Annotated in this window: 204 protein-coding genes (1 of these 204 cut by a window edge); 94 read left to right on the top strand and 110 right to left on the bottom strand. The window is 71.9% G+C overall.

What is annotated here, in order from left to right:
• Positions 1-1,143: the end of a cation-translocating P-type ATPase gene (locus BLA60_RS05890; RefSeq protein ID WP_075131707.1), read on the top strand. Its footprint begins 1,236 nt before the window's first position; the window shows 1,143 of its 2,379 coding nt (coding positions 1,237-2,379); the start codon falls outside the window, past its left edge; it ends in the stop codon at positions 1,141-1,143.
• Here the strand turns inward: BLA60_RS05890 and BLA60_RS05885 are convergent.
• Complete coding sequence (locus BLA60_RS05885; RefSeq protein WP_075131706.1) at positions 1,130-2,026, bottom strand: GbsR/MarR family transcriptional regulator; 897 nt, start codon at positions 2,024-2,026, stop codon at positions 1,130-1,132. The genes BLA60_RS05890 and BLA60_RS05885 overlap by 14 nt on opposite strands.
• Positions 2,027-2,177: 151 nt before the next feature.
• On the opposite strand from BLA60_RS05885, the gene BLA60_RS05880 reads away from it, so the two are divergent.
• Complete coding sequence (locus BLA60_RS05880) at positions 2,178-2,432, top strand: hypothetical protein (RefSeq protein WP_075131705.1); 255 nt, start codon at positions 2,178-2,180, stop codon at positions 2,430-2,432.
• The gene (locus BLA60_RS05875; RefSeq protein ID WP_075131704.1) at positions 2,429-3,775 is read left to right on the top strand and encodes a serine hydrolase domain-containing protein; all 1,347 of its coding nucleotides are present in this window, start codon (positions 2,429-2,431) and stop codon (positions 3,773-3,775) included. The genes BLA60_RS05880 and BLA60_RS05875 overlap by 4 nt, the downstream gene beginning before the upstream one ends.
• Here the strand turns inward: BLA60_RS05875 and BLA60_RS05870 are convergent.
• The 4 genes from BLA60_RS05870 to BLA60_RS05855 form a co-directional block, all read right to left on the bottom strand.
• A complete protein-coding gene (locus BLA60_RS05870; protein ID WP_075131703.1) occupies positions 3,747-6,302 on the bottom strand; it encodes a sensor histidine kinase in 2,556 nt (851 codons plus the stop codon). The genes BLA60_RS05875 and BLA60_RS05870 overlap by 29 nt on opposite strands.
• Before the next feature lie 182 nt (positions 6,303-6,484).
• Positions 6,485-6,688, bottom strand: a complete 204-nt coding sequence (locus BLA60_RS05865; protein ID WP_075131702.1) for a DUF397 domain-containing protein — start codon at positions 6,686-6,688, stop codon at positions 6,485-6,487.
• Between the two features lie 43 nt (positions 6,689-6,731).
• A complete protein-coding gene (locus tag BLA60_RS05860) occupies positions 6,732-7,925 on the bottom strand; it encodes an ROK family transcriptional regulator (protein ID WP_075131701.1) in 1,194 nt (397 codons plus the stop codon).
• Between the two features lie 93 nt (positions 7,926-8,018).
• Positions 8,019-9,365, bottom strand: coding sequence for a glycosyltransferase (locus BLA60_RS05855; RefSeq protein ID WP_084734689.1), 1,347 nt, complete (start codon positions 9,363-9,365; stop codon positions 8,019-8,021).
• Positions 9,366-9,821: 456 nt separating this feature from the next.
• Here BLA60_RS05855 and BLA60_RS42990 point away from each other — a divergent pair, with 456 nt between their 5' ends.
• The 3 genes from BLA60_RS42990 (at position 9,822) to BLA60_RS05845 (ending at position 12,191) form a co-directional block, all read left to right on the top strand.
• A complete protein-coding gene (locus BLA60_RS42990) occupies positions 9,822-10,016 on the top strand; it encodes a hypothetical protein (RefSeq protein ID WP_154814155.1) in 195 nt (64 codons plus the stop codon).
• 94 nt (positions 10,017-10,110) lie between these two features.
• Positions 10,111-11,589: an FAD-dependent monooxygenase gene (locus BLA60_RS05850; protein WP_245811842.1), complete on the top strand. Its 1,479-nt coding sequence runs from the start codon at positions 10,111-10,113 to the stop codon at positions 11,587-11,589.
• Positions 11,550-12,191, top strand: coding sequence for a TetR/AcrR family transcriptional regulator (locus BLA60_RS05845; RefSeq protein ID WP_245811841.1), 642 nt, complete (start codon positions 11,550-11,552; stop codon positions 12,189-12,191). Before BLA60_RS05850 ends, BLA60_RS05845 begins: the two co-directional genes overlap by 40 nt.
• On the opposite strand, the gene BLA60_RS05840 is transcribed toward BLA60_RS05845, so the two are convergent.
• The 8 genes from BLA60_RS05840 to BLA60_RS05810 all read right to left on the bottom strand — a co-directional run bounded on the left by BLA60_RS05840 (position 12,188) and on the right by BLA60_RS05810 (position 22,519).
• A complete protein-coding gene (locus BLA60_RS05840) occupies positions 12,188-12,979 on the bottom strand; it encodes a lasso peptide biosynthesis B2 protein (RefSeq protein WP_075131698.1) in 792 nt (263 codons plus the stop codon). The two genes, BLA60_RS05845 and BLA60_RS05840, sit on opposite strands and share 4 nt — an antisense overlap.
• Positions 12,973-14,691, bottom strand: coding sequence for an albusnodin/ikarugamycin family macrolactam cyclase (locus tag BLA60_RS05835; RefSeq protein WP_075131697.1), 1,719 nt, complete (start codon positions 14,689-14,691; stop codon positions 12,973-12,975). The genes BLA60_RS05840 and BLA60_RS05835 overlap by 7 nt, the downstream gene beginning before the upstream one ends.
• A gap of 6 nt (positions 14,692-14,697) precedes the next feature.
• On the bottom strand, positions 14,698-14,847 hold the full coding sequence (locus BLA60_RS42985) for a hypothetical protein (RefSeq protein ID WP_154814154.1): 150 nt from the start codon (positions 14,845-14,847) through the stop codon (positions 14,698-14,700).
• 127 nt (positions 14,848-14,974) lie between these two features.
• Positions 14,975-15,367 (bottom strand): hypothetical protein, encoded by a 393-nt coding sequence (locus BLA60_RS05830; RefSeq protein ID WP_075131696.1) that lies wholly within the window; start codon positions 15,365-15,367, stop codon positions 14,975-14,977.
• Positions 15,364-19,884 (bottom strand): RHS repeat-associated core domain-containing protein, encoded by a 4,521-nt coding sequence (locus tag BLA60_RS46130; RefSeq protein ID WP_075131695.1) that lies wholly within the window; start codon positions 19,882-19,884, stop codon positions 15,364-15,366. The genes BLA60_RS05830 and BLA60_RS46130 overlap by 4 nt, the downstream gene beginning before the upstream one ends.
• A gap of 114 nt (positions 19,885-19,998) precedes the next feature.
• A complete protein-coding gene (locus BLA60_RS05820) occupies positions 19,999-20,511 on the bottom strand; it encodes a hypothetical protein (protein WP_075131694.1) in 513 nt (170 codons plus the stop codon).
• A gap of 12 nt (positions 20,512-20,523) precedes the next feature.
• Positions 20,524-21,777, bottom strand: a complete 1,254-nt coding sequence (locus BLA60_RS05815; RefSeq protein ID WP_075131693.1) for a hypothetical protein — start codon at positions 21,775-21,777, stop codon at positions 20,524-20,526.
• Between the two features lie 109 nt (positions 21,778-21,886).
• Positions 21,887-22,519 carry a hypothetical protein gene (locus tag BLA60_RS05810; RefSeq protein ID WP_154814153.1) on the bottom strand — a complete coding sequence of 211 codons (633 nt, stop codon included), beginning with the start codon at positions 22,517-22,519 and terminating at the stop codon, positions 21,887-21,889.
• Positions 22,520-22,667: 148 nt separating this feature from the next.
• Here BLA60_RS05810 and BLA60_RS05805 point away from each other — a divergent pair, with 148 nt between their 5' ends.
• From BLA60_RS05805 to BLA60_RS05795, 3 genes are all read left to right on the top strand, one after another.
• Entirely contained in the window at positions 22,668-23,831 is a 1,164-nt protein-coding gene (locus BLA60_RS05805) for an SPFH domain-containing protein (RefSeq protein ID WP_075131691.1), read from the top strand.
• 95 nt (positions 23,832-23,926) lie between these two features.
• Positions 23,927-25,159: a TFIIB-type zinc ribbon-containing protein gene (locus BLA60_RS05800; RefSeq protein WP_075132079.1), complete on the top strand. Its 1,233-nt coding sequence runs from the start codon at positions 23,927-23,929 to the stop codon at positions 25,157-25,159.
• A gap of 4 nt (positions 25,160-25,163) precedes the next feature.
• Positions 25,164-25,595 (top strand): hypothetical protein, encoded by a 432-nt coding sequence (locus BLA60_RS05795; RefSeq protein ID WP_075131690.1) that lies wholly within the window; start codon positions 25,164-25,166, stop codon positions 25,593-25,595.
• A gap of 38 nt (positions 25,596-25,633) precedes the next feature.
• On the opposite strand, the gene BLA60_RS05790 is transcribed toward BLA60_RS05795, so the two are convergent.
• From BLA60_RS05790 to BLA60_RS05775, 4 genes are all read right to left on the bottom strand, one after another.
• Positions 25,634-26,431 (bottom strand): ESX secretion-associated protein EspG, encoded by a 798-nt coding sequence (locus tag BLA60_RS05790; protein WP_154814152.1) that lies wholly within the window; start codon positions 26,429-26,431, stop codon positions 25,634-25,636.
• Complete coding sequence (locus BLA60_RS05785) at positions 26,431-27,819, bottom strand: PPE domain-containing protein (protein ID WP_162292906.1); 1,389 nt, start codon at positions 27,817-27,819, stop codon at positions 26,431-26,433. The genes BLA60_RS05790 and BLA60_RS05785 overlap by 1 nt, the downstream gene beginning before the upstream one ends.
• A gap of 10 nt (positions 27,820-27,829) precedes the next feature.
• Complete coding sequence (locus BLA60_RS05780; protein ID WP_075131687.1) at positions 27,830-28,138, bottom strand: PE domain-containing protein; 309 nt, start codon at positions 28,136-28,138, stop codon at positions 27,830-27,832.
• Positions 28,139-28,217: 79 nt separating this feature from the next.
• Positions 28,218-29,588, bottom strand: coding sequence for an alpha/beta hydrolase family protein (locus BLA60_RS05775; RefSeq protein WP_154814151.1), 1,371 nt, complete (start codon positions 29,586-29,588; stop codon positions 28,218-28,220).
• 125 nt (positions 29,589-29,713) lie between these two features.
• Between BLA60_RS05775 and BLA60_RS05770 the strand changes: the two genes are divergently transcribed.
• From BLA60_RS05770 to BLA60_RS05750, 5 genes are all read left to right on the top strand, one after another.
• Entirely contained in the window at positions 29,714-30,433 is a 720-nt protein-coding gene (locus BLA60_RS05770; protein ID WP_075132077.1) for an exonuclease/endonuclease/phosphatase family protein, read from the top strand.
• 7 nt (positions 30,434-30,440) lie between these two features.
• Entirely contained in the window at positions 30,441-31,178 is a 738-nt protein-coding gene (locus tag BLA60_RS05765) for an enoyl-CoA hydratase/isomerase family protein (RefSeq protein WP_075131686.1), read from the top strand.
• Between the two features lie 71 nt (positions 31,179-31,249).
• Positions 31,250-31,870: a dihydrofolate reductase family protein gene (locus BLA60_RS05760; protein ID WP_075131685.1), complete on the top strand. Its 621-nt coding sequence runs from the start codon at positions 31,250-31,252 to the stop codon at positions 31,868-31,870.
• A gap of 160 nt (positions 31,871-32,030) precedes the next feature.
• Positions 32,031-33,596 carry an outer membrane protein assembly factor BamB family protein gene (locus BLA60_RS05755; protein ID WP_245811840.1) on the top strand — a complete coding sequence of 522 codons (1,566 nt, stop codon included), beginning with the start codon at positions 32,031-32,033 and terminating at the stop codon, positions 33,594-33,596.
• 164 nt (positions 33,597-33,760) lie between these two features.
• Positions 33,761-34,792: a methyltransferase gene (locus BLA60_RS05750; RefSeq protein ID WP_075131683.1), complete on the top strand. Its 1,032-nt coding sequence runs from the start codon at positions 33,761-33,763 to the stop codon at positions 34,790-34,792.
• 131 nt (positions 34,793-34,923) lie between these two features.
• Here BLA60_RS05750 and BLA60_RS05745 read toward each other — a convergent pair whose 3' ends face one another.
• From BLA60_RS05745 to wrbA, 7 genes are all read right to left on the bottom strand, one after another.
• Positions 34,924-35,580 carry a TetR/AcrR family transcriptional regulator gene (locus BLA60_RS05745; protein ID WP_084734687.1) on the bottom strand — a complete coding sequence of 219 codons (657 nt, stop codon included), beginning with the start codon at positions 35,578-35,580 and terminating at the stop codon, positions 34,924-34,926.
• Complete coding sequence (locus BLA60_RS05740) at positions 35,577-36,941, bottom strand: acetyl-CoA carboxylase biotin carboxylase subunit (RefSeq protein WP_075132075.1); 1,365 nt, start codon at positions 36,939-36,941, stop codon at positions 35,577-35,579. Before BLA60_RS05740 ends, BLA60_RS05745 begins: the two co-directional genes overlap by 4 nt.
• Before the next feature lie 4 nt (positions 36,942-36,945).
• Positions 36,946-37,392: an acetyl-CoA carboxylase biotin carboxyl carrier protein gene (locus tag BLA60_RS05735; protein WP_075131682.1), complete on the bottom strand. Its 447-nt coding sequence runs from the start codon at positions 37,390-37,392 to the stop codon at positions 36,946-36,948.
• Positions 37,389-39,071, bottom strand: a complete 1,683-nt coding sequence (gene accA, locus BLA60_RS05730; RefSeq protein WP_075131681.1) for an acetyl-CoA carboxylase carboxyltransferase subunit alpha/beta — start codon at positions 39,069-39,071, stop codon at positions 37,389-37,391. The genes BLA60_RS05735 and accA overlap by 4 nt, the downstream gene beginning before the upstream one ends.
• Before the next feature lie 360 nt (positions 39,072-39,431).
• Positions 39,432-39,929, bottom strand: a complete 498-nt coding sequence (locus BLA60_RS05725; RefSeq protein ID WP_075131680.1) for a MarR family winged helix-turn-helix transcriptional regulator — start codon at positions 39,927-39,929, stop codon at positions 39,432-39,434.
• A 118-nt stretch (positions 39,930-40,047) separates the two neighbouring features.
• On the bottom strand, positions 40,048-41,412 hold the full coding sequence (locus BLA60_RS05720) for an MFS transporter (protein WP_075131679.1): 1,365 nt from the start codon (positions 41,410-41,412) through the stop codon (positions 40,048-40,050).
• Complete coding sequence (gene wrbA / locus BLA60_RS05715) at positions 41,409-42,026, bottom strand: NAD(P)H:quinone oxidoreductase (protein ID WP_075131678.1); 618 nt, start codon at positions 42,024-42,026, stop codon at positions 41,409-41,411. The genes BLA60_RS05720 and wrbA overlap by 4 nt, the downstream gene beginning before the upstream one ends.
• Before the next feature lie 83 nt (positions 42,027-42,109).
• Between wrbA and BLA60_RS05710 the strand changes: the two genes are divergently transcribed.
• Positions 42,110-42,883: an SDR family NAD(P)-dependent oxidoreductase gene (locus tag BLA60_RS05710; protein WP_075131677.1), complete on the top strand. Its 774-nt coding sequence runs from the start codon at positions 42,110-42,112 to the stop codon at positions 42,881-42,883.
• A gap of 76 nt (positions 42,884-42,959) precedes the next feature.
• Here BLA60_RS05710 and BLA60_RS05705 read toward each other — a convergent pair whose 3' ends face one another.
• From BLA60_RS05705 to BLA60_RS05630, 16 genes are read right to left on the bottom strand one after another with little or no spacing between them, the layout of a single operon-like run.
• Positions 42,960-43,973, bottom strand: a complete 1,014-nt coding sequence (locus BLA60_RS05705) for a methyltransferase (RefSeq protein ID WP_075131676.1) — start codon at positions 43,971-43,973, stop codon at positions 42,960-42,962.
• 10 nt (positions 43,974-43,983) lie between these two features.
• Positions 43,984-44,307: a TcmI family type II polyketide cyclase gene (locus BLA60_RS05700; RefSeq protein ID WP_075131675.1), complete on the bottom strand. Its 324-nt coding sequence runs from the start codon at positions 44,305-44,307 to the stop codon at positions 43,984-43,986.
• Positions 44,308-44,326: 19 nt separating this feature from the next.
• Positions 44,327-45,499: an acyl-CoA dehydrogenase family protein gene (locus BLA60_RS05695; RefSeq protein ID WP_084734686.1), complete on the bottom strand. Its 1,173-nt coding sequence runs from the start codon at positions 45,497-45,499 to the stop codon at positions 44,327-44,329.
• Positions 45,500-45,514: 15 nt separating this feature from the next.
• Positions 45,515-46,687 (bottom strand): acyl-CoA dehydrogenase family protein, encoded by a 1,173-nt coding sequence (locus tag BLA60_RS05690; protein ID WP_075131674.1) that lies wholly within the window; start codon positions 46,685-46,687, stop codon positions 45,515-45,517.
• Positions 46,684-47,136: an SRPBCC family protein gene (locus BLA60_RS05685; protein ID WP_075131673.1), complete on the bottom strand. Its 453-nt coding sequence runs from the start codon at positions 47,134-47,136 to the stop codon at positions 46,684-46,686. The genes BLA60_RS05690 and BLA60_RS05685 overlap by 4 nt, the downstream gene beginning before the upstream one ends.
• A gap of 1 nt (position 47,137) precedes the next feature.
• Positions 47,138-47,407: an acyl carrier protein gene (locus BLA60_RS05680; RefSeq protein ID WP_245811839.1), complete on the bottom strand. Its 270-nt coding sequence runs from the start codon at positions 47,405-47,407 to the stop codon at positions 47,138-47,140.
• A 10-nt stretch (positions 47,408-47,417) separates the two neighbouring features.
• Positions 47,418-48,629, bottom strand: a complete 1,212-nt coding sequence (locus BLA60_RS05675; RefSeq protein ID WP_075131672.1) for a beta-ketoacyl synthase N-terminal-like domain-containing protein — start codon at positions 48,627-48,629, stop codon at positions 47,418-47,420.
• Entirely contained in the window at positions 48,626-49,897 is a 1,272-nt protein-coding gene (locus BLA60_RS05670; RefSeq protein ID WP_075131671.1) for a beta-ketoacyl-[acyl-carrier-protein] synthase family protein, read from the bottom strand. The genes BLA60_RS05675 and BLA60_RS05670 overlap by 4 nt, the downstream gene beginning before the upstream one ends.
• Entirely contained in the window at positions 49,894-50,328 is a 435-nt protein-coding gene (locus BLA60_RS05665) for a cupin domain-containing protein (RefSeq protein ID WP_084734685.1), read from the bottom strand. The genes BLA60_RS05670 and BLA60_RS05665 overlap by 4 nt, the downstream gene beginning before the upstream one ends.
• A 15-nt stretch (positions 50,329-50,343) precedes the next feature.
• Positions 50,344-51,279, bottom strand: coding sequence for an amidohydrolase family protein (locus tag BLA60_RS05660; RefSeq protein WP_075131670.1), 936 nt, complete (start codon positions 51,277-51,279; stop codon positions 50,344-50,346).
• Positions 51,276-52,118 (bottom strand): NAD(P)-dependent oxidoreductase, encoded by an 843-nt coding sequence (locus BLA60_RS05655; protein ID WP_211288617.1) that lies wholly within the window; start codon positions 52,116-52,118, stop codon positions 51,276-51,278. Before BLA60_RS05655 ends, BLA60_RS05660 begins: the two co-directional genes overlap by 4 nt.
• Positions 52,115-52,837 (bottom strand): SchA/CurD-like domain-containing protein, encoded by a 723-nt coding sequence (locus tag BLA60_RS05650; protein WP_075131669.1) that lies wholly within the window; start codon positions 52,835-52,837, stop codon positions 52,115-52,117. Before BLA60_RS05650 ends, BLA60_RS05655 begins: the two co-directional genes overlap by 4 nt.
• Positions 52,819-54,006: an FAD-dependent monooxygenase gene (locus BLA60_RS05645; protein WP_075131668.1), complete on the bottom strand. Its 1,188-nt coding sequence runs from the start codon at positions 54,004-54,006 to the stop codon at positions 52,819-52,821. The genes BLA60_RS05650 and BLA60_RS05645 overlap by 19 nt, the downstream gene beginning before the upstream one ends.
• Complete coding sequence (locus tag BLA60_RS44175; RefSeq protein ID WP_075132070.1) at positions 54,003-54,326, bottom strand: antibiotic biosynthesis monooxygenase family protein; 324 nt, start codon at positions 54,324-54,326, stop codon at positions 54,003-54,005. The genes BLA60_RS05645 and BLA60_RS44175 overlap by 4 nt, the downstream gene beginning before the upstream one ends.
• A gap of 16 nt (positions 54,327-54,342) precedes the next feature.
• On the bottom strand, positions 54,343-55,455 hold the full coding sequence (locus BLA60_RS05635) for a Gfo/Idh/MocA family protein (protein ID WP_075131667.1): 1,113 nt from the start codon (positions 55,453-55,455) through the stop codon (positions 54,343-54,345).
• A 29-nt stretch (positions 55,456-55,484) separates the two neighbouring features.
• Positions 55,485-56,048: an NAD(P)H-dependent oxidoreductase gene (locus BLA60_RS05630; protein WP_075131666.1), complete on the bottom strand. Its 564-nt coding sequence runs from the start codon at positions 56,046-56,048 to the stop codon at positions 55,485-55,487.
• A gap of 210 nt (positions 56,049-56,258) precedes the next feature.
• Here BLA60_RS05630 and BLA60_RS05625 point away from each other — a divergent pair, with 210 nt between their 5' ends.
• Positions 56,259-57,095: an LLM class flavin-dependent oxidoreductase gene (locus BLA60_RS05625; protein WP_075131665.1), complete on the top strand. Its 837-nt coding sequence runs from the start codon at positions 56,259-56,261 to the stop codon at positions 57,093-57,095.
• A gap of 25 nt (positions 57,096-57,120) precedes the next feature.
• On the opposite strand, the gene BLA60_RS05620 is transcribed toward BLA60_RS05625, so the two are convergent.
• From BLA60_RS05620 to BLA60_RS05605, 4 genes are read right to left on the bottom strand one after another with little or no spacing between them, the layout of a single operon-like run.
• The gene (locus BLA60_RS05620; protein ID WP_075131664.1) at positions 57,121-57,897 is read right to left on the bottom strand and encodes an SDR family NAD(P)-dependent oxidoreductase; all 777 of its coding nucleotides are present in this window, start codon (positions 57,895-57,897) and stop codon (positions 57,121-57,123) included.
• A gap of 1 nt (position 57,898) precedes the next feature.
• On the bottom strand, positions 57,899-58,555 hold the full coding sequence (locus tag BLA60_RS05615) for a hemerythrin domain-containing protein (RefSeq protein WP_154814149.1): 657 nt from the start codon (positions 58,553-58,555) through the stop codon (positions 57,899-57,901).
• Between the two features lie 42 nt (positions 58,556-58,597).
• On the bottom strand, positions 58,598-59,062 hold the full coding sequence (locus BLA60_RS05610; RefSeq protein ID WP_245811838.1) for a MarR family winged helix-turn-helix transcriptional regulator: 465 nt from the start codon (positions 59,060-59,062) through the stop codon (positions 58,598-58,600).
• Between the two features lie 53 nt (positions 59,063-59,115).
• Complete coding sequence (locus BLA60_RS05605; RefSeq protein ID WP_075131661.1) at positions 59,116-60,993, bottom strand: ATP-binding protein; 1,878 nt, start codon at positions 60,991-60,993, stop codon at positions 59,116-59,118.
• Between the two features lie 173 nt (positions 60,994-61,166).
• Here BLA60_RS05605 and BLA60_RS05600 point away from each other — a divergent pair, with 173 nt between their 5' ends.
• Positions 61,167-62,054 (top strand): LLM class F420-dependent oxidoreductase, encoded by an 888-nt coding sequence (locus tag BLA60_RS05600; RefSeq protein WP_075131660.1) that lies wholly within the window; start codon positions 61,167-61,169, stop codon positions 62,052-62,054.
• A 52-nt stretch (positions 62,055-62,106) separates the two neighbouring features.
• Here BLA60_RS05600 and BLA60_RS05595 read toward each other — a convergent pair whose 3' ends face one another.
• The 5 genes from BLA60_RS05595 to BLA60_RS05575 form a co-directional block, all read right to left on the bottom strand.
• On the bottom strand, positions 62,107-63,489 hold the full coding sequence (locus BLA60_RS05595) for a PQQ-binding-like beta-propeller repeat protein (RefSeq protein ID WP_075131659.1): 1,383 nt from the start codon (positions 63,487-63,489) through the stop codon (positions 62,107-62,109).
• A 514-nt stretch (positions 63,490-64,003) separates the two neighbouring features.
• Positions 64,004-65,284 (bottom strand): RNA polymerase sigma factor, encoded by a 1,281-nt coding sequence (locus BLA60_RS05590; protein WP_075132069.1) that lies wholly within the window; start codon positions 65,282-65,284, stop codon positions 64,004-64,006.
• A gap of 7 nt (positions 65,285-65,291) precedes the next feature.
• Positions 65,292-65,642, bottom strand: a complete 351-nt coding sequence (locus BLA60_RS05585) for a YciI family protein (RefSeq protein ID WP_075131658.1) — start codon at positions 65,640-65,642, stop codon at positions 65,292-65,294.
• Positions 65,643-65,734: 92 nt separating this feature from the next.
• Positions 65,735-66,211 (bottom strand): ribonuclease HI, encoded by a 477-nt coding sequence (rnhA, locus tag BLA60_RS05580; protein WP_075131657.1) that lies wholly within the window; start codon positions 66,209-66,211, stop codon positions 65,735-65,737.
• Positions 66,212-66,222: 11 nt separating this feature from the next.
• The gene (locus BLA60_RS05575; protein ID WP_245811837.1) at positions 66,223-66,981 is read right to left on the bottom strand and encodes an AraC family transcriptional regulator; all 759 of its coding nucleotides are present in this window, start codon (positions 66,979-66,981) and stop codon (positions 66,223-66,225) included.
• An 85-nt stretch (positions 66,982-67,066) separates the two neighbouring features.
• Between BLA60_RS05575 and BLA60_RS05570 the strand changes: the two genes are divergently transcribed.
• The gene (locus tag BLA60_RS05570) at positions 67,067-68,467 is read left to right on the top strand and encodes an MFS transporter (protein ID WP_075131655.1); all 1,401 of its coding nucleotides are present in this window, start codon (positions 67,067-67,069) and stop codon (positions 68,465-68,467) included.
• A 15-nt stretch (positions 68,468-68,482) separates the two neighbouring features.
• Here the strand turns inward: BLA60_RS05570 and BLA60_RS45300 are convergent, their stop codons facing one another.
• The 3 genes from BLA60_RS45300 to BLA60_RS05555 are packed head-to-tail and all read right to left on the bottom strand — an operon-like array spanning position 68,483 to position 75,415.
• Positions 68,483-70,183, bottom strand: a complete 1,701-nt coding sequence (locus BLA60_RS45300) for a ThuA domain-containing protein (protein WP_075131654.1) — start codon at positions 70,181-70,183, stop codon at positions 68,483-68,485.
• A gap of 26 nt (positions 70,184-70,209) precedes the next feature.
• Entirely contained in the window at positions 70,210-73,029 is a 2,820-nt protein-coding gene (locus tag BLA60_RS05560; protein ID WP_211288616.1) for a PQQ-dependent sugar dehydrogenase, read from the bottom strand.
• Positions 73,030-73,045: 16 nt separating this feature from the next.
• A complete protein-coding gene (locus tag BLA60_RS05555) occupies positions 73,046-75,415 on the bottom strand; it encodes a ricin-type beta-trefoil lectin domain protein (RefSeq protein WP_075131652.1) in 2,370 nt (789 codons plus the stop codon).
• A 327-nt stretch (positions 75,416-75,742) separates the two neighbouring features.
• Between BLA60_RS05555 and BLA60_RS05550 the strand changes: the two genes are divergently transcribed.
• The 18 genes from BLA60_RS05550 to BLA60_RS05465 all read left to right on the top strand — a co-directional run bounded on the left by BLA60_RS05550 (position 75,743) and on the right by BLA60_RS05465 (position 91,973).
• Positions 75,743-76,201, top strand: coding sequence for a hypothetical protein (locus tag BLA60_RS05550; RefSeq protein ID WP_075131651.1), 459 nt, complete (start codon positions 75,743-75,745; stop codon positions 76,199-76,201).
• Positions 76,198-78,390: a TNT domain-containing protein gene (locus BLA60_RS05545; protein WP_075131650.1), complete on the top strand. Its 2,193-nt coding sequence runs from the start codon at positions 76,198-76,200 to the stop codon at positions 78,388-78,390. Before BLA60_RS05550 ends, BLA60_RS05545 begins: the two co-directional genes overlap by 4 nt.
• A gap of 98 nt (positions 78,391-78,488) precedes the next feature.
• Positions 78,489-79,706, top strand: a complete 1,218-nt coding sequence (locus BLA60_RS05540; protein ID WP_075131649.1) for a cytochrome P450 — start codon at positions 78,489-78,491, stop codon at positions 79,704-79,706.
• The gene (locus tag BLA60_RS05535) at positions 79,700-80,356 is read left to right on the top strand and encodes a TetR/AcrR family transcriptional regulator (protein ID WP_075131648.1); all 657 of its coding nucleotides are present in this window, start codon (positions 79,700-79,702) and stop codon (positions 80,354-80,356) included. Before BLA60_RS05540 ends, BLA60_RS05535 begins: the two co-directional genes overlap by 7 nt.
• Entirely contained in the window at positions 80,353-80,544 is a 192-nt protein-coding gene (locus BLA60_RS05530) for a ferredoxin (protein WP_075131647.1), read from the top strand. The genes BLA60_RS05535 and BLA60_RS05530 overlap by 4 nt, the downstream gene beginning before the upstream one ends.
• A gap of 224 nt (positions 80,545-80,768) precedes the next feature.
• The gene (locus BLA60_RS05525) at positions 80,769-83,003 is read left to right on the top strand and encodes a sensor histidine kinase (protein ID WP_245811836.1); all 2,235 of its coding nucleotides are present in this window, start codon (positions 80,769-80,771) and stop codon (positions 83,001-83,003) included.
• A gap of 32 nt (positions 83,004-83,035) precedes the next feature.
• A complete protein-coding gene (locus BLA60_RS05520) occupies positions 83,036-83,461 on the top strand; it encodes a roadblock/LC7 domain-containing protein (RefSeq protein ID WP_075131645.1) in 426 nt (141 codons plus the stop codon).
• Positions 83,458-83,832, top strand: coding sequence for a DUF742 domain-containing protein (locus tag BLA60_RS05515; protein WP_075131644.1), 375 nt, complete (start codon positions 83,458-83,460; stop codon positions 83,830-83,832). The genes BLA60_RS05520 and BLA60_RS05515 overlap by 4 nt, the downstream gene beginning before the upstream one ends.
• The gene (locus BLA60_RS05510) at positions 83,813-84,394 is read left to right on the top strand and encodes a GTP-binding protein (RefSeq protein WP_075131643.1); all 582 of its coding nucleotides are present in this window, start codon (positions 83,813-83,815) and stop codon (positions 84,392-84,394) included. Before BLA60_RS05515 ends, BLA60_RS05510 begins: the two co-directional genes overlap by 20 nt.
• Before the next feature lie 37 nt (positions 84,395-84,431).
• Positions 84,432-84,707, top strand: coding sequence for a YggT family protein (locus BLA60_RS05505; protein ID WP_075131642.1), 276 nt, complete (start codon positions 84,432-84,434; stop codon positions 84,705-84,707).
• Positions 84,708-84,723: 16 nt separating this feature from the next.
• Complete coding sequence (locus BLA60_RS05500) at positions 84,724-85,704, top strand: glycosyltransferase (protein WP_075131641.1); 981 nt, start codon at positions 84,724-84,726, stop codon at positions 85,702-85,704.
• A gap of 422 nt (positions 85,705-86,126) precedes the next feature.
• A complete protein-coding gene (locus BLA60_RS05495; protein WP_075131640.1) occupies positions 86,127-87,722 on the top strand; it encodes a TROVE domain-containing protein in 1,596 nt (531 codons plus the stop codon).
• Positions 87,723-87,725: 3 nt separating this feature from the next.
• Positions 87,726-87,941, top strand: coding sequence for a hypothetical protein (locus BLA60_RS05490; RefSeq protein WP_075131639.1), 216 nt, complete (start codon positions 87,726-87,728; stop codon positions 87,939-87,941).
• Between the two features lie 106 nt (positions 87,942-88,047).
• Positions 88,048-88,818, top strand: a complete 771-nt coding sequence (locus tag BLA60_RS05485; RefSeq protein WP_075131638.1) for a hypothetical protein — start codon at positions 88,048-88,050, stop codon at positions 88,816-88,818.
• A 61-nt stretch (positions 88,819-88,879) separates the two neighbouring features.
• Entirely contained in the window at positions 88,880-89,503 is a 624-nt protein-coding gene (locus BLA60_RS05480; RefSeq protein WP_075131637.1) for a HEAT repeat domain-containing protein, read from the top strand.
• Positions 89,503-90,516: a MerR family transcriptional regulator gene (locus BLA60_RS05475; RefSeq protein WP_075131636.1), complete on the top strand. Its 1,014-nt coding sequence runs from the start codon at positions 89,503-89,505 to the stop codon at positions 90,514-90,516. Before BLA60_RS05480 ends, BLA60_RS05475 begins: the two co-directional genes overlap by 1 nt.
• A gap of 57 nt (positions 90,517-90,573) precedes the next feature.
• A complete protein-coding gene (locus tag BLA60_RS05470; RefSeq protein WP_075131635.1) occupies positions 90,574-91,440 on the top strand; it encodes an alpha/beta fold hydrolase in 867 nt (288 codons plus the stop codon).
• Positions 91,441-91,556: 116 nt separating this feature from the next.
• Positions 91,557-91,973 carry an Imm10 family immunity protein gene (locus BLA60_RS05465; protein ID WP_075131634.1) on the top strand — a complete coding sequence of 139 codons (417 nt, stop codon included), beginning with the start codon at positions 91,557-91,559 and terminating at the stop codon, positions 91,971-91,973.
• Between the two features lie 25 nt (positions 91,974-91,998).
• Here BLA60_RS05465 and BLA60_RS05460 read toward each other — a convergent pair whose 3' ends face one another.
• Both BLA60_RS05460 and BLA60_RS05455 read right to left on the bottom strand, forming a co-directional pair.
• Positions 91,999-92,316, bottom strand: a complete 318-nt coding sequence (locus tag BLA60_RS05460; protein WP_075131633.1) for a hypothetical protein — start codon at positions 92,314-92,316, stop codon at positions 91,999-92,001.
• Positions 92,313-92,795: a hypothetical protein gene (locus tag BLA60_RS05455; RefSeq protein WP_075131632.1), complete on the bottom strand. Its 483-nt coding sequence runs from the start codon at positions 92,793-92,795 to the stop codon at positions 92,313-92,315. Before BLA60_RS05455 ends, BLA60_RS05460 begins: the two co-directional genes overlap by 4 nt.
• Positions 92,796-93,174: 379 nt before the next feature.
• Here BLA60_RS05455 and BLA60_RS05450 point away from each other — a divergent pair, with 379 nt between their 5' ends.
• The 4 genes from BLA60_RS05450 to BLA60_RS42980 all read left to right on the top strand — a co-directional run bounded on the left by BLA60_RS05450 (position 93,175) and on the right by BLA60_RS42980 (position 95,461).
• Positions 93,175-93,489 carry a DUF397 domain-containing protein gene (locus BLA60_RS05450; protein WP_245811835.1) on the top strand — a complete coding sequence of 105 codons (315 nt, stop codon included), beginning with the start codon at positions 93,175-93,177 and terminating at the stop codon, positions 93,487-93,489.
• Positions 93,490-93,546: 57 nt separating this feature from the next.
• A complete protein-coding gene (locus tag BLA60_RS05445) occupies positions 93,547-94,395 on the top strand; it encodes a helix-turn-helix domain-containing protein (protein ID WP_075131631.1) in 849 nt (282 codons plus the stop codon).
• Between the two features lie 155 nt (positions 94,396-94,550).
• A complete protein-coding gene (locus tag BLA60_RS05440) occupies positions 94,551-95,000 on the top strand; it encodes a DUF5980 family protein (protein WP_075131630.1) in 450 nt (149 codons plus the stop codon).
• Between the two features lie 308 nt (positions 95,001-95,308).
• Positions 95,309-95,461 (top strand): hypothetical protein, encoded by a 153-nt coding sequence (locus BLA60_RS42980; RefSeq protein WP_154814148.1) that lies wholly within the window; start codon positions 95,309-95,311, stop codon positions 95,459-95,461.
• Positions 95,462-95,475: 14 nt separating this feature from the next.
• Here the strand turns inward: BLA60_RS42980 and BLA60_RS05435 are convergent, their stop codons facing one another.
• Both BLA60_RS05435 and BLA60_RS05430 read right to left on the bottom strand, forming a co-directional pair.
• Positions 95,476-96,324 (bottom strand): aminoglycoside phosphotransferase family protein, encoded by an 849-nt coding sequence (locus tag BLA60_RS05435; RefSeq protein WP_075131629.1) that lies wholly within the window; start codon positions 96,322-96,324, stop codon positions 95,476-95,478.
• Positions 96,325-96,383: 59 nt separating this feature from the next.
• Positions 96,384-99,452, bottom strand: a complete 3,069-nt coding sequence (locus tag BLA60_RS05430; RefSeq protein WP_075131628.1) for an amidohydrolase family protein — start codon at positions 99,450-99,452, stop codon at positions 96,384-96,386.
• Between the two features lie 150 nt (positions 99,453-99,602).
• On the opposite strand from BLA60_RS05430, the gene BLA60_RS05425 reads away from it, so the two are divergent.
• Positions 99,603-100,394, top strand: coding sequence for a sulfotransferase domain-containing protein (locus BLA60_RS05425; RefSeq protein WP_211288614.1), 792 nt, complete (start codon positions 99,603-99,605; stop codon positions 100,392-100,394).
• Here the strand turns inward: BLA60_RS05425 and BLA60_RS05420 are convergent.
• Together BLA60_RS05420 and BLA60_RS05415 are read right to left on the bottom strand one after the other, a co-directional pair.
• Positions 100,391-100,861 (bottom strand): hypothetical protein, encoded by a 471-nt coding sequence (locus BLA60_RS05420; RefSeq protein ID WP_075131626.1) that lies wholly within the window; start codon positions 100,859-100,861, stop codon positions 100,391-100,393. The two genes, BLA60_RS05425 and BLA60_RS05420, sit on opposite strands and share 4 nt — an antisense overlap.
• Before the next feature lies 1 nt (position 100,862).
• Positions 100,863-101,999 carry a hypothetical protein gene (locus BLA60_RS05415; RefSeq protein ID WP_075131625.1) on the bottom strand — a complete coding sequence of 379 codons (1,137 nt, stop codon included), beginning with the start codon at positions 101,997-101,999 and terminating at the stop codon, positions 100,863-100,865.
• 109 nt (positions 102,000-102,108) lie between these two features.
• Here BLA60_RS05415 and BLA60_RS05410 point away from each other — a divergent pair, with 109 nt between their 5' ends.
• Positions 102,109-104,982 (top strand): AfsR/SARP family transcriptional regulator, encoded by a 2,874-nt coding sequence (locus BLA60_RS05410; protein ID WP_075131624.1) that lies wholly within the window; start codon positions 102,109-102,111, stop codon positions 104,980-104,982.
• Here BLA60_RS05410 and BLA60_RS05405 read toward each other — a convergent pair.
• Entirely contained in the window at positions 104,973-107,039 is a 2,067-nt protein-coding gene (locus BLA60_RS05405) for a DUF6351 family protein (protein WP_154814144.1), read from the bottom strand. The genes BLA60_RS05410 and BLA60_RS05405 overlap by 10 nt on opposite strands.
• Positions 107,040-107,228: 189 nt before the next feature.
• On the opposite strand from BLA60_RS05405, the gene BLA60_RS05400 reads away from it, so the two are divergent.
• Positions 107,229-107,999 (top strand): metal-dependent hydrolase, encoded by a 771-nt coding sequence (locus BLA60_RS05400; RefSeq protein ID WP_075131622.1) that lies wholly within the window; start codon positions 107,229-107,231, stop codon positions 107,997-107,999.
• Here BLA60_RS05400 and BLA60_RS44740 read toward each other — a convergent pair.
• Together BLA60_RS44740 and BLA60_RS05380 are read right to left on the bottom strand one after the other, a co-directional pair.
• Positions 107,996-109,900: an FG-GAP-like repeat-containing protein gene (locus tag BLA60_RS44740; protein WP_211288613.1), complete on the bottom strand. Its 1,905-nt coding sequence runs from the start codon at positions 109,898-109,900 to the stop codon at positions 107,996-107,998. The genes BLA60_RS05400 and BLA60_RS44740 overlap by 4 nt on opposite strands.
• A 114-nt stretch (positions 109,901-110,014) precedes the next feature.
• Entirely contained in the window at positions 110,015-112,063 is a 2,049-nt protein-coding gene (locus tag BLA60_RS05380; protein ID WP_154814142.1) for an MFS transporter, read from the bottom strand.
• 732 nt (positions 112,064-112,795) lie between these two features.
• Between BLA60_RS05380 and BLA60_RS42975 the strand changes: the two genes are divergently transcribed.
• Positions 112,796-113,518, top strand: coding sequence for a hypothetical protein (locus BLA60_RS42975; RefSeq protein ID WP_154814140.1), 723 nt, complete (start codon positions 112,796-112,798; stop codon positions 113,516-113,518).
• Positions 113,519-113,750: 232 nt separating this feature from the next.
• On the opposite strand, the gene BLA60_RS05370 is transcribed toward BLA60_RS42975, so the two are convergent.
• The gene (locus BLA60_RS05370) at positions 113,751-117,743 is read right to left on the bottom strand and encodes a discoidin domain-containing protein (protein ID WP_075131620.1); all 3,993 of its coding nucleotides are present in this window, start codon (positions 117,741-117,743) and stop codon (positions 113,751-113,753) included.
• Positions 117,744-118,135: 392 nt separating this feature from the next.
• Here BLA60_RS05370 and BLA60_RS05365 point away from each other — a divergent pair, with 392 nt between their 5' ends.
• On the top strand, positions 118,136-121,357 hold the full coding sequence (locus BLA60_RS05365; RefSeq protein ID WP_162292905.1) for a S8 family serine peptidase: 3,222 nt from the start codon (positions 118,136-118,138) through the stop codon (positions 121,355-121,357).
• A 22-nt stretch (positions 121,358-121,379) separates the two neighbouring features.
• Here the strand turns inward: BLA60_RS05365 and hemQ are convergent, their stop codons facing one another.
• From hemQ to hemE, 3 genes are read right to left on the bottom strand one after another with little or no spacing between them, the layout of a single operon-like run.
• Positions 121,380-122,069 (bottom strand): hydrogen peroxide-dependent heme synthase, encoded by a 690-nt coding sequence (gene hemQ, locus BLA60_RS05360; RefSeq protein WP_075131619.1) that lies wholly within the window; start codon positions 122,067-122,069, stop codon positions 121,380-121,382.
• A 15-nt stretch (positions 122,070-122,084) separates the two neighbouring features.
• The gene (gene hemG, locus BLA60_RS05355; protein WP_075132066.1) at positions 122,085-123,536 is read right to left on the bottom strand and encodes a protoporphyrinogen oxidase; all 1,452 of its coding nucleotides are present in this window, start codon (positions 123,534-123,536) and stop codon (positions 122,085-122,087) included.
• An 11-nt stretch (positions 123,537-123,547) separates the two neighbouring features.
• A complete protein-coding gene (gene hemE / locus BLA60_RS05350; protein ID WP_075131618.1) occupies positions 123,548-124,606 on the bottom strand; it encodes a uroporphyrinogen decarboxylase in 1,059 nt (352 codons plus the stop codon).
• 125 nt (positions 124,607-124,731) lie between these two features.
• Here hemE and BLA60_RS05345 point away from each other — a divergent pair, with 125 nt between their 5' ends.
• On the top strand, positions 124,732-125,295 hold the full coding sequence (locus BLA60_RS05345; protein ID WP_075131617.1) for a DUF3000 domain-containing protein: 564 nt from the start codon (positions 124,732-124,734) through the stop codon (positions 125,293-125,295).
• Here the strand turns inward: BLA60_RS05345 and BLA60_RS05340 are convergent.
• On the bottom strand, positions 125,283-126,437 hold the full coding sequence (locus BLA60_RS05340; protein WP_075131616.1) for a dipeptidase: 1,155 nt from the start codon (positions 126,435-126,437) through the stop codon (positions 125,283-125,285). The genes BLA60_RS05345 and BLA60_RS05340 overlap by 13 nt on opposite strands.
• Positions 126,438-126,691: 254 nt before the next feature.
• Between BLA60_RS05340 and BLA60_RS05335 the strand changes: the two genes are divergently transcribed.
• From BLA60_RS05335 to BLA60_RS05310, 6 genes are all read left to right on the top strand, one after another.
• Complete coding sequence (locus tag BLA60_RS05335; protein ID WP_075131615.1) at positions 126,692-127,408, top strand: response regulator; 717 nt, start codon at positions 126,692-126,694, stop codon at positions 127,406-127,408.
• A 143-nt stretch (positions 127,409-127,551) separates the two neighbouring features.
• Complete coding sequence (locus BLA60_RS05330; RefSeq protein WP_075131614.1) at positions 127,552-128,805, top strand: HRDC domain-containing protein; 1,254 nt, start codon at positions 127,552-127,554, stop codon at positions 128,803-128,805.
• Between the two features lie 6 nt (positions 128,806-128,811).
• Positions 128,812-129,636: a DUF72 domain-containing protein gene (locus tag BLA60_RS05325; protein WP_075131613.1), complete on the top strand. Its 825-nt coding sequence runs from the start codon at positions 128,812-128,814 to the stop codon at positions 129,634-129,636.
• Positions 129,637-129,654: 18 nt separating this feature from the next.
• Positions 129,655-131,571: a hypothetical protein gene (locus BLA60_RS05320; protein ID WP_154814139.1), complete on the top strand. Its 1,917-nt coding sequence runs from the start codon at positions 129,655-129,657 to the stop codon at positions 131,569-131,571.
• A gap of 34 nt (positions 131,572-131,605) precedes the next feature.
• Positions 131,606-132,106: a VOC family protein gene (locus BLA60_RS05315; protein WP_075131611.1), complete on the top strand. Its 501-nt coding sequence runs from the start codon at positions 131,606-131,608 to the stop codon at positions 132,104-132,106.
• Positions 132,107-132,117: 11 nt separating this feature from the next.
• On the top strand, positions 132,118-132,918 hold the full coding sequence (locus tag BLA60_RS05310) for a MerR family transcriptional regulator (RefSeq protein WP_075132065.1): 801 nt from the start codon (positions 132,118-132,120) through the stop codon (positions 132,916-132,918).
• 31 nt (positions 132,919-132,949) lie between these two features.
• On the opposite strand, the gene BLA60_RS05305 is transcribed toward BLA60_RS05310, so the two are convergent.
• The 3 genes from BLA60_RS05305 to dxs are packed head-to-tail and all read right to left on the bottom strand — an operon-like array spanning position 132,950 to position 136,700.
• Entirely contained in the window at positions 132,950-134,077 is a 1,128-nt protein-coding gene (locus tag BLA60_RS05305; protein WP_075131610.1) for a sensor histidine kinase, read from the bottom strand.
• Positions 134,074-134,748, bottom strand: coding sequence for a response regulator transcription factor (locus BLA60_RS05300; RefSeq protein WP_075131609.1), 675 nt, complete (start codon positions 134,746-134,748; stop codon positions 134,074-134,076). The genes BLA60_RS05305 and BLA60_RS05300 overlap by 4 nt, the downstream gene beginning before the upstream one ends.
• A gap of 26 nt (positions 134,749-134,774) precedes the next feature.
• Positions 134,775-136,700 carry a 1-deoxy-D-xylulose-5-phosphate synthase gene (dxs, locus tag BLA60_RS05295; RefSeq protein ID WP_211288629.1) on the bottom strand — a complete coding sequence of 642 codons (1,926 nt, stop codon included), beginning with the start codon at positions 136,698-136,700 and terminating at the stop codon, positions 134,775-134,777.
• 115 nt (positions 136,701-136,815) lie between these two features.
• On the opposite strand from dxs, the gene BLA60_RS42970 reads away from it, so the two are divergent.
• Positions 136,816-141,237, top strand: coding sequence for a hypothetical protein (locus BLA60_RS42970; RefSeq protein ID WP_154814138.1), 4,422 nt, complete (start codon positions 136,816-136,818; stop codon positions 141,235-141,237).
• Between the two features lie 2,501 nt (positions 141,238-143,738).
• Here the strand turns inward: BLA60_RS42970 and BLA60_RS05265 are convergent.
• Both BLA60_RS05265 and BLA60_RS05260 read right to left on the bottom strand, forming a co-directional pair.
• Complete coding sequence (locus BLA60_RS05265; RefSeq protein WP_075131602.1) at positions 143,739-144,926, bottom strand: class I SAM-dependent RNA methyltransferase; 1,188 nt, start codon at positions 144,924-144,926, stop codon at positions 143,739-143,741.
• Complete coding sequence (locus tag BLA60_RS05260) at positions 144,923-146,917, bottom strand: APC family permease (RefSeq protein ID WP_425427040.1); 1,995 nt, start codon at positions 146,915-146,917, stop codon at positions 144,923-144,925. Before BLA60_RS05260 ends, BLA60_RS05265 begins: the two co-directional genes overlap by 4 nt.
• Before the next feature lie 123 nt (positions 146,918-147,040).
• On the opposite strand from BLA60_RS05260, the gene BLA60_RS05255 reads away from it, so the two are divergent.
• A complete protein-coding gene (locus tag BLA60_RS05255; protein ID WP_075131601.1) occupies positions 147,041-147,706 on the top strand; it encodes a potassium channel family protein in 666 nt (221 codons plus the stop codon).
• Complete coding sequence (locus BLA60_RS05250; RefSeq protein ID WP_075131600.1) at positions 147,707-148,363, top strand: potassium channel family protein; 657 nt, start codon at positions 147,707-147,709, stop codon at positions 148,361-148,363. It begins immediately after the preceding gene.
• 3 nt (positions 148,364-148,366) lie between these two features.
• Here BLA60_RS05250 and BLA60_RS05245 read toward each other — a convergent pair whose 3' ends face one another.
• The gene (locus BLA60_RS05245) at positions 148,367-149,287 is read right to left on the bottom strand and encodes an SDR family NAD(P)-dependent oxidoreductase (RefSeq protein ID WP_075131599.1); all 921 of its coding nucleotides are present in this window, start codon (positions 149,285-149,287) and stop codon (positions 148,367-148,369) included.
• A gap of 75 nt (positions 149,288-149,362) precedes the next feature.
• On the opposite strand from BLA60_RS05245, the gene BLA60_RS05240 reads away from it, so the two are divergent.
• Complete coding sequence (locus BLA60_RS05240) at positions 149,363-149,986, top strand: MerR family transcriptional regulator (RefSeq protein WP_075131598.1); 624 nt, start codon at positions 149,363-149,365, stop codon at positions 149,984-149,986.
• An 8-nt stretch (positions 149,987-149,994) separates the two neighbouring features.
• On the opposite strand, the gene BLA60_RS05235 is transcribed toward BLA60_RS05240, so the two are convergent.
• Together BLA60_RS05235 and BLA60_RS05230 are read right to left on the bottom strand one after the other, a co-directional pair.
• Positions 149,995-150,717: a DUF3159 domain-containing protein gene (locus BLA60_RS05235; RefSeq protein ID WP_075131597.1), complete on the bottom strand. Its 723-nt coding sequence runs from the start codon at positions 150,715-150,717 to the stop codon at positions 149,995-149,997.
• Positions 150,714-151,094, bottom strand: a complete 381-nt coding sequence (locus BLA60_RS05230; protein WP_075131596.1) for an OB-fold nucleic acid binding domain-containing protein — start codon at positions 151,092-151,094, stop codon at positions 150,714-150,716. Before BLA60_RS05230 ends, BLA60_RS05235 begins: the two co-directional genes overlap by 4 nt.
• A gap of 191 nt (positions 151,095-151,285) precedes the next feature.
• On the opposite strand from BLA60_RS05230, the gene BLA60_RS05225 reads away from it, so the two are divergent.
• From BLA60_RS05225 to BLA60_RS05215, 3 genes are read left to right on the top strand one after another with little or no spacing between them, the layout of a single operon-like run.
• Positions 151,286-151,933 carry an alpha/beta hydrolase gene (locus BLA60_RS05225; protein ID WP_342744702.1) on the top strand — a complete coding sequence of 216 codons (648 nt, stop codon included), beginning with the start codon at positions 151,286-151,288 and terminating at the stop codon, positions 151,931-151,933.
• Positions 151,934-151,986: 53 nt separating this feature from the next.
• Entirely contained in the window at positions 151,987-152,538 is a 552-nt protein-coding gene (locus BLA60_RS05220; RefSeq protein WP_075131595.1) for a hypothetical protein, read from the top strand.
• Positions 152,538-152,756, top strand: coding sequence for a helix-turn-helix domain-containing protein (locus BLA60_RS05215; RefSeq protein ID WP_075131594.1), 219 nt, complete (start codon positions 152,538-152,540; stop codon positions 152,754-152,756). Before BLA60_RS05220 ends, BLA60_RS05215 begins: the two co-directional genes overlap by 1 nt.
• Here the strand turns inward: BLA60_RS05215 and BLA60_RS05210 are convergent.
• From BLA60_RS05210 to dut, 3 genes are read right to left on the bottom strand one after another with little or no spacing between them, the layout of a single operon-like run.
• A complete protein-coding gene (locus BLA60_RS05210; protein WP_075131593.1) occupies positions 152,753-153,373 on the bottom strand; it encodes a LysE family translocator in 621 nt (206 codons plus the stop codon). The genes BLA60_RS05215 and BLA60_RS05210 overlap by 4 nt on opposite strands.
• 7 nt (positions 153,374-153,380) lie before the next feature.
• A complete protein-coding gene (locus BLA60_RS05205) occupies positions 153,381-154,094 on the bottom strand; it encodes a DUF3710 domain-containing protein (RefSeq protein WP_075131592.1) in 714 nt (237 codons plus the stop codon).
• Positions 154,095-154,099: 5 nt separating this feature from the next.
• Positions 154,100-154,579: a dUTP diphosphatase gene (dut, locus tag BLA60_RS05200; protein ID WP_075131591.1), complete on the bottom strand. Its 480-nt coding sequence runs from the start codon at positions 154,577-154,579 to the stop codon at positions 154,100-154,102.
• A gap of 24 nt (positions 154,580-154,603) precedes the next feature.
• Here dut and BLA60_RS05195 point away from each other — a divergent pair, with 24 nt between their 5' ends.
• Complete coding sequence (locus BLA60_RS05195) at positions 154,604-155,113, top strand: DUF3093 domain-containing protein (protein ID WP_075131590.1); 510 nt, start codon at positions 154,604-154,606, stop codon at positions 155,111-155,113.
• A gap of 5 nt (positions 155,114-155,118) precedes the next feature.
• On the opposite strand, the gene BLA60_RS05190 is transcribed toward BLA60_RS05195, so the two are convergent.
• Positions 155,119-155,427 carry a DUF4193 domain-containing protein gene (locus BLA60_RS05190; RefSeq protein ID WP_075131589.1) on the bottom strand — a complete coding sequence of 103 codons (309 nt, stop codon included), beginning with the start codon at positions 155,425-155,427 and terminating at the stop codon, positions 155,119-155,121.
• 530 nt (positions 155,428-155,957) lie between these two features.
• Here BLA60_RS05190 and cei point away from each other — a divergent pair.
• Positions 155,958-156,665 (top strand): envelope integrity protein Cei, encoded by a 708-nt coding sequence (cei, locus tag BLA60_RS05185; RefSeq protein ID WP_075131588.1) that lies wholly within the window; start codon positions 155,958-155,960, stop codon positions 156,663-156,665.
• A gap of 20 nt (positions 156,666-156,685) precedes the next feature.
• Here cei and BLA60_RS05180 read toward each other — a convergent pair whose 3' ends face one another.
• Positions 156,686-157,492, bottom strand: coding sequence for an inositol monophosphatase family protein (locus BLA60_RS05180; protein WP_425427039.1), 807 nt, complete (start codon positions 157,490-157,492; stop codon positions 156,686-156,688).
• Positions 157,493-157,557: 65 nt separating this feature from the next.
• Here BLA60_RS05180 and ppgK point away from each other — a divergent pair, with 65 nt between their 5' ends.
• Both ppgK and BLA60_RS05170 read left to right on the top strand, forming a co-directional pair.
• The gene (gene ppgK / locus BLA60_RS05175) at positions 157,558-158,319 is read left to right on the top strand and encodes a polyphosphate--glucose phosphotransferase (protein WP_075131586.1); all 762 of its coding nucleotides are present in this window, start codon (positions 157,558-157,560) and stop codon (positions 158,317-158,319) included.
• Positions 158,320-158,573: 254 nt separating this feature from the next.
• On the top strand, positions 158,574-159,932 hold the full coding sequence (locus BLA60_RS05170) for an RNA polymerase sigma factor (RefSeq protein WP_075132062.1): 1,359 nt from the start codon (positions 158,574-158,576) through the stop codon (positions 159,930-159,932).
• A gap of 33 nt (positions 159,933-159,965) precedes the next feature.
• Here the strand turns inward: BLA60_RS05170 and BLA60_RS05165 are convergent, their stop codons facing one another.
• Positions 159,966-160,760, bottom strand: a complete 795-nt coding sequence (locus BLA60_RS05165; RefSeq protein WP_084734669.1) for an EamA family transporter — start codon at positions 160,758-160,760, stop codon at positions 159,966-159,968.
• A 269-nt stretch (positions 160,761-161,029) separates the two neighbouring features.
• Here BLA60_RS05165 and BLA60_RS05160 point away from each other — a divergent pair, with 269 nt between their 5' ends.
• Entirely contained in the window at positions 161,030-161,215 is a 186-nt protein-coding gene (locus BLA60_RS05160; RefSeq protein WP_075131584.1) for a DUF7455 domain-containing protein, read from the top strand.
• Positions 161,216-161,309: 94 nt separating this feature from the next.
• On the opposite strand, the gene BLA60_RS05155 is transcribed toward BLA60_RS05160, so the two are convergent.
• The 5 genes from BLA60_RS05155 to BLA60_RS05135 form a co-directional block, all read right to left on the bottom strand.
• Complete coding sequence (locus BLA60_RS05155) at positions 161,310-162,446, bottom strand: ROK family transcriptional regulator (RefSeq protein WP_075131583.1); 1,137 nt, start codon at positions 162,444-162,446, stop codon at positions 161,310-161,312.
• 83 nt (positions 162,447-162,529) lie between these two features.
• A complete protein-coding gene (locus BLA60_RS05150; protein ID WP_075131582.1) occupies positions 162,530-163,963 on the bottom strand; it encodes a sugar ABC transporter permease in 1,434 nt (477 codons plus the stop codon).
• 20 nt (positions 163,964-163,983) lie between these two features.
• Complete coding sequence (locus BLA60_RS05145) at positions 163,984-164,757, bottom strand: ATP-binding cassette domain-containing protein (RefSeq protein ID WP_075131581.1); 774 nt, start codon at positions 164,755-164,757, stop codon at positions 163,984-163,986.
• A gap of 70 nt (positions 164,758-164,827) precedes the next feature.
• Entirely contained in the window at positions 164,828-165,958 is a 1,131-nt protein-coding gene (locus BLA60_RS05140) for a sugar ABC transporter substrate-binding protein (RefSeq protein WP_154814135.1), read from the bottom strand.
• 177 nt (positions 165,959-166,135) lie between these two features.
• Positions 166,136-167,869 (bottom strand): DEAD/DEAH box helicase, encoded by a 1,734-nt coding sequence (locus BLA60_RS05135; protein ID WP_075131579.1) that lies wholly within the window; start codon positions 167,867-167,869, stop codon positions 166,136-166,138.
• Positions 167,870-168,121: 252 nt separating this feature from the next.
• Here BLA60_RS05135 and BLA60_RS05130 point away from each other — a divergent pair, with 252 nt between their 5' ends.
• Entirely contained in the window at positions 168,122-169,303 is a 1,182-nt protein-coding gene (locus tag BLA60_RS05130) for a YihY/virulence factor BrkB family protein (RefSeq protein WP_154814134.1), read from the top strand.
• 3 nt (positions 169,304-169,306) lie between these two features.
• On the opposite strand, the gene BLA60_RS05125 is transcribed toward BLA60_RS05130, so the two are convergent.
• Positions 169,307-169,549 (bottom strand): DUF3039 domain-containing protein, encoded by a 243-nt coding sequence (locus tag BLA60_RS05125; RefSeq protein WP_075131578.1) that lies wholly within the window; start codon positions 169,547-169,549, stop codon positions 169,307-169,309.
• Positions 169,550-169,607: 58 nt separating this feature from the next.
• Here BLA60_RS05125 and BLA60_RS05120 point away from each other — a divergent pair, with 58 nt between their 5' ends.
• Both BLA60_RS05120 and BLA60_RS05115 read left to right on the top strand, forming a co-directional pair.
• Entirely contained in the window at positions 169,608-170,414 is an 807-nt protein-coding gene (locus tag BLA60_RS05120; protein WP_075131577.1) for a sporulation protein, read from the top strand.
• A gap of 89 nt (positions 170,415-170,503) precedes the next feature.
• Positions 170,504-171,412: a pseudouridine-5'-phosphate glycosidase gene (locus tag BLA60_RS05115; RefSeq protein WP_075132060.1), complete on the top strand. Its 909-nt coding sequence runs from the start codon at positions 170,504-170,506 to the stop codon at positions 171,410-171,412.
• Here the strand turns inward: BLA60_RS05115 and BLA60_RS05110 are convergent.
• The 3 genes from BLA60_RS05110 to BLA60_RS05100 are packed head-to-tail and all read right to left on the bottom strand — an operon-like array spanning position 171,397 to position 173,952.
• Positions 171,397-172,356 (bottom strand): ABC transporter ATP-binding protein, encoded by a 960-nt coding sequence (locus BLA60_RS05110; protein WP_075131576.1) that lies wholly within the window; start codon positions 172,354-172,356, stop codon positions 171,397-171,399. The two genes, BLA60_RS05115 and BLA60_RS05110, sit on opposite strands and share 16 nt — an antisense overlap.
• The gene (locus BLA60_RS05105) at positions 172,353-173,147 is read right to left on the bottom strand and encodes an ABC transporter permease (protein WP_075131575.1); all 795 of its coding nucleotides are present in this window, start codon (positions 173,145-173,147) and stop codon (positions 172,353-172,355) included. Before BLA60_RS05105 ends, BLA60_RS05110 begins: the two co-directional genes overlap by 4 nt.
• The gene (locus BLA60_RS05100) at positions 173,140-173,952 is read right to left on the bottom strand and encodes an ABC transporter permease (protein ID WP_245811833.1); all 813 of its coding nucleotides are present in this window, start codon (positions 173,950-173,952) and stop codon (positions 173,140-173,142) included. The genes BLA60_RS05105 and BLA60_RS05100 overlap by 8 nt, the downstream gene beginning before the upstream one ends.
• 47 nt (positions 173,953-173,999) lie before the next feature.
• On the opposite strand from BLA60_RS05100, the gene BLA60_RS05095 reads away from it, so the two are divergent.
• Positions 174,000-174,875, top strand: a complete 876-nt coding sequence (locus BLA60_RS05095) for a carbohydrate kinase family protein (protein ID WP_075131574.1) — start codon at positions 174,000-174,002, stop codon at positions 174,873-174,875.
• Here the strand turns inward: BLA60_RS05095 and BLA60_RS05090 are convergent.
• Positions 174,872-175,183 (bottom strand): DUF3099 domain-containing protein, encoded by a 312-nt coding sequence (locus tag BLA60_RS05090; protein ID WP_084734667.1) that lies wholly within the window; start codon positions 175,181-175,183, stop codon positions 174,872-174,874. The two genes, BLA60_RS05095 and BLA60_RS05090, sit on opposite strands and share 4 nt — an antisense overlap.
• Before the next feature lie 101 nt (positions 175,184-175,284).
• On the opposite strand from BLA60_RS05090, the gene BLA60_RS05085 reads away from it, so the two are divergent.
• The 6 genes from BLA60_RS05085 (at position 175,285) to BLA60_RS05060 (ending at position 184,431) form a co-directional block, all read left to right on the top strand.
• Positions 175,285-176,025 (top strand): class I SAM-dependent methyltransferase, encoded by a 741-nt coding sequence (locus BLA60_RS05085; RefSeq protein WP_075131572.1) that lies wholly within the window; start codon positions 175,285-175,287, stop codon positions 176,023-176,025.
• A gap of 24 nt (positions 176,026-176,049) precedes the next feature.
• Entirely contained in the window at positions 176,050-176,475 is a 426-nt protein-coding gene (gene dtd, locus BLA60_RS05080) for a D-aminoacyl-tRNA deacylase (RefSeq protein WP_075132059.1), read from the top strand.
• A gap of 128 nt (positions 176,476-176,603) precedes the next feature.
• A complete protein-coding gene (locus BLA60_RS05075; protein WP_075131571.1) occupies positions 176,604-178,373 on the top strand; it encodes an HSP90 family protein in 1,770 nt (589 codons plus the stop codon).
• Complete coding sequence (locus BLA60_RS44735; RefSeq protein ID WP_211288612.1) at positions 178,370-181,126, top strand: tetratricopeptide repeat protein; 2,757 nt, start codon at positions 178,370-178,372, stop codon at positions 181,124-181,126. The genes BLA60_RS05075 and BLA60_RS44735 overlap by 4 nt, the downstream gene beginning before the upstream one ends.
• A gap of 359 nt (positions 181,127-181,485) precedes the next feature.
• On the top strand, positions 181,486-182,457 hold the full coding sequence (locus BLA60_RS05065) for a sigma-70 family RNA polymerase sigma factor (RefSeq protein ID WP_075131570.1): 972 nt from the start codon (positions 181,486-181,488) through the stop codon (positions 182,455-182,457).
• A 315-nt stretch (positions 182,458-182,772) separates the two neighbouring features.
• Positions 182,773-184,431 carry a fumarate hydratase gene (locus BLA60_RS05060; protein WP_084734665.1) on the top strand — a complete coding sequence of 553 codons (1,659 nt, stop codon included), beginning with the start codon at positions 182,773-182,775 and terminating at the stop codon, positions 184,429-184,431.
• Between the two features lie 11 nt (positions 184,432-184,442).
• Here BLA60_RS05060 and BLA60_RS05055 read toward each other — a convergent pair whose 3' ends face one another.
• From BLA60_RS05055 to BLA60_RS05030, 5 genes are all read right to left on the bottom strand, one after another.
• Positions 184,443-185,024 carry a hypothetical protein gene (locus tag BLA60_RS05055; RefSeq protein WP_154814133.1) on the bottom strand — a complete coding sequence of 194 codons (582 nt, stop codon included), beginning with the start codon at positions 185,022-185,024 and terminating at the stop codon, positions 184,443-184,445.
• 100 nt (positions 185,025-185,124) lie between these two features.
• Complete coding sequence (locus BLA60_RS05050; protein WP_075131568.1) at positions 185,125-185,595, bottom strand: hypothetical protein; 471 nt, start codon at positions 185,593-185,595, stop codon at positions 185,125-185,127.
• A gap of 52 nt (positions 185,596-185,647) precedes the next feature.
• Positions 185,648-188,968, bottom strand: a complete 3,321-nt coding sequence (locus BLA60_RS45290) for a bifunctional acetate--CoA ligase family protein/GNAT family N-acetyltransferase (protein ID WP_084734664.1) — start codon at positions 188,966-188,968, stop codon at positions 185,648-185,650.
• 10 nt (positions 188,969-188,978) lie between these two features.
• Positions 188,979-190,154, bottom strand: a complete 1,176-nt coding sequence (locus BLA60_RS05035) for an acetoin utilization protein AcuC (RefSeq protein WP_075131567.1) — start codon at positions 190,152-190,154, stop codon at positions 188,979-188,981.
• A 189-nt stretch (positions 190,155-190,343) separates the two neighbouring features.
• A complete protein-coding gene (locus BLA60_RS05030; RefSeq protein ID WP_245811832.1) occupies positions 190,344-191,138 on the bottom strand; it encodes a sulfurtransferase in 795 nt (264 codons plus the stop codon).
• A 329-nt stretch (positions 191,139-191,467) separates the two neighbouring features.
• On the opposite strand from BLA60_RS05030, the gene BLA60_RS05025 reads away from it, so the two are divergent.
• The 3 genes from BLA60_RS05025 to galE are packed head-to-tail and all read left to right on the top strand — an operon-like array spanning position 191,468 to position 194,470.
• Complete coding sequence (locus BLA60_RS05025) at positions 191,468-192,163, top strand: iron-dependent transcriptional repressor DtxR (protein ID WP_075131566.1); 696 nt, start codon at positions 191,468-191,470, stop codon at positions 192,161-192,163.
• Positions 192,164-192,203: 40 nt separating this feature from the next.
• Positions 192,204-193,451, top strand: a complete 1,248-nt coding sequence (galK, locus tag BLA60_RS05020) for a galactokinase (protein WP_245811831.1) — start codon at positions 192,204-192,206, stop codon at positions 193,449-193,451.
• 56 nt (positions 193,452-193,507) lie between these two features.
• Positions 193,508-194,470: a UDP-glucose 4-epimerase GalE gene (gene galE, locus BLA60_RS05015; protein ID WP_075131564.1), complete on the top strand. Its 963-nt coding sequence runs from the start codon at positions 193,508-193,510 to the stop codon at positions 194,468-194,470.
• 39 nt (positions 194,471-194,509) lie between these two features.
• Here the strand turns inward: galE and BLA60_RS05010 are convergent, their stop codons facing one another.
• A complete protein-coding gene (locus tag BLA60_RS05010; protein ID WP_084734663.1) occupies positions 194,510-195,553 on the bottom strand; it encodes a DUF4192 domain-containing protein in 1,044 nt (347 codons plus the stop codon).
• A 233-nt stretch (positions 195,554-195,786) separates the two neighbouring features.
• Between BLA60_RS05010 and add the strand changes: the two genes are divergently transcribed.
• Complete coding sequence (gene add, locus BLA60_RS05005; RefSeq protein WP_075131562.1) at positions 195,787-196,821, top strand: adenosine deaminase; 1,035 nt, start codon at positions 195,787-195,789, stop codon at positions 196,819-196,821.
• Between the two features lie 120 nt (positions 196,822-196,941).
• Here the strand turns inward: add and BLA60_RS05000 are convergent, their stop codons facing one another.
• Positions 196,942-197,364, bottom strand: coding sequence for a TrmH family RNA methyltransferase (locus BLA60_RS05000; RefSeq protein ID WP_245811830.1), 423 nt, complete (start codon positions 197,362-197,364; stop codon positions 196,942-196,944).
• 220 nt (positions 197,365-197,584) lie between these two features.
• The gene (locus BLA60_RS04995) at positions 197,585-198,310 is read right to left on the bottom strand and encodes an SDR family NAD(P)-dependent oxidoreductase (protein WP_075131560.1); all 726 of its coding nucleotides are present in this window, start codon (positions 198,308-198,310) and stop codon (positions 197,585-197,587) included.
• A gap of 114 nt (positions 198,311-198,424) precedes the next feature.
• On the opposite strand from BLA60_RS04995, the gene BLA60_RS04990 reads away from it, so the two are divergent.
• Positions 198,425-199,069 (top strand): TetR/AcrR family transcriptional regulator, encoded by a 645-nt coding sequence (locus BLA60_RS04990; protein ID WP_211288611.1) that lies wholly within the window; start codon positions 198,425-198,427, stop codon positions 199,067-199,069.
• A gap of 558 nt (positions 199,070-199,627) precedes the next feature.
• Positions 199,628-202,558, top strand: coding sequence for a YfhO family protein (locus BLA60_RS04985; protein ID WP_075131559.1), 2,931 nt, complete (start codon positions 199,628-199,630; stop codon positions 202,556-202,558).
• A 737-nt stretch (positions 202,559-203,295) separates the two neighbouring features.
• Here the strand turns inward: BLA60_RS04985 and BLA60_RS04980 are convergent.
• Together BLA60_RS04980 and BLA60_RS04975 are read right to left on the bottom strand one after the other, a co-directional pair.
• Positions 203,296-204,117, bottom strand: a complete 822-nt coding sequence (locus BLA60_RS04980; RefSeq protein WP_075131558.1) for a class I SAM-dependent methyltransferase — start codon at positions 204,115-204,117, stop codon at positions 203,296-203,298.
• A 21-nt stretch (positions 204,118-204,138) separates the two neighbouring features.
• Positions 204,139-204,993, bottom strand: coding sequence for an NAD-dependent epimerase/dehydratase family protein (locus tag BLA60_RS04975; protein ID WP_245811873.1), 855 nt, complete (start codon positions 204,991-204,993; stop codon positions 204,139-204,141).
• Here BLA60_RS04975 and BLA60_RS45285 point away from each other — a divergent pair.
• Together BLA60_RS45285 and BLA60_RS04970 are read left to right on the top strand one after the other, a co-directional pair.
• On the top strand, positions 204,944-205,123 hold the full coding sequence (locus BLA60_RS45285; RefSeq protein WP_245811882.1) for a hypothetical protein: 180 nt from the start codon (positions 204,944-204,946) through the stop codon (positions 205,121-205,123). The genes BLA60_RS04975 and BLA60_RS45285 overlap by 50 nt on opposite strands.
• Positions 205,124-205,194: 71 nt before the next feature.
• Positions 205,195-206,295, top strand: a complete 1,101-nt coding sequence (locus BLA60_RS04970; RefSeq protein ID WP_162292903.1) for a glycosyltransferase — start codon at positions 205,195-205,197, stop codon at positions 206,293-206,295.
• A 770-nt stretch (positions 206,296-207,065) separates the two neighbouring features.
• On the opposite strand, the gene BLA60_RS04965 is transcribed toward BLA60_RS04970, so the two are convergent.
• Entirely contained in the window at positions 207,066-207,866 is an 801-nt protein-coding gene (locus tag BLA60_RS04965; RefSeq protein WP_211288610.1) for a class I SAM-dependent methyltransferase, read from the bottom strand.
• A 173-nt stretch (positions 207,867-208,039) separates the two neighbouring features.
• On the opposite strand from BLA60_RS04965, the gene BLA60_RS04960 reads away from it, so the two are divergent.
• The 6 genes from BLA60_RS04960 to BLA60_RS04935 all read left to right on the top strand — a co-directional run bounded on the left by BLA60_RS04960 (position 208,040) and on the right by BLA60_RS04935 (position 216,459).
• Positions 208,040-209,026, top strand: a complete 987-nt coding sequence (locus BLA60_RS04960; protein WP_162292902.1) for a lysylphosphatidylglycerol synthase domain-containing protein — start codon at positions 208,040-208,042, stop codon at positions 209,024-209,026.
• Positions 209,027-209,163: 137 nt separating this feature from the next.
• A complete protein-coding gene (locus tag BLA60_RS04955) occupies positions 209,164-211,566 on the top strand; it encodes a glycosyltransferase family protein (RefSeq protein ID WP_154814131.1) in 2,403 nt (800 codons plus the stop codon).
• 8 nt (positions 211,567-211,574) lie between these two features.
• Complete coding sequence (locus BLA60_RS04950) at positions 211,575-212,675, top strand: glycosyltransferase family 4 protein (RefSeq protein WP_075131554.1); 1,101 nt, start codon at positions 211,575-211,577, stop codon at positions 212,673-212,675.
• Complete coding sequence (locus BLA60_RS04945; RefSeq protein WP_162292901.1) at positions 212,672-213,625, top strand: lysylphosphatidylglycerol synthase domain-containing protein; 954 nt, start codon at positions 212,672-212,674, stop codon at positions 213,623-213,625. Before BLA60_RS04950 ends, BLA60_RS04945 begins: the two co-directional genes overlap by 4 nt.
• A complete protein-coding gene (locus BLA60_RS04940) occupies positions 213,622-214,419 on the top strand; it encodes a class I SAM-dependent methyltransferase (RefSeq protein WP_075131553.1) in 798 nt (265 codons plus the stop codon). Before BLA60_RS04945 ends, BLA60_RS04940 begins: the two co-directional genes overlap by 4 nt.
• An 18-nt stretch (positions 214,420-214,437) precedes the next feature.
• Positions 214,438-216,459, top strand: a complete 2,022-nt coding sequence (locus tag BLA60_RS04935; protein ID WP_075131552.1) for a prolyl oligopeptidase family serine peptidase — start codon at positions 214,438-214,440, stop codon at positions 216,457-216,459.
• Here BLA60_RS04935 and BLA60_RS04930 read toward each other — a convergent pair.
• Entirely contained in the window at positions 216,410-217,270 is an 861-nt protein-coding gene (locus BLA60_RS04930; RefSeq protein ID WP_075131551.1) for an NAD(P)H-binding protein, read from the bottom strand. The two genes, BLA60_RS04935 and BLA60_RS04930, sit on opposite strands and share 50 nt — an antisense overlap.
• A gap of 75 nt (positions 217,271-217,345) precedes the next feature.
• Between BLA60_RS04930 and BLA60_RS04925 the strand changes: the two genes are divergently transcribed.
• From BLA60_RS04925 to BLA60_RS04910, 4 genes are all read left to right on the top strand, one after another.
• Complete coding sequence (locus BLA60_RS04925; protein WP_075131550.1) at positions 217,346-217,732, top strand: winged helix-turn-helix transcriptional regulator; 387 nt, start codon at positions 217,346-217,348, stop codon at positions 217,730-217,732.
• Positions 217,733-217,804: 72 nt separating this feature from the next.
• Complete coding sequence (locus BLA60_RS04920) at positions 217,805-218,254, top strand: SRPBCC family protein (RefSeq protein WP_075131549.1); 450 nt, start codon at positions 217,805-217,807, stop codon at positions 218,252-218,254.
• Positions 218,251-218,580: an ArsR/SmtB family transcription factor gene (locus BLA60_RS04915; protein WP_075131548.1), complete on the top strand. Its 330-nt coding sequence runs from the start codon at positions 218,251-218,253 to the stop codon at positions 218,578-218,580. Before BLA60_RS04920 ends, BLA60_RS04915 begins: the two co-directional genes overlap by 4 nt.
• Complete coding sequence (locus BLA60_RS04910; protein WP_075131547.1) at positions 218,577-218,954, top strand: VOC family protein; 378 nt, start codon at positions 218,577-218,579, stop codon at positions 218,952-218,954. Before BLA60_RS04915 ends, BLA60_RS04910 begins: the two co-directional genes overlap by 4 nt.
• Positions 218,955-218,990: 36 nt before the next feature.
• Here BLA60_RS04910 and BLA60_RS04905 read toward each other — a convergent pair whose 3' ends face one another.
• The 3 genes from BLA60_RS04905 to nrdR form a co-directional block, all read right to left on the bottom strand.
• Entirely contained in the window at positions 218,991-219,446 is a 456-nt protein-coding gene (locus BLA60_RS04905) for a hypothetical protein (protein WP_075131546.1), read from the bottom strand.
• 87 nt (positions 219,447-219,533) lie between these two features.
• On the bottom strand, positions 219,534-223,409 hold the full coding sequence (locus tag BLA60_RS04900) for a vitamin B12-dependent ribonucleotide reductase (RefSeq protein WP_075131545.1): 3,876 nt from the start codon (positions 223,407-223,409) through the stop codon (positions 219,534-219,536).
• A 119-nt stretch (positions 223,410-223,528) separates the two neighbouring features.
• Positions 223,529-224,002, bottom strand: coding sequence for a transcriptional regulator NrdR (nrdR, locus tag BLA60_RS04895; RefSeq protein ID WP_075131544.1), 474 nt, complete (start codon positions 224,000-224,002; stop codon positions 223,529-223,531).
• A 298-nt stretch (positions 224,003-224,300) separates the two neighbouring features.
• Between nrdR and BLA60_RS04890 the strand changes: the two genes are divergently transcribed.
• Positions 224,301-224,747 (top strand): hypothetical protein, encoded by a 447-nt coding sequence (locus BLA60_RS04890; RefSeq protein ID WP_211288609.1) that lies wholly within the window; start codon positions 224,301-224,303, stop codon positions 224,745-224,747.
• Here BLA60_RS04890 and BLA60_RS42955 read toward each other — a convergent pair.
• Positions 224,706-225,176, bottom strand: coding sequence for a LysM peptidoglycan-binding domain-containing protein (locus tag BLA60_RS42955; RefSeq protein WP_154814130.1), 471 nt, complete (start codon positions 225,174-225,176; stop codon positions 224,706-224,708). The two genes, BLA60_RS04890 and BLA60_RS42955, sit on opposite strands and share 42 nt — an antisense overlap.
• Positions 225,177-225,457: 281 nt before the next feature.
• Here BLA60_RS42955 and lexA point away from each other — a divergent pair, with 281 nt between their 5' ends.
• Entirely contained in the window at positions 225,458-226,183 is a 726-nt protein-coding gene (gene lexA, locus BLA60_RS04880) for a transcriptional repressor LexA (RefSeq protein ID WP_425427038.1), read from the top strand.
• 4 nt (positions 226,184-226,187) lie between these two features.
• Here lexA and BLA60_RS04875 read toward each other — a convergent pair whose 3' ends face one another.
• From BLA60_RS04875 to miaA, 4 genes are all read right to left on the bottom strand, one after another.
• Positions 226,188-227,246: an SdiA-regulated/phytase-like domain-containing protein gene (locus BLA60_RS04875; RefSeq protein WP_075131543.1), complete on the bottom strand. Its 1,059-nt coding sequence runs from the start codon at positions 227,244-227,246 to the stop codon at positions 226,188-226,190.
• Between the two features lie 44 nt (positions 227,247-227,290).
• On the bottom strand, positions 227,291-228,703 hold the full coding sequence (gene hflX / locus BLA60_RS04870; RefSeq protein WP_154814189.1) for a GTPase HflX: 1,413 nt from the start codon (positions 228,701-228,703) through the stop codon (positions 227,291-227,293).
• Between the two features lie 128 nt (positions 228,704-228,831).
• A complete protein-coding gene (gene dapF, locus BLA60_RS04865) occupies positions 228,832-229,641 on the bottom strand; it encodes a diaminopimelate epimerase (protein WP_084734658.1) in 810 nt (269 codons plus the stop codon).
• A gap of 10 nt (positions 229,642-229,651) precedes the next feature.
• The gene (gene miaA / locus BLA60_RS04860; protein WP_075131540.1) at positions 229,652-230,545 is read right to left on the bottom strand and encodes a tRNA (adenosine(37)-N6)-dimethylallyltransferase MiaA; all 894 of its coding nucleotides are present in this window, start codon (positions 230,543-230,545) and stop codon (positions 229,652-229,654) included.
• Between the last annotated feature and the right edge of the window lie 141 nt (positions 230,546-230,686).

The raw sequence follows: 230,686 nt of genomic DNA, 5'->3' as shown, positions 1-230,686 counted from the left end.
GGCCTACGGGTCCTGCTGCTCGGCCGCGTTGACTCCCGAGTGGACAGTGAAGGCGCCCCGGGTCCAGTGACGGCGGTGGCGTTGGTCGTGCTGGAGCAGACCGTCCGCCCGGATGCGGCGTCCACACTGGACTTCTTCGCCGCGCAGGACGTCACCGTCAAGGTGATCTCCGGGGACAACCCGCGCTCGGTCGCGGCGGTCGCCGGGTCGCTGGGCCTGCCCGGTGCCGAGAACCCGGTCGACGCCAGGAACCTCCCAACCGAACAGGAAGACCTGGCCTCCACTGTGGATAGTGGGACCGTGTTCGGACGGGTCACCCCGGCACAGAAGCGGGCCATGGTCGGCGCGCTCCAGGAACGCGGCCACACGGTGGCGATGACCGGCGACGGCGTGAACGACGTGCTGGCCCTCAAGGACGCCGACATCGGGGTGGCCATGGGCGCCGGGAGCCCCGCCACCCGGTCGGTCGCACAGATCGTGTTGCTGGACAACAGGTTCGCCACCCTGCCACACGTGGTCGCCGAGGGGCGGCGGGTGATCGGCAACATCGAGCGGGTCGCGAACCTGTTCCTCACCAAGACCGTCTACTCCGTACTGCTCGCGCTCATGGTCGGCATCCCCGGACTGATCGGGCTGGAGGCGCTGCCCTATCCGTTCCTGCCCCGCCATGTCACCATCACCGGCTGGTTCACCATCGGCCTCCCCGCGTTCGTGCTCTCGCTGGCCCCCAACCACGAACGCGCCCGCACCGGTTTCGTCCGCCGCGTGATGCGGATGGCGGTGCCGGCCGGGGCGGTGATCGCCGTGGCGTGTTTCGTGTCCTACCTGCTCGCCTACGCCGGGACCGCGAGTACCGACGCCGAGCGGGTGCGGGCCAGCACGGCCGCGCTGATCACCCTGATCGCGTCCGCGCTGTGGGTGCTGGCGGTCGTCGCCCGCCCCTACGCGTGGTGGAAGATCGCCCTGATCACGGTGATGGCCGGCGCGTCGGTGCTGATGTTCGTGCTCCCGCCCGCGCGGGCGTTGTTCCTGCTCGACCCCTCCGACACCCGCCAGGTCGGCGTCGCCCTGGTCTGCGCCGCCGCCGCGATCGTCCTCATCGAACTGTCCTGGCGCCTGGGAAACAGACTCACCGCCCGGTGAGGGCCGCGCGCTGGGCGGACGTCAGACGGTCCGGACGGGCCGCGACAGCGAGCGCGCCGGACCCGACGACCCGCACCACCAACGGATCCGCGATCGCCGGGTGTTCGTGCAGCGCGGTGAGCGCCGAGCCGGTGCGGGCGGTGCTCCAGCCGAGGGCGGCGGCGAGGGCGTCGGGCTGGAGTGGGTGGGCGGTGTGGACCAGGGCGGCGACCACGGTGAGGGCGTCGTGGACCGTCGGGTCGGTCAGGGTGGTGCCGGCCATCTGCTCGCTGAGGCGGCCGAAGAACTCGCTCATCGCGTGCAGGCGCGTGCCGGCGAGGGTGGTGGCGCCGAACAGGTCCACGCCCTCACGGGCCGCCGCCGCGATCCGGCCGTGGGCGCCGGTGTCGGACTGCCAGGCCTGGAGCCACACGTCGTCGTCCACCCGGTAGCGGTCGCGGCGGGCGCCGGGGTCGGGGGTGCGGGTCGCCAGTGCCAGACCTTCCAGCTGGGCGATCGCCTTGGACACCGAGGCGGGGCTGACGCGCAGGCGGCGCACCAGGTCGGCGGAGGTCAGCCCGTCGGCGATGAGCAGGGCCACGAAGACGCGGGCGGTCATGCGGGGCAGGCCGGTGGCGGCGAGCAGGGCGGCGAAGTGGTCGACGAACGCACGGTCGGCCGGGTCGGGCGCGGGGGGACGTGGGGGGCGCGGGGGGCGACGGCCGGCGGTGCGCTGGGCGTGGTCGGCGCGGTAGCCGGCACCGCCACCGGCCCGGGCGACCTCGCGGCTGATCGTGGAGGTCGGGCGGCCCAGCCGGCGGGCGATCTCGGCGTAGCCGAGGCCCTCGGCGAGCCACGTGGCGATCTGGCGGCGGTCGTCGTGGGTGAGCCGGCCTCCGGGCAACGGGCACCTCCTCTGGTTGCGTTCACCGACAATACAGTGCAACGGCGCCGTTGCTTCAGGCACAAGTCCATTGCAACGATGCCTGAGCAGTGCTTTGACAGATTGTGAAACGCAACGTAGCTTTCGCTCCACCGAAAGAGCGGAGGGTGTCATGCACGTGGTGGCGGTGTCGGCGGTCGCGGACAACGACCGGTTCTGGAACGAGCTGAGGAAGGCCCACGCCCGGCTCCCCCGGGGCGCGTGGAAGGTCGCGGTCGCCAGCACCGACGGCACCCGCGCGGTCAACGTCATCACCCACGAGTCGGTCGACGCCGTGCGGGAGTTCCTCGACACCCACGCCGGCGCTTACGCCACCACCGAGTACTTCGAGGCCGACGCCGCCAACGCGGTCGGGCTCCCCCGGTGAGCGTCGCCGAACTGCTCGCCGCCCACGGGGTGCCGGGCGCGGCGGTCGGGGTGCTGCGCCACGGCGAGGTCACCGAGTACGCGGTCGGCGTCCGGGACGCCGCGACCGGCGCGCCCGTCACCACCGACACCGTCTTCCAGTGCGGCTCACAGACCAAGACATGGACCGCGCTGGCCTTCCTCGGCCTGGTCGACGAGGGGAAGGCCGGGCTGGACGAGCCGGTGCGCGCCCTCCTGCCGGGTTTCGCGGTCGCCGACCCGGACACCACGCGCCGCCTCACCCCGCGCCACCTGCTCCACCACACCGACGGGATCGAGGAGGCCTACGGCGACCCCGGCGAAGGCGACGACGTGCTGGAACGCATGGTCGCGGCCATCGCCGACGCGCCGCAGGTGTTCCCGCTCGGCCGCACCCACGGGTACAGCGCGGCGCTGGGCCACGCCGTCCTCGCGCGGATCCTGGAGGTCGTCGACGGCAAGCCGTGGGAGCAGGTCATGCGCGACCGGCTGTTCACGCCGATGGGCCTGACCAGCACGAACACCCGGCCCGACCAGGTCGATCCGACCCGAGGGGCCGTCGGTCACCTGCTCGGCGACCACGGCCCGGTCCGCACCCCGGTCGACCACCTGCCGCGCGCGTTCGGGCCCGGCGGCGGCCTCACCTCGACCGTCGGCGAGGTGCTCACGCTGGCCCACGTCCTGCTGGGCGAGGGCGTCGCGCCGAACGGGCGGCGGATCGTCTCGGCCGGCGCCCTGCGCGAGATGACGCACTCGCGGGTCCCCGTGCCCGACCCGTACCTGTTCGGGCCGGCGTGGGGGCTGGGCCTGATCGTCTGCGACTGGCACGGCCGCACCGTGTACGCCACCGACGGCTCCACGATCGGCCAGAACGCCCGGCTGCGCCTGCTGCCCGACGAGGGCATGGCGGTCGCCGTCCTGACCAACGGCGGACCCCGGGAAAGCCTTTTCCGTGCGGTGTTCGACGAGATCCTCGGCGCCGGCACCGTGCCGGCGCCGCCCACGCCGGACCCGGCGCGCACCCTCGACGAGGCCCGCTACACCGGCGTCTACGAGCGGCCGGGCGCCCGCTACGAGGTGTCGTCCACCGGCACGGCGCTGCGCCTGGCCCTGGTGACCGACCCGGCGCGCGCGGCGATCACCGGCACCCCCGAACGCGTCGAGCACGACCTGCTCGCGGTGAGCGACGAGCACTTCGTCACCGGCCCGGCCGACGACCAGTGGACCGTCGCGCTCTACGAGGTCGCCGGCACCCGCTACCTGCACACCAACGCCCGGGCGCACCCCCGGACCGGCGTCATTCCGGGTGGTGGGCCGGAAAGCTGAGGACCATGGTCAGGCCGCCGCCGGGCGTGTCCTCGGCGCGCAACGTGCCGGCCATCGCGTCGACGAAACCCTTCGCCACCGACAGGCCAAGGCCGACACCGCTGGTGCTGTCGCGGTCCCCCAGCCGCTGGAACGGCGCGAACGCCGAGTCCGCCGCGCCTCGGGGCAACCCGCTGCCGTGGTCGACGATCCGTAACTCGACCTGGTCGGCGTGCGCGCTCGCCCGGAGGGCGACCGTCGGCTCGTCCGGGCTGATCCGGCCGTCGCCGTCGACGTCCACCCGGCGCGGCACCGGAAGCTGCCCGTGACGCAGCGCGTTGTCGACCAGGTTGGCCACCACCCGCTCCAGCAGCCCCGCGTCGGCCAGCACCGGCGGCAGCGACTCGTCGACGTCGACGGTCAGCCGGGTCGGGTCCGAGCCGGCCAGGGCGCGGGCGACGATCTCGTCGTAGCCGACCGGGCGGGGCACCGGGCGCAGCACCCCGGCGGCGATCCGCGACGAGTCCAGCAGGTTGTCCACCAGGCCGGTCAGCCGGTCGGCCGACTCCTCCACGGTCAGCAACAACTCCCGGGTGTCCTGTTCGGACAGGTGGAGGTCCTCGGCGCGCAGGCTGCCGACCGCGGCCTTGATCGAGGTCAACGGGGTGCGCAGGTCGTGGCCGACGGCCGAGAGCAGCGCCGTGCGTAAGTTCGTGGTCTCGGCCTGGCGGCGGGCGGCGGCGGCCTCGGCCGCCATCCGCTGCTGGCGCAACGCGAGCAGCGCCTGGCCGGCGGCGGCCTCCAGCACCCGCCGGTCGGCCGCCGACATGGGGCGCCCGCGCAGCGCCAGGTGCACCCGGTCGGTCACCGGCACGTCCAGGTCGGCCTCGTCGGGGTCGGCGCACGGGCGCTCGCCGACGCAGGCGACCCGCGTCCACGTGCCGTCGGCCTCCTCCAGCAGGGCCACCGAGGTGAGTGCGAAGTTCTCCCGCACCTTGCCCAGCAGCGTCGGCAGCGGGTCGGTACCGGTCAGCACGGTGCGCGCGTAGGAGGCGATCAGCGACGCCTCGGTCCTGGCCAGCGCGGCGGCCTCGGCGCGCCGCGCCGCCCGGTCGACGACCACCGCGACCATCGTCGCCACCACCACCATGATCAGCAGGGTGAGCGCGTTGCGGGGCTGGGCGACGGTCAGCGAGTGCACCGGCGGCACGAAGAAGTAGTTCAGCAGCACCGCGCTGAGCAGCGAGGAGAACACCGCCGGGCCCAGCCCTCCGACCAGCGCCACGACGACCAGCGCCAGGAAGTAGTCGACGACGTCGGAGGTGGTGGTCAGCTCGGCGCTCCACAGCACCCCCGCCAGGGTCGCCAACCCGGGCAACACGACCGCCAGCACCCAGCCCAACGCCTTGCGCGAGGGCGACAGCGCGCCGCGCACCCGCCGGTGACCGCGCCCGGCGGCGGACTCGGCGTGGGTCACCATGTGCACGTCGATCGCCCCGGACCGGTCGATGACCGCGGCGCCGATGCCCTCGTCGAACGCGCGCGCCCACCGCGAACGCCGCGACGTGCCCAGCACCAGCTGGGTGGCGTTGGCGCCCCGGGCGAAGTCCAGCAGCGCGGTCGGCACGTCGTCGCCGACGACCGTGTGAAACGACGCGCCGACGTCCTCGGCGAGCCGGCGCAGCCGGGCGACCGCCGCCGGCCCGACCCCGCTCAGGCCGTCGCCGCGCAGCACGTGCAGCGCCAGCAGGTCGGCGCCGATCCGCCCGGCGATGCGGCTGGCCCGCCGCAGCAGCGTCTCGCTCTCCGCGCCGCCGGTGATGGCCACCACGACCCGCTCCCGCGTCTCCCACGTGTCGGTGATGTCCTGTTCGCTGCGGTAGCGGCGCAGCGCGACGTCGACCTGGTCGGCCACCCACAGCAGCGCCAGCTCGCGCAGTGCGGTGAGGTTGCCCGGCCGGAAGTAGTTGCCCAGCGCGGCGTCGATGCGGTGCGCCGGGTAGACGTTGCCGTGCGCCAGCCGGCGGCGCAGCGCCTCCGGCGTGAGGTCGACCAGCTCCAGTTGTTCGGCGCGGCGCACCACCTCGTCGGGGACGGTCTCGTGCTGGTGGGCGCCGGTGATCCGCTCGACGACGTCGTTGAGGCTCGCCAGGTGCTGGACGTTGACCGTGGACAGCACGTCGATGCCGGCGGCCAGCAGCTCCTCGACGTCCTGCCAGCGTTTGGCGTTGCGCGATCCGGGGACGTTGGTGTGCGCCAGCTCGTCGACCAGCACGACCTCGGGGGCGCGGGCGAGGACCGCGTCGAGGTCCAGCCCGGTGTACTCACGCCCCCGGTGCGCGACCCGGCGCCGGGGCACGACCTCCAGGCCCGCCAACCGTTCCCGGGTCCGCTCCCGGCCGTGGGTCTCCACCAGTCCGACGACCACGTCGGTGCCGCGCTCGGCCCGCCGGTGCGCCTCCCCGAGCATGGCGAACGTCTTGCCGACACCGGGCGCGGCGCCGAGATAGATCCGCAGCTCGCCCCGGCGTACCCGCCCGTGGCTCACCGCCCGCTCCCTCCCCGCTGGCCACCCCGCCGGTGACCGTCGAGCGCATTCTGCCCACGGCCGGGCGCCGGCGGACCGTCCCTGACGCGACCTTGACGCCGTCGCCGCCGGTGTTGACGCGATCCGAACGCGACGAGCCCCGGACCAGCGGTCCGGTGCTCGTTCGGCGGGCGGCTGACTCGTCAGGACGTGAGCAGCCCCAACAACGACCCGAACGCGGCGGGGGTGAGGACCAGTCGGCCGGCGTGCGGCGCCTTGCTGTCCCGAATGCCGACGACCGGCGCGGCTGGCCTCCCGACCTCCACACACGCGTTGTCCGGATTCGAGAACGAAGCCTTCCGCCACGTGACCGTGTCGAGCGCACTGATGTCCGGTAGTGCTCTCATGACGTCAACTCCTCGATCATCGATTCGAAAGCCGTTGGCGCGGTCAGGCGGGTTGGCGGTCCTCGTTGGAGCGGGAGCGCAGGCCGAGGATGAGGGCGCCGAGGGCCTCGGCGTGTGGGGTGAGTTGGCTCAGCCGCACGGTGAAGCCGGCGGAGCGGTCGACCGTGCCGCTCAGGGCGTAGCGGTGCAGTTCCTGTTCGCACGGGGTGAGGACGTGGTCCTTGCCGTTGGCGAGTTCGCCGCCCAGGACGATGAGGCGCGGGTTGACCAGGTTGCAGAGTTGGGCGAGGGCGATGCCCAGGGTGCGGCCGGCGTCGCGCAGGACCCTGGTGCAGACGGCGTCGCCGGCGTGGGCCTTCTCGATCAGGGACAGCAGGTTCTGCGGGACGTCGGCGGCGGTGCCCCGGTGGGAGGTGCGGACCTGGGTCATCAGCGCGTCGGCGCCGACGATGGTGTCCAGGCAGCCCCGGCCGCCGCACTCGCAGACGTCGCCGTCGCGGTCGATGGTGAGGTGGCCGATCTCGCCGGCCATGCCGCGGTGGCCCCGGTAGACCATGTCGCCGATCATGATGCCGGCGCCGACGCCGGTGGTGGCCTTCACGTAGACGACGGTCTCGGCCGGCTCGTCCATGCCGTAGATCTGTTCGGCCATCGCCCCGAGGTTCGCGTCGTTGTCGATCGCGACGGGGACGCCGAGGATGCCGCTCAGTTCGGCGGCCGGGTCGTCGTGGTCGTGCCAGGGCAGCAGGACCGGGCGGGTGAACCGGCCGGTGCGCGGGTCGATCATCCTGGGCACCGACACCCCGGCGGACACCACGTCCGCCATGGTCTGGCCGGTTTCCTCGACGGCCTCGGTGATCATGTCGGTGATCGTCCGCAGCAGCCGTTCCATGCCCCAGTTGGCGCCGCCGTCGTGGTGGCGCGGCACGAACCGGTCGTAGGGCTGGTCGACGCGGCGGGCGACCACGACCACCTGGTTGTGGCTGATCTCCACGCCGATCGCGACGCCGCGCGCCGGGGCGAGGCGGACCTGGCCGGAGCGGTTGCGGGTGCCGTCGACCACGCCCTGCTCGGTGAGTTCCTGGACGGCGGTGGACACCAGGGCCTGGGAAACACCGCTGCGCCGGGCGATCCTGGACTGCCGATCGGCCTTGATCATGATCTCGATGATCATGCGTTGGCGATTGGTCACCCGGGTTCCGCTCATCGGGCCGAGCAGATCGCGTGCCTCCAGCACTCGACACCTCTTCGGAGACGAAGAACAGAGATCGAGGCTAGCACAACCGGCTTCAATTCCAACGATTCGGTGCGCGCGGCAGCGGATTCGATATCAGATCAGCGTTCGATAAAGATCCAGATAATCCAGGAGTTCACGGGTCACCAGGAATTTCTCGGCGCACGCCCGGCGCGCGGCCGAACCGAGGCTCGCGGCCAGCGACGGGTCGTTCAGCAGTTCGTTCACCGCCGCGCCGAACGCCGGCAGGTCGAGCGGATCGACCAGCAATCCCTGTTCGCGGTCGGCGATCTGGGCGAGCAGCCCGCCGACGGCCGACGCCACGATCGGCCGCGCCTTCCACATCGCCTCGGTGACGGTCAGCCCGAAACCCTCCTGCAGGCTCTTCTGCACCACCACGGTCGACCGCCGCTGGATCGCGTTGACCACCAGCCCGTTGGCCGCCATGTCGGCCAGCGACAGCACGGTCAGGTGCACGCGCTCGCGCAGCGGCGGCGCCAGCGCCTCGCGCGCGGCCCGCACCTGGGCGAACATCGCGGCGCCCTCCGGGTCGTCGAGGACGTCGGCGGGGTCGGGGCCGGCGAGCAGCAGGTGCGCCGGCGGCGGCACATGGTCGGCGAACGCGCGCAGCACACCGACCATGTCCTTCAACGGATCCCAGCGGGAGACCTGGGTGACCAGCGGGACCTCGGGCGGCAGCGGGCGGTCCTGGATGGTGCCGGCTCCCGAGCCGAGCAGGCCGACGCTCGCGAGCAGTTCGTCGCACTGGCGGGGCGTGAGTTCCCGGTTCTTGGCGGTGTCCGGGTCGATCGACGGGGTCATCACCGCCACCCGCGACGAGTCGAGGTAGGGCGGGGCGAAGTCGGCGACGGTGAACACGAACCGTGGCACGGCAACGAGATGCGGGCGCAGGAACTCCCACGTCGCCTCGGCCCACTCGGTGGCCGAGCGGGTGCCGACGTGACAGCGCCAGGCCACCCGCACGCCGGCGTCGAGCAGGTGCGGCGCCATCCCGGCGGTCTGCGGGTCGTGCAGCAGGACCACGTCGCCGGCGCGGACGTGCTCGGCCAGCGCGGTGGCCGTGCGGGCGGTGACCGCGCGGTAGAGCCGGTCGTCGGCGGCAGTGAACGGGGTGGTGGCGCGGCCGTGCAGACCGTGGTGGATCCGTTTGGTGAGGTGGAAGAACTCGGGTTCGGCGTCGGCGACCAGCCAGCCGGCGGGCAGCCCGAGCGCCCGCTGGTGGGCGATCGAGGACCAGAGCAGTTCGGCGACGCCGCCGCCGGTGGCGGTGCTGCTGACGTGCCAGACGCGCGCGCCGGCCAGCAGCGGCACGAGGTCGGCGGCCGGGCCGCTGAGCCGGGGGTCCTCGCCCAGCCGGGAGGCGTCCTCGACCGGGACCTCGGTCACGGCGTGCTGTTCGGTCAGATCCTGTTGGCTCGTCATCGTTTCGTCACCACCAGTTCGGCTGCGTTCACTCGACGTTACGCGGGAAACGGCGTGGCCGGAATCGTCCGAATGGTGGTGCCGGTGATGTTCCGAGAAATTGTTCAAGATTTTTTCGGGGCCGCCGGACAACTGCCCCGGAGATGGAACGAAAGCAATTGGCGACCGCCGGAGCGGGTTCGTCTTCGATTCCAACAACAAGGGCCGCCGGGAGTTCTTCCGGCCATCAGGAACGGGAGCGGACCGACCGGGCGGCGACGCCGGGCGGATCGCGGTGACCGCCCCCGGACGAGCACGCGCCGGCCGTTCAATTCGAACGGGTCGGCGGGGCGCGGCGTGTTCAGTGGTTTTCAGTTGTCGGGCGCCCGGTCCGGGAAATTTAATCCAGGGCCTGAACTAATGCCCGATCCGACCGGTTCGGACACCGTTCTGGCTGGTTGAGGGAATTCTGGGGCGGTGGAACACTGGCCGCATCGCCGAGAAGGGACAGGCGGAATATCGATCAAGGGACGCGGCATCGTGAAAGTGAAGCTAGGGATCGAGTTCTCGTGTGCGGGCGTGTTTCCTGAGATCAGGCGGGTTCAGGTCATGATCATCCTGGTGGTCGTGCTGCTGGCCTGGTCGCGCGGGACGCTCATCGCTGTGATCTGAGGAGTCACCGGGGTCGGCCGGCGCACCGGTCGACCCCTTCCCTCGAAGGAGTATGTTAACGGTACTGGTCCGTTAACATATGGAGGTGGGCTCGATGGTTCTCGTCGTGGGCGCGGGTCCGACGGGGTTGGCACTGGCGTGCGGGCTGCTCTCGCACGGGATCCCGGTCCGGGTGGTCGACCGGGCCGCCGGCCCGGCGGTCACCTCACGGGCGAACTTCGTGCACGCACGCGGCTCGGAGGTACTGGCCCGACTCGGCGCGCTGGGCGACCTGCCAACGGAGTCGTTGCGCGCCATGAAGGTCACCACCTATCTCGGGGACCGCCCGCTGGCGACCGTGCGGTTCGGCGACCCGACGCTGCGCACCGCCGCCGCGCCGATGGTCGTGTCCCAGGCCAGGGTGGAGGCCGCGCTGCGCGACCGGCTCACCGCCCTCGGCGGGCGGATCGACTGGAAAGCCGGTCTCACCGGGCTCGACCAGGACGACACGGGCGTCACCGTCACGCTCGGCACCGGCGAGTCGGTGCGCGCCGACTGGGTCGTGGGCTGTGACGGCACCGGCAGCGCCACCCGCGAACAGGCCGGCATCGGCTTTCCCGGCGTCCGGATCAGCGAACGCTACCTGCTGGCTGACCTGCACATCGACTGGGACCTCGACCGGGACGGCACGACCGGCTGGGTCAGTCCGGCCGGGATGGTCGGGGCGATGCCGATGCCCGGACCCGGCGAGGACCTGTGGCGGTTGCTGGCCTACGACCCGACCAGCGCCCAGGGCCGGCCGACCGAGCAGGAGATCATGGACCGGTTTCGGCGGATCCTGCCCGAACGCACCGGCCACACCGACGCGCACATCCGCGACGTGACCTGGGCGTCGGTGTTCACCGTCCACCGCCGGCTGGCCGACACCTACCGCCAGGGCCGCGTTCTGCTCGCCGGTGACGCCGCCCACGTGCACGCGCCGTTCGGCGGCCAGGGCATGCTCACCGGTCTCGGCGACGCGGAGAACCTGGCCTGGAAGCTCGCCCTGGTCGTGCGCGAGCACGCCAGCGAGTCCCTTCTGGACACCTACCAGGCCGAGCGGCGCCCACTGGCGGCCCAGGTCCTGCGCGGCACGACGGCGGTCACCCGGGTGAACATCGCCGCCAACCCGGTCGGCCGGTTCGTCCGCGACCGCGTGGTCGCGCCGCTGCTCAACCTCGCCCCGGTCCAGCGCCTGGCGTCCTACTCGGCCTCGCAACTGTGGGTCAGCTACCGCACCGGCCCACTCGGCGCCGGCCGGCTCGGCCACAAACCCCGGCCCGGCGACCGCGTCCCCGACCTGGCCTGCACCCACCCCGACGGCCGCCCGACCCGCCTGCACACCGAACTCGGCGGCCGCTTCGCCCTGCTGGTCCCCGACGACGCGCCCGGGTGGAGCCCCAACCAGTGGGGCGTCACCCTGCGGTTCACCGAAGGCCGCCCCGGCGAGGCGTGGCTGGTCCGCCCCGACGCGCACCTCGCCTGGCGCGGCCGGGACCCGGCTAGCCTTGCCCGGTGGATGACCGAGACGCTGACGACCGGACCGACGAGGTGACCGGGCCCCGGAAACGCGGGCCCGGCCGGCCGCGCGATCCGGGGACGGACCGGGCCATCCTGCACGCCGCGTTCGAACTGTTCCTCGAAGGTGGCGTCGAGGGGACCAGCATGGAGCGGATCGCCCGGCGGGCCGGGGTCGGCAAGCTGACCGTGTACCGCCGGTGGTCGTCGAAGGAGGAGCTGCTGGCCCAGGCCGTGGAGACGGTCGTCGAGGAGGAGCAGTGGCCGTCCAACGAGGACATCGAGACCGGTTCACCGGCCGACATCGTCGACCAGGTCCTGCCGGCCTCCGCCGAACTGGCGGCCAGTGAGCGGTTCCGCGCACTGGTCGCCCGCATCTACGGGTCGGCGGTCAGCCATCCCGCGCTGATGGCGGCCTACTGGCGCCACTACCTGCTCCCCCGCCGCGAGGCCACCAAGGAACTGCTGCGACACGCGCAGCAGGAGGGCACGGTGGCCGCCGACGCCGACCTCGACGTGCTGATCGACATGATGGCCGGCGCGGTCACCTACCGGGTTCTGCGACCGGACCCGCCCGGCCCCGAGGAGATGCGCCGCTACCTGGAGACCCTGCACAGACAGGTCGGGCTGCTCAGCTAGAGGGTGACGATCGGCCGGAACTCGGGGGTCCAGCCACGCCGGTCGTGCACCGGGCCCTCCGGCGACCCGACCCACGCGTGGAACCGGCACGGCGCGTGCGCCACCCCGATGACCAGCGGGGCGTGCCGCCGCCCGAGGGCCAGGGTGACGACGGTGCCCAGGGACAGTTCCAGGCAGGCGATCCGGCCGGGGTGGTAGCGGGTCGCGCGGCTGATCGCGGCCAGGGCGGCCTCGGTCTGCGGGCCGCTGGCGGTGCGCCGGCACCAGTGCTGGCGCGACCAGGTCAGCAGGGACACCATCACCCGGAACGGGAGCAGGACGACCAGCAGGGTGAGCGGAACCGCCAGCAGCGCGGCGACCCGAAAACCCGGCACGGCGGAATCCGGCCCGGCGAGGGTGGTCGGCGTGGAGTCGGACACGGGCTGCCCGAGGACAGGACCGGCGGGTGCGCCGGGCATCGCCGACTCGTCGGGGACGGCTGGGCTGGTGGTGGTCGTGTCGGGGGCGTTGGCCCGAGGGTGCTGGTGCGGTTCGTCGGTGGCGAGGAGGCCTGTGGCGACAAGGGTGTCGGCCAGTTCTCGGGACTGGGTGGGGAATCGGGGCCCGACCGTGGTGGTGGCCGCGACCAGCGTGAGCGCGGTGTCGAAGTCGCCGGTGGTGTGCCAGGCTCGCCAGAGTTGGTCGGCCAGGCCGTTGAGGGCGTAGCAGCGGCCGGTGCGGCGGTCGAGGACGACGCTGCCCCCGTTGGGGGCCGCCGTGGTGTGGATGTGACCGGGGATTCTCAGCACGTGTGTACCCGTTCGTTGGCTCGTAGCCACAGTTCGGCGCCCAGGAGGCGGTTCAGCGCCGCGAAGGCCAGGCCGCGCTGGTCGGCGGTGTGCAGGGACCGCAGGACACGGGCCGGCTCGATGACGCCCAGGGCGGCCAGGTGTGAGTCCGTCAGCAGATCGGTCACGGTGTGGCGGTTGGCGCTCAGGCCGGCGTGGTCCTCGGCCAGGTAGTTGCCCTTGCTGGTTCTGGTGAGGACCTCGGCCGGCACCAGACCCGCCATCGCCTTGGCCAGCAACGGTTTGGGGGCCGGGGGTGACGCCCGCCGCCTGGCCGGGACGCTCAGGCAGGCGCGGATCACGTGGTGGTCCAGGAACGGCGCCTGCGGCCAGATTCCGTACTCCCTGGCGGTATCGACGAGCTGGCGGGCCACGGTCCCGGCCCGGTGGAGTTCGCGGGTGGTGGCCAGGTCGGCGGCGTCCACGTCCGGGGGGATGGTCGTCGCGCGGCACAGGGCGGCCAGGTCGTGGCGCAGGGCGGGGGTCAGCCAGGCGGCCTCGGCGCCGGGGCCGGGCCACCACGCCACGCCGTCACGCAGCCAGGTCAGGGGTTGCCCGTCGGGGTGGCTCAGCTGGGTGGCCAGGTGGGCGAGGGCGCGGGTGGGGGACGTGTGGGCCACGCGGACCGCGCGGGCCACCACGGCGGACGGGCGGACGGTGCGCGGCCGGGCGTGCGCGTAGGCGTGGCGCACCAGAGTGCGGTGCTCGCCGTGGCGGGCGAGGTCGGCGAGGTAGACGGGAGGCGCGGTCAGCAGGGCGTCGGCGCCCTCGCCGGTGAGGTGCAGGTCGCTGCCCTCCGACGCCGCGGCGGCCAGGCGCAGGCGGGTGCGGGCGCTGCCGGGAAGCGACGGGTCGGGGGCGTCGCCGGCCGGCGGAAGGTCCTGGTAGGGCAGGGTTTCCCGGGTTCCGGTGACGATCCGGTGTGCCAGGCGCTGGTCGAGGGCGGCGAACCGGCGGGCGTGGGCCAGGTCGTCGGCCGGCAGGTCGGGGTGGTGGTAGGTGAACACCGGCAGCGGCGGCGTGCGGTGCCGGACCGCCAGGAACGCGACGGTGGTCGAGTCCAGGCCGCCGCTGAGGTCGGCCGTGACCCGCTGGGACGCCGTGAGCCGGGCACGTACCGCGTCGTCGAGGGCGACCCGCAACGCGGCAGCGGCGTCGGTGGCCGGAGGCGATCCGGCCGCGGCGAAGGAGGTCACGCCGTCGTGGGTGACCTGGAGGGTCTGGCCGGGGCCGAGGGTGTCCACACCGGACAGCACGGAGCGGGCGCCGGTCAGCTCGGGCACGTCGGGGCAGAAGATCCGCGCCGCCAGGACGTGCGGGTCCGGGCGGCGAGGCAGGCCGGTGAGGTCGGCGACCGTCGCCGCGCGGGCGGCCAGGACGGTGCGGCCGGCCGTGGTGCGGTGGTACAGCGGGTACTGCCCGGCCAGGTCGACCCGCGCGGTCAGCCCGGCGGGGGTGAGCACGACGACCGTGTAGCTACCGGGCCAGTCCGCCAGCGGGGCCGACGACAGCTCCTGGTCGGTGGCCAGGCACCGGCCCAGGACCGCGACCTCGCCGTCGCGGACCGTGCGGAGTTCGCCGGGGTGCCAGTGCCCGGTGGTGCGGAAGCCGGGGCTGACCGGGAGGGCTGCGGGAGGGGGGAACACGGCGAACAGATCGGGGCCGGCCGCCATCGTTTCCTACCAGTAGTACTGGGTGTTGGCGTCGCTGTTTCCGCTTGACGAATTTCCGAGGACCACGGTGCGGACGACGCCCAATTCGACCAGCACCGGTGAATCGCCGTGCTCACTCTCCTCGTCAGGAGTCGACTGGTCATCGACGGACGGCATGACGAACTCCCCGGAACAGGAAAATAGTGAGCGACAACGGTACCACGAGAACCGCCGGAACACCCGAACTCAATTCTGAACGCGTCAAGTCCGATGTCCCGCCGGCATTCTTCCAATATGAAGAAAATCAGCCGCCGTAGCGGTCGTGCGCCGCGAACTCGCCGAAGTCGTCCTGGAGCCAGCCCACCTCACGCCACGTGCCGCCGTCGAGCGGTCCCTCGTGGACCAGTTCCAGGTAGCTGCCCGGCTGGTCGTCCAGGCGCACCCGACGGCCGTGGCTGTAGACGAACACCGACACGCTGACGTCGGGACGGCCGTCGACCTCGGCCAGGCCAAGGACACCTTCCCAGCTCACCCGCAACGGGCCGGTCGGCGCGGCACCGCGCACCAGGCAGGAGAAACCGTCGTCGATCTCGTTCGCGTTGACGACGGTCACCGGCTCACCGAAGTGCTCGGCGAGGCCGGCGACCAGCGCGTCGATCGTGGGGCGCCAGCGGCCCCCTGCGTTCTCGCCCGTCACGGCCAGTCGTTCCTCTCCCAGCGTTCGCGGTTGGGGTAGATCACCTCGTTGGCGCCGCCGCTCGGGTTGACCTCGACGAATCTGGGGTTGCCCGCCCACTGTTCCGGGTCGACCGCGCGCGGGTTCGCCGTCCGCTGGTCGATCATGCCATAGGCCGTGATCACCGAATTCTTGTTGCCGGCCTCGGTGATCACCACCGAGCCGTTGCTGTAGTAGATGTCGACCTCGCGCGAGTACGGCTGGTTGGTGTGGTGGTTGCGCCCGTCGTAGTGCCCGCTGAACACCCGGTCCGGGTTGTTCAGGATCGACGCCTGCACCTGCGGGCTCACCCCGTGCTTGGACCCGGCGTGCCCCGGCCGCCCGCCGGGATAGGGCGGCGGCGCGCCGTGCAGTTCCCCGGGCGTCACCTGGCGGCGGAAGTTGTTGAACCGCTCGCACACCGTCAGGCCAAGCGGGTCGACGAACCGCAGCGGGTTGACGGTGTAGGCGTACGGGTTGGGCGAGGGCGCCAGGCCAAGCGGGTCCGGTGTCAGGTACTGGGCGGTGTCCGGGTTGTAGTACCGGAACATGTTGTGGTGCAGCCCGGTCTCGGCGTCGTGGTACTGGCCGGGGAACCGCAGCGGGCAGTACGCCGCCGACCGCCGCTCGTCGGCCGGCACGCCCCACGCGGTGGTCGCCGACTGCCAGGCCACCCGCCCGGTCGGGTCGAGCAGTTCCCTCGGCGTGCCGAGGTGGTCGGTGACGACGTGGTGGAAGCGCACCGCGCGGTCCTCGGCGCCCCGGTCGACCTGCACGACCGGCCGGGCGGTGCCGGGCTCGACGCTCCATGTGGTGACCGCGCCACCGGCCCGCTGTTCGGCCAGGTGCACACCGTCCCAGGTGAACTCGACGCGCAGCAGCTCGGTGACCCGGTCGGCGGCGTACCGCACCTTCGCGCAGCGCCGGCCGAGCGGGTCGTACAGGTAGCGCCACCGGTGCCCGTCGGGGGTGGTGACCTCGACCAGCTGGTCCTCGGCGTTCCAGGCGTAGCGCCACAGCCTGGTCCGGCCGGACAGGGTGCGGCGACGCGTCTCGACGACCCGGCCGTTGCCGTCGTGGACGTAGGTGGTGCGCCCGGCGCCGCGGACCAGGCCCTGGACGTACACGCGGTCGCCCTGGGCGTCGTTGTCGGGCTGTCCGCCGGCGTGGGTCAGGTTGCCGGTGGGGTCGTAGCGGTAGCGCTCGGTGCGGGCGGGGCCGCGCACGGCGGTGAGTCGCCCGGCCGGGTCGAACTCGAACTGGCGGTTGCCACGCAGCGAGTCGTCCTCGCCGCCCAGGACGCCGTCGGGCCGCCAGTGGAAACGGCGGCGCAGCGGCGGGCCGCCGAGCAGGTTCTGTTCGGTGAGCCGGCCGGCCGGGTCCCAGGTCTGGGCCAGGGTCAGGCCGCCGTCGGGGCGACCGTCCAGGCGGCGGGTGGTTTCCCGGCCGAGCGGGTCGCGGTCGAAGGCGACGGTGCGCCCGGCGGTGCGCAGCACGGCGAGGTGCCCGTTGGGGTCGTAGCCCAGGTCCTCGACCGCGCCGGAGGGGGTGATCCGGCGGACGCGGCGGCCGTTGGGGTCGTAGCCGAACCGCAGGGTCCGGCCGTTGAACGTCTCGGCCAGCACGGTGCCGTCGGTGTCCCGCTCGACCGACAGGGTGCCGGCGGCGTTGACCGCCTCGACGAGCTGGCCGCTCGCGTTGTAGGTGTAGGTGGTGTCGCCGTCCTCGGCGTGCTGGCGCACGACGCGGCCCAGCGGGTCGTGGGTGAAGGTGACGGTCTGGCCGGCGCCGTTGCCCCTGGCGATCAGCTGCCCGGCGGCGTCGTAGGCGTAGGTGGTGGTCCGGCCGGTGAAGTCACGTTCGCCGACCAGGTTGCCGGCCGGGTCGTAGGTGTAGGTCCAGGTGGCGCCGGCGGCGTTGGTGACCGAGGTGACGCGCTGCTCGGTGTCGTAGGTGAAGGTGCTGGCCCGCACGCCCTCGGGGGTGAGCACGCTGCGCGGCAGGCCGAAGTCGCCGACCTCGACGACGGTGCGCCGCCCGTCCGGGTCGGTGCGTTCGACCAGGTTGCCCTCGCCGTCGTAGCGCCAGGTGTGCATCGCGCCGTCGGCGTCGCGGCGCCAGGCGAGGTGGCCGTCGACGGTCCACCCGAAGCGGGTGCGCCCGCCGAGCGGGTCGATCACGGCGGTGGGCCGGCCGAACACGTCGCGCACGTACTGGTGGCCGTTGCCCATCGGGTCGACCACGACCATCGGCAGGCCGGCGGCGTTGGTGACCAGGCTGGTCCGCGCGCCGGAGGGGTCGGTGACGCCGACGAGGTGGCCGCGTTCGTCGTACTCGGCGCGGGTGGTGGCGCCGGAGCGGTCGGTGACGGTGACCAGGTTGCCGCGCGGGTCGTACTCGTAGCGGTTGGCCGCCTCGCCGCCGTCGGTGACCAGCACGGGCAGGCCGAGGTCGTTGTACTCGGCGTGCAGCACGGTGCCGTCGGCGCGCACGACGTCGGTCCGGTTGCCGGCGGTGTCGTAGCCGCAGCGGGTGACCCGGCCGAGCGGGTCGGTGCTGGTGAGCAGCCGGTCGTAGCGGTCCCACTCGAAGCGGGTGGTGGCGCCGAGCGGGTCGACGGTCGCCACGATCTGGCGCAGCGCGTTGTGGTGGTACTCGGAGCGGTGGCCCAGCGAGTCCTCGACGGTGGTGACGCCCTCGCCGTAGTGGAAGGTGGCGTTGAGGATGCCGCCGGAGCCCTCGGTGCGCACGACCCGGCCCTGGGCGTCGAAGTGGTACCGGTAGTGGGTGTCGGCGCGGTCGCGCCAGGAGACGATCCGGGCGTCGGCGTCGTAGCCGAACACCTGCGGGCGGCCGGAGGAGTTGGTCACCTCGGCGAGGTTGCCGGCCGCGTCGTAGCGGTAGCGGGTCAGCGGCACCTCCTTGCCGTCGGGTTGGGTGGGCAGCAGGCGCAGGGCGGTGACCCGGCGGCCGTCGTGGTCGACGGCGACGCGGTAGCCGCCGGTGTGCCGCAGCTCGGTGGGCATCCCGGACTCGTCGTGGAGCACGTCGACCCGGTTGCCGTTGCGGTCGGTGATCGCGCTGAGCGGGTAGGCGCCCCGGCCGGTGAACCCGACACCGGCGAAGCGCAGGGTGTGGCCGTCGGCCTGGGCGATGGTCAGGGTGCCGTCGGGGTCGAGGTCCAGGGGCCAGCGCGGGCCTTCCAGCGGCAGCACCGGCGAGCCGGGTGTTGGCGCCGGGTAGACGAGCAGCGCGCCGTCCTCGGCGGCGAAGCACACGCCGTCGTCGTCGATCTCCACCCGCTGGTCCAGGGTGGAGGACCAGGAGCGGCCGAACAGGCGCCCGACCCGGTAGGCGGAGATGTGGGTGCGGCGCACGGTCAGCGCGAGCGCGGCCGGCAGGTTGACGTCGGTCTGGGTGAAGAACATGTGGCCGCTGACCACGTCCACCGGGTCGGCGCAGCCGGTGCGGCGGTCGGTCTCCAGGGCGGTGGATCTCGGGTTGTCGGTCTCGCCCCGGATCGTGCTGCGCACGTCGCTCGGTGTGCTGGTGGTCCCGGACGGGCTGGTCGACGAGGACGGGGTGCCCGGGGTGTCCGGGGTCGACGACGGGGTCGTCGAGGACGGAGTGTCCGGGGTCGTGCTCGGGGTCGTGCTCGGGGTGGTCGAGCTGGGAGTGGTGGTGCTCGACGGTGTGGTGGTGGCGTCGGGGGTCTTGTTCGGGGTCGGCGTGTCACCCCGGCGCATCAACTTCGCCAACTTGGCGATGATCTCGTCCAGCTTGGAAATGATCTTGCGGATGCGCGGCGTGACGTTGCCGATGGTCTTCACCAGCTTGCGCACCACGTCGGTGATCTTCTTGACCACCTTGGAGATCGCCGTGGTCGCCTGCGCCACCACGACCGGCGTCGCCAACCCGAGGGTCGCCGCGACCTCCAGCGCCCACGCGATCAGCCGGCCGACCAGCTCGCCGACCATGTCCCGGATGAACTCGCGGACGAACGCCACGACCTCACCCATGATCATCACACCGATGGAGATGCCCTCGGCCAGCGTCCCGGCCCCGGCGATCGCGTCGGCCGCCTCGGCCGCGTGACCCCGGTAGGCGTCCCCCGCCGCCCCGGTCCACCCGGCCGTGTCCGCACCCGACTGACTCGACAGGTCGGCCGCGACCGCGTTCACCTCGGCCGCCACGTTGCCCCAGGTCTCCGAGAAGGACTGGATCACCGGCGGATCACCGGCGAACCAGTCCAACGCCTCCTTCAACGGCCGCACGTGCTCGATCAGCCAGGACACCCCGTAGGAGGCCAGCGTGCCGAGCGGGTCGATCACCATCGACAGGACCTCGAGGCCCACACCGGCCGCCGACAGGCCCGCCTCGACCCAGTCGCCGTTGCTGATACCGCTCGCCAGGCCCTGCGCCGACTCCGCGATACCGATCCCGGTGACCGCCGTGGTCTGGTCCTGCGCCTGCGCGAGGAGTGGGTTCCCGTCCGGCATGCGCACCGCCCCCTGTGAAAGCCATCCGTACCGAGTGGACCCTCGGCCGACCGCTTTCCCACCCTACAAGGGAATCAGCGTCTCCAGAACACGTTTTCCGTGATCAACGCCGCATCAGCGCCGCACGAAGATCGACTGGTCCTCGTTCCAGTCGTCGTCGTTGTCGCCGTAGGCCGGGCGGGCCCGGCGCGACTCCCTGGCCGACTCCTCCGGCTTGGGCTTGTCCTCGGCGGTCACCGCGGCCGGGTCGGGCAGCACGCCGGAGGCCACCAACTCCTCGAACGAGGGCTTGGCCACCTTCGACAGCGAGGCCATCGCCGCCGAGACGTCCCGGTCGACCTGGTTCTCGGCGAGGTCCTCGACGATCTTGCGCCAGGTCAGCTCACCGCGCGCGATGCGCTCCAGGACGACCTGCCACTCCGCGGTCTGGGCGTGGCCCTGGATGTAGGCGCGGAACTGCTCGACCTCCCGCGCCGTGGGCGGCGCGTTGTCCTTGGCCAGCTTCTCGTCGACCTCGGCCATCTTCTCCCGGAGCTCGGCCGCCTTGCTGAACGCGAAGTCGATCCGGCCGTCCAGCTCCCGCTCGGCCTGGATCATCTGCTGGGTGCCGAAAGCAGTCATGTTCATGTGCGGGTCCCCCTACTTGTTCTCGGCGTCGGCGGCCACGCCGTCGAGTTCGGTCAGCGACTCCTCGGCGGCGGCGATGTTCTCCTCCAGGGTGCCCTGCTGCTCCTCCAGGGCCGCCATGTTGTCGTTGATCGTCTGCAGGGTGCTGGCCGCGTCCTCCAGGTTGCTCACCTCGGGGATCGACTTGATGGTGTCGACCAGGTCCTGCGCGGTGTTGAAGTAGTCCTGCATGGTCGCCACGACCTGCTCCAGCGACTCGTACAGGCCGAAGATCTTCTGGGCGAGGTCGATGACCTCCATGATGTTGTCGTGCAGCGCGTCGATGTCGAAGCCGACACCGGGGATGAGGCTCACGGCCTTGGCCGCGTACTCGATGGCCGTCCACGCCCAACCGACGTACGGGATGAACTTCGCGGCGATCTTGGCGGCGACCTTCAGCAGCTTGTTGATCGCGTCGACCGCGAGCTGCGCGATCGCGATGGAGACCTCGGCGATCTTCTCGAAGCCCTTGGAGATGAACTCGCCCAGCTTCTCGCCGGCCCAGACCGCACCCTTCTCCCAGTACGAGGACAGGAAGTCCTGGAAGGAGTCGGCCGCGTCGCCGCCCCAGTCGTCGCGCGCCAGGGTGAGCGCGTTGTCCAGCAGGTTCGAGGCCATCAGGCCGAAGTTGCCGCCCACGCTCACCCAGGCCTCGCCGTTGGCCTTGATGCTGTTGGGGTTGCCGGCCAGCGGCTCCAGGATGGAGTCCACGAACGACTTGCCGCCGTCCACGTTGAACTCCGACCAGATCCAGTTGACCACGTCGAGCACCGCGCCGGCGTCCACGTCGTCGGCGAAGCTCGACTCGGGACGGTCGACCTCACCGATGTCGGTCGCGGTGACGTGGAACGAGGACGAGCCGCCCTCGGCGTAGTTCTCGTTGCCGGACCCGAAGGTGATGTCCTCGCCGTTGTCCCCGCTCAGCCCGCTGGTCTCGAACAGCGACGCGGTGCCCTCGTCGACGTAGCCGTAGGTCTTGGCCGCGGCGATGACCGAGTCACCGAGATCGCACAGCTTCTCCTGCATCAGGCTGAACGCCTCACCGACCAGGACCGACGCCTCGCCGGTGACCACGTCCCCCAGTGGTTCGAGCACGCCCTTGAACCCGTCGGAGCTCATCCCCTCCTCGCGGGCGAGCGTCTCGATGGCGGGCAACGTGGTGCCCGCTTCGGCGGCCAGGTAACGCCCGAAGTCGCCCAGCTGCTCCTCGTTGACCTCATAGCCCATCGGGTTGCCCCCAGTATGTCGCGGTGATCACAGTCAGCCCTCCGACCACGGGCGGGAGGGGATCGTTCCACTCGGGACGAGAATCTGTGCGAAGGAAAATCCGGGGTGATCAGCCGGTTTCCCTCAGCCCGGTCAGCAGCTCCTCGGCCAGCGGCTTCAGCGCCGTCAACTCGGTGTCGCCCAGGGTGTGCAGAGTCAGCGACAACCGTTCGTCACCGACGGTGAACACCACGGCCAGGTAGGTGCCGGCGACGTCGGCCCCGGCCAGCGCCGCGTCCTTTCCGTACCCCGCGACCGTGCCAAGGCCGTCCACCGGCTCGAACCCACCGGCGTTCTCTCCGACGGCGTCGGTGAACACTCCCTGCAGGACGTCCTCGTCGGAGGTGCTCTCGTCCCACTCGGTGGTGACCTCGGTGGACAGCTTGTAGGTATCGGTGTCGTAGTCGCACTCCCTGGTCAGGAAGTACGGCGTGGTCCGCTCCGGCGCCCGGCCGCGTTCGGTGCTCTCGCTGCCCGAGACCGTGGTGTCCAGGGCGGACTCGACCGACGCCGCGGGCAGCAGCTCACAGAACTGGTCACCGGTGACGTTCTCCAGCGCCGAGACACCGGAGTTCTCCGTGGCGGGCGCGGTCCCGCCGCCGCCCTCACCACCGCCATCATCACCGTCACCGGAGTCACCGGAGGAACAGGCGGTGAGCGTCAACAGGGCACCGAGGATCACGGCAGCGACACGGCGTGTCACGGCGAAACGTTCGACCATGTGTGCGGATGTTACCCAGACACCCCCGCCGGCCGTGGCGACATCACCACTTCATCGCCCCTTCGGCCCCGTGCGGACCGGCCACCCACCTAGACTCGCCTCTGGTGCAATCGCGGCCGGAAGGAACGGCATGGGGATCATCTCGAAGCTCAAGGGCGAGCTCGTCGACATCATCGAGTGGCTCGACGACAGCCGCTCGACGCTCGCCTGGCGTTTTCCCCGCTACGAGAACGAGATCAAGAACGGCGCCGAGCTGATCGTCCGTGAGGGCCAGCGCGCGGTGTTCGTGTACCGGGGAAAGCTCGCCGACCAGTTCGGGCCGGGTCACTACCAGCTGGTGACCGAGAGCCTGCCGATCCTGTCCACGTTGCAGGGATGGGAGCACGGGTTCCGCAGCCCGTTCCGCAGCGAGGTGTACTTCATCAACACCCGCCCGATCACCGACCTGCGCTGGGGCACGCCCAGCCCGGTCACCGTGCGCGACCCGGACTTCACCATGGTCCAGGTCCGCGCCAACGGGCTGTGCGTACTGCGGATCGCCGACCCGGAGATCTTCCTGCGCGAGGTGATCGGCACCGACTCCTCGGTGAGCACCGACGAGATCTCCGAACTGCTGCGCCGGGTGATCACCCAGGCGTTCTCCGACATGGTGCTGGAGTCCGGGCTCGGCGTGATCGACCTGCAGGGCAAGCAGACCGAGCTGGCCGGCAGACTCAAGGACTACGTCCAGGAACGCGTCGACGACGAGTTCGGCCTCAAGATCGAGGACGTCGTCATGACGATCACCCTGCCGGAGGAGGTCACCGAGGCCATGACCCGCGGGGTCGCCCGCGGGGTCGAGCAGGCCCGCTACCTGGACAACGTCGGCCCGATGGACCGGCTCCAGCAGGGCGCGGCCGCCGAGGCGATGGTCGAGGCGGCGCGCAACCCCGGCGGCGGCGCCGGCAGCATGATGGGCGCCGGGCTGGGGATGGCGCTGGGTCAGCAGATGGGCACCATGATGGCCGCCGGGCAGGCGCCGCCGGCCGCCGCGCCGCCGGCCGGACCACCGCCGTTGCCGGCGGCCCAGCAGTTCCACGTGGAGATCAGCGGTCAGGCCGCCGGTCCGTACACCGCCGACCAGCTGCGCGGGTTCGTCGCGGCCGGTCAGGTCACGCCGGCCTCGCTGGTGTGGACCAACGGGATGGCGGGGTGGGCGGCGGCCCAGACGGTGCCGGCGCTGGCGGCGCTGTTCGCGCCGGCCGGACCGCCACCGCTGCCGGGGTCGGGTCCGGCGCCGGGGAACACGCCGTGACCGGGCCGGGCGGGCCGCCGCCGCTGCCGGGTGGGCCTGGGGGTCCGCCGCCGTTCCCGGGCGGACCGGGTGGGCCACAACAGGGTCCGCCGCCGTTGCCGGGGCCGGGTGGGCCGCCGCCGTTTCCCGGTGGGCCACAACAGGGTCCGCCGCCGTTCCCGCCCCAGCAGCAGCAGCCACCGCACCAGCAACCGCCGCAGCGCCAGCAGCCACCGGCGCCCCAGCAGGTGGTGCGGGCGACCCTGCACACGACCGAACAGACCAGGACCTACCCGTGTCACCAGTGTGGCGCGCAGCTGGTGTTCGACATTTCCGCGCAGTTGCTGAAGTGCCCGGCGTGCGGCAACGAGCAGCCGATCATCGAGGACGCCGGCCGCAGTGTCGTCGAGCACGACCTGCGCGGGATCAGTTCGGCGCAGGCCCGCGCGCAGGTGCAGCCGGGCGCGGAGAAGGAGATCGTCTGCCAGAACTGTGGTGGGCACACCACGTTCGGCGGCACGCTGACCGCGACCCGCTGCCCGTACTGCGCGACCCCGATCCAGCGCGACGACATCCACGACGCCCCGAACCGGCTGCCGGTGGACGCGGTGCTGCCCTTCCAGGTGGCCGAGCCGGCGGCACGTGAGGTCGTCGAGAAGTGGATCAAGAGCAGGTGGTTCGCGCCGACGGAGTTCAAGAAGTACTCCGAGGCGGGGTCGTTCGCGAGCGTCTACATCGCCTACTTCACCTTCGACGCGACCGCCGACACCGACTACCGGGGCGAGCGCGGCACGCGGTACACGGTGACCGTCGGGTCGGGTGACAACCAGCGGACGGAGACCCGGATCCGCTGGTCGCCCAGGTCCGGCCGGGTGCACAACGTGTTCGACGACATCCCGGTGATGGCGAACACGGGCCTGGACGAGAAGAAGGTGGCGGCGCTGGAGCCGTGGCCGACCCAGCAGGCCCGCCCGTACTCGGCGGAGTACGTGGCCGGTCACCTGAGCCGTACCTACGACCGCACCGCCGAGCAGTGCTTCGAGCCGGCCAAGGAGCGGATGGAGGCCGAGATCGACCGCACCGTCCGCCGCGACATCGGCGGGGACGTGCAAAAGGTCCACTCGCAGAACTCGCACTGGCGCGACATGCGGTTCAAGTACCTGCTGCTGCCGGTGTGGCTGCTGACCGTGGTCTACGAGGGCCGGCCGTTCCAGGTGTGCATCAACGGTGTGACCGGCGAGGTCCAGGGCCGCCGGCCGATCAGCAAGATCAAGGTCACCATCGCGGTGCTGGTGGCGCTGGTGGTCGTGGCCGGGATCGTCATCGTGTACCAGTCCCGGGGAGGCTGACCCGGTGGGCACCGTGATCATCGTGGTTCTGGTGGTCGTCGTCCTGGCCGTGCTGGCCTTCGTCGTGGCCCTGGCCGCGCGGGGCAAGCAGCGGGCGGCGGCCACCCTCACCCCGGGCGCACCGCCCGAGTGGGCCGGCGCCCATTCCCCCGAGGCGAAGCTCCACCGGCGTCTGGTCGCCGCCACCCGGTCCCTTGAGGCTCTCCCCCTGGGCGACGCCGCCCAGATCGAGGTCCGCGTGGCGCTGGACCAGCAACTCCGCCAGCTCGACGAGCAGCTGATCGCGGCCGCCGCCATCCCACCGTCGGCCCGCGAGCCGGTCGTCGCCCGGATCGAACCGCTGGTGGCGGCGGCCGAGGCCGCCGTCGCCACGGCCGCCGCCGGTCACGTCGACCTGGACCTGCTGCGCCGCAACCAACGCGAGATCGACGGCTGAGCGAGGGAGGTGGCGCGCCACGGCACGCCACCTCCCCGTCATTCCCCCTGTCCGAGGTGGCGGTCGGCGTCCGCCAGGTGGGCGGCGATCAGGTCCCGCCCGGCCGGTTGGACGGTGGCGAGGGTGCCGTGCGCCGTCGTGGTCAGCTGGGTCAGCCACCGTCCGGTCACCGTGTCCAGGTAGTTCACCGGGTGGGGGCAGCGGCGGCGCGTGCCGAGGGTGCCCGCCCGGCGGGCCGTGTACAGGCTCCCGCCCCCGGTGCGCGGGCGGGCGAGGATCTCGTTGAGTTCCCCGACCTCCGGGCCGCCGGCCAGCGTGCCGAACCCGGTGAAGCCGTCGCCCTCCGGTTGGGTGGAGGCCAGGAAGTCCTGGTAGGGCGCGGAAACCGGGGCGTCGGAGGCCGGCGGGACCGCCGGCAGGTGGTTGAGGAACACCTCCGGCAGCTCCGCGGGCCGGCAGGTGGACAGGGTGACGGTGTCGGTGTCCTGGTTGCGGATCACCAGCGCCGCCTCCTGGTAGGCGGCCACCGCCAGCAGCCCGTAGCGGAACGGGCGGCCCTCGACCGTCGTGCTGATCCAGCCGTACCACTCCCGGTCCGGGCGCAGGATGGCGGCGACCGTCTCCGCCAGCTCGTCGTCGGGGCCGCCGCGCCACGCCCGGTCGTTGGCCTCCAGTTCCGCGTGGGCGTGGCGGTCCAACGCCCGCAGGGTGTCCTCGTCGTACCAGGTCGGGGCGGTGGCGAGGACCGGGTGCGGTTCGGCCTGGCGCCAGCGGATCAGGGTGTGCAGGGTCGTCAGGTTCAGGGTCAGGGTGCGCACGGACCCCTTCAGCGCCATCACCGGCGGTCCCCGATCACCGGCGGCACGTACGGCTCGTCCACACCGAACAGCTCCTTGTCGTCCGGTTCGACGCGGTACTTGCGGCGGTGCTCCTCGTCCTCGTCGCCGTTGGCGCGACCGCCGGGGGCACCCATCGGCATGCCGGCCGGGCCGGTCGCGCCGCGTGCCGGCGGCACCGGCGCGCCACCGGGGCCACGACCGGGCGGCGGTGGCGCCGGTGTGGGGGACTGCCCGACCACCGGGCCGGGGGCCACGACCTGGCCGCGCGGGGTGGGGCCGGCGGTGGCCCCCACCCCGGGACCGAAGGCACCGACACCGCCGCCACCACCGGCCGTGAAGCCGCGCTGGGTATCGGTGGTCCGGGGCGGGCGACCGGCCAGCGGCGCGCTGGTGAACGCGTCGCGCACCGGCGGCACCAGCGGCACCCCGCCGGGAGCGGTCGCCGAGGGCGTGGTCAGCGAGGGGCTCTGCCGGCCGGCCTCAGCACCCCCGGACACGCCGCCGCCGGAACCAGAACCCCCGCCGGCACCGGCACCGGCGGAACCAGCACCAGCACCAGCACCGGCACCGGAGCCGCCGGCCGCGTTCGCGGCGGTGGCCGCCGCCGGCTCCCCCGCGCCACCGCCACCGACCTGCGGCGGCGGCGCCGCCGTGTTCCCGATCGGCGACCCGGTGCGGGTCACCGCCGCCGCCGAGGCCAGCAGCGGCGCCGGCTGCGCGTACTCGCGCGGCACCTGGCCGCGCGCCGCGCCGGTGTCGGCAACGTAGCCCTCGTAGAGCTGGATGTTCTTGGCCGCCATGGCGTTGTAGGCGTTGATCGCCGCGTCCGTGTCGGTCTGGAACGGGTTCACGGCGTTGGCAACGCCGCTCTGCGGCGGCGTCGGCGGCACCGGCTCGACCTGTGAACGGATGTGGTCGAACGCGGCGATCTCGGCGTCCAGCGCCTGCGCGTTGGCGGCGAGCTGCTGGCGGGCGACGGCGAAGCTCTCGTCCAGCGGGGTGGCCGCCGCCGAGGCCGCGGCCGACGCCTGCCCCTCCCACGCCGAGGCGGCCACCGAGCGGGCCCGCGCGACCTGGCCGGCCCGCTCGGCGAAGCTGCTCGCCAGCTCGTCGGCGGCGGCCTTCGCCTCGACCAGCGACCCGGAGCCGGGGCCGGTGGTGATGCGCACGTAGATCTGGTGTGCGTCCAGGGTCACCGTCTCCGGCGCCAGATCGTTCTGCAGCGACGTGGAGAAGTTCTCGACCACCGGCTTCTGGGCGTAGGCCAGGCCGAGAAGCCCGCCCGCGCCGCCTCCCACCAGCATCCCCGGGAGTCCGGCGACCGCCGCCCCGGCCGCGCCGCCGATCGCGGCGCCCCTGATGAACCCGTCCCTGTCGCCGTCCATGTCGCCCATCTCATCGACTCCCGCTCTGGTAGGTCCGGCTGCCGCTGGCTTCCTCGGCCTCGTACTGCGACTCGGTCTGCCCGAGGCCGTCCAGGTAACTGTCCACAAAGGCCTGCATCTGGGTGATCGCGGCCTGCAGGGCGGTGCCGGAGTTGTTCTGGTCGCTGGCGACGAACCCGCTCGCCGGCTCGTGGCCCGGTGCCACCACCGCGACCAGCCTCGCCGCCGCAGCGGCGTCGCTGGCGAGCCCGGCGCGCAGTTCCGCCCAGACCCCCGCCACCCCGCCGAGCCCGTCCTGGCCGATGCGATAGCCGTCCATCTCGTCCCCTGACTCTGCGATCCGTTCGGTTCGGTTCGCGGGCCATGGTGACCCAGGTCCCTGGGGAGGGGTCCCGGTCTCAGCGCGAGGGACGCAGCGAGGGCGCCGGGGTGAACGCGGTGAACGCCGGCGGGCGCTGCCGGTCGGTCCAGGTGGTCAGGTCCTTCACCACGTGGAACTCCGGCGCGAAGCGGGACGCGGCGGCGTTGAGCGCTGCCGGCCGGGTGTCGGGCCAGCTGCCGGTGTCCAGACGCCGTTCGAGCACGCGCAGCGCGGTCACCTCGTCGGCGGTGCTGAACGCGCAGTGGTTGCCCCGCTCCGACCACAGGTGCCGGACCTGCCGGTCGGCGGTCTGCCCGGCGTACCAGCCGACCTGGTCGGCGACCGCGCCGCCGTCGGCCGTGTTGTGCAGGGTCACCACCGGCACCGGGGTGACGCCCCGGACGACGCCGGTGCGGTACATCCTGGCCACCGCGCGCGCGTCGGCCCGCACCCTCGGCGCGGCGCCCAGCGCGGCGAGGTCGGCGGCCAGGTCACCGCCGGCGGCGGCGTAGGCCTGGCGGACGGTGTCGAGCTGGCCGGAGGCGGCGAGCTGGCGGCGGTAGTCGATGCCGGTGTTCCACGACGGGTTGCCGCCGAGGCGGCGTTCGAGGTCGACCCGGCCGAGCGCGCCGGTGCCCTGCACGTAGGCGGCGTCCACCCAGTAGGCCTGTGCGCGGATCCGGTCCCACAGGTCGGCCGGTGCCGGCTCGTGGGCGGAGTTCCAGCCGGGGATGTTGGCCAGCGCGGCGACCAGCGAGAGCCTGGCCAGGCCGGACCGGCTGGTCAGCGCGGTCTGGATGCCGGCGTGCAGGGCGTCCACGGTGGCCTGCGGGTCGCGGGCGCGAACCAGGTCGGTGGTGCCGTCGGTGAGCAGGGTGTGCACGGCGAAGTTGAGGTCCAGCGAGGCGTTCCAGGCGCCGAGCATGTCGTACTCGCCGCACTGGCTGAGCACACCGTCGACGCGGCGCGGGTGGCGTTCGGCGAGCAGGGTGGCGATGCCTCCGCCCATGGACATACCGCTGGAGATGGTGCGGCGCGGGCGGCCGACGGTGTCGGTGAACCAGTCCAGCAGCCGGATCTGGTCGGTCAGCGCGTCCTCGACGGCGAACCCGGTCGGCCGGGCGAAGTTCGACGCGGCCAGCGCGTAGCCGTGGTCGAGCAGCCAGCCGGCGGTGGCCTCGGCGGTGGAGAGCATGACGAATCCGGGGGGCGGCGGATAGTTCTCGGGGTAGTAGCCGTGGCTGTAGAGCACGAGCGTGCCGTTCCAGTCGCCGGGCACCTCGACCAGGTACTCGGCGCCGTCGAGGGTGCCGGTGTAGGTGCGGTGCGCGGGTCGCGCGGCGGCGGTGGGGGTGCTCAGCAGCGCGGCCGTCAGCACCGCGACCAGCACCAACAGGGATTTCTTCACGGTAGGTCCTCCTTCTCGGCGGAGTGTTCGCCGTCGAGACGTCGGAGCCGCGCCGCCGGAACGGACAGGGGACTTGTTTACCAAGTCCTGGTGCGGTTATGTGGATGAATCACAAGGAGGTCGCCATGATTCGACGGATCGCCGCGATCGGCGCACTGGTACTGGGCATGCTGGCGGGCGGTGTGCCGGCGTCGGCGGCGTCGGAGATCTCGCTCGGCACCCACAACACCCACTACGGCGACGGCAGCTTCGAGCGCTTCGCCGGGGTGATCGGGTGGCAGGAGGTCAACGACCCGGTCGACCGGGACAAGATGCGCAACCGGCTCGGCAGCGGCTACGCCCACTACCTGCCGCCCGACGGCCCGGCCAAGGCGGTGCCGATCTCCTGGCGCACCCCACGGTTCTCGCTGGTCGGCTCGGGCAGCGTGCGCACCCACGGCGGCGAGGCCGGTGTGACCCCCGCCCGCTACGTCAACTGGGTCATCCTGCGGATCACCGGCACCGACACCCGGTTCATCGTGGTCAACACGCACTTCATCTCCGGGGCGTGGAGCGGCCACCCGGAGCGCCAGGCCCGCTGGAACAAGCACTACGAGGTCCTGCGCGACAAGGTCGCCCAACTGCGCCGCGACCACCCCGCGATGAAGGTCTTCGTTCTCGGCGACATGAACCGGGGCCGGGCGATGACCCTGCCCTCGCCGGTGAAGTACGTGCCGGTCATCGGCGCGAGCGGCGTGCCGATCGACCACATGTACGCACCGTCGACGATCAGCCACACGAAGGTCAGCCGGCTGGCGAAATGGGGCTCAGATCACCACGCGTACCGGATGTTCGCCACGTTCTAATAGGTAAATGATAGAAACGACTGACCAGGACGGCGTCGCCGTCCTGACGCTGGACCACGGACCGGTCAACGCACTGGACCTGGAACTGCTCACCGCCCTGCCGGCCGCGCTCGCCGAGGTCGCCGACGCGCGCGCGGTCGTGCTCACCGGGCGGGGGCGCGCGTTCTCCGCCGGGGTCGACCTCACCCGGATCGTCGACGGCGGCCGGGCCTACGTCGAGGAGTTCCTGCCGGCGCTCAGTGACGCGGCACTGGCGCTGTTCGTCCACGAACGGCCGGTCGTCACAGCGGTGAACGGGCACGCGCTGGCCGGCGGGTGCGTGCTGGCCGCCGCCGGTGACCTGCGGCTGATGTCCGGCGGCACGATCGGGCTGACCGAACTGGCCGCCGGGGTGCCGTTCCCGACGATCCCGCTGGAGATCATGCGCCACGCCGTCGGGCCGGGCGCCGAGCGGATGGTCCTGTCCCCCGCCCGACTCACCCCCGAGCGGGCCGCGGCGATCGGCCTGGTCCACGAGATCGTCGAGCCGGACCTGTTGCTGGGCGCCGCCCTGCGCACGGCGAACGCGGTGAGCGAGGCGCCGGCCGAGGTGTACGCGCTGGCCAAACGGCAGCTGCGCCGGCCGGCGCTGGAGCGGATCGACGCCCACCGGGCGACCGACGACCCTCGGGTCGCCGAGATCTGGGCCTCCCGGCGGACCGCCGACGGGCTGCGCGAGTACCTGGCGTCGCTGCGCCGACGCTGATTTCTCAGTCGGCTGTGAGTGGCGCCGCGTAGGGTCGCGATCCCCGGCCCGCCCCCGATCCCGGAGTCACCGTGAGCACGATCGTCGTCGACGCCTTCCTCTCGCTCGACGGGGTCATGCAGGCGCCGGGCGACCCGGACGAGGACCGCGACGACGGTTTCCCCCACGGCGGCTGGCAGGCACCGCACCTCGACGACGCGATCACCGGGTTCATCGGCGAGGGCATCGCGGCGACCGAGGCGCTGCTGCTGGGCCGGCGGACCTACGAGAAGTTCGCGGCCCACTGGCCGAACGTCCCGGACGACCACCCGGAGGCCACGGGCGCGCGCACGCTCGACGCGATGCCCAAGTACGTCGCCTCGCGCACGCTGTCCGGTCTGGACTGGCAGAACTCCGTGCTGCTCGGCGCGGACGTGCCCGGCGCGGTGGCCGCGCTGCGCGCACGGCCCGGCGGGGAGATCCACGTCGTGGGCAGCGCGGTGCTGCTGCGCACGTTGCTGCGCCACGACCTGGTCGACCGGTACCGGTTGATGATCTTCCCGGTGGTCCTGGGCAGCGGAAAGCGCTTGTTCGAGCAGGGATGCGCGCCCGGTGGGCTGACGCTGACCGAGTCGCGCGTGACTCCCGGCGGCGCGCTCATCTGCGACTACCGCCGGACCGGACCGGTCACCTACGGCTCTTTCGAGGCCTGAGCAAGAACGTCCACAGAGGTCGTTGCGAACGCGACCGGCTCGTGTAGACTGCGCCTCATTACCCGGCTAAGTATCTATCCGGCGCACATTCCTGTAGGGGACCGTCATGCTCTCGCGACCAGCGTCGCCCCGGCGACGCCTGCCACGATTATTTCTCACATTGTCGGCCGTCGTCGGCCTCCTCGGCCTGGCGACTCCGGCGAGTTCGGTGGAGAACGTACCGGAAAAACGCTCCAGCAACTGGGCCACCTGGCAGAAAGACCTGAGCGGCTCCCGGCACAATGCCGCGGAAACCCGTTTCACCGAACAGTCGGTGGCCGGCCTGGAACTCAAGTGGTCCTTTGTCTTCCCCGATGTCGACGGCGCGACGGGCAGCCAGCCGGCGGTCGTCGACGGCACCCTCTACGTCGGCTCCCGGGACGCGAAGTTCTACGCCCTGGACGCCACGACCGGTGCCACCAAATGGGTCTACGACGTCACCCCCATCTCCGGCCCGGTCGACGCGGCGAAGACCAACGCCCTGCGCGACGGCCCGGCCGTCTCCGGCGACAAGGTCATCTTCGGTGACTACCGGGGCTACGTGTACGCGCTGAACAAGGACACCGGCGCGCTGATCTGGTCCACCAAGGTCTCCGACCACGACCTCGCCGCGCTCACCGGCTCGCCGCTGGTGCACCGCGGCCGCGTCTACATCGGAGTGTCCAGCAGCGAGGCCAAGCAGTCCGGCGACCCCAACTACCCGTGCTGCACCTTCCGCGGCGCGCTGGTCGCGCTCGACCTGGACACCGGCGAGGTCGACTGGCGCTACCACACGATGCCGCCCTCGGCCCGCGACGGCGAATGGCCGGACGGCTCGCCGCGCTTCGCGCCGGCCGGCGCCCCGGTGTGGAACAGCCCGGCCGTCGACACCGGCTCCAACACCGTCTACTTCGGAACCGGCCAGACCTACACCGGGGACGCCGGCGACCACAACTCGGTGATCGCGCTGGACGCCACGACCGGTGCCCTGCGGTGGAAGCAGCAGATGAACGAGGAGGACACCTGGACCGTCGGCTGCATGCTGCCCGACCCCAAACCGCACTGTGAGGGCCTCGACGGCGGCACCAACCTCGACTACGACTTCGGCGCGTCGCCCAACGTGTTCACCGCCGGCGGTCGCACGCTCGTCGGCGTCGGCCAGAAGTCCGGTGTGTACCACACCTTCGACGCGCGCACCGGCGAGATCGTCTGGCAGCAGCAGGTCGGCATCCCCTCGCCCAACGGTGGCTGGGGCGGTGTGCAGTGGGGTTCCAGCTACGACGGCCAGCGGCTGTACGTGGCGACCTGGCAGGCCAACCCCGGGACGCTGTTCGCGCTCGACCCGGCGACCGGCCGGATCCTGTGGCGCACGCCGGCCCCGGAGAACGGTTGTGTCACCGGCGGTGCGGTCGGCGCGCCCGGCACGTGCAGCCGCTCGCACATCTCGGCGGTGTCCACCACGCCCGGCCTGGTCTACGAGGGCGCGGCCGACGGCAAGATGCGCATCTACCGCGCCGGTGACGGCGAGGTGGTGTGGGAGTACGACACCATCCGCCAGTACACCGGGGTCAACGCCCAGACCGCGGCCGGCGGGTCGATCTCCGGCAACAGCGGCGCGGTGATCGCCAACGGCATGCTCTACGTGCAGTCCGGCTACTACGAGTACTACGGCATACCCGGCCGGGTACTCCTGGCCTTCGGTTTCTAGGGTTTTCCCGGACGAATGGCGGTACGGATTCGCCGGTGATCCGTACCGCCATTCACAACAACACCGATCCGTATCGAATCACAGTTCCACCAAGTAATCAGAAATGCTTGACGACAATCCTCCCGCGCTGCCACGCTGAATTCATTGCCGGCACGGGAGGTTTCATGCGAATCGACCAGAGCGAGACCCCGGGCGAGCAGCTGCTTCGGCTGCACCTGATGGGTGGCCCGTGGATCAACCAGTCCATCTACGTGGCCGCCAGCCTCGGCATCGCCGACCAACTCGGCGACGAACCACAACCGGTCTCCGTCCTGGCCAAGGCCTGCGAGGCCAACGAGGACGCGCTTTTCCGTTTCTGTCGGACGCTGGCCGGCCTCGGAATTCTGCGGGCCCACCCCGGCCGGTCGTTCACCATCACCGAACTCGGTGCCGCCCTGCGCAGCGACGCGCCGAACACGTTGCGCTGGGGCATCATGCTGCACGGCGGGGAAACGTTCAGGGCGTGGGGCGAGGTGCTGCACACGGTGCGCACCGGCAAGCCGGCCTTCGACCAGGTCTTCGGCAGGTCGTTCTTCGACTACCTGTCGACCAACCCCGAGTACAACGAGATCTTCCACCGGACGATGGGTGTCACCGACCGCCCGCCGGAGGTCCTCGCCGAGTACGACTTCAGCCGCGCGAAGGTCGTCGCGGACATCGGTGGTGGCATCGGCACACTGCTGGCGACGGTTCTCGTGGACAACCCCGGGATGCGGGGAATCCTGCAGGACCTGCCGGAAGGGGTGCGGGGCGCGGCGGAGAACCTCGCCGGGCACGGGGTGGCCGACCGGTGCACCGTCATCGGCGCGAGCTTCTTCGACTCGGTGCCGGCGGGGGCCGACACGTACGTGCTGTCCCGGGTGCTGCACAACTGGGACGACGAGCAGGCTGTGGCGCTGTTGCGTGGGATCCGGGCGCGGCTGCCCGAGGGCGGGCGGTTGTTGGTGGTGGACCACCTGTTGCCGGAGACGGAGGGGTTCCATCCGGCGCTGCTGGCTGATCTGCAGATGTTGGTGGTGCTGGGCGGCAAGGACCGGACCGAGCGGGAGCTGGAGGAGCTGCTGGCCGAGGCGGGGTTCGCGGTCACGGCGCGGTGGGACGGGCCGGTGGGGACCAGCCCTCGGGTCGACAGCATGCTTGAGGCCGTCCCCGGTTGATCTTCTCTCCGGCGTTTCCGCGCGCCGCCGCCCTGAGGCGGGACGTGGGGGCAGGGCTTGATGCCCTGCCCCCACGGTGGCCCACCGCCACACCCCGAACCCGGCCATGATCCATGGCCGGGTTCGCGTTGTCAGTTCGCGCAGGCGCGGATGCCGGGAAGGATCAGTTCGACGATGTGTTCGGGTGAGAAGTCCTGTTCGGCGGTGTCGCCGGTGAGGACCAGCTGGAACAGCACCGAGCCGAACACGACGGTCAGTGTCGCTTCGGGGTCCACGTCGGGGTGGAGGTCCCGGCTGGCGATGCGGCGGCGGAGGATCTCGCGGATGACGGCCTTTCGTGGCTCGATCACGGCGCGGACGTACTGGTCGCGCAGCTCCGGGGAGGGGCAGACACCGCCGAGGAAATGCGGGAGCAGGCGGCCCGCCGTGGAACGCAGGGCCCAGCGGCGCAGGTCGTCGAGGGCCGTGATCAGGTCCTGTCGGACGGAGCCTCGGGCCACGGGGACCGGCGGCTCGTAGAGGGACGCCAGCGCGTCGGACACCAGCGCCTGTTTGTTGGGCCAGCGGCGGTAGAGGGTTGCCTTGCCGACACCCGCTCTCGCGGCCACCGCCTCCATCGACAGGGAGTCCATCGACACGCCCTCCACCAGCATGTCCAGGGTCGCGCCGATGATGGCCCGGCTGGCTCGTTCGCTGCGGGGGCGGCCGGGTGGGCGGCGGTGCGGCTCGGGGAACCGGCGGGGCACTGGCGGGTCGGCGTAGGCCGCGGCCGAGGTTCCCGCGCTCACCGGGCGCTTCCCGACGCGGTGAGCATCTCGGTCAGCAGGGCGGTGGAGTACGTTCCGGCCGCGAAGTCCGGGTCCGCGAGCACCCTGCGCAGCAGGGCGGTGTTCACGCTGACGCCGGGGCCTTCGATCCGTACCTCGGCCAGGGCGCGGTCCATGCGGCGCAGGGCCGCGCGGCGGTCGACGCCCCAGGTCACGATCTTGGCGAGGAGGGGGTCGTAGTACGGGGAGATCGTCGCGCCGGGGACGCAGTGGGTGTCGACCCTGGTGAACGGGCCGCCGGGCAGGTGGAAGACCTCCAGGGTGCCTGGGGTCGCGCGGAAGTCGCGGTCGGGGTCCTCGGCGTTGAGGCGGCACTCGACGGCCGCGCCCCGGCCGCGCACGTCCTGCTCGCCCAGGGTCAGCGGCTCGCCGGCGGCCAGGCGCAGTTGCTGCTCCACGATGTCGACCCCGGTCACCATCTCGGTCACCGGGTGCTCGACCTGCAACCGCGCGTTGACCTCCAGGAAGTAGAAGTTCTCGTCGCTGTCGACCAGGAACTCGACCGTCGCCGCGCCGACCAGGCCGGCGGTGCGCACGCCGTGGACCGCGGCCAGCGCCATCGCCTCCCGGGTCGCCGGGGACAGGCCGGGGGCGGGGGTTTCCTCAACCAGTTTCTGGTGGCGGCGCTGCACCGAGCAGTCCCGGTCCCCCAGGGCGAGGGCGTTGCCGTGACGATCAGCCAGTACCTGGATCTCGACGTGCCGGGCGCCGTCGAGGTAGCGCTCGACGTAGACCCGGCCGTCGCCGTAGAGCGACTGGGCGGTGGCCCTGGTCTCGCGGTACACCGCCGGCAGACTCGCCTCGTCGCGGGCGATGGCCATGCCCCGGCCGCCGCCACCGGCGACGGCCTTGACGATGACCGGCAGGCCCAGCCGGGCGGCGGTGCGCAGGCACTCCGCCTCGGTGGCGCACACGCCGCCGCTGCCGGGTAACAGGGGCAGACCGGCGGAGAGCATGAGCTCCCGCGCCGATGCCTTGTCCCCCAACCGTTCGAGCACTGGCCAGTCCGGTCCCACGAAGACGATTCCCTCCTCGGCACAGACCTCGGCGAAGTCGGGATCCTCGGAGAGGAACCCGTAACCCGGATGGACGGCGTCCGCTCCGGTGCGGCGCACGGCCTCGACCAGCGCCGGCGCGGACAGGTAGCTCCGCCCGGCCGGCGGAGGTCCGATGTGGACTGACTCGTCGGCGAACGCGGTCACCGTCGAGTCGCGGTCGGCGGTCGAGTACACCGCCACCGTGGCGATCCCCAGTTCCCGGCAGGTCCGCGCGACCCGCAGGGCGATCTCGCCCCGGTTGGCTATCAACACCTTCGTGAACACCCGCTCACCCACCCGAGGCCAGCGCGATCAGCGGCTGCCCGTACTCGACGAGGTCCCCGTCGGGCACCAGCACACCGGTCACGGTCCCCGCCCGCCCGGCGAGAACCTTGTTCATCATCTTCATCGCCTCGACGATCCCGACGACGGTGTCCTGCGCCACCACGTCCCCGACCCGCACGAACGGCGGGCCACCGGGCTCCGACGCGTGGTAGAAGGTGCCGACCAGCGGCGCGTCCACGGTCTCGCCGGTCTCGTCGGTCTCGCCGGCCTCCGGTTCCGGCTCGGGCGCCGGGCGCGGGTCGGGGGACGCGGCCCATTCCAGTTCGACCGTGGCGTCCCCGGCACGCACGCTGACCCGGCACAGACCGCCGGGCACCTCGGCGGCCAGTCGCCGCGCCTGCCGCCCGAGCTCCTCGACGAGCTGCCCGGCCTCGGTGGGTGGAGTACTCACGTCGCCACCTCCAGGTGGATCTCGGCGGGTCTGCCGAACGCGCGTAACCGGGCTCTGCGTCGGGCGACCAGTTCGTCGGGCGGCAGGCCGACGGTGGCGCGCAACGCCTCGTCGATCGCCGTGAGCAGGTGGTCCGCGGCGGTCGCGTGGTCGGTCTGGGCGCCGCCAGGTGGTTCGGGGACGATGCGGTCTATCACGCCGAGTTCGAGCAGGTCGGGGGCGGTGAGGCGGAGTGCGGCGGCGGCGGTCGGCGCCTGCCTGGCGTCCCACAGGATCGCGGCGCAGCCTTCGGGGGAGATCACCGAGTAGATGGCTCGTTCGCTCATCAGGACGTGGTCGCCGACGGCCAGGGCGAGGGCGCCGCCGCTGCCGCCCTCGCCGGTGACGGCGGCGATCACCGGGACGCGCAGGGCCGTGAGTCTCAGGATCGATTCCGCGATGGCGATGGCCTGGCCACCTTCCTCGGCCTCGGTCCCGGGATGCGCGCCCGGGGTGTCGATCAACGTCACCACCGGCAGCGACAGCCGTTCGGCCAGGTCGAACAGGCGTAGCGCCTTGCGGTAGCCCTCCGGGCCGGCCATGCCGAACGACGTGACCACGAGGTCCTCGGTGGTGTGGCCCTTCTGCGTGCCGACCACCATCACGGCGCGGCCGGCGATCCTGGCCAGGCCGCCGATGATCGTGGGGGAGTCGGCCCCCAGCCGGTCGCCGTGGAGTTCGACGAAGGTCTCGCAGAGGTGGGCCAGGTGGTCGCGCACGGTCGGGCGGCCGGGGTCGCGGGCGGCGCGCACCACCGACCACGCGTCGCCGGTCGCCGTGGGTTCGGGGCGGGGGTGGGCGATGGCCGCCCACGGGAGCCGGCGGCGGGCCGGGCCGGTCAGGTCGAGCAGGTCGCCGAGCACGTCACGGAGCTTGGGCCGGGGGACGACGAGGTCGATCAGGCCCCGGTCGGCCAGGAACTCGGCGGTCTGGAAACCGGGCGGGAGGTCGCGGCCGATGGTCTGGCGGATGACCCGGGGGCCGGCGAACCCGAGTCGTGCCCCCGGCTCGGCGACGATCACGTCGGACTGGGTGGCGAAGGACGCGGCGACCCCACCGTAGGTCGGGTCGGTGACCAGCGTGATCGTGGCGACGCCGGCTTCGCGCAGCGCCGCCATCGCCTGGCTGATCTTCGCCATCTGCATCAGTGACAGCACGCCCTCCTGCATGCGTGCCCCGCCGGACGCGGTCACCAGCAGCAGCGGGCGACGGGTCGCGAGCGCGTGTTCGGCCGCGGCGGTGAGCCGTTCGCCGACCCCGACGCCCAGGCTGCCGCCGAGGAACCGGAAGTCCATCACGGCGATCACCACGCCGACGCCGCCGATCTCCGCCTCGCCGGTGGTCACCGCCTCCGGCTCGCCGGTGCGTTCGCGGGCGGCGCGCAGCCGCGCCGGGTAGGGCAGGGTGTCGGTGAAGTCGAGCGGGTCCTCGACCACCTCACCGGCCTGGAGCGGGGTGAGCGTGCCGTCGTCGGTCAGGCAGGCCAGCCGCTCGGCCGGGGTCAGGGTGCCGTGGTGGCCGCACAGCGGGCACAGGCCGTGCCCGCGCCGCCATTTTCGCCAGTAGGAGATCTCGTCGCAGCGGTCACAACGCCGCCACGTCGTCACCCCTGCCTCGGTCCGCGTAGTGGAATTCCCCATGTCACCATCTTTTCTGTTCCATGAACGACATGTCCCCGAAATACGCCGTTCTCAAGAAAAGAATTCCCAGTCACCTTTCGAGTGAACTCGAATACCAATATATTGACATAATAGCCAGGGTCCATCGCGGGCCACAAGGGGTGTTATAACGGTCACTCGTTCGACCCAATTCGAAACGAAACGATCTCGAATACCCGTCACCACCTGCGACTTTGCGCCCAGGCAACAAGTTTGCCAGCTAATTAGCTGACTAATTTGTACGGTACCAAAATGTGCCACTGTCTCCTTTGTCCGAAAACTGTCGTTTCCACACGGGACAAGCTGGACAAGTGAATACGAAAGAAAGTCAGCTCTGCCTGGTCAATCGAGGTCGACCCCACGGTCCGGACCGAAGTCGGCCGTTTCCAGCGCCGTCTCCAGACCCTTGAGCCGGGCGAGGTATCCGTGCAGGACGGACAGTTCGTCCTCGTCGAGACCGGCGGTCAGCGCACACTCCGCGTGCCGCCACAACGCCTCGACCTCACCCCGCAGCTGCCAGCCCCGGTCGGTCAGGTAGACCCAGCTCGCCCGCCCCCTGGTGCCGGTGCGCTCGCGCCGCACCAGCCCGGAACGCTCCATCCGCTGCAACATCTTGGTCAGCGTCGGCGGCAGCACCTGCACCCGCGCGCCCAGTTCCGCCTGGGACACCCCGTCCGCTTCCCACAGGTTGAGCAGCACCTGCTCCTGGCCGATGTACATGCCGAGCTTGGCCAACTCGCGCGCCAGCTCGTTGCGGTGGATCTTCGCCAGCTGGACCAGGCGGTAGAGCACCGTGTCGGTCATCTGGTAGCTCTGCTCGCCGATCCCATGCCTGGTCATCAGTCCCCCGAAACACCGTCGGATGTCCCCCCGACCGCGAGGCGGCACCTCAGGGTCAACAAGCGACGCTGATTACGCTAGCGCCGAGAGCAACGATGCGGCAACAAGATCAAAAAATTCAACGCGAACGCCGCGACACCAGCAAGATCGCCAGCAGCGCGAGCGCGGCGGCCACCGCGGCGGCCGCGTAGCCGGTGGCCGGATCGGCGGGATCGCCGCCGCCCCACCGCCAGCAGAACGACCCGATCGGCGGGCCCATGGCGAAGCCGAGGTTGAGGGTGAGCGAGGAGGTCGCGCCGACGGTCGCCTCCCGACCGGGACCGGCGGCGGCCATCACGGCGGCCTGGCAGGGGCCGGCGAGGATCCCGGTGCCGGCGCCGACCAGCGCCAGCCGCCAGGCGACGTCGGCCGGCCCCCACCCCGGCGCCGCGCCCACCAGCGTGAGCGTGCCGGCCAGCATGACCGCCGTACCAGCCAGGCCCGCCAGGTGGTGGCCCCAGCGGTCGCCGACGAACCCGCCGACCGGGGCGAAGGCCACCATGCCCGCCGGGAACGCCAGCAGCGCGACCCCGGTGACCGCGGCGCTCGTGTGCAGCCCGTCGGCCAGGTGGAACGGGGACAGGAACCCGATGGCACCGCTGACGATCCCGCCGAGGCACGAGGCCAGCAGCCAGTACCGGGGCACCGGGTCGGCGAACACGGCCGTCGCCGACCGCGCGTCCGGTCGCCGTGCCCAGACGGCCACCGCGACCACGGCCAGCACCAGCAGCGACACCCCGGCCAGCGGCAGGGGCCGAGGCGGGCCCAGTTCCTGGAGGGCGAGCAGCAGCGCCGCCCCGCCGGCCCCGAGCAGGCCGGCGTCCAGCAACCAGGACCGCCTCGGCGGCGTGAGTCCGGCCCCGCCGGCCGGGATGGAGCGCATACCGAGCCAGCCGGCGAGCAGGCAGACCGGCACGTTGACCAGGAACACCGACGGCCAGCCGAACGCCTCGATCAGCAGGCCGCCCACGGGTGGGCCGGCGGCCGCGCCCAGCGGTCCGAGGGCGGCGACCAGGCCGATGGCCCGGCCGAGCACCTCGACGCGTACCGACCGGGCGACGGTCGCCAGCACCAGCGCGGAGATCAGCGCGCCGAACACGCCCTGCAGCACCCGCGCGGCGACCATCGTGGCGAGCCCGCCGGCCAGGGCGACCAGCACGCTCGCCGCGCCGAAACCGAGCACGGCCAACCCGAAGGCCGGCCGTTTGCCGACGGTGTCGGCCCACCGGCCGGCGGGCAGACCGAGCGCGACCAGCGGCAGCACGTAGCCGAGCACCGCCCACTGCACGACGTCGGGGCCGACGCCGAAGTCCCTGCTCAGGGTCGGCAGGGCGACCCCGACGATGGTCATGTCGGCGGCGGTGACGAACACCGTGAGGCCGACCGCCACCACCGCGCCCCACCGGTCGGCCGCCGGCGCGGTGACCGGTTCGCCGGTGGTCATTCGTCCCGAAGGGCGCCGCGCACCAGCCGGCCGGCGGTGGCGGCGACCCTGGCGCCGTAGGCGCGCGCGGCCGAGAGCTCCTCCTCCGACGGGCCGGGCCGGCCGATCGAGGCCAGCGCCGAGACGCCGTAGGGGTTGCCGGCCGCGCGCGACGCCTCGCCGAGGTAGCCGGGCGAGACGTACAGGGCGCCCCAGTGGTGGAACACGTGGGACAGCGCCAGCAGCGTGGACTCGTGGCCGCCGTGGGCGGTGCCGACGCTGGCGAACCCGCCGACGACCTTGTCGGCCAGTTCGTCGGCGAACCACAGCGGGCCGGTGGTCTCCAGGAACCGCATCAGCGGGGTGGCGATGTTGCCGTAGCGGGTGGGGGTGCCGAGCATGATCGCGTCGGCCCAGCGCAGGTCCTCGTGGGTCGGCGGGGCGAGGTGGTCGGTGGCGGCGAGGTTGTCGGCCCAGTCCTGGCGGCCGGCGACGATCTCGGCCGGGGCGGTCTCCTCCGCGCGGCGCAGCCGGACCTCACCGCCGGCCTTCTCCGCGCCCTCGGCCACCGCCTCGGCCAGCCGGCGGGTGGTGCCGCCCGCACTGTAGTAGGCCACCAGCACGGTGATCGCCATTCGCTCCCCTTCCCCGCTGACCAACGGCGAGGTTCACGCTAGCATATAGTTAGCCGGGTAAATACTTCACTGAGGAGTCGTGAATGGAACTGGGACTACGTGGTCGCGCGGTGCTCGTCACCGGCGGTTCGTCCAACATCGGAGCGGCCACCGCCGTTGCCTTCGGCCGTGAGGGTGCACGGGTTTCCCTGACGTACAAGAACAACAAGGAGGCCGCCGAGAAGATCGCCGCGCAGGTCGAGCAGGCCGGCGGCCAGGCCCACATCCTGGCCTTCGACCTGGAGGACGCCCAGGCGCCGGCGCGGCTGATCGAGGAGGTCACCACGCGCTGGGGCGGACTGGACGTCCTGGTGAACAACGCGGTCCGCTGGGCCGACCACAACCCGGTCGAGGGCCCGAGGCTGTTCGCCGACGAGCCCGACGACAACTGGGTGACGCTGATCGACGCCAACCTGACCGCGCAGCTGCACGTGCTGCGGGCCGCGCTCCCGGCGGTGCGCGCCAGCGACGGCGGCCGGATCGTCAACGTCTCCACCTCCCTGGTCGAGCGCGGCATGGTCGGCTCGGTCGCCTACACCGCGGCCAAGTCCGGCCTCTACGGTGCCAGCCGCAGCCTCGCCTGGGAGGTCGGCGACGACGGCGTGCTGGTCAACGTGGTGATGCCGGGCTGGGTCATCGACGGCAAGGACCTGCCCTTCGAGATCCCGCAGGACATCATGGACGAGCAGACCTCGCGCCTGCCGACCAGGCGGCTGCCCTCCTGCCAGCACGTCGCCGACACCGTCGTGTTCCTGTCCTCGCAGGCCAACCAGAGCATCACCGGCGAGATCGTGCGGGTCACCGGCGGCACCTCCTGACCCAGGGTGTCGCACCCGAAGGGCCCGCCACCGGTTCCCGGTGGCGGGCCCTTCTCCCTGTGGAGATGACCGACGATCAGCGCGGCACGGCCTCCAGCACGCTCTCCGCCCGGGGGTCCGCGCCCCGCGCGTGGCGCACCTCGACGACCCGGAAACCCGCGCGCCCCAACAGGTCCCGCAGTTCGGCCTCGGTCCGGTAGCGGCCGCCGAGGACCATCAGCATGCCCAGGTCGGCCATCCGCCCCGGGTTGAAGCCCGGCCGGTCGGCCAGCAACGCGTCGAACACCATCAGCCGCGCGCCCGGCGTCATCGCCCGCCGCAGGTTGCCCAGGATGGTCAGCGTCTGCTCGTCGTCGAAGTCGTGCAGCACCCGGGAGATCGTGTAGACGTCGCCGCCGGCCGGCACCTCGTCGAAGGCGCTCCCGCCGACCACCCTGATCCGGTCGGCCAGACCGAGACGCTCCACGTTGGCCCGCGCGTCGGCCGAGGACTCCGGCAGGTCGTAGAGCACGCCGGTCAGCCCCGGACGCCCGGAAAGCGCTTGTGCCAACAGGGAGCCGGTACCGCCACCGACGTCCACGACCACGCCCTCGGTGCCGAAGTCGCACTGGCCGACCACCACCGGGACCGTCGTGCGCTCCCCCATGGCGGCGTCGAAGGTCGCCCTGGCCTCCGGGTCCAGGGCGATGTGCTCGAAGTAGGGCCGGCCGTACACCTTGTCGAAGGCCGGTTTGCCGGTCCGCGCGGTGTGCAGCGCCTCCGCGCACGCGGCGTAGGCCTCCTCGCCGTGCAGCACCGCGATGTAGCGGTGGGTGTCCGCGACGGTCGAGCGCAGGTACTCGGCGGGGCCGTTGAGCGCGAACCGGCCGGTCTCCGGCTCCTCGAACACGCCCGCCGAGATCAGCGCGCGCAGGAACCTGGCCAGCGCGGCCGGGTCGGCGCCCACCCGCTTGGCCAGCGTGTCGATGTCGGTCGGGCCCTCGGCCAGCGCGTCCGCGACGTCCAGCTTCGCCACGACGTAGAGCGCCTGTTGCAGCCAGGCGCCGAACATCAGGCGCATGATGACCGACCGGTCGGCTACCTGTGTCATGCCGTTCTCCTCACGAGCTTTCCCAGTGGTAGAAGGACGTCGCCATGGCGTCGGCGGGCGAGCGCCAGGTCGCCGGGTCGTAGGGGGTGATGTGCGCGTCGAGGTCGTCGGACAGCCGGCGGAACAGCGGGTCCGCGCGCAGTTCGTCGACCCGGGGCGCGACCTCGCCGTCGGCCTCGATCAGGTGGAAGTACAGGTCCTGGTAGCGGAACAGGGTCCGGGAGCGGACCCCGACCCTGGCCGGCAGCGCGGTGGCGTCCGAGGCGGCGAACAGGCCGGCGACCGCCGGCCCCGACCCCTCGGCCATCCGCGCGACGATCAGCGTGCGGTGCACGTGATCCCCCTTTCGGTTGTCAGACAAGGAAGACCGGCGCCGGCAGACCCAGCTCGATCCGGCCGAGCCGCTTGAGCGCCTCCTGGCCGAACGCGACGTGCTGGGCGGCGGCGTGGATGTCGCGGAAGCAGCGCTGCAACGGGTGCGTCGCGTAGATCGAGCTGGCGCCGCAGGAGTGCAGCGCGGTCTCCACGACCTCGCGCGCGGTCTCCATCGCGTGCAGCACCGAGGCCGCCAGCCGCGCGCGCACCGCGGGCTCGGCGTGCCCGGTCGACTCGACGACCTCGGTGAGGCGGCCCAGCGACTCCACGACCAGCGCGCGGGCCGCCCGAAGCCGCGACTCGCAGCGCACGATCGCGGCCTGCACCACCGGTTCCTCGGCCATCGATGTGCCGGCCGGCTGCTTGACCCTGCGGTGCGCGGCCACGTGGAACTCGTCCAGCGCCCGGCGGCCGACCCCCAGCGGGAACCCGGCCATCATGGTCATCAGGAAGCTGAACATCGACGCCCCGTACAGCGGGCCGGGCAGCCGCGCCGGCTCGAAGAACGGGTCGGCGGTGAACTCCCGGGGCACCAGGGAGCCGGTCACGGTGACGTCGTGGCTGCCGGTGCCGCGCAGCCCGGCGACCCGCCAGGTGTCCACGACGGTCACCTCCGAGGACGGCACGAACGCCATCCGCTGCACCGGCCGGCCCGACTCGTCGGTCACCGGCACGCCGTCGCGGGTGACCACGAAGCCGGCCATCAGCCAGTCGCTGTGCGCGCAGCCGCTGGTGAACGGCCACCGCCCGGACAGCAGGTACCCGTCGGGGGTCTGTTCGCCGCGCCCGGCCGGGGCCATCGAGCTGGCGACGACCGGCCGCGGGGTGTGCGCGACGACCTCGCTGGCGGTGGCCGGGTCGAGCCAGGCCAGGAAACCCGCGCCCTGCCCGATGAGCAGCGTCCAGCCGGCCGACGGGTCGGCGCGGGCGATCTCCTCCACCACCTCCACCACGGTCAGCGGCGCGCACTCCGCGCCGCCCAGCGTCCGGGGCAGCGCCAGCCCGAACAGGCCGCTGTCCCGGAAGCGGTCGACCAGGTCGGGCGGCAGGCCGCGCGCCTGCTCGATCTCCGCGCCGCGCCCGTCCAGTTCGACGGCCACCAGCCGGGCGGTGTCCAGCGGGGACGCGGCGACACCGGTTGCGTTGTTCACGAGTCAGGTCTCCTCTCACACCTGGAAGATCGCCGGGGGGACGGGCAGGCCGAACCAGGTGCGGGCGAGCCGTTCCCGGGAGTCGGCGGAGAAGGCGATGTGCTGGCCGGCGGCGTGCAGGTCGCGCAGGCAGCGCTGCAACGGCGAGTCGTCGAACAGCGCCGACGCGCCGGCCTGGCGGAAGGCCCGGCTCACGATGTCGCGGCCGACGTCGAAGGCGTGGATCGTGGCCGCCGCCAGCTCCGCACGCAGCCTCGGCGTGAGCTCCCGGCCGGACTCGACCGTGCGCCACACCTCGTCGGCCACGGCGTGGACGCCGGCCCGGGCGGCGTTGAGCGCGGCGGTGGCGGCCACCAGGTCGGTGTTCACCAGTGGGTCGGCCAGCAGGGTCTCGCGCGCGCCGACCCGCTGCTTGCCGGTGGCCAGCACGGTCAGCTCGTCCAGTGCCCTGGCCGCGACCCCGAGCGGGAACCCGGCGAACAGCACCATCAGCACGTTGTACGGCGAGAGCCGGTACAGCGGGCCGGGGTGGTGGGACGGCTCGGAGTACGGCACGGCCGTGCGCCCGACCGGCACCACCGCCTCGGTCACCGCCACGTCGTGGCTGCCGCTGCCGGACAGGCCGGCCACGTGCCAGGTGTCGTGCACGGTGACCTGGTCGGGCAGGAAGAACCCGACGCGCATCAGCGGCCGGCCGTCGCGGATCACCGGCCGGCCGCCCTCGGTGACCACGAACCCGCCCATCAGCACGTCGGCGTGCCGGCAGCCGCTGGAGAACGGCCAGCGCCCGGTGACCCGGTAGGCGGTGCCGTCCTCGACCAGCTCGCCCGTGCCCAGCGGCGCCATCGACCCGGCCAGCACCGGTGAGGGCGTGCGGTCGACGATGGCGCGCGCGGCGGCGGGGTCCAGCCAGGCCAGAAAGGCCGAGGTGTTGCCGATGAGCACCGACCAGCCGGCCGACGCGTCGGCCCGGGACACCGCCTCGATCACCGGGATCAGCTCCCCCGGCGGGCTTTCCAGCCCGCCGAGGGCGCGCGGCAGGCCCAGGGCGAACAGGCCCGCCTCGCGCAGCCGCTCGACCAGTTCGGCCGGTAGCGTCCGCTCGGTCTCGGCGCGGGCGGCGAAGGCGGTGACGGCGCCGGCGAGCGCCGTGGCCGCGGTCAGCGGCCGCAGGGCCGTCGCGGTCACGTGGCGTTCGCCTCCGCCTCGAGCCGGGTGCGGATGAGGTCGAGCTGGATCGTGGAGTTGGCGTTGATCCGGTTGGTCATGCCGGCGTCGTCGACCGGGGCGTCGGGGCGCATCGCGAACTCCTGTTCCCAGCGCATCAGCACCCCGCCGTCGACCTCCCGGTAGGTCCAGCGGATGTTCATGTGCTGGAAGGGACCTGGCTCGACGCGGCGGGCGTTGACCGTGCGGGTCCGCTCGTCGGCCGCGCGTTCGGACACCCACGACCAGACCCGGCCCTGCTCGTCGGGGTGCATGGTGAGCCGGAAGCGGATCACGCCGTCGTGCTCGGTGAGGATCTCGGCCTTGGCGTACTCGCTGAACAGCTCCGGCCAGCCGGCGACGTCGTTGGTCCGCGACCACACCAGGTCCATGGGGGCGGCGATGACCACCTCGTTGTCGGTGCGCGCCATGTCAGAGGGCCACCTTCCGCAGGCTGTCGTTGACCACGGCCAGGAACACCGTGAGCGTCTCGATCTGCTGGGCGTCGTCGGGCAGCGCGACGCCCCGGCCGCGCTCGATCGCGGTGATCACGCCGAGCAGGCCCAGCGAGTCGACGCCGACGCTGTCGAAGGTGGTGGTGTCGTCGACGCCGTCGGGGTCGATGGTGGCGCCGGTCGCGGCCAGCAGCCCGGCCAGTTCGGCGGCGGTCATGTCGGTGTCGTTGATGTCGCTGTCAGGCATGGAGACTCCTTCAGTTGTCGGTGTGTGCTGGCGAACTGAGGACGAGCGCGGAGGTGAAGCCGCCGAACCCCCTGGCGAGCAGCAGCGCGTGGCGCAGCGGCACGTCCCTGGCCCGGCCGGTGACCAGGTCGAGGTCGTGGTCGAGGTCGGCGCCGGTGACGCCGGGGGTGGGCGGGATCCGGCCGGTGGCCAGCGCCAGCGCGGCGGTGGCCACGTCCAGCGCGCCGGTGCCCGAGTAGGCCCGGCCCAGGCCAGCCTTGGGGGCGGTGACCGGGACGGCGCCGACCGTGGCGGCCAGCGCCGCGACCTCGGCGGCGTCGGCGCCGGGCACACCCATGGCGTCGGCGAACACCACGTCGACCTCCCGCGCCGGCACGCCCGCGTCGGCCAGGGCGAGCCGGATGGCGGCGGTGAGCGCCTCGGTGCTCAGTGCCCAGTCGTCGCCGCCGGCGAAGGTGGCGGCGTGGCCGGCGACCCGCGCCAGCGCCGGGGCGCCCCGCCGCGCGGCGTGCTCGTCGTCCTCCAGGACGAGAACCGCGCCGCCCTCGCCCGGCAGGTAGCCGCCGGCGTCGCGGGCGAAGGGCCGGTAGCCGCCGGTCTCGGCGAGCAGACCGGAGGGCAGCTGGCAGGTCAGCGCGTACGGGCTGACCGGTGCCTCGGTGCCGCCGCACACCTGGACCCGGCAGCCGCCCCGGATGGCGGTGCGGGCGTGCGCGACCGCGTCCAGCCCGCCGGCCGACTCGGTGGACAGCACCGCGCACGGCCCGCGCAGGTTGTGCGCGATGGAGATCTGCCCGGTCGACGCCGCGTAGAACCAGGCGATCGACTGGTACGGCCCGACGAACCGGGGCCCCTGGGCCCACAGCGCCTGGATCTCCCGCTGCCCGAAGGCGTTGCCGCCGGAGGAGGCCGAGGTGGTGACGCCGATGTCGAACGGGTCGTGCGCGGCGGGGTCCAGCCCGGCGGCGTCCAGCGCCTGACGGGTGGCGACCAGCGCGAACTGGGTCCACAGGTCGGTCTGCACGACGACCCTCGGGTCGATCAGGCCCGTCGGGTCGAACTCCCGGACCTCGCCGGCCTCGCGCACCGGGTAGCCGGCCGGGTCGAACCGGCTGATCGGCCGGACGCCGCTGTCCCCGGCCAGGGTCGCCGCCCAGAACTGGTCGGCCCCGGACCCGGTCGGCGCCACCACGCCCAGGCCGGTGACCACCACGCCGGTCACGAGCGACCCCGCCGTCCGGCCGCGTCGAGCACCACCGCTGACTGGAACCCGCCGAACCCGCTGCCGACGCTGAGCACCAGGTCGGTGGCGGTCTCGCGGGCCTGGTTGGGCACGTAGTCCAGGTCGCAGTCGGGGTCGGGGTGGGTGTAGTTCGCCGTCGGCGGCAGCACCCCCCGGTCCATGGCCAGCACGCAGGCGACGAGTTCGAGGCTGCCGATCGCGCCCAGCGAGTGGCCGATCATCGACTTGATCGAGCTCATCGGCGTGGCGCGGGCGTGCCCGCCGAGGCTGCGTTTCACCGCGGCCGTCTCGTGCCGGTCGTTCTGCTTGGTGCTCGACCCGTGCGCGTTGACGTAGCCGACCTCGTCGGGGTTGGCGTGCGCGTGGTCGAGCGCGGCGGTGATCGCCCTGGCCATCTCGACGCCCTCGGTGGTCAGGCCGGTCATGTGGTAGGCGTTGCCGAACGTGGCGAACCCGCCGATCTCGCAGTACACGGTCGCGCCCCGGCGCCGTGCGTGTTCCAGTTCCTCCAGTACGAGCACCGCCGCGCCCTCGCCAAGGACGAACCCGTCGCGGGTGGCGTCGAACGGGCGGGAGGCGCGCTCCGGCTCGTCGTTGCGGGTGCTGGTGGCCTTGATCGCGTCGAAGCAGGCGACGGTGATCGGCGAGATCGGGGCCTCCGCCGCGCCGGTGACCACCACGTCGGCGCGGCCGTCCTCGATGAGCGCGGCGCCGTGGCCGACGGCGTCGAGCCCGGAGGTGCACCCGGTGGACACGGTCATCACCGCTCCCCTGGCCCCGCACGCGGTGGCGACCTCGGCGGCCAGCGTGCTGGGCACCAGCGCGGGGTAGAGGTGCGGGTGGGCGAGCGCCGGGTCGACCAGCCAGTCCCGCCCGCCTCCCGAGACCACCACGTACTCGTCCTCCAGCAGGGTGGTCGAGCCGACGGCGGTGCCCATGCTGACGGCGGTGCGCCACGGGTCGGCCCCGGCGGTGTCGAGCCCGGCGTCCTCGACGGCCTCGCGGGTGGCGACGAGTCCCAGTTGGACGTGCCGGTCGACGCGGTGCGTGTCCTGCTCGCGCAGGCCCTCGGCGATCGGGTCGAAGTCGCACTCGGCGGCGATCCGGGAGCGGAAACCGGTGGGGTCGAACAGGGTGATGCCCCGGGTGGCCGTGCGGCCGAGGGTGAGCAGCTCCCAGAACGCCTTGACCCCGATGCCGCCGGGGGCGACGGCGCCGATCCCGGTGACCGCGACCCGCCTGCTCATCGCGCCGGCTCGGTGTCGACGTGCCCCAGCTCCGGGCGCGGGGCCAGCGGCCCGAGCTGGAACACCGCGCGCACGTCGACCTGGCCGGTGTTGCGCAGCCGGTGGCGGGTGCCCGGCGGGACGAGCAGCGCGTCACCGGCGCGCAGGGTGCGGGCCTGGCCGTCGAGGTCGACGGTCAGCTCGCCGGCGACCACGTACAGGAACTCCTCGCTGTAGGGGTGGTAGTGCTCGGCGATCCGTTCGCCGGGCGCCAGTTCGGCCACGCCCATAAACCCGGAGGTGGTGGCGGCGTTGCGCGGGCTGAGCAGGGTGCGGATCACCCCGCCCCGGCGGCGGTCGGCCGGGATGTCGGTCTCGTGGACCTGGTGGACCGGCCGGTCGGCCGGCCGCTGGTGCACCGCGTCGGTGGCGGTCTTCATGTCGGTCTCCATGTGCTGGATCTCCTTCTACAGCCGGAAGAGCCGTTCGGCGTTGCCGCTGTGGACGGCCTGGCGGTCTCCCTCGCCGATGGGCAGGTCGTCGATCGCCGCGATGACCGGCGACTCCATGCCGGCCAGGGGTGGGGAGTCGGTGCCGAGCAGGATCCGGTCGGCGCCGAAGACCTCCAGGTTGGCCCGCAGCCCCACCGCGCTGGGCGAGGACGTGTCCACCCACAGCCGCCGCAGGTACTCGCTGGGCGGGCGGGTCAACGGCAGCGGGCGCCGTGGGGCGCGCCCCCAGTGCGGGGCGTGGTAGATCAGGTCGAGCTTCTCCGGCAGCAGCGCGAGCGCGCCGCCGGCCGCGGTGGCGACCAGGTCGAGGCCGGGGTACTTCTCCAGCCAGCCGCCGAGCACACAGCACGCGACGCCGACGGTCACGTCGCAGAACCGGCCGAGTTGCTCGACGAACCGCAGGTCGCTCAGCCCGGCGCCGGCGGCCGGCTGGGCGGGCGCGTGCAGCATGACCGGCGCGCGCATCCCGTCGGCCATGGCGAAGAAGTCGTCGGCGGCCGGGTCGTCGAGGTAGCGCCCGGCGACGCTGGTGTTCACCACGAACCCGACGAACCCGCCGCCGGTGAACGTCTCCAGCGCGGCGGCCAGGTGCCTGTCCCCGCCGAACGGGTTGACGTACACCAGCGCCCGCAGGTGGTCGGGGTACTCGGCGACCTGCCCGGCGAGCCAGTCGTGGAACTCGCGCAGCGTGTCCTCGGTCTGGGCGTAGTTGTCCACGCCGGGGACCGGGACCATCGCCCCCGCCCCGACGGGGCTGCCGACCACGGTCAGCTCGATGCCCACCGCGAGCTTGCGTTCGATCATCCCCTCGACGTCGCCGAGGCTGCGCGGCATGGGGAACCGGGCGATCGACTCCGGCGGGCTGATGTGCCCGTGGACGTCGACGCTCACCGCGCCCCCACCCGCGCGCCGGTGAGCTGTTCGACGATGGCCGCACAGTCCTGTTCGCCGAGGCCCCGGCCGACGGCGGCGGCGTGGCTGATGGCCGAGGCGGCGGTCATCGGCAGGTCGGTGCCGCCGGCCTGGGCCACGGCCAGCGCCAGGTCCTTGGCCATGTGCCGCAGGCGGAAGTCGGGGCGTTCGTAGTCGCGGCCAACCATCCTGGCGGCCTTGAACCGCATCACCGGCGCCGCGAACCCGCTGCCGGTGATCGTGTCCAGGACCAGTTGGCGGTCCAGGCCGGCGGCGCCGCCGAGGGCCACCGCCTCGGCGAGGACCTGCATCTCCACGCCCATCACCAGGTTCATGACCAGCTTCAGCGCCATCCCGTCGCCCAGCGCACCGACGTGGCGCACCTGCTGGCCGAGTGCGGCCAGCACCGGTTGTGCCTGGCGCACCAGGGAGTCCGGGCCGCCGACGTACCAGCGCAGCAGGCCGTCGCGCGCGTGCTGGCCGTTGCCGAGCACCCCGGCGTCCACCAGCGGCCCGCCCAGCTCCCGCACGGTCGCCGGCGCCACCGTGGTCGCGTTGACCACCAGCGGCGGCGCGGCGGCGAACACCCCGTCGGGGCCGGTGAGCACCGCGCGCAGCGCGTCGTCGTCGGCCACCGACACCAGGACCAGGTCGGCGCCCCGGGCGGCGTCGGCCGGGGTCGCGGCGGTGACGACCGGGCCGGGTGTGCGGTTGTACGCGCGGACGGTGGCGCCCTGATCGGTCAGCCGGTGCGCCATGCCCGAGCCCATGGTGCCCAGGCCGATCACCGCGACCGTCCACCCTGACAGCGGGCTCACCGGGTGACCGTCTCGGCCTGGCGGTGGGTCACCAGCGCCAGCCGCTGCTCGGCGAAGAACCGGCCGAACCCGTCCTCGGTGGTCAGGTCCCAGCCGGGTTCGAGCAGCGGGGTCAGCGCCGAGGTGGCCGGCCGGCCGATGACCGTGCGGCCGAGGTGCTCGGCGGCCTGGTCGAGGGTCCCGACGAAGTCGGCGACCCGGACCAGCAGGTCACCGTGCCGGAACACGGTCGTACTGGCCAGCACCGTGGTGGTCTCGGCGCCCAGCAGCGACCGGGCTCCCTTGATCACCTCGGCCGCCTCGGCGGCCCGGCCCGGTGCCACCGGGTAGCGCAGCGCGATCCGGATCCGGTCCCCGGAGGAGGGCAGCAGCCGGGGTTCGGTGACCCGGTGGATCACCCTGGTCATCATGGCGCGGGCGAAGAAGCCCCGGACCGCGTCCTGGTCGCCGAGGTCCCTCGGTTCGGCCAGCAGCGGGTTGAGCGCGGTCTCGGTCTCGCGGATCGCCGGCTGCGTCGACAGGTGCCGCATGATCAGCGGCAGTGGCCCGTCGACGTCCATCACCCGCACCACGTGGTGGCGCCAGAAGAAGACCGACGTGCCCAGCAGCCGCGCGCCGCCGTCGATCTCGGTGTCCGGGCGCGGGTAGCCGGCGAGCACCTGCCGGGCCGCCCGCTCGGTGCCCGGCCGCACGGCGAAGGTCAGTGCGTGTCGTTCCATGAGAACGCCTCCTGGTCGGTGGTCGGGGAGTTCCAGTCCGCCAACAGCTCCAGCTCGTCGAGCCGGGCCTCGGTGCGCCGCTGCCACACCCGGCGCGGGGTCGCCCGCAGCACCAGGTCGCGCACGCGGGTGGCGACCGGCGAGTCCAGGTGGTGCAGCCGCCCGAGCTGGCGGGCCTCGGCGACGATCTCCTCGGCGGCCGGCGCCCGGCGGGCCTGGTAGGCGTCCAGCGCGCGCCGCCGGGCCCGGGGGTCGGTCAGGTCGACGCCGCGCAGCGCGGTGGCCAGCGCGAGCGCGTCGAGCAGCGCCTGCGACGCGCCCTGCCCGGTGGTCGGCTGCATCGGGTGCACGGCGTCGCCCAGCAGCACGGTGGCGCCGGTGTGCCAGGTGGACACCGGGTCGCGGTCGTGGATGGGGGTGCGCAGCACGGTGTCGGGGTCGGTGGCGTCGAGCAGGGTGGTGGCCACCGGCGGGGCGCCGGCGAACTCGCGCCACGGGTCGTCGCCGCGCGCCAGGGTCGCCACCCAGTAGGTGCGTCCGCCCGGCAGCGGCCAGGCGCCGAAGGACCGGCCGGAGCCCACGACGTGCACGGCCGTGCCGCCCGCGACGGGAGCCACGGTGGTCTCGGCGGTGCCGCGCCAGGAGACGTAGCCGGCGTCGACCGGCGGGGTGTGCTCGCCGGTGACGTGCGGGCGCACGGCGGAGTGCAGGCCGTCGGCGCCGACGAGCAGGTCGCCGTGCACGGCCGAGCCGTCGGTGAGGTGGGCGGTCACCCCGGTGGCGTCCTCGGTGACGCCGGTGACGGTCGCGCCGGTGGTGGCGGCCGGCGCGGCGGCGCGCAGCGCGGACATCACCGTGGCCCTGGGCACGGTCACGCTCGGCACGCCCAGGCGTGCGGCGACCTGTTCCAGCGACCAGCCGGCCAGTGGCCGCCCGCGCCAGGACACCAGCAGGTACTCGCGGACCGGGATGCCGTCGGCCAGCACGGGTCGCGCCACGCCCAACGCCCGCAGGGCGAGCCCGGCGTTGGACTGCACGCCCAGCGCCGCCCCACCCGTTCCGTCCTGTGTGGACTTCTCGAGCAGGGTGACCCGGTGGCCGGCCTGGCGCAGCGCGATCGCCGCCGCCAGCCCGCCGACACCGGCACCGGCGACGATGACCTCGCTCACCGCGCCACCGCCGCGGTGGTCTCCCGGTGGACGGTGAACCGCAGCGACTGCCGCTCGGCGACGTGGGCCATCATCGGCGCGGCCGCCGTGCGGTGCTCGGGAGTGCGCTCCCAGGCGAGGAAGTCCGCCTCCGACCGCCACAGGCTGGTGATCACCCACTGCTCGGGGTCCGTTGTGGACTGACAGACCTGGTCGCCACGATGCCCCGACACGGCGGCGACCTGCCAGCGGACCTGTTCGTAGGCGCGCAGGAACTCCCGCTGCGAGTCCGGCCGCAGCCGGAGCATGAACAGCACGCGGTAACCGTGTTCCTCACTCATCATGACCTCCGGGATCTCAGGCGACCTGTTCCCAGCCACCGGAACGGTGGCTGCGGTGCACGGCGTCGGACACGGCGGCGACCGCCCAGGCGTCCAGGATCGTCGGGTGTCCGTTGTGGACACCGCTGGTGATGGACTCGACGAAACTGGTGGCCAGCCCCGCCCACTTGCGCAGCCCGACCTCCCGGGGCGTGTTCGCCCCGGACGCCGCCGTGCCGGGGACCTCGACCCGCACCGGGTCCTCGCCGTGGCGGTGCAGCCACACCCCGGCCGGCCCGCGCCACACCAGCGCGCCGCGCTCGCCGAAGAGGGTGACCTCGTCGTCCACCGGCCCCGGCAGGTGCCAGGCCTCCCAGAACCGGGCCCGCACACCGTTGTCGAAGTCGGCGCTGAACTCGTAGCCGGTGTCGGCGGTGACCGGGACCCGCTCGCCGGTGAACGCGGCGCCGTCGTTGTCCCGCGCCCAGGCGAACGCCTCGGTGATGTCGTGGAACCGGCGGGGCGCGGCGGCGTCGGCGAGGTCGTGCGCCAGACGTCCGCGCACCCGCGTGATCTCACCGCCGACCAGCCAGCGGGCACGGTCGATGACGTGGCTGCCGTGCTGGGCCAGCGCGCCGCCGCCCTCGTCGGCCTGGTACATCCAGGTCGCCGGCAGCTGCGGGACGCCAAGCGGGCAGGTCGACTGGATCTCCACCAGCGCGCCGATCGCGTCCTGCGCCACCAGTTCCCGCACCCGGACCAGACCCGGGTCGTCACGCCAGATGAACCCGCTGGCGTGCCGGACCCCGGACGCGGTCACGGCGTCCACGATGGAGCGTGCGTGGCCGATGTCGGCGGCCAGCGGCTTGTCGCACAGCACGTGCCGCCCGGCGGCCACCGCGCGGCGCACCGCTTCCAGGTGCGCGCCGGGCGGGGTGGCGACCGAGACGACGTCGACCGCGTCGATCAGCTCGTCGAGCGAGTCGGTGACCAGCGGGATGCCGTACTGGCTGGCCCGGTCCCGCGCGCGGTCCAGCGTGCGGCTGGAGATGGCGACCAGCTCGGCTCCCTCGGTGCGGTGGAAGCCCTCCAGGTGCAGGCCCGCGCCCCACCCCGCCCCCAGCACGCCGACCCGAACGGTACTCGACACGTGTCCTCCTTGGTGTTTCGTCGGGGATGTCAGCCGGCGACGCCGGCCGGCTCGCGGCACAGCAGCGCGGCGAACGCGGCGATCCGCTGTCCCAGGTACCGCGCGGCGTCCAGCGCGACGTCGTCGACCGAGCCGTCGCGGTGCGCCCTGGCGGACACGCCGTAGGGGTTGCCGCCGGCCCGGCGGACGGCGGGGTCGGCGTAGCCGGCGGGGACGATCAGGCTGCCCCAGTGGTAGACGCTCTGGAACAGGGCGAGCAGCGTGCTCTCGTGCCCGCCGTGCTCCGACCCGGCCGCGGTGAACCCGGCGACGACCTTGTTCGACAGCTTTTCCTGCTGCCACAACGGCCACGCGCCGTCGATGAGCCGCTTCACCGGGGTGGCGACGTTGCCGAAACAGGCCGGTGTGCCGAACACGACGCCGTCGGCCCATTCCAGCGCGGCCAGGGCGTCGGCCAGTGACCCTGAGTCGCTGGCCGGCAGCTCGGTGGTCCGCACCTGCGCCCCGGAGCCGGCGGCCCCCGCGCACACGGACTCCGCGAGGCGACCGATGGTCCCGCCGGAACTGTAATAAATGATCGCCACGCGAGTCATGTCGAAACTCCCTGCGCCCATTGGTTGGCGATTCTTCTGCATTCGACAATTACCGAGTCGCTGACCGGTGTCAAGAAATTCCGTTACGGACGGAACGCCCCCGGATCGCTACCCTGAAACGGATTCGACCCGTATTCGAGTGACTTGCCCGTCACCTCTCCGCGCCGGTAACTTCGGATGAGTTGATTACCCGACTCAAGGAGTGATGTCATGGACATCGGTATTGGCCTGCCCTCGACCATTCCTGGTTTCACCGGCGCCGAGGTCGTCGAGTGGTCCCGGCGCGCGGAGGCCGAGGGCTTCTCCTCGCTGGCCGTCCTGGACCGGCTCGTCTACGGCAACGGCGACCCGCTGACGGTGCTGGCCGCCGCCGCGTCGGTGACCGTCCGGATCGGACTGGCCACGACCGTGCTGGTGGCCCCCTACCGCCCCAGCGCCACCCTGCTCGCCAAGCAGGCGGCGACCGTCGACCACCTGTCCGGCGGCCGGCTCACGCTGGGCCTGGGGGTCGGTGGCCGGGCCGACGACTTCGAGGCGACCGGCGCGTCCTACCACGACCGGGGACAGCGTTTTCCCGCTCTGGTCAAGGAAATGCGGGCCGCCTGGTCCTCGCCGGAGATCGGTCCCGCCCAGCCCTCGATCCCGATCCTGCTGGGCGCCCGCGCCGATCCGGCCATCCACCGCGTCGGGGAACTCGCCGACGGCTGGATCGCCACCGGCGGCCGGGCCGACATGTTCAGCGCGCTGGCCCCCAAGGTCCACGAGTCCTGGGCCGCCCACGCCCGGCCCGGTTCGCCCCGGATGACCGCCATCGCCTACTTCGCCCTGGGCGCCCAGGGCGCCGACGACGCGCGCGAGCACCTGCTCGACTACTACGACTTCCTCGGCGAGTTCGCCAGGTTCACCGCCGCCAACGCCCTCACCACCCCCGAGGCGGTCCGCGACGCGGTCGACGCGTTCACCGCCGCCGGCTGCGACGAGCTGGTCCTGCACCCGTGCTCGGCCAACCCCGACCAGGTCACCCTGCTCGCCAAGGCCCTGTCCTGACCGGGGCCGTCCCCGGCTGAGTGGCTCAGCCGGGGACGGTCGAGTCGAGCTGGGTCCCGGTCAGCTCCCACAGGCGCGCCCGCGCGCCAGGATCGGCGGCCAGCGGCGGCGGCGCCGACCATTCCCCGGCGTCGAGGAAGCCGCCCGAGGTCCCGGTGAACCCGGGCAGCAGCGGCGCGGCCACCCACCGCGCCCCCGAGTCGGCCGAGTTCACCGCGCCGCCGAAACTCTCCCGCACCAACCGGGTGTCCACATAGCCCGGATTCACCGCGAACACCGACCGGTGCGGCGCCCGCGCCGCCAGCTCGACCGAGAACATCGTCAGCGCGAGCTTCGACTGCCCGTAGGCCACCACCCGGTCCCAGCCCTCGACCAGCCCCGGATCGTCCCAGCGCAGCGACGCGCGCATGCCGGACACGACGTTCACCACCACCGGCGCGTCGACCAAACCGGTCAGCACGAACGGCGCCAGGTAGTTCACCGCCCAGTGCAGCTCGTGCCCGTCGGCCGACACCCGGCGCTCGTGCTCGACGTCGTTGCCGGCGAACAGCCCGGCGTTGTTGACCAGACCGTCGAGCCGCCCCACCGTCCGGGCCAGCGCCCGCACCGCCGCCAGCGACGACAGGTCCGCGTGCACCGGGACGACCCGCGCGCCGTCGACCTCCCCCCGCACGGACCCGGCCGCGCGCTCGGCACGCTCCGGGGTCCGCCCGTGGACCAGCACCTCCCGGCCGGCGGCCGCCAGCCGCACCGCGCAGGCGTACCCGATGCCCGAGCTCGCCCCGGTGACCAGAACCGCCACCTCAGTCCACCGGCCACAACGTCGCGCGGCGCCGCTCGTAGGCACCGAGCCACTCCCCGTGGTAGGCGGTGCGCGCTGCCTCGCCGAACCCGTCGAGCGCCAGCTCGACCAGCCCCGCGTCCATCCCCTCGGCGATCCACGGCAGCAGGAACGGGAACAGCCCGGCCTCCTCCAGCTCGCGGGTCGTGCGCAGCTCCATGCCGGCCCACTCGTCGCGGGAGAAACAGTCGGCGATCAGCGGCACGAGTTCGCGTTCCTCGGCGTCGAGGTGGGTGCGCACGATCTCCTCCAGCTGCACCGCCAGCGCCGCCGCCCGCCGCCGGTCGGCCCCGGAGCGCAGCCGGGGCATCGCCAGCGCGGCCTGGTCGAGCAGGTCGTCGAGGCGGACGTGGTCGTGTTCGAGGGCGCGCATGGCCTCCCGGCTCGCCGGGAACACCTCGGCCACCCGGGGGAAGATCGCCCGGTCCTCGTTCTCGTGGTGGTGGTCCAGCACGGCCGACAGGCCGGCCCAGTGCTCGGCCAGCGCGGCGGCCTCGTCCTCGTCGAGCGGCCGGGTCGAGTTGAGCAGTTCGCGCAGCCGGGCGAAGTCACGCCGGAAGCACTCGTGGGCGCGGAGGAACGGCAGCAGGTCGAGCTCGGTCATCATGTCCGTTGGCACGCGGTCACCCTCATCGGTTCAGGCTCGGCGCGCCCGACCGGGTCAGACCGGTTCGTCCTCCGGGACGACGTCGCCGTCGCCGCCGTGGTCGAGCGCCTTGCCGATGCGTTCGAGCATGTCGTAGAGGGTCTCCCGTTCGGCGGGAGACAGCAGGGACAGCGCGTCGTCCTCCAGGCCCCTGGTGATCGCGGGGACCACCTCGCGCAGCCGTTCGCCCTTGGGGGTCAGCCAGACCCGGACGCGACGGCCGTCCTGCTCGTCGGCGTCCACCGACAGCAGACCGGAGGTCGTCATCCGCTGTACCGCCCTGGTCACGGTCGGCGCCTCGACGTTGATCTTGGTGGCGATCTCGCCGGGCGTGATCCCGTCCCGTTCCCACAGGCAGCCCAGGATGAACTGTTGGCCCGAGTGCACACCGTGCTGCCCGAGCCGCCGTTGGGCTTCGCTCTTCAGCCGTCGCGACACGAGGCTGATCCGAGCCAGGAAGACGTCTTCACCGGGGTGCACACCTGGCATGTTAACCCGTGCCCGACCGGTGCCGTACGCGCTGACCTGCTCAGCTATCCCATGGTGGCCACCCCCACCAGTCGGTCTCCGGCCACCCTTGAGTGGTGGGCCAGCACGGCCCGCAGCCGCGCGCGCCGCACCGAGGACAGGTCGGCGAGCACCGCGTCGCGCACGATCTGGTGAGCGAACCTCGGGCGGGTGCCGCCGGCCTCGGCCAGGATGCCCACGGCCATCGCCTCCTCGACGGCGGCGACGGTGGTGTCCTCGTCGACCCCCAGCGCCGCGCCGAGCACCGCCACGTCCACGTCGCCACCGGCCACCGCCGCGCGTTCCACCAGCTGCCGGGCCGTCGGCGAGAGCGCCGCGACCCTGGGGCGCAGCACGTCACGCAGGCCGTCCGGCAGGTCGGTCCCCGGGTCAACCGCGCGGGCCAGTTCCCTGACGTAGAGCGGGTTTCCGCCGGTGCGGTCGGCGACGGCGACGGCCTGCGCCGGGTCGGGGGCCGCGCCGCGCACGGCCTCGACGAGCCCGGTGACCGCCGGGCGGCTCAGGCCGCGCAGCGTGACGCGTTCGGTGACGTGGCCGGCGAGCGCGCCGAGCCCGCCGGTGAGCTCACCGGGCCGGTAGAGCACCAGCAGCAGCACGGGGGCGCCGTCGAGCAGGCCGGGCAGGTCGGTGAGCAGCGAGCGGGTGGCCGGGTCGGCGGCGTGCGCGTCGTCGACCACCAGCAGCAGCGGCGCGTCGGTGGCCAGCCCGCGCAGGTAGCCGGCGACGGCCTGGCGCAGCGGGAACGGCAGGTCGACGCGCTCGTCGAGGACCGGGGCCATCCGGGCGCGGGTGCGCTGGTCGGGCGGCACACGGGCGGCGAGGTCGCGGACCAGTTCGGTCACCGCCCAGCCGGCGGGGGCGCCGGCGGCGGGGTCGGGGCAGCGGCCGGTGGCGCTGCGCCAGCCGCGGTCGGCCAGCTCACCGGCCAGCCGCGCGGCGAGGGCGGTCTTGCCGATGCCGGCGTCACCGGTGAGCACGGCGACCGCGGGGGAGGTCGCCGTGCCCACCTGCTGGGCGGCCGCGTGCAGCCGGCCGAGTTCGTGTTCCCGGCCGACGAACGGCGCCCCGGGCTGCTGGCCGGTGACCAGCGGGGCTTCGGGGTGGCGGCCGGCGGTCATCAGCCGCCGGTCCTGGGCGAGGATGTCGGTTTCCAGTTGGCGCAGCGCGGGTCCGGGGTCGACGCCGAGCTGGTCGCGCAGCGCGCCGCGTCCCCGGCGCAGCGCCGAGAGCGCGTCGCCCTGGCGGCCGGCGCGGTAGAGGGCGAGGGCGAGCAGGCGCCAGGCGTCCTCGCGCAGCGGGTGGTCGTCGGTGTGGGTGGTGAGCCCGACGATCGCGCCGGTGAGGTCACCGGCGGCGATCAACGCCTCGGCGTGGTACTCGACGGCCTGGCGGTACAGCTCGTCGAGGCGTTCGGTTTCCGCGCCGGCCCAGGCCTGGCCGGCGAACTCGGCGTAGGCCGGGCCGTCCCACAGCGCCAGTGCCTGTTCGAGCCGGTCGAGCTGGCCGGGCCGGTCCCGGTGGCGGCCGCTGTCGAGCACGAGCCGTTCGAAGTGCCACACGTCGACCGACGGGTCGGGCAGCCGCAGCGCGTAGCCCGACGGGGTGGTGACCAGGACCCGGGGCCGGGCGCGGGGCGCGCGGTCGGGTTCGAGGATCCGCCGCAGCAGCGACAGCGTGCTCTGCAACGCGGCCAGGCTTCGCCGCGAGACGCCGACCGACCAGACCTCGCGGACGAGTTTGGCGGTGGGCACGGTGCGGCCGTGGGCGGCGACCAGCCGGGCGAGCAGCGCGCCCTTGCGCCGGCCGTGGACCCGGTTCCACTCGCCACCGGTGTCGAGTTCGAGAGAGCCGAGTACACGTAACCGAATTGTGGAATCGTCCACCCCGCACCCCAATCGTTAACCAGCTAATTTTCATCTTAGGAGAGTGCGCGGGAACGAGCAACGCCGATTTACTGGGCGGGAATTCCGATACGACCGTGTCTCGTTTCGTCGGGCGCATTGTTCTGTGAGTCCGCGCTGATTCCGGGAAAAGAGACGTGGCTAGTGTCGGAGTTATGACTCAACGCCCCCACCGCCCTTTCCGGTTCGCGGTGAACCTGATGGCACCGGCGTCCCGCGACGAATGGGTGGCCAAGTGCCGCAAAGCGGAGGCCCTCGGCTTCGACGTGATCGTGGTGCCGGACCATCTGGGCATGCCGGCCCCGTTCCCCGCCCTGGTGGCGGCCGCCGAGGCGACCGAACGACCGAGGCTGGGCACGCTGGTGATCAACACCAGTTTCTACAACCCCGCGCTGCTGGCCAGGGACATCGCCGGCACCGACCAGCTGACCGACGGTCGCCTGGAACTGGGCCTGGGTGCGGGCTACGTGAAGGCGGAGTTCGACGAGGCGGGTCTCCCGTTCGCCTCACCGGGAAAGCGCATCGACCACCTGGAACGCACGGTCACCGAGGTCCGCCGCCTGCTGGCGGACCCGGCCCACGAGCCGAGGCCGGCGCAGAAACCCATCCCCCTGCTGCTGGCCGGCCGAGGTGACCGCATGCTCCGCCTGGCGGCCCGGCACGCCGACATCATCACCTTCAGCGGCGTGGAGAAACCGGCCAGGGACGGCGAGCTGGCGCCGCTGGCCACGGCGGCCAGGGTCGCCGAACGCATCCGCTACGCCCAGGGGCTGCTGGGTGAGCGGGCCAGGGAGGTCGAGCTGAACTTCCCCCTCCAGATGGTCCGGGTGACCAACGACCGTCGGGCGGCGGTGGCGGAGTGGGTGGACCGGGGCGGCCTGTCGGTGGAGGAGCTGCTGGAGATCCCCGGGATGCTGGTGGGCACGGTCGCCCAGATCGCCGACCAGCTGCGCCACACCCGCGAGACGCTGGGCGTCAACTACGTCACCGCCCTCGAACCCGACATGGAGGACTTCGCCAAGGTCATCGCGGAACTCCGCTGACGGACCGACCCTCCCGCACCGCCGAGGCGAGCCCGACGGACTCGGCGGTGCGTCAACCCCGGTAGCGCCACAGCGTGTAGGTCGAGGGGCCGGCGCACAGGGCGACCTGGTCGGTCCACTCGCAGCCCCCGTTGGACATCGTCACGTCAGGCATGCTGCCCAGCGAGGTCGGCTCGCGTTCCCCCGGCGCCAGCAGCTGGATGTCGGGGTCGTCGAACCCGATGACGACGCCGTCGCCGGGCAGGGCGGCCTTGGCGCCACTGAACCCGGTGATCTGCTCGCCGCTGTCCGGGTCGAGCAGCGCCGTGCCCCCGTGGTGGCTGACCGCGACGTACTCGCCGGCCATCACCGGGTCCGGCGCGACGAGGTCGGCGGTCTTCCAGCGTTGTTCGCCGGTGGCGGTGTCGATGCCGTGCAGGACGGTGCCGCCTCGGGTCTGGGTCATCAGGCACAGCAGGTTCTCCGCGCACATCTCGATGCGCGAGCCGTCGACCGCGGCCAGCGTCTCGACCGTCCACTTCGGAGCCGTCAGGTCGGTGGCGGCGTAGGCGGCCAACGTGCGCGGTGTCTGCCGGTAGACGTAGAGGGTGTCGTCGAAGAACACCACGTCGACCATCTTCTCGCCGGCGTTGCCCTCCGACACGACCGTCCCGCTCCCCAGCTCACGCACCGACAGCGCCCCGCTGTACATGACGACGTGCGCGATGTACTGCCGCTCGTCGGGGTTGGTGCCGACGTCGAGGCCCTGCGCGACCTCGGCCTCGTCCCTGGGCAACGCCCGGTCGGCCGTCGTGTCCTGGTAGACCTCGCTGGTCCGGCCACCGTCGGCCGGCACCGACCAGGCCGGTTCGGCCAACGGCGCGTCGGCGGTCAGCGGATGCAGGTTCGAGGTGTCCTTCTCCCGGTCGTACACCACCAGGTTGCCGGCCACCACACCGCCGACGGTGAGGTTGGGCTCCGACCCGTGCCAGATGTCCTCCCCGTCCTCCCGACTGATCATCGTGCTGAACTGCGCGTAGGACGACGAGAAACTCAACACGAACAGCAGCCCCGCGTCGGTCACCGTCATGTCGACCGACCCGATCACGGTGCTCACCCCCAGACTGCGTTTCCAGGTGACCTCACCGGAATCCAGGTCGATGGCGGTCACATGGAGCAACTTCGCGGTGGTGTAGGCGACGTAGCCGACACCGTCGTGGATCTCCACCAGGGCCGGGTCGGGCGAGGAGAGCGGCCCGTACTCCTTGGGCATACGCCCCTCCTCGAACGAGGCCACCTCCTCAAGCTCGTGCACCGAGTCATCGCCCTGCTCACCGGTGCCCGAAAAGGCCGAGGGCCGGCCACTGACCAGCTGGGGCTCGGCCTGGATCGTCACCACCACCGCCGCCGCGGCGACCACCAACACCGCGACCAGCCCGACGATCACCACACGCATCGACCCGACTCCGCTCTCCAGGGGACAGTCCACCTCGTACGCTCCCCCACCGACGGCCGTCCCCGGGCCAGTTTCGCCCCTACCCGAAACAGTGAGCCGTTTCCCGCCGCTGGAGCCGGAGAGGTCTCCCCCGCGCCTGCCCGGTCTGTCCCTCGACGTTCGGCGCCGGATCGCGCGCCCTCTCGGCACTGGCGGCCATGCCTTCCTGACTCGGTCGCCACCCGGCTCCCGACCCACCCGGCGCCGGACCCGCCAGGGCCAGTTGTCACCCTGCCGCCCACCCGGCAGCCTCGCCCCGCAGACCGGTCACTCGCCGCCCGGCCGCCCCGGCAAAGCTGGTCACTCACCACCCGGCGCGGTCTGCTCCGGCATCCGGTGCCTCCCAGCCCCCGAAGCCCGCCCCGCACCCTCTCTTTCACCCTCCCGGCGCCCGGGGGCCCCCCGATTTCCAGCGTAATCGGCAGGGCCGACGGTTCTGGGGGTGTCGGCCCGTGCCTGTGGACAACTCGGTGGGTCAGGTCCGGGAGCGGCGGCCGGGTGCTGACCGGACGGCGGTGAGCCGGCGGCGGAGGTGGGCGCGTTCCGGCTCCGTGCCGGCCAGTTCCAGCGCCTCCGTGTACGCGTGCTCGGCCTCGTCGAGGCGGTCCAGTTGGGCCAGCAGGTCGGCGCGGGCGGCCGGTAGCGGTGGGTAGCCGCGCAGGCGTGGTTCGTCGGCGAGAGCGTCGAGCAGGGCCAGTCCCGCTTGCGGTCCGTCGCGCATGGCCACGGCGGCCGCCCGGTTGAGGGCGACGACCGGGCCAGGGGTGAGCGCGTGCAGCACGTCGTAGAGCGCGACCACCTGCGGCCAGTCGGTGCCCGCCACGTCGTCGGCCTCGTCGTGCAGGGCGGCGATCGCGGCCTGGACGCCGTAGGGGCCGGGTGGGCCGCCGCGCAACGCCTCGATCACCAGGTCACGGCCTTCGTCGATCATGGGGCGGTCCCAGCGGGTGCGGTCCTGGTCTGCGAGCAGGACCAGGTCGCCGTGGTGGCCGGTGCGGGCGTCGCGACGGGCGTGGACCAGCAGCAGGAGTGCCAGGAGGCCGGCGACCTCGCGTTGGGTCGGCAGCAGCCGGCGCAGGACCCGCGCCAGGCGGACGGCTTCCTCGGCGAGGTCGAGTCGTTGCAGGTCGGGGCCTGAGCTGGCCGCGTAGCCCTCGGTGAACACCGAGTAGATCGCCTGGAGGACGCTGGGGAGCCGGCTGGGCAGCTCGTGCGGCTCGGGGACGCGGAACGGGATGCGGGCCTCGCGGATCTTCGTCTTGGCGCGCACGATCCGCTTGGCCATCGTCGCGGTCGGGACGAGGAACGCGCGGGCGACCTCCGGTGTGGTGAGGCCCGCCAGGCAACGCAGGGTGAGCGCGGCGTGGTCCTCGGTCGGCAGGGCGGGGTGGGCGCAGGTGAAGAACAGCCGCAGCCGCTCGTCGGGCAGGTCGCCGTCGACCGTCGGGGGCGGGGCGGCCAGGTCGGCCTCGGCCTGGAGCAGGGCGAGGCGAGCGGCGTAGGTCCGGTCGCGGCGCAGGCGGTCGACGGCGCGCCGCCGGGCGGTGGTCATCAGCCACGCGCCCGGCCGGGGCGGAACACCGTCGACCGGCCAGTGTGTCAGCGCCGCCTCGATCGCCTCGGAGGTGACCTCCTCGGCCAGGTCCAGGTCGCCGAAACGCCGGGCGAGCGCGGCCAGCAGCCGGCCGCGCTCCTCCCGGAACACCGCCTCGACCGAAGCCGAGACCGAAGCCGAGGTCGAGACCGAGGCCGACACGTCCACGTCAGTCGCCGAAGGTCGCGACCGGGCGCACCACGACCGAGCCGCTGCCGCGCGCGCCCGGGCACCGCGCCGCCCAGTCCAGGGCGACGTCCAGGTCGGGCACGTCGATGACGTAGAACCCGCCGAGCACCTCCCGGGTCTCGGCGAACGGGCCGTCGGTCACCGTGGGCGCGCCGTTGCGGTCGACGCGGACCGTGGTGGCGGTCACCAGGTCGGCCAGCGACTCGCCGGACACGAGGATCCCGGCGTCGCGGACCTGCTTGTCGTAGAGCATCCAGTCCTCGACCGTGCACTCCGCCGCCCCGCCGTTCTCGTCGACGGCACCGGCGTTGATCAGCAGCATGTACTTCATGGTGGGGCGTCCCCTCGGGGTTCGTCGTCAGGTACAGCATGACTACGAACGGGACCCCCGCCGATGGACACCCCGCCCCCGGCGACTTTCCGTCACCGGTAGGTGGCGGGGTCCAGGCCGGCGGCGCGCAGCGCGTCCTCCAGCCCGGCCAGGGCCAGCTGGTCGGCGCGCTCGTTGTCGGGGTGGCCGGCGTGGCCCTTGACCCAGTGCCAGGTGACGGTGTGCCGGGCGGTCGCCTCGTCGAGGCCCCGCCACAGATCCTCGTTCTTGACCGGCTGCTTCGCGGTGGTCAGCCAGCCGTTGCGTTTCCAGTTGACGACCCACTTGGTGATGCCGTTACGCACATAGGTGCTGTCGGTGTACAGCGCCACGACCGACGGCCGCTTCAGATGGTTGAGGGCCTCGATCGGCGCCGTCAGCTCCATCCGGTTGTTGGTCGTCTCCTCGGCCTGGCCGCCGCACAGGGTCTTCTCGTGGACCCCGTGGCGCAGCAGCGCTCCCCAGCCGCCTGGCCCGGGATTGCGCCAGCACGCGCCGTCGGTGTAGATCTCGACCGGTGTGTCCCCCATGGGGGGACAATCTAGTCACCGAGGTAGCGCCGGGGAGAGGTGCCGGTCGTTCGGCGGAAGGCCGCGAGGAACGCGCTCGGTGTGGCGTAGCCGACGGCGCGGGCGACGACCGCCACCGGGTGTTTCTCGGCGAGCAGGGGCAGCGCGGCCCGCAGTCGCAGGTGGGTGCGCCAGCGGTCGAAGCTCAGGCCGGTGTCGCGGACGAACAGCCGGGTCAGGGTGCGCCGGCTCACGCCGACGGCGCGGGCGTGGGCGTCCAGGCCGCGTGGGTCGGCCGGATCGGCGTGCAGCGCGTCGGCCACGGCCCGGACGCGGTCGTCGACCGGGGTGGGCACGTCGATGGGTGTGTCCGGCACGGGACGCAGCAGGTCCAGTACGACGGCCTCGGCGCGCAGCCGTGCGTCGTCGGCGAGGTCGGTGCGGGCGAGGTGGGTGATCAGGTGGGCCAGCAGCCCGTCGACGCCGACGGGTGTGGGGCGGGTCCAGTTCAGGGCGCACCGGTCCGGTTCGACGTAGAGGCTGCACAGCACGGCGTCGCGGGTCGCGCCGGTGCGGTGGACGATCCCGGCGGGCAGCCACAGCGCGCGGGTGGGCGGCAGGACCCAGTACGAGTCGTCGACGGCGACGCCCAGGACGCCGCTGCGGGTCCAGGCCAGCTGGTGCTGCGGGTGGCTGTGCGCCACGATCCACTCCCCTGACGTCAGCGGGAAGTGTCCGACGACGATGGCGCCGACACCGGTCGGGGCGGCACAGGGGTCGACTTCGGTCACGCCACACAGCCTATGTCCCCAACGCGACATGATCTGGCCCCGTCGCGGATTGTGGCCAACCTGACGGCCGACCTAGCGTCGACGCATGGTGATCAACTCCCCCAGTCGGGCGTCGGTGCGCGGCCGTGGCCCGGCGCTGGTGGTGCTGTGCTTCGTCCAGTTCATGCTGGTCCTGGACGACACGGTGGTGAGCGTCGCGCTGCCCAGCATCCGCGACGACCTGGGCTTCGGCGCGCCGGGTCTCGCCTGGGTGGTCAACGCGTACTTCCTGGCCTTCGGTGGGCTGTTGCTGCTGTTCGGGCGCGCGGCCGACCTGCTGGGCCGGCGCCGCGTGTTCCTCGCCGGGGTGGCGTTGTTCGGTGTGGCGAGCCTCGCCTGTGGGCTCGCCCAGCAGCCCTGGCAGCTGGTGGCCGGACGGTTCGCGCAGGGCGCCGGCGCGGCCATGGCCAGCCCCGCAGCGCTGTCGCTGATCACCCTGCTGTTCCCCGGCACCCGGGAACGCACCCGGGCGCTGGCCGTCTGGGGCGGCATCTCGGCGTTGGGTGCCACCGCCGGCCTGGTCATCTCCGGGGCGCTGACCGGCCTGGCGTCCTGGCGCTGGATCTTCCTGATCAACCTGCCGGTGGCCGGCGTCGCCCTGGTGCTGCTGCCCCGGCTGGTCGCCGAGAGCCGCGCCGCCCGCCGGACCCGCCTGGACGTGCCGGGCGCGGTCCTGGGCACCGCCGCGGTGCTGTGCCTGGTCCTGGGTCTGCTCCAGGCCGGGGAGTCGGGGTGGGGTGACCCGGCCGTCGTCGTGTCCCTGCTGCTGGCCGTCGTCCTGTCGGTCGGGTTCGTGGTGGTCGAGTCACGCACGCGCGAGCCGCTGGTGCCGCTCTCGTTCCTGCTGGCCCGGACCCGCGCGGTCGCCAACGGCGCGACCCTGCTGTTCTCGGCGGCCTTCTACGCGATGGCGTTCCTGCTGATGATCCACCTCCAGACCGGGCTGCGCTACGACCCGCTCCAGGCCGGTGTGGCCTACCTGCCCTACGGCGCCGGCATCCTCGCCGGCATGTGGCTGTCCTCGCGCGCGGTGACCAGGTTGGGGGCGCGCTGGTCGCTCGTCGTGTCGTTCCTGGTCAGCGGGGTCGGACTGCTGCTGTTGTCCGGAATCGCGCCGGGGTCGGAGTACGCGACGGCGGTGCTGCCGGGCATGCTGGTGACCAGCCTGGGCTGTGGTCTGAGCCTGCCGGTCCTGGCGGTCACCGCGGTCGCGGGCACCACCGGGGACGACGCCGGGCTCGGGTCGGCGATGTTCACCTCGGTCCAGCAGATCGGCGGTGCCGTCGGGGTGGCGGTGATGGTCACCCTGGCCACCCGTCACGGCGGTTACTCCCTGGCGCTCACGGTCGCCGCGGCGCTCCTCGCGGTCGGCGCCGTCCTGGTCGCCGCGCTGCCCGGCGGGCGTGCGGACGCCGGGGACCCGGGGCCCGGCGACCGCGAACGGTGACCGGGCCCCGGACCGTCAGGGCAGGACCCAGCGCTGGTTGGCGCTGGCCAGGCAGTCCCAGATGTGCAGCTGTGTCCCGTCGGCGGAGCTGTTGCCGGCGGCGTCGAGGCAGCGGCCCGACTGCGGGTTGCGCAGCGTCCCGTCGCCCTGTTCGACCCAGTGCTGGGCACCGGTTCCGTTGCAGGTCCACAGCCAGGTGATGGTGCCGTTGGCGGTGCCGCTGCTCTGCACGTCCAGGCACTTGCCCAGCGCGCGCAGTGTCCCGTCGGTGCCCACGGTCCAGCGCTGGGCGCCGGTGCCGTTGCACGTCCACAGCTGGATCTTCGTGCCGTCGGCGGTGCCGGAGTTGTCGACGTCGACGCACTTGCCGGCCAGCCCGGTGATCTGGCCGACGCGCTCGTCGCCGCCGCCGGACAGTTCCTTGATCCGGACGTTGCGGAAGGACACCTCGTCGCCGTCGCCGTGGTTCTGCAGACCGATGTGGCCCTGGAGGAGGCTGCGGGCCGGGTCGGTGTTGGTGAAGTCGTTGATCTTCACGCCGTTGAGGAACAGTTGCAGCCGTTCGCCCTCGACCAGCAGCTCGTAGGTGTTCCACTCGCCGGGTGGGTTGAGCGCGCCGTCGCGGGCGGCGATGTCGGCGGACTGGAACCCGTAGACCGCGCCGGTGGTGCGGTCGGCGGCGTCGGTGGCGTCGATCTGGATCTCGTAGCCGTTGTTGACCGCCGACCACGGGTCGTCGCTGGGCGGGAAGCCGATGAACACCCCGGAGTTGTCGTCGCCGGCCATCCGCCAGTCCAGCTTGAGCGAGTACGCGCCGAACTCCTTGGCCGAGTACCACAGCATTCCCATGCCGCCCTGGGAGGTCAGGGTGCCGTCGGCGAGGGCGAAGCTGCCGGGGCCGGCCTGGCTCCAGCCGGTGGTGGAGTTGCCGAACAGCGTGGTGTAGCCGGTCTCGGCGCGACAGTCGGCCTTGGTGACGCCGGCCGCGTACCGCACACCGCCCAGCAGGTGGGTGCGGAACGCGGGTTCGGTGTAGGACCCTTCGGTGTGCCCGCCGGCCGTGTACCAGGACCGGCCGCCCTCGTAGGGCTGGCACCAGGCGATCGGGTGATCACCCATGTTCCCGCCGGAGTACGTGCTCTCGTCGAGCCGGGCGAGCACCCGCGCGGTCGAGCGCGGATTGGTCTGGAAGTTGTACCACTCGTCGGTGCGCACCCAGTCGTTGCCCAGGTGCGCCGACGACGCGTGCGCGCGGTCCTCCACCCGCACGGTGGCCTGCTGGATCGCCGGGTGCGAGTGGAAGTAGCCGCCGACGAGCCCGCCGTAGAAGGGCCACTGGTACTCGGTGTCCGACGCCGAGTGCACGCCGACGTAGCCGCCGCCGGCCCGCACGTAGGACTCGAACGCGGCCTGCTGGCCGTCGTCGAGCACGTCACCGGTGGTCAGCAGGAACACCACCGCCCGGTACTGGGCGAGGTTCGTGCCGCTGAACGCCGCCGCGTCCTCGGTGGCGTCGACGGTGAAGTTGTTGTCCGCACCCAGATCGCGCAGGGCCTGGATGCCGTTGGGGATGGACGAGTGCCGGAATCCGGCGGTCTTGGAGAACACCAGCACCTTGTAGGCCGGGTCGTCGGCCGACGCCGTGGCCGGGGACAGGGCCAGGACCGTCGCGGCGGTCACGGCGACCGCCGCGAACGCTTGTCGTAGTCGGGACATCGCAGACTCCTTGGGGCAGGGGGAACTCAGGGCAGGGTCCAGGTCTGGTTGCCGGCGGCGTTGCAGTCCCAGATGTGCAGCACGGTGCCGTCGGCGCTGGAGTTGCCGGACGCGTCCAGACACCGCCCGGACTGCGGGTTGCGCAGTGCGCCGGACTGCGCGGCCCACCGCTGGGCGCCCGTCCCGTTGCACGTCCACAGCTGGGTGACGGTGCCGTTGGCGGTGCCGCCGCCGCTGACGTCCAGGCACTTGCCCAGCGCGCGCAGCGTCCCGTCGGTGCCGACGGTCCAGCGCTGGGCGCCGGTGCCGTTGCACGTCCAGAGCTGGATCTTCGTGCCGTCGGCGGTGTTCGACCCGTCGACGTCGACGCACTTGCCGCCGATACCGGTGATCGGGCCGACGCGGGGACCGCCGCCGGCGCCGGTGCCCAACCGGAACTCGTCCACGTCGAACAGCGACCCGGCGCCGCCGGTGAACCGCAGTACCAGCGTGGTGGTGCCGCTGGGCACGTTCGCCAGCGTGGTGGTGACGTCGGTGAACGTCTCCCAGTCGCCGGTCGGCGTCACCGCGACCGACCCCAGCAGGGTTCCGGTCGCCGACCCGGCCCGCACCTCGATGGTGCCGCCGGCGCCGGCCGAGGACACCCGCGCGGTGAACGTCGTCGCGTTGGACAGTTCGTAGGGCTCGAAGCCGACCCAGTCGCCGTTCTCGATGTAGCCGACGGTCCGGCCGCCGTGCGCGTTGGCGTGGTCGGCGACCTGCACGCCCGCCGACGAGCCGTAGTGTTCGGCCTGCCGGGTCCTGGGCTGGGTGACGTGCTGGGTGTGGGTGGTCAGCCCGCCGCCGTCGGTGTACTCGGCGTCCCACACGCCGTAGATGTAGGCGTTGGGGTCGTGTTCACCGTCCTGCGGGGTCTGCACGGTGCCCGAGCAGCCGGTGGCCTCGGTGAGTTTGTGGCCGTGGGAGTCGTGGCCCAGGATGTAGCTGATCTTGACCTTGGTGCAGTCGATCGTGCCGTCCTCCGGGTCGGTCACGGTGATCCGGAACGGCACCGCTTCGCCGAAGTCGAACAGCTGACCGTCCTTGGGCAGGTCCAGCGTCACTCTCGGCGCGGTGTTGCCGACGGTGATCCGCACGCTCGCCGAGGCCGTCGCGCCGGTCTCGTCGGTGACGGTGAGGGTCGCGGTGAACTCGCCGTTGGCGGTGTAGGTGTGGGCCGGGTTGGCGGCGGTGGAGGTGCCGCCGTCGCCGAAGGCCCACGCGTAGCGCAGCGGGCCGCCGTCGGGGTCGGTGGAGCCGGCCGAGGAGAACTGCACGGCCAGCGGCGCCGCCCCGGAGGTCTTGTCGGCGGCGGCCTTGGCGATCGGGGCGAGCCCGTCGGCGGTGTACTCGATCCGGTACAGCGCCGAGTTCTCGTCGCCGCTGAACCAGCCGGTGCCGTAGTCCAGGACGTAGAGCGCGCCGTCCGGGCCGAACGCCGAGTCCATGACCTGGGTGCCGGTCCAGGCGAACGGGCTGATGGTGCCGGGCGAGCCATCGCCGTTGACGGTGATGTCCTTGATCCAGCGCCGGCCGAACTCGGTGGCGAAGAAGTGCCCGTCGTGGGACTGCGGGAACTTCACCGACGAGTTCAGGTCGGCGTCGTAGCGGTAGACCGGGCCGCCCATCGGCGACTCGCTGCCGCAGCCGAGGTCGGGCACCGAGCAGCCGTCGTAGGGCAGCCACGCGGCCTTGGGCGCGGGCAGTTTCTGCTGGCCGGTGTTGTGCGGGGAGTTGTTGGTCGGCCCGCCGGCACAGTCGAACTTGCCGCCGGAGGAGCCGGTGGCGAAGTTGAAGTGGTTGTAGGTCTCGGCGGTGGTGTTGCGGCCGGTGCAGTAGGGCCAGCCGTAGAAGCCGGGCCCGGTGATCCGGTTGAACTCGACCTGCCCGGCCGGGCCGCGGGTGCCGCTGGCCGCGCCCGCGTCCGGGCCGTAGTCGCCGAGGTAGACGGTGCCGGTGGCCTTGTCGACGTTGAACCGGAACGGGTTGCGAAAGCCCATGGCGTAGATCTCGGGGCGGGTGTTGGCGGTGCCGGGGGCGAACATGTTGCCCGCCGGGATGCTGTACCCGCCGTCGGCGTTCACCTTGATCCGCAACAGTTTCCCGCGCAGGTCGTTGGTGTTGCCGCTGCTGCGCTGGGCGTCGAACGCGGGGTTGCGGGTGGTGCGCTCGTCGTGCGGGCTGTACCCGTCGGAGGCGAACGGGTTGGTGTCGTCGCCGGTGGACAGGTACAGGTTGCCGGCGGCGTCGAAGTCGATGTCGCCGCCGACGTGGCAGCAGATGCCACGGCTGGCCGGCACGTCCAGCACCCGCTGTTCGGAGCCGAGGTTGAGCGTGCCGTCGGTGTTGAGGGTGAACCGGGACAGCCGGTTGACCCCGTCCCAGGCGGAGAAGTCCGAGCCGTCCGACGGCGCGTCACCGGCCGGTGTGGACAGTGGGGGCGCGTAGTACAGGAACACGTGCCGGTTGCTGGCGAAGTTCGGGTCGGCGGCGATGCCCTGCAGGCCCTCCTCGTCGTGGGAGTAGACGGTGAGCTTGCCGGCGATCTTCGTGGTGCCGGCGGCGTCGGTGTGCCGCACGGTGCCGTCGCGGGAGGTGTGCAGCACCGACCGGTCGGGCAGCACGGCCATGGACATCGGCTCACCCATCTCGGGTTCGCCCTTGGCCAGAGTGACCTGCTGGAACGTGGGGGCCGCCGCCGTGGGTGGCGGCTGCGCCGACGCGGCCGAGGCGGCGCCCAGTGTCAGTAACGCGGCCGCTCCGAGGCGAGCGAGACCGCGCGCGGTACTCAACATCGTTGTCGTCACTTTCTTTCGCAGGGTGTCAGGGCAGCAGCCACTGCTGGTTGGCCGCGCCGGTGCAGTCCCAGATGTGCAGCACGGTGCCGTCCGCGCTGGAGTTGCCGGCCGCGTCCAGACAGCGGCCGGACTGCGGGTTGCGCAGGGTGTTGTCCGGTTGCGGCACCCACTGTTGGGCGCCGGTGCCGTTGCACGTCCACAGTTGGGTGACGGTGCCGTTGACGGTGCCGGAGTTGTCGACGTCCAGGCACTTACCCAGCGCGCGGACGGTGTTGTCGCCGGGCAGGGTCCACTGCTGGGCGCCGGTGCCGTTGCAGGTCCAGAGCTGGACCTTGGTGCCGTCGGCGGTGCCGGAGTTGTCGACGTCGACGCACTTGCCGCCGATACCGGTGATCTGCCCGACGCGCTGCTCGACGCCGATCATCGCGTTGAGCGTGTACCAGGCCTCGGTGCTCCACAGCGTTTCCCCGGACTCCGAGGAGAACGGCCGGGGCGACTGCAGGTGTACGACGCGTCCCGGCTGGAGCCCGTTGATCAGGACGGTGACCTTGGTGCGGTCGGCCGAGGGGGTGGCCGAGGCGATGGTCAGCTGCTGCTCGTCGATCTTGGGGCCGCCGTAGCTGGCGGTGGGCTGGTAGCGCCACTGGGTGGCGAGGTACTTGCCGGCGAGGTCGGTCACGGTCTGGGTGGACAGCGGCTGGGTGTACTCCAGCTCGAACCCGCCCTCGACGGCGCGCATGGCGAGGATGTCGAAGGCGTTGGTGCCGTTGGGGGTGAGTTTCTGGAAGCCGAAGTTGAGCTTGCCCTCCTGGCCCCAGTTGCCGCCCGCGCCGATGCCGCCGGTGTAGATGGCGCCGTCGGGCCCGAGGCTGATCCGGCTCACGCCCGACTCCAGGCCCTGGGTCATCCGGAACACCGCGCCCTGGTACTCGCCGTTGACCTTCTCCAGGTAGGCGCGTTGCAGCCCGCCGTAGGTGACGTCCCCGTAGACGAGTTGCCCGGCGAACGGGCCGGAGGTCAGCTGGACGGGGTTGCTCGGCGAGTTCGCGATCTCGTTCTGCGGCAACCACAACACGGGTTGGGTGACGGCCCGCCCGTCGAACGGCCCCGCCGGGTTCATGTAGTGGTTGAAGAAGCGGTCCTGCTTGACGTGCAGCAGTTTCGACGACGGCAGCCAGGCCCCCTGGTTGTCGGTCACGAAGATGTCGCCGTCGGGCCCCCACCCGATGCCGTGCGGTGTGCGCAGCCCGCCGGCGACGTAGGACACCTGCCCCGTCGCCTTGTTCACCGAGATGGTGGTCCCCCGGTTGGGGGCCGGCTGGGGGTTGGTGGTCTCCCCGCCGTAGTTGATGGCCACGGACAGGTTGAGGTAGAACAACCCGTCCCGGTAGAGGAGCCCGAACGCGAACTCGTGGAAGTTGCCGCCGAAGGGCCAGGTGGCGATGGTGCGGTAGTCGTCGGTGACCCAGTCGCCGTTGGTGTCGTTCAGTTCGGTGAGCCCGGTCTTCTCGGAGACGTAGAGCTTCCCGTCGACGAACTTGATCCCCATCGGCTCCTTGAGCCCCTGGGCGATCCGCTGCGTGGTGACCTGGCCGGGGTCGGTGCCGCCCGTGACGTTGCCGAGCAGGTACACCTCGCCCAGTTCGTTGTCCGTGCCACCCCAGGTGGTGATGGCCGCGCGCCCGTCGGGCAGCCAGTCGATCCCGGTCACCTGGGGCTCGAACCCGTTGGGCCGCAGGTTGGTCAGCGTGTAGCCGGGATGCACGCCGGTCAGCGGCAACCCGTCACCCGGGCTGTCCGCGCCGCCCTCACACTCCTTGCGCCCGGGTGCGGTCACCCGAACCACGTCGGCGTCCGTGCTCAGCACGGAGTTCGGCACCACGGTGAACCCCGAGGCGCCCGGCGGCTGCCACTGCAACGTGATCTGCTGGTCGACCTCGTTGTCGAAGTGGTCGATCCGCAGCGAGTGGTACCCCTGGGTGAGCTGCGCGGACCCGTCCTTGGGGGTGGCGCCGTGCAGCCCGTCGTGGTTGATCACGAGCGCGTCGTCGATCCGCAACCGGGAGCCGTCGTCGCTGATGAGCCGGAAGGCGTAGGTGCCGTCGGCCGGGATGTTGATGTTCCCGGTGACCTCGGACAGGAAGTGGTCACCGATCCCGAAGTCGGCCGTCGTGGTCCAGTTGATGGTCGGCATGAGCTTGTCGACGTTGGGTGTCTGGCCGGCTTTGAGCACACAGAGGCGGGACAGGGACGTCTGCAGGTCGAACACCCGCAAGGTCACCCCCGGCTCCTGCGGCGGCAGGTCCTCGGCGGCGGCGCCGGGCGCCGACAGGGCGAACAGGGACGCGGTCAACACGGGCAGGAACCATCTGGCCCGGCGGGCAGGCAGGGACATCGAAGGGGTTCTCCTCTGGTAGAGCCGTGAGCAGGGGGGACTCGACATACGGAGAAGCGCCACGAACCAGACCCTCTGTTACCTGGCTCACAACGCGATGTGACCGTACGACGACTTTCGTTGACGGTCAACGAAAGATGGCTGATTTCAGACAGAAGTCCGTCAAATGGCCGCACAGCCACGGCGGTTCGGCCGGCGGACCGAAGAACAGCCACGGGCCCACGAAGTCGGCCAACCGGCCACGGTCACCCAACCCCGACGCCCACCCAATGGCAGGATCAGAACCCACTTCCGGCGACACGACGACCAGCAGGGGATATCCAGGACATGTCCGAGCCGTGGGCAGCACAGACCCAGGAGCAGCGCTATGACGAGCTGCTCCAACAGACCGGCGCCGCCCTCATCGGCGCCGCGCCCCAGAGCTGGCGCCGGATCGACCTGATAGCGAAGATCGCCGAGGGGGTCCAGGACTTCGGCCTCACCGTGATCATGTCCGACTTCTCCCACGCCGAGGTCGACCCGCCCGCCGGTGCGGCCCAGGCGCTGGTCGAGCTGCGCCGGCTGATGTACCGGCCCGAGCGTGGCGCGTGGCTGTCCGCGCGGTACGTGCTCAACCCGCCGGGCGAGTTCCGCATCTTCTACAACTACGAGCACGATCCGCTGTGGGAGCCGCCGATCCCGGCGGCGGTGTTCCAGCGCGATCTCGCGACCTTTCCCCGCCCGGCGGAGAAGGTCCCCGGCTGGCTGCGTCGGCTGGTCGAGCAGGCAGGAGGCTCCCCGTCATGACCGGCCACCCCCGACTGCGCCTGGACGAACAGCGCGACCTGCAACGCAAGATCGCCGACCTGCTGGTGGTGCGCGCCCCCGCCGACCGTGACCAGATCCGCGTCCTGTTCCGCGCGTGCGGCGGTCACCAGGAGCTGGTCGGCCACATCATGGGCATCGACGGCCAGCTGCGCGAGTGGGACGCCCCGCCGGAGGCGGCGGAGTTCTTCCTGCGCCTGCGGGCCGGCATGTACGCCGAGGGCGCCGGCACCTGGTCGTCGGCCAGCATGATCGTCGAGTACCCGATCCGGACGACGGTCAACTTCACGTTCAAGGAGGATCCGCTGTGGCGCCAGCTCCCGCCACGCACCGCCGTCCTCGATGACCTGGAAGCGTTTCCCCGCAACCCGGACACCGTGCCCGCCTGGATGAAGACCGTCCTGCCCCACGCGGAACGGGTGGCGGAGGTGGCGTGGCGCTTCCGCCACGCCCGCCTCTTCGACCACCGCGACGCCGCCGGAAAACCGGTGGTCAACCGCCCGCCGGTCGCCGAGGCCGACCGCGCCGCGATCCTGGCCTATCTGAACGGTGCCCACGTCGTGATGGGCGGCCGGGGCTTCGACCCCGACCTGTTCGACCCGACCAGCGCCGCCGACGTCCCCGCCGCGTTCCACACCGACGGCACCTGGATCTGGCCCGCGTCCCTGCCGCACTACCTGGCCAAACACGGCATCCCACCCGAGCCGGACCTGGTCACCCACCTCCGCGCCAACGGTTTCACCCCACCGGTGCTGGACCAGCAGACCAAGGACGCCGCCTACACGGCCCTGACCGGCGAGGTCCCCCACCACCAGGCCCAGGACACGCCCGCCCGGCCCGGCACGCAGTCCCCACCGGGCACCCACGTCGAGACCACCGCTGCGGCCCAGCGGCGACCCGACCCGGACAACACCCACGAAACCGGCGCCCAGGCCCAATCGGGCACCCGTCAACCCACCGGCACCCCGGACCCTGCCGGACAGGACCAACCCGGCACCCCACCCTCACCCCACACCCACCAAGCCGCCCACACCCAAGCCGATGGAGCCCTGCCCGGCGCACACCAGGCCGGCGGTTCCGCAGCCTCACCCGGCTCCACCAACACACCGGACCAGCAAGCCCAGGCCCCCTCCGGCACCCACCAACCCACCGGCGCCCCGGACCCTGCCGGGCCGGACCGGCCCGGCACTCCGACCCCACCCCACACCCACGAACCCACCGGCGCCCCCGACCCCGGCGGACAGGACCAATCCGGCGCCCACCACGCCGCCGCCACACCGGACCACAGCGCCCAAGCCGAACCAGCCACCCACCAGGCCAGCGGCTTCCCAGGCGCACCCGGCACGAACCCTCCGGCGCAGGGATCCCAGCCCGGCACGTATCCGGCCACTCCACCGTCCGGCGCGCACCAACCTGACCTGACCGCGCCGGCCGAACCCACCTCACCCCGGTCCGGCGCGCACTCCGCCGCCATCCCCTTCCAGGCGGGCCCGTCCCAACCCGCCGCGCAGCAACCCGCCGCGCAGCAACCTGGCACCCAGCAACCGCCGGAGCTGACCGCCAGGGAGCGTCGGGTCCTGGACATCATCGAGCGGCAGATCAGTGAGGCCGGTGCTCTGCCCGCCGCCTACCGCCTCCTCGCCGCCGAGGAAGGCGCCCTCTGTCTGGAACGTGTCGGCACGCAGTGGCAGGTCGCCAGCTACGATCGCGGCAAGCCACGGGATCCGCAACTGTTCGGTCAGCTCTGGAACGCCGGCGCCTATCTGCTCGGCTCCCTCACTCTTCTGCCGTCGAGCCTGCGCGCCGGCCGGGGCGATCGCAACACCGCCCAGGCGCTGAACGACTGGCCGGTTCAGCCTCTTCCCGGCGAGCCTCCGCTGACCCTGTTGGCGGACAAGCATCTCGCCGTTCTCATGCCGGGCCGGGAGATCGTCCGTCATGGACCGACGGCCGGGAACCTGACCTTCGCCGCCGGGACGGAGTTCACCGCGATGTCCCTGCGGGCCGAGCGCGCCCAGCAGGGTCCACACCGGTACCGCGTCTCCCGGGAGCTGCGGACGCTCTCCGGCCACACCGTTGCCTGGCACGGTCAACCCGGCGGCGGAACGGCCTATCTGCTGCCCAGGTCCGTCGAGGAGCACCTGGCTGACGGGAGCCTCACCGAAGTGTGATCTTAAATCACCTGTTTGACCAATCCTTGACGTACTCCGTCGTTCGGCGGTTGACTGCTCACCCATTGTGGACGATCAACCTCGGAGGATGATGCGCGATGGACCACGGTGTCGACCAGGTGCTGAGCTACCCCCTGCCAAGCCCGTCGGCGCTGGAGGCCCCGCAGGAGTGGGTCCGGCTGCGCACCGAGTGCCCGGTCGCCCCGATCACTTTTCCCAGCGGTGACGCGGGAACCCTGCTGACCAGGTACGACCAGGTCAAGCAGGTTCTCGCCGACTCGCGGTTCACCCGCGAACTGTCCGCTCCGGACGCCGCGCGGCTGACCGACACCGAGTCCGGCGGCCTGTTCAACAGCTCGATGGCCCAGCTGATCCCGCAGTCCGGTGAGGGCCACCTGCGCTGGCGCCGGCTGATCAACCGCTGGTTCACCGCCAAGCGGATGAACGCGCTGCGCCCGGAGATCGAGGCGATGGCCGACACCCTGATCGACGGCATGGTCGCCTCCGGCGCGCCGGCCGATCTGAAGGCGAAGTTCGGTTTCCCACTGCCGGTCTGGGTCATCTGCGACATGCTCGGTGTCCCGGACAGCGACCGCGACCGCTTCTCCACCTGGTCGGACATGATCCTCAACCTGACCCGCTACCGCGAGGACGAGGTCGCCGCGTCGATGGGCGAGTTCTTCGGCTACCTCGGCCAGCACATCGCCGCCAAGAAGGCCGACCCCGGCGAGGACATCCTCAGCGAGCTGATCTCGGCCACCGACTCCGCCGGCGAGCGCATGTCCGACGAAACCCTTGCCGCGACCGGCATCGGCCTGCTGGTCGCCGGGCACGAGACGACCGCCAACATGATCGCCAAGATGGTGGCGATGCTGCTGGCCAACCGCGAGCTGTGGGAACAACTGCTGGCCGACCCGTCGCTGGTGCGCCACGCGGTCGAGGAGTCCCTGCGCTACGACCCGAACCCGGGCCTGGGCATGGTCCGCTACATCGCCGAGGAGGCCGAGGTCGCCGGCACCACGTTCCCCGGCGGCACGACGGTGCTGTGCAGCATGGGTGCGGCCAACCGCGACGAGGACGTGTTCCCCGACGGCGAGTCGATCGACCTGACCCGCAACCCCAACCCGCACCTGTCGTTCGGGTCGGGCGCGCATTCCTGTTTGGGACAGGCGCTTGCCCGCACCGAGTTGCAGGTCGCGTTGGAGGTGCTGCTGCGCCGGCTGCCCACATTGGAGCTGGCGGTGGCCCCCGAGGAGCTGAACAAGGTGGAGGGTCTGGTGGTCGGCGGTCTACGCGAGGTCCCCGTCAGGTGGTGAGGACCAGGCGCCTTGACCAGGTCCGGCTGACCAGGGAACGGATCCTGCGCACCGCCGAGCGGCTGTTCGCCGAGCAGGGCGTGGTCGCGGTGTCCAACCGGCAGATCAGCGAGGCCGCCGGGCAGGGCAACACCGCCGCGGTGAACTACCACTTCGGCACGAAGGCCGACCTGGTGCGGGCGATCGTGCGCCGGCACTCCGCCGAGCTGGAGATCCTGCGGGAGCGCAGGGTCTCCGGCATCCGGGGCTCGACCGACACCCGCGACTGGGTCGACTGCCTGGTCCACCCGTTCGCCGAGTACCTGGACAACCTGGGCGGCACAACGTGGTTCGGCCGGTTCACCGCGCAGTTGCTGGCCTGCCCGCAGTACGGCGAGATCATGGTCGAGGAGGCGATCGCCGAGCCGGCGATGCTGGAGACCATCGACGGCATCAACCGGTGTCTGCCGGACATGCCGGCGCACGTCCGCGTCGAACGCGGTGAGATGGCGCGCTTCCTGATCATGTGCACGATCGCCGACCGGGAACGCGCCGTCGCCGCCGGCCGGCCGACCCCGCGTCCGAACTGGACCGCGGCGGCCACCGGTCTGGTCGACGCGATCGTCGCCCTGTGGCAGGCACCGTTCACGACCGAGGGAGAAGCCGGGTGAACGTCACCACCGACCGAGGAAAGTGTTGCGGCGCGGGCAACTGCGTGCTCGTGGCACCGGCGGTCTTCGACCAGGACGACAACGACGGCACGGTGCTGGTGGTGACCCCGGCGCCGGCACCGGAGCACCACGACGCCGTCCGTGAGGCCGCCGAGATGTGCCCGGCCGGTGCCATCACAGTGGACTGAATCCGTTCCACTGTGGAGTCACAAGCGACCACAGTGGAACGAATTGACCTGCGAGAAGTGATCGACTGCGCCACCCGACGCGTGCTACTGTCGCGGCCGCCACGACCTCACAAGGGTCGTTTTTCCTGCCAGGAGAAGACAAACGGTTCGGTCGGGGGTTGCGGGTGAGGAAGATCCGGCTCGGAGTTCGCACACGGATCCTGTCCATCGCACTGATTCCCAGTGTGACGCTGCTGGCCATCGGCGTCGGCTTCGCCGGGTTCCTGACCTTCGAGGGCTACGAGGTCCGCGACGAGGCCGTCGAACTGCGCGAGGCGATCGAACCGGCCATCGAGTTCGCCGAGGTCCTCCAGGAGGAACGCCGGCTGAGCATGATGTTGCTCGCCGGCGACCGGTCGGTGACCGACGGCCTGACCGGTGCCCGCGAACGGGTCGACCAGCTGCTGAGCTCCGGCGCGCTGCTCGCCGCGCAGGAGAACGCGCTCAGCGGCGGCAGCACCGACGACCAGGACACCGCGATCGCCGCCTTCGCGCAGGTCCGGGGCGGTGTGGACGCCGGCGCCGCGCCACCGGACCAGATCTACGGCTTCTACAACCAGATCGTCGACCGGATCCTCAACGCCTCCCGCTCGCTGGCCGGCAACATGCCCGACGCCGAGTCCGCCGCCGACGGGGCGATGACCGTGGAACTGTTCGAGGCGGCCGAGTCGATGTCGCGCGGCAACGCGCTGGCCCTGGTGGCCGCGGGCGACATGACCGCCGAGCGGCTGCACGAGTACTCCCGCCAGGTCGGCTCCTACCAGTCGACGTTGAACTCCGTGGGCCCGCTGCTGCGCGAGGCCGACCGCGCTCGTCTGGACGCGCTGCGCGCCAGCCCCGAGTGGCAGCGGCTCACGGGTGTGGAGAACGCCCTGCTGGAACGCGGTGTCGGCCGGGGTACCGACGCGCTGCCGGTCAGCCGCGCCGACTGGCAGGACGCCGCCGCGACCGTCGGCACCGAGCTGATCGAGCTGTGGCGCAGCCAGAACACCGCCGTGGTCGACTCGGCGGTCGACTCCGGGGAGCGCACCGCGACCGGCTGGCTGATCGCCGGCATCGCGATGCTGGTGGCCGCGCTGGTCGCGAGCGTGGTGACGCTGCGCATCTCCGGGCGGCTGATCAGCCGGCTGCGGCGACTGCGGTCCGAGACGCTCACCCTGGCCGACGAGCGGTTGCCCGACATCATCACCCGGCTGCGTTCCGGTGAGCAGGTCGACGTCACCACCGAGATCCAGCCGCTGGACTTCGGCGGCGACGAGATCGGTGAGGTCGCCGAGGCGTTCAACCACGCCGAGTCCAGTGCCGTGGCGGCGGCGGTCACCGAGGCCCGCACACGCGACGGGGTCAACGCGCTGTTCCTCAACATCGCCCACCGCAGCCAGATCGTCGTGCACCGCCAGTTGGAGCTGCTCGACCACGCCGAGCACGGCGAGGAGGATCCGCGGCGTCTGGAGCTGCTGTTCAAGCTCGACCACCTGGCCACCCGCGCCCGGCGCAACGCGGAGAACCTGATCATCCTCGGCGGCGAGCAGCCAGGCCGGCAGTGGCGCAACCCGGTGCCGCTGGTGGAGCTGGTGCGCAGTGCGATCGCCGAGACCGAGGACTACGCGCGGGTCCTGACCGGACAGTTGGCCAACGTGTCCATCGTGGGCAACGTGGTGGCCGACCTCATCCACCTGCTGGCCGAGCTGGTGGAGAACGCGACGTCGTTCTCCCCGCCGGAGTCCAGGGTGGAGGTCGCGGGCAACGTCGTGGGCCGGGGGGTCGCGGTGGAGGTCGTCGACCAGGGTCTCGGCATGACCGAGGAGCACCTCGACCAGCTCAACGAGTTGCTCACGCGTCCGCCGGACTTCAGCGCGACCACCCTGTCCAGCGACTCCCGGATGGGTCTGCTGGTGGTCGGTCAGATCGCCGCGCGCAACGGCGTGACGGTCCGGCTGACCGAGTCCGCCTACGGCGGGGTGCGCGCGATCGTGCTCATCCCGACCGACCTGACCGTCAGAAGCGAGGTGAACGGCGTGCGGCCCGACCACACCACCCCACCCCCGCGACGCCACCGGGCCCCGGCCGTCGAGTGGCCGACCGAGGAGCCGCCGGCACCCCGGCACGCCCAGGTCCCGGCGGTGGCCCAGGACACCCGCACCGAACGGGTCGAGCGTGCCGCGCCGCCGCCCCCGGCTCCGGCCGCGGCGGAGCCGGCCCCCACCACCGGCCGTCCCGAGCTGCCCCGGCGCCGCCGGCAGGCCAACCTCGCCCCGCAGCTGTCGACCTCGCCGCCGTCGGCCCCCACCCAGCCCTCGACCCAGCCCTCGACCCGGCGCGAGCGGTCCCCGGCGAGCTCCCGGGACCTGTTCTCCGCGATCGAGTCCGGCACCCGCCGGGGGCGCACCCGCCCCGATCCGGGCCGGCCGACCCCCTGACCGACGAGCCATGACCGACGAGGAGGACGACGGTGACATCCAACACGCGCCGCCTGGACTGGCTGCTCGACGACCTGGTCCGGCGCCTGGCCGGCGTGCGGTACGCGGTGGTCCTGTCCACCGACGGGTTGCTGCTCGGTCGTTCCACCCAGATGTCGCAGGAGGACGCCGAGCACTTCTCGGCGATGGCCTCCGCCCTGCAGAGCCTGGCCCGCAGCGCCGGTACCCGGTTCGACGGCGGTGACGTGCGCCAGAGCGTGATCGAGCTGGACCGGGCGATCCTGTTCGTCACCTCCGCCGGGGAAAACGCTTGTCTGGCGCTGCTGACGGACGACAGCGCCAACATGGGCTCGGTGGCCTACGAGATGAACCAGATGGTGTTCCGGGTCGGTGAGTTCCTGAGCACCACCACGCGGCCCAGCCTCTTCGAGCCGCAGGCGCCCCCGCTGCCGTCATGACCAACCGGCGGGAGCCCTGGTTCGACGAGGCGGCCGGTCCCCTGGTCCGCCCGTACGCGGTGACCCGTGGCCGGACCGGCGCGCGCCACGACCTCGACATGATCACGCTGGTGGTCGCGGCCCACTGGGACCAGCCCCTGGCGCGGATGGAGCAGGAGTACGTGCGCATCGTCGAGCGGTGCGCTGCGCCGACGTCGGTGGCGGAGGTGTCGGCGCACGTCGGTCTCCCGCTGGCGGTCACCAAGATCCTCATCGGTGACCTGATCGACGCCGGCTACCTGCTGTTCCGTTCTCCACCGAGCACGACCTCCGATCGTGCCCCCGATCTCCAGCTCCTCCAGGCGGTGCTTGATGGTGTCCGGAAACTCTGACCCGACCGGGACGGTCGCGGCGGTGAAGGTGCTGGTCGCGGGCGGCTTCGGGGTCGGCAAGACCACGATGGTCGGCGCGGTCAGCGAGATCGCGCCGCTGCGCACCGAGGAGGTGCTCAGCGGCGCCGGCGAGCGCGTCGACGACCTGAGCGGTGTGGAGGCCAAGACGACCACGACGGTCGCCCTGGACTTCGGCCGGATCACGATCAACTCCGAGTTGATCCTCTACGTCTTCGGCACGCCCGGTCAGGAGCGGTTCTGGTTCCTGTGGGACGAGTTGGCCAAGGGCGCGCTGGGCGCGATCGTGCTGGCCGACACCCGGCGGCTGGACAGTTCCTTCGCCGCGGTGGACTTCTTCGAGAACCGGGGCCTGCCGTTCGTGGTGGCGGTGAACTGCTTCGATGGCGCCCCCACCTACACGGTCGACGAGGTCCGCGACGCGCTGGACCTGGACCCGGCGGTCCCGATCCGGCTGTGTGACGCCCGCGACCGGGAGTCGAGCAAGAACGTCCTGCTGACCCTGATCGAACACCTCATCCGGCAGGTTGGCGCACGATCCTGAACTGACAACCGGGCACGAAACCGTCAGGATGGTCGTTATGGACTTCGTGGGCGACCTGGTGGGGTACGTGTTGACGGCGTTCATCGTGGTGATGCTCGCCCGGCTGGTGCTCGACTGGATGGCGGTGGCCTCGGTCGGTCCCCGGTGGGTGCGCCGGGCACGTGGCCTGACCCACCGGGCCACCGAGCCGGTGATCGCGCCGCTGCGGCGGCGGCTGCGTCCGCTGCGGGCGGGCGGGGTCGCGATCGACCTGGCGTTCACCGTGGTGTTCATCGCCGCACTGATCCTGCGGTCGGTGGCCTTCAGCCTGTAGGCGGTAGTTTCGCCGCATGCGTCTGTTGTTCGCCAGCCTCGCCTCGGTCGGCCACACGTATCCGATGATTCCGCTGGCCGAGGCGGCCCGCGACGCCGGGCACGAGGTGTGGTTCGCCGCCGGGGAGCACGTCCACGCCCCGCTGGCGTCGGCGGGCCTGCGCCCGTTCCGCCCGGCGGACGTGTTCTACGAGATCTACGCCGAGGACCTGGCCCCGGAGATCGCGCGGTTGTCCCCCGACCTGGTGATCCACGGCTGGGGTGTCCCGGGGGCGGCGATCGCCGCGCACCGGGCCGGTGTCCCCGGCCTGTGGCACGGCTTCGGCCGGATGTTCCCCGACGGCATCGGCCTGGAACTGCCGACGCGGGTCGCCGAGGCCACCGGCACGCACCTGGACATCTGCCCGCCGTCCTTGCAGGACAAGGACTTCCTGGCCAGCGCGCGGCGGGTCCCGGTGCGCCCGGTGCCCTTCGCCGAGCCGGGCGAGCCGCCCACGCTGGACCGCCCGCTGGTCTACCTGACCCTGGGCACCGCGTTCGGCGCCACGGAGGTCCTGGCCACGGCGGTCGCCGGCCTGGCGCGGCTGGGGGTGACGGTGCTGGTGGCCGGCCCGATGGCGCCGACGCTGGTCGACCTGCCGGCGAACGTGGTCGCCTCGGCGTGGGTGCCGCAGGCGCGGCTGCTGGCAGGGGTGGACCTGGTGGTGCACCACGGCGGCAGCGGCACGACGCTGGGCGCGCTCGCGGCCGGGGTCCCGCAGTTGGTGCTGCCGCAGGGGGCCGACCAGTTCGCCAACGCCGAGGCGCTGCTGGCCGCCGGCGCCGGGGCGCGGCTGCTGCCCGAGGAAACCTCGCCGGAGGCGATCACCGAGACGGCCCGGACGCTGTTGGCGCCCAACGGAAGTGAGTTCCGGGACGCGGCCAAGGCGGTGGCCGCCGAGATCGCCGCGTTGCCCTCGCCGGACGAGGTCGCCAGCGAGCTTCCGCGACTGGTCTGAAATTCCTTTGCGCGGCAACCTGTAACCCATTACAGTCGAGGTCGACAACAGAACAGCGCGAGGTCCGGGTGGGCCGACGACGATCGGTTACCTGGTGTGCGCGGGTTCGATTCCCGCACTGTCCGGCCTGCCGGACGACTCCGGTCGGCACCACTTGCCCACCCCCTCCTCGCCAATCGCGGGCCGAAGATGATCGGTTATCGGACCCACAGGTGCGGGTTCGACTCCCGTCGGCACGGCTCGTCCGTGCTGAGCTCTGGGGTAGAGCGGTGGGCAATCCCGGTCGTCACACCCTTGCCCGCGATCCGCTCACGCCGGCAGGACACCGCGGGCCGGAGGCGGCCGGTTAACTCTGTCAAAGCTCCGGTCGTCGCTCACTCGCCCGCGGCCCTGCCGGTCGCCCGTCCCCCGAGGAGCCCGCCGTGGCCGATCCGCTCACCGCCATCAGCACCCGCGCCACCCCCCAGTCCCAGCCGGCCGACGCCCGTCAGGTCCCCAACAACGCCGGCGGCCACACCTTCACCGTCGACGCGGCGACCAGGCTGCGCCGCTTCCTCGTCCTGGGCACCGACGGCGGCACCTACTACACCGACGCCCCCGACCTGACCAGGGACAACGCCGGTGTCGTGCTGGAGATGGCGACCACGGCGACCACCGAACTGGTGGCCGAGATCGTCGCCGTGTCCCACGGCGGGCGGGCGCCCCGGCAGAACCCGGCGATCTTCGCGCTCGCCGCCGCCTGTTCGCTGGGCGACGACGATGGCCGCCGGGCCGCGCTGGACGCGCTGCCGCTGGTGGCGCGTACCGGCACGCACCTGTTCCTGTTCGCCCGCTACGTCGAGCAGTTCCGTGGCTGGGGCCGTGGCCTGCGCCGCGCGGTGGCCAACTGGTACCTGGACCGGCCGGTGGACGAGGTCGCGTTCCAGGCGGTGAAGTACCGCCAGCGTGAGGGCTGGTCGCACCGCGACCTGCTGCGCCTGGCCCACCCGAGGACCGACGACGAGCGGCGTACCGCCCTGTTCCGCTGGATCCTGGGCCACGACGACACCCCGGTCGACGGGCTGTCCGTTGTGGACGGTTTCCGGCGGGCGCGGGCGGCGACGTCGGCCGAGCAGGTCGCGGCGCTGGTCACCGAGTTCGGCCTGTCGTGGGAGATGCTGCCCGACGAGCACCTCAACGCGCCGGTGGTGTGGGAGGCGTTGCTGGAGCGGGGAATGCCGCAGACGGCGCTGCTGCGTCAGCTGCCACGCCTGACCCGGCTGGGCCTGCTGTCTCCGCTGTCGGCCCGCACCGCCGAGGTCGCCGCCCGACTGTCCGATCCGGACAGGCTGCGCGCGGCCAGGGTGCACCCGGTGAACGTGCTGGTCGCCCAGCGCACCTACGCCGCCGGCCACAGCGCCAGGGGCGAGTCGCGGTGGGAGCCGTCGCGCCCGGTCGTGGACGCGCTGGACCAGGCGTTCTACGCGGCGTTCGGCGCGGTGGAGCCGTCGGGCCGGCGGCTGATGCTGGCGCTGGACGTGTCCGGGTCGATGAGTTTCCACCCGGTCAGCGGCCTGCCGATCACCCCGCGTGAGGCGTCGGCGGCGCTGTCGTTGGTGACCGCGTCGACGGAGTCGGCCTACGAGATCGTCGGCTTCACCGGCGGCGGGCTCGGGGCGCTCAGCACGCTGTCGATCAGCCCTGGTCAGCGGCTGGACGACGCCGTCCGCGCGGTGTCGGACCTGCCGTTCGGTGCCACGGACTGCGCGCTGCCGATGCTGGCGGCCCTGGACCGGGGCCTGGAGGTGGACACGTTCGTCTGCTACACCGACAACGAGACGTGGGCCGGGAGCGTCCACCCGCACCAGGCGCTGGCGCGCTACCGCGACCACACCGGCATCGACGCGAAGCTGGTGGTGGTCGGCATGACGGCGACCCGGTTCTCGATCGCCGACCCGACCGATCCCGGCATGCTCGACGTCGCCGGGTTCGACGCCTCGGTACCGACGCTGATCTCGGACTTCGCCCGGGGTCTGTGACCGGTGGGCGTCTCGGACATCGCCGCGCAGCAGGCCCGCGAGCACCATCGCGCGGCCGAGGCGGCCCTCGCCCTGGCCGAACGACATCGACAGCAACGCAACGCGCTGGTCCGCCGCCTGCGGGAGTCCGACCCGAGGCGGTGGTCCTACCGCGCGCTGGCCACCGCCGTGGGCTGTAGCCCGGAGCTGATCGCGGCGATCGTCAAGGAGCGGGTGTAGCGCCTGTCCGGTGTTCACCGGACCCCGGTGGGGTTGCCGGCGACCTAGCGTCACGCTCAGTTGTGGGCACCGGCGTGCCCAGACCCACTGAGCTCCGGAGGACGTCATGCCCACCCCTGTTCACCCGCGGCGGCTGGCCATCGCGGCGGTCCTCGCCGTCAGCCTGCTGCTCACCGCGTGCGGAAGCGACAGCGACGGCGGCCTCGGCGACTTCGGCGGGGGCGGTGGCGGCGGGCCCAAGCCCCCCACGCCGCCCAGCACCCGGTCGTTCGAGGAGGTGAAGGCGGCCACCATCGAGGGCTGGAAGGCCTGCGACATGTTCGCCGACCACGTGCGCGAGTTCGCCGAGTACCTGGACTACGTGAGGTTCGACGGCGAGCTGTTCAGTTCGAACGGTGCGAACACGGCCGGGGTCCGGATCTGCGAGGGCCGCGCCATCTACGCCGAGGATCCCGAGCGCGCGATCAACAACCTCAAGGGGACGATCGCGATCGGCTTCGGTCGCGCCGACATGTCGAACAACACGCTGCACGACGAGAAGTACCGGACCAGGACCGGACGCTACGACCTGATGATGCAACTCATGCGCGACATCTACGAGCCGGACACCCTGGCCGAGCGCACCGAGGACGGCCCGTGGGAGGAGGCCACCGTCCTGTTGGGCGACACCGGCACCGGCACGACCCTCAGCGGGTTCATCCTGGACACCGAACGTGACTTCATGCTCCGGCTGACGATGGGCGGCCTGGATCGCGGGCGCCACGCGGACACGGTGTCCTGGGACCTGGAGAAGGCCGCGAAACATTTCCGCGAGGTCACGATGGTGAACGCCTACCAGGCGATGGCCGACCGCTACGACGAGGCGAGCGAGAAGTAGCGGGGCGCCCTTGACCCTGACACGGTGACAAGGTCTTCACTGTGGTCAGGAGGTGATCCCCATGCACACGCGCCTGCTCACGGCCCTGAACGCCGAGGCATCGTCGACCCGCCTGCACGCCGCCCTGACCGCCGGGACCCATCCCGACCCGCGGTTGGTCGACGCGCTCGTGGCGCGCTGCGCGGTCGAGCCGGACTTCTTCGTGCGCGACATGCTGACCTGGGCCCTGACCCGCCTGCCCACCGACACCACGCTCCCGGCGCTGCTGGCCGAGCTGACGTCGCCGGTGCCGCAGGCCCGCGCCCAGGCCCTGCACACCCTGTCCAAGATCGGCGACGGCGACGCCTGGCCGGTGATCACCCGCGCGTTGCTGCACGACGCCGACGACGAGGTCGCGCGCAGCGCGTGGCGGGCGGCGGTGGTCCTGGTGCCCGACGGCGCGCGCCACCAGCTGGCCGTTGACCTGGCCGCCCAGCTCGGCCGGGGCGACCGCCAGGTCCGGCTGAGTCTGAGCCGCGCCCTGGCCACCCTGGGTGACGAGACTGTCCTGGAGGCGGCCCTGACCAGCGCAGATCCGGCGGTGCGCGCTCATGCCGAGGCGACCCGGCGTCTCCTGCGTGACCCGGACGCCGATGTCGAGGCGGCTGTCGAGGAGGCGGACCGGATCGTCATCATGGGCCGGTGATGCTGATCGGTGAGGTGGCCCGCCGCTCGGGGGTGAGCACCCGGATGCTGCGCCACTACGACGCGCTGGGCCTGGTCCGGCCCACGGGCCGCACGGTCGGCGGTTACCGTGAGTACTCGGAGGAGGACATCCGCCGGATCTTCCACGTGGAGAGCCTGCGGTCGCTGGGCCTGTCCCTGCGCCAGATCGGCCGGGCGCTGGCCGATCCGGCCTTCGAACCGGCCACCCTGGTCGCCGACCTCATCCGCCAGACCGAGCGGCGCCTGGCGCGGGAACGGGAGCTGCTGGACCGGCTGCGCACCGTCGACGCCTCGGCGCCGTTCGACTGGGCGGGGGTGCTGCGCATCGTCGAGTTGGTCCACGGCCTCAACTCCCGGCACGCGTCGCGGCGCCAGCAGGCCGTGCTGGCGCCGGACGAGGATCTGCCCTCGGAGCTGCTGGCCAGGGCGGTCCTCACCGAGCCGGACCCGAACGTCGCCGGTGCCCTCCGCTGGGCACTGGCCAGATCGGGCGGCGAGGCCGTCCCGGCGCTGGTCGCCGGGGCCCGCTCGCCCCAGGTCGAGGTCCGGCGGCGCGCCGTCCTGGCCCTCACCGCCCTCCCCGCCGACGCCGCCGACACAGCCGACGCCGTCACCGCCGCGTTGACCGAGTCGCTGGGCGACACGGATCCGTCGGTCCGCGCCCACGCCGCCCTGGCGCTGGGGGCGCGCGGCCACACCGCGGCCGTGCCCGAACTGATCCGCATGGTCGTCGAGGGCAGGAAGGACGTGGAGGCGGCCGAGCTTCTCGGGACGCTGGCGCGGGAGCCGGCGTGCACGGACCAGATCATGGGCGCCCTGGCCGACGAACTCACCGCCGCCGGGGCGGATCGTGAGGTGCGCCTGCGCCTGACCCAGGCCCTCGTCGACCTGCCTCCCGCCCACGCCCGCGCGCTCCTGCGCACGCTGGCCGACGACGCCGACCCGGCCGTCTCCCTGGTCGCGTCGGCCCTCCTGTCCGCTCTCGACAGCTGAGCCCCGGCGCCGAAATGTGGTTGCCGGCGTGCCGGGAGGCCGAGGACCATGCCGCGCATGCCGACCTTCACCGCGCGCGACGGAACCGCTCTCGCCTACCACCTGCGCGGTGCGGGTGATCCGTTGATCTGTGTCCCCGGCGGCCCCGGCCTGGACTCCGGTCATCTCGGCGACCTCGGCGGTCTGTCCGCCCGGCACGAGCTGGTCCTGCTCGACAACCGGGGCACCGGCGGGTCCGCGACGCCGGCCGACCCCGCCACCTACCGCTGCGACCACCTGGCCGACGACGTCGAGGCCCTGCGCGGCCACCTCGGTCTGCCCGCGCTGGATCTGCTGGGCCACTCGGCCGGCACGAACGTCGTCCTCACCTACGCCGCGCGGTATCCCGACCGCGTCGCGAGCCTCGTGCTGCTGAACCCGAGCCCGCACGCCGTCGGTCTGGAGGTCACCGCGGACGCGCGGCGCGCGGTGGTGGCCCAGCGGGCGAACGAGCCGTGGTTCGCCCCGGCGGCGGCCGCCTTCGAACGTATCGCCACCGGGAAGGCCGGCCCGGACGACTTCCCCGCGATCGCGCCGTTCGGCTTCCGCCACTGGGACGAGACCACCCGGTCCTACCACGCCGACTGCGAACGGCTGCGCAACGCGACCGCCGCCGCCGCGTTCGGCGCGGAAGGCGCTTTCCAGCCGGAAACCACCCGCGCCGCCCTGTCCACAATGGATGCCCCGGTCCTGGTCGTCGCCGGAGGTGTCGACCTGAACACGCCGCCCGACGTCGCCGCCGCACTGGCCGGTCTGTTCCCGAACGCCACGCTCGCCACGCTGCCCAACAGCGGCCACTTCTGCTGGCTCGACGACCCCGGCTGGGTCACGGACACGATCACCGCGTTCCGCGAGCGAACCCCGAGAACCCTGCGTCAAGGATAGTCCCCGACACCGTCAGTTCCGACTACGCGAAGATCAACCTGTGGACAACTGACGACCGGAGAGCCCATCGTTGACCTCAACGGCGGCGGACCTCCCACACTCGAACGGCAGGGCGGATGAGACTGAGCGGCACCGAAGTCGGGTTCTTCGAGGACCACGTGGATGAGCAGGCCCTTGAGGTGGGGGTCAGCGGGGTTGACGAGACCGGCGTTCGCAGATCCTTCTCGATCCAGCGATCCACCTACGAGCCGGACGCACAGGAGGTGCTGTCCGGAATGGACTCCTACAACGTCTCGAACGAGCGGGGGTTCACGGTCTACGGCTGCCTGCGCAGCGTGCGGCTCGAGGCGACCCTGCTGACACTGGAATTTGCCAGCGAGGACGCTGACATCCTCGAAGTCCCCACCGTCGTCGACGTGGACCTGGCCGACTCAGGGGTCGACATCGCGAATCTTTCCGCGAAGATTCGCGATGCCGTGGACTGGGGCGCCCAGGAGAAGCGTCCACGACTGATCGGCGCGGGGTGGCGCTGAACTTGAGGACCGGCCCGTAGCCCGATCAGTGGTGGAGGATGGGGTTGGGGTGCTCGCCGGAGGGGGGTTCGGGGTCGCAGGTGGTGTCGTCGCAGGGTTGGCCGGTGGTGAAGCAGAGGCAGCAGCGGCAGCCGGGTTCCCAGATCAGGTCCAGTGGGGTGACCATGCTGAACCGGCGGTGGGCCGCCTCGGCCGAGCCGTGCACGCCGATCATCGGCTGCCCGGACGCCTCCCGGCGGAACGTGACCGCCTCGCGACCCGAGGGCAGCTCTATGTCCATCCCGTAGGCGAAGACCATCCGCTGGTCGTCCGGGTTGACCAGGGCGAACGGGGTCACGGTCATGATGTTGCTCCAAACTGTCGAGTTTCCTGCGGTGGACGGGTCACGGTCCGGCGACGGATCCGGACGGGCACACGGGCCCCCGAGATACCGGTACCGGGAAGAGCGGGCACGACGGTCACCGGCGCCTGCGGGTGTCCGGGTTCGGGCAGCGTCAACAGGGCACGCAATGTCCACACGAGACTGTCACCGTTGATTCCGGTGACCGGCAGCAGGCCGGGGCGGGACTGCCACAGTCGCGTGTTGTCCCCGTACCACCAGGTCACCCGGGTCGGCGCGAACACGTCGGTGTCCGGGCCGGTCGGCGTGCGATAGGCGTGGGCGTGCGTGTCGTCGAGGATCACGACGACGTCGGCGAAGCCCTCCCACTGGAAGACCCCTGCCAGGACGTCGGGGCCGTGCCGGTCGACCCGGTACTGGTGCCACATGAACCCGCGCTTGCCAGCCTCCTGCAACAGCGCGTCGACCTCGTTCCAGGTCACCGCCGCCTCCGCGCGGAGGTCACCGGCGGGGACATCGTTCTGACCGACGGGCGGGGACTACTCTGCCGAAACACACGCGGCGGCTGTGCCTGGTTCATCTGGTCCGTCCTTCACGTGGCCCGGCTGGTCGAAGTGGGGTCGGCGGGGTTCGGGGTGCTTCACCACCACGCGAACGCCCCCGGCCCCGAGCGGGCACCACCCCGCCGACACATGAACAATAAGGCGTGTACGTACACGAGTCGATCCCTCAATCGGGTACGTACCCATTAGTGGAGATCACGTAGGCTGCCACCGTGCGTCACCCAGACTGGTGCACCGCTGGCCCACCGGCCGGTGGACAATGGAAGACGCTTCACCACCACGTTCGACCCCACATCACATGAACCGAGGGCACACGATCATGGCAATTCACTGGCGCAAGAGCAGCTTCTCCGGCGGCGGCAACAACGCCTGCGTTGAACTGGGCCTCCACTGGCGCAAGAGCAGCTTCTCGGGCGGCGAGAACAGCGCTTGCGTTGAACTGGGCATGCAGTGGCGCAAGAGCAGCTTCTCCGGCGGCGAGAACAACGAGTGCGTCGAACTCGTCGGCACCCTCGATGCCGTCCGGGACAGCAAGAACCCCGAAGGACCGGTGCTTCTCGCCGACCTGCGCGGCCTCCTCCACGCCGTCCGCGAGAACACGCTGCGTCACTAACAAGTACAACCACTCGTGTGATCGCACGAAAGGCGGGATCGGCATAGAGTCCTGTTCGTGGCGACACCAACACGACTCAAGAAGCGACTCGGGGCTTTCCTGCGCGACGTACGTAGGCGCGCGGACAAGTCCATGGACGAGGCGGCTGACCACTTGCGGACCAAACGTCCCACGGTCAGCCGCTACGAAACCGGCGAAGTACTCCCGGTGTGGAGCACCGTGCACATGCTCCTGACCTACTACGACGTCACCTCAGGGGACCTGACGCTGGCGGCCAGGCTCTACGACGACGCCAAGGATGAACCTCGATCCGTGCGCCTGACCGCCGGCGCTTCCAAGGCGTTCCGCAAACTCGTCAACGCCGAGCGCGAGGCTGTACGCGAACGCGAGCTGGCGCCGATAGTGTTTCCCGGCCTGCTTCAAACCAAGTCCTACGCACAGGCTCTGATCGGCGCGGGCAGCCCACTGCACAACCCGGATATGCGACCAGAAAGCGCGGTCGCCACCCGCATGGAGCGGAAGAAGCCGCTCGAAGGTGCCGACCCCATGACTCTGCACGCGATTGTCGACGAAGCCGTGGTTCACCGCCAGATCGGCGGCCCAGGAGTGATGCGCGGACAGCTCGAATACCTCATCGGACTCGCCGACCGGCCGAACATCACCCTCCAGGTGATCCCTTTCGCAGCTGGCGGATACGGCACGATGAACGGATCGTTCGTCCTCGTCGACTATCCCGAACCCGAGGCCCTGCCCGGCGTGTATCTGGAGTACCCGGCTGGCGGTGCGTGGATCGATGACGCCGATGACGTGAAGCGGTTCGTGGCAACGTTCGATGAGGCGACGTCCCTCGCGATGTCGCCGGACGAGACGACCAACCTCCTCCGCCAGCAGCTCAAGTCGCTCTAGCGGCGACAGGGTCGCTGCCGGACGGCCGCTGTCTGGCTGTCCGATCGGGCAAACAGAGGTGTCCGACAGCGGCGGCCGGCTACGCTTCGGGAGCGCGCCCAGCCTCGGCCGCGGCGCGAGAACTGAGGCGGGGTAACGGAAACTGGAGGTCTCGAATGAGATCGATCCGACGCGGTGTCCGACTCACGCTGGGAATGCTGGCGGCGGCCCTGCTGGTTCTCACCAGCACGGCCCCGGCCAGCGCCGCGACAGCGACGGCGACAACGACGGCGACGTGGACCCTGGAGGACTACGGTCAGGGGATCTGCCTGCAGCCGGGCGGCGGCCACCCCAGCGCCTACGTCCTGGCGCCGGTCACCGGCACCTGGACGACCACGATCACCACCGGCATCAGGAACTTCCCGCCCGGGACGACCAGCACCGGCGGCACCACGTTCCCACCCGGCTCACACGACGGCTCCTACATCAACGGCTACGTCCAGGTGTCGATCGCGCCGGCCCCGGAAGGCGACCACATCGGCGAGGTCTGGGCCACCGACGGCACCGAAACCCAGACGGTCCCCGTCCTGCTGCGCTACTCCTACGAGACCAACTGCTGGGCCTGACCACACAACGCCAACACAACAACAACGACAACAACACAGCGGCGGGCCGACCACATCACTCCAGTCGGCCCGCCCGCCCTGTGGACAACCCACCTCTCACCCCCACCCCCGACACCCCCACCCGGTAAAGTAGAAACCGGGGGGACCCCCGGGGCGCGCCCTGGTTTCGGCTTCCGTCCCACGGCCACCGGGCGAGCGGCTACCCGGCCACCAACCACACGGCCAACACCCACGCAGCCAGCGGCCACTCACAACGGCGACCCGGTCACCGACGGCAAGGTCCAGATCTACAACCACGTCGGGACCCGTTGCATGCCATCGAGTATCTCCCGCCGGAGACCCTGCGCACCGGCGAACTCGACGAGCTGACCGACCTGTACGGTCTGGGCGCCGTCCTGCACTTCGGCACGACCCACGTGCTCGCCGACCTCGCCGGGTACTACCTGCGGCCGGCTGGCTGATCAGCCGGCGCTGGTCAGCCGGTGGGGTCGGTGAGTACCTCGTCGACCACCCTGAGGTCGGCGGTGATCAGCGCCTTCCACAGCGCCCAGCCCCGGGCGCGGGCCCAGGTCCCCTCGTCCTGGGCGACGGTGGCGCGGAACGCGTCGCGGCTGGGGCCGTGGAACATCGTCCAGGCGATGACCAGGTCGCAGGCCGGGTCGCCGACGCCGCTGGTGCCGAAGTCGATCACGGCGGCGAGGTGGCCGTCGCGGACCAGCAGGTTGCCGTGGGCGATGTCGCCGTGGAACCAGGTCGGGGGGCCGTGCCAGTCGGCGGTCAGGGCCGTGGTCCACACCGTCTCGGCCCTGACCGTGTCGATCCGGCCGTCCAACGTGGCAAGCGCTTTCCTGGTCTCGTCGTCGTAGTGGGCCGGTGGGGTGCCCCGGTGGAAGCAGTGGGCGCCGGCCGTCGGGCCACCGGTGGGGTCGATCCGTTGCAGCGCCACCACGAACTCCCCGACCGCCACGGCGAACGCCGTCAGGTCGCCGACCGTGGCGGGGCTGGCGGTGGCGCCGTCGAGCCAGCGGCGGACCGACCACGGGTGCGGATAGCCGAACGCGGGGCGGCCCAACGCCACCGGCTCCGGGATCGGCACCGGCAGCCACGGCGCGAGCCTGGGCAGCCAGCGATGCTCCTTGCCGACGGCGGCGGCGTACGCGCCGGCCGTCGGCAGCCGCACGGTCAGGTCGTCGCCGAGGCGGTAGGTGCGGTTGTCCCAGCCGTCGACGTCGACCGGGCGGACCGGCCGATCACTCCACTGTGGACACTGTGCGGCGATCAGCCGCCGCACCAGAGCCGCGTCGATGCCCGCGCGTCCGTCCACGGCCGGAGTATGGCCGCCCCAGGCCGTTGGGTGGCAACGGAATTCTTGCCGGCGGGACCTCAGCAGCAGTAGTGCTGGGACCACTCCGGTTCGTGCCACCAGAAACGGTCGTCGTGGCGGTGGGCGGGCCGGGCGACGGGGGACGACGAGGACGCGGGGAACGGGGCGAGCAGGTCGGGCACCGTGGACAGCCGGCCGCCGACCATCACCATCTCCACGGCGGCCGCCGCGCGGATGTCGGCCAGCGGGTCGCCGGTGACGAACGACAGGTCGGCGTGCGCGCCCCGGCGCACCTCGCCGAGCCGCCCCGGCAGGCCCAGCCAGCGGGCCGGGTTGACCGTCGCCGTGGTCAGGGCCTCGTGGGGGGTGAAGCCGTGGCGGACCATCGCGCGCAGGTTCGCGTGCAGCGACACCGCGACGTTGTCCAGCGGCGCGTCGGTGCCGGCGATGACGTAGCCGCCGCCCCGGTGCACCCGCAGCACCATGTCCACGTTGGCCGCCAGCAGCGCCGCCGCCGCCTCACCGGCGGGCGTGCCGGCCGAATCCGCCTTCTCCACGTAGCGCTGGTACTCCCAGGCGGGGAACAGGGTTCTGGTCCGCGCGTCCTCCACCAACGAGCGGTCCTGCGCGTAGATGGCGCTCGAGTTGAACAGGGTCGGGGTGAGAGACATGCCCGAACGCACGAACAGGGTGACCGCGTCGGCGTACGCGCGGCCCAGGCGGGACACCGTGTGCGAGTAGCCGAGCCGGTTGGTCGCCCCGGTGTGCTCCATGCCGTCCATGCCGATGCGCTCGGCCGGGTACAGGTAGTGCGACGAGAGCGGCATGCCCGCCCGGTGAGCCATGCCCACCACCCTGCGCTGGGCGTGCACCGGCAGCCGGACGTAGGTCTTGATCAGGTCGTAGCCCAGCGCCCGCGCCCGCTCCAGTTCCAGCGTCAGCTGGGCGAGCGACCGGGTGGGGCGCATGAAGTTGTAGTACACGCGGGAACCGTCGACCGCCTCGCCCGTGCCGAACAGTCTCGGCCCCGTCCGCGTGCCGGCGGCCAGCGCCTCCCGGGTCTCCACCAGCTGGTACGCCGGGTCGCCCGGCGAACGGGTCGTGGTGATGCCGTAGGCGAGCCACAGCCGGCCCTGACGATCGCCCCACTGCCGGCCGCGCAGGTGCCAGTGGTTGTGCGCGTCGATCAGGCCCGGCATCACGGTCAGCTCCCGGGCGTCCACCGTGTACGGTCGACTCCCCTGCGGCAGCACGTCGGCGACCCGGCCGTCCTCGACCACGATGTCGACCGACCGGCGCAGACCGGCCGACCGGCCGTCCCACAACGCGCCGGCCCGGATCACCTCCCGCCCACGGACCCGCGCCGGACGCCAGCGCAACCTCACCGGAATGTCCGCCGGCCGCCCACCGGCCACCGGGACCGACCGCAGCGTCCCGTTGTGCAGGTACAGCAGACGGTCCGCGCCCAGCCAGGACAGCGAGTCGGTCACCTCGCGGGTGACCTGCCTCGCCGGCCCGGTGAACCGGCCGGCCGCGTCGACCGGCACCACCCACGCGCACGACTCGACGACGAACGCCAGGTACCGCCCGTCGGGTGACCAGACCGGGCCGTCGTCGCCGCGCGTGGCGATGGACGCGTGCGGCAGCGGCTCGGTGTAGGTCAGGGCGCCGGTGGCCACCTCGACGGTCAGCACCTGGCTGGTGCCCTCGCGGAACCGGCGCGAGTACGGCTTGACCGCCGCCAGCGCGAGCGTGCGCCCGTCCGGCGACCATGACGGCCGGCCCGGCATGAACAGCGGCGCGACGACCTGGGTCGGGGTGCCGGTGGCCACGTCGAGCACCCACACGGCGCCGTCGTGGTCGGTGTAGGCGATCCGGTCGCCGGCCGGGGAGAACCGGGGGGTCAGCTGCGCGCCGGGCAGGGCGCTGAGGCGATGCCGGTCGCCGGTGGCCAGGTCGTGGCGCCACAGGTCGGCGTCACCGGCGCGGTCGGAGGCGTAGACGATCGACCGGCCGTCGGGGGCGAAGTCGGGGTCGGAGTTGAAGTAGCCGTCCTCGACGAGCGTGACCGGCGTCGGGTCGCCGACCGTGAGCAGCCACAGCGCGTTGAGCGCGCGGAAGGCGACCCGGGTGCCGTCCGGCGAGGCCACCGGCGACGCGATGCCGACGACCGGGCGCTCGCGGGTCGGGTCGAGGTCGGGCACGGCGCGGTCGTAGTGCGGGCGGGGCACCACCGGCACCCGCGCCGCGAACGGCACCACCGTGGCGCCACCGTCGAGCCGGCGGCGTTTGACCTGGCCATCGGCCGTGTAGGCGAGTTCGGTGGCCGACAGCCAGGTCGGCGCGAAGCCGAACACGTCCTCGCCGTCGTCGCTGACCACCCGGTCTCCCACGACCAGTTCGGCGGTGGCGCCGGCGATCCGCACATAGGCCAGCGTGGTGCCGTCGGGCGCGAACGACGGGCCGAACAGGGTCGCGCCGGCCGGGGCGGTGACCGCGCGGGTGGTGGCGCCGGTGGCCAGGTCCAGCACGTCGATCGCGGTGGCGTCGACGGTGTGCGCGAGGCGGGTTCCGTCCGGCGACCAGGCCGGCATGGCCTCCTCGGCCGGGGTGTCGGTGCGGGCGGTGACCGCGCCGGTGGCCACCTCCAGGGTGTACAGGCCGTAGCTGCCGGTCCCGCCCCGGTCGGAGGCGAACGCGATCGTCGCGCCGTCGGGGGACACCCGGGGCTCGCGGTGGTCGAACGGGCCGGTGGTGAGCTGGCGGGCGCCGGTGCCGTCGGGCCGGATCGTCCACAGGTGGTAGTTGCCGTCGCGGTAGGCCTGGAAGGCCAGCGCGCGCCCGCCGGGGAACCAGCAGGGCTGGGTCGCGTCGGTGTCGTCGCCGGTCAGCCGGCGTGCCGGCCCGCCGACGATCGGCACCGTCCAGATGGCGGTCACCAGGTCCAACGCGACCGCCGTGCCGTCGGGCGACACGTGCGCGGCGATGTTGGTGCCCTCGGCCACCGTGAGGTCCTCGGTCAGCGCGGAGGCCGCGGATGTCGTGGCACCACCGCCCAGAACGGTCGTGCCGGCCAGCAGGCCGGCGCCGACGAGAACCTCGCGGCGGGTGATTTCTGCCTCGTTCACGAGCCCTCCCCGAAAGAGCCTTTCCTTGGCAATCAGGAGAAATTGTCGCACCCGTGGCAAACTCGAACGATGACCGAGCCCCGGAGGTACCGAACTCTGATCAGCGACAGCGCCCTGTGGAACGGATTCCGTGTCCGTCCGGGTGACGTCGTGATCAGCACACCGGCAAAAAGCGGCACGACGTGGATGCAGATGTTGTGCGCCCTGCTGATCTTCGACACCCCCGACCTCGACCGACCACTGACCGAGATCTCACCGTGGCTGGACACCACCACGCACAACGTGACCGATGTCCACGCGCAGCTGGAAGCCCAGCGGCACAGGCGTTTCATCAAGACCCATACCCCGCTCGACGGCCTGCCCCACCATCCGGAGGTCACCTATGTGGGTGTCGGCCGCGATCCGCGTGACGTCATGGTGTCGTTCGAGAACGCGACCGCCAACCTCTCCGCCGAGGCCAGGGCCCGCATCGAGGGCCCGCCGCCGGCCGACCCGCTGGAACGCTTCTACCGCTGGGCCGACGCCGAGTTCGCGCTCCACTCGACCACCCGGGGAGTGACACTCGCGAACATCGTGCACCACCAACGAACGTTCTGGGACCGCCGCGACGCCCCGAACGTCGCCCTGTTCCACTACCAGGACCTGAAGGCCGACCTGCCGGGCGAACTCGGCCGGCTGGCGGCGGCCCTGTCGATCGACCACACCCCTGAACGGATCACCGAACTGGCCAAGGCCGCCACCTTCGACAGCATGCGCCGCCGCGCCGACGAGCTCGCGCCAGGCGTCGACGCGGGACTGTGGCGGGACAACCAGGGCTTCTTCCGTACCGGCTCAAGTGGACAGTGGCGGGCGGTGCTCGACGAGCGCGCCACCGAGCACTACGACCGCCGGGTCGGCGAGCTGGCCACCCCCGACCTCGTCGCCTGGCTGCACCCCAACTAGTCCCAGCGGCGGTTCCAGCGCGCACGCTGGGGATGCTGACCCGGATCGGCGTCCCTGACCGGCGGCAGTGGGCTGGTCATGATCGGGCCGTCGAAGTCCTCGTCGTCGGCCGGACGGGCCGGCGGCTCCGGGTCGGGCTCCGCCGAAGGCTCGGGCGTCTCGTCCGGGATCCGGGACAGCAGCTCGTCGACGTTGCGGCCGTCGGCGAGCTGGGCGATCTCGTCGACGCTGAAGCCACGCAACGCCTTCTCCAGGTTGGCGGCGGCCTCGTCGAAGGCGTCCCGGTAGGCCAGGCTGGTCGCCGCCTCGCGCAGCGTCGTCCGCCCGGCCCGCACCTCGCGGGCCAGCTCGGCGAACACCGGATTGCCCCCGGTCTCCATGCGGTGCAGCGTCTGCTGTTCGAGGGCGCGCATCGTCTCGCGGCTGACCGGGGGCGGCGGCAGGTCACGCAGGAACGGGTTGGTCATCTCAGGGTCCTTCCACATCGGTCGGCGGCTGCTCCTGCTCCTGGTACTCGTAGCCGTACTCCCGGCCCACCGGGTCGAACTTCTCCAGCTCGCACGCCGGGACCTGCGGCAGATCGGTGGCCGAGGACACCGTCTCGACGATCTTGACCACGTCCGAGGCGAGCGTGAGCAGCGTGCCGAGCGAGCTGACGCAGTTGATGAGCGTGGACACCGGGTTCGAGGCGCCGACGCTCAGCGCCGCCTTGATGGCCGCCTTGATCCCTCCGGCCGTGCCCAACGTCGCGATCTGGATCGCGAGGTCCACCGCCGTGTTGATCACGTCGTTCATCAGGAGGTGGATCTCGAAGATCGCCTCCATGATCAGCTCGTAGATCTTCTCCAGGGCGGAGAACGCGTCGTGCTCGACGTAGATGGCGTCGCGGAACTGCCGGAAGTAGGTGTCGGCGTCCTCGAACGCGCGCCCCTCCCAGGTCTCGGCGAGCTCACCGATACCGGCCCAGAGGTTCTCCGCGATGATGTCGGTGGTCTCCGCGCACGCCTTCCACATCTGGACGCACCTCGCCCAGCCCTCCCAGTCCCCGAAGTACCACTTGCGGATCCAGTCGGTCAGGTCGAAACCGACCGCGTTCTCCCAGACCATGCGGCACAGCCCGATCATGCTGATCCCGTCGAGGCCGGTGCGCGCCCAGTCCTCCACGTCGTGGGCCATCATCTCGGCCTTGGTCGGGATGTCCCCCATCGTCAGGGCGTTCTCCGCCCGGTAGTGCGGGAACCCGGACTTGCCCGCCGAGTCCGGCTCCCCCGCACGGTCCGGGTCCTGCTCGTAGGCCCCGGCGTCAGGGTAGGCCTCGTCGAGTGTCTGGGCGTTGTCCTGCTCCTGCTCCTCGTAGAGGACGGCGGTGTTTTCCACGCCTTTCGCGGAGTTGCCCGCCTCGTCGCGCAGCATGCCCACCCGGTACTGCATGTCCCGCACGATGCCCTCGTGGCCGAAGGCCAGCCGGTTCGCCAGGCCCTCCTCGTGCAGGCTCATCACCCTGTTCTCGGAGATGAACGCGTCCATCGCCATGGCATCGGATTTCAGGTTGCCCACCAGGTCGCGGAACGACCACAGGGCGTCCGTGTCTACGGAGAATGACATGGACCGGACGGTACGAACAAACACTTGCATCGCGCTTACATGTTCGGCCAGAACCGAAACTCGCCGGTCCGCGCCAGGCCCGTGGGTAGGGTCCGGCCAGGAGGCTGCGATGGAGTTCCAGGTTCTCGGCCCGGTGCGGATCGTGCGCGCCGACGGCACGGTGGTGTCCCTGGGAACGTTGCAGCGCAAGCTGCTCGCGGTGCTGCTGTCCGGACCGGACACCGGGGTGTCGACCGAGGCGCTGTTCGACGCCCTGTGGCCCGGCGAGCCGTACACCCCCGGCTCCAGCCGCCTCCAGGTCCACGTGACCCGCCTGCGCCGGGTGCTCGACGACCCGGCGCGGCTGCGGTTCGAGCACGGCGCCTACCGGCTGGCCACCCACGACGACGAGGTCGACGCCGTCGGCTTCGAGGCCCTGCTGGACCGGGCGCGTGACGAACCGGACCCGGCCCGCCGCGCCACCACCATCCGCCGCGCACTGTCCCTGTGGTACGGCGAGGCCTACGACGGCGTCGACGCCGTGGGGGTCCTCGGCGAGGCCTGGCGCCTGGCCGAGCGTCGCGAGTCGGCCAGGGAACTGCTCTACGACGCCGAGCTGCGCGCCGGCCGGCACACCGAGATCACCGGCGAGCTCACCGAGGCCGTCGCCCGGCACCCGCTGCGGGAACGGCTGTGCGGGCAGCTGATGACCGCGCTCCACCGCTGCGGCCGGCAGGCCGACGCGCTCGCCGTGTTCCGCCGCACCCGCCGCCGCCTGGTCGACGAGCTCGGCCTGGAACCCGGCCCCGAACTGCGGGCCGTCGAGCAGCGCATCCTCGCCGGCGCCGACCTCGACGCCGAGCAGGCCCGCCGCCCCGTGCCCCGCCAGCTCCCGCACGTCGTCGCCGACTTCGTCGGCCGCGACGTCGAGCTGTCCGAACTGGACACCGCAGCCGGCGCCGGGCCGCTGGTGGTGGTCTCCGGCGCGGGCGGCGTCGGCAAGACCGCGCTGGTGGTGCACTGGGCGCGGCTGGCCGCCGACCGCTTCCCCGACGGCCAGCTGCACGTCGACCTGCGCGGCTACGGCCCCGACGAGCCACTGCGCGCCAACGAGGCGCTGGGCACCGTCCTGCACCAGCTCGGCGTGCCCAGCCACCAGCTCCCACCGGACACCGACGGGCGGGCGATGCGGCTGCGCAGCGAGTGCGCCGGGCGGGCGCTGCTGGTCGTGCTGGACAACGCGCGCACCGTCGAGCAGGTCCGCCCGCTGCTGCCCGGCACCCCGACCTGCGCGGTCGTGGTCACCAGCCGCGACGCGCTCACCGGCCTGGTGGTCCGCGACGGGGCGCGGCGGCTGGAACTCGGCCCGCTGTCCGGGCGCGACTCCTCGGCGCTGGTCGGCCGGCTGCTGCGCACACGCGCGGACACCGACCGGGCCACGATCGACGTGCTGGTCGAGCAGTGCGCGCGGCTGCCGCTGGCGCTGCGGATCGTCACCGAGCTGGCCAACTCGCGCCCCGCGACCCGGCTGGCCGACCTGGTCGCCGAACTGTCCGACGAACACGGCCGGCTCGACGTGCTGCACGTCGACGGCGACGCCCACTCGTCGGTGCGCGCGGTGTTCTCCTGGTCCTACCGGGGCCTGCCCGCCCCGGCCGCCCGGCTGTTCCGCCTCACCGGCCTGCATCCCGGCGCCGACACCGACACCGTGGCGCTGGCCGCGCTCGCCGGCACCGACCTGCACGCCACCCGCAGCGCGGTCGACCTGCTGGTCAGCGCCTACCTGCTGGAACGCTCCCCAGAGGGCCGGCTCCGCGCCCACGACCTGCTCCGCGCCTACGCCGCCGAGCTGGTCACCACCGAGGAGACCGCCGCCGGGCGCGACGCCGCCACGCGCCGGCTGGAGGCGCACTACCTCGACGCGGCGGCCACGGCCGTGGCGCAGGTCGAGCCGCAGGAGGTCATGCGCCGGCCCGTCCCGCCCCCGGCCGACCCGCCCCGGCCAGCGCTGGACACCCCGCGCGCGGCCCGCGCCTGGCTGGCGGCCGAACGCGCCACGCTGGTGGCCGTGGCGCTGGGCGCCGGGCGCCCGGCGGTCACCGTCGACCTGGCGCTCGTCCTGGCCAGGTACCTGCAGAACGCCCACCTCGACGACTCGCTCGCCCTGTGCCAGGCGGCGCTGCGCGCGGTGACCGGCGGCGACCGGCTCGCCTACGCGCACATCACCCGCGTCCTGGCCGCCACCTACTCCCGGCTCGGCCGCGTCGAGGAGTCACTGGCCAGTGGCCAGCGCGCGCACACGCTGTACCTGGACCTCGGTGAGCCGCTGTTCGCGGCGCTGCCGCTGATCACCATCAGCTCCACCCACACCCAGCTCGGCCAGCACCGGGCCGCGCTGGCCGCCGCCCGGACCTGCGTCGAGCTGGTGTCCGGCCTCGACGACGTGCCGACGGTCCTGCACGCCCACATCCAGGCCAGGATCGGCGACGTGCTCGCCCACCTCGGCCGCCACGACGAGGCCCGCCGGCACCTGACCACCGCCCTGGCCCTGGCCACCGAGGTCGACAACCCCTACCTCCAGTCGATCGTCCACCTCATGCTCGGCCAGACCGACCACTGGTCCGGCGACGACCACGCCGCCCGCACGCACCTGGAACGCTCCCGCGCGATGGTCGTCGAGCTGGGCAGCCGGATCGGTGAGGCGCAGCTGCACGTGCTGGCCACCGTGTACTGGCGGCTGGGGATGCGCGCCGAGGCGTTCGCCTGGGCGTGGCGCTGCGCGGCCATCGCCCGCGAGGCCGGTTTCCGGCTCAAGGCCGCCGACCCGCTGCTGGTCCTGGGGGAACTGCACCGTCTGAACGGCGCGCACGCCGACGCCGTCGAGCACTACGAGCAGGCGCTGGTCATCGCCGAGAACCTCGGCCACCGCCACCAGCGGGCCCTGGCGCTCGCCGGTCTGGCCGACACCCAGGCCGCCATGGCCCGGCAGCCGGCTCAGTCGTAGCGCAGCCAGCGGTGTTCGGCGCGGGACTGGGACACCCCGGCCCGGTCGGTGTCGCACACGCCGCCGGGGAAGGCGTCGCGCAGCACCGAACGCTGCTCGGGGGTGAACGGCACCGGGTACTCACCGAAGTCGATCGGCCGTAACTCGCACTTGAGGGCGCTCATCGCCAGGTCGGCGCCGGCCGCGAGCCTCGGGTTGGCCGACAGCGGGTACAACTCCGCGCAGCGGCCCTCGCCCGGGTAGCTCAGCTTCTGGCGGACCCGCTCGCCGGAGGGCAGGTAGCAGCCGTCGCCCAGGTCGTCGGGCTTGTTGGCGACCACCTTCGACGCGCGGTCGGCGTCGGAGGGGTCGGCGGCGATCGCGTTCAGCCAGCGTTCCATCGCGTCCAGCGCGTAGGCCAGGGCCTTGTCCTGGCGGTCCTGCTCCGGCCCACCGATGATGATCACCTGGTTGTCGGCGTCGCCGTTGGCCTCGATCAGCCGCTCACGGATGACGAACGACATCTCCGCGGTGTGGATGTCCCCGCCCTCCTTCTGGTCGAGGAAGGTGCGGTTGTCGATCACCGGGGTGTCGCGCAGGCCGAGCCCGGCGGTGTTGAACAGGTCGGTCTCGTAGGCCGACGACAGCGCCACCGGGTCGGCCACCATCCGCTTGCCCACCCGGTCACCGAGCACGTTGTAGCCGCCGAGCGCCGCGTTCAGCCGCGCGAACTGCTCACCGGAGATCGCCCCCGACCCCAGCGCCGCCAGCCCGTACTGCACGCCGGTGTTGTCCATCCAGGAACGCACGAACCCCGTCTTCGTGTCCCGCCCCAGCTGGTTGACCCACTGCTCGGCCGCCAGACACCGCACGCCCTTGGGGTTCCCGCGCATCTCCCACCGTGCCGCCTCCGGGACGGCCGTGGCGCAGCTGTCGGTCGGACGTAAGCGGCTGAGGAACTGCCGTGCCCACTCCACACACGTCGCGTAGTTGCCGAAACCGGACACCGCGCGGCGCTGCTCGGCGGTGAAGTCGCTGCCGTGACCGGCGAAGAACGTGTTCAGCAGACCACAGTCGGCCACCGTGTTCAGCACGGTCAGCGGGTCGGGGTAGGCGACGGTCGGCACGATGCCGTCGAGGATCCCCGGGTAGGCGTCGGCGATCTGGTACTGCTGGATCGCGCCGCCCGACCCTCCCCAGCCGATGGTGTGCGTGACCGGCCCGTACACCTCGACGAACCGCTCCTTGACCATCATCGCGGTCTCCGCCGACAGCACCGTGCCGCAGTTGTTCTCCAGCACGTTCAGCGTCGAGGACGCCACCGCGTAGCCACGGGAGAGCAGCAGGTCGTTGAGCACCCCGGCGGTCCGGTCGCCCTGGTGGTAGCCGCCGTTGCAGCCGCCGCCGAACACGTAGGCCAGCCGGCCGTTCCACGCCGGCTCGGCCGACGGCCTGGTCGGCGACGGGCCGTCCCCGGTGTGCAGCGCGGCGATCTCGTACACCGCGCGGTTGATCGTGCCGGTCTCCACCCGCACCACGTAGGGCCGCTGCTCGCCACCGACGGTGACCGTCGCGGCGTCGGCCGGCGGGTCGTCGGGGTCGGGCAACGGACGGAAGTCGTTGCTGGTGGTGCGGTACTGGTAGTCGACGGTGGTCGGCGCCGCGCACCGGGACTCCTCGGCCGCCGCCAGGCCGAACTCCGTTGTCCGGCAGAAGAACGGTTTCTGCTGCGCGCCGGCGAACACCGGGCCCGACCGGTCGTGGTTGGTGACCTCCAGGGTCGTGCGCCGCAGGCCCGAGTCCGCGCTGATCGTGTTGCGGCCCGGCTCCAGGTCGGTGACCAGACCCAGCCACGTCCCGTCCGGCTGCTCGGCGAACGCCTCGGTCACGTCGGCGCCGTTGCGGGACATGTCCGGCGCCGGCGCGTCGTCGGCGCGGTCGGTCACCCGCACCAGCACGTCACCGCCGCTGACCAGGTCGGGATCGGGGTTGGACACCACGGAGACCAGCAACCGGTCCGCGTCGTCCTCGGACGAGGCGCTGATCGCGCCGGTCAACGCGACCGTGACAACGGTCACCGCCGCCACCGCCCAACCGATACGCCGGCCGGTTCGCACAGGTGTCCCAGCCGGGGAACGGAACTCAGGCACGGCCCGGATACTGCCATCCGTGCCCGACCCCGTCGAGCAGCGGCGTGGCGTGCCGGCCTGTCGAACGTGTGTCTCTAAGATCAACTGGCTGCCCACCCTGCCTTGGAGCCGACAACGATGATGGGTCACAGCCACGCCCTCACGGGCTGGTGTGCCGGACTGGTGGCCGCGCCGATGGTGGGGTTACACACCCTGCCCGAGGTGCTGCCGTTCGCGACAGCGTCCGCGGGATACGCGCTGTTACCCGACCTGGACCACCCGCACGCCACCGCGTCCAAGTTCCTCGGACCGGTGACCGGGTTGCTGTCGAAGTTCTTACGGATGTGCTCGCGCGGGATCTACGCGCTCACCAAGGGCCCGCGCGACGAGAAACACACCGGCCAGCACCGCCACCTCACCCACACCGTGGTGTTCGCGCTGCTGCTGGGGTGGGCGGCCACCGGGATCTCCGAACTCGGTGGGGCGTGGGCGGTCGGGGGGATCGTGGCGTTCGGCCTGCTGCTGGCCGCCGACGTCCTGGGCGACTGGTTGCTGCTGATCGTGCTGGCCGCGGCCGGGTTCACCGCCTACAACGGGAAACTCGACGACGTGTTGACCCCGGCGACCGGCTGGGTGGGGGTGGCGGTCGCCGTCGGCTGCGTGATGCACTGCCTCGGCGACGCGATGACGAAGTCCGGGTGCCCGTTCCTGTGGCCGATCCCCATCGCCGGCGAGACCTGGTACGAGCTGCGGCCACCGAAGTGGCTGCGCTTCCGCACCGGTGGCCCGGTGGAGAAACGGCTGATCATGCCGGTGTGCGTGGTGGCGGGAGTGCTGCTGCTGCCCGGCGTGTGGCCGTTCCTGACCGAGTTCGTCGGCAACATCGAACTTCCCGCCGCCAGCCCCTAGAGGCTCGTTTCCCCTGGTAGACCGAAGAAGTCGTGCCAGCGCACACCGGGACCGAACGCCGAGCCGGTGGAGAGCGCGGTGTAGACGTCGGCGCCGGCGGTGTGGGTGAAGGTGACGATGTCGTCGCGGCCGTCGCCGTCGTGGTCACCGACATAGGGGAACTCGGCGGCCGGGGCGAAGAAGTCGTGCCAGCGCTGACGGGGGCCGAAGCCACCGCGGGTGGACAACGCGACGTACACGTCGGCCGCGCCGTCGTTGGTGAACTCCAGCAGGTCGGCGGCGCCGTCGCCGTCGACGTCGCCGAGGCGGGGCGCGGCGAGGCCCCCGGCGAACGCGTCGTGCCACTTCGCCGACGGACCGAACCCGGTCCCGGTGGACAACGCGACGTACACGTCGGCCCGTTCCCCGTGCGTGAACGTGACGAGGTCGTCACGGCCGTCACCGTTGACGTCGGCCACCCCGGGCGATTCGCCGGCGATCCCGAAGAAGTCGTGCCACTTGGCCGACGGGCCGAACCCGCTGCCGGTGGACAGCGCGACGTAGACGTCGGCCAGATCGTTGCGGGTGAAGGTGATGATGTCGTCGCGACCGTCGCCGTTGACGTCGCCGACGGCCGGCACCTCACCGTCGAGGGAGAAGAAGTCGTGCCACAGCGCGGGTGCGCCGAACGCCGAGCCGGTGGAGAGCGCGACGACGACGTCGGCGCGCTGGCCGTGGGTGAAGGTGAGGATGTCGTCGCGGCCGTCCCCGTCGACGTCCCCGGTCAGCGGGGTCTCGCCGTCGAGGGCGAAGTGGTCGTGCCACTTGCGGGTGGTGCCGACGAAGGCGGTGCCGTCGGAGAGCGCGACGTACACGTCGGCCAGCTCCCCGTGGGTGAACGTGACGATGTCGTCACGGCCGTCACCGTCGAAGTCGGCCGACGAGCCGGTGAACACGTGCGCCTGGGGTGAGTTCACGGCCAGCGGCGCGAGCCACAGCCCGCCCTGCCCCCACCCGGCGCCGGTCACCCAGGTGGTCCCCGACGGCTCGGTGACGATCTCGGCGGCGTGCGCGTCGATCCGCCCGGCGAGGTCCCCGACGGTGAAGTGGAACGGATCACGGCTGCGGTAGACGCGGGTGTCCTTGTAGCCGGCGTCGCAGCAGACCGACAGGTACCACCAGCCGCCGCGCGCGAACACGAACGGCGACTCGGTGGGCCCGCCGAACGTGCCCGAGGCCGGGTGTTGGAAGGCGACGCGCTTGTCCGACCAGGTCAGCAGGTCGGTGCTGGTGCGGTAGGCGACCTGGTGGTTGCCGCCGGTCGGGGTGGCGTTGGCGGTGTAGTACATGACCCACTGGGTGCCGACGCGGGTGACCATCGGGTCGCGGGCGTCGAAGCCGTCGGTGAACAGCGGGTTGGCCGGGCTGCGCGTCCAGTGCACGAGGTCGGTGGAGGTGGCCAGGTGCATGCGGTAGGCGGCGTGGTCGGGGGTGCCGGCGGCGTAGAACAGGTAGTAGGTGCCGGCGTCGTGCACGACGTGGGGCGCCCAGATGTGGCTCTCGCCCTGGGTGGGGTCGGCGGTGAGCGCGAACGGCTGTTTGGTCCACGGGCCGCGCGGGGAGGGCGCGGTGGCGTGCCCGAAGTTCTTCTCGTCCAACGGGTTCGCCGGTTCGGCGTGGGTGATGGCGTAGACGTGCCAGGTGCCGGACACGACGTCCCGGACGAGGGTGTGGTCGTTGTAGTACCAGTCCTCGGTCTCCCCGACCGACGGGTCGTGGACCCGCGTGAACGCCCCGGCCGACACCGTCGCCGCCGGCTCGGCGGTCGCCGTGCCGGCGGCGCTGAGCACGGACATCAGCAGTGACACCACGACCAGAACCCTGACCATCGCCGACACCCACTCCGGTAATCGATTTCTCATCACCTTGCGTGGCCGCGCCGGCCGTTGTCAACCCCGGACACCGCAACGACGGCCGCGGCGAACGGAGTCGTGGGAACTCTGCCGTCTCGCGGCCGCCGTGCGCGACCCCGTCACCTAGATGATCGGCACCCTGGGCAGCGGGATCTCGAACAGTGCCTCCTGTTCCGCGACCTCGAACAGCGCCTGCTGGCGAGGTGTCATCAGCGGATCGGCCCCGTACTGGTACAGGACCGGATCGTCGGTCGTCACGTCGTCCCCAGTCGTCCCCAGACCCCAGTCCCCCAGGTCGATCACCGTCGAGATCGTTTCGGGTGCGGGCTCGACGAACTCTCCCAGTACGGCCGCCAGCTCCACCCGCTCCGCCAACGACACCGACGGCTCCGCCAACGACACCGGCGGCGCGACGACCGGCGTGGCCGCCACCTCGTCGGCCGGTTCGACCACACCGGGCGCGGAGCCCAGAGTGGCCAGGATCGGCACCGTGGACTCGGCGGCCGTGAACGCGGCCGTGAGGTCGGCCAGCTCCGAGACGTCCGGCGCCGCCACCGACTCCGTCAGCTCCACCAGCAACAACGGGACCTCCACCGGCGGCTCGGCGGCGGCGACCACGGGCGCGGGGACCACGATCGTCTCCGTGTCCGGCGGCGGGGCCGTGGCCACCGGACGGACCGGGGCGGTCGACGGTTCCGGAGCGGGGCGGGGCGACGGGAACGGCCGTGGCGGCCGCAGGACCGGCGCCGCGGTCGCCGGTGCCGCCGGCGGGCCCCAGCCGACGCCGGCACCCGACATCGGCAGCGGGCCGGTGCCCTGCCATGGAACCCGGGGTGCCGGTTCCGGGCGGTGGACGGTGGGCGCGAACCGGCGGCCCGAGTACACAGTGGTCGGCAGACCGGCGTGCATACCGGTCACCAACTGTCCACACAGGATCGCCAGGAGCGCGATCAGCGGCCATTCCCACCCGTTGGTCGAGCTGTGCAGCAGACCGGCCCCCAGCGCCGTGGCACCGGCTATGGCGTAGCCGAAGCCCTGGACCATCGACGACAGGGCCGCCGCGGTGTCGCCGTCGGGGGCCGCGCGCAGGGAGATCAGGGTCAGCCCGAGCCCGACGGCCGGCATGCCCAGCCCCAGGGCGATCGCCCACACCCACGGCGTGATCTCGGGATACAGCAACAGACCCGCGATCGCCAGCATGTTCGGCACGCACAGCACCACCGCGAGCGCCGACTGGCTCTGGGTCGCCTTCGCCCACTTCGGCACCATCAGGGCGATCGGCACGCCCAGCGCCATCGCGACGCCGAACATCCAGCCGACCGTGCCTGAGTCCACATGGGAATGGTCGATCAGGATACTGGGCAGCCACCCCATGATGGTGAACGTGAACCCGGATGTGAGTCCGAAGTGGAGTGTCGTGGACCACGCCGTACTGGGTGGCCGCAGGGTGAACGGGCTCGGCCGGGGACCGGGCGCCATCGGCGGTTCGGTGAACTTCCTGGCCGCCACCCGCCAGGCGACCAGCGCCGCCGCCGCGAGCAACGCCCACGCGCTCACGCCCCACTGCCAGGTCCACCCACCGGACACCTGTGGGGTGATCAGCGCTCCCAGGCCGCTGCCACCCCCCATCGCCGCCACGTAACACCCGGTCAGCAGCGCCCACGCCTTCGTCGGCGCCGCATGGGTGATCACCGGCAGCAGTGTGCCGAGCACCGCGATCGACAGGCACGCGACCACCGTTCCGGCCAGCAACAGGTACGGCCCGGCGACGACCCGGGTGGCCAGCGTCGCCGCCAGCATCACCAGTGACAGGGTGACCGTGCGGGAGGTCCCCCACGCCGCCCGCAACTTGTAGGCCAACCCGCCACCCAGGGCGAAGCACCACACCGGTGCCGCCACCACGATCGACGCGAGCACGGCCGACATTCCGGACTCCGCGCGGATGTCGGCCAGGACGGCCCCGACGCTGGTGACGGCGGGGCGAAGATTGAGAGCGAGCAACGGGATCGCGAGCAGCACGGAGATCGACAGTGCGAGACGGGCACCACCGACCGGCACCCCACCCGCGGGCGGCCGGTGCGCCGCCCGATGCAGACCCGCACCCGACGGTCGCGCCGGGACAAGAACTCGGTAGGGCGGGACGTTCCGCCCGACGACATGGTTCGGCCTCATGCCGGCCTCCAGCGGGGACAGCCTCACAGGGCGCGGCAGAACGCGACCCAGGCCGGTACACGACCTGGTGCGCAAGACGACGACCTGATCCGCGGTGCTGGAGGGGGCGCAGGGGTTCGCCGCCGGGGTCCTGCGACGCTCGGCGAGGGAGGTGGCAATTGCGTTTGCGTGTGCGTTTGCGGATGAAGTTGCACTTGCAGGGCAGGATCGGCTGGCGGTTTCAGGGACCGGACTCCGGTGGGGCCTTTCTGTTGGTCTTCAACACGTCACCTGCCGATGAGATTACGTCGTAACTTGATGTAGCGGAATGGCCGCACATCACAATTGGGTGTTGGCTACGGAACGCACATACCGACGGGCAGGAACACCACCCTTCTACGCACGGAAAACACGCTGGTCACGGCATCTCAGCCCACCAACGACCACGCAGAGCCAGCCGAACGGCCGACAAATATCACCCGTTCGGCCGTCGCGGGAAAACGTCCGAAAGTTCCGGAGCGGTGGTCCGGAACAGCAATAACGCGACGAGCTGCACATTCCCACATATCGGACAGTAGTGGGGTATGACCCTCCAGGTTCACCTCATTAGTTGGTCTCGAAACGATCTCGATACACCGTCCACCGAGGACCGGCGGACCGGCGCACCGGTGCCAGGGCACCTCCGGGCGCTCGGGTAGCGTTCCCGCGCGGTGCGGTCCCGCCGGGGGACCGCAGGTGAGGATGGGCGCGGAGATGACGGAGATCGACGAGAACGACCTTCGCTGGACCAACGAGGCCCGCGAGTCGTTCCGGACCGCGGCGGCGGACCTGGCCGAGGCGATCAACCGGCACGCCACGATGCTGCTGGAGCTGACCGCCACGACCGGCGCCGAGGCGGCCGACGAGGTGATCGCCGAGGCCGACGAGCTGCTCGAAGCGGCCGCCGTGGCCTACGCGGACGCCCAGTTCGAGTTCAGCGGCACCGTGCCGCCCCTCGGCCTGGACGAGGAGCTGGACGAGGACGACCTGGACGAGGACGAACTCGACGACCTCGACGACGAGGACGAGGACGAGGAGTACGAGGACGTCGAGGACGCCGAGGACACGGCGGAGGAGACGACCGAGGACAACGGCGAGCCCGACCTCAAGCTGACCGTCCTGCACCGCGCCGACTTCGTCGTCACCGACGAGCAGGCCGTCATCCAGGCCGGCAAGGACGCCTACCACGACACCTGGGAGCCCGACGACGAGCCGGTGGACGTCGCCGACCTCGGCGAGGCCCTCCAGCAGCTGCGCAACGCCGGCGGCATCGAGGCGCTCGCCGAGACCCCCGGCCTGGCCTCCGCCGGCGCCACCACCTGGATCCTGGAGGCCACCGAGCTGCTCGACGAGCACGACCCCGACGAGTGGCACACCCCCTTCGCCACCGACGAGTCCCGCCAGCTGCTGCTGCGCGTCGACGAGCTCACCGGCTGAGAGAAAGACGACGGCGGGTGGCACACCCCCTTCGCCACCGACGAGTCCCGCCAGCTGCTGCTGCGCGTCGACGAGCTCACCGGCTGAGAGAAAGACGACGGCGGGTGGCACACCCCCTTCGCCACCGACGAGTCCCGCCAGCTGCTGCTGCGCGTCGACGAGCTCACCGGCTGAGAGAAAGACGACGGCGGGTGGCGCACCGGAGCGCGCCACCCGCCGAGGTCCTGCGTGACTAGTCGCGGTTGATCGTGAACGTCGAGGTCGTGTTCTTGATGTCGACCGCGTTGTTCGACAACGTCAGGTTGGTGAACGTGACCGACCCGCGCGCCGGCCCCTGGCCCGGCTCCGGCAGCTCGTTCACCCAGATCCCGAACCCGGACTTGGCGTCGAACTCGTCACCGCTGCGCTGCGCCCCGCTGATCGACACGTTGGTGAACACCGTGTCCGCCACCGGGAACTGCGGCTGGCCGCCGACGTAGTTGGTCTGGAACATGATCCCGCTGTAGGTCGGATCCACGATGTCCACATCGGACACCCGAATCCCCTGGAAGATCTTCGACGCGGAGAACACCCAGATTCCCGGGAAGGTCTGCGCGCCCCAGAAGTGGCCGCCGGCCCGCACGATCGAGATGTTCTCGAACGTCGTCGGCGGGTCGGCCCCGAAGCCGTTCATCGGGATGCCGAAGTCCAGCGAGCTGATCGTGATCCCGGAGTACACCAACGTGTCCGCGACGTAGATGTTGCGGAAGACGTTGTTGTAGCCGCCGTACACCGCGATGCCGGCCGCGCGCCAGGTCAGGATCGAGGTCAGGTTCTCGTAGACGTTGCCGGTGACCTCCCCGCCGCCGCCGTCCTGGGCGTTGAACAGCGCGAAGCTGTCGTCACCGGACGCGCGGGACTCGTTGTTGGCCACCAGGTTCCCGGAACTACCGTTGGTCATGTTGACCGCGTCGGCGAAGATGTTGCGGATCCGGTTGTCCCTGATGGTCATGTTGTCGGTGTTCATGCCCCAGAACAGGCACACGAAGTGCTCGGCCCAGATGTTGGAGATCGTCGACCCGGAGTGGGTCCCGAAGTCGAACACCTTGCCCGGCCCGTCCTGGCGGATCGTGTAGTTGCCGAAGAACGCGAACCCGGAGAACACCGACCCGTTCGCCGAGCCCTCCGCGCGGAACCCGACGTCGGAGTTCTCCTGGCTGGCCGGCGCGTGGAAGCGCGTGTACCACGGCCCGGCGCCGATCACCCGCACCGGCTTGCCGTACACCTGGAACTTGCTGGTCGACTGGTACTCGCCCGGCGGCAGGTACACGCCGATCAGGTTCCCGGTGGTGTCCATCCGCACCCGGTCCAGGGCGTTCTGCACGTCCTGGTGCCCGGTGCCGGTGGGCGTGGTGTACCGCGCCTGGTCGGGGTTGCCGATCGGCGAGACCTGCTCCAGGCTGACGAAGTCGATCGCGTACGTCGTGGTGTTCGCCGGGTCCTTCTGCAGGCGGATCGTGCTGCCGGCGGGGACCGAGGCGTTGAGCATGACGTTGGCCTCGTCGTAGATGTGCCGTGGCCCGCCCGCGCCCGGCGAGTTGCCGGGGCTGGCCTCGTTGCCGTAGAGCCAGGCGTACTTCGAGGTCAGGTTGATCGCCTTGTGGAACGTGCCGTCGACGTAGATGTTGAGCGTCGAGTCGATGCCGCCGCCCCCGGCCGAGTCCGGGATGGAGAACCGGGTGACCAGGGTGTTGGTCGGCGCCTTGGTGGTCCACTCCACGTAGGAACCGTTGGCGTTGAGCGTGACCGCCCGCCGCCCGGACGCCTCACCGGCGATGTGCCCGATCGTCCTGTTGGGACCGACGACGCTGGCGCCGCCACCGACCCGGCCGTCCTCGGCCTCGTACATCTCGTAGGGCATGTTGGCGCCCCGGCCGACGAACAGGCTGTTGGTGGTGGTGTTGTTGGCCTGCTTGGCCGGCAACTCGTTGGCGTCACTGGCCAGCACCACCCGCACCGTGTACCGGCCGTTGGCCGCCGGCCAGGTGCCCAGGGTCACCGGGGCGGTCACCGCGCCGGGCGCGATGGCGCCGGTGTGCGCACCGGTCAGCGTGCGGATGGTCGCGCCGGTGGTGGCGTTGACCAGGGTCAACGTGATGCCGTGCGCGCCGCTGGCGGCGGCGATCGTGCCCTGGTTGCGGATCGCCACCGAGAAGGTCACCGTGTCCCCGGCGCGCGGGGTGGTCGGCGCCCAGCTCACCGGCGAGGCGACCAGGTCCGAGGTCGGCACGGCGGTCACCACCAGCGGCGAGGTGGCGGTGAAGGCGTTGTTCGTCTCGTCGGACTCGACGACCTGCTCGTCGGCGTCCACCACGGCCCTGGGGGTGTAGCTGCCGGCGTCACGGCCGCCGATGTCGGCGGTGACGGTGGTGCTCGCCCCGGCGGCCAGCGCACCGACCTGGGCGGTGCCGGCCTCGGTGTCACCGAGCGCGAAGTCGACCGAGGTGGCCGGCGACGGGCGGGCGCCCGCGTTGCGCACGGTGGCCGACAGGGTGATCCGGTCGCTCTCCGACGGCGTGGCCGGCGACCAGGTGAGCCCCGTGACGGTCAGGTCGGGGTTGGGTGCCGGGGTGCCGATGACCTGGAGTTCGGCGACCTGGCCGGCGGGCGCGCCGGTGTTGGCGGTGAACTGGAGACGCAGGTCGGCGGCGGTCGCGGTCACCGGGATGGCGACCTGGTTGCCGCTGCCCGGCGCGAACGTGTACTGCGCCGAGGGCGTGATGGTGGTGAAGTCACCGCCGTCCTGGTCGCGGCCGAGGACCTGGAAGGTCTGCGTGCGCTGGCCCCAGATCGGGTCGGGGTTGAGCTTCACGACGACCGAGGTGACCGTGGCGTTGGACCCGAGGCTGACGGTCAGCGTGTTCGGGTAGCCGCTGTTGCCCTCCCAGTAGGTGGACAGCGAGTCGTCGTTGGCGTTGGTCGGCACGAACGTGTGCACGTGGCCCGACGCGGTGATCGGTTTGCCGACCGCGAGGTTGGTGCCCTGGCTGGTGCCCGTGCGGGTCACGGCGTTGCTGTTGGCCGACTCGTTGCCGGCGGCGTCGCGGGCGCGCACGAAGTAGGTCACGGTCGCCGACGCCGGCTGGGTGTCGGTGAACGTGCGCGCGTCGGCGCCGAGGCTGGTGCGCTGGGACCCGTTGGCGTAGACGGTGTAGCCGGTGACGCCGACGTTGTCGGTGCTGGCGTTCCAGCTCAGCCGGATCTGGCCGGTCTGCGGCTGGGTGTAGGCGAGGTTGGTCGGCGCGGTGGGCGCCTCGGTGTCGCCGGTGGCCGGGCCGTAGACCTCGATCTCGGAGACCTGCCCGGCCGGCCAGCCGGTGTTCGCGGTGATCTGCAACCGCAGGTACCGGGTGCTGGTCTGACCGAACTCGATCGAGACGGTGTTGCCCGAGCCGGGGCTGAACTGGTGGCCGGCGGAGGCGACCAGGTCGGTGAAGGTGGTGCCGTTGTCGCTGCGCCGCACGGTCAGCGTCTGGGTCCTGGCCTCCCAGTTCGCTGGCAGCTTGAGGACGATCCGGTTGGTGGCGACCACCGAGCCGAGGTCGACCTGGATCCACTGGGGGAAGGCGTTGTTGGCCGACTCCCAGTAGGTGGCCGGGTTTCCGTCGACGGCGTTGGCGGCCGGGTACTCACCCAGGGCGCTGCTGGCCGAGGCGGTGCGGGCGAGGTTGGTGACGCCGGCCTCGGCGGCGAAGACCTGGAGCTCGGCCAGCCGGGCGGTGTCGGACTCGCCGTTGGTCAGGAAGTCGACCCGCAGGTAGCGGGCCTCGGTGGCGCCCAGCGGCAGGCGGACGGCGTTGCCGTCGTCGGGGTCGAAACGGCGCGCGGCGGAGCCGGTCGCGACACCGAAGGTCTTACCGTCCACACTGGACTGAACGGTGAGGATCTGGCTGCTGGCGTCCCAGTCGGCGGGAACCTTGAGCACCAGTTCGCCGAGCCGGGCCTTCCGCTGGAGGTCGACCTGTAACCACTGTTGGGTGGCTGTCGAGCTTTCCCAGTAGGAGTTCTGGTCACCGTCGGTGACGTCGGCGGCCGCCCCGGAGGCGACGCTGCTCGCCGTGACGGGCTTGCCGTGGGCGAGGTCGTCGGGATCCGCGGCGGCGGCGACCGGTGGCCCGGTCGCGACGAGTAGGCCGGTCAGCAGTGCCGTGGCGGTCAGCCACGACACCAAGCGCTTCGCTCTCATAGCGAGTCTCCTAGCGTGCCCTCACGATTCGGACCGGGTGATCTGCCCCCAGAGAGCCGTCAGTGAAACAACGGCGGTGTGATCTGTATTTGCAGGCTGTTGCTCGATTTTTGCATCGATTGGGTCAAGAGTTGCCCAGTCGCTACCCGAAGTCAACGGTTTGCCCACCCTCGGCGCACGGTTGCGCCCATTTGGCCGATCGCTCGATGGTTGTCACCCACAGAGGTGACCGATACGTTCGAACGCATGCACGGCTGGGGCGTCGGGGCCAGCTCGCGGGAGGACAGGCACGACCACGTGCGGCTATACATCATGTGTATAGTTGCACCGCCGCCGCCAGCCCCGACCGGAGGTGTCAGGTGCACATCGGCGGAAAAGCAGGGATCTGCGGCGTGGTCGTGGGGATGGTGCTCAGCGCATCCCCGGTAGCCATCGCCGCGCCACCATCACCACCACAGGCACAACCACAGGCACACCAGGCCAACGCGGTCACCCTCCTCACCGGTGACCGCGTCCTCGTCCAGGACGGCCAGGCCAGATCCGTCCAACCGGGACCCGGCCGCGACGGCATGACGTTCTCCGCGTTCACCCACTCCGGCAGCACGTACGTCATCCCGGCCGACGCGCGCCACCTCGTGCGCACCGGCCAACTCGACCGGCGACTGTTCGACGTCAGCACACTGATCGAGTTCGGCTACGACGACGCCCACCGCGCCGACGTGCCGCTGATCGTCAGCCACCCCGCCGGCCGCCCCGCCCCCGCCCTCGCCGGCGCGCGCACCCTGGCCAGCATCGACGCGGTCGCCGTCAACGCCGGAAAGGACGGCGCCACCTGGGAAACACTCACCGACGGCACCGCCACCCGGCGCGCGACCGACGGCGTCTCCCGGATCTGGCTGGACGGCAAACGTCAGTCCATCTTGGACCAGAGTGTCCGGCAGATCGGCGCGCCGGCCGCCTGGGACGCCGGCTACACCGGTGAGGGCGTGACCGTCGCGGTGCTCGACACCGGCGTCGACCAGACCCACCCCGACCTCACCGACCGGGAGGTCGGCGAGCAGAACTTCACCGACGCGCCGGACAACGTCGACAACTTCGGCCACGGCACGCACGTCGCCTCGATCGTCGCCGGCACCGGCGCCAAATCCGACGGCAAGTACCGGGGCGTGGCCTGGGACGCGTCGATCCTGGACGGAAAGGTGTTGGACGACAACGGTTCCGGCCAGGAGTCGTGGATCGTCGCCGGCATGGAGTGGGCCGCGACCCAGGGCGCCGACGTGGTGAACCTGAGCCTGGGCGGCAGCGACACCGCGGACACCGACCCGCTGGAGGAGGCGGTCAACACCCTGTCCGCCGAGCACGGCACGCTGTTCGTCATCGCCGCCGGCAACTCCGGCCCCGGCGCCGAGTCGGTCGGCTCACCGGGCAGCGCCGAGGCCGCGCTGACCGTCGGCGCCGTCGACCGCGACGACACCATCGCGCCGTTCTCCAGCCGGGGCCCCCGCGTCGGCGACGGCGCGATCAAGCCCGACATCACCGCGCCGGGTGTGGGAATCGTGGCCGCGCTGCACTCCGCCGGCACCATCGGCGACCCGGTCGTCGACGGGTACACCGCACTGTCCGGCACGTCGATGGCCACCCCGCACGTCGCCGGCGCGGCGGCGCTGCTGGCCCAACGCCACCCCGACTGGACCGGCGAGCAGCTCAAGGCCGCGCTGTCCGCCTCGGCCACCCCGAACGCGGACGCGACCGTGTTCGAACAGGGCGCCGGCCGCGTCGAGGTACCCAGGGCCATCGACCAGGCCCTGGTCAGCACGCCGACCAACGTCAGCCTGGGCACCGTCGCCTGGCCACACGACGACGACGAACCCGTCACCAGGGAACTGACCTACCGCAACCTCGGCGACCCCGACGTCGTCCTGTCGCTCGCGATCGAGGCGACCGGCCCTGACGGCTCCCCGGCCAACCTGTTCTCGTTGAGCGCCACCGAGATCACCGTCCCCGGCGGCGGCACGGCGACCGTCTCGGTCACCGGCGACACCACCCTGGGCAACGCCGACGGCGTCTACTCCGGCGCGGTCGTGGCATCGATGGGCACCCCGGGCGAGGTGGTCAGCAGGACACCGGTGGCGATCACCCGCGAGGTGGAGAGCTACGACGTCACGCTGACCTTCCTGGACGACACCGGCGCCCCCACGCCCGACTACGACGCGCTGCTCGTGGGCCTGGACAATCCCACGTTCGCGTTCCCCTACGAGGAGGACGGCTCGGTCACCATCCGGCTGCCCAAGGGGAAGTACCTGGCGCACAACACCGTCGTCACCGGCGCGGGGGAGAATTTCAACCTGGTCCCGCACCCGGGTCTGGTCGTCGACCAGGACCTCGACGTCGAGGTCGACGCGCGGCTGGCCGAACCGGTGGCGGTCACCCCGCCGGCCGGGACCGACCTGACCCTCGCGCTGGGCGACGTCGGCTACTCGGTGCGCACCGGCACCTCCGGCTTCGGCAGCGCCCTGCTGACCGAGGACCTGGCCACGGTGGCGACCACGCAACTGGCCGACGCACCGGACGGCACGACGATCACCGGCAAGATCAACAGCCAGTGGCTCGGCGCGGACGGCTCGTTCTACGGCCTGTCCTGGTTCACCGAGGGCGAGGTGCCGACCGGGTTCGAGCGGACCGTGGACGACGGTGACCTGGCGACCCTGCGGGCCGAGTTCGGCCCGGTGACCGGCGACCAGACCGGCGGCCGCTCGGCGTACCCGCTGCCCGCCGACGGCGACGCGTTCGTGTTCGCCGTGGTCACCCCGGTCACGCTGCCCGGGACGCGGGCCGAGTACGTCACCACCGAGGACGGGATCGGCTGGTCGTCGGGCCTGTCGGTGTCCGCCGGCGACACGCAGCTGGCCCAGTTCGACTCACCGCTGACCGTCTACGAGGCGGGCCGCGAGTACCCGGCCCGGTTCAACCACGCGGTGTTCGGCCCGACGCTGCCCGACACCGAGCTGCCGTGGGGCTTCCGCGTCGGCGACACCCTGGACGTGCTGGTCCCGCTGTTCGGCGACGGCGCCGGCAACACCGGCTTCTCGGTCGTCGAGGCGGCCAGTACGAAGCTCTACCGGGGTTCGGAGCTGGTCGGTGAGACCCCGGACCCGGGCGCCGGGCGGTTCGCTGACCTGCCGCCGGAGGCCGAGGAGTACCGCCTGGTCACCACCGCCACCCGCCCGGCCGCGTTCGACCTGACCACCTCGGCGACCGCCGAATGGACCTTCACGTCGTCCCATGTGGACGGTGAGGATCCGGTGGGGGTCGCCCTGAACGTGGTCCGGTTCCTGCCCGAGCTGGACGCGGACAACTCCGCCCCGGCCGGCGAGGAGTTCGCGCTGCCGCTTCGCCTGGAGAACGGCACCGGCGAGGCGGTCACCCCGGGGTCGATCACGGTGGAGGCGTCGTTCGACGGCGGCGACACGTGGACCGCGCTGCCGATCAGTGACCTGGTCGCGACCGTCACGCACCCGGCCGACGCCACGTCGGTGTCGCTGCGCACGACGGCCGCCGACCAGGACGGCAACCAGGTGACCCAGACCCTGATCGACGCCTACCGGCTGCGCTGAGGGTCCGGGGTGGCGGCGCGCGTCAGGGCAGGTTCGCGACCAGTTCGGCCGGCTCCACACGAGGGCCGGTGTAGAACGGGATCTCCTCGCGGACATGCCGGCGCGCGTCGCTGCCCCGCAGGTCACGCATCAGGTCGACGATCTTGTCGAGCTGTTCGGACTCGAAGGCCAGAATCCACTCGTAGTCACCGAGAGCGAACGCCGGCACGGTGTTGGCCATCACTTCGGGGAACTCGCGTCCCATCTGCCCGTGCTCGGCGAGCATCCGCCGGCGCTCCCCCTCCGGCAGCAGGTACCACTCGTAGGAGCGGACGAACGGGTAGACGCAGAGGTACTTGCGCGCCGGCTCACCCATGACGAAGGCCGGCAGGTGGCTCTTGTTGAACTCCGCCGGCCGGTGCAGCGCGGCCTGGCTCCACACCGGGGTACTGGCGCGGCCGACGGCCGTGCGCCGCAGCCCGCTGTAGGCGGCCTGGAGCTGCTCGATCTCCTCGGCGTGCCACCAGACGAGGAAGTCGGCGTCGGCCCGCAGCCCGGCGACGTCGTAGACGCCCCGGACGATGACCCCCTTGTCCGCCAGGGCGTCGAGGTAGTCGGCGAGTTCGGTGGCGGCGGTCTCGCGGTCGGTGATCCGGCCTGGTTCGGCGCGGAACACCGACCACATGGTGTAGACGATCTTGTCGTTCAGCTCGGCGTAGTTCAGGCGGGCCATGGGCCCATGCTCCCACTACCCACCGGCGGGCAGCGCGCGAAGGTGCGCGGCGACACGGCGCGCGGCCTCGGTGGCGCTGTCCACGCACGCCGGGATCCCGACGCCCCGGAACGACGCCCCGGCGACCTCCAGCCCGGCGACGTCCGCGACCGCGGTCTCGATCGCCGCGACCGCCTCCAGATGCCCGACTCCGTACTGTGGCAAAGCTCCACCCCAACGTGTGACTCGCCAGTCGATCGGGTGGGCCGTCAGCCCGGTCAGCTCCCGCAGGTCGTCGAGCACGGCCACCATCAGGTCCTCGTCCTCGCGCTGGAGCAGCTGGGTCTCCCCGACCCGCCCCACCGAGGCCCGCAACCGGGGCGGCCCCCAGCCCCACTTCACGCTGGTGTGCGTGAACGCCTTGGCGGTGAACACCGTCCCGTCCGGCCGGCGCTCCCCCACCGCGAGCAGCACGCCGCTGCTGTCGGGCAGCACCGTCCCCTCGGGGAACGCCAGCGACACCACCGCCATCGAACCGACCTCGATACCGGCGTACCCGGCCGCCGCCCCCGGCGCGACGTCGGCCAGCAGACGCCGGGCCGCCGGCGGCGGCACCGCGAGCACGACGGCGTCCGCGTACAGCGCCCGCCCCCGCCCCGGACTGCCCAGCTCCAGCCGCCACCGCCGCCCGTCCCTGGCCAGCTCCCGCACCGGCGACCCCAGCAGCACCGTCTGTGAGGTCCGCCCCAGGAGGTTGTCGACCAGCGACCCCATCCCCTCGCGCAGCGCCCCGAACACCGCCGGCCGCGTGGCCGGACCGGCGTCGGCACCGGGCTGGCCACCCGAAGCACCGCCACCCGAAGCGCCGGTCGCGCCGCCGAGGAGCCGGGCAGCCGCCCTGGTCAGCGAACCGCCGGCCTTGTCGAGGGCGTCGACCAGCGCCGGCATCGTCGCCCGCAGCCCGAGCAGGTCCGCGCGTCCCGCGTACACCCCGCCCAGCAGCGGCTCCACCAGATGATCGACCAGCTCCCGCCCGAACCGCTCGCCCAGCACCTCGCCCACCGACACGTCCCCGCCGGCCGGCATCCGCAGCGGCGGCAACGACTCCTCGGCCGCCACCCGCTCGGCCGCCTGCTCGGACAGCACCCCGCGCACCGCGTCCGCCGCCGCCGGCACCCCGAGGAACGTCCGCCTCGGCAACGGCACGGTCCGCCCGCCGGCCCGCACGGTCGCCGACGCGGTACCCGGGTGGATCACGTCCAGCCCCAGCTCGTCGGCCAGGCGGGCCGCCGACGGGTTGCGCACCACGAACGCCTCCGCGCCGACGTCGGTCGCGACCCCGCCCACCTCGACGGTCGACAGCTTGCCGCCCAGCCGCTCGGACTGTTCGACGAGCGTGATCCGCACCGCCGGCCCGAGCTCCCGCTTGAGCCGGTAGGCGGCGACCAGCCCGGTCACCCCACCACCGACGACGACGACCCTGTTCACGGCGACCTCGTTCACGGCGTCAGGCCGTGGACCAGCTCCACCACCCGCGTGAGCACCGTCGGATCGGTGTTGGGCAGCACCCCGTGCCCCAGGTTCACGATGTGCCCGCCGGCCGCGCGGCCCTGCGCGACGACCCGCCGGACCTCCCGCTCGATCGCGTCGAAGTCGGCCAGCAGCACCGCCGGGTCGAGATTGCCCTGCACGACCGGCGCCGGCCCGCCCGGCACGGTCAGCCGCCGCACGGCCTCGTCCAGCGGCACCCGCCAGTCCACGCCGACGACGTCCGCGCCGGCCTCGCGCATCGCCGGCAGCAGCTCGCCGGTACCCACCCCGAAGTGGATCTTCGGCACCCCGGAGACCGCGCCGAGCACCCGCGTCGAGTGCGGCAGCACGTACTCCCGGTAGTCACGCTCGGACAGCGCCCCGGCCCACGAGTCGAACAGCTGCACCGCCGCCACCCCGGCGCCGATCTGCACCTGGAGGAACGTCGCGGTGATCTCCGCGAGCGCACCGAGCAGCGCGTGCCAGGTGTCGGGCCGGGAGTACATCAGCGCCTTGGTCCGCTCGTGGTGGCGGCTCGGGCCTCCCTCGATCAGGTAGGAGGCCAGCGTGAACGGCGCCCCGGCGAACCCGATCAGCGGGGTGTCCCCCAGCTCGGCACGCACCAGCCCGACGGCCTGCGCCACCGGGTCGAGCTGCTCGGCGGCCAGCGTCGGCAGCGCGGCGACCGCGTCGGCGTCACGCACCGGCGAGGCCACCACCGGCCCGGTACCGGGCACGATGTCGACGTCGATCCCGGCGGCGACCAGCGGCACCACGATGTCGCTGAACAGGATGGCCGCGTCGACACCGTGCCGGCGCACGGGCTGCAGGGTGATCTCGCAGACCAGGTCCGGCGTGAAGCAGGCCTGCAACATCGGGACGTCCTTGCGGACCTCGCGGTACTCGGGCAGGGACCGGCCGGCCTGGCGCATGAACCAGACCGGCGGGTGGGCGGGGGTGCCGCCGGCGGCGGCCACCAACAGCGGAGCTGTCGGGACGCGGGAGGCGGTCTCGGAGGCTGGTGTCATAACGCCTTGATCGTGCCACGGGGCGCCGGAGGACCGTCGCGCCACTGTGGGTACGCAGGAACTCATCGACGTGTCCGGCGCGGCGTCCCCGCTCACTGACTCGGGTGGTCTTACAGTTACGAGTCGTGACCAGTACGTCGGCAGCGCCCGAACTGTTCACTCAGGCCGTCGCCGCGTTGAAGTCGCTGCGACCGAGGTCTGAGGTGCAGCTCGGGGTCGTGCGCGCACCGCAGCGCCTCGCGCCGTGGGCGTACGCGATCACCGCCGAGGTCACCGGCCCGGCCGACGTGCTGGCCACCGGCCGGCTGGTCCTGCTGCACGACCCGGACGGCGTCGAGGCGTGGGGCGGGGTGCTGCGCCTGGTCGCCTACGTCCGCGCCGAGCTGGACACCGAACTCGCCGACGACCCGCTGCTGCCCACCGTGGCCTGGTCCTGGCTGACCGACGCGCTGTCGGCCGCCGGCGCCCCGTACGCCGCGCTCGGCGGCACGGTCACCGACACCTCGTCGGTGCGCTTCGGCGACATCGCCGGCCCCGGCCGGACGGACGACCTGGAGCTGCGCGCGTCCTGGAGTCCGTCCGACGAGGACCTCGCCCCGCACGGCGAGGCGTTCTGCGACCTGATGGCCAGCGTGGTCGGGCTACCCCCGGTAGGGGTAACCATGTTCACCCACCGTCACAACGGCTGAGACGCGGCGACCTCCTCGGCACCGGCCAGCGCACGCAGCACGTTCTCACCGGCGAGCTTGGCGCAGTCCCGCTCGCTCCACCCCCGGTCCAGCAGCGCCGCGAACAGCGCGGGGTAGCGGCTCACGTCCTCCAGCCCCTCGGGCAGCGAGGTCACCCCGTCGTAGTCACCGCCGAGACCGATGTGGTCGATGCCGGCCACCTCGCGGGCGTGCTCGACGTGTTCGACCACCGCGTCGATGCCCACCGTCGGCATCGGCGGCCCGTCCCAGGTTTCGGCGAACCGGTTGCGCTGGTCGAGGTCCCGGTGGTCGGCGCCGGCCCCGGCCATCGCGGCCTGCAGGCCCTTGTCCCAGGCGACCAGCGCGTCGGACACGAAGGAGGGCACGAAGGTCACCATGCACACGCCGCCGTTGCCGGCCAGCCGGGCCAGCACGTCGTCGGGGACGTTGCGCGGGTGGTCGGTGACCGCCCGGCACGAGGAGTGGCTGAAGATCACCGGCGCGGTGCTCACGTCCAGCGCGTCGCGCATGGTGGTCGGGGCGACGTGCGAGAGGTCGACGAGCATGCCGATCCGGTTCATCTCGGCGACGACCTCGCGGCCGAAGTCGGTCAGTCCGCCGTGGGCTGGTTCGTCGGTGGCCGAGTCGGCCCACGGCACGTTCTCGTTGTGGGTCAGCGTCAGGTATCGCACGCCCAGCCGGTACAGCGCGCGCAGCACACCGAGGGAGCCGTTGATGCAGTGGCCGCCCTCGGCGCCGAGCATCGAGGCGATCCGGCCGTCGGCGAACGCCGCGCGGGCCTGCGCCGCGGTGGACACGATCCGCAGGTCGTCGGAGTAGCGGGCGGCGAGCGTGTGCACCAGCTCGGCCTGTTCGACCACGGCGGTCACGGCGGCGTCGCCGGTCAGCCGGCACGGCACGTACACCGACCAGAACTGCAGGCCGACGCCGCCGGCGCGCAGTCGCGGCAGGTCGGTGTGCAGGGTGGGCTGGTGCTGGGTCAGGTCGACGCCGAACCCGTCCGCGCGCGAGGCGTCGGCGCCGGGGAAGGAGCGCAGCGCCCAGGGGAGGTCGTTGTGCCCGTCGACCAGCGGGGTGGTGCCGAGCAGGGCCCGGGCGCGCGAGGTGTTGGCGTTCTCCACAACCACGACTCCGTTTCATCGTGTGCCGACTCTGATGCGTTACGTCACAAACCAAGAGTCACCCGATCGTGTTACATCCGCACGCCTGAGTGATGTCTCGATTGGATAGATAACGAATTGATCATCCCGCTAACCCGCTTGGGGGGCTAGGCTGCGGACGTCGACACCACTTTCGGTCCAATGGCGGCGCGGCTGTTTGGCCGAAGGTCCCGGTGTAGGTCGGGGGGCACGACCGACTCCAGGGAGGTAGTGACGTGGCTGCCGTCGGCTTAGGTCAGGCCGTTCGAACCACGCCAGCCGGCGTCTTGCCGGCGAACATGGTCCCGCACCCGCGGGAAGAGCTGTTCTCGGTGCTGGTGGTCGATGACCATCCGTTGTTGAGGGAGGCGATAGCTGCCCGGTTGACCCAGATGGGTGCGGGCACCGTCCACGAGGCTGCCACGGTGGCCGAAGCGAGGGCGCGAGCGCTGGCCACCGGGCCATGCGATCTCGCGATACTCGATCTCGGTCTGCCGGACGGCAGTGGAATTGAACTGGTCACCGAGCTCCGCAGCCATGGCTGGCCGCGGATCGTGGTGCTGGCGTCGTCAGACGACCCGTACGCCGTGCGTTCGGCCTTCCAGGCAGGGGCCCAGGCCTACCTGCTGAAGTCGGCCTCGCCGGTGGTCGTGACCGACGGGGTCCGGCGCGTGCTCGAAGGCGGCGTCTACGCCGACCCGAGCGTCGCTCCGATCCTCGCCACGGGCACGCGGGTCCCTGGCACCGACAACACCCCACGCGAGCTGTCGGCTCGCGAGGTCGAGGTGCTCCAGCTGGTCGCGGACGGTCAGTCCAACAAAGAGATCGGGGAGGGGCTCAACCTGTCAGCACTGACGGTCAAGAGCCACCTCTCCAGGATCGGCCGGAAGTTGGGCACCGGCGACCGGGCACAGATGGTCGCGCTGGCCATGCGGGCCGGTGTGATCCGCTGAATCGAGCATGCGGCGGATCGGGGCGCGGGGCACAGTGCGCTCCCCGATCCGCCGGTGTTCGGACCCCTGTTCCGACCCGTCTCGATCCCATAACGCCACGTTAGGCGTACGTCTCGTTCCGTCGTCCCGTATGGTCATCCGCCGTGGGCGAATCGGGGACGGGAACAGACGAGGAGACCCAACCGGAGCCGGTGCTGCTGGCCCAGCCAGCGGAGGGCACCCCGGATGTGGTCGAGACGGACGAGGCGTTACGAGCTGCCTCGGACGCGCTGGCCGCTGGGCGAGGGCCGATCGCGGTCGACACCGAGCGGGCGTCGGGTTATCGCTACTCCCAGCGCGCCTACCTCGTGCAGGTCCGCCGTGAGGGCGCCGGCACCGTCCTGGTCGACCCGGTGGCGCTCAACGACCGGATCGACCCGCTGATCGCCGCTCTCGGCGACACCGAGTGGGTACTGCACGCCGCCTCCCAGGACCTGCCGTGCCTGGCCGAGCTGGGCCTGGCACCGGCGCGCCTGTTCGACACCGAACTGGCCGGACGACTGGCCGGCTACGAACGCGTCGCCCTCGGCACGCTGGTCGAACTGCTGCTGGGCTACCGCCTGGAGAAGGGCCACGGCGCCGCCGACTGGTCACGCCGGCCGCTGCCCCAGGACTGGCTGGACTACGCCGCCCTGGACGTCGAACTGCTGGTGCCGCTGCGTGACGCGCTGGAGGCCGAACTCGACTCCCAGGGCAAGCTGGAGTGGGCGCTGGAGGAGTTCGAGGCGCTGCGGGTGGCCCCGCCACCGCCGCCACGCGCCGAACCGTGGCGCCGCACCTCGGGCATCCACCGGGTGCGTTCCCCGCGTGGTCTGGCGTCGGTGCGGGCGCTGTGGGAGACCCGTGACGCCCTGGCCAGGCAACGCGACATCGCCCCCGGCCGGGTCCTGCCGGACAGTTCGATCGTCGAGGCGGCCGTGGCCGCCCCCGACAACGAGACCGACCTGTTGAAGCTGCCGGTCTTCAAGGGTCGCTCGCAGCGGCGGATCGCCGACACCTGGCTACGCGCCCTGCGCGCCGCCGCGGCGCTGCCCCGCGCGGAACTGCCCGACCCGTCACCGCCGCACGACGGCCCGCCGCCGCCCAACCGCTGGGCCGACCGCGACCCGGCCGCCGCGGCGCGGCTGTCGGCGGCCAGGGCCGCGCTGACGACCGTCGCCGAGGCCAACCGCCTGCCGATCGAGAACCTGCTCCAGCCCGACCTGGTCCGCCGCACCTGCTGGCGTCCGCCGGAGACGCTGAACGAGGACTCGGTGGCCGAGGCGCTGCGCTCCGGCGGGGCGCGGGAGTGGCAGATCGCGCTGACCGCCCAGACGCTGTCGACGGCACTGTCCACGGCGCTCGACGGCACCAGCTGAGGCTCGGTGGCCGTCCGCGTCGGCACGTCGGGCTGGGTGTACCCGCCGTGGCGCGGCGCGTTCTACCCGCCGGGCCTGGCGCACCGCCGCGAGCTGGAGTACCTGTCCGGCCGGCTCAACTCGGTGGAGATCAACGGCAGCTTCTACGCCCTGCAACGCCCGGCGAGCTACCGGTCGTGGCGCGAGCAGACACCTGCGGGCTTTCTGTTCGCCGTCAAGGGCAGCCGGTTCATCACCCACCTCAAACGGTTGCGCGACACCTCGGCTCCCCTGGCGAACTTCCTCGCCTCCGGTGTGCTCGCCCTGGGCGAGAAGCTGGGCCCGATCCTCTGGCAGCTGCCCCCGAACCTGCCCTACGACCCCGACACCCTGGCGGGTTTCCTCGCCACCCTGCCCCGCACCACGACCGAGGCCGCCGCCCTGGCCACCCACCACGACGAACGCGTCGAGGACCGGGCGCTGACCACCGCCGAGGTGGACATGCCGCTGCGGCACGCGCTGGAGGTCCGCCACCCCAGCTTCACCGACCCCGGCCTGCCCGACCTGTTGCGCGCCCACGACATCGCCCTGGTCCTGGCCGACGCGGCCGCCGACTGGCCGTCGCTGGACCACGTGACGAGCGACGTCGTCTATGCCCGCCTGCACGGCAGTACCGAGCTGTACGCCAGCGGGTACACCGACCGGGCACTGGACGAGTGGGCCGCCCGGATCCGCGGCTGGACCGACGAGGGCCTGGACGTCCACGTGTACTTCGACAACGACGCGAAGGTCCGCGCGCCCGCCGACGCGCTGGCACTGAGTCGTCGACTTGACCTCCCCTGGCCGCCCTGATTCGGCAGAATCAGGGCCGTGCGCTGGTTGACGGTCGTGGGCATCGTGGTGTTCGCCGGTGGCTCGGTGTGGGTGCTGGTGCGGTTGACCACGCTCGATCCCGCCGAGCAGACCACCGCCGTCGGGTTCGCCCAGACGGCGTTGACCGTGCTGGGAGTGCTCATCGCGTTGATCAGCGAGGCCCTCCGGTGGCACGGCCGCGATCCGTTGCCGCCGCTGGCGGATCGTCTGGACACTCTGGCCTTGTCGATGCTCGACACCTGGGAGAAGGCCGTGGTGGAACGGGATCTGACCACGCCGTTGCCGATCCACTGGCGCGCCGGCGCCGACCGGGGGGACCTCGGTGACCTGCACCGTCTGTACGCCGCCCTGCCATCGAACCGGTTGGTGATCACCGGCGGACCGGGCGCCGGCAAGACCGCCGCCGGCATTCTGCTGCTGGTGGAGGCCCTCAAGCGGCGCACCGCCAGCGACCCGGTGCCGTTGCTGGTCACGCCGCACGGCTGGAATCCGGCCGCCACGTCGGCCAGGGACTGGCTGGCCGGCAAGATCGCCGAGACCCCCGGCCTCGCCCGGGGCGCGGCAGACCTGGTCCCCCGGCTCGCGGTGTTCCTCGACGGCTTCGACGAGCTGGAGGAATCCTTACGCCCCCAGGTGTTACGCGAACTGAGCCGCCAGGCGACGTTCCGCGTGGTACTGCTCAGTCGGCCCCCCGAGCTGACCACGGCCAGCCTCGCCCTGGCCGGCGCGGTCACCGTCGAGCTCCGCCCACTGGACCCCGAGACCGCCGCCGACCATCTCCTGGGCCGTTTCACCGAGCCGCCGCCCGCCTGGCGGGCGGTCGCCGATCACCTGCGCACCCACCCCGCCGGCCCGCTCACCCGCACCCTGCGCAACCCGTTCCTGCTCACCCTGCTCCGAGACGCCTATCCGCCGGCCGGCCCGGTCGACGAACTCCTGGACGGCAAACGTTTCCGCAAGGCCACGCAGATCGAGACCCACCTGCTCGACCGCTCCCTCGACGCGGCCTACGCCGAGGGCCCCGAACGCCTCCCGTACTCCCCGGGCACCGCCCGCAGGACCCTCACCTACCTGGCCCACCAGCTCAACCAGCGATCCACCCGCGACCTCGCCTGGTGGCATGTTCCACAGTGGACAGACAGGCCGCTTGGCCTGATCCTGCGCGGACACGTCGTCGTGGCGGTGGTCGCCGTCCTGGTGGGCGGCCTGCTCGGCCTTTCCTACCGGCTGGCCTCCGGAGAGCCCGTCCTCACCGGCCTGCCGGTCGGACTGGTGGTGGGCTACCTCTGCGCCTACATGACCATCCGCCGGCCCGCCTCCCCCAAACGCATCCCGAAGAACTGGTGGACGACCCCCCTGCGCCCCACGGCGCTGCTGACCGCCTTACCCACCGGTTTCGCCGTGGCCCTGGTCCTCACCCTGCTCGACTCGGCCCTCCCCGGCCCCCTCGGCTGGCTCGCGACGGGCGTGGTGGTGTGGCTGGCCCTGGGCTTGGGCGCATCCCTGTTCAGCGGCACCCAGGAGAAAAGCTCCGCCCTGGACCCGGTGCGCTCCTGGCGCCGGGACGCCAGAACCGGCGTCGCGTTCACCGCCGTGGCCGCCCTCGGCGCGTTCGTGATCGGCCTGGGTTTCGCCTCCCAGTTCGCCGTCCCCCCGCTCACCGTCCTGGCCATCGCCGCCCTCGGCGGCCTGGCCGGTGCGGTGTGGATCTGGCCCACCAGCACCACGACCTGGCCCGTCCTCGCCGCCCAGGCCCAGCTGACCCTCACCGAGCGCACCCCGCTGCGTCTGGTCCGTTTCCTGGAGGACGCCAGGAAACGGCAGATCCTGCGCACCGCCGGCCCGGTCTACCAGTTCCGCCACGCCACCCTCCAGGACCACCTCGCCGCCCAGTGGGACAAACCCCGAGGTTGACCCTCACGCGACGTGAGGCCCGAGAGTGGTTCCCATGAACGACTTCTACGACGCCTTCGAGACGAGCCCCGTCCCCGCGCCGGGTCCGGACGCCGTCGCCCCCGAACCGTTCCGGGGGATCTACGGGATGCCGATGTTCGTGACGATCCCCACGCCCGACCTGGACGCGTCGATCGAGTTCTGGACCAAGGGTTTCGGCTTCATCGAACTGTTCAGCATCCCCGGCAGGGTGGTGCACCTGCGCCGGTGGGCGTTCCAGGACGTGCTCCTCGTGCCAGGGACGATCAGTACCTCCGGAATGAGTGTCAGCTTCGCGATCGTCCTCAACCAGCTCGACTCCCTCGCCTCGGCGTGCCGTGCGCTCGCCCCGGAGAACGTCACCGAACCGCGGGACACCCCGTGGAACACCCGTGACGTCGAGGTGACCACCCCGGAGGGCGTGCGCGTGGTGCTCACCGCGGCCCGGGTCTTCGACCCCGACAGCGCCGAAGGGCAGTACCTCACCTCGGTCGGGATCTCGGCCCCGGCGCAGTGATACTGGTGTTCATGGTTGACCACGAGACCGGCGGCGTGACGGTCGGTGCCGCCGCCGATCTCGTGAACGTGACGGTCCGCACGCTCCACCACTGGGACGAGATCGGCCTGGCCTCACCGTCGGGCCGCAGCCCGGCGGGCTACCGCCTCTACACCGAACCGGACCTGGACCGCCTGCACCGGGTGGTCGCCTACCGGGAAACCGGACTCGGCCTGGACGCGATCCGCACGGTCCTCGACGACGCCACCACCGAGATCACCGCCACCCTCCGCGAACAGCGGGCCCACCTGGCCGAACGCATCCACGACCTCCACCGGCTCGACGAGCGCCTCAGCCGGATGACCGAGGCCCACGAACACGGCATCCTGCTCACCGCCGAGGAACAGCGGGAGACCTTCGGCAAGGACTGGAACCCCGACCACACCCGCCTGGCCCGCGTGGCCTGGGGCGACACCCCGCAGTGGGCGCGGTTCGCCGAGCGTTCCGCCGCCCGCACCCGCCCCCAGTGGCAGTCCCTGGCCGACGCGATGCACGCTCTCCAGGCCGACCTCGCCACCGCCCTGACCGCCGGCACACTCCCCGGCACCCCCACCGCGAACGACCTCGTCGACCGGCACCGCGAGCTGTTCTCGAACTTCTTCCCGCTCACCCGCCAGATGCAGGTGTGCCTGGGCCGCCTGTTCGAGTCCGACCCCGGTTTCGCCGCCCACTACAACGGCGTGGCCGACGGTCTCGCCACCTGGTTCCGCCAGATCATCGACGAGTCCGCCCGCGCCAACGGCATCGACCCCGACACCGCCACCTGGCGGTAACGACCCCTCGGCCCGGCGGCGCGGGGCGAGGTCAGCGCGCGACCGGCAGGTGCACGGTCACCGTCAGCCCGCCACCGGGGACCGCCTCCGCGCCCACCATTCCCCGGTGCGCCAACACCACCGCCTTCACGATCGACAGGCCCAGCCCGGTCCCGGTGTGCGCCGTCCGGTCCACCCCGCCCCGGCGGAACGACTCGAACAGCTCGTCCACCCGTTCCGGGTCGACCGCCGCTCCCGACGACGCCACCCGCAGGCTCGACCACTCCGGCCCGGCGCCGGTCCACACCTCGATCCAGCCGCCGTCGACGTTGTGCCGCACGGCGTTCTCCAGCAGGTTGCCCGCCACCCGCTCCAGCAGCGCCGGGTCACCCCTGACCGGCGCCGGCAGGTCGTTGAACGTCACCGACAGTCCCCGGCCGGCCGCGTCCTGGCCGAGCGGGCGCCACGCCGAACCCACCACGGCGGCCAGGTCGACCGGTTCCACCACGGCCAGCCCCATGCCGTCGGTCCTCGCCAGCAGGAGCAGTGCCTCCACCAGTTGGCCGGCGCGCAGGGTCGCCGCCCGCACGACGCCGGCCATGCGGCGCAGCTCGTCGGCGTCGGCGTTCGGGTCGGCGAGGGTCACGTCGAGTTCGGTACGAATAACCGAAAGTGGGGTCCTTAGCTCGTGTGAGGCATTCGCGACGAACTGGCGCTGGGCGGCGAACGTCGCCTGCAACCGGTCGAGCATCGCGTCGAACGTGTCGGCCAGCTCGGCGACCTCGTCGCGCGGGCCGCGCAGTGCGATGCGTTCACCGAGCGACTCGGCCGACAGCCGGCGCGCGGTCCCGGTGACGTCACGCAGCGGCTTGAGCATGCGGCCGGTGAACGTCCACGCCAGCAGCGCCGTCGCGACCAGCACGCACACGAACGCGATCGAGCCGGCGACCAGCACCCTGGTCCGTGCCTGGTCACGCAGGACCTCGGCCAGTTTCTCGGCCTTCACCGGCACCCCGTCGACCAGCACGGTCGTCCCGGCCGGCAGCGACGGCACGGTCACCGCCCCGGACGCCAGCGCCCAGGCCAGCCACAGCAGCAGCACCGAGACCAGGGCGACCAGCGCGGTCGCGAGCAGCGTGATCCTGGCGCGCAGGCCGGGACCGCGCCGGGGGTGGGTCACGCGCCGGCGGCCGCGGCCGGCACCCGGTACCCCGACCCGACGACGGTGTCGATGATCCCCGGCTCACCCAGCTTCTTACGCAGCGTCATCACCGTCACTCGAACGGTTGTGGTGAACGGGTCGGCGTGCTCGTCCCAGACCCGCTCCAGGAGCTCCTCGCTGCTCACCACCGACCCGGACGCGGCGAGCAGCACCTCCAACACGCCGAACTCCTTGCGGGTCAGCTCGACCGGTGCGCCCGACCGGGTCACGGTGCGCCGCGCGGGGTCAAGTTCCAGATCACCGGCCCGCAGCACCGGCGGCGTGACCGGGGTGGACCGCCTGGCCAGCGCCCGCACCCGGGCAACCAGCTCGTCGAACGCGAACGGCTTGGCCAGGTAGTCGTCGGCGCCGAGCGACAGTCCCTCGACCCGGTCGGCGACCGACCCGGACGCGGTCAGCATGAGCACCCGGGTCAGCTGCCCGGACGCGACGATCTCCCGGCACAGTTCGTCACCGGACATGCCAGGCAGGTCACGATCGAGCACGACCACGTCATACCGGGTGACCGTGGCCTTCTCGTGTCCCTCGTCGCCGTCCAGGGCGACGTCCACCGCCATGCCCTCTCGGCGCAGCCCCCTGGCCACGGCCTCGGCCAGGGGCTCCTCGTCCTCGACGATCAGTATCCGCACCGCACCAACGATGCCACGCGCCGCCGTCAGCCGCCGTCGGCCCCACGCACCGCCTTCTCGTCACGGGTCGCGGTGAGGTCACCCAGCCGGTCGACCGTCCACTCGGTGACGGCGCGGGCGACCTGCTGAGCGGTCAGCCCCAGCCGGACCAGCACCTCCGCGCGCGTGCCCTGCCCGTGGAACTCCTGCGGAATGCCCAGATCCCGCAGCGGAACGTCCACATCGGCGTCACGCAGCGCGGCGGCCAGCGCCCACCCGAACCCGCCGTGCCGCCCACCGTCCTCGACGGTCACCACCAGCCGGTGCTCGGCGGCCAGCTCCACCAGCTCCGGCGGCACCGGCGTGACCCAGCGCGGGTCGACGACGGTCACCCCGATGCCCTGGTCGGCGAGCCGGTCGGCAGCCGCCAACCCCAGCTCGGCGAACGCGCCGACGGTGACCAGCAGCACGTGCTGGCCCTCGCCCGACGCCGGCCGGCGCAACACGTCGACCACCCCCCGGCGCTCCAGCGACCCGACGTCCGCGCCGACGGCCGCCTTCGGGAACCGCAGCACGGTCGGCCCGTCGACCTCGACGGCCTCGGCCAGCTCCTCGGACAGCGTGCCGGCGTCACGCGGCGCGGCGATCCGGATACCCGGCACCGCGCCGAGGATCGACAGGTCCCACATGCCGTGGTGGCTGGCGCCGTCCGGCCCGGTGATGCCCGCCCGGTCGAGCACGACGGTCACCGGCAGCCGGTGCAGCGCGACGTCCATCAGCAGCTGGTCGAACGCGCGGTTGAGGAACGTCGAGTAGATCGCGACCACCGGGTGCAGCCCGGCCATCGCCATGCCCGCCGCCGAGGTGATGGCGTGCTGCTCGGCGATGCCGACGTCGAACCAGCGGTCGGGGAAGGCCGTGGCGAAGGGCTCCAGCCCGGCCGAGCGCAACATCGCCGCGGTGATCGCCACCACGTCCGGACGCTCGCCGCCGATCCGCACCATCTCCTGGGCGAACACCGAGGTCCAGGTGGCGCCCTTGGCGGTGGTGGGCTTGCCGGTGACCGGGTCGATCGGGTCGGTCTGGTGCATCTGGTCGACTTCGTCGTTCTCGGCGAGCGGGAAGCCGCGGCCCTTGCGGGTGACCGCGTGCACGATGACCGGCCCGCCGAACTCCTTGGCCCGGCGCAGCGCCGCGTCGAGAGCGACGAAGTCGTGGCCGTCGACCGGGCCGAGGTACTTCAGGCCGAGGTCCTCGAACATCATCTGCGGGCTGAGCGCGTCCTTGATGCCGCGTTTGGCGGCGTGCAGGGCGGCGTAGATGGGTTTGCCGACGACCGGGGTGCCCTGCAGGACACGCTTGCCGCCCTCCAGGGCGCGCTCGTAGCCGGGGGTCAGGCGCAGCGAGGTGAGGTGGTCGGCGAGGCCGCCGATGGTGGGCGAATAGGAGCGCCCGTTGTCGTTGACGACGATGACCATCGGCCGGTGCTTGCCGCCGGCGATGTTGTTGAGCGCCTCCCAGCACATGCCGCCGGTGAGCGCCCCGTCACCGACGACGGCGATGACGTGCCGGCGCTCCCCGCGCAGCTCGTAGGCCTTGGCCAGACCGTCCGCATAGGACAGTGCGGTGGAGGCGTGGCTGTTCTCGACGAGGTCGTGCTCGCTCTCGGCCTGGCTGGGGTAGCCGGACAGCCCGTCCCGCTGCCGGAGCGAATCGAACTCCTGCTGACGCCCAGTGACCACTTTGTGCACGTAAGCCTGATGCCCGACGTCAAAAATCACCGAATCGTGCGGTGAGTCGAATACCCGGTGAATGGCCATCGTGAGCTCGACGACGCCCAGGTTCGGCCCGAGGTGACCGCCTGTCGCGGTGACCTTGTCGACCAGGAACTGCCGAATCTCTGCCGCGAGCCTCGTGAGGTCCTCGGGGGACAACCGCTTGAGGTCGACGGGCCCGTGCAGCGATTGGAGCAGGCTCGGATGGTCGGTCACCGCTGGTCACCTCGAATTCTGGTTCGTTCGGCTGTTTGGCGGTTCCGGCCAGTCTACGAGCGTCCGTCACGGCGAGTGCCGGCCCTAGACTCCCGGCGTGCCTGTTGCCTTCGACACCTCCGGTATGGAGCAGTACGACGAGCGGACGTGGTTCGATCCGCGGACCGGCGACCAGGTCAGTCTGTCGTACATCGGCATGGAACCAGACCTGCCGGCGGGACTGGACGAGCTGGGGCCGCTGCGCCACCGCCTGGCGGTCGAGACGTCCGAGATCGGCGCGCTGATCGAGGCCCACGCGGTGGTGGTGGACCAGGTGCCGGCGCTGTTCCAGCTGCTCAAGGTGCCGATCCCCGGCCAGGAGGCCGGCCAGGCGTACATCGCCGCCTTCACCCTGCCCAAGGCGACGTGCAGTGCCGTGCTGAGGATCCAGTGCGCCGAGGACGGAACGTGGGCGGGTGTCCGCGAGGCTGCGGTGTCCGCCCAGGCACGCCCCCACCCGTACGCCCCGGAGGTGTCGGGCCTGCTCCCCTCCCACCCGGCCGACGACGCCCAGTGGGACCCGCGGTTCCCTGACCACCCGTTGACCCGCGCCCGAGCCTGGGCACACCACATGATCGCCACGGCCCGGGTGGACCCGGACTTCGCCCGCCTCCCCCCGTTCCACCCGACGACCGCCGGCGTCACCGAGACCTTCCCCCGCCTGGTCCCCCTCTCGGGTGACACCCAGCCAGAGGACAAGCGGCCCAGCCCCCGCCCCCGGCGCGAGTCGCGCCTGCGGGCCGTCCCCCCGCTGGACGCCGACCCCCAGCCCGTCTGGCAGATCCCGCCCGGCGGCGCGTCGACCACCCGACCCGGCGGCCCGGACCCCCTCGGCCCCGGAGGCATGGCCACCCCCGGCCTACCCACCCGAGCCCCCACCGACATCGAAGGCCGAACCACCACCACCAACGGCCAACACCCACCCGACGAAGTCCACCCCGATCGGCCAGACCACCCCGGTTCGCCACCCAGCAACCCCGGCTCGCCGCTCACCCTGCCCGGCTCCCCGTCCAACCAGCCCAGCTCGCCCCTCAGCCAGCCCGGCTCCCCGGCCAGCCTGCCTGGTTCCCCGGCCAGCCTGCCCGGCTCGCCGCTCAGCCAGCCCAGCTCCCCGGCCAACCAGCCCAGCTCGCCGTCCAACCAACCCGACTCCCCGCTCAACCAACCCAGCTCCCCGCTCAACCAACCCAGCTCCCCGCTCAACCAACCCAGCTCCCCGTCCAACCAACCCGACTCCCCGTCCAACCAACCCGACTCCCCGCTCAACCAACCCGACTCCCCGCTCAACCAGCCCAGCTCCCCGTCCAACCAGCCCGACTCGCCCCTCAACCAGCCCAACTCCCCGCTCAACCAACCCGACTCGCCCCTCAACCAGCCCAGCTCCCCGCTCAACCAGCCCGACTCGCCCCTCAACCAGCCCAACTCCCCGCTCAACCAACCCGACTCGCCCCTCAACCAGCCCAACTCCCCGCTCAGCCTGCCCGGCTCCCCGGCCAGCCAGCCCGACTCGCCCCTCAACCAGCCCAGCTCGCCCCTCAGCCAGCCCAGCCCCCCGTCCAACCAGCCCAGCCCCCTGCTCAACCAGCCCGGCCGCCCGCTCAACCAGCCCAGCTCGCCCCTCAGCCAACCCAGTCCACTCATCGGCGCCGGCCCCGACACCGAGCTGCCTGGCTCACCCGGCCCCACCAACCCTGGCGCCGCAGGCCCTCAAAGCCCGACCGAACCCACCCCGCCGCCTTCCGCCACCCCACCGGACGCGACCGTCACCAACCCCCCTCTCGCGACCGCCACCTCTCCCGCGCTCGCCTTTCTCACCGCCGCCGATCCACCCCACCCCGACTCCGCCAACCCACCAGCCCCGGCGGACCCCGACATCTCCACACCCAGCACCCCGCCCGGCCCCGACTTCACGGACCCGACCGACCCCAGTCACACCGGTCCGACCGCGCTGACCCACGACGTCACCGGCAACGACCTCACCGGCTACGGCCTCACCGAGCCACCCCACGCCGAGCCACCCCACGACGGCCACGCCGGCCCTTCCCACGGCACCGCACCGCACCCCACTTTCGCCGACTACTTCGACCTGGCAAGGCCCAGCGCCCCCGACCCAACCCACGTAGACACGTCGACCGCCACCGACCTGCCGGGCCGGATCCCCACCACGGTCAGCAACCCGCTCACCCGCCCCGACCCGCCGACCGACGGTGACCGGCCGGCCGACACCGACCTCCCCGCCACAGATCCGCTCACCCCCGCCACCTCTGCCAGCCCCGCCACCTCTGCCAGCCCCACCACCTCTGCCACCCCCGCCAGCCCTGCGAGCCCCGGCAGCCCTGGCAGCCCCGGCAACCCTGCGAGCCCCGGCAGTCCCGCCAGCCCTGGCAGCGCAGATGTGAACGCCGTGGGCGGCCCAGCCGGCCCGTCCACGGGCCGCCACCAGGCCCCCGACACCACCTCGCCCTCCAGCGACATCCCCGAACCCACCCCGCTGTTCCCGACCGGCCTCCCACCCCGTCGCCGGCGCGCGGCCCACCAAGCCACCGACGACCCCCCGACCACCTGGTCCCACCCCACCCCCCAGCCCGACGACACCCTCCAGCCCGACGTGACCCCGCAGCCCGACGACACCCCCGCACCCGATCCCGACCCGCCCACCACAGCCGAACCCCGGGACGACGTGACACCCGCCGCGGCTCGACACTCCACATCGGACATTCCGCCGGACCCGGCGTTCGCATCCCTGATCACCAATGCGACCTTCCACGCCACGCTCCCGCCCCGAGGTGTCCCCCAACCCTCAGCCCCCGGCGCCATCCTGACCCTGGTCTCCAACGCCGCCGCCACCCCCGAAACCCCCACCGCCCCACCACCAACAGCTCACCCCCCAGCCTCGAACGCGACCCCGGACCCCGAGCCACCGGCGGACCGGGCCAAGCACTCGGCCCACCACACCCCGACCCAGTTCGCCACCACCACCGACGGCCCGCCCGACACCGACACCACCACCGACGGCCCGCCCGACACCACCACTTCCGAACCACCCCACCCCACCGAACCAACACCAGCCCCCGAACCGTCAACCGACCTGGCGCCCCCCACAGCCATCACGACCGGCCCACCACACCCAACTCCGGCCGCCGCGACCGAACCCACTCACCCAACCCCGCCCGAACCAGCACGCCCACCAACCGAGCCAGCGCAGCCAACACCCGCCGCGCCACCTCACCCAGCACCAACCGGCCCCGTGACCACCCCAACCCCCGTGACCACCCCAACCGCGCCGACGGCAACACCCGACACCGCCCCGGCGCCCCCAATTTCCGAACCAACGGTCACCCCGGTCACCGCCCCAGCCGTGGCCACGGCCACCAACCCAGCACATCCGGCCCACCCAGCACCAACCGAACCGACACATCCAACCTCCGCCGCCAACGTCGAGGACGCCTACCGGCAGGTGGTCGCCGAGTTCGGCACCGAGACCGCCCCGGGCGCCCCTTCAACCGCACCAGCACCCGGCTCGACCACCTCAACACCAAGCTCGGCCACCTCAACACCCAACTCCCCCACCCCAGCACCAACCTTCGCCACCCCACCAACCTCGACCACCCCAACACCCAACTCCCCCACCCCAACAAGCTCGACCTCCCCAACGCCCAATTCCCCCGTCCCACCAAGCCCCGCCACCCCAACGCGACCCGCCCCAACCCCCACAGCCCCATTCACGACAGCCCCAGCCACGACGGCCGTCAGCGAACCGGCCCGCCCCCGCGCCACCACCTGGACACCTCCATCCCCCACGCCCCGCCCCACCAACGCTGCCCTCACAGCTCTTCTCGGCCTCCCGGTCGGCGACCACATCACGCTGTGGCTGGATGACAAGCCCAGCTACTGGCGTCTGACCGAACCCGACATCGTCCGAGCCCGTCTCGGCGCCGGTCTCGGGTTCCGCTCCGAGGTCGAGGAGTCACGGTTCCGGGAGACCGCCACGGTCGACACCGACGCGCGGACACTGTTCCTTCCGAACCGTTTCCGTGATCGGAGTGGCCGGCTGGGCGGTGTCACCACGGGTCTGGCCGAGGCGACCGAGGACGAGGCGTTCGGCGCCGTCGACGATGGGGCGACGTCGGAGTTGTACCGGTGGCTGGGCGAGATCGTGCTGGCCGCCGGCGAGCGGGACGAGTACGTGGTGGTCGAGTCGGGCGGGTGGGGAGTGGCGCCGACGCCGAGGGTGTCGATCACGCTTCGCACCGACGACGGGGAGGAGTGGCAATCAGTTGTCGAAACTTCACCCGTTCCGGTTGGCGCACCCATATGGAGTGGGCAACAACCGGTCAACGGCAACAGTCAGTCACTGATTTCGCCGGCTACTGACCAGACGTTGCGGGCCGCGGGCCTCCTGACGAGGTTCGCGGTGGCCACGTGGGACGTGCATCCGCTGATGTTGTGCCTGTCCTTCGGCCCTAACCACGCTCGGTGAGATCTCGACCCGGTAAGGTCGAATCGCCAAGATGAGCATGAGGGTGGGGATCTTGTCGTGACCGAGCCGCAGCCGGTGATGGATCAGGCCGAGCAGGATCGGTTGATCCGACAGATCGGGCGCGCACTTCTGACCGTCGCCGGCCAGGACTGGACGCACATACGCACCGAGTACCGCTCCGCCGGCCGCCACATCGAGGTCGACGTGCTGGTCAGCGGCCCGGACGGCGAGCCGCGTCCGGTGCGCCCGCCGCAGGAGGTCGTCGAGGGACTGGGCCGGCTGCGCCAGGGCATGTACCGCCCGGGCCGGGGTACGTGGCTGTCGGCGCTGTACCTGCTGGACCCGCCCAGCACCTTCAACGCCGAGTTCGAGCCCGACACCGAACCGCGCTGGCGCCGCCTCCCACCCCCCATCGGCTTCGCCGACGAGTTGCGCTTCTTCCCCCGCGCGGACGAACACATCCCCGACTGGTTCCGCCAACGAGCCGGCCTGCCCCCAGTCGAACCGCCCGCCGCCACCCCACCCGCCGGACTCACCCAACCAGCCGGAGCCACCGGCGGCCCCGGACCCGGCCACCCAGCCGCCCCCGCCCAACCTTCCAGCGCCGGTCAACCAGCGGGAGCAGCCCAACCTTCCAGCGCCGGTCAACCAGCCGGAGCGGCCCAACCTTCTGGAGCTGGTCAACCAGCCGGAGGCGCCCAACCGCCCGGCCCCACAGCGCCCGGCACCGCAGCACCCGGCACGGCAACACCCGGCACCGCAGCGCCCGGCACCGCAGCACCCGGCACGGCAACCTCGCCTACCGGCACCCAACAACCGGGCGCCCCCACACCGGCCGAAGCCCACCCCGCGCCCGGCGAAACCCACCCCGGAACCACCGCACCGCCCGCCGGAGCCCATCACCCGACTCCACCCGCCGGCACCCAACCAAGCCACGGCGAACCCGTCCGGGCAACGCCCCCCAGCGGTCTGCCCCAACCAGGCCACCCCGCACCGCCGGCCGGCGCTCCCCACCACTCCGCCGCCGGCGGCCCCCAGGCGACACCCCCCGGTGGCCTCCGGCGAGCAACACCAGCGGACGCCCCCTCCGGCACAGCCCCCTCCGACACGGCCTCCTCCGGCACAGCCCCCTCCGGCACAGCCCACGCCGGCAGCGCGCGGCCAACACCACCGAGCCAGGCAACACCACCGGGCCAGGCGACGCCCCCGGCCGGCGCCCAGTCGGCACCCGCCGGCCCTCAAGCGACACCGCCCGGCGGATTCCACCGTCCCGGCAACCCGGCACAAGCCGGCGCCCACCACCCTGGGCCTCACGGCCACACCCCCGCCGGCGGCTTTCAACGACCCTTCCCCGGCGACGCCGCCGCTCATCCGCCGTCAGGCGGAGCGCACCAACCGTCTCCCGGAGCACCGCACCCCACCCCGCCCAGCGGATTCCATCCGGGCGGCGCCACACCGGTTCCTCCCGGAACCCGCCCCGGCCGGCCAGGGGATCGTCCGGCACCAACCGGACCCACACCGGCTGGCGGTTTCCCCCAGCCGGACCAGTCCGCGACAACCGGCACCGGCCAGTCCGCTGGCGAACACCACCAACCAGACCACTCGGCCAGCACCCGCCAACCCACCGGCGAACACCAACCAGACCACTCGACCAGCACCCGCCAACCCACCGGCGAACACCAACCAGACCACTCGACCGGCACCGGCCGACCCACTGGCGGCCACCAGCAACCGGACCGTTCCGGTTCACCCGTCACCGGTCAGCCAGGTCGCACCACCCCGCCGGGTGGGTTCCAGCAACCGACCGGCCAGCCAGGCCACACGGCCAGCGCGCCGCGGCAACCGGACAGTTCCCGCCACGAGCCGTCCTCCACCGGGACCCGGCAGCCGAACCGAGTCACCTCGCCCGGCGGGTTCCGTCTGTACGACCGCGACCCGTCGAGCAGCGGAACCGACCCGAACCCCAGCGAGCCACCCGCTCAGCAGCCGAGCCACGTCACGCCATCAGGCGGAACCGGTCCGCGACCATCGCACGTCTTCACCCCACGGCAACCGGACAACGCCACGGCGCCCGCTGGGGAACAGCGACCGGGCACCCCGCCCGCCGGATACCCGCTTCCGAAGCGCATCACCTCCAACGGACCTCGGGCCGGCGCCCAGTGGCCGAGCAACACGCCATCTCCCGGCGACGCCGAGAGTCACCCACCGGCGGGCCCCGCGTCGGGACACGCACGTCCCGGCGAGCCCCCGGCCTCCGGTTTCACGCCACCCGGCGAAACCAACCGCGCCTCGCTCTTCTTCACCCCGCCCGAGGCGCACCGGTCCGTGCTCGACCAGCGCCACGCCACCCCACCCACCGGAGCCCAGCCCGAAGGCGACACCGGAACACGGCAACCGAGCCACGCGCAGCCGGGCCAACAACCCCAGTGGCCCACCGACAGGTAACGACCCGAACGCCGTAGCCGCCCGGGTGGGCGGCCTCCGGCCCCCCGGAATCCACGCTACCCGGCACCACCGACAGTGTCGGTGCGGGTGAGCAGAGCTATGCACTCCACGTGGTGCGTCATCGGAAACGCGTCGAAGGCGCGTAGGTCGGTCAGCGTGTAGCCGTTCTGGGCGAAGGTTGCCACGCCGCGGGCCAGTGCCGCCGGGTCGCAGGCCACGTAGACCACTCGGCGGGGGTGGTGGGCGGCGATCGACTCGACGATGTCGCGGCCGGCGCCCTTGCGGGGTGGGTCGAGGACGACGACGGCCGGGGCGGGGGCCTTGTCGATCATCGCCGTGACGGGGCCGGAGAGGGTTTCGACCTGGGGCAGGTCGGCGAGGTTCGCGGCCGCCAGGCGGGAGGCTTCGGGGTCTCCCTCGATGGACAGGACCGTGCCGGTGGGACCTACCTGGGCCGCCAGGACCGCGGCGAACAGGCCCACGCCGCTGTACAGGTCCCAGACGCACTCGCCTTCGGTCGCGTCTGACCAGGACTCGATGACCTCGGCGTACTGGTCGGCGGCGTCGGGGTGGGTTTGCCAGAAGCCGTCGGGTGCCACGTGCCAGTGGCGGCGGGCCGCGAACTCGACGGGGTCGCCACCCTCGACGACCCGGTCGTTCTCGACGATGTGGGTGTGGGCCGTGGCGTCCACGGCGACGGTCAGGGACGCGGTGGGGCGCCAGCGGCGGCCGACCACCTCGTCGACGGTGCCGGGGGCGGCGATCACACACTCGGACACCGGCACCACCCGGTGGCTGCGGTGGGCGAGGAAACCGGGACGGCCCTGGCGGTCGACGGTCATTCTCGTGCGGGTGCGCCAGTCGCGGCCGTCGCCGGGGAGCGGCTCGACGGTGACCGGCACGGTGAGACCAGCCAGGCGGGACAGCTGCTCGGCCACCACGAACGCCTTGAGCGACCGCTGTTCGGCCAGCGTCGCATGCTGCCAGTCGCAGCCGCCGCAGCGGGAGGGGCCGGCGAACGGGCACGGTGGGGTGACGCGGGCCGGGGACGGCGTCAGGATCTCCACGGCGTCGGCCCGGCAGAAGGAGCCGCCGCGGTCCTCGGTGACCGCGACGACCACGCGTTCGCCGGGCAGGGTGTGGCGGACGAACACGACCCGGCCCTCGTGGCGGGCCACGCAGTGGCCGCCGTGGGCCACCGCCCCCACCGTGACCTCGAAACGCCTGCCCTTCCAGGACGTCATCGTTTCGAGTCCTTCTCGGACAGTCCACGGCGGACAGCACCGGGGGCCGCCACGCCGGGGTCGCGGTCGCGGACACGCTGCGCGGACGCCAGCTGCCATGGCACGCTGGTGACCATCACCCCCGGCTGGAACAGCAGCCTTCCCTTGAGACGCAACGCACTCTGGTTGTGCAGCAGCTGCTCCCACCACCGGCCAACCACGTACTCCGGGATGTACACGGTCACCACGTCGCGCGGGTTGTCGCCGCGCACCCGCCGCACGTAGTCAAGCACCGGCTTGGTGATCTCCCGGTACGGCGACTCGATCACCTTCAGCGGCACCGAGAAGTCCTCCTTCTCCCACTGCGTCACCAGCATCCGGGTGTCCTTGTCGTCCACGTTGACCGTCACCGCCTCCAGCACGTCCGGCCTGGTCGCCCGCGCGTAGGCCAGCGCCCGCCGCGTCGGCAGATGCAGCTTCGACACCAGCACGATCACGTGGTTGCGCGAGGGCAACGTCGTCGGCTCGCGGTTGAGTTCCGCCTCGCTCAGTTCCTGGGCCACCCGGTCGTAGTGCCGGCGGATCGCCGTCATCACCAGGTAGATCGCGCCCATCGCGGCGATCGCGATCCACGCGCCCTTGGTGAACTTGGTCAGCAGCACGATCACCAGCACCGCCGACGTCATGAACAGACCAAACGAGTTGATCATCTGTTTGCGGCGCATCCGCTTGCGCGCCAACGGGTCCGTCTCGCCCCGCAGCAGCCGGTTCCAGTGCCGGATCATGCCGCTCTGGCTGAGCACGAACGACACGAACACCCCGACGATGTAGAGCTGGATCAGTCGGGTGACCTCGGCGTCGAACGCGATCACCAGCACCACCGCGAACGCCGCCAGGCCCACGATGCCGTTGGAGAACGCCAGCCGGTCACCGCGCGTGTGCAGCTGTCGCGGCAGGTAGCGGTCCTGGGCCAGGATCGACCCCAGCACCGGGAAACCGTTGAACGCCGTGTTCGCCGCCAGCACCAGGATCAGACCGGTGAAGAAGATGACGTACCAGATCGCCGGGTCGAAACCAGCGAACACCGCCTCAGCGAGCTGCGCCACCAGCGTCTTCTGCTCGTAGCCCGGCGGCGCGTCGACCAGCTGATGGGCGGGGAACTCGGCCAGCTTCGCGCCGCTCACCCCGGCCAGCATGATCAGACCGAGGAACATCACCACCGCCAGCGTGCCCATCAACAGCAGCGTGGTGGCCGCGTTGCGCGACTTCGGTTTGCGGAACGCCGGCACCCCGTTGCTGATCGCCTCCACCCCGGTCAGCGCCGCGCTGCCGGAGGAGAACGCGCGCAGCACCAGGAACAACAGCGCGAAACCGGACAGGTGGTCGCCTTCCTCCAACAGGGTGAAGTCGGCACTCTCCGCGCGCACCTCGTCGCCGAGCAGGTACACCCTGGTCGCGCCCCACACCACCATCGCGAGGATGCCGGCGACGAACGCGTAGGTCGGAATCGCGAACCAGGTACCGGACTCGCGCACCCCGCGCAGGTTCATCGCCGTGAGCACCACGATCGCACCGACCGCGAACTCCACCTTGTGGGTCGCCACGAACGGCACCACCGAGCCGATGTTGGCCGCCGCCGAGGAGATCGACACCGCCACCGTCAGCACGTAGTCGACCAGCAGCGCGCTGGCCACCACCAGGCCCCAGCGCGGGCCGTGGTTGACCGTCACGACCTCGTAGTCGCCGCCTCCGGAGGGGTAGGCGTGCACGTTCTGGCGGTAGGAGGCGACCACGGTGACCATGACGAGCACCACGACCAGGCCGATCCACGGGGTGAACGCGTAGGCCGACACCCCCGCGATGGACAGGGTCAGCAGGATTTCCTCCGGCGCGTACGCCACGCTGGACATCGGGTCCGAGGCGAAGACCGGAAGGGCGATGCGCTTGGGCAACAATGTCTGGGACAGCCGGTCCGTGCGGAACGGACGGCCGACCAGCAGTCGTTTCACCATCGAGGCGAACTTGGGCACGATGCGCAAGGGTATGCGGTCCCGTCACCGGATTGGAGCAGCCACGGGTAGGTTCTACCCGGGTTGCGCCCGACGGTGGGCCCCGAGAGAAGGAGAGGCCTGGTCGTGCACGTGGTGATCATGGGCTGCGGGCGCGTCGGCGCGTCCCTCGCGGCCGCGGTCGAACGGCTCGGCAACTCCGTCGCCGTCGTCGACAAGGACCAGCACGCGTTCCGGCGACTGAGCACCGACTTCCACGGCCAGCAGGTCGTCGGCGGCGGGTTCGACAGAAGAGTGCTGGTCAAGGCCGGGATCGAGCGGGCAAGCGCGTTCGCCGCGGTGTCCAGCGGCGACAACTCCAACATCATCTCCGCCAGGGTCGCCCGGGAGACCTTCGGCGTCGAACACGTGGTCGCCCGGATCTACGACGCCAAGCGCGCCGAGGTCTACGAACGCCTGGGCATCCCCACGGTCGCGACCGTGCCGTGGACCACCGACCGGCTGATGCGCACCCTGCTGCCCGACGGCGTGGCCTCGGCGTGGCGGGACCCGACGGGCAAGGTGGCGATCGTCGCGCTGCCGGTGCACGAGGGCTGGGTCGGGCACACGCTCGCCGAGCTGGAGCAGGCCACCGGCGCGCGGATCGCGTTCGTGATGCGCTTCGGCACCGGTGTGCTGCCCGCCCCCAAGACCGTCGTCCAGGCCGACGACCAGGTGTACGTCGCGGCGCTGTCCGGCACGATCAGCGACGTCACCGCCGCCGCCGGCCAACCGCCCGAGGAGGCGTCCTAGATGCGGGTCGCGATCGCGGGAGCCGGCGCCGTCGGCCGCTCCATCGCCGCCGAGCTGGTCGCGGCCGAGCACCAGGTGATGCTCATCGAACGGCTGGAGTCCCAGTTCGAGCCGCACACCGTCGAGCAGGCCGAGTGGGTGCTGGCCGACGCCTGCGAGCTGGCGTCGCTGGAGGACGCCGGCATGCAGCTGTGTGACGTGGTGATCGCGGCCACCGGCGACGACAAGGTCAACCTGGTGGTGGCGCTGCTGGCCAAGACGGTGTTCGCCGTGCGCCGGGTGGTGGCCAGGGTCAACGACCCGGCCAACGAGTGGCTGTTCAACGAGGCGTGGGGTGTGGACGTGGCGGTGTCGACCCCGCGCATGCTCGCCGCGATGGTCGAGGAGGCGGTGTCGGTCGGCGACCTGGTGCGGCTGCTGACGCTGCGGCAGGGCCAGGCCAACCTGGTCGAGCTGACCCTGCCGGAGGACACCCCGCTGGCCGGGCGCCCGGTCCGCGAGGTGCACCTGCCCCGGGACGCCGCGCTGGTGACGATCCTGCGCGGCGGCCGGGTGATCGTGCCGCAGCCCGACGACCCGCTGGAGCCCGGCGACGAGCTGCTGTTCGTGGCGTCGGCGAACGTCGAGGACGAGATCCGCGGCGCGCTGGGCTACTGAGCGTTACTGGGGCGGGGTGGGGAAGCCCGGCGGCATGACCATCGGCCGGCCGGCGCTCATGGCGCCGTCGACCAGGACCGACGTGCCGGACAGGTAGGAGAGTTCGGGCGCGGCCACGGCCAGGATCGCGCCGGCCATCTCCTCCGGTTCGGCCATCCTCGGCAGGCCGTGCACGTTCAACGGTCCCCAGGCCTGCTTGAACTGGGCCCACAGGTCGTCGGGGATGCCTGGCGGACGCACCAGGCGGGTGTCGGTGGTGCCGGGGTCGACGCTGACCACCCGGATGCCCTGGGCGCCGTAGTCCAGGGCGGCGACGCGGACCAGGCCCTGCACGGCGCGTTTGCTGGCGGTGTAGGCGGCGTGGCCGGGGCGGGTGTGCTCGGCCTGGGAGGACGCGACGCACACGATCACGCCGCCGCCGGCCCGGATCAGGTGCGGGACCTGGTACTTCATCGACAGGAACACGCCGCGCGCGTTGGTGCGGTGCACGTCCTCCCACTCGTCGAGCGTGGTCTCGTGCAGCGGGGTGCCGAGGTGGATGCCGGCGTTGTTGACGGCGATGTTCAGGCGGCCGTAGCGGCCGGCGACTCCGTCGACGAAGGCCCGCACCTGTTCGGGCACCCGCACGTCGGCCCGCAGGTAGAGCGCGTCGCCGCCGGCGCGGCGGATCTCCCGTTCGACCTCGCGGCCCAGGTCCTCGCGCCGGCCGCAGAAGCCGACCTTCGCGCCCTCCCTGGCGAAGGCCAGCGCGGTCGCCCGGCCGATCCCCGAGGTCGCGCCGGTGATCGCGACGACCGTGCCGCGGTAGCGCCCCGGTGTCCTGGGGGCGGCTGACGCCGTGCCGGCGCCAGCCGCGACGGCCAGGGCCGCGGCACCGGCCGCCGCGCCGCCGAGAACGGCCCGTCGGCCAACCTGTTCGCCCATGGAAATGCCCTCCTTATGGATAGTCCAGCTATCTGAAAACGGATAGTAGGACTATCTGTCTGAGATCATTCTCAGGTGCGAGTCGCCGAGCTGAGCCAACGGACCGGGGTGCCGATCCCGACCATCAAGTACTACCTGCGCGCGGGCCTGCTGCCCGCCGGCGAGCTGACCAGCCCCAACCAGGCCCACTACGGCGAGACGCACGTCCACCGGCTGCGCCTGGTACGGGCGCTGGTCGAGGTCGGCGGACTGTCCATCTCGGCGACCAGGGCGGTGCTGGAGAAGATGCGCGGCGCCGACAGCCAGCTGCACTCGATCGGCAAGGCCCAGTTCGCCCTCGGCCCGCGCACCGAGCCGCACGAGGACGCCGCCCTGGCCGACGCCCGGACCAGGGTCGACGAGCTGATCGAGCGGCGCGGCTGGCTGGTCCGCGAGTCCAACCCGGCCCGCGCCGGCCTGGCCGAGGCACTGGCCCACCTGACCCGCCTTGGCCACGGCGACGCGCTACCGCTGCTGGAACGCTACGCCGACGCGGCGCAGACCCTCGCCGACCCGGAGGTCGACCTCGTCCTGGGCCGACCGAACGTCGACGGGATGGCCGAGACCGTGGTCACCCTGACGGTCATCGGCGACGCGCTGATGAGCGCGCTGCGGCGGATGGCCCAGGAGTCCGAGGCCACCCGCCGGCTGGCGGACTGAGCAGCGGGCTAGGCGCTCTCCGGCGCCTGCCGGCCGCTGTACTTGGCGCGCAGCTGGGCCTCGGCCTCGCGTTCCTCGGCCTCCTTGGCCGCCGCGAGCGCCTCAAGGTCCTTCTGCCGGTGCCCGGCGACCCGCACCGCCCAGACCGTCACCAGCAGGGCGACGGCGGTCAGCGGGTAGCCCATGGCGATCCTGGCGAAGGCCAGCCACCCGGTCTGGTCCTCGTCGTAGAGCCAGCGCTGCACGATGAACCGGGCACCGAAGACCGCCACCCAGGTCAGCGTGGCGATGGCGTAGGCGCGGACCGCCCGGCGGTCGCCGCGCCAGATCATGCCGTGCCCGTTGAGGAACGACCAGATCACGCCGACCAGCGGCCAGCGCACCAGCACCGACACCAGGAAGACGCTGCCGTAGATCAGGCTCGCCCAGATCCCGAACAGGAAGAAGCCCTTGGCCGAGCCGGTCCGGTAGGCGATGAACGCGGCGATCGCGACGCCGAAGAAACCGGAGATCGCCGGCTGCAACGGCTCCTTGCGCACGAGCCTGAGCACGGTGATCGCCACCGCGCTGCCCAGCGCGCTCCAGATCGCGGGGGTGAGCCCGAACAGCGAATTGATCAGGACGAAGACCAGCACCGGGATCGTCGAGAAGACCAACCCGCTGATGCCGCCCATCTGTTCGAGCAGCGTCGGTTGTCTCTCGGTGGTGGTGCCGTTCTCGGATTCGGTCATGTAGCCGTCTGCAACTCGTAGTAGGGGTTGTACAGGACTTTGCGGCCGTCCCGCATCGCGATCCGTCCCTGCGCCTTGATGGTGCGTCCCGGCTCGATGCCCGGAATTCGCCGTCGTCCGAGCCAGACTAGTGTCACACCCTCGGTTCCGTCGAACAGCTCGGCCTCGAGGGTCGCCACGGCGTCACGGGGGCTGAGTTCGACGGTACGCAGTCTTCCGAGAACCGTCACCTCGTCGCCGGACCGGCAGTCACACGCCTTGCGGGCGCCGACGGCCTCGACGTTCTCGGACAGGTTCTCGGCATCGAGTTCGTCGATATCGCTGGTCAGACGTTTGACCAGCCGGCGTAGCGGACCGCGACCGGCTCCGTTGCCCATACTGACGCTCCAGTTGCCTGGGGCCGGCCCCAACTTCCGACCCGTACAAAACCAGCGTAACCACGCACAGCAGCGCTGGGTGGAGGATCTGGCACGTGACAATCTCGGCACGCCCGTCGGCCGGGGACCGCGCTCCACGGACCGCGATTATGCTGCCCGGCACCGGATCTGACGATGTCTTCGTCCGATCTGTGTTCGAGATCCCGCTGGCCGCCGTCGGCGTGCGGACCCACACCCCCGCCCCGGTGCCCGGCGACCGGCTCGCCAGCGCCCACCTCGCCGCCCTGGACGCGGCCGCCGCCGACGCCCCGGTGCTGGTCGGCGGGGTGTCCTTCGGCGCGCACCTGGCCGCCGAGTGGGCGGTGGCCAATCCCGCCCGGTGCGCGGGGCTGGTGCTGGCGCTACCGGCCTGGAACGGGCCGCCAGGGGACGCGCCGGCCGCGCTCTCCGCCCTGGCCTCGGCCGGCGACGTGGCGCGTCTTGGCCTGCGCGGCGCGCTCGACGGTGTCGCCGGCTCGGCCCCGGCGTGGCTGGCCGGGGAGCTGGAGCGGGCGTGGACGGGCTACGGCGACGGGCTGGTGGCGTCGCTGGAGCTGGCGGCCGGGCGGGCGGCGCCGACCCTGGAGCAGCTGGCGACGGTGCGGGTGCCGGCCGGGATCGCCGCGTGCGTGGACGACCCGATCCACCCGGTCGCCGCCGCGCGGCGGTGGGCCGCCGCGCTGCCGCGCTCGGCCGTGCGGAGTACCCGGCTCGACGTGGTCGGTGTCGACCCGGAGGCGTTGGGGCGGGCGGCCGTGCTGGCCTGGGTGGACGCGGGTGGGCTGGACACACCGACCTGACGTGTTATCGTTTTTCGATAATATCGACAAACGATATGTATCGAGGTGCCGGCATGACCCGCCAGGACTGGACCCCCCTACGGCCACTCACCGGGCTCGCCCGCGGCGCCACCTGGGTCATCGGGGCCGGCGCGCTGATCGTCGTGATCGCCAACCTCAGCGCCATGGGCTGGCTGCCGGGCACCGGAACCAGCCCGGTGTGCGTCGAACGGGTCTGCACCACCGACCCCACCACCGCGCAGAGCATCGCCGGCCTCGGCCACCAGGTCCCGCAGGCCCTGTTCGGGCTCGGGGCACTGGCGCTGCTGGTGCGGTTCCTGCGCACCGCCTGGCAGGAAGGCCCCTACGCCGACACCGTCCCCGGCCGGCTCAGCACACTGGGCTGGTTCGTCCTGGCCGGCGCGCCGGCCGCCGAGCTGCTGCACGCCGTGTCCCGCACCGCCCTGCGCGACAGCCTGCTGCACGGCACGCCCGCCGGCTGGTTCACCGAGTGGCGCGCCGGGTTCCCCTGGTGGTCGCTGGCCGCCGGCATCACCGCGCTCACCTTCGCCCACATCCTGACGATCGGCGTGCGGATGCGCGAGGACCTCGAAGGCACCGTCTGATGCCGCCGCCGGACACGGCGATCACCGTGCACCTCGACGACCTGCTCGCCGCCCGCGGCCTGACCCTCACCCAGCTCGCCGCCCTGGTCGACGTCACCGTGGTGAACCTGTCGGTGCTCAAGAACGGCCGGGCCAAGGCGATCCGGTTCTCCACCCTCACCCGCCTCTGCCAGGCCCTGGACTGCCAGCCAGGCGACCTGCTCCGGTACGAGCCCTAACCCCGCTCGGCCACCGCGAGCGCCCCACCGAGACCGATCATCGTCAGGCCGCTGGCCACCCGTTCGCGCACCCGCCACCGCGGGTCACCCATGAGCCTGGCCGACAACGCGCCGGCGAACACCGCCACCACCAGGTCCACCGCCACCGTCATCGCCACCACGACCAGCCCGAGCACCACGAACACCAACGCCGCCGGCGCCTGCTCCGGATGCACGAAATGCGGCAGGAACGCCAGGAAGAACAACGCCGTCTTCGGGTTGAGCGTCTCCACCAGGATCCCCTGGCCGAGCGCGCCCCGGCCCGACCCGCCGGCCGCCACCGGAACCGGGGAGCGGTCGAACAACGCCCGCACCCCCAGGTAGACCAGGTACGCCGCACCGGCCAGCTTCAGCACGGTGAACGCCGTCGCCGAGGTCGCGAGAACCGCCGACAGACCGAACGCCGCCGCCACCACGTGCACCGAGGCGCCGATGCCGTTGCCGATCACCGACCGCACGCCGTCGGCCCGGCCGCCGCGCAGGCTGCGGGCCAGCACGTAGAGCACCCCCGGACCGGGCAGCAGCGCGAACAGCGCCGCCGCGCCGAGGAACACCAGCCACTCGGTCGAGGTCGGCACGGCCGGCTCAGCCCCCGGAGGCCTGGTTGCGGATGTGCGCGGCCACCGCCGGCGGCAGCTGCAACGGCAGCGGCATGCCCACCGGCATCGGGATCGTCCCCCGGACCACGACCGTGCCGCGCACCAGCTCGTAGAGCGCGGCGGCCGCGTTGTCCACCCGCTCGGCGGGTGAGGAGGCCACCGCGCGCAGCATCCACCTCGGGCCGTCGACACCGAGGAAACGCAGCACCTCGCCCGGGAAGTGCACCACCAGCTCCTGGCCCCACGACCCGGCCACGCTGCGCACGTCGGCGCCCTTGTCCCGCATGTCCTTGGCCAGGTCGCCGCACCACTCCTCGCGCCACAGCTCGTTCGAACGCGGGGCGGCGAAGACGCTGACGGTGATCACGCACAGCTCGGGGATGATGAGGTAGACCTCGCTGGCGGTGCCGTCGGGGTTCATCTTCACCTTGAGCTCCGAGGAGCCGGGCGTCACCGGCACCCGCAGCGCGCCCAGGTCCAGCCGGGGCACACCGTCACGCGGCGCGTCGTCGACGTCGTAGGGACCGGCGTCGTCGAACAGGTCGCCGCCGACCTCGCCGTCGACCTCGCCGAGGTTCCCGTCGTCGAAGTCGTCGAGGTCCTCGTCCTCGTCGTACCCGTCGTCGGCGTAGTCGGCGTCATCGTCGAACTCGGGGGCCTCGTCCTCGAGGTCCCGCTTGCGCCGCCCGAACAGTGCCACTTGACCTACTCCTCCACCGCGGTCCTTGACCCGGTCAGCACCGCGTGCCCACCGGTCGACCCGTAGCCCCCGGAACCCCGTGGGGAGTCATCCAGCTCGTCCACCTCACGGAACACCGCGTGCTCGACCCGTTGCACCACAAGCTGAGCGACTCGATCGCCCCGGCGCAACTCGACCGGCTCGCGGAGGTCGTGGTTGATCAGACAGATCCGGATCTCGCCCCGGTACCCGGAGTCGATCGTGCCCGGCGTGTTGACCACGCTCAGCCCCACCCGCGCGGCCAGACCGGAACGCGGATGCACGAACGCGGCGTACCCGCCGGGCAGCGCGATCGCGACACCGGTACCGACGGTGGCCCGTTCCCCGGGCGCGATCGTCACGTCCGAGGTGGTCACCAGGTCGGCACCCGCGTCGCCCGGTCGCGCGTACGACGGGACGGGAACACCCGGGTCGAGCCGGGTCAACAGGACCTCCACGCTGGGCACGAGCGGCGAGACTACCCTGGCGACGTGAGCGACACTTCCCCTGGTGCGGACCCTGCCGTGAAGACCGCCGGCTCCCCCGCCGGCCGGCGACCCGCCCCCGAGTACTCCGAACGGCTGTACGTCACGTGGTACTGGTGGCTGCTGCCGTTGCTCGCCGCCGGGCTGCTCGCCGCCGAGGTCCACCTCGGCTACCCGGGGGTACGCGCGTGGCTGCCCTACGTCGTGCTGCTGCCGATCACCGCGCTGCTGGTCCACCGCGCCGGCTCGACCCGCCTCCAGGTCACCGACGGTGAACTGTGGGTGGGCCGCGCCCACCTGCCGTTGGAACACGTCGGCGAGATCCAGGTGGTCGACGCGAAGACCAAGCGCAAGGTCCTCGGCCCCCATCTGGACCCCGCCGCCCACGTCCTGCACCGGGGTTGGGTGGGTCCGGTGGTGCGGTTGCGACAGACCGACCCGGAGGACCCGACCCCGTACTGGGTGTTCAGCACGCGCCACCCCGACCGGCTGGTCGAGGCGCTGCGCGAGCGCTGACGCGCTCAGGCGCAGTCGCGGCAGATGTACTGCCCCTTGTTCTCCTCGGCCAGCCTGCTGCGGTGATGCACCAGGAAGCACTTGGAACAGGTGAACTCGTCGGCCTGCTTGGGTACGACGCGGACCGTCAGGTCCTCGCCGGACAGACCGGACAGGTCGGCTCCGGGCAGTTCGAAGCTCTCCGCGGTCTCCGACTCGTCCACGTCGACTACCCCGGACTGGTTCTCGTTGCGACGCGCCTTGAGCTCCTCGAGAGAGTCCTCAGCGAGATCGTCCGCTTCGCTGCGGCGTGGCGCGTCGTAATCGGTGGCCATGGTCTAGCACCCCCACTTCAGAATGTGTTCGTGCCGCTGGTCAACGTTCAGGCGCTCCAGTTTGTGCCCGCCAGGTGAGTGACGGAGGTCTCGCACGACGCGCCCGGACAGCGGCGCACCTCGGAATCGATTCGCGTCGGACGTCGACGACTGGAGCCCGCAGAGGGTAGCCCATCGACCAGCACTCATCCAGCACGTCACTCGAATGGGTGTGTTGTGACCGAGACGGCCGGCCACCACGCTGGTCACCCTGCTGTTCACCCGGCTCCTTCCGAGATCGACTCTTGCCCGACGCGTCCGTCCGTGGTGCGATTCACCCGGCTGTCGGGGTGACAGTATGCGCTCGACCCGTCGCGGTATGCGATGGTTACCGGTTGACCATCGATCCGCGCTCGGTCTTGACTCAATCGAGAAACGATGCTGGGAACAGCACCAGCCCCGTCCCGCCGATGGACACGGAAACGCCTAGGCTGATCAGCGACGCAACACTGGGGTGTCGTGGGGTCTTTCTGACTGAGGAGGCGGGACGGGTGGCGTCCGGGAACGTGTGGCCGAACGACGGTCCGCAGCGCTATCGCAAGCGGCGCCCGCTGCCCGCGTTCATTCTCATCCTGCTGTTGTTCGTGGCGGCCACGGTCGTCTGGCTCAACGTCATGACCGACGAGGCCGCCACCGCCAACGACATCCACTGCGACCCGCCGGGCCCGCAGCCGAGCACCGAGCAGACCGCGCCGCCGGCCGCGCCGACCACGCTCGGCAAGCCGATGGGCTACGACTCGCTGGACCGCACCGTGCCGGCCCCGCCCAACCAGATCCAGGTCAGGGTGGTCAACGCCAGCTCGAAGAAGGGCGCGGCCAGGATCGTCACCGAGAGCCTGCGCCAGCTGGGCTTCGAGCAGGTGACCGAGCCGACCAACGACCCGCTCTACGGCGACACCATGACCTGCCGTGCCCAGATCCGCTTCGGCCCGCAGGGCACCTCGGCCGCCCGCACCCTGAGCCTGCTCGACCCGTGCGCCGAGCTGGTGCGTGACGAGCGCAAGGACGGCACCGTCGACATGGTCCTCGGCGGTGAGTTCGACAGCCTGCGGCCCAACGCCCAGGCCCGCACCGCGCTCGAACAGCTGACCCAGTGGGCCGTCGACCACCCGGAGACCCGGGGCGGGCTCCAGGCCAACGGCCCGCAGCCCGACATCGCCGCCGACCTGCTCGACGGCGCCCGCCAGGTCCGCTGCTGAACGCCATCAGGTGAACGCCGTCAGTCGATCTCGCTGAACCCGGTCTCGTCGAGCGCCACCAGCAGCTGCTCGGCGATACCGGGCGCGGCGGCGAACGTCATACCGCCCTCACCGGCCGGCAGCCGCACGACCGCGCCGGCCTCGGCGGCGATCAGCGCGCCGCCGGCCCAGTCCCAGCGGTTGAGGCCGTGCTCGGCGTAGCCGTCCAGCCAGCCGGCGGCCACCGCGCACAGGTCCAGCGACGCCGCGCCGAGGCGCCGCACGTCACGCACCCGCCGCAGCAGCCCGGCCACCGCGTCGGCCTGCCGCACCCGCCGCTCGGGGCGGTAGGCGTAGCCCGTGCCGATCAGCGACAGGTCCAGCCGCCGCGCGTCGGACACCCGCAGCGGCCGGCCGTCCAGCCAGGCGCCGCCGCCACGGACCGCCGTCCAGCGGCGCCCGGACGCCGGCTCGACCACGGCCGCGGCCACCGACTCGCCGTCGACCTGGGCGGCCAGCGACACCGCGTACCAGGGCAGTCCGTACAGGTAGTTGACGGTGCCGTCGATCGGGTCGACCACCCAGCACACACCGTCACCCGGCTCGCCGGACCCGCCGGTCTCCTCACCCAGCACCGGCTCTCCCGGCCGCGCCCGCGCGAGCAGCTCGCGCACCAGCCGCTCGACCGCGAGATCCGCCGCGGTCACCACGTCGGTCTCGCTGGACTTGGTACCCACGTCGTCCTCGAGCGCGGCCGTGCGCGCGGTCCTGGCCAGCTCCGCGGCCGCCACCGCGACCGACGTCGCGATATCGAGAAGGTCTCCCTCGGCAACACCCACAAGACCTATCGGACCACACCCGGCTAATCTCCGTGGAAAGGTGGACTGAATCGAGTACGAAGGGATCCGTGGGGATGGGCGCAACCCTCGGCTTCGGCGTGGACATCGGCGGCTCTGGCATCAAGGGAGGCTTGGTCGACCTCGATGCCGGGAAGCTCCACGGCGAGCGGCTGCGGATCCCGACCCCGGATCCGTCCAAACCCGACGCCGTCGCGGACGTGGTCAAGCAGATCGTCGACGAGTTCGGCTGGTCGGGCACGGTGGGGGTCACGTTGCCGGCGGTGATCAAGCGGGGCATCGCGCACACCGCCGCCAACATCGACAAGTCCTGGCTGGGCACCGACGCGGCGGCGCTGTTCGCCGAGCGGCTGGGTCTGGGCGGCGAGGACGTGGTGGTCCTCAACGACGCCGACGCGGCGGGGATCGCCGAGATCAACTACGGCTCGCCGCAGGACCGTGAGGGCGTGGTCGTGCTGCTGACCTTCGGCACCGGCATCGGCAGCGCGCTGTTCCGCGACGGCAAGCTGGTGCCCAACACCGAGTTCGGTCACGTCGAGGTCGACGGGCACGACGCCGAGACCCGCGCGGCCGCCTCCGTCAAGGAGGAGAACGACCTGTCGTGGCACGAATGGGCGAAGCGGGTGACCCGGTACGTGCGCAGCCTGGAGGACCTGATCTGGCCGGACCTGATCATCGTCGGCGGTGGCGTCAGCAAGAAGGCCGACAAGTGGTTGCCGCTGCTGGAGCTGCGCACGAAGGTCGTCGCGGCCGAACTGCGCAACGACGCCGGGATCGTCGGCGCGGCCGTGGCCGCCCGTCAGGGCCACCACGGCTGAGTGCGGCTGAGCGCTCGACCGAGCGCCGCCAGCGCGCCGGCGGGGCACCGAACACGCCCTGACCGGGCGCTGGCCGATCAGCCGGTCGAGCGGCCCCGGCCGATCTTGCCCGGGGGCGCACCCGATGCGGAGTATCGTCGTTACAATGGAACAGTGCCCACGGCCCTCAGCGGCCCGGGCCTTCCCCCGAAATCCGGACAACCAGGGCTCCCCATCTGGTTTCCGTGATCGACCGCAGCAGCGAAAGGGCGTACGTGGCAGCCGCACGAACCGCAACCCGACGCTCCACCGCCTCGGCGAGCGCCGCCAAGTCGGCGGACGCTCAGCCGGACACCGAACCGACTGAGAAGCCTGCCTTGAAGACCGCGAAGAAGCCGGCCGCCAAGACCACCACCAGGGCGCCTCGCAAGACCGCCAAGACCGCGGCCGGCGCGAAGAAGACCAAGGCCGCCGACGCCAACAAGAAGGCCGACGCCGCGGGCGACGGCCCCGACGGCGACGAGCCCGACCTCGACTCCCCCGATCTCGAGGACCTTGAGGACGTCGAGATCGACGTGGTCGACGAGGCGGTCACCGAGGAGGAGCCCGCCGAGGAGAAGCCCGGCAAGGAGACCAAGGACGGCGACTTCGTCTGGGACGAGGAGGAGTCCGAGGCCCTGCGCCAGGCTCGCAAGGACGCCGAGCTCACCGCGTCGGCCGACTCCGTCCGGGCCTACCTCAAGCAGATCGGCAAGGTCGCCCTGCTCAACGCCGAGGAGGAGGTCGAGCTCGCCAAGCGGATCGAGGCCGGCCTGTACGCGGCGGAGCGGGTGCGCAAGGCCGAGGAGGAGTCCTCGGAGAAGCTCGTCCCGCAGCTGCGGCGTGACCTGCGCTGGATCGTGCGCGACGGTGAGCGGGCCAAGAACCACCTGCTGGAGGCCAACCTCCGCCTGGTGGTCTCGCTGGCCAAGCGCTACACCGGCCGCGGCATGGCCTTCCTCGACCTGATCCAGGAGGGCAACCTGGGTCTGATCCGCGCGGTCGAGAAGTTCGACTACACCAAGGGCTACAAGTTCTCCACCTACGCCACGTGGTGGATCCGCCAGGCGATCACCCGGGCCATGGCCGACCAGGCGCGGACCATCCGCATCCCGGTCCACATGGTCGAGGTGATCAACAAGCTCGGGCGCATCCAGCGTGAGCTGCTCCAGGACCTCGGCCGTGAGCCGACGCCGGAGGAGCTCGCCAAGGAAATGGACATCACCCCGGAGAAGGTGCTGGAGATCCAGCAGTACGCCCGGGAGCCCATCTCGCTCGACCAGACCATCGGCGACGAGGGCGACAGCCAGCTCGGTGACTTCATCGAGGACTCCGAGGCGGTCGTCGCGGTCGACGCCGTGAGTTTCACGCTGTTGCAGGACCAGCTCCAGTCGGTGCTGGCGACGCTGTCCGAGCGCGAGGCGGGCGTGGTGCGGCTGCGCTTCGGCCTCACCGACGGCCAGCCCCGCACGCTCGACGAGATCGGCCAGGTCTACGGCGTGACGCGGGAGCGCATCCGCCAGATCGAGTCGAAGACGATGTCCAAGCTGCGTCACCCGTCCCGCTCGCAGGTCCTGCGCGACTACCTCGAGTGAGACCCGATCACCCTCGCGAAACGCCCGTCGGCCTCAGGCCGGCGGGCGTTTGGCGTTGCGGCGCCGCGACCGCAGCGTCAGGCCGCCGACGACCGCGAGGATGCCCAGCGCCTCGGTCAGCGTCGGCACCTGTCGCAGCACGACCAGGCCGACGACCGTCGCGGTGACCGGCAGCAGGGCCAGCAGCAGCGCGAAACTCGCCTGGCCGAGGCGGCGCAGCACGATCTGGTCCAGCGCGTAGGGCACGACGGTGGCCGCCACGCCGACGCCGATCCCGAGCAGCAGCAGCCTCGGCGAGGTCCACACCGGGCCGGTGCCCCAGGCCAGCGGGGCCAGCACCACGGTGGCCACGGTGAACCCGACGGCCATCCCGTCCAGGCCGAGGCCGTCGTCGGCCAGCCGCTTGCCCAGCAGGATGTAGCCGGCCCACAGCGCGGCAGCCGACAGCGCGAACAGCACGCCCAGCGTGCTGCCCGCCCACCGCACGTCGGCGATCAGGAACACCCCGCAGCCGACCAGGGCCAGCGCGGCCACGTCGCGCCGGGTCCGCGAGCCGAACGCGGCCACGAGGACCGGGCCGACGAACTCCAGGGCCACGACCGTGCCCAGCGGCAGGCGCGCGATGGCCTCGTAGAACACGACGTTCATCCCGGCGGTGACCACCCCGTACACGGCGGCCAGCCAGAACGCCCGTCCGCGCCACGCCAGGCGCCCCGGGCGACGCCAGGCGAGCAGCACCAGCGCCGCGCCGAGGGTACGCAGCCAGGCCACACCGGCGGGGTCGACCTCGGCGAACAGCCACACCGCGACCGCGGCGCCGAGATACATCGACAATCCGCCGGTCACGAAAAGTAATGGCGCGGGGATGCGCGGCAGGCGCCCTGTGCTGGTTGACGTGCTCACTTCATCGATCCTGCATCGCGGGTCCAGTGATACGACATGCGGGTTAAATCTCGCGTTGAGCGAACTCTCAACGGGCCCGGGAACACTGACGGAAGCTCAAACGTCTGGAAGAGTAGAGGCAGCGAACACCTCACGGTGATCGCAGCCGGAGACGGCATCGGGACAACCGGTGCCGGGACGGAGGGAGACCGACCATGAACACCACACTCGCCCGCCCCGACCTGACCGCTGCCGACCGCTGCGACCGTTGCGGCGCTGCCGCCCAGGTGAGGGCCATTCTTCCCTCCGGAGGCGAACTGCTCTTCTGTGGGCACCACGCCCGCAAGCACCAGGAGCGCCTGCGCGAGCTGGCCGCGAACATCCAGCAGGGCCAGGCCTGAGGGTTACACGTTCCGTCGGCGGGCGGGATCTCCGGGTGACCGGGGTCCCGCCCGCCGTCGTGTTCGGGGTGTGCCCGGGCGATCATGACGGTGATCACACCGAGTCGAGCACCGGCTCGAAGGCCAGCTCGGCCGCACCGAGCAGAGTCACGTCGGCACCCAGCGTGGAGGCCACGATCCGGGTGCCACCGGAGGCCCGGGAAACCAGGCTGCGGTCACGCACCGCAGCCGCCACGTCGGCGATCAGCGAGCCGGGCAGGGCGGTGAACAGGTCACCGAGCACCACCAGCTCGGGACCCAGCACGTTCACCACGTTCACCAGGCCGATCGTGAGCCACTCGGTGAACTCGCCGAGCCGGGAGCGCACCAGGTCGGGGTGGTCGGCCAGCGCCCGCAGCTCGGCCACCACGGCGCCGCGCGGCGCGCCCTCCCGCAGGCCAAGCGCCCGGCACAGCGACCGCTCGCCGACCTCGGTCTCCCAGCAGCCCCGGCTGCCGCAGTAGCAGGACCGGCCGCCGGGGTTGATCACCATGTGGCCGAGTTCGCCGAGGTAGCCGGCGGTGCCGCGCAGCGCCGAGCCGTCGGAGATGACGCCGCCGCCGACGCCGACGTCGGCGGTGACGTAGACCGCGTCGGAGCTGCCCCGGGCGGTGCCGCGCAGGTGTTCTGCCAGCGCGCCCAGCTCGGCGTCGTTGCCGACCCGGATCGGCACGTCGAACACCGCGCCCAGCCGCTCGCCCAGCGGCACGTCGGTCCAGTGCAGGTTGGGGGCCTCGTGCACGAGGCCGTCGGAGCGGCGCACGACGCCGGGCACCGAGATCCCGGCGGCGACCATCCGCACGCCGAGGTCGGCGGCGAGCACGATGGCCGAGTCGACCACGTGGGTGATCACCTCGGCCGGCTCCCTGGTGCGTACCCGCAGGTTCCAGCTGTTGCGGCCGAGGATCTCCCCACCGAGGCCGACCAGCGCGATCGCCACCTGCTCGACCCGCACGTCGACCGCGAGGACCACGGCCGCGTGCGCCTGGGGCAGGACCAGCAGCGAGGGCCGGCCGGCGCCGCTGCGCTGGCGGGGCACCCGCTCCTCCACCACGCCGGCCTCGGCCAGGCCGTCGACCAGCGCCTTGATGGTGCTGCGGTTGAGGCCGAGTTCGGCCGCCAGCGAGGCCCTGGTGCACGGCCCGCCGATGTGCAGCCGCCGGATCAGGACCGTGCGGTTGTGCCGGCGCACCTCGTCGGGCCGGGCACCCAGGTTGGGCCCACCCGTTGGTGTGCTGGTCAAACCCCTCGCTCCTGTCTGGTCAACGCCCCCGCTCAACGCGTCGTCACGGCAGCCCTCCGCCGAGACAGCGCGTCCACCGTGGCGGCGAGGAGCAGCACCAGTCCGGTGACGATGTTGACCACCGCCGCCGGCTGCCGCAGCAACCCGAGGCCGTTCTCCACGGCGGCGAGCACCAGCCCGCCGATCACCGCGTGAGCGACCTTGCCCCGACCGCCGAACAGCGACGTCCCGCCGATGACCGCGGCCCCGACGGCGAACAGCAGCGTGTTCAGCCCGCCGGCCTGCGGGTCGACCGATCCCGCCTTCGACGAGTACACGATCGCACCGATCGCCGCCGCACAGGCCGACACGACGAAAACACTGGCCCGGATCTTGCTCACATCGATGCCGGCGCGGCGCGCGGCCTCGGCATTGCCGCCCACGGCGTAGATGTGGCGGCCGTAGCGGGTGCGGTTGAGCACGTAGGTGCCGATGACCAGCAGCCCGAGGATGATCGGCACGACGTAGGGCACGCCCTGGATGGTGACCAGGTCCGGGTTGGGCGAGCGGTTGACGGTCAGTGCCCAGGTCGACAGGCCGGCGATCGCCGCGACCGCGAGGACCTTGAACAGCGCGATCAGCGTCGGCTGGGTGACCAGGCCCTTGCGCAGCCGGGTGAAGTGCTCGCCGAGTACGACGGCCGCGTAGCCGCCGGCGGCGACCACGCACAGGATCCACGAGCCGAGGACCGACAGGTTGCCGTTGGCCACGTTGAACAGCACCTGCGAGTTGCGGATGCCGAACACGCCGCCCTCACCGATGAACTGCAGGATCACGCCCTGCCAGGTGATGAACAGCGCCAGGGTGACCACGAACGACGGCACGCCGACCTTGGCGACCATGAACCCGGTGATGCAGCCGATGGCGGCGCCGACGCAGACCGCGAGCACCATCTCCAGCCACGCGTTGGCCGGGACACCGAGGGCCGCCATCAGCACGGCGACCAGGCTCAGCACCGCGCCGGCCCAGATCCGCATCACCAGCGCGAGCGCCGCGGCGAGCACCATGCCGATGATGAACACGTAGAACACGGTGCTGCCCATGCCGCCGAGCAGGTTGCCGCCCCGGACGTAGTGCATGGCCATCACCGAGGCGCACACGCCGGACAGCGTGCCGGCCGACAGGTCGATCTCGCCGAGGAGCAGGACGAACACCAGCCCCATCGCGATGATCATCTTGCCGGCGCCCTGCGCGATCAGGTTGGCCGTGTTGTTGAGCGTCAGGAAGTTGTCCGACAGCATGGTGAACACCAGCACCAGCACGCCCAGGCCCAGCAGTGCCGGCAGCGAGCCGAGTTCACCGCCGCGCACCCTGGCGACGTAGTCCCGGATGGCCTCGCCGGCGGACTGGGAGGTGGTGTCGATGCCGAAGTCGGAGATCGCGCCGCTGTTGGCGCCGGTGTCCGTCCTGGCCGGGGAGTCGGTCATGAATGAGTCCTCGGTGTTGGTCAGAGGGTGACTTGCTCGGGCCGGGCGAGGCCGAGGTCGCCGGAGCGGCCCGCGGTGATCAGCTCGACGACCTGGCTGTGCGTGGTCTCCTTCGCCGGCAGGTCGGCCACCAGCCGGCCAAGGTAGAGCGTGGAGATGCGGTCGGCGACCTCGAAGACGTCGGCCATGTTGTGGCTGATCAGCACGACCCCGAGGCCGTTCTCGGCCAGCCGGCGGACCAGGTCGAGGACCTGTCGGGTCTGCGCGACGCCCAGCGCGGCGGTCGGCTCGTCGAGCAGCACGACCTTGCTCTCCCAGAGCACGGCCTTGGCGATGGCGACGGTCTGGCGCTGTCCGCCGGACAGGGCGGCGACCGGGGTGCGCACCGACTTGACCGTGCGGACGGCCAGCGACGCGAGGGTCTCGCGGGCGGCGCGTTCCATGCTCGACTCGTCCATCAGCCAGCGCGAGCCGCGCTCCCGGCCGAGGAACATGTTCTGCACGACGTCGAGGTTGTCGGCCAGCGCGAGGTCCTGGTACACGACCTCGATGCCGAGGTCGGCGGCGTCCTTGGGGCTGTGGATGGTGACCGGTTCGCCGCGGAAGCGGATCTCGCCCGACTCGGTCGGGTAGATCCCGGCGACACACTTGACCAGGGTCGACTTGCCGGCGCCGTTGTCGCCGACGAGCGCGGTGACCTCGCCGGCCCGCACGGTGAAGTCCACGTCGTGCAGGACGTGCACCGGGCCGAAGCTCTTGTTGATGCCGACCAGTTCGAGAAGGGGCTCAGTCATGGTTGCTCCAAACCCGGGGGAGGGTCCGCGCCGGTGACCGACCGGCGCGGACCTCCACCCGGACGACCCGTCAGGAGATGCCGAGCTCGGTGCAGACGGCCGCGAGCTCGCCGGTGCACACGTCGGTCGCCGGCACGTAGCCCTCGTCGATGACCCGCTTGACCTCGGCCTTGGTGATCAGGAACGGCTCAAGCAGCACGGACTTGACGTCGCGCTTGCCGACCGGGTCCTTGGAGGTCTGGGTGGCGATCTCGTCGGCGGCGGCCGTGTCGCCCTTGGCCAGGGCCGCGGCCAGCTTGGCGGTGGCCTCGGCCTCCTCCTTGATCGGCTTGAACACCGTCATGTACTGGTCGCCGGCGAGGATCGCCTTGAGACCGTCGGCGGTGGCGTCCTGGCCGGTGACCGGGACCTTGCCGTTGAGGCCGTTCTTCTTGAGCACGGTGATGATCGCGCCGGCGAGGCCGTCGTTGGCGGCGACGACGCCGTCGACCTTGTTGCCGTTGGAGGTCAGGATCTGCTCGAAGGTGCTGCCGCCCTTCTGGTTGTCCCAGTTGTCGATCGGCTGGGACTGGACGAGCTTGAGCTTGCCCGACTCGTACTCCGGGTCGAGGATGTTGCGCTGGCCCTCGTGGAACAGGGTGGCGTTGTTGTCGGTCGGCGCGCCCTCGATCTCGATGACCTGGGCGCCGTCCGGCTTGTCCTTGAGCGCGTCGACCAGGCCCTGGCCCTGCAGCTCGCCGACCTTCACGTTGTCGAACGACACGTAGTACTCGGAGCTGCCGCCGAGGTTGAGGCGGTCGTAGTCGATGGTCGGGATGCCCTGGGCGTTGGCCTTCTGCGCGACCGTGCCACCGAGTTCGCTGTTGATCGAGGCGATGATCAGGACCTTGACCCCGTCGTTGATCATGCCGTCGGCCAGCGTGGCGAACTTCTGCACGTCACCCTGGGCGTTCTCGATCTGCGGGTCGAGCCCCTCGGCTTCCAGGGCAGCCTGGAGCATGGGCTTGTCGAAGCCCTCCCAGCGGGCGGAGGAGGCGGTTTCGGGCAGGATCACGCCGACCGGGATACCGCCGGCGGACTCGTTCGTGGTGCCCGTGTCGTCGCCACCGGCCTCGGGTGCTTCCTCGTTCGCGCCACACGCCGAGAGGGCAAGGGTCAGACCCATCCCCGCGGCGAGCAGAGCAAGCCTTGTACTGCGCATCAACTGTCCCTTCACGGTCCTCACGGCAAATGTTGCGGTGCACAACATATGCCGCGAGGGACGGTGAGGGAACCCGCGAACGGGCAAATTCTGACTCGCCTACGACACGTTTCGGCAACGAACAGGTAATCCGCAGATCATCCGCCCGGTGTTCCCGGGGTCGCCCTCAGCGCCGGCTCACCACGAACGCAGGGTCGCGATCCGCTCCTCCAACTGCTCGACCGACGCCATCGCGGTCGGCGGCCCGGCACACACCCGCCGCAGCTCGCTGTGGATCATCCCGTGCGGCTTGCCGGTGCGGTGGTGGTACATCGCCACCAGCGTGTTCAGCTCCTTGCGCAACGCCCCGAGCCGCTCGGCCGTCGTCTGCGACCTCGGCTTGGCCGGCTGCTCGGCCGGCGCGTCCCGTGCCCGCCGGGACCGGTCGCTGACCTGGTCGGCCTGCCGCTGACGCAGCAGCGCCCGCACCTGGTCGGGCTCCAGCAACCCCGGCAGCCCCAGGTACTCCTGCTCCTCGGCCGACCCGGCGAACGCCGCCGTGCCGAACGACGAACCGTCGTAGATCACCTGGTCCAGCTCGGCCGACGCGCCCAACGAGGTGAACGCCTTCTCCTCCTCGCCCGGCTCGTCCTTGGTCCGGTTCGCGTCGGCCAGCAGCTCGTCGTCCCAGCCGTCCTTCTCCCGGTGCGGCTTGCCCAGCACGTGGTCGCGCTGCGCCTCCAGCTGGCTGGCCAGATCCAGCAGCACCGGCACGCTCGGCAGGAACACGCTTGCCGTCTCCCCCGGCCGGCGCGCCCGGACGAACCGGCCGACGGCCTGGGCGAAGAACAGCGGCGTCGACGCGCTGGTCGCGTAGACCCCGACCGCCAGCCGGGGCACGTCGACACCCTCGGACACCATCCGCACCGCGACCAGCCACCGGTCGTCGGACTCGGCGAACTCGGCGATCCGCCCGGAGGCCTTCGGGTCGTCGGAGAGCACCACCACCGGCGGCGACCCGGTGGTGACCTCCAGCAGCCTGGCGTAGGCCTTGGCCGACTCGTGGTCCGAGGCGATCACCAGCCCCCCGGCGTCCGGCACGACCTGACGCAGCTGCTGCAACCGCACGTCGGCGGCGCCGAGCACCGCCGGGATCCACTCGCCCTGCGGGTCCAGCGCGGTCCGCCACGCCCGCGCGGTCTGCTCGGCGGTCATCGGCTCGCCCAGCCGCGCGGTGAACTCCTCGCCGGCGCTGGTCCGCCAGCTCGCCTCACCCGAGTAGGCCAGGAAGATCACCGGCCGGACCACGCCGTCGGCCAGCGCGTCGGCGTAGCCGTAGGTGTGGTCGGCCCGGCTGCGCTGGAACCCGGACTCGTCGGGCTCGTAGTTGACGAACGGGATCGGCGAGTCGTCGCTGCGGAACGGCGTCCCGGTCAGCGCCAGGCGGCGCACGGCCGGCGTGAACGCCTCGCGGATCGCGTCGCCCCAGGACTTGGCGTCGCCGCCGTGGTGGATCTCGTCCAGGATGACCAGCGTCTTGCGGTTCTCCGTGCGCACCCGGTGCAGCATCGGATGCGCCGCGACCTGGGCGTAGGTGACCGCGACACCCCGATAGTCGCTGGAGGTGGCACCGGCCCCGTTGCGGAAGTTCGGGTCGATGGCGATCCCCGCGCCGGCCGCCGCGCCGGCCCACTGGTGCTTGAGGTGCTCGGTCGGGGTCACGATCGTGACCTGCTCGACGATCCGGTCGGCGAGCAGTTCGGCGGCCACCCGCAGACCGAACACGGTCTTGCCGGCGCCGGGCGTCGCCACCGCCAGGAAGTCCTTCGGCCCGCCGGCCAGGTACTTCGTGATCGCCCGGCGCTGCCAGGCGCGCAACGGCCTCGCGGCCGGTCGGTCCTCGGTCCCCTGCACGATCGGCTCGGCTGTCACCGGCTGGTCGCTCCTTCCCCCGGCACGTGATCCGGGCACAACTCTCCGGGAAATCCGGGCAAACCAAAGCCCTCAAGCGAGGAGTCCTGCTCCGTTGAGGGCGTCACGACTCTACCCTCGGGCCTGGCGCACCGCCGGGGTGCGCCACGCTGAAAGGTCGGTCCTGTCAGATGCGCCACGTCCAGCACGATCATCACGATCTTCGGACGCGTCGCGCCGATCATCGTCCGATGGACCATGCTTGAGGCCGAGATGAGCCCGCCACCACAGCAGCCCGACCGCAACGCGGCCCAGCGTACCGGCGCCCTGCTGCGCCGGGGGCCGCTGCGGCTGCTCGGCCGGACCTGGTCCAAGGCGTGGGAGGGCAACCTGTTCTCCGAGGCCGCCGAGGCCGCGTTCTGGCAGATCCTCTCCCTCCCGCCGCTGCTGCTGGGACTGCTCGGCAGCCTCGGGTACGTCGCCAGCTGGTTCGGCGAGGAGGTCATCCGGTCGGTGCACGACGCGATCATCGAATGGTCGCGCACCGCGTTCAGCACCAACGTCGTCGACCAGATCATCCAGCCGACCGTCGACGACATCCTCGAACACGGCCGGGGCGAGATCCTCACGGTCGGCTTCCTGATCTCGTTGTGGGCCGGCTCGTCGGCGATGTCGTCGTTCGTCGACGCGATCACCGTCGCGCACGACCAGTACGGGGTCCGCAACGAGGTGTGGCAGCGGATCTTCGCGCTGCTGCTGTACCTGGCGTCGCTGAGCATCCTGGTGGTCGGCCTGCCGATCCTGGCGATCGGCCCGGACACGCTGCCCAAGCTGTTCCCCGTGGCGTGGCGCGCGGAGATCAGCTTCTGGGTGGACACGTTCTACTACCCGGCTCTCGGGGTGCTGATCGTGCTGGCCCTGGCCACCCTCTACAAGGTGGCCCTGCCGCGCAAGCTGCCCTGGCACCGGGGCCTGCCGGGCGCGATGCTGGCGATGGTCGTGTTCATGCTCTCCAGCATCGGGTTACGGCTCTACATCGGGTGGATCACCACCACCGGCTACACCTACGGCGCGCTGGCCACGCCGATAGCGTTCCTGCTGTTCACGTTCTTCATCGGCCTGGCCATCGTGATCGGCGCGTACTTCAACGCCGCGATCCAGGAGATGTGGCCGGCCAGGATGACCCGCCGTCAGCGCCGCCGCTGGCGCCGGCTGGAGATGGACCGGGCCCGCGACACGCCGCACGACACCCCCCGCGACACACCGGCCCCGCCGCCGCCCGGCAACGGCCAGGCGCCGCAGGCCGACCAGCAGCCCCAGCCGAGGCAGCTCGCGCCCGGCGAGCGGCCACCGCCGCCGCCCCGGGTCGTGAAGGCCTCGCCGACGCGGCGGCCCCGCAAGCACCGCCCGCCCGGACCCGACCAGCGGACCAGCGGGTCCAACGCCCGCGACTAGCGACTACTCGTCGCCGGGCAGGTTCTGGTAGATGCGCTTGCACTCCGGGCAGACCGGCGAGCCGGGCTTGGGCGAGCGGGTGACCGGGAAGACCTCGCCGCACAGGGCGACCACCATCTTGCCGGTGACAGCACTCTCGGTGATCTTGTCCTTGCGGACGTAGTGGAACATCTTCGGGGTGTCGTCACCCGTGGTGTCTGTTCCCTCCGGCCGGGTGTCGACCTCGGGCAGCGTTTGCGTACTCACCCTGCCAATGATGCCGGAAACGGCTCACCGGCCGCGCACCTGCTGGCAGGATGCGCCCATGTTCCAGAAGGTGATGGCCAGCTTCGGCCAGGGCGGCGCCACCGTCGACGCCCGGATACTCGACCGGCACGTGCGCCCCGGCGGCACACTGCGCGGCGAGGTGCTGCTCACCGGCGGGCAGGTCGACCAGGAGGTCGAGTCACTCGGAGTGACCCTGCTCGCGAGGGTCGAACAGGGCGACGGCCCCCAGCCGACCCTCGTCGACCTGCCTTTCCAGAACGTGCATCTCGCGGGGAACGAGCTGGTCAGGGCAGGTGCCCAGATCAAGGTCCCGTTCGAGATGCAGATGCCGTGGGAGACCCCCGTGACCACGGTGTTCGGCAAATACCTCACCGGGATGGCCGTCGGCCTGCAAACCAACCTCGACCTGGCCAAGACCGTGGTCGACCCGCAGGACGTCGACGCCATCCCGATCGAACCGGTACCCGCCCAGCACCGCATCCTCGACGCGCTGAGCCGGCTGGGCTTCCAGTTCCGCTCGGCCAACCTGGTCAAGGAGCGGCTCAACGGGGCCGAGCAGCAGCTGCCGTTCTTCCAGGAGATCAACTTCGCACCGTCGCCGGCGTTCGCGTCGGCGTTCGAGGAGCTGGCGGTCACCTTCCTGGCCCGGCCACGGGACGTGCAGATCGTGCTGGACGCGCACAAGCGGGTCCGGGTGACCAAGGGCGGCGGCCTCAACGGACGCACCCAGTCGATGCTCGGCATGTTCGTCGTCGAGTACGCCGCGCTGGGGCGCACGAACTGGGAGCCGCGGATCGAGGGCTGGCTGCGTGAGGTGGCCAAACCGCGCGGCATCTTCGACTGACCGGGCCGCGGTTATCCTCGGGCGTGGACGACCCGAACGACCGTGAGGCGGAGGTAGACGCGGTGCGCACCCTCGACGAGAGCGAGCACATGCTGGTTGCCGAGGAGGTGGCGACCGCGCTGGCCCAGGGCCGGGCGGTCGTCGCGCTGGAGAGCACGATCCTCGCCCACGGCCTACCGGCCGGCCGCAACCGCAAGGTCGCCACCGCCGTCGAGGACGTGGTGCGCGCGGCCGGCGCGGTCCCGGCGACCATCGCCGTGCTCGACGGCCAGCTGCGCGTCGGCCTGGACGACGCCGCCCTGGACCGGGTGTGCGACCCGGCGTCGGGTCTGGCGAAGCTCTCGGCACGCGACCTCGGCCCGGCGATCGCCCTGCGCCGCGACGGCGCGACCACGATCGCCAGCACCACGCTGATCGCGCACGCCGCCGGGATCGGCGTGTTCGGCACCGGCGGCCTGGGCGGGGTGCACCTGCCAGCCCCCGGCGCCGCGTCGTCCTGGGACGTGTCGGCCGACCTGGACGTGCTGGCCACCACCCCGGTCGCGGTCGTGTGCTCGGGGGTGAAGTCGGTGCTCGACATCGCCGCGACGGTCGAGGTGCTGGAGACCCGCTCGGTGCCCGTGCTCGGCTACCGGACCGACACCTTCCCCGCGTTCTACCGGCGCGAGTCGCGCTTCGAGGTGCCGTGGCGGGTCGACACCCCGGCCTCGGCCGCCGAGGTCATCGCCGCGCACCGGGCCGACGGCCCCGGCTCGGGCGTGCTGGTGGTCAACCCGGTGCCCCACGAGCACGAGCTGGACGCCGACCTGCACGACCGGCTGCTCGCCGAGGGCATGGCCATGGTCGCGGCCGCCGACGTCCGGGGCGGGGACGTCACCCCGCTGCTGCTGGAGCACTTCCACACCGCCAGCGAGGGCGCGTCGCTGGACACCAACGAGGCGCTGGTGCTGGCCAACGTCAGGGTCGCCGCCGAGATCGCCACTCACCTGCCGGCGTAGAGCCGGGCGATCACGTCGTCGATCTCCGGTTCGCGCACCGACAGGTCGCGCAGCGCGACGCTGCCGGCGAGCCGGCCGAGCAGCTCGCCGGCGGTGGTGTCCTCCAGCGCGATGGTGACCCGCAGGCCGTCGGCCTCGACCCGTTCCACCGACGCGCCGGGCAGGACGAGGTCCGCCGGCCACGGCGCGTCGAGGTCGACCACGACGCGCCGCCGCGACCGGTAGGCCGCGTGCAGCTGCGCGACCGTGCCGTCGTGCACGACCCGGCCGTGGTCGATCACCACGAGCCGGCGGCACAGCTTCTCGATGTCGGCGAGGTCGTGGGTGGTGAGCACGACCGTGGTGTCGCCGCGCGCGTCGAGTTCGGCGAGGAAGCCGCGCACGGCCTGCTTGCTGAGCACGTCCAGGCCGATGGTCGGCTCGTCGAGGAACAGCACCTTCGGGCCGTGCAGCAGCGCGGCGGTCAGCTCGCCGCGCATCCGCTGGCCCAGCGAGAGCTGGCGGACCGGGGTGGCGAGGAAGGCGTCGAGGTCGAGCAGTTCGCGACAGCGCCGCAGGCGGGCGGCGTGGTCGGCGGCCGGGACCCGGTAGACGTGGCGCAGCAGGGAGAACGACTCGGACAGCGGCAGGTCCCACCACAGCTGGGAGCGCTGGCCGAACACCACACCGATCCGCAGCGCCAGCGTGGTCCGCTGGGGAACCGGGGTCAGCCCGCAGACCGACACCTGCCCGCCGCTGGGGCTCAGGATCCCGGTCATCATCTTCAGCGTGGTGGACTTGCCGGCGCCGTTCGGTCCGATGTAGCCGAGCAGCTCGCCCTCTGTGACGGTCAGGTCCACACCGTCCACAGCGGACACGACGCGGCGTTGTCTGCGCAGTCGTCCGGTCTTGTGCCAGACGGTGAAGTCCTTGCGCAGCGCGGAGGTCTTGATGACAGCGGTCACGATCCGGTACTCCGGTAGTGGCGGATGCCGGTACGCCAGAACAACGCGGCGACCCCGGCGGCGAACAGGGCGACGAGCGGTGAGCACCAGCGCAGCCAGTCCGGCGCGCCGATCGGGTCCGACCGGCCGAGCAGCGCCAGGGCCGGCAGGTACGCGACGAACGCGAATCCCAGTCCATAGGCGAAAACCCGGCGGAACAGTCCACTGAAGACAGTCATCGGGTAGGAGGTGAAGTCCCGGCCGCCGTAGGTGAAGGCGTTGGCGATCTCACCGGACTCGATCCACCAGAACGCGACCGTCGCCCCGACGACGAAGATCGCGCCGAAGAACACCGTCGCCGACAACGGCGCCAGCACCACCAACACCACCGCCCCCGGCGACCACACCACCGGCGCGACCACCAGAGCCACCACGTACAGCGCCGTCCCCTGGACGACCCGCCCCGCCCGGCGCACCGAGAAGTCCATCGCCACCAGTTGGCCCAGCGCCGAGAGCGGCCGCACCAGCACCGCGTCCAACAGCCCGGTCCGCACGTAGACCCGCAGCCGCTCCACGTTGCCCACGACCAGATCGGCCGCCGGGAACCCGAACGCCGCGATGCCCACGATCATCAGCACCTCGGTCCCACCGAACCCGCCGAGCCGGTCGTTGACGCTGAAGATGACGAACACCGTGACCACGTCCAGCGCGGTCATCAACGTGCTGAACACCAACTCCACCACGAACGACGCGCGGTACTGGGTCTGGCCGCGGACCTGGGCGACCAGCAGCCGGAGGTAGGGCTCAACCACCCTGGATCACCAGCCTGTTCAGCGCCCGCCGCTGCACCACCCGCGCCAGCGCGACCACCACCGCCAGCCACGCCACCTGCCCGGCGACCATCAGTGCCGCCGACCCCCGGCCGACCAGCACGTCCAGCGGCGCCTGCATCAGCGACGGGAACGGCGTGCCGACCCACAGCAGCGTCGCCAGCCAGTCCGGCAGCAGCGTCAGCGGGAAGTACAACCCGCTGGCCGCACCGGACAGCAACGCCCACACCATCGTCACGCCGCGCACGTCCATCAACCAGAACGCCGTCAGCGCCACCAGATGCAGACAGGTCGCGCTGATCAGCACCGCCAGCAGCACCGACACCGCGAACGCCGCGTAGGTCAGCGGGTCGGCCGGCAGGAACAGGTCGAAGGCCAGCATCCCCACCACCACCGGCACGACGAACCGGGTGATGAGCGCGTAGCCGGCGCGGCCCAGGTCGGTGGCCAGCACCATCGCCATCAGGTCGACCGGGCGCAGCAGGTCGGCCACCACGTCCCCCGAGCGCACCCGCTCGGCCAGTTCGGGCGGCGTCCAGAAGTTGACCACCGCCAGCAGGCCCTGCCCGACCCACACGAACGTCGCCAGCTGCGCGCGGTCGTAGCCGCCGGCCTGCCCGGTGACGTCGACCACCGACAGCATGATGTAGCAGCGCATGAAGCCGAACATGGTGTTGGTGAACGCCCCGGCGATGGTCGCCTGCCGGTAGGTCGAGTGCCGGCGGAAGCCCGCTGCGGCGACCACGGCGAGGATCCGGGGCAGCCCACTGGTGCTGGTGTCGCTCACGCGGTTAACCTCGCCCGTCGGAGATCGTTCGAGTTGGTGGTGCGCACGTGAACACAGTGGTCGTGGTCGGGGACGTGGCGGTGGACGTGGTCGCGGCCCATTCCGGACCGGTGGTGCACGGCGGCGACTCGCGGGCGCGGATCGCCCTCACGACCGGCGGTGCCGGCGCGAACACGGCGGCGTGGCTGGCGTGGTGCGGGGCCGAGGTGGCGTTGGTGGCGCGGGTCGGTGAGGACGCGGCGGGTCGGCAGGCACTCGAGGAGCTAACCACCGCCGGGGTGCGTTGCGCATTCACTTTCGACGGCGAGGCCTCGACCTGCTGCGTCGTGGTTCTGGTCGACGACCAGGGTCAGCGCAGCATGCTGCCCGACCGGGGGGCGAGCGCCCGGATGACCCCGGACGACCTCGACCCGGCGCTGCTGGCCGGCGCCGAGCACCTGCACCTGTCGGGTTACGTGCTGCTCGACGAGTCGACGCTCGGCGCGGGGCTGGCGATGCTGGCGGCTGCCAGGGACGCCGGCCTGACCACCTCGGTCGACCCGCAGGCCGCCGCCCTGATCACCGACCCGGCGCGGTTCGTCGAGGAGTTGGCCGGGGTGGACCTGCTGCTGCCCAACCTGGACGAGTTGGCGGCGCTGACCGGTTCGCGCAGCGCCGCGAGCGCGGAGCGGCTGCTGGGGGCCTTCGGTGCGGTCGCGGTGACCACCGGCCCGGCGGGGGCCAGTTGGGTGGACCGCGACGGCACGGTGTCGGTGCCGGCCGCGCCGGGTGCGTGCGTGGACACGACCGGTGCCGGGGACGCGTTCGACGCCGGGCTGTTGAGCGCCTGGCTCGCCGGAAAGTCCACAGAGGACAGCCTGTTGGCCGGTGTGCGCGCGGGAGCGTTGGCCGTGGGGCGTACGGGGGCACAGCCCCCGCGTTAGCCCTCGATGACGGAGCGGCCCTCGCCCTCGATGGCCTTGGCCGGCCGCTGGTAGCGGTTGACCTCCTCGGCCCTGCGCGGCGGACGGTCGTTGGCGATGAGCACCGCGACCCACGGCAGCGGGATCGACAACACCACGAAACCCACGGCCAGCCACCAGGTCTCGTGGAAGATGCCGGCGAGCACCAGACAGGGGAAACGCAACAGCATCATCGTCAGGTACTTGCGTTTGCGCTCGGCGAACTCTTCCTCGTACGAACGCGCCGCCTCGGTAATGAGCACCGGGGTGTCGTCCCGCTCGGATTTCACGACACCACCTCCTGCTACCCATGCTCCCACTCCTCCCAGAGGATTGGGCCATCCGGGTGGAGATGGATCGCTCGACCGGGTCGAGCCGGTATGAAGGTCTCATGACGTTGAGCGGGCTCGACCCCCGACTGGACCAGTTCCGGCAACGCCCGCTCGAAAGTCCGTTGGAACGTCTGCGCTACACCGTCACCGAGGCCAACCTGCTGCGACACCTCGACCCCGCTCCGCAACAGGTGCTCGACGTCGCCGGTGGGACCGGCGTCGAGGCCGTCCGGCTGGCCGCGCTTGGCCACGAGGTGACCGTCCTTGACCCGGCCGGCGCGATGCTCAACCTGGCCATCGAGACCGCCGAGAGCGTCGATGTCGGTGAGCGGCTGCACGTGGTCCAGGCCGGTGCGGCCGACGCGCCCGAGGTCTTCGGCCGGGGCGACTTCGACCTGGTGCTGTGCCACAACCTGCTGCACTACGTGGACGACCCGGCCGAGGTGCTGATGGCCGTGACCGCGCCGCTGCGCGAGGGCGGTCTGCTGTCGCTGCTGGGCCCCAACCCCGACTTCGACCCGCTGCACGCCGTGGTCCGCGACCTGGACCCGGACGAGGCGCTGCGCACGGTGCTCAGTGACCGGCCGGCGCCGGTCGGTGAGCTCGTCACCGCGCTCGCCGAGCTGGGGGTGACCGAGGTCGTGCGCTACGGGGTGCGCTGTGTGTCCGACCTGATCGACCTGGGGCACGCCGAGGACCCCGACTTCCTCGCCGACCTGACCCGGCTGGAGATCACCCTGGCCGACCGGATGCCCCAGCTGCTCACCGCGCGCTACTTCCACCTGGTTGCCCGCGTGTAGGACGCCCCTGCCACCATGATCGCCGTGCGTGCGGTGGCGGCGAGGGTGAGTTCGGCGAGTGTTTCGGTCTCCGGTGAGGTCGTCGGCGCGATCGACGAACCGGGCCTGCTGGTGCTGCTGGGTGTGACCACCACCGACACCGCCGAGCAGGCCGCGACCATGGCCCGCAAGCTCCATGAGCTGCGTGTCCTGCGCGACGAGCAGTCCTGCGCCACCGCCGGCGCACCACTACTCGTAGTCAGCCAGTTCACTCTGTACGGGGACACCCGAAAGGGTCGCCGACCGTCGTGGACGGCAGCCGCCCGGCCCGAGGTGGCCGAGCCCCTGGTCGAGAAGGTCGTCGCCGAGCTGCGCGGGCGCGGGGCGCGGGTGGCGACCGGCCGGTTCGGCGCGATGATGGCCGTCACGTCGGTCAACGACGGCCCGTTCACCGTCATCGTCGAGGTCTGAACCTCGAAAACCCCGCACCGCCACCGACGGTCGGCCCGTATGCTTCTGGGTCCCCACCGAGCCCCCTCGCGCCCTCGGGACGCGTGAGGTGCGGCCACCGACTCAGCACACACGAGGTACCCCCACCGGTGAACCGCACCTTCCAGGTCGACCTTCGCGGCATCGTCGACCTGCTCAGCCACCACCTCTACTCCAGCCCCCGCGTCTACCTGCGGGAACTGATGCAGAACGCCGTCGATGCCACCACCGCCGCCGGTACCGACGGCGCGACCATCGCCGTCGAGGTGGACGGGCGCACGCTCACCATCAGCGACTCGGGCATCGGGCTCACCGAGGCCCAGGTGCACGAGTTCCTGGCGACCATCGGCCGCAGCGCCAAGCGCGACGACCTCGGCTTCGCCCGCCACGAGTTCCTCGGCCAGTTCGGCATCGGTCTGCTCTCGGCGTTCCTGGTCGCCGACGACGTGCGCGTGGTGACCCGCTGCGGCGACGCACCGGCCGTGGCCTGGGTCGGACGCGCGGACGGCACCTACACCGTCGGCCCCGCCCAGCGGGCGAGCGCCGGCACCACCGTCACTCTCACCGCCCGGCCGGGCTGCGAGCAGTGGTTCGCCGTGCCGACCGTCATCGAGCTGGCCCGCCTCTACGGCGGCCTGCTGCCCCACCCGGTCACGGTCAACGGCGAGACCGTCAGCGGTGAACCGCCGTGGCGCGCCGACGGTGCTGATGGCGACCGCACGCCGGGCCAGCGCCGCGCGGACCTCGTCGGCTACGCGCAGGACACCTTCGGCTTCACCCCGTTCGACGTCGTCGAGCTGTCGGTGCCCGAGGCGGGCCTGACCGGGCTGGCGTTCGTGCTGCCCTTCGCCGCGAGCCCGGCCGCGCGCGCCGGCCACCGCGTCTACCTCAAGCGGATGCTGCTGTCCGAGTCGGCCACCGACCTGTTGCCCGACTGGGCGTTCTTCGCCCGCTGCGTGGTCGACTCCGGCGAGCTACGGCCCACCGCCAGCCGGGAGGCCCTGCACGCCGACTCGCTGCTGGACAGCACCCGCGAGGCGCTCGGCGACGCGCTGCGCGGCTGGCTGGTCGACCTGGGCCGCACCGATCCCGCGCGGCTCAACCAGTTCCTCGGCATCCACCACCTCGGCGTCAAGGCCCTCGCGCTGCACGACGACGAGATGCTCCGGCTGGTCGACCAGTGGTGGCCGATGGAGACCAACGTCGGCCAGATGACCCTCGCCGACTTCCGCGCCCGGTACGGCACCGTGCGCTACTCGGCGACCACCGACGACTTCCGCCAGCTCGCCGCCGTCGCCGCCGCGCAGAACCTGCCGCTGGTCAACGGCGGCTACACCTACGACGCGGAGATCATCGAGCGGCTGCCGGCGCTCGACGCCGAGCTGACCGTCGCCCGGCTCGAACCCAGCGACCTGGCCACCCGGTTCGAGGCGCTCGAACCGGCCGCCGAGCTGGCGCTGCGCCCGTTCCTGCTGGCCGCCCAGCGCGGCATGGACCCGTTCGGCTGCGACGTCGTGCTGCGCGCGTTCGAGCCGGCGTCGCTGCCGGTGCTGTTCCTGGTCGACCGGGCCGCCGCGTTCCAGAGCGAACTGCGCGCCACCCGCGAGCGGGCCGACGAGCTGTGGGCCGGGGTGCTCTCGGCGTTCGAGAAGCCGGCCGAGGACCGCCCCCAGCTGGTGCTCAACCACCGCAGCCCGCTGGTGCGCCGCATCTGCCGGCTCACCGAACCCGACCTGGTGCGCCTGGCGGTGGAGTCGCTCTACGGGCAGGCGCTGCTGCTGGGCTACCACCCGATCCGGCCGGCCGACGCCGCGCTGCTGAACCGTTCGTTCCTCGGCCTGCTCGACCAGGCCGTGCCGACCACCGAGGACCTGCCGTGAGCCGCACCGACCGTGAGCTGTGGGACCGGCTCGGCGCCGCCCACCGGATGCCCTACGGGCGCACCAAGACCACCACCGTCGAGGAGATCGTCCGCCACGCCGACGCCCTGGGCGAGGACGAGCTGCGGTTCGCCGCGCGGATGGTCGCGACCAGCGCGTACACCTTCGGCGGCGAGCCGGCCAAGGCGTTCGTCACCTTCGCCTGGTGCCTGGCGGCGTTCGACCGCGAGGGCGGGCGACCCGACGACGAGCAGGAGCTGCTGTGGCAGTTCAAGTGGATGACCAAGCTGACCGACTTCCCGGACATCCCGCTGGCCAGCGCCTACGCCATGCTCGACGACATGGAGCGGCGGTACCGCCTGGGCGGCCACACGCTCAACCCCGTGCACCAGAACCGCGAGGCGGTCGCCCGGCACATCGGTGACCGGGAGACCGCGGCCGAGCAGTACCGGCTGTGGTGCACGGCGCCGCGCGGCAGCCTGTCCGACTGCGCGGCCTGCGAGCCGACCGAGAAGGTGCGCTTCCTGACCTGGAACGGCCGCGACGAGGAGGCGGTGGCGGCCTCGCTGTCGGTGCTGGACGGGTCGCTGGACTGTCTCGAACAGCCGCAGGCGATCCTGACGAGCCTGCTGGTCCCCTACCTGCGCACCGGCCGGCTGGAGGAGGCGGCGGGCGCCCACCGGCGGGCCTACCGCCTGATCCAGGCCAACCGGGGCGAGCTGCGGATGATGGGCGACCACCTGACGTTCTGCGCGCTGACCGGCAACCACGCCCGGGGCCTGGAGCTGGTGGAGCGGCACCTGGGGTGGCTGGCCGAGCCGCCGAGCCCCTACGCCGACCTGTGCTTCAGCGCCGCCGCGGCGCTGGTGCTGCGGTTGGTCACCGACGCCGGCCACGGCGACACCCCGGTCCGGCGCCCGGCGCTGGACGACGCGCCGGCCACGACCCTGCCGGCCAAGCAGCTGCACGACGAGCTGGCGGCGCGGGCCCGTGGCCTGGCCCGGCGGTTCGACGAGCGCAACGGCACCTCGGCGGTCGGCGACCGGATCGAGGCGACGATCGCGGCGGAGCCGCTCGTGGCGCGGCTGCCGCTGTCCGGTCTGGCCCGCCGGGCCGCTGCCCCGGCCCCCGAGCCGGTCGAGGAGCTGCCGGCGTCTCCGGCCGACCTCGTGGCGCTGGCGCGCCGCGAGCGGCTGGCCGGCAACCACGTCGCGGAGGCGGCCGTGTGGCGGCGCTTCGACGAGGTGTGCCCCGATCCCGAGTCGGACCTGCTGGCCCAGCGGCTGAGCGCGCGTGTCCCCGAGGTCGCCCCGGACGAGGCGGGGCGGCTCGTGGAGCGCGTGATCGCGCTGTACGAGGAGCTCGGCGACCCGGTCCAGGTGGCGGTCAACCGGAGTCGGCTCGGCCTGGTGTGGTGTCACCTCGGTCGGGTCGAGGAGGCCGTTGAGCTGGTGGCGGCGACCACCGCCGAGCTGATGACCATCGGCGACGAGCAGCAGCGGGTGCGTGCCCAGCTCTGCCTCGGCGCTGTCCACGAGCTCGCCGGCCGCGACGAACAGGCCCGTGCGGCGTTCACCACGGCGGTGGAGCTGGCGCGGGAGTACGGCGATCCGATGCTGGTCGGCGACGCCCTGTACGCCCTGGCCATGGCAGAGGCCAAGGCCACCCCCGCGCGCACGACGGCGGCGATGGCGCTGCTGCGGCGGGCGGTGACCGCCTACGAGGCCGAGCCGGGCAGCGGCGCGCTGGCCGGGGCACGGATCCTCCTCGGCCGGCTGCACGCCTCCCTCGGCGAGTGGGATGAGGCACGCGCCCAGTTCACGGCGGCCGAGCGGACGACCGACCCGGGGGTCCGCGCGAACGCGCGGACCCTCACCGGTCAGGTCGCGCTGGACCAGGACCGGGCGGACGAGGCGTGTGGGCCACTGGCCGCCGCGGTCGCCGACCTCGCCGCCGCCGGCCGGCCGACCGCGCTCGCCAAGGTGACCTTCGCGGAGGCGAGCCTGGCCGCCGGGCGGCCGGAGGAGGCCGCCGACGCGGTGGAGGAGGCGCTGGCCGAGTTGCCGCCGGAGGCCGTCGAGCCGGGCAAGCACGCCCGGTTCGTCCTGGTTCGGGCCTACCGGGCGTTGGGCCAGCACGAGCAGGCGTTGCCGCTGTGCGCCGAGATCGCCCAGCTGTGCGCGGCCGAGGACAACCAGGCCGGCGCCGGCCAGATGCACGGGATCGCCGGTGAGATCCTCGACGAGCTGAACCGGGACGACGAGGCGGCGGCCGAGTTCGCCGTGGCGGCGGAGCTGTTCGGTGCGGCGGACGAGCCGATCGCCGCGCTGGCGAACCGGCGGCTGGCGGCGTTGTCCTGGCACTGGGCCGCCGAGGAGCAGCGCTGTCTGGACGCGCTGGCCGAGGCGGATGCCATGGCGGCCGAACTGGCAGACCGGCTGACTGCTGACGACGGCCCGGATCTGGCGTGGCAGAAGGCTTTCCTGGACTACGACGCCGCGCGCATCCACGCCAACCTCGGCCGCGCGGCCGACGGGATGGCCCGCGCGTCGGCGGCGGCCGACGGTTTCCGCGCGGTGGGCGGGATCGTGGAGTCCGTGGCCGCCACCATGCTGCGGGCCCGGCTGCTGGCCGACGGCGATCGGGTCGCCGAGGCGCGGGAGCTGCTCACCGCGGCGGCGCGGGAGATCCCGCCGGACGCCCAGGACGCGCGGGAGCGACTGATGGGTTACCTGGAGTCGCTCGACCAGTGACCCCGCCAGCGGGTAACTGTCCGAAGTGACCTGTTCCTGATCGAGTGTCACCCGTTCGTGCATAACCATGCAGTGGGAGCGCCCGCTGTCACAGCCGTGCGCTCCCACCGGTTCTCAGGGAAAGCTCAGGTTTAGTTGAGCAACCGGTGTGGCATGCATGACGTCATCCAGGTTGAGAAGTCGGGAACGAAACGAGCTACACGCACGTTTTCCAGAATGTCCAGCCAACGACGGACCCACGACGGCTCCAGCCGAGTGGTCAGTGCCTGACCCGTGACACCCGGTCGAAGGCTCACCGGACGTCAGGTGCCGGTGTGTGACACAGAGCACACCGACCCACGAACAGGGGGAGGGAGAGCATGACGGTCCCACAACAGCGCGACCCGGAGCCCGGCGAGATCGATCTCGACGCCCAGGGCCCCGCCGCCGACCTGGTCCGCGTCTATCTCAACGGCATTGGCAGGACCGCGCTCCTGACCGCGGCCCAAGAGGTCGAGCTGGCCAAACGCATCGAGGCGGGCGTGTTCGCCCACCACATGCTCGAGTCCAACGCCGCCGACGTCGACGGCGCGAGCACCACCGAACTGCAGGCACTCGTCCGCGACGGACACCGGGCGAAGAACCACCTGCTGGAGGCCAACCTCCGGCTCGTGGTGTCGCTGGCCAAGCGGTACACCGGCCGCGGCATGCCACTGCTCGACCTGATCCAGGAAGGCAACCTGGGCCTCATCCGGGCGGTCGAGAAGTTCGATTACACCAAGGGTTTCAAGTTCTCCACCTACGCGACGTGGTGGATCCGCCAGGCCATCACCCGTGGCATGGCCGACCAGGGCCGCACCATCCGGCTCCCCGTCCACCTCGTCGAGCAGGTCAACAAGCTGGCCAGGATCAAGCGCGACCTGCACCAGCAACTCGGCCGCGAGGCCACCCACGACGAGCTGGCCAAGGAGGTCGGCCTGACCCCGGAGAAGGTCTCCGACCTGCTCGACCACGCCCGCGACCCGGTCAGCCTCGACATGCCGGTCGGCTCGGAGGAGGACGCCCCACTCGGCGACTTCATCGAGGACGGCGAGGCGACCGACGCCGAGAGCGCGGTCATCTCCGGCCTGCTGCACGACGACCTGCGCCGCGTTCTCGCGACGCTGGACGATCGGGAGCAGTCGGTCATCAGGCTGCGCTACGGCCTCGATGACGGACAGCCACACACGCTCGACCAGATCGGCAAGCGGTTCGGCCTCTCGCGCGAGCGGGTGCGTCAGATCGAACGCGAGGTCATGTCGAAGCTGCGCCAGGGTGAGCGAGCGGAGCGCCTCCGCGCGTACGCCAGCTGACCAGGGACGAAAGAGGAACGTAAGCCGCGTCGCGAAGCCAGGCAACCTGTCGCGGCGCGGCTTACGTCTTCCCACGGAGCAGGACCGCCATTGACTTCACCTGCCCCAGACGGCACGGTCGATGCACGAGACTACGCGGTGCGGACTGTCAGCGACGGTGCGTAATCGCTCGCGACGGGAGGTCGGGACGGCCGGGGGCCGCCCCGGCCTTCCGGCTTTCGGGGCTCCGTGGCGTTGCCCACCACGGGGGATTACCCGTTCGGGCCGGGCGGTAACGTCGGGACGATCCCACCACCCGACAAGGGAGTCATCACGGTGACCGCCGCCTCCTTCGACCACGTAGAGCTGCTGCCGCTGGGTCAGGACACCCACACCGAGTACCGCCTGGTCACCCCGGACGGGGTCAGCACCGTCGAGGCGGCCGGACGGACGTTCCTCCAGGTGGCGCCCGAGGCGCTGACGCTGCTGGCCAAGGAGGCCATCCGCGACATCCAGCACCTGCTCCGCTCCTCGCACCTCGCCCAGCTCCGCGCGATCGTCGACGACCCGGAGGCCAGCGGCAACGACCGGTTCGTCGCCATGGACCTGCTGCGCAACGCGTGCATCTCCGCCGGCGGCGTGCTGCCGATGTGCCAGGACACCGGCACCGCGATCGTCATGGGCAAACGCACCGAGAACGTGCTGACCGGCGGCGCGGACGAGGCGGCCATCGCCCGCGGCGTGTTCGACGCCTACCAGGAGCTGAACCTGCGCTACTCGCAGCTCGCGCCGGTCACCTTCTGGGAGGAGCGCAACACCGGCACCAACCTGCCGGCCCAGATCGAGCTGTTCCACAAGGACGGCGACAAGGCCGAGTACGAGTTCCTGTTCATGGCCAAGGGCGGCGGCAGCGCCAACAAGACGTTCCTGTACCAGGAGACCAAGGCGCTGCTCAACCCCACGCGCCTGGCCAGGTTCCTCGACGAGAAGCTGCGCAGCCTCGGCACCGCCGCCTGCCCGCCCTACCACCTGGCGATCGTGGTCGGCGGCACGTCCGCCGAGCACAACCTCAAGGTCGCCAAGCTCGCCTCGGCCCGCTACCTCGACGACCTGCCGAAGGAGGGTTCGCCGCTGGGCAACGCGTTCCGCGACGTCGACCTCGAACAGCAGGTACTGGAGCTGACCAGGCAGTTCGGCATCGGCGCCCAGTTCGGCGGCAAGTACTTCTGCCACGACGTGCGGGTCATCCGGCTCCCCCGCCACGGCGCGTCCTGCCCGGTCGGCATCGCCGTGTCCTGCTCGGCCGACCGCCAGGCCAAGGCGAAGATCACCGCCGAGGGCGTGTTCATCGAGCAGCTGGAACGCGACCCGGCCCAGTACCTGCCGGAGGTCACCGACGACGAGCTGACCGACGAGGTCGTGCACGTCGACCTCAACCAGCCGATGGACCAGATCCGCGCGCTGCTCACGACACTGCCGGTGAAGACGCGGCTGTCGCTGTCCGGGCCGCTGGTGGTGGCCAGGGACATCGCCCACGCCAAGATCAAGGAGCGGCTGGACGCGGGCGAGCCGATGCCCGACTACCTGCGCGACCACCCCGTCTACTACGCCGGCCCGGCCAAGACCCCCGACGGGTACGCGTCGGGTTCGTTCGGCCCGACGACCGCCGGCCGGATGGACTCCTACGTCGAGCAGTTCCAGGCGGCCGGCGGCTCACAGGTGATGCTGGCCAAGGGCAACCGTTCCCGCCAGGTCACCGAGGCCTGCCAGAACCACGGCGGGTTCTACCTGGGGTCGATCGGTGGCCCGGCGGCGCGGCTGGCCCAGGACTGCATCAAGCGGGTGGAGGTCCTGGAGTACCCGGAGCTGGGGATGGAAGCGGTCTGGAAGATCGAGGTGGTCGACTTCCCGGCGTTCGTCGTGGTGGACGACAAGGGCAACGACTTCTTCGCCGGCACGTCCCAGCCGACCCTGCAGATCGCCTTCCGCCGCTGAGTCACCGCCGTTCAGCGACCGCCGTCGAGGACGACCGTGCGGTCGCCCAGCGGCGCGTCGAGGGCGACGGTGACCGGGCGGGGGGTCATGACGGTGGTGCACATGCGGCCGTCGGCCGGCCCGCCCTGCGGCTGGTCGAGCGGGCGCAGCTCGATCCGCACCTCGGTCTCGGTCTCGCCGGTGAGGCTGGCCTCCGCGCCGCCGCAGCCGCTGGTGGCCATGGCGAAGGTCTGCAGGGCACGGCCGTCGTCGAACGACCAGACCAGGCCACGGTGGTCGTAGTACTCGGGCACGGCGCTCGCGTCGACCTGGGCGGCGGGCACCTGGGTGACGCCGGGCGGCACGACGGGTTCCTGGTTCTCGATGCTGACCGGCGGTGCGGGAGCGGCCGGGTTCGTGCTGGGCGGCGGCTCGTCGAGCTTGGTGCTCGGCGGCGTGGGCGTGAGGCTGGGCTCGGTGGTGGCCGGCGCGGACTCGACGGACGTCTGGTCGGTGGGCTGGTCGGTGGCCTGGCCGCCGTCGTCGCTCTGGCCGCACCCGGCGAGCCCGATGAGTGTCGCTGCGGTCACGCTCGCGATCAGTAATGCCCTCATGGTCGATGGACGGTAGCGGGCGGGCGCGAGGTTGCATGGGAGGTGGTGTCCGGCCGTGCGGGGGCGTGGGGGCAGACACGGCCGGACACCTCGGGACGCGTCAGCTCTTGCGTTGTTCGTTGGTCAGGACGACGGTCCGCTGGTCGAGCGGCTGGTCGAGTTCGGTGGTGACCTTCGGGTACCGCAGGTCCATCGTGCACGGTGCCGGATCACTGGGCACCGTCTCCACCATCGTCACCGCGACCCGGGCGGAGTCCTGCGACGACACCTCGACACTGGCCTTGCCGCAACCGCCTTCCTGGGTGACGACGCCCAGCGTGCGGCCGTCGTCCTCGGTCCAGACCATCACCGGGTAGCCCTTGGGCAGGGCGGTGGCGTCGATCTGCTGGGGAGCGACCCGCTCACCGCCGGCGGGCGGTGTGCGCGCGGGCTGGCGGGCCGGCTCGGTGTCGGCCGGCGCCGTCGTGGTCGGGGTGGGAGGAGGGGTGGTCGGGTTCTCCTGCTGGTTGGCGCAGGCTGCCGTCAGTAAGAGCAGGACACCGGCGCCAACAACGGTTCCTAGGCGTCTCATGCTCTCAGGACGAACCGCCGGCGCCGGCGCGTTGCACAGCGCCGCACAAACCCTACTTTCGTAGGTCGTCGAAGGACAGCGACCGAAGCCGCCGAGGCCCGGTGTCCGGCCGGGAGGGTGACAGTCCGACCCGAACCCGCCCACGCAACACCGCGACCCCGTCCGGGGAAGCGAGGATCGGCTCCAACGTGAGCCACCGAACCGCCGGCACATCCTCAGCCAACGCGGCGACCCTGACCAGGAGATCGGTCAGGGCGTCGAGATCAACCGGCTCACTCCCCCGGTACCCGGTGAGCAGCGGGGAGGCGCGCGGCGCCCGCACCAACCGGGCGGCGTCCACATCGGTCAACGGCAGGGCGCGATAAGCCCGGTCCCCCACGAGATCACTGACCACCCCCGAAAGCCCGAACGAGATCAACGTCCCGAACGAGGGATCGTCCTGAACCCCGATGGCGCACCCGGTCCCCCGCCTGGCCATCCGCTGCACGTACACGGAGCCCACCCCGGAAAGCTCGGTCAACTCGGCATAAGCGGCCCGCACAGAGTCCTCAGTGGACAGATCCAGCCGAACCCCGACAAGATCGGGCCGCCGCCAGAACCGCTCCCCGATCGCCTTCACCACAACCGGAAACCCCAACCCCACACTGGCCGCGACAGCATCATCCGCACTGTGCGCCGCCCGAAAGGCGACAACGTCAATCCCGTAACACCCCAGGAGAGCAACCGTGCGCTCATCATCCAGCTCAACCTGACCACCCCCCGGCCCGCCGCCGGCTCCCCCCACCAGACCATCCCCCCAGTCGCTGCCCGACTGGTTCTGACCACCACCCTCCACCGACCCGCCAGCAGGACCGCCCACCGAGCGATCCACAGGACCACTCACCCCAGCACTCCCCCAACCACCCACACGACCGGCCGCCACACCACCCACCGAACCGCCCGTGTGGTCGCCAACAGAACCCGCGGCCGAACCGCCCACCGAACCCTCCGCAGGGCCACTCACCCCAGCACTCCCCGAACCACCAGCGGTCGTCCCGCTCGCCGAGGCGCCCACCGCGCCCGCCGGACGGTCCACCGAGTCACCCGCCGCATCACCCGCTGAGTGATCCGAGGGGTCGCCCCCGTCAGTACTTGCCGGATCGTCCGCCGCGCCGCCCCCAGAGCCATCCGCCGACCCATCCACTGGTACGCCGGCGAGACCAGTCGCCACATCGCCCGCCAGACCGCCTGCGCGACCACCCGCAGAATCGTCCGGCGAGCGGTCCGCAGCGTCACTTCCGCGACCGTCCGCTGGTGCGCCGGCTGGACCAGTCGCCACATCGCCACCCTGACCGCCTGCGCGACCACCCGCGGGATCGTCCGGCGAGCGGTCCACAGGGTCACTTCCGCGACCGTCCGCCGCGTCGGACAGGGCGGCGGTGGCGATGGCGCGGGCACGGTCGGTGTCCGGGTTCTGCGGGCGGGCCAGCTCACCCTGTGGCGCGGCCCGCCACCGGGCGTAACGGGTGGCGCGCGCGAGCGCGAACACCGCCCGCTCCGGGCTCGGGTAGCTCGGGATGGAACCGCGCCCCGGCGCACCGCCCGGCCCGGGAACGGCCAGTTCGGCCGGGATGCCCTCGGTGGCCAGGAACGTCGAGACGATCGGCTTGCGCTCGTCCAGTTCGGCGACCGCGTCGCGCAGGGCCCTGGCGTAGGCCGCGCCCGGCGTCGTCAGCGGCGGCACGAACACGACGACCAGCGCGTCGACCTCGGGCCGGCGCAGGGCGTCGCGGACGGCGTCGGCGAGGGCGTCCGGTCCGGCGGCGGCGCCGACGTCGACGGGGGACCCGGCGAGTTCGAGGTCGCGGGAGAGCGCGGCGTCGGCGGCCAGCACACCGATCGCCGAGGAGTTGCCGACGATGGCGACCCGCCCGCCGCTCGGCAGCGGCTGGTGGGCCAGCAGCAGCGCGGTGTCGAAGAGCTGGGCGAGCGAGTCGACCCGGATCACGCCGGCCTGCTCGAACAGCGCCGCGACGCTGGCCTCGTCGACCGGCACCGAGTTCGCCGCCAGCGCCGGCAACACGGCGTTGCGCCCGGACCGCACGGCGACGATCGGCTTCACCCGCCCCAGCCGGCGCGCCAGCCTGGCGAACTTGCGCGGGTTACCGAACGATTCCAGGTAGAGCAGCACGACGTCAGTGGCCGGGTCGGTCTCCCAGTACTGGAGCAGGTCGTTGCCAGACACGTCGGCACGGTTGCCAGCGGAGACGAACGTCGACAGCCCGAGCCCTCGGGAAGCCGCGTCGGCGAGGATGGCCGTGCCGAGCGCCCCCGACTGACAGAAGAAGCCAGTACGCCCCTGACCAGGCAGAACAGGGGCGAGCGTGGCGTTGAGCCGCACCGACGGATCGGTGTTGACCACGCCCAGCGCGTTCGGGCCGACGACCCGCATGCCGTGCGCCCGGGCCTCGGTGGCCAGGCGCCGCTCGGCGCCCTGACCGTCCGGCCCGGTCTCGCCGAACCCCGAGGAGATGACGACCAGCGCCTTGACGCCCTTGTCCAGGCAGGCGTCCATGACCTCGTCGATCCCGGCGGCCGGCACGGCGACCACCGCGAGGTCCACCGGGCCGGGAATGTCCAGCACACTCGGATAGGCCCGCACACCGCGCACCGACGGCCGCTCCGCGTTGACCGGGTAGACCGGCCCGGTGAAGTCGGCGCGCAGCAGGTTGCCCAGGACGGCGTAGCCGATCTTCTCCCGGTCGGCCGAGGCGCCGATGAGCGCGACCGAACGCGGGTGAAGCAGGTTGTGCACGCTGCGTGCCTCGGCGGCCTGCTCCCGCGCCCAGGCGACCGCGACCGACTCCTCGGTGGGGTCGATGGCGAACTCGAGGTGGAACACGCCTTCTTCCATGGCCCGCGCGACCTGGTAGCCGGCGGCCCGGAAAACGCCCAGCATGGCGGAGTTCTCGGCGAGCACCTCGGCGACGAACGTGCGGATACCGCTTTCCCGGCCGGCGGCGGCGAGGTGTTCGAGCAGGATCGGCCCGAGCCCCCGGTGCTGGTGGGCGTCCTCCACCACGAACGCCACCTCGGCCGACGGCCGCTCCCCGAGCCGCTCGTACCGCGCGACCGCGACGATGTCGTCCCCGAGCAGCGCGACGAACGCGACCCGGTCGTGGTGGTCGACGGTGGTGAACCGTTCCAGGTCGCGCTGCGGGATCCTCGGGTAGGCGCCGAAGTAGCGCAGGTAGCGGGTGCGCTGGGACAGGCGCCCGTGGAAGGCGACCAACGCGTCGGCGTCGGTCGGCACGATGGGTCTCAAGTGGACGGTACCGCCGTCGGACAGCACCACGTCCGCCTCCCAGCGCCTGGGGTAGTCGAACGGGTCCATGACCGTCTCCTCAGTCCCGAGGGTCGGCGGGATCCAGGCCGTGCAGCGGGAACACGGCATGCCTGGTGTCCCGAATGCTCCGGTCCACGGCGAGTTCCACGGTGCCGTCCCACGGCTCGTGGTCGGTACCGCGGCCCTCCCCCATGGTGGCCGGGAGTTCGGCGGTCGGCGCGATCCGTTCGATGAGGTCGGTCCACTCGCGAGGCAGCGGGGTCGACGGGTCGACGTCCCGGTCGAGCATCGTGGCGATCAGGTGGGTCCACGACCGGGGCACGACCCGGATGAGCTGGTACCCGCCTCCGCCGGCGGCGAGCCACCGACCACCGGCGTAGCGCTCGGCGAGGTCCCGCACGGTCTGGTAGATGCGCCGGTGCCCGTCCACCGAGAGCGACAGGGACGCGAGCGGATCCTCGTCGTGGGTGTCCACTCCGCACTGGCTGACCAGCAGCTGCGGCTGGAAGGCGTTGAGCAGCGAGGGAACGACCGCGTGGAAGGCCCGAAACCACGCCCGGTCATCGGTCAACGGCGGCAGCGCGACGTTGACCGAGGTCCCCTCGGCCCCGTCGCTCCCGATCTCGTCGGCGAACCCGGTACCGGGGAACAGCGTCAGCGGGTTCTGGTGAAGGGAGATCGTGAGCACCCGGGGATCGTCGTAGAAGGCGGCCTGCACCCCGTCCCCGTGATGGACGTCGGTGTCGACGTAGGCGATCCGCTCGAATCCGTGGTCGAGCAGCCAGGAGATCGCGACGGCCGTGTCGTTGTAGACACAGAACCCGGCCGCCCGGCTCCGCATGGCGTGATGCAGTCCCCCCGCGATGCTCACCGCCCGTTTGGTGGCGCCGGACGCGATCTGCCGGGCGGCCATCAGGGAACTCCCGACCACCATGGCCGAGGCCTCGTGCATGCGGTCGAAGATCGGGTTGTCGGTGGTTCCCAGCCCGTGTCCGACGTCCCACCCGGCCATCGGCGCCTCCCGCACCGCGGCGATGTAGGCCGCGTCGTGGATCCGCCGAATCTCCTCCTCCGGTGCGGACTCGGGCACCAACAGCTCGACCCCGTCCAGCACCCCCAACGCCGAAGCCAACCGAACGGTCAACTCCAACCGGATGGGGTTTAAAGGGTGCTCACCGCCCAGGTCGTACCCGAGCAACGCCGAATCCCACACAACCGCCGCCGGCAAACCCATGCGATCACCCTAACCTCGCCACCCCCACCCGGCCGATCCCCAACTCACCGGCACCACCGCACCCACGAGAAGTGGACCGGCGGCGCACGCGTCACGCCGCGACGGGCCAAGGGGTGCCCGCCGCCGGGACCGCGATCACGACCGGGTTCGGCTCCGGGGCCGGACCACACGCCCCAACCGGCTGTTGGCTCAGCCTGGTTCCTGGCCGGTGGCGGCGGGCCGGTCGCGGTCGGCACTCCACTGGGACCACGAGCCGACGTAGAGGCCCGCGGGCGCGTCCGGCCCGGTGACCCCGGCGACCTCCAGTGCCAGGACCACCGAGGCGGCGGTGACTCCCGACCCGCAGTACGCGCCGACCCGCGTCCCGCCCGCCTCGGGAACGCCGAGCCCGGCGAACCGGCCGGCGAGTTCCCGGGGGGAACGCCACCGGCCGTCGTCGCCGGTGTGGCCGGAGAACGGGGCGTTGCGCGCGCCGGGGATGTGACCGGCACGCGGGTCGATCGGCTCGGTGTCGCCCCGGTAGCGCTCCGGGGCGCGGGCGTCCAGCAGGACACCGTGCCGCGCCAGGTCGGCGGCCTCGTCCGCGTCGAGCACGGGCATGCCGCCGGACCGGACGGTGATGTCGCCCGGTTCGGGGGTCGGTACCTCGGTCGTGAGCGGCAGGCCCTCGGCCACCCAGGCCGCGAACCCGCCGTCGAGCACGCTGACCTGCCGGTGTCCCGCCCAGCGCAACAGCCACCACGCCCGCGCCGCGACCGACCCGTTGTCCGTGTCGTAGACCACGACCGGCCGGTCCGACCGCACGCCGGCCGCCCGCAACGCCCCCTGCAGCACGTCCAGGCCGGGCAGCGGGTGGCGTCCACCGGCCCCCGGGGGCCCGGCGAGGTCGACGTCCAGGTCGAGGTGGACCGCGCCCGGGAGGTGTCCCCGGTCATAGTCCTCCCGACCAGGAGGACCACCGAGTCGCCACCGCACGTCCAGCACGACGGGCGACCGTCGGCCGGCCGGTACCCCGGACGACGTCGTCGACGACGTCGACGACGGGGGCGACGACGGGGCGGGCGGTGGGGACGCGGAGAGTGACGCGGAGAGTTCGGCACACGACACGAGCGGTGAGATCACGGCGCCATTGTGGTCGACCGCCACCGGGACAGCGCCTGTTCCTGTGGCCGTGGGATGCTCCTTTCAGCCTTTCGGGTCAGTGCGTTGCGACACCCATGACGGATGACGCGCGGGCACTTCACCCTGTGCGACCGCGCGAATGCTCCAACCGGGCGAACGACTAGTATGGATACCGGACGAAGGGGATTGGCGTGAACGAGCTCATCGACACCACGGAGATGTACCTCAAGACCATCTACGAGCTTGAGGAGGAGGGTGTCGTCCCGCTGCGCGCCAGGATCGCCGAACGTCTTGGACAGAGTGGCCCCACGGTCAGCCAGACGGTCGGCCGGATGGAACGCGACGGGCTCGTCATCGTCTCCAGCGACCGGCATCTGGAACTCACCGACCACGGCCGCGCCCTCGCCGTCACCGTCATGCGCAAGCACCGCCTCGCCGAGCGGTTGCTCGTCGACGTGATCGGTCTGGAGTGGGAGCACGTCCACAGCGAGGCCTGCCGCTGGGAGCACGTGATGAGCGAGGCCGTGGAGCGCAAGTTGGTGAAGCTCCTCGGCCACCCGACCACGTCCCCCTACGGCAACCCCATCCCCGGCCTGGACAAGCTCGGTGAGGGCGAGCCGGCACCCCCGGTCGAGGCCGGCCTCGTCCGGGTCGACGACGTCGCCCGCCGCGGCGGCGGCAAGGTCGAGATCCGCCGCATCGCCGAGCACGTCCAGCTCGACCCCGATCTGATGGCCGAGCTCAAGACCGTCGGTGTCGTCCCCGGCCAGACCATCCAGGTCGGACCGTCCAAGGGCGACGGCAACACCATCGAGGTCAGCAACGAGCACGCCACGGCGCAGGTCGCACCCAGCGTGCTGCACGCCGTGCTCGCACGCGCCAAGTGACGGGCGACCACGGGCGGGAGCGCGCCCACGGGTGGGCCGAGTGACCGGGTCCGCGCGAGCCGGTGGTGTGCCGACCCGCGCGGCGTCCGAGTTCGCCAGGGTTCACGGGCACGCCCCCACCGGTGTGTGGTCCGCACCGGGGCGGGTGAACCTGATCGGCGAGCACACGGACTACAACGACGGGTTCGTGCTGCCGTTCGCGTTGCCGTTCCGGATCGCGGTGGCCGCGCGGGCCCGCACCGACGGCCTGCTGGCGATCACCACGGTCGGTGACGACGGCCGGCCGCAACGAGCGGAGCCGGTGCCGGTCGAGTCGCTGGAGCCGGGCCGGGTGACCGGGTGGGCCGCGTACCCGTCCGGGGTGAGTTGGGTGTTGCGTCACGAGGGTTTCCCTTCTGGTGCTGATCTGCTCATCGCCGGCGACGTGCCGGCCGGGGCTGGACTGTCCTCCTCCCACGCACTGCAGTGCGCGACCGCGTTGGCGCTGCTCGGCCTGGCCGGGGTCGAGCTGGACCACCAGGGCGCGCCGAGCCGGTCCCAGGTGGCCGCCTGGGTCCAGCGGTCGGAGAACGACTTCGTCGGCGTCCCGACCGGCCTGCTGGACCAGACGGCTTCGTTGTGCTGCGTCGAGTCGCACGTGCTGTTCCTCGACGTCCGCTCCGGGGGGATGGAGCAGGTGCCCTTCGATGCCGCGGCAGCCGGTTTCGACGTGCTGGTGATCGACACCAAGGCACGGCACTCCCACAGCGACTCCGGCTACCGCGAACGCCGCGCCGGCTGTGAACGTGCCGCCGCGCTGCTCGGGGTGCGCGCGCTGCGCGACGTCTCGCTCAGCGGCGCCCCGAACGGGTCGGCTGACACGTCCCCGGCCGGCACCGGCACGCCCGTCCTCGACGACGCGCTGGCCGCGCTGCCCGAGGAACTCCGTCCGCTGGTCCGGCACGTGGTGACCGAGAACGACCGGGTGGAGCACACAGTCGAGTTGCTGCGCGCCGGTCGGCTCGCCGAGATCGGCGAGCTGCTCACCGCGTCGCACGAGAGCCTGCGCGACGACTACCAGGTGTCCTGCCTCGAACTGGACGTCGCCGTGGACGTCTCGCTCGCGGCCGGAGCCCTGGGTGCCAGGATGACCGGTGGTGGGTTCGGTGGCTCCGCGATCGCCCTGGTGCCCCACACGGAGCGGGACACGGTCGGGGACAAGGTGATCGCGGCGTTCGCCGAACGTTCACTACCGGCGCCCGGCCTGTTCACGGCGGTGCCCTCGGCGGGGGCCGGCCGCGACATCTGATCGACGAAGCGAACGGGCGGGCGCTGGCCCGCGAACCAGAGGAAGCGAGGACCGCGGTGAAGCTGCTCGTGACGGGCGGGGCCGGATATGTCGGGAGTGTCTGCGCGACGCGGCTGCTCGAATCCGGCCACGAGGTCGTCGTACTCGACGACCTGAGCACCGGACACGCGGACGCGGTGCCCGACGGTTGCCGGTTCGTCCAGGCGGACCTGGCCGACGCCGCCGCCGACCTGCTCGCCGAGGGCTTCGACGGCGTGCTGCACTTCGCGGCCAAGTCGCTGGTGGCCGAGTCGATGCAGGATCCGGCGAAGTACTGGTCGGGCAACGTGCTCACCTCACTGCGTCTGCTGGAAGCGGTCCGGCACGCCGGCACTCCCCGGTTGGTCTTCTCCTCCACCGCCGCGGTGTACGGCCAGCCGGAGCAGGTGCCGATCCCGGAGAGCGCGCCCACTCGCCCGACCAACACCTATGGCGCCTCCAAGCTGGCCATCGATCATGCGATCACCTCCTATGCCACCGCGTACGGCCTGTCCGCGGTGAGTTTGCGGTACTTCAACGTCGCCGGTGCCTACGGCGGCTTCGGGGAGCGGCACGCCACCGAGACACACCTGATCCCGCTGGTGTTGCAGGTGGCTCTCGGGCAGCGCGAGGCGATCCACGTGTACGGCGAGGACTACCCGACCGCCGACGGCACGTGCATCCGCGACTACATCCACGTCGGGGATCTCGCCGACGCGCACCTGCTGGCCCTGGAGCACGCCAAGCCGGGCTCGCACCAGATCTACAACCTGGGCAGCGGCACCGGTTTCTCCGTGCGCCAGGTCATCGAGGCCTGCCGGTCGGTAACCGGCCACCCCATTCCCCAGGAGGTGAAGGGCCGCCGTCCGGGCGATCCCGCCTCGCTGGTCGCGTCGAGCGAGCTCGCCCAGGCCGATCTCGGCTGGAAGCCGCGACACACCGACCTTGAGGGGATCGTGCGCGACGCGTGGGAGTTCGCGCGCGCCCGCGCCACCGCCTGACCGGCCCTGCCGCGTGCGGTCGTCGAGTCCTCATCGGACTCACACCTCCTCTCGGCTGTCGTTGGACGCCATGCCGGCACTGGTCTCGACCATGCCCAGGACCTCGTCGGGCGGGGTGCCCCGGTCGATGCAGGTGCGCAGCAGCAACGCGAGGCGCAGGTCCGGCTCGGAGTCCAGGGCGATCTCCAACGCCATGCTGGCGAGCACCGCCGAACCCCTCAGATAGGCGCACAGTCCCAACAGCGTGGCCGGAACGGCACGTTCCGGAGTGGGCACTGTTCTGGTGAGGACGGTCCACAGTCGCTCCGCACCGGACGGGTTGCCGGTGACGCACAGGGTCAGGCAGTGATCGCGTACCTGTTGGTTGCTCAGCGCGATGGACAGGCGCGCGATCTGCTCGTCGTCCAGCTCGGGCAGGGCCGGATGACTCGCCGCGAACTCGACGGTGGCCGTCACCTCCGCCCGCAGCGACGAGGCGTCCTCGTCCATGCCCTCGGCGTAGGCGGCCAGTAGCTGCGCGCGGTGCGCCACCCGGTCCTCGTCGTCCGGGGCGAGCACGTCGCGCATCTCGTCGCGACTGGCGAAGGTGACCATGCCTTCGACCGCGTGGACGGCGGCGATGGTGGAGGTTCCCGGGTCGTGTATTCGTCCGGCGCAGTCATCGCACTGGTAGCACCACCAGATTCCGCCGAGCTCGATCGAGGGCACCCAGGCCGCGTGCGTGAGCCGGACGTCGAGGTGGGCGAACTTCTCGGTCACCATGTCGATGAGTTCGCTGTGCGGCAGGTCGGGCGGATCGGCGTTGCCACCGCAGACGACCACGATCGTCGCCGAGACGACGTCGTTGCGTGCCATGACGTTGCCCAGTTGGTCGACGAGTTCGCGGCGGTCGTCGTTGTCGTCGGGGAGGTCGACGCGAATGGTCGGGCCCAGGAAAGGGCCGCCCTGTCTGGTGAAGGTGGACAGGACGAGCGAGTGATCCGGGACGAAGCCGAGCATGCCGGGAAGACCGGCGATCAGTTCGCCGAGTTCGTCGATGTGGGCTTCGGAAGGAATGAGCGGGGAAGCGGGTGGCGTTGTCATGCCTCCACCCTGCGTGAGAAACAACGGTGTGGCACGGACCAGATCGCGATCTGTGGACAACCAGAGTCGGTGTGGACAACTGCCCCGTGAAACGGCCTTCGAAAACGGAACTGTCGGTGGGTTGAGCTATCCTGTCGCGCCGCGCGCGAGCGATGTTCGGGGAGCCGCCACCGGAAGAACTACCTGTGGACAACCGTTCGGGCATTACCGAAGTTCTGGGGCACGATGTCCCCATGAAGGAATTCGTCTCAGCGCTGCCCAAGACCGAGCTGCATGTGCACCTCATCGGCTCGGCGTCCGCCGACACCGTCCTGGAGCTGGCCAGGCGGCACCCGGACATCGGTGTGCCCACCGAACGGGACGCGCTGCACTCCTTCTACGAGTTCACCGACTTCGCGCACTTCATCGAGGTCTACGTCCAGGTCAACCGGCTGGTGACCGAGGCGACGGACGTGACGGCGCTGGTCGACGGGCTCGCCACGGACCTCGCCGGCAACGGTGTGCGCTACGCCGAGGTCACGGTCACTCCGTCCGCTCATCTGCTGATGGGCCTCGACCCGGTGGAGCTGGCCGAGGCGCTGACCGTGGGCAGGACGCTCGCCCGGCAGCGGCACGGGGTCGAGGTGGCGTGGGTGTTCGACATCGCCGGGTCTCTCGGTTACCGGCAGGGCATCGCCACCGCCGAGTGGGTGCTGGCCCACCGGCCGGCGGGCACTGTCGGGTTCGGACTCGGCGGCAACGAGGTCGGTGTTCCCCGGTCCAAGTACAGCGATCCGTTCCGCATGGCGCGCGAGGGCGGGTTGCACCTCGTACCGCACGCCGGGGAGACCACCGGCCCGGAGACGATCTGGTCGGCGCTGCGCGACCTGCACGCCGAACGGATCGGCCATGGCACCAGTGCCGCCGACGACCCGGAGTTGCTGGCGCACCTGGCCGGTGAGGGCATCGCGGTGGAGGTCTGTCCCAGCTCCAACATCCGCACCAGGGCCGTCCGCTCGCTCGCCGAGCACCCGTTACCGAGGCTGCTCGACGCCGGTGTCCCGGTCACGCTCGCCACCGACGACCCGGGCATGTTCCACACCGACCTCAACTCCGAGTACCTGCTGTGCCATGAACACTTCGGCCTCGGCCGGTCCGAGCTGGCGGACCTGGCACGGGCCGGCGTGCACGCGGCGTTCTGCTCGTCGGAGCTGAAGTCGGCGCTGCTCGGCGACATCGCTGCGGTCGAACGCGGAGAGGAGGGCCGTACCGAGGCACATCACCGGTAGGCCCCATCGAACAGAAAGGTGACAGCAAAGGAGAAACACAACGAATCGAGATACGTCCCCCGGCGTGCGGAAGCCACGTCAGGTCGTGGGTGTCGACCACCACGTCGCCGACGTGGCGGGTCAGATGAGCCCGGCGAGCTTGTACGCGATCAACGAACCGGCGACGGCGACGTTGAGGCTGAGCCCGGTGCCGATCATCGGGATCTCGACGGCGCGGTCGAGCAGGGCGGTGGCTTCGGTCGGGATGCCGTCGCTCTCGTGGCCGAGCACGACGACCGTGCGTCGACGCGCGGGGGCCAGGTCGGCGAGCGGGATGGCCTCGTCGGCCAGCTCGACCCCGATGACGTCGCTGCCGGCGCGGCGTTGGGCGGCGAGCCAGCCGAGGGGGTTGTTGACCCAGTGCACGCACGACGGGCGACGCAACGTGTTGCCCCGGTCCAGCGCGTCCCGGATCCACGGCCTGACCGGGACGGCGAGACAGGCACCCACCGCGTCGCAGGTACGCAGCAGGGTGCCGAGGTTGACGCCGTGTTTCGGCCACAACGGAGCAAGGAGGAGGTGATCCCAACAGGAATGAGCACGCCTGCGACGGCGGCCACGTAGTTCGGCCCTCGTGCGCACCCACATCGGCCCGGCGCTCATCGGGCGCCCTGGCAGGTCCTTTCGGTCATGGTGAGAGGCGTTTCGCGGCACGCCCGAGCCATCGACGACGATCTCGCGGGTTGAACCGAGGATACCGCGCGTCGCACGCCGGTGGGGCTGGTCAGCGGCCGCCGACGACGGCCTCGGGGCGGTCCCGCCTGCTGTGCAGGTCCCAGAAGACATCGGCGATGTCATCCGGGTCGAGCATCTCGAACCGCAGTTCGTCCGGGGTGAAGTCACCGAACTGGGTGGCGCCGGCGGAGCTGGCCAGCAGTGCTTCCACCGCGCTACGGCGGATGAGCCCGCCGATCGGCACGACACCGACATACACACCGTCACCGGCGACGGCCGCGTTGAGGTTGTGGAGGTAGTTGCGCATGCCGGCCAGGGCGATGCCGACGTTCGCCAGTTGGGGCGTCGGTTCGATGGCACTGGAGCCCGAGGCGAACAGCAGCGAGCCGTGGCCGCGTTCGCGCATACCCGGCAGCAGGAGTCCGGTCAGGGCGATCGGCGCGAGCAGCAGCAGGTCGAGCTGGTGGGGCAGGGCGTCGCCGTCAACGTCGAAGATGCCGACGGGCGGGTGGTCGAGGCCGTTCGGGCTGTACACGGCGACGTCGATGTGTCCGAAGTGCGCGGTGATCGCCTCGACGGCGGCCACGAGTTGGGCGCGGTCGAGCAGGTCGGCGGTGAACGTGGCGGTCTCCACGCCGGGCAGGCCGGCCACAAGCGCGTCGAGGTTCTCCTGGCTTCTGGCGACGAGGGCGACCCGGTGTCCTTCGGCGGCGAAGCGGCGGGCGACGGACAGGCCAAGCGCTGGGCCAGCGCCGAAGACGGCGACGGTCTTCACAGGTGATGCTCCAATAACTTGAGTATGTCCTCAACTTCCGTCGTCACCGTAGCACCAACTTGAGAACGCCCTCAAGTTTAGGTTGAGGGCGTTCTCAAGTTCTAGGATTGGGGTGTGTCCACGACCGACCGACCGCTGCGCCGGGACGCCCAGCGCAACCGAGACCTGCTGGTCGCCGCGGCCCGGCGGCTGTACGCGACACGGGGACTGGATGTGCCGCTGGAGGACGTCGCACGGGAGGCCGGGGTCAGCATCGGCACGTTGTACAACCGTTTCCCCACGCGGGGGTCGCTGGTCGACGCCGCGCTGGCGTCGAAGGTCGCGTCGGCGGTCGAGTTCGCCGAACAGGCGGTGGCGACGGAGGACTCCTGGGCTGGTTTCGTGTGGTTTCTCGAGCGCACGTGTGAGTTGCAGGCGTCCGATCGCGGCTACAACGACCTGTGCGCGAGCCAACTCGACGACGCCGTCGAGGTCACCGCGCTCAAGGAGCGGGGAGCCGGACTGCTGCGCCAGGTGATCGACAACGCCAAACGCGCCGGCGAACTACGCGCGGACTTCGACGACGGCGACTTCGCCTTCGTGCTGTGGGGCACCACCCGCACGATCGAGGCCACCGGCGAACACGCCCCGAACGCGTGGCGACGACACCTCGCGTTCATGCTGGACGGATTCCGCGCGGCGGCCGCACACCCGCTGCCAGCGCCACCACTCGAACCGGACGAAGTCGCCAGGGCGATGCGCCGCCTCAGCGGCACCTGACGATTCCCCGCCCACCACAGCGAAGCGGACCAGCAATCGCGACAACGAGCGCGGATTCCGCAACGCCAACAACGACAAACAACCGCGACAACAGCAACGGCGACAACGACAACGGCGAACGCGACAGCAGCAGCGGTGATCGCGGCATGCGACCCACCGGCCATGGCCGCGGCGCGGTGGCGGAGCGGCGGCGGCGGCGGAGCGGCGGCGGCGGTGGCGGCGCGGTGGCGGTGGCGGTGGCGGTGGCGGCAAACGGTGTGGACGATCCTTTTCGGGGCGCAACCCTGAACGCCGTGTCGTGTGTGTTGGGTTTGTGGACTGTTCACCTCAGCAGGGGCGAAATCACCCGACTGGGTGGATGTTGGTCACTCAGTGGCCAGGGGTTCGCTGCGTGACAGGCAAGTGTCGGCGGTGTGCTGGTTGACCACCGGCGGGAGGACGCTCCCGGCCCCGGTACAGTCGCCGGGGCGCCGGTCGCGTCGGTCGCGTCGATCGTTGGCTTCGGGCTGTCGGGGCTTGGGCGATCTGAGAATGGGTAAAGCCGAAAGCTGAGAGCGTATGTCCGAACGGACCGAAGCACCGCCGTCGCAGGACGGGATCGTGTCGGAGTCGGAAGGGTCCGGCGGGGTGTCCGGAGCTGACGCGCCCACGGAGGCTCGGCGGCGGAGATTCCTCCCGGGTGCGCTGACCAGTGTCAGCCTGATCGCCGCCGTCTTCTTCATTCTGGCGGGGATCGGCACCCCGCTGCTCGGCACCACCGTGTTCGCCGCCACCGATGAGCTGTCCACCACCAGTCCCTACTTCGACAGTGGGCTCGGTGGCATCGACGTGCAGAACACCTACATGGACGACACCTACGACGCCATGTTGCCGAACACCATTCTGTACATGGAATCCCTGCGTGAGGGCGTCTCCGCCCAGTGGAACCCCTACATCGCCGGGGGTACCGCGCTCGGGTCCATTCCCAGCTACGCCGTGTTCTCGCCGCTGAGCATCCCCTACTACCTCCTTCCGGGGTGGCTCGCGCCCGCCTACGTCAAACTCCTGGAGATGGCCGCCGCGCTGTTGGGCGCCTACCTGTTCCTGCGTCGTCTCAATCTCGGTAAGCCCGCGGCGATCCTCGGTGGACTGGTGTTCACCAGCTCCGCCTTCATGATCATGTGGACGAACTGGCCGCAGACCAGGGTCGCCGCGATGATTCCGTGGGTGTTCTGGGGCGTGGAGCGGCTCATCCAGCGACGACGACCTACCGACGCGGTACTGCTCGCCCTGCCTGTCGCCTTCATGCTGCTCGCCGGGTTCCCGGCGGTGACCGCACTGTCGCTGATCAGCGCGGGGATCTACTTCCTGGTTCGGGTCTTCGCCGAACATCTCGGGCACTGGCGACGACTCGTCGGGGTCACGCTCGGCGCCATCGGGGCGATCGCCGCCGGGGCCGCGTTGTCGGCGTTCCAACTCCTCCCCTTCGCGAAGTTCTACCAGAACTGGCTCATCGAGGGCAGATCACAAACACCCGACGACCATCTCGGCCTCCCCGAGCTGACCACCGCCATAGCGCCGCACGCGATGGGCGGGCTCAACGCCGCCGACCCACCGATCTGGTACCTCCCGCACTTCGGGCGCAACATGGTCGAGGCCATGTCCTACATCGGCGCCGGCGCCGTCGTGCTGATCGTCGTGGCGATCGCGCTCGCGCGGGCCGGACGGTCCCTGCTGCCGAAGTCCGCCTGGTGGGTGCTGACCGGGATGAGCCTCGCGTGGCTCGCGCTCATCTACCTCCCCGGGCCGCTCTCGCTCGTGCACACCCTGCCCGTGTTCTCCAGCAACTACATCGGCCGCGCCCGCTGTGTGCTCGGCATGCTGCTCGCGGTCCTCGCCGCCGTCGGGTTCGAGTTGTTGCTGCGCAACCGCAAGCGGATCGGTGAGGCGCTGCGGGCGGCGAAGCTGCGGGCGCTGTACGGAGTTCTCGTCGTGGCCGGCACCGGGGCCGGGATCGCCGTCGTGTGGCTGGCGGGTCGGGATGCCGCGCTCGCCAAGGACGAGGAGGCCGGCACCGACCCGGTCAGCCGCCTCCAACACCTCGACCAGAACATGGTGCTCGGCGTCGCGTTGGTCGGTGCGGGGCTGGTCGCCGCCGTGCTGATCTTCGCCTCGGCGGGGCGGCGCGGGGGCTGGCGGTTCACCCGGTTCGGCGCCGCGACCGTACTGCTCGCGATCATCGCCGGGCAGTCGTTCTCGCTGGCCAACTCCTACTGGCCGCGCGTCGACAAGGACACCTTCTACCCGACGACCGACGTGCACGCCTTCCTCGCCGACAACCTCGGGCCCGACCGGTTCGCCGGCTCCGTCGACGCGATGGTCATGGGCGCCGACTCGGCCATGAAACTGCGGGCGCTGACCGGCCACACGTTCATCGAGAAGAACTTCGCCACGCTCATCCGGGGCATGCCGGGCAACCCCATCCCCTACCCGACCCACCTGAACTTCCGGCCGCTGCCGTCGGTCGCCACCAGCCCGGTGCTCGACCGGCTCGGGGTGCGCTACTTCGTCACCTCGCCGATCAACGACGTCTTCGGCGCCCGGCGGATCGACTGGGGCGACGGCTCGATGGTGCCGATGTCCGGCAACACCCCCGTCACGCTCCCGGTCCCCGGCGAAGGCCCGGTCCGCGCCGTCGGTTTCGTCCCGGGCGTCACCTTCCCCGAGCAGGACGACCCGACCTACGGCGTCGACGTCGAACTGACCGACGCCAACGGCGACACCGTCGCCACCGCGCGGCGCAGCGCACGCGGCATGACCGCCAACCGCCCGTTCATGATCCCGATCGACGCCCAGGACGTGCCCGCCGGCACGTCGCTGACCGCCACGTTCACCCTGAACCTCGGCGAGCGGCTCGCGGTGCGCGGCACCGGCCTCGAACCGTCCGTGTCCTCGGTCGCCGTCGCCGACGACGGGCTCGAACTCGCCCACGTCGGCTCGGCCGTCGTCTGGGAACGCACCACCGCGCTGCCGCGCATCCGCTGGGCCTCCAGCGTCTACACCGAGTCCGACGAGGTGCAGCGGGTCGCCCTGCTGGCCGCCGGGGCCATCGACGACGACCAGGTGCTGCTCAACGAGGAGGCGCCGCCCGCGTCCGGCGCCGGCGCCGACGTCAGCATCGCCCAGGACCTCAACGACGTCGTCGAGACAACCGTCAACGCCGAGGGCGACGGCTACCTGGTGGTCGCCGACGCCGACCAGGTCAGCTGGCAGGCCACCATCGACGGCCAGCCGACCGAGCTGCTGCCGGCCGACCAGGGCGTCGTCGCGGTCGCCGTGCCCGAGGGCCGGCACACCGTGACGCTGCGCTACGTCGCCCCGTACAGCAACGCCGGGCTGTGGTTGAGCCTGTTCACCGCCGTGCTGCTGATCGGCGTGGTCGTGACCGACCAACTCGTCCAACGCCGCCGCCGCGACGGGAAGCCCACCGCACAACCCCCCGCTGAGTAGCCGCTCGCCCGGCTCGCGGACACTGCCGACCGGCCGGCGCGCGGGGCACCGATGGACAGCCGTCGGGCCCTGTGGGGTGCCACCGGGCAGCCCGCCTGGCTGGTGCGGGGGCACCGCAGGAAAGCCCGCCTGGCTGGAGCGGCGGCACCGCAGGAAAGCCCGCCTGGCTGGAGCGGCGGCACCGCAGGAAAGCCCTTCTGGCCAGCGCAGGGGGCCACCGGAAAGCCCATGGACGTGCGGGTGGGCACCGCCCGGAAAGGCCGCCTAGCCAGCGCAGGAAGCCGCCGGAAGCCCACCTGGCCAGCGCAGGGGGCCACCGGAAAGCCCATGGACGTGCGGGTGGGCACCGCCCGGAAAGGCCGCCTTGCCGGCGCGGGGGGACCGCCGGAAAGCCCGCTTGGCCGGCCGCGGGGGTACCGCAGGAAAGCCCGTCCAGCCAGCGCAGGGAGCCGCCGGAAGGCCCGCTTGGCCGGCGCGGGGGGCACTGCCGGAAAGCCCACCTGGCCGGCGCGGGTCGTTACCGGGCAGCCGGTCTGGCCGGCGCAGGGCACCGCCGAAGGCTCATCTGGCCCGTGTGGGCCGCGCCGTCGGAGAGCCCATCTGGCGCGGGGATCCCCCCGATTTCCATTTTAGTCGAGGAGGCCTGGGGTTCGGGAGTGTTGGGCCGGGGCTGTGGACAACGTTGGTCGCGAGTGGTCTGGTCGCCGCGAGTCGGTCGGTCAGACGGGGCGGGCTGGTCAGTCTGGTTTGCGGGCCACGGCGAAGTATCCGAGGGAGACCAGGCCGCTGCCGAAGCGGATGCCCCGGCGGGTGCCGCGCAGCCGGTAGCGCACGGCGATCGCCAGCTGTTGGGGTAGGCACAGCAGGTGGCGCAGGCCCGGCAGCAGGCTCAGGGGGCGCTTCAGGCGCAGCAGCCGTCCCAGGGCGTTGAGGGCCTGGGACAGGGCCAGCACGCCCATGTGGCTGCCCAGCAGCAGCGGGCCGCCCTGGGCGTCGACCCGTTCCACCTCGAAGCCGGCGTTGCGCAGGACGGCGGCCAGGCCGTAGCGGGTGAACCGGGCGTAGTCGTAGGGGGCCTCGTGGGTCGGGTAGAAGAACGGGACGGTGACGATCAGGTGCCCGCCGGGGCGCAGCACACGGAACGTCTCGCGGGCGGCGGCACCGGCGTCGTCGACGTGTTCCCAGACCTGGGTCGACAGCACCGTGTCGAAGGAGGCGTCGCGGAACGGTAGGCGGTTGGCGAAGGCCAGGGCGGACAGGCCCTCGATCGGGGCGGCGTCGACGGCGACGACCTGGTCGACCTTCGGCTCGTACCAGTCGCGGTAGGGCTGGTTGCCGGCGCCGGCGTCGAGCAGGCGACCGGTGAACACGTCGCCCACATCGGCCAGCCATTCGCCGATCGCGGCGCCGGGGAGCAGCGACAGCGTGCTGGTCGGGTCCGAGTACGGGACCCCGTCGCGGATCCTGGCCTTGCCCTGCCGGTGCCGGACCCGGCCGTTGGCGGTCGCCTCGGCCGGCTGGGTGGGGGCGTCGGTGGTCGCGTTGGTGGTCTCGGTCACCCGAGCGATCCTAGCCAGTGGCTACCGCGCACCCCGACCAACCGCGTCCAGCACGTGCCGCCACGCGGCCGACAACCCCGTGCGCAGCGGCGTACGGGGTTTCCAGCCCAGGGACTCACCAGCCAGCCCCACGTCCAGCCACGAGTGGGGGATGTCGAAACCTCGGGCGGACTCGCGCCGCACACCGGAGAACGGGGTGCTGGTGACGTCGCAGACCGCCTCGGCCAGGTCGCCCAGCGAGGTCGGTACGCCGGAGCCGACGTTGAGCACCGGGGGCAGCGGGCCGGCGTGGTGGTCGTGCACGGCGGCCAACGCCTCGGCGATGTCGTCGACGTACACGAAATCCCTGGTGGTGGACGGGTCACCGAACAGGGTGATCGGCTCACCCCTGGCCAGCGCCCGCATCCAGTACGCGATGACGCCCTGGCCGCTGGCCGCCGGCTGACCGGGCCCGTACGCGTTCGCCACGCGCGCCACCAGGCCCCGCTCGCCGACCGGCCCGGCGGTGAGCAGACAGCCTTCCATCGCCAGCTTCGCCTGACCGTAGGCGCTGGGCGGGACAGTCGGCGAATCCTCGCGGTAGGGCGGTTCCCCCGCCGGGTCGTACACCGTGCCGCCCGAGCTGATCAGTACTATTCGCGGTGGATTGGCAAGTTGTCCCACTGTTCGCAGCATCGACGCGAACGTGTCGCGGTCCTCCTGAGCCCGCCACGGCTCCGCATCCGCGACCGCGGGATTGATACTCGTCGCCAACCAGAACACTGTCCTGGCGCTCAGTAGTTGGTCGTCCGGCACGCCGGGACCGGTCAGAAAGGGAGTTTCACGCGTGTATTCAGCGACGCGAACACCGCCCGCGCGCAACGTGCGGACCAGCACCGTGCCGAGGAACCCGGACGCGCCGACGACGGCGGCCGGTGCCGAGGACGGCGCGGTCGTCGGGTTCGCGTCGCCCGCCGACCCGTTCTCCTGGTCCATGTTGACGTTCCTCCGTGGCAGTGACCGGTGAGCCGGCGCCCGCGTCTGCTCGTCGTCGCCTCTACTTTTCCCGCGTCCGCAGAGGATGGCACACCGGCGTTCGTGCGCGACCTGGCAGCCTTCCAGGCGCGCGAGTTCGACACCGAGGTGCTGGTCCCGCAGGTGCGGGGCGGCCAGCCGGTGGAGAACGTGAACGGCATGACCGTGCGCCGGTTCCGGTATTTCCCCCGGCGGTGGGAGGATCTGGCGCACGGCGCGATCATCGAGAACCTGCGGACGAAGAAGTCCCGCTGGTTGCAGGTGCCGCCGTTCTTTCTTTCCGAGATCATCGCGCTGCGGCGCGCGGTGCGCCGGCACCGCCCGGACGTCGTGCACGTGCACTGGATGATCCCGCAGGGCGTGTCGGCGCTGCTGGCCGCGCGCAAGGTCCCGTGGGTGGTGACCACGCTCGGCGGTGACGTCTACGCCCTCAAGGACCCGGTCAGCCGCCGGCTCAAGCGCGCCGTGCTGCGCCGCGCCAGCGCGGTCACCACGATGAACGAGGACATGCGCCAGCGGCTGATCGACCTGGGCGCCGACGCCGACACCACCACGGTGCTGCCGATGGGCGCGGACGTCGACACGATCCGCGCGGCCGGCGCCGGGGTGGACCGCGAGCCGGGCCGGATCATGTTCGTCGGCCGGCTGGTGGAGAAGAAGGGCGCAGCGGTGCTGCTGACGGCGCTGCGGGCGCTGGCCGACCTGCCCGGCTGGCAGCTGGACGTGATCGGCGACGGGCCGCTACGGGCCGAGCTGGAACGTCAGGCGCAGGGACTGCCGGTGACCTTCCACGGCCAGGCGGGCCGCGCGCAGCTGGCGGCCGTCTACGCCAGGGCGCAGATCGCGGTGTTCCCGTCGAAGGCGGCGGCCTCGGGCGACCAGGACGGGTTGCCGGTGGCGCTGCTGGAGGCGATGTCGGCCGGCCCGGTCGTGGTGGCCTCGCGGATCCCGGGGATCGACGCGGCCGTGGTGGACCGGGAGAGCGGTGTGCTGGTCGCGCCGGACGACGCGGACGCGCTCGCCGGGGTCCTGCGGGAGCTGCTCGGCGACGCCGGCCTGCGGGAGCGCCTGTCGGCCGGCGGCACGCGACGAGCGCAGGAGTTCTCGGTGGACGCGCTGGGCGCCCGGTACTGCGCGCTGCTGCACGAGGTCGCCGGCCGCTGAGCCCACGGCCGACGATCACGGTCGCCGGGGCCGCCCGGTTCATGGCGCCGCCCGGTTCACGGGCGGCGGGCCGGTCCACGGGCGCAGGCCGGGACCGGCGCCGACACGGTCGCGGTGACGCAGTAGTGGCGATGACGCGGCGGCGCGGCGGTCGCGGTGGGGCGGTCGCGGCAGCGGTGGCGGCGGTCGCGCGATACGGGTCCGGCGGTGGTGCGGTCACAGCGGCGCGATCGCACGGCGGTAGCGCGGTCGCGGTGGCAGCGGCAGCGGTCGCGCAGCAGCGGTGGCAGCGGCAGTGGGCTCGGCAGCGGTCACGCGGTACCGGTACCGGCGATGGCGCGGTCGCGGCGACACGGTCACAACGGCGCGGTCGCGCGGTCACGTGGCGGCAGCGCGGTCGCGATGGCAGCGGCAGCGGTCGCGCAGCAGCGGTGGCGGTCGCGCAGCGGCAGCGGTCGCGCAGCAGCGGTGGCGGTCGCGCAGCGGCAGCGGTCGCGCGGTTCCGCAGCGGCAGCGGCTCAGTAGCAGCGGCGCGGTACCGCTCCGGCAGTGGCAGCGGCAGCGGCTCGGTAGCAGCGGCGACGGCGTGGCAGCGGTGGCAGCGGTCGCGCGGTACCGGCTCCGGCGCGGTCGCGCCGCAGCGACAGTGTGCCGGTCGCGCGGCAGCGACAGCGGGGCGGTGGCGGTGGGCTGGGCAGCGGTCGCGCGGTACCGGCTCCGGCGGGGGCGCGGTGGCGTGGCGCGGTCCGTGGGAGCGGCTCGCGCCTGGGTCAGAGTTGGAAGGGTGTCGGGGGGAAGCGGGTGGGGCCGCCGGCCGGGGCCGGTCCCTCCTTGGTGCCCAGCCAGATGTAGGTCGGGATGATCGGCGCCAGGGCCTTCCAGAAGGCGGGCGGGGCGGTGGCCAGGCGGCCGGGCACCATGTCGTCGGCGCCGAAGCGTTCCGGTTCGCAAAGCACGGTGTAGGTGTAGTCCCAGATGCGCAGGCCGTGGCAGAGTTTGCGCAGGCCGGGGCGGGTGCGGAACCGCTCGTAGTACTTCTCGCCCTTGCCGGCGGCGCGCATGTAGCGGTCGGCGAGGCCGTAGGGCAGCCAGGACAGCAGCGGCAGGCCGTAGTGCGGCTCGATGACCTGCAGGCGGTTGCCAAGGCCGAGGTAGGCGACGCCGGTCGGCGACAGGATCCGGCGGATCTCGTCCATCACCGCGTCCGGGTCGACGACGTGCTCGTAGATCTGGTTGAACACCACGATGTCGACCGAGTTGTCCGGGAACGGCAGGGCGCTGCCGTCGGTGCACAGGAAGGCCACGGCGTTGCCGAAGCGCTTGCTGGCCGCGACCAGGCCCGGCTCGTCGATGTCGATACCGACCACCTGGCCGCCGGCCTTGGCCAGTTCGTCGGCGATGAACCCGGTCGAGCAGCCGAGGTCCAGGACCACCAGGTCCTTGAGGTCCTCGCGGCCGAGGTGGTGTTCGAGCACCCGGATGATCTTCTGCGCCTTCTTGCGCCGCCCCGACTCCGCGTGCATCTCCGGCTGGAGCTCGGAGTAGGCAAGCTGCATCTCGCGCTCGGCCACGTCGGCTGGTTCCTCTCGATGGACAGTCAGGGCTGGCGGAAGGCCACGCGGTGATGGTACTTGCGGCTCGTTACACCGCGCGCACCCCGTGTCAAGGGGCAAACCCGTGCTGGTGGCGCGGCGCCGCTACGCTCGCGTCGGGAAGGATCCGCGAGGGCCGAAGAACGGTGGGCATGTCGACGGTGAGTGAGCAGACCACGGAGGCGGCGGTCAGCGCGACGCCGGCGCCGGTCTCGCGCAAGCGGGTGTGGTTCCGGCGGGTGATGCTGGTCCTGCTGCTCGGGTTCGCCGTGGCGGCGATCGTGACCAACCGTGACGGGCTGGCGGAGGCGCTGCGGGAGACCGCGCCGTGGGCGATTCCGGCGGCGTTCGTGCCGGGGCTGCTGGCGTTGGGGACCTCGCTGGGCCAGTGGCGTTCACTGCTGGCCGACGTCGGATCGCGGCTGCCGTGGCGGCCCGCGGCCCGGATCTTCTTCCTCAGTCAGCTCGGCAAGTACGTGCCGGGCAGCGTGTGGTCGATCCTGACCCAGATGGAGCTGTCCCAGCAGCACAACGTGCCCAAACGGTCGGTGCTGACGGTCGGCGTCCTGTCGATCGCGATCGCGGTGACCACCGGGCTGACGGTGGCGGTGGTGATGCTGCCGTTCGCGATGCCCGACGCGCTGGCGCGGTACTGGTGGGTGCTGCTGGTGCTGCCGGTGCTGGTGTCGCTGCTGGTGCCGGCGGTGCTCAACCGGTGTCTCGGCCTGGTGTTGCGGCTGGCGCGCCGGGATCCGCTGCCCAAGCCGCCGTCGTGGCGCGGGCTGGGCACCACGGCCTCGTTCCAGTTCACCACCTGGCTGCTGCTGGGGGTGCACGCGTGGATCCTGCTGATCGGCCTTGGCGCGCCGGCGTTGAGCGCGTTGCCGGTGGCGATCGGCGGGTACGCGCTGGCCTACTCGGTCGGTCAGATGGCCATCGGGCTGCCGGCGGGCGCCGGGGTGCGCGAGGCGGTGTTGACGTTGGTGATGTCGACGGTGGTGCCGGCGCCGGCGGCGTTGTTGCTCGCGTTGCTTTCTCGCGCGTTGCTCACTCTGGTCGACCTGACGATGGCGGGAACGCAGTACGTGATCGGCCGGCGGGCGACCGCGAAGGCCGCTGAGGTCGCCGAACAGGCCTGACGGGACGGACCGGCCGGAACCCGACCCACCCTCCACTACCGAGCGTGATCTTGGTATACCGCAGCGCACATACCTCGATAACGAGGCCATAACGTCTGCGCTACTCTGTCGCTCCTGCTGTGGAGAGGTTCACTCACATGAGCAGAGTGCTGGAGGACGGGGCCCGCCTGCCAGGCGCGGTCCCGACCCGTGGGCCCAACCGGTCCGCCGAGGACGGTGCCACCTCGGCGCGGCTGTTGTCGTGGTGCCTGCTGGGCGCCGTCGGCGCGTTCACCGTGATCGGGATCGGCTGGCCGCTGGTCGGCCACGGCGTGTTCGCCCCGACCGACCTGTTGGCGAACTGGGCGCCCTACGCCAACACCGTCCTGGCCGGAACCACCCCCGGCAACCCCTTCCTGCAGGACGTCGCCGACGGGGTGATCCCGCAGACCGCGCTGTTCGTCGACCAGGTCATGAGCGGTTCGAGCGGCGCGTGGAACCCGTACCAGCTGGGCGGTGTCCCGCTGGGCGCGGTGCCCAACAACGCGGTGTTCAACCCGCTGAGCCTGCCCTTCTACGTGCTGCCCGCCTGGTTCGCGCCGGCGTGGGTGAAGGTCGCGGAGATCGCCGTCGCGGTCGGCGGCACGTTCCTGTTCGCCCGCCGCCTCGGCCTGGGCCGCCCGGCCGCGCTGGCCGGCGGTCTGGCGTTCGCCACCAGCGCGTTCCTGCTGGCCTGGACGGGCTGGCCGCAGACCCGCACGGCCGCGTTCGTCCCGGTGCTGTTCTGGGCGGTCGAGCGGCTGGCCACGCGCCGCCGACCGACCGACGGTGTGCTGGTGGCGCTGGCCGGCGCGGCGATGCTGCTCGGCGGATTTCCGGCGGTCACCGGGTACGCGCTGCTCACCGCGGGCGTCTACTTCGCGGTGCGGATCGGCGCGCTGCACCGGGGACGGCGGCTGGCCGGGGTCGCCGCCGGCGGGGTCGCCGCCGTCGCCGGGGCGTTCGGGCTCGCGGCCTTCCAACTGCTGCCGTTCGCGTCGTTCATGGCCCAGGCGCACGTGTGGGGCCGCGAGCAGACCCCGGCCGACCACCTGCCGTTCTCGTCGCTGGTCACCGCGATCGCCCCGGACGCGCTGGGCGCCACCCACGCCGGCACCAACATCGTCGAGATGCTGTCCTACGTCGGCGCCGCCACCCTGCTGCTGGCGCTGGCCGGGGTGGCGGCCGGGCGGGCGCTGCTGCCGCGCGGGGTGTGGTGGTTCCTGGTCGCCTCGACCGGGGTGGCGGTGGTGCTGATGTACGCGGGCGGCCCGCCGCTGGCCGTGGCCCAGCAACTGCCGGTGCTGTTCGCCGAGAACTTCGTCGGCCGGCTGCGGTCGGTGCTGGGGCTGCTGGTCGCGGTGCTGGCGGCGGTCGGGTTCGAGGTGGTGGCGCGCCGGCACCGGGCCGGCGGGCGGGTGTGGACCTGGACGGTGTGGGGCGGCGCCGGGCTCGGCGGGCTGGCGGTGGTGGTCGCGGCCTGGCCGGCGACCTCCCGGCCGGACCTGCTGGTCGGCCTGGCGTTCCTCGCGGCCGCCGGCGGGTGTCTGGCGCTGGCCTGGTGGGGGCGGCGGCGGATCGCGCTGGCCGGGGTCGCGGTGCTGGTCGCTGCCCAGGCGCTGGTGTTCGCCGTGCCGTTCTGGGCGCACGCCGACCGCGAGACGTTCTACCCGAGGACACCCGTGCACGAGTTCCTCGCGGCCAACCTGGGCGCCGACCGCTACGCCTCCCCCGTCGACACCCTGCTTCCCGGCGAGAGCTCGCTGCACCGGCTGCGCGCGCTGACCGGGCACGGCTTCGCCGACCGGCGCCTCGGTGAGCTCGTCGAGGCGCTGCCGGGCCGCCAGTTCCGGGACCCGCCGACGCTGCCGTCGCTGGTGCCGCGCGCCCCGGTGGTCACCAGCCCGATCCTGGACCGGCTTTCGGTGCGCTACTTCGTGGCCGCCACGTCCGCGCCGCTCATGGACGAGCCCGACGACGGCCTGCGCGTGGTCATGTCCGAGCCGGCCACGGTCTACCAGCGGGAACGGGCCCTGCCGCGCGTGCGGTGGGCCGGGCGGTCGGTCGTCGAACCGGACCCGGACCGCCGGCTGGCGATGCTCGCCGGCGGGGACCTCGACCCCGACGAGGTTCTGCTCGACGCCCCCGCCGGCCGGTCAGGCGGCGCCGACGCCACGCTCGACGTCGCCGTCGACGAGGCCGAGACGATCGAGGTCCGGGTGACCGCCACCGGCGCCGGTCACCTGGTCGTCGCCGACGCGCTGCGCACCGGCTGGCAGGTGGAGGTCGACGGCGAACCGGCGCCGCTGCTGGCCGCCGACCACGCCCTGAGCGCCGTCGCCGTCGGCGCCGGGACCCACACCGTCCGGCTCACCTACGCCACCCCCACCAACGGCGCCGGGACGTGGCTGTCCGCCGCGACCGGCGCGATCCTGTGCGCACTGATCATCGTCGAGCGGTTCTCGCGCAGGAGGCAGTACGCAACGACCCAACCCGATGTCGAACTCGGAACCAGGGACTAGAGGCTGCCATGCGGATCGCCGTCATCGGCCCCACTCACCCGTTCAAGGGTGGAATCTCCCAGTACACCACCGAACTCGCCCACCAACTGACCGCCGCCGGGCACGACGTCGCGCTGGAGTCGTGGTCCCACCAGTACCCGGCGCGGCTCTACCCCGGCCGGCTGACCGTCGACAGGCCGGAACTGCCGGTGTTCCCGCACACCCACCGCAAACTGTCCTGGCGCCGCCCGGACTCCTGGTACGCCTGCGGGCGCCGGGTCCGCGACCACGACCTGGTCGTGCTCGTGGTCGCCAGCCCCGTGCAGATGCCGGCCTACCGGGGCGTGCTCGCCGGGCTGGGCACCGGCCGGCGGGCCAGGGTCGTCACCCAGTGCCACAACGTGCTGCCGCACGAACGCGGCCCGGCCGACCTGCGGCTCATCCGGGGCGTGCTGGCCAGGGTCGACGGGGTCATGACCCACTCCAACACCCAGGCCGAGCTCGCCGCGTCGCTGACCGACGCGCCGGTGGCCGTGGAACAGCTGGCGCCGCTGGTGGTCGCGCCGTCGCGGCACCGCTACCGCGACCCGACGCTGCACCGGCGGCTGCTGTTCTTCGGCCTGGTCCGCCCCTACAAGGGCCTGGACGTGCTGCTGCGCGCGCTGGCCGCCGGCCCGCCGGACGTGTCGCTGACCGTGGCCGGCGAGTTCTGGGGCGACATGGCCTCGGTCGTCGACGACCTGGTCGACGAGCTCGGTCTGGCCGACCGGGTCGACCTGCGGCCCGGCTACGTCGACGCGGAGAACGTGCCCGGCCTGTTCCGGGGCGTGGACGCGATGGTGCTGCCCTACCGGTCGGTGACCGCGTCGGTGAACACGTTCCTGGCCTTCGAGCACGGCGTGCCGGTCATCGCCTCCAACATCGGTACGCTGCCCGATGATGTCCAGGACGGGGTCGACGGCCTGCTCGCGGTGCCCGACGACGTGGACTCGCTGGCGGCGACGCTGTGCGAGTTCTACGCCGGGAACACCGCGCTGCGGCTGCGGTCGGCCGTGCGCCGCCCCGACGCGGAGCCGCAGTGGAACCGCTACCTCAAGGCACTGACCTCGTTCGCCGAGGACGCCAGGTGACCGTGACCCGGCCCGGACCCGCGCACTGGGTCCGGGTCGGGTTCCTGGTCGTGGCCCTGGCCTTCGGGGTCGTGTTCGTCGCCGCCCGCTGGCCGCAGCTGCGCGCCGCGCTCGGCCAGCTGTCGTGGGGTCTGGTGGCGGCCGCGGCGGTGCCGGCCGCGGCGAGCATCCTGGCCACCGGCCAGGGCTGGCGCACCATGCTCGCCGACCTCGGCGGCCGGCTGCCGGTGCGCGGCGCGGCGCGGGTGTTCCTGTTGGGTCAGCTGGGCAAGTACCTGCCGGGGTCGGTCTGGTCGTTCCTCGCGCAGGCCGAGCTGGCCCGCGACCACGCGGTGTCCAGGAAGATCACGGTCACCGGCAGTGTGCTGGGGCTGCTGCTGGCGCTGGGCACCGGCGCGGCGACGGCGGTGGTGATGCTGCCGGCCGGCGACGGGGCGCTGCGGCGGTACTGGTGGATGGTGCCGGTCGTGCTGGCCGGCGTGACGTTCCTGCACCCCAGGGTCGTGGGGCCGGTACTGGACCGGGTGCTGCGGCTGCTGCGCCGGGAGCCGCTGGTGCGGTGGCCGAGCTACCGGGGGCTGCTCACCGCCGCCGGCTGGTACACGCTGGGCTGGCTGCTGCTCGGGCTGCACTGCTGGCTGCTGATGATCGGGTTCGGCGCCCCGGCTGGGCCGTCGCTGCCGCTGGCGGTCGGCGGGCTGGCGCTGGCGTTCTGCCTGGGTCTGCTGTTCGTGCCGGCGCCGGCCGGGGTCGGGATCCGCGAGGTCGCGCTGGTGCTGGCGTTCGGGCCGGTACTCGGTCACGGCGAGTCGCTGGCCGTGGCGCTGATCTCCCGGATAATGCTCACCATGCTGGACTTCGTCATGGCCGCCGCCACCCTGCCGGTGTGCCGGGCGGACCGGCAGGCGCCCCGCGCCAGGGCCGCCGCCGACGAAGGGACCCGACCATGACCAAGGCAGCTCCTCCCGGTGGTCTGGCCCTCAACGTCGCCCGGCGGGTCGCCGAGCGCGTGCTGTGGACCAGGGTGGCGCTGCGGCGGCGGATCGAGGCCAGGTCCGGCGAGCCGCGCCCGGTGCCGCCGCCGATGCCCGACACCGACCTGCTGCGCGACTCGGCGTCCTGGCAGGCGGCGGTGGCCGAGTGCAAGCGGCTCAAGCTGCCGCTGCACCGCGACATCCCGAAGAACTGGGACGCGCTCGGCGCCGTCGGCACGGTGCTGCGCACGGTCGGGCGGGAGGCGGCGGTGCTCGACGCCGGCGCGGCCAGGTACTCCTCGATCCTGCCCTGGTTACGCCTCTACGGGCTGACCGACCTGGTCGGCATCAACCTGGAGTTCGGTTCGCAGGTGCGGCGCTCGGGCGTGCGGTTCCGCTACGGCGACATCACCGCCACCGACTTCCCCGACGCCCGGTTCGACGCGGTGACCTGCATGAGCGTCATCGAGCACGGGGTCGAGCTCGGGCCCTTCGCCGCCGAGTGCGCGCGGATCGTGCGGCCGGGCGGGCTGGTGATCGTGGCCACCGACTACGACATGGAGCCGCCGGACACCACCGGGGTCACCGCCTACGGGCAGCCGGTGCACATCTTCTCCCCCGACGACATCCGCGAGTTCGTGTGGCTGGCGGCCAAGCACGGGCTGGCGCTGCGGGGGGAGCTGCGGCTGGAGCACATCGAGCGGCCGGTGTACTGGAACCGCACCAGGTTGGACTACACGTTCATCCGGCTCGCGTTCGACCGGGTCTGATCGGGCAGACTCGGGGACATGACCGATGACGACCATGACGACGACCCGTACCTCTGGCTGGAGGAGGTCACCGGGGACACCGCCCTGGAGTGGGTGCGGGCACGCAACGCCGAGGCCGTCGACGAGCTGACCGGCGCGCCGCGTTTCGCCGCCCTGCGCGACGAGGTCCGCGAGGTGCTCGACGCCGACGACCGCATCCCGTACCCGCGCCGGCGCGGCGAGTACCTGTACAACTTCTGGCAGGACGCCGCCCACCCGCGCGGCCTGTGGCGGCGCACGACCCTGGAGTCCTACCGGGAGCCGGAGCCGGTGTGGGAGATCGTGCTCGACGTGGACGCGCTGGCCGAGGCCGAGGGCGAGAGCTGGGTGTGGCAGGGCGCGGCGGTGCTGCGCCCCGGGTACCGGCGGGCGCTGGTGGAGCTGTCCCGGGGCGGCGCCGACGCGGCCGTCGTCCGCGAGTTCGACCTCGTCTCGCTGTCCTTTGTGGAGGATGGCTTTTCCTTGCCGGAGGCCAAGAGCCGCGTCGGATGGATCGACGAGGACACCATCTACGTCGGCACCGACCTCGGCGAGGGCTCGCTCACCGCCTCCGGCTACCCGAGGATCGCCAAGCAGTGGCGGCGCGGCACCCCACTCGCCGACGCGACGACCGTGTTCGAGGGCAAGCCCGACGACGTCTCGGCCGGCGCCTACCACGACCCCACCGAGGGCTACGAACGCGACTTCGTCTACCGCAACCCGGACTTCTACCGCACCGAGAAGTTCCTGCGCACCCCGTCGGGCCTGGTGCGGATCGAGGTCCCCGAGGACGCCGAGACCTCGGTCCACCGCGAGTGGCTGCTGGTCTCGACCCGTTCGGAGTGGACGGTCGGCGACCTCACCTACCCGTCGGGCGCCCTGCTGGCCACCCGCTTCGACGACTTCCTGGCCGGCGGGCGGTCCTTCGACGTGCTGTTCGCACCGGACGAGCACACGTCGCTGTCCTACCACGCGTGGACGCGCCACCACCTGATCCTGGCCATGCTGCACGACGTCAAGAGCCGCTTCGAGGTGCTGACCCCCGGACCGGACGGCTGGGCCCGCGCGCCGCTGGCCGGCGTCCCCGAGGTCGGCTCGGCCGACATCCTGGACACCAGCCCCGACGAGTCCGACGAGTACTGGCTCAACGCCAGCGGCTACACCCAGCCGGCGACCCTGTACCGGGGCGAGATCGGCGCGCAGCCGCAGGTCCTGCGCCGCGCCCCCGCGTTCTTCCCGGCGCAGGACCTTGAGGCACACCAACACTTCGCGACCTCCGACGACGGCACCCGCATCCCGTACTTCGTCGTCGGCCGCCCCGGCGCCACCGGCCCCACCCTGCTGTACGGCTACGGCGGCTTCGAGGTCTCGCTGACCCCCGGGTACAGCGGCATCATCGGCCGGGGCTGGCTGGCCAGGGGCGGCACCTACGTCGTGGCCAACATCCGCGGCGGCGGCGAGTACGGCCCGACCTGGCACCAGTCGGTCCTGCGCGCCGAAAGGCCGCGCGTGTACGAGGACTTCGCCGCCGTGGCACGGGATCTGGTCGACCGGGGGCTGACCAGCCCGGAGCGCCTGGCCACCATGGGCGGGTCCAACGGCGGCCTGCTGATGGGTGTGATGCTCACCCGCTACCCGGAGCTGTTCGGGGCGATCGTGTGCCAGGTGCCGCTGCTGGACATGCGCCGCTACCACCGGCTGCTGGCCGGGGCGTCCTGGATGGCCGAGTACGGCGACCCGGACGAGCCGGCGGACTGGGCGTTCCTGCGGGAGTACTCGCCGTACCAGAACGTCGACGCCGACCGCCCGTACCCACCGACGTTCGTCCTGACCTCCACCCGCGACGACCGCGTCCACCCCGGTCACGCCAGGAAGATGGTCGCCCGCCTGCGCGAACTGGACCACGACGTCCGCTACTACGAGAACATCGAGGGCGGTCACGGCGGCGCCGCCGACAACGCCCAGGCCGCGTTCAAATGGGCTCTGGTGTACGAGTTCCTGTGGCGAACACTGTCGCGATGAGGTCCCGGACGGGTCGGGGCGGCGCCGCCAGCAGCGCGGTCAGGTCGGTGTCGCCGGCCAGCAGGACGCCGGCGGCGGCGTTGGCCAGCAGCGACAAGGTGTGCGTGACCTGGTAGGCGGGCGCGCCGGCCAGGGCCGCGCGGGCGTCGGCCAGCGTGACCGGCCGGTAGCCGACGGACAACAGCCCGGCGAGGTCGTCGCCGCCCAGCGCGGCGACGCCCTCGAGCTCGTAGGTGCGCCCGGCGTGGGCGGACCGGCCGCCGGCGTCCAGGTCACGCCCGACCTCGGCGGCCACCCGCACCGCGACGTCGGCGAGATCGGCCCGGGCGACGACCGACACCCGGCCGGTGCCCAGCGCGGCGGTGAGCTCGCCTCCGCCCGCCGCCCCGGCCAGGGCGAGACCGGCCAGTAGTTCGGCGTAGAACCCGTTGCGCAGCACAGTGACCGCGAACGGGGCGGCGGCCAGGCGGGCCTCGGTCCAGCGGTGGGCCAGCGCCAGGGTCGTGTGTTCCCCCGAGCCGGCGAGGCTGGTGTAGATCACGTGCCGTACCCCGGCGGCGGCCGCGGCGTCCACGACGGCGCCGTGCCGGGCGAGCACCACGTCGTCCTCGGCGAACCCGGCGGAGACGAACACCAGCACGTCGACCCCGGCGAAACCGGTGGCCAGGGTGCGCGGGTCGTCGAAGTCGACGCGCCGCCCGGCGGGGCCTGGTCGGCTGCTGGCGGCGGTGACGTCGAGCCCGTCCACGGCCGACAGTCCGGCGTGGATCAGGCCGCCGAGCGCGCCCGAGGTTCCGGTGACGAGAATCATCGGCAGGTCCTCCGCGTTGGTAGCTGGTGCGAGCAGCGTCCCCGCACACCGGCGGGACGGTAAGGAGGCACTTCGATGTCGGTCACGAACACGGCGGTCACCGCCCAGGTCACCGGCCCCTGCGGGGACGACGACTGTGGGATTCGCGACGTCCTGGACCGGTTGGGCGACCGGTGGAGCGTGCTGGTGGTGGTCGAGCTGGCGAAGGGTGTGCGCCGTTTCCGGGAGCTGGAACGCGCGATCCCCGGTATCTCGCAGCGGATGCTGACCCTGACCACCAAACGTCTTGGCCGCGACGGGCTGGTCGAGCGCACCGCCCACGCGACGATCCCGCCGCAGGTCGAGTACCGCCTCACCGACCTCGGGCGGAGTCTCGCCGGGCTGATCACCCAGCTGGCGGACTGGTCCCGTGAGCACGCTCCCGCCATCGAGGCCGCCCGCACCCGCTGGGACTCCACGTGACGTGCAATGCATTGGTTGCACGTTAGGGCGGGACGTGCAACCATCGCGTTGCACGTCGAAGCGAGGTGGACGATGAGCGGGAACACCGACCGGATCGAACGGTCGATCGAGATCGACGCGAACCCGAACCGGGTCTGGCAGCTGGTGTCCGAACCAGGCTGGTGGATCAACGACGGCCGCATCACCGAACACCGCGTCGACCACGACGGCGACCTCGCCATCGTGCACGACCCGGTGCACGGAGCCTTCCCCGTTCGCACGGTGCGGCTGGAACCGCCGCGCTACGCCGCCTACCGCTGGCTGACCACCGACAGCGCCGGCCGCCCCGACGACCAACGATCGACCCTGGTCGAGTTCTGGATCGAGGACCGCCCCGGCCCCGGCGTGCTCCTGCGGGTCGTCGAGAGCGGCCTGCACACCCTGGACGCCACCGAGGACCAGCGGCGACGCACCCTCGACGAGCACACCGAAGGCTGGGAGACCGAACTCGCCGCCGCCCGCCACGCCCTGGACGCCCCGTGAGCGTCGACGTCGGCCAGGTCTTCGCGGCGCTGAGCGACCCCCACCGGCGCCACCTGCTGGAAACCCTCGGCGACCACCCCCACGGCGCGACGGCCACCACCCTCGCCCTCCCGCTGCCGGTGTCACGCCAGGCGGTCGACCGGCACCTGCGCGTCCTGGAACGAGCCGGCCTGGTCAGCTCCGCCCGCCGAGGCCGGGAAACCCTCTTCGCCGTACGCCCCGAACAGCTGACCCGCTCCGCCGCCTGGCTGACCGACCTCGGGAAACGCTGGGACCGGCGCCTGGAACGCCTCAAGAACACCGCCGAGTCAGGAGGAACACCGTGACCGACCGCCCCACCTTCGCCGGCGGACGCAACATCGCGATGAAGGTGCCCCCGCACCAGTGGGAGGCCACCGTCGCCTTCTACCGCGACACCCTCGCCCTGCGCGAACTGGACAACCCCTACACCTCCGGCCCGCCGTCGGTCGGCTTCGCCTTCGGCCCCAACCACCTGTGGATCGACCGCGTCCCCGGCATGAGCCAGACCGAACTGTGGCTCCAGGTCACCACCTCAGACACCGCGACCGCCGCCCACCACCTGGCCACCGACGGCGTCACCCGCTGCGACGACATCGAACCGCTGGACAGCGACTCGGCGTTCTGGATCACCAGCCCGGCCGCCATCGTCCACCTGGTGTCCGAACCGGACCCCGCGTAGCGGCCTGTCCGGCGCGGCGTGCCGTCCCGGGCCGGCTCACCGCGTGACCCGGTCGTGGCGCGGGTCGTAGGTGAACAACGGACGTTCGGGAACGTTCTCCGGGGTGAAGATCACCGGCTTGCCCAGTGCCCGGCCGATGTCCCGGAAGAAGGCCAGCAGAACGTCCAGCCGCCGCTGTCCCAGCAGTTCCGCAGGGGCGAAGTCGATCTCGATCTGCTCGACCGTGAAGAAGTGGACATTGGCCTGGATCTCCGGAACCGGCCTGATGTCCAGCAGCCGAGCGTCGTCGTCGCCACGGTTGAGGACGTCGTCCGCGCGTTCCGGCAGCCGCTGCTCGCGCTGGTCCACCGTGTAGGTGTGCGGCCACCTGGCGCGCACCAGGTCAAGAAAGGTCTGCCAGTCCGTCAACCCGGTGTCCTGGACGTAGGCATCGCGCAGGCTTCCGTCCAGAGAGAAGCAGTCCTCGACGTCCTCCCAGCGCAACCCCGTCATCCGGCAATTCTGCCTTGTCACGCATCCGAAATTCGGAAAAGGGGAGCCGGCCCCGAAGGGCCGGCTCCCCTTTCCGGGTCACACGTGTCAGCTGCAGCCGGAGGTCGAGCCGCAGCCCTCACAGACGTAGCACGAACCCGCCGGGCGCATCTTCGTGCCGCAGGTCATGCACAGCGGGGCGTCGGCGACCTTGCCGAGGTGCAGTTCCAGCAGCTCGGTCGAGCTGTGCGCCTCGGTGATCTCCGGCTCGTCCTTCGCCGACTCCACCGCCGTGCGCGGCGTGGCGTCGACCGTGGTGCGCAGGGCCTCCAGGTCGACGTCCGAGGACGTGCCGTAGTCGGCGCTGACCTGGGCGGCGCGCTCGTCGGCGGTGAACACGCCCAGCTGCGCGCGCTTCTCGTAGGGCAGGTGGTCCAGGGCCAACCTGCGGAACAGGTAGTCCAGGACACTCGTCGCGATGCGCACGTCCGGGTCGTCGGTCATGCCCGCCGGCTCGAAGCGCAGGTTCTGGAACTTCGAGACGTAGAACTCCAGCGGGATCCCGTACTGCAACCCCACCGAGATCGACATCGAGAACGCGTCCATCACGCCGGCCAGCGTCGAACCCTGCTTGCCCAGCTTCACGAAGATCTCGCCCAGACCGTCGTCCGGGTAGGACCCCGCGTGCAGGTAGCCCTCGGCCCCGCCGACGGTGAACGACACCGTCTGCGACGGGCGCTTCTTCGGCAGGCGCTTGCGGACCGGCCGGTACTCGATCACCGTCTCCGGCTCCGCCGACGCCTTCGCGCCCTTGCCCGCCGACAGCGGCTGGCCCACCTTGCAGTTGTCGCGGTAGATCGCCAGGGCCTTGAGACCCAGCTTCCAGCCCTCGAAGTAGATCTGCTCGACGTCCTCGACGGTCGCCGCCTCCGGCATGTTCACCGTCTTGGAGATCGCGCCGGAGATGAACGGCTGGACCGCCGCCATCATCCGCACGTGACCCATCGGGGCGATCGAACGCTCACCCATCGCGCAGTCGAACACCTCGTAGTGCTCGTGGCGCAGCCCCGGGGCGTCCACCACGTGACCGTGCTCGGCGACGTACTCGACGATCGCCTCGATCTGCTCGTCCTGGTAGCCCAACGACTTCAGCGCGCGCGGCACCGTCTGGTTGACGATCTGCATCGAACCGCCGCCGACCAGCTTCTTGAACTTCACCAGCGCCAGGTCCGGCTCGATGCCGGTCGTGTCGCAGTCCATCATCAGGCCGATCGTGCCCGTGGGGGCCAGCACCGACGCCTGCGCGTTGCGCCACCCCTGCTCGGCGCCCAACCGCAGACCCAGCTGCCACTCCTGGGTCGCGCGGCGCTGCACCAACGCGTCGTTGACGTGGTAGGTGCGGATCAGGTCGTTGGCCGCGGCGTGCTTGCGCATGACCCGCTGGTGCGCGTCGGCGTTGCGGGCGTAGCCCTCGTACGCGCCGACAACCCCGGCCAGCTCCGCCGACCGGCGGTAGGCGGTGCCGGTCATCAGCGAGGTGATCGACGCGGCCAGCGCGCGACCCCCCTCGGAGTCGTAGGCGTGGCCGGTGGCCATCAGCAGCGCGCCCAGGTTGGCGTAGCCGATGCCCAGCTGGCGGAACTTGCGGGTGGTGTCACCGATCGGCTCGGTCGGGAAGTCCGCGAAGCAGATGGAGATGTCCATCGCCGTGATGACCAGCTCCACCGACCGGGCGAACACGTCGGCGTCGAACGTGCCGTCCTCACGCAGGAACTTCAACAGGTTCAGCGACGCCAGGTTGCAGCTGGAGTTGTCCAGGTGCAGGTACTCGCTGCACGGGTTGGACGCGGTGATCCGGCCCGACTCGGGGCAGGTGTGCCAGTCGTTGATCGTGTCGTCGTACTGCACGCCCGGGTCGGCGCACTCCCACGCGGCGTGCGCCATCTTGCGGAACAGCGCCTTCGCGTCGGTGCGCTCCAGCACCTCGCCGGTGGTGCGGGACCGCAGCCCGAAGTCGGTGCCGGCGTCGACGGCACGCATGAACTCGTCGGACACCCGGATCGAGTTGTTGGCGTTCTGGTACTGCACCGAGGTGATGTCGGCGCCACCGAGGTCCATGTCGAAACCGGCGTCACGCAGGACGCGGATCTTGCGCTCCTCCTTGGCCTTGGTCTCGATGAACTCCTCGACGTCCGGGTGGTCGACGTCCAGCACGACCATCTTCGCCGCGCGCCGGGTGGCGCCACCGGACTTGATGGTGCCGGCCGAGGCGTCGGCGCCGCGCATGAACGACACCGGGCCGGACGCGGTGCCGCCGGAGGACAGCAGCTCCTTGGACGAACGGATCCTGGACAGGTTCAGGCCGGCGCCGGAGCCGCCCTTGAAGATCAGGCCCTCTTCGCGGTACCAGTTGAGAATCGAGTCCATCGTGTCGTCGACGGCGAGGATGAAACAGTTGTGCACACGCAGGTTCTCGACGAGGAACTCGCCGCTCTCGGTCTGGATGTCGAAGACCTCCATCGGACCGAGGTGCTCGATACGGGCGATCTCCAGACGCTTCGTCGCCCGTGCCGGCAGCCCGGGGAGGTCGAACGACGCCTCCAGCTTGGCCGCCTTCACCGGGTCGACGAACCCGATCTCGTCGGCGAAGATCCTGCGGTCACCGGCGCTCTGGATCCGCAGCTCCCACAGGTCATGCCGGTTTTCCCGGGTCTCCTTCTTGTGACCGACCTGAGCGAAGATCCCGAAGCGCGCCAACAGTGCCTGGGCACCCCTGATCAGCTTCTCACTGATCATGCCAACCCCGACGAGCGTCGACCGCTCCCGAGCGGAGACGAATCCCTCCGCCTGGAACAGGCTCCGCAGGTAGGCGGCGACGACGGGGAGCGGTGCGGCGAACAACCGCTCGGGCACCTCCATGTCGACGCCCCGATCACGAAGCCGCCAGCTGTCGACGAACTCCTCGAGAACGTTTCCGTACAACCGGGTGCGCCGGCAGTCCAAGGTGGTGTCCTGCGTGGGAACCACACGTTCGTGCCGGTGGACGTCGGGGAACACCACATCCAGCGCGTCGCACACCCACGCCAGTTCGGCGTCGGTGACCGTCATCGCCTCGATCGTCAGCGAACTGTTGGTGCCGGCGTACTGCCCCACGAACCCGTCCGACTGGAGCCAGCCGGCGAGAGCCGATTCCGCGATCTCCCGCCGGGTGACCTCCGCCTCCCCGTAGGACGACCGCCGGTGCCATTCGAGCTGGTCGCCGGGGCGCAGCGTGCCGGCCTCGACGAACCGACCCGTGCCATCCCCGGTCGCCTTCCACACCAGGTGGTCGGCCGTGACGTCGAGCTGGTGACCGGCCTTGGTGTGCAGGCGGTAGACCTCACGCACACCGTTGGCCTTGGTGGCGACGATCTTGGTCACGCCGTGGGCGTCGTACACCTTCGCACCGACAGCGTCGTCGGCCACCAACTGACCGATGGGGACGAGACCCCCAGGCGTGTTGACCAGCGAGTCGTAGGGCAGGCACGCCGACACCTGCTGAGGTGAGCTGGTGCCGACGTTGAACCAGACCGGCGAGTTGAAGCTGAACACCTGGTGCAGCAGCATCCAGACCAGCTCGTGCTCGAAGACCTCGGCGTCGGCGGGCGTGCCGAAGTAGCCGTGCTTGACGCCGGCGTCCACATAGGTCCGCACCACCCGGTCGATCAGCTGGCGCAGCGAGTGCTCACGCACCGGGGTGCCCACGGCGCCCCGGAAGTACTTGCTGGTGACGATGTTGGTCGCGTTGACCGACCAGAACTCGGGGAACTCGACCCCGCGCTGCTCGAAGTTGACCGAACCGTCGCGCCAGTTGGTCATCACCACGTCGCGCTGTTCCCAGGTCACCTCGTCGTACGGGTGCACCCCCTCGGTGGTGTGCACCCGCCGGACGGTGAGCCCACCGTCCGCCAGCCCACGCTCCGACGTGTCGACGGTTTCCGTCATGCCCTGACCCTCTCCCTCGTTGCTCGCTCGTCCCACACGTGCCACCGGGTTCCCCACCCGGTGAGGTCCTGATCGCTGCCTGGCGCGTCGCCGTGTCGCGCTCCGGCGGCTGGTTCGACTCATGTCCCCTCGTGTTCCGCTTTCCTGGCCATCGCGTCGCGCAGGCCCGCGATCTCCTTCTCGAAGTCCTCTATGGACGAGAAGGACCGGTACACACTGGCGAAGCGCAGGTAGGCCACCTCGTCGAGCTCGCGCAGCGGCCCGAGGATCGCCAGCCCGACCTCGTGGCTGGGGATCTCGGCCGCGCCGGTCGACCGGATCGCGTCCTCGACCCGCTGGGCCAGCTGTTGCAGGTCGTCCTCGTTGACCGGCCGGCCCTGGCAGGCGCGGCGGACCCCGGTGACGACCTTCTCCCGGCTGAACGGCTCGGTGACCCCGGACCGCTTCACCACGGCCAGGACGGCCTCCTCGACGGTGGTGAACCGGCGGCTGCACTTCGCGCAGGACCGGCGGCGCCGGATGACCTGGCCCTCGTCCACCTCTCGGGAGTCGACGACCCGGGAGTCCGAATGACGACAGAACGGACACCTCATCCGAACCACCCCTCGTGCGCGCCGGACAGCCCAACAGGAGATCATCTTGTGGATGCAGCGGTGGACAACCGGTGGACAGGTCGCCCCAACCTGTGGACTAACTACAGTGATGTAACTACTAGATGTTGGGGTCGACGGTAGGCCGAGACGCCACATGATGCAAGTCGGACACCCCCGACACGCGGGACGAGTGGCGGCGACCACACCACCGGCGGGCATGCTCACGGCCCGTACGCGCACCCACCGAACCCGTACCCGGACGCGCCGCTCCAGCGCCGCGACAGGCTACGGTCAGCACGTGGCCAGAAACCGCCTGCGAACCCTGCGCCGCGGCGACCAGGTGATCACCTGGACCGCCCGCATCCGCCACGTCCCCGGCTCGGGCGACTGCCACCGGGGCATCCGCGTCCGCGCCTGGGCCGCCGGGAAGAACAGCCAGGCGCTGGAGGTCGACCTGCTCTCGACGAACTGGCCCGCGCCGCCGGGTGCCTGCGCCACCGACGGCGCCTACCCGACGAGCGGCGACGTGCGCGCGATCGTCGACCACGCCCTGGCGCACGGCTGGGAGCCCGGACAGCGCGGCGGGACCTTCCGGCTCACCGAGGCCGAGCACGCGACAACGTTCGAGCTGACCACCTTCCTGCTCACCGACCGGCTGGTCGATCCGGGCGCGCCGGATCCGACCGCGCGGGTCGTGGAGCGGTCAGCCCTCGGCGGGGACGCGCAACGGCTGACCGGGGCGTAGCCCGGCGTCGAGCGCGTTCAGTTCCCTGATCCGGTCGACGACCGCGCCCCGGTCGCTGGACGGGGCCATCCTGGCGGCGAGGTCCGAGAGGGTCTCCCCCGGCTGCACCCGCACCACCTCCGTCCTGGCCGGGACGTCCACCGCTCCGGCACCCGCGAGGGCGCCGAGGCCGATGACCGCCAGGCACACCGCCGCGCCGGCCGTGATCAACGACAGGGCCGAGATCCGCTGCCTCGGGCGGCACGTGGTGCTCACCACGACGCGGGGCGCGCCCGCCACCCGGCGGCGGGTCGGCGGGGCGGTGTAGCCGTAGACGCGTACGCGGCGCGGTGGCGCGGATAGCGGGTCGGCCGGGATCGTCAGCTGGACCGGTACGCGTGCCGCCGCACCCTGTCCCACCTGCTCCGTCCTGTGCGCCGCGACGCTCATGTCGGCCTCCCGAACCGTCGAACACCTGACCGAACCTCGAACAGTCGTTCGATCGAACCCTCGTGCGAATTTGTAGCACAGGGAACCGGCGGAAAACGAGACCCGCACGGCGTGTCGTCGAACAGGTGTTTGATCTCGTCGTGGCCGACGGTTAACGTCGAAGGTGCACGTGAAAACAGACAGTCACGCCCGGATCGTCGAGGCGGTCCGGCACGCAGGGAGGCAGTGCAGTGCCACGCAAACCGGGAGGAATACCCAAGGGTGTACCGAAGCGGAAGCCGTTGCGGGGCAACCTGCGCAGTTTCCCGGAGGTCAACACCGGCGACGACGTCGAACTCCCCGTCCGCCAGCGGGAGGTGCTCGAGGTCATCCGTACCTGGGTCGAGCGTTTCGGGTATCCGCCGAGCGTCCGCGAGATCGGTGAGGCGGTCGGCCTGACCTCCACCTCCTCGGTCGCCTACCAGCTGCGTGCCCTGGAACAGAAGGGCTACCTGCGCCGCGACCCCAACCGGCCGCGCGCCATCGGTGTCCTGCCGCCCGACGCGATCCCGGTCCCGGCCCAGCCCGAGGTCGGCGCCGCGACGCTGGTCAGCGAGGGCACCGCCGACACCGCCTCGACCACCGACTCGCCCCGCCCGGCCTACGTCCCTGTCCTGGGCCGGATCGCCGCCGGTGGGCCGATCCTGGCCGAGGAGGCCGTCGAGGACGTCTTCCCGCTGCCGAAGGAGATCGTCGGCGAGGGGTCGCTGTTCCTGCTGCGGGTCACCGGTGACTCGATGGTCGACGCCGCCATCACCGACCAGGACTGGGTCGTCGTGCGCCAACAGCCGACCGCCGACAACGGCGAGATCGTCGCCGCCATGATCGACGGCGAGGCCACGGTGAAGACGTTCAAGCGCAAGGACGGGCACGTCTGGCTGATGCCGCACAACGACGCCTACGAGCCCATCCCCGGCGACGACGCCAGCATCCTGGGCAAGGTGGTCGCGGTCCTGCGCCGACTCTGACCACTCACCGCCGCCGGGCGCGGCGGCGGACGAACAGCAGCGTGCCTCCCACGAGCACGACGGCGACCACGGCGACCACGGCGGCCGGCAGGGCGGACATCCCATCCTCCCCTGACCGGCCGCTGGTCTCGTCCGACCCACCACTCGACCGCGCCGACGACGGCGCCGACGGGGAGGGCGACGGGGACGGGGACGGTTCCGGCGGGGCGACGAGCGCGGCGGCGCCCGGGACGGCCCGCACCGGCTCACCGGTGCCCTCCGAGGCCGACAGCAGCGTGCCGTCCGGTTCGAAGGCGATCGCCTCGCCCTGGGCCTCGTCGGGCAACGGGATCCGCACCGCCGTGGTCCCCAGCGCCGCCACCAGGTCGTCCTCGACGTGCCACAGGTACGCGTCGGTGTAGGTCCGCAGCGCCACCACCGAGCCGTCCGCGCTGGTCGCGCCTCCGGTCACGGTCACCGAACCGACGAACGCCGGCACCGGACCGCCCTGGGTGCCCGTCGGTGCGAAGTCGACCGAGCCGACCACCTCCAGCGGCGTGGGCCCCGGGCTGGCCAGCTCACCGGCCGGCCGGAACACCTTCGCCTGGCCGGAGGTCGATTTGGAGACCAGGTAGGGCGTGCCGTCCCGGTCCAGCAGCAGCGCCTCGGTGTCGTGCGCGCCGTCCGGGTAGGTCAGCCGGTGCAGGGTCGCTGACCCGTCCGGGGTCAACGCGATCAGCGCGACGGTGTCCCGGTCGCGGTCGTTGTCGCCGGTGTCCGACAGCCAGAACGTGCCGTCCCGGCCGCGCGCGAGGTCCTCGACGTCGTAGGGGTCGATGTCGCCGACGATCTCCCGGTCGACCGCGCAGTCCTTGGTCAGCACCACGACGGTGGCCTGGGTGCCGCCGTCGTTGACCGCGTACCAGTGGTCCCGGCCGGCGACCAGACCGGACAGCTCACTCAGCCGTGGATCGGTGATGGTGCACCTGACCTGCGGTTCCCGCGGCTGGACGGCCGCTGCCCTGGTCGGCGCGACCAACGCCAACCCGGGCAGCAGTAACACCGCGAGCAGTGCTCCCCGCACGCCGACACCTCCGTGGACCCGATCCCGGCGTCCACGGTAACGCCTCAGACGGACGTGCCGTTCACCGCGAAGTCGCCGAGCATGCCGGCCAGGTCCGGCTTGACCTTCGCGGCCAGGACCGTGCCCCGCTCGGTGTGCCGCTCGGTGAGCACCTCACCCTCCCGGTGGACCCGCGCGACGAGTTCGCCGCGCGCGTACGGGACGAGCACCTCGACCTCGACGTCCGGCCGGGGGATCAGGCCGGCGACCCGTTCCCGCAGCTCCTCGATGCCCAGACCGGTGTGCGCGGAGACGAACACCGCGCCGGGCAGCAGGTTGCGCAGCCGCGCCAGCGCCAGCTCGTTGGCCGCGTCGATCTTGTTCACGACCACCAGCTCGGTCGGCAGCTTCTCCTCGCGCCGGTCGGCGATCTCGCCGAGCACCTCACGCACCGCCTCCACCTGCCACTCCGGGTTCGGGTCGGACCCGTCCACGACGTGCAGGATCAGGTCGGCGTCGGCCACCTCGTCCAGCGTGGACTGGAACGCGTCGACCAGCTGGTGGGGCAGGTGCCGCACGAACCCGACCGTGTCGGTGAGCGTGTACGTGCGCCCGTCGGGCGTGGTGGTGCGCCGGGTGGTCGCGTCCAGGGTGGCGAACAGCGCGTCCTCCACCAGGACCCCGGCGCCGGTCAGCGCGTTGAGCAGGCTCGACTTGCCGGCGTTGGTGTACCCGGCGATGGCGACGCTGGGCACCTCGTTGGCCGTGCGGCGGCCGCGCTTGGTCTCGCGCACCGTGCTCATCGCGGCGATCTCCTTGCGCAGCTTGGAGATCCTGGTCCGGATGCGCCGACGGTCGGTCTCCAGCTTGGTCTCACCGGGGCCACGCGTACCGACACCGCCGGTCGCGCCGCCGGCGCGGCCACCGGCCTGCCGGGACAGTGCCTCACCCCAGCCGCGCAGGCGCGGCATGAAGTACTGCAACTGGGCCAGTTCGACCTGCGCCTTGCCCTCCTTGGAGCGGGCGTGCTGGGCGAAGATGTCCAGGATCAGGGCCGTCCGGTCGATGACCTTGACCTTGAGCTTGGCCTCCAGCTGGCGCAGCTGGGACGGGGACAGCTCCCCGTCGCAGATGACCGTGTCGGCGCCGGCCGAGGCGACCATCCCGGACAGCTCCGCGACCTTGCCGGAACCGATGTAGGTGGCCGGGTCCGGCCGGTCACGACGCTGGACGAGGCCGTCGAGGACCTCCGAGCCCGCGGTCTCGGCGAGCCTGGCCAGTTCGGCCAGCGACGCCTCCGACTGGGCGGCACTGCCCTCGGTCCACACCCCGACCAGCACGACCCGTTCGAGCCGCAACTGGCGGTACTCGACCTCGGTGACGTCGGTGAGTTCGGTCGACAGACCGGAAACGCGCCGCAACGCGGCACGGTCGGAGAGCTCAAGTTCACCCGTGGAGAGCTCAGCCAGGTCAGTCAACCCGTAGTCGGTGTGCCCGTCGGTTTGCCGCTGATTGAGATTCTCTGTCACGTGGTGAAACCCTCTTTCTCGATCCGTTCGTGCCGGTCAGCACATGGTCGCATGCACCAGCGAACGAATCGACGGAATTATTCCGCCGCCGACTCCCACCACGATCGTTCGATTTCGCCGCGCGCGACGAAAACGGCCGGTCCGGTGAGGGTGCAGGTGTCGTCTCCGATCACCACGCGCACCCGTCCGCCTGGTATGTCAACGTCCGCCGCGCCCGTTTGGTGCCCGGACGCGTGCAACACCCCGGTCACGGCCGCGACCGTGCCGGTGCCGCACGACCGGGTCTCGCCGACGCCGCGCTCGTGCACCCGCATCCGGATCCGGTCCGGCGCCTCGACCACCACGAACTCGACGTTCACCCCGTCGGGGAAGACCGCCCGGTCGAACTCCGGCGCCACCGTGAGGTCCAGGTCGTCGAGGCGCTCGACCCGGCACACCAGGTGCGGGTTACCGACGTCGACCGCGACCCCGGGGAACCGCCGGTCGCCGAGCACCGCCTCGGACTCGCCGAACACCGCCGCCTTGCCCATGTCGACGGTGACCTCGCCGTGCTCGTCGATCCGCACGTCACGGACCCCGGCCCGGGTGCCGACGGGGAACTCGCGGCCCTCGACCAGGCCATCGTCGAGCAGGTAGCGGGCGAACACCCGCACGCCGTTGCCGCACATCTCGGCGACCGAGCCGTCGGCGTTGCGGTAGTCCATGAACCAGGCGCCGGGGTGCTCGCGGTCGCGCACGACCCGCAGCACGCCGTCGGCACCCAGCCCGCCCCGGCGGTCACACAACGCGCGGACACGGGCGGGCGTGAGGTCGAGCGCGGCGTCGGGGTCGGGCAGCAGCACGAAGTCGTTCTCAGTGCCGTGCCCCTTGACGAACGGAATGTGCACGGTACCGACCCTAGGCCAGATCGCGGACCGTCCCCAGCAGACCGTCCCCGGCCGCGTCCAGCCAGTGGACGCGCTTGTCGCGGCGGAACCAGGAACGCTGCCGGCGGACGAACCGGCGGGTCGCCCGCACGGTCGCCGTCGCGGCCTCGGCGAGGTCGTGACGGCCGTCGATGGCGTCCAGGACCTGCTGGTAGCCCAGGGCCCTGGCGGCGGTGCGGCCCTCGCGCAGGCCCTGGCCGTCGAGCCGGCGGACCTCCTCGACCAGGCCGTCGTCGAACATCCGGTGCACGCGCCGCTCGATCCGCTCGTCGAGGGCCTCGACGTCCAGGTCGAGTCCGATCTGGACGGTGTCCCAGCGGGCCGGTCCCTCCCGGGGCATCGTCGCCGAGAACGGGCGGCCGGTCAGCTCGATGACCTCCAGCGCCCGCACCACCCGGCGCCCGTTGCTCGGCAGGATCGCGGCGGCGGCCGGCGGGTCGAGGGTGACCAGTCGGGAGTGCAGGGTCGCCGCGCCGACGTCGGCCAGTTCGGCCTCCAGCCGGGCACGGATACCGGCGTCGGTGCCGGGGAACTCCAGGTCGTCGAGCACGGCGCGGACGTAGAGGCCGGACCCGCCGACCAGGATCGGCACCCGCCCGGCCGCGAGCAGCCGCTCGACGACCGCGCGCGCGTCACGCTGGTAGGCGGCGACCGACGCCGTCTGGGTGACGTCCAGGACGTCGAGCAGGTGGTGGGGCACCGAGCGCCGCTCGGCCGCGGTGACCTTGGCGGTGCCGATGTCCATGCCCCGGTAGAGCTGCATCGCATCGGCGTTGACCACCTCGCCGCCCAGTTCCTCGGCCAGCGCGATGCCCAGCGCGGACTTGCCGGTCCCGGTCGGGCCGACGATCGCCAGCGGCCTCACCGGGCCGGGTCCCAGACCGCGAAGTGGTAGGCCACGCCGAAGGGCACCAGCAGGCTGGCCCGCACGGCGCGCCAGCCCCGGGGCGCGGCGCCGGCCAGCACCTGCCACGGCGCCCGGCCGGCGGCGCCCAGCTCGGCGGCC

Source organism: Actinophytocola xinjiangensis (assembly GCF_001921215.1).
Lineage (GTDB): Bacteria > Actinomycetota > Actinomycetes > Mycobacteriales > Pseudonocardiaceae > Actinophytocola > Actinophytocola xinjiangensis.
The sequence above is the reverse complement of the archived record's forward strand: the minus strand, read 5'-3'. Positions and strand labels throughout refer to the sequence as shown.

Bases quoted from the DNA above. Each gene is read 5' to 3' on its own strand.
- BLA60_RS05505 (WP_075131642.1), top strand. From the start codon at position 84,432: ATGGACTTCGTGGGCGACCTGGTGGGGTACGTGTTGACGGCGTTCATC.
- BLA60_RS04985 (WP_075131559.1), top strand. From the start codon at position 199,628: ATGTCCGAACGGACCGAAGCACCGCCGTCGCAGGACGGGATCGTGTCG.
- BLA60_RS05055 (WP_154814133.1), bottom strand. From the start codon at position 185,024: ATGAGGGCATTACTGATCGCGAGCGTGACCGCAGCGACACTCATCGGG.
- nrdR (WP_075131544.1), bottom strand. From the start codon at position 224,002: ATGAGGTGTCCGTTCTGTCGTCATTCGGACTCCCGGGTCGTCGACTCC.
- BLA60_RS05215 (WP_075131594.1), top strand. From the start codon at position 152,538: ATGCCGCCGCCGGACACGGCGATCACCGTGCACCTCGACGACCTGCTC.
- BLA60_RS05145 (WP_075131581.1), bottom strand. From the start codon at position 164,757: ATGACTGAGCCCCTTCTCGAACTGGTCGGCATCAACAAGAGCTTCGGC.
- ppgK (WP_075131586.1), top strand. From the start codon at position 157,558: ATGGGCGCAACCCTCGGCTTCGGCGTGGACATCGGCGGCTCTGGCATC.
- BLA60_RS05475 (WP_075131636.1), top strand. From the start codon at position 89,503: ATGCTGATCGGTGAGGTGGCCCGCCGCTCGGGGGTGAGCACCCGGATG.
- BLA60_RS05235 (WP_075131597.1), bottom strand. From the start codon at position 150,717: ATGACCGAATCCGAGAACGGCACCACCACCGAGAGACAACCGACGCTG.
- BLA60_RS05470 (WP_075131635.1), top strand. From the start codon at position 90,574: ATGCCGACCTTCACCGCGCGCGACGGAACCGCTCTCGCCTACCACCTG.
- BLA60_RS05140 (WP_154814135.1), bottom strand. From the start codon at position 165,958: ATGCGCAGTACAAGGCTTGCTCTGCTCGCCGCGGGGATGGGTCTGACC.
- BLA60_RS05440 (WP_075131630.1), top strand. From the start codon at position 94,551: ATGAGATCGATCCGACGCGGTGTCCGACTCACGCTGGGAATGCTGGCG.
- BLA60_RS42975 (WP_154814140.1), top strand. From the start codon at position 112,796: ATGACGGAGATCGACGAGAACGACCTTCGCTGGACCAACGAGGCCCGC.
- BLA60_RS05790 (WP_154814152.1), bottom strand. From the start codon at position 26,431: ATGGCGCTGAAGGGGTCCGTGCGCACCCTGACCCTGAACCTGACGACC.
- BLA60_RS05550 (WP_075131651.1), top strand. From the start codon at position 75,743: ATGTCCGAGCCGTGGGCAGCACAGACCCAGGAGCAGCGCTATGACGAG.
- BLA60_RS04935 (WP_075131552.1), top strand. From the start codon at position 214,438: ATGACCGATGACGACCATGACGACGACCCGTACCTCTGGCTGGAGGAG.
- BLA60_RS05420 (WP_075131626.1), bottom strand. From the start codon at position 100,861: ATGACCAACCCGTTCCTGCGTGACCTGCCGCCGCCCCCGGTCAGCCGC.
- BLA60_RS05515 (WP_075131644.1), top strand. From the start codon at position 83,458: ATGACCAACCGGCGGGAGCCCTGGTTCGACGAGGCGGCCGGTCCCCTG.
- BLA60_RS05380 (WP_154814142.1), bottom strand. From the start codon at position 112,063: ATGAGGCCGAACCATGTCGTCGGGCGGAACGTCCCGCCCTACCGAGTT.
- BLA60_RS04925 (WP_075131550.1), top strand. From the start codon at position 217,346: ATGTCGGTCACGAACACGGCGGTCACCGCCCAGGTCACCGGCCCCTGC.
- BLA60_RS05260 (WP_425427040.1), bottom strand. From the start codon at position 146,917: ATGGTGAAACGACTGCTGGTCGGCCGTCCGTTCCGCACGGACCGGCTG.
- BLA60_RS05555 (WP_075131652.1), bottom strand. From the start codon at position 75,415: ATGTCCCTGCCTGCCCGCCGGGCCAGATGGTTCCTGCCCGTGTTGACC.
- BLA60_RS05250 (WP_075131600.1), top strand. From the start codon at position 147,707: ATGCGGGTCGCGATCGCGGGAGCCGGCGCCGTCGGCCGCTCCATCGCC.
- BLA60_RS05485 (WP_075131638.1), top strand. From the start codon at position 88,048: ATGCCCACCCCTGTTCACCCGCGGCGGCTGGCCATCGCGGCGGTCCTC.
- BLA60_RS05245 (WP_075131599.1), bottom strand. From the start codon at position 149,287: ATGGGCGAACAGGTTGGCCGACGGGCCGTTCTCGGCGGCGCGGCGGCC.
- BLA60_RS05065 (WP_075131570.1), top strand. From the start codon at position 181,486: ATGACGGTCCCACAACAGCGCGACCCGGAGCCCGGCGAGATCGATCTC.
- BLA60_RS05460 (WP_075131633.1), bottom strand. From the start codon at position 92,316: ATGACCGTGACCCCGTTCGCCCTGGTCAACCCGGACGACCAGCGGATG.
- BLA60_RS05160 (WP_075131584.1), top strand. From the start codon at position 161,030: ATGAACACCACACTCGCCCGCCCCGACCTGACCGCTGCCGACCGCTGC.
- BLA60_RS46130 (WP_075131695.1), bottom strand. From the start codon at position 19,884: ATGCCGGACGGGAACCCACTCCTCGCGCAGGCGCAGGACCAGACCACG.
- BLA60_RS05035 (WP_075131567.1), bottom strand. From the start codon at position 190,154: ATGGGTTTGCCGGCGGCGGTTGTGTGGGATTCGGCGTTGCTCGGGTAC.
- BLA60_RS05130 (WP_154814134.1), top strand. From the start codon at position 168,122: ATGAGCCCGCCACCACAGCAGCCCGACCGCAACGCGGCCCAGCGTACC.
- BLA60_RS05310 (WP_075132065.1), top strand. From the start codon at position 132,118: ATGGTTGACCACGAGACCGGCGGCGTGACGGTCGGTGCCGCCGCCGAT.
- BLA60_RS05815 (WP_075131693.1), bottom strand. From the start codon at position 21,777: ATGGGCTATGAGGTCAACGAGGAGCAGCTGGGCGACTTCGGGCGTTAC.
- BLA60_RS05805 (WP_075131691.1), top strand. From the start codon at position 22,668: ATGGGGATCATCTCGAAGCTCAAGGGCGAGCTCGTCGACATCATCGAG.
- BLA60_RS44175 (WP_075132070.1), bottom strand. From the start codon at position 54,326: ATGAGTGAGGAACACGGTTACCGCGTGCTGTTCATGCTCCGGCTGCGG.
- BLA60_RS05370 (WP_075131620.1), bottom strand. From the start codon at position 117,743: ATGAGAGCGAAGCGCTTGGTGTCGTGGCTGACCGCCACGGCACTGCTG.
- BLA60_RS05750 (WP_075131683.1), top strand. From the start codon at position 33,761: ATGCGAATCGACCAGAGCGAGACCCCGGGCGAGCAGCTGCTTCGGCTG.
- BLA60_RS05450 (WP_245811835.1), top strand. From the start codon at position 93,175: ATGAACCGAGGGCACACGATCATGGCAATTCACTGGCGCAAGAGCAGC.
- BLA60_RS05050 (WP_075131568.1), bottom strand. From the start codon at position 185,595: ATGAGACGCCTAGGAACCGTTGTTGGCGCCGGTGTCCTGCTCTTACTG.
- BLA60_RS04920 (WP_075131549.1), top strand. From the start codon at position 217,805: ATGAGCGGGAACACCGACCGGATCGAACGGTCGATCGAGATCGACGCG.
- BLA60_RS05710 (WP_075131677.1), top strand. From the start codon at position 42,110: ATGGAACTGGGACTACGTGGTCGCGCGGTGCTCGTCACCGGCGGTTCG.
- BLA60_RS42985 (WP_154814154.1), bottom strand. From the start codon at position 14,847: ATGCCGTCCGTCGATGACCAGTCGACTCCTGACGAGGAGAGTGAGCAC.
- BLA60_RS05150 (WP_075131582.1), bottom strand. From the start codon at position 163,963: ATGACCGACTCCCCGGCCAGGACGGACACCGGCGCCAACAGCGGCGCG.
- BLA60_RS05585 (WP_075131658.1), bottom strand. From the start codon at position 65,642: ATGAAGTACATGCTGCTGATCAACGCCGGTGCCGTCGACGAGAACGGC.
- BLA60_RS05165 (WP_084734669.1), bottom strand. From the start codon at position 160,760: ATGTATCTCGGCGCCGCGGTCGCGGTGTGGCTGTTCGCCGAGGTCGAC.
- BLA60_RS05545 (WP_075131650.1), top strand. From the start codon at position 76,198: ATGACCGGCCACCCCCGACTGCGCCTGGACGAACAGCGCGACCTGCAA.
- BLA60_RS05480 (WP_075131637.1), top strand. From the start codon at position 88,880: ATGCACACGCGCCTGCTCACGGCCCTGAACGCCGAGGCATCGTCGACC.
- hemE (WP_075131618.1), bottom strand. From the start codon at position 124,606: ATGACACCAGCCTCCGAGACCGCCTCCCGCGTCCCGACAGCTCCGCTG.
- BLA60_RS05115 (WP_075132060.1), top strand. From the start codon at position 170,504: ATGCTGGTTGCCGAGGAGGTGGCGACCGCGCTGGCCCAGGGCCGGGCG.
- BLA60_RS05665 (WP_084734685.1), bottom strand. From the start codon at position 50,328: ATGGAGACCGACATGAAGACCGCCACCGACGCGGTGCACCAGCGGCCG.
- BLA60_RS42955 (WP_154814130.1), bottom strand. From the start codon at position 225,176: ATGAGCGTCGCGGCGCACAGGACGGAGCAGGTGGGACAGGGTGCGGCG.
- BLA60_RS05835 (WP_075131697.1), bottom strand. From the start codon at position 14,691: ATGGCGGCCGGCCCCGATCTGTTCGCCGTGTTCCCCCCTCCCGCAGCC.
- BLA60_RS05705 (WP_075131676.1), bottom strand. From the start codon at position 43,973: ATGACACAGGTAGCCGACCGGTCGGTCATCATGCGCCTGATGTTCGGC.
- BLA60_RS05465 (WP_075131634.1), top strand. From the start codon at position 91,557: ATGAGACTGAGCGGCACCGAAGTCGGGTTCTTCGAGGACCACGTGGAT.
- hemQ (WP_075131619.1), bottom strand. From the start codon at position 122,069: ATGGCCCGCCTGAACTACGCCGAGCTGAACGACAAGATCGTCTACACC.
- BLA60_RS05650 (WP_075131669.1), bottom strand. From the start codon at position 52,837: ATGGAACGACACGCACTGACCTTCGCCGTGCGGCCGGGCACCGAGCGG.
- BLA60_RS05500 (WP_075131641.1), top strand. From the start codon at position 84,724: ATGCGTCTGTTGTTCGCCAGCCTCGCCTCGGTCGGCCACACGTATCCG.
- BLA60_RS05415 (WP_075131625.1), bottom strand. From the start codon at position 101,999: ATGTCATTCTCCGTAGACACGGACGCCCTGTGGTCGTTCCGCGACCTG.
- BLA60_RS05570 (WP_075131655.1), top strand. From the start codon at position 67,067: ATGGTGATCAACTCCCCCAGTCGGGCGTCGGTGCGCGGCCGTGGCCCG.
- BLA60_RS05765 (WP_075131686.1), top strand. From the start codon at position 30,441: ATGATAGAAACGACTGACCAGGACGGCGTCGCCGTCCTGACGCTGGAC.
- BLA60_RS05085 (WP_075131572.1), top strand. From the start codon at position 175,285: ATGACGTTGAGCGGGCTCGACCCCCGACTGGACCAGTTCCGGCAACGC.
- BLA60_RS05770 (WP_075132077.1), top strand. From the start codon at position 29,714: ATGATTCGACGGATCGCCGCGATCGGCGCACTGGTACTGGGCATGCTG.
- BLA60_RS05400 (WP_075131622.1), top strand. From the start codon at position 107,229: ATGATGGGTCACAGCCACGCCCTCACGGGCTGGTGTGCCGGACTGGTG.
- BLA60_RS45290 (WP_084734664.1), bottom strand. From the start codon at position 188,968: ATGGACCCGTTCGACTACCCCAGGCGCTGGGAGGCGGACGTGGTGCTG.
- BLA60_RS04955 (WP_154814131.1), top strand. From the start codon at position 209,164: ATGAGCAGAGTGCTGGAGGACGGGGCCCGCCTGCCAGGCGCGGTCCCG.
- BLA60_RS44740 (WP_211288613.1), bottom strand. From the start codon at position 109,900: ATGAGAAATCGATTACCGGAGTGGGTGTCGGCGATGGTCAGGGTTCTG.
- BLA60_RS05725 (WP_075131680.1), bottom strand. From the start codon at position 39,929: ATGACCAGGCATGGGATCGGCGAGCAGAGCTACCAGATGACCGACACG.
- BLA60_RS05230 (WP_075131596.1), bottom strand. From the start codon at position 151,094: ATGGGCAACGGAGCCGGTCGCGGTCCGCTACGCCGGCTGGTCAAACGT.
- BLA60_RS05595 (WP_075131659.1), bottom strand. From the start codon at position 63,489: ATGCGTGTGGTGATCGTCGGGCTGGTCGCGGTGTTGGTGGTCGCCGCG.
- BLA60_RS05625 (WP_075131665.1), top strand. From the start codon at position 56,259: ATGGACATCGGTATTGGCCTGCCCTCGACCATTCCTGGTTTCACCGGC.
- BLA60_RS05680 (WP_245811839.1), bottom strand. From the start codon at position 47,407: ATGCCTGACAGCGACATCAACGACACCGACATGACCGCCGCCGAACTG.
- BLA60_RS05630 (WP_075131666.1), bottom strand. From the start codon at position 56,048: ATGACTCGCGTGGCGATCATTTATTACAGTTCCGGCGGGACCATCGGT.
- BLA60_RS04905 (WP_075131546.1), bottom strand. From the start codon at position 219,446: ATGACGGGGTTGCGCTGGGAGGACGTCGAGGACTGCTTCTCTCTGGAC.
- BLA60_RS04960 (WP_162292902.1), top strand. From the start codon at position 208,040: ATGTCGACGGTGAGTGAGCAGACCACGGAGGCGGCGGTCAGCGCGACG.
- BLA60_RS05865 (WP_075131702.1), bottom strand. From the start codon at position 6,688: ATGAGAGCACTACCGGACATCAGTGCGCTCGACACGGTCACGTGGCGG.
- BLA60_RS45300 (WP_075131654.1), bottom strand. From the start codon at position 70,183: ATGTCCCGACTACGACAAGCGTTCGCGGCGGTCGCCGTGACCGCCGCG.
- accA (WP_075131681.1), bottom strand. From the start codon at position 39,071: ATGGGGAATTCCACTACGCGGACCGAGGCAGGGGTGACGACGTGGCGG.
- BLA60_RS05265 (WP_075131602.1), bottom strand. From the start codon at position 144,926: ATGACGTCCTGGAAGGGCAGGCGTTTCGAGGTCACGGTGGGGGCGGTG.
- BLA60_RS05880 (WP_075131705.1), top strand. From the start codon at position 2,178: ATGCACGTGGTGGCGGTGTCGGCGGTCGCGGACAACGACCGGTTCTGG.
- BLA60_RS05315 (WP_075131611.1), top strand. From the start codon at position 131,606: ATGAACGACTTCTACGACGCCTTCGAGACGAGCCCCGTCCCCGCGCCG.
- BLA60_RS04940 (WP_075131553.1), top strand. From the start codon at position 213,622: ATGACCAAGGCAGCTCCTCCCGGTGGTCTGGCCCTCAACGTCGCCCGG.
- BLA60_RS04930 (WP_075131551.1), bottom strand. From the start codon at position 217,270: ATGATTCTCGTCACCGGAACCTCGGGCGCGCTCGGCGGCCTGATCCAC.
- add (WP_075131562.1), top strand. From the start codon at position 195,787: ATGAAGGAATTCGTCTCAGCGCTGCCCAAGACCGAGCTGCATGTGCAC.
- BLA60_RS04900 (WP_075131545.1), bottom strand. From the start codon at position 223,409: ATGACGGAAACCGTCGACACGTCGGAGCGTGGGCTGGCGGACGGTGGG.
- BLA60_RS05720 (WP_075131679.1), bottom strand. From the start codon at position 41,412: ATGACCACCGGCGAACCGGTCACCGCGCCGGCGGCCGACCGGTGGGGC.
- wrbA (WP_075131678.1), bottom strand. From the start codon at position 42,026: ATGGCGATCACCGTGCTGGTGGCCTACTACAGTGCGGGCGGCACCACC.
- BLA60_RS05220 (WP_075131595.1), top strand. From the start codon at position 151,987: ATGACCCGCCAGGACTGGACCCCCCTACGGCCACTCACCGGGCTCGCC.
- BLA60_RS05510 (WP_075131643.1), top strand. From the start codon at position 83,813: ATGGTGTCCGGAAACTCTGACCCGACCGGGACGGTCGCGGCGGTGAAG.
- BLA60_RS05670 (WP_075131671.1), bottom strand. From the start codon at position 49,897: ATGAGCAGGCGGGTCGCGGTCACCGGGATCGGCGCCGTCGCCCCCGGC.
- BLA60_RS05190 (WP_075131589.1), bottom strand. From the start codon at position 155,427: ATGGCCACCGATTACGACGCGCCACGCCGCAGCGAAGCGGACGATCTC.
- BLA60_RS05685 (WP_075131673.1), bottom strand. From the start codon at position 47,136: ATGGCGCGCACCGACAACGAGGTGGTCATCGCCGCCCCCATGGACCTG.
- BLA60_RS05540 (WP_075131649.1), top strand. From the start codon at position 78,489: ATGGACCACGGTGTCGACCAGGTGCTGAGCTACCCCCTGCCAAGCCCG.
- BLA60_RS04950 (WP_075131554.1), top strand. From the start codon at position 211,575: ATGCGGATCGCCGTCATCGGCCCCACTCACCCGTTCAAGGGTGGAATC.
- BLA60_RS05785 (WP_162292906.1), bottom strand. From the start codon at position 27,819: ATGGACGGCGACAGGGACGGGTTCATCAGGGGCGCCGCGATCGGCGGC.
- BLA60_RS05855 (WP_084734689.1), bottom strand. From the start codon at position 9,365: ATGACGAGCCAACAGGATCTGACCGAACAGCACGCCGTGACCGAGGTC.
- BLA60_RS05600 (WP_075131660.1), top strand. From the start codon at position 61,167: ATGACTCAACGCCCCCACCGCCCTTTCCGGTTCGCGGTGAACCTGATG.
- BLA60_RS05120 (WP_075131577.1), top strand. From the start codon at position 169,608: ATGTTCCAGAAGGTGATGGCCAGCTTCGGCCAGGGCGGCGCCACCGTC.
- rnhA (WP_075131657.1), bottom strand. From the start codon at position 66,211: ATGGGGGACACACCGGTCGAGATCTACACCGACGGCGCGTGCTGGCGC.
- BLA60_RS05010 (WP_084734663.1), bottom strand. From the start codon at position 195,553: ATGACAACGCCACCCGCTTCCCCGCTCATTCCTTCCGAAGCCCACATC.
- BLA60_RS05820 (WP_075131694.1), bottom strand. From the start codon at position 20,511: ATGAACATGACTGCTTTCGGCACCCAGCAGATGATCCAGGCCGAGCGG.
- BLA60_RS05850 (WP_245811842.1), top strand. From the start codon at position 10,111: ATGGTTCTCGTCGTGGGCGCGGGTCCGACGGGGTTGGCACTGGCGTGC.
- BLA60_RS05780 (WP_075131687.1), bottom strand. From the start codon at position 28,138: ATGGACGGCTATCGCATCGGCCAGGACGGGCTCGGCGGGGTGGCGGGG.
- BLA60_RS05410 (WP_075131624.1), top strand. From the start codon at position 102,109: ATGGAGTTCCAGGTTCTCGGCCCGGTGCGGATCGTGCGCGCCGACGGC.